The sequence below is a fragment of the Pseudomonas moraviensis genome (assembly GCF_900105805.1).
In the GTDB taxonomy this organism is placed as follows: Bacteria; Pseudomonadota; Gammaproteobacteria; order Pseudomonadales; family Pseudomonadaceae; genus Aquipseudomonas; species Aquipseudomonas moraviensis_A.
This window is the reverse complement of sequence record NZ_LT629788.1, coordinates 5,521,358-5,752,043: the sequence shown is the minus strand read 5'-3', so window position 1 is coordinate 5,752,043 and position 230,686 is coordinate 5,521,358. Positions and strand designations below refer to the sequence as shown.

Below are 230,686 nucleotides of genomic sequence, written 5' to 3'. Positions count from 1 at the left end.
TTGGTAGTGGCTGACTTTTTTAGATTGGTTGACAGGTTGACTCGGTTGGCAGCTCAGGGCATGAGGAATCAGCAACACAAAAGACCATCGTTACCGAAGCAGTAACGATGGTCTTATTTCAAGCAAATGCTTTCGATTTCAATGACTGAAATTTCAGTAAGCTGGGAGGCCTCCCACTACCAAGAACCCGCGGGTTTCCGACCCCGTACCTCCGTAAAACCCTCAGGGGCCCCCGGCAATTTCTCGTTCAACGCCCCACTAGCAAGAGACTTCATGACTGAGTATGTTTCCCCTTCTATAGCTAACAAGGAAGTAAACGTGTTCTGGAACAGAGAAAAAAAACTCAAGGTCGAGCTGACGACACCGGTCAACATTTCCTTGAGTCCGTTGAAAACCATTCGTGACGTGCCCGAACCAGCCGATCCCCAAGACGCAAAAACGAATACTGACTTAGCCTTTAAGCTGCTCATCTACGGGGCGTTGGTCTTACAGGCAGCCCTTATAGTCACCGGATACTCGGTGCTCGTTGGTTACTACGAGCAATTTGGTATTGATACAAACGAGCTCACGCTGGGTACTCCGACCCTATTGCTCCACGGATACGTGAATGTTTTTAGCGGGGCCTTAACAGCAGCAAGTCGTGTTCCTATCATTGGGCCAGCCTTACTAGCCTCAGTATTTATTGGTGTTGCGGCGGCCTTCATTGGACTCATCACAAAACGCCTGAAGGCAGGGGTAATTGTTGGCCTCTCCACCTGGATCGGTTTTTCCATGTTCTTAATATTTTTTGCCCCAGCAGTTGGTGTTCAGAAAGGCAAAGGTATGGGCTTGGAAAAATTCAGTGAGTACACAGGTCTGCCCCAACCTAATGCTTTGGAGAGTACCCACACAGTTCTGACAGACAAAGGTAACAAGATCAAAGGCCACCTGATTCTGGCGGATAGCAAAAACACCTTCCTGCTTGTTGACAGAACGGTCTTCAAAATTGATGGAACCACTGGTCGAGTCATTCGCGAAACCGAGCTGCGTGCCGAGGAGGACACCAACTCGAAGAAGTGAATTACCTCTTAGGGATAGCAGGCCACGCTTTTTGTATCCCATTCTGTATCCCTAAAATTTTCGAACCATACGAAGACCAATGTTTTCGGGACATATTCATACCAGTTCAAATGACCCCGGCTCACTCACCTCAACATCTAAAGACGTCCACCGACGTCTTTTTTGTGCTGAAAATCAATAAACATGGGTTTGACCCCCAAGGCTTCCTTGAAAGGTTTTTTCAGTTCTTACAGATTTTGACTTCGACAGATTCCACATCACTCACGTTACTTCTTGGGAGCCGAGCTCAGTGGAATGTCGATCTCTCCGCCGACCTTTCTACGATTGCCGCTTAAGGAAGGCAGCCCTGCGTCCAATTCACCGACCGCGACGAACCGCGGTCCGTCTAATCAGTAACGGATCTCTGTTGTGGAATTCGGCTACACCAAAATGTCGTAATCGGGCGCTAATTAAGTGGAGCTTCACCATCGACGCCAAGCGGGCCGAAACCATGCACCTCTCGGAGATATTCGTAGCGTGCTCTGAACGTAGAAAAAGCCTTTTCATTCCAGTATACGCCGAGATTACCCGCGCAAGATCACGCGACAGATACCACTTTCCTTTTCTAGACGACTCGACCAGCAGGTCCACTTCGCCACGCTCATAGAACATATCGAGCGCAAGCAGGAATGCGTCACCAGAGAAGTGCTGGGAGCAAACAACAAAAAAACCTACGCAATCAGCGAAAACTCTTACAATTCATCTCCGGATTTCATACGGGCATTTTCGCCCTTACTGATACTAGAGGCTGCCCCGTGAGCGACTCAGACATCTCATCCGCGCCACTCGTCGACGTAAGTACGCTGGCCGCGTCTCTTCAGCGTTTCGCAGATGATCGCGACTGGCAGCAGTTCCACTCCCCCAAGAATCTCATCTTGGCCCTCACCGGTGAGGTAGGGGAACTGTGCGAGATCTTCCAGTGGATGAGCGATGCCGATTCGCTTTCTGCAGCAGCAGACCCCGAGATCGGCCAAGCCGTCCGGGACGAACTGGCGGACGTGCTGATGTACTTGGTTCGCCTCAGTAGCGTACTTGGCGTTGACCTCAACGAAGCGGCTACACGGAAACTCGCCTCGAACGGCCAGAGATATCCCGTAGATAAAGCCAAAAGCAATAGCAAAAAGTACGACCGACTCTGACCTATCCGAATCTAAGGACGACCCGTGATCGTTTACGCTGCGACCAAACAGCAATTTCTTAAAGACAACGATAACGACGACATTGAGGAGGTTATCCTCCGACATTACAAGGATGCCACTGGCAAGAACGTCGGCACTTCGGAAATCAGGTCGTGGCAAGGCTCCCTAACATTCATGGCCAAGGTTCTTAGAGATGAAGGCCTGCCCAGCGATGCAGGCCTGGCAATCGAACTGCATATTCCGCAGTCGTCGAAGCGAATTGATTTTCTACTCACCGGTCGCGACGAAAGCCAGGCAAAAAAAGCCGTATTGATCGAGTTGAAGCAATGGAGCAAGGCCTGCGCCACTTCCAAGGATGCCATCGTCAAAACTGCATTGGGTGGAGGGCTCGTTGAAACCATTCACCCGTCTTACCAAGTATGGTCATACGCAGCGTTGCTGGAAGGCTTCAACGAGGCCGTGTATGACAAAAGCATCGAGATCCGTCCGTGTGCCTACCTTCACAACTACGTCAGCGACGGCATCATAGACTCGGCTCACTACGACTCTCACATCAGTAAAGCTCCACTGTTCCTGAAAGGTCCGGAAGAACTTGGCAAGCTCCGAAGCTTCCTGAAGACGCATATTGTTCACGGCGACAATAAAGAGATTCTTTACGAACTGTCGGATGGAAAAATCCGCCCCTCCAAAGCGCTGGCGGAAGCCTTAAGCGGACTGATGAAGGGCAAACCAGAATTCATATTGATTGACGATCAGAAAGCAATTTTCGAGTCAGCACTCGCTGCGGCAAGCGAAGCTTCGGACCAAGCGCCAAAGGTGCTGATTATTGAAGGAGGACCTGGGACGGGGAAAACTGTTCTGGCTATCAATCTTCTGGTGAAGCTGACCGAGCTGGAGTTGTTAAGCAAATATGTCTCCAAGAATGCCGCCCCACGCAAGGTTTACGAAAGCAAACTGGTTGGCACCATAAAACGCAGCCATTTCTCGAATTTCTTTTCAGGCTCTGGGGCGTTCATTGACACTGAGCCCAATACATTCGATGCGCTTATCGTGGACGAAGCTCACCGGCTGAATGAGAAAAGTGGGCTTTATGGGAATCTTGGCGAAAACCAGATCAAGGAGCTGATTGAATCAGCGAAATGCTCAATTTTCTTCATCGATGAAGACCAGCGTGTGACACTGAGCGACATCGGCAGCAAGCAGGCTATACGCGCCTTTGCCAAAGCCAAGGGTGCTGTGGTCGAGGAATATGTGCTGTCTTCACAGTTTCGCTGCAGTGGTTCTGACGGTTACATGGCATGGCTGGATGACGTGCTAGGCATTCGCTCGACAGCAAATCCGACGCTCAACACCTCGGAGTACGAGTTCAAGTTATTCGACTCACCTCACGCGTTGCATGCCGCCATTGACGAGAAAAACCATGGAAACAAGGCTCGTGTGGTCGCGGGCTATTGCTGGCCTTGGTTGAGTAAGAAAGACTCCACCGCAGCAGATATCGTCATTGGTGACTACAAGCGCCAATGGAACCTGGATCAGGATGGCAGCCTGTGGATCATCGCTGAAAACTCGATCGAGCAGGTTGGCTGCATTCATACCTGCCAAGGTCTGGAAGTCGACTACATCGGAGTGATCATCGGACAAGACCTAGTCGTACGTGACGGCAACGTAGTGACATCCCCGGATGAGCGCGACAAGCACGATAAATCGATTCGTGGCTGGAAAAAAATGATGAAGGAGCAGCCTTCCCTAGCGAAAAAAGAAACAGACCTGATCATCAAAAATACGTACCGAACCCTGATGACGCGCGGGATGAAGGGTTGTTACCTGTACTGCACCGACAAAGAGACTGCGCAATACTTTGAGAGTCGGCTTAACGAGCACATCAATCATTGACGCTATCGTTTGCTAGTAGCTCATGGACGTCTGGCGAGTGGGGACATCGTACGAGCAGGGGCATCAATCAACAGAGAGACCATTTGCTTGATAGATTCGATCCCGATTCATTATGGGGGCGGAGCTAAAAAAGCATAGTGCATCGGTCCAGATCACGCGGCGTCCCAACTGGTACCCGATGCAATGAACTACTTCTTCAAGCATCAGAAGTAAAATCACGACCACAAAAAAGCCCAGCTCGATGGCTGGGCTTCTGCACTCAGGAAACCTGTCGGCTGTTGTGCCAGTAGAGATACGCCAGGCCAACCGGTGCAATGAAAATTGCAAACGACCAACACATCGCCATCGTGAACCCTTTGACCATCAGCAGAAGGATGGCCTTGACGAAGAATACGTTTTCGCCCATCACGTACCCTACGACACTCTCATATACGAACCGAGAGTATGGATACAGCAGCGTGCAGATGACCGACATCACAATCAGCGCAGGCTTACCCATCAGACCGGATGGGCTATTGGCCGCAACCGTCAAAATCAGAATCGTGAACAGCGACCCAAAAATAAGTTGTCGGATGAAGTAGCTGGGGGTCAGCCCGCCAAAAGTCTTCGACAAAAACGAATGCATAAGATCCCTCTAAAACGCTGATTTGAGTGGTGGCCATCATAACAGCATCACCATCCAGAATCAGAAGTGCCGGGGGAGTGTGGTGCACCCAAAGCATCACGTAATGAAGCTCTCGAAAACGCACGGTTTTATCGATGATTAATTAACAACAGTAACCCTCCAACTGCTCCTAGATGCGCTGTTCGCGTGCCTCGATTGCCCCGGATCCAGTGAGGAGCACTCGCGGCCAAGCTCTCCAACTTGACCATCTCAACTCATGGTGAGCTCAGTGACCGTAATTGAAAAATTTTTCTTGGCTTAACCTTTTTGCCATTCAGCTTATCCTGCTTGTCCAACATCGCAGCTCCGAGGCCGAAAGCCTCGTTGAGTCAGGCTCAGACGGGAGTTCAAATCACCGGCACATGCTTGATTCCAAGAAAATTCGATTCGGCCTGTAAAACGGTCGGAACCCGACGCTTACCTCCCTCGCTATCCACTTCTTTGACGGGACCAAGTGGGGCTAAGTAGGCGCCAAGTAGGGACCAAGTCCGCTGTCGAAGAAGAAACCTGTGTGCGGCATTCTAATTAAAGCAACCCACTCTCCCGCAAAAACCCCTTAGCCACCCCCTCAATAGCCTCCCGCCCCACATCAACCCGCGAATTCAGCCCCGCAATCGTCCCGTCATCCAGCTTGGAAGAAAGCGCATTCAGCAACTCCCCAACCTTCGGATTCGCCTCAAGCACCTCTGTCCGAACAACCGGCGTCAACGCATAACCAGGAAAGAACCCCTTATCATCCTTCAACACCACAAACCCAAAAGCCGGTATCCGCCCATCAGTCGATAACACCAACGCCAAATCAACCTGACCATCCCTAAGCGCCTGATACGTCAACCCACCATCCATCCGCACAATATTCTTCCGCTCGAATTCAAACCCGTACTCCTCCTGAAGAGGACGCAGTCCATCAGGACGTGAGAAAAACTCGGCATTCGACGCAAACTTGTAGGTTTGACCCGCTTCGATGTTTTTCGCCAGATCGCTGATCGAGACTACGCCATCCTTTTCAGCGTCGACTTTGCGCATGGCCAGTGCGTAGGTGTTATTGGCCTTGGAAGGATTCAGCCAAGTGATGCCCTTTTGCGCATCCAGTTCGCTGATTTTTTTGTAGGTTTCCTCTGCGCTGAGTTTGTCGGTGACTTTGTTGTAAGTAATCAGGGAGGTGCCGGTGTATTCCCAATACACATCGACCTGGCCGTTCTCTTGTGCCGCGCGCAGTACTGATGAACCGAGGTCCGCGCGTTTATCGACCTTGTAGCCGTTGGCGCGTAGTAGTTGTGTGGTCATTTCGGCGACCAGTTGCTGTTCGGTAAACTTCTTGCCGCCGACGACAATTGTGGTGTTGGCAGTAGCGTTGCCGACAACACCGGCAACGAGACTAAAGCTGAAGATCAGACTGGCCAGGATTCGATAAATCATCGTGCACCTCATGTTATTGATTTAGGTGAAGGGTGTTCGGATTCATTGGCGGCCGGCCATTCGCAAGCCTCGGGAGACTGCAAGGGTTTGAATCAAGCCGCAGCCCAGATCGACGGCAATCGCCAGGAGCGCTGTCGATACGGCGCCGGCCAGCATCATGCCGAAGTCGTTCAGGTCGATTCCGGTGAAGATCAACTCGCCGAGTCCGCCGCCGCCGACCAGAAAGGCCAGCGGTGCGGTGCCGACGTTGATCGCCAGTGCGGTGCGGATGCCGGCGAATATCACGTTCAGTGCATTGGGAATTTCGACTTTCCACAGCGTTTCCCGTGGCGTCATGCCCATGGCTTCGGCTGCTTCGACCAGATGCTGCGGCACCGCGCGCAAGCCTTCGTAGGTGTTGACCGCGACGGGGAGCAAGGTCGCGACAAACAAGCCGATGATGGCCGCGCCGCTGCCAACGCCGATCAAGCTCATGGCCAAGGCCAGCAGCGCTAGTTTGGGGATCGCCTGCCCCACGTTCAGCACCTGCATGCTCGCCATGGCATAACGCTGGTTCGCCGGGCGGCTCATCCACACACCCAACGGAAGCGCAATGGCGATGGCCAACACGCCGCTGACGGCGACGATCTGCAAGTGCTGGACGGTCAGGTAGCTGATGTCGCCCCAGTAGAATTGCAGCCCCTGCCAGAATCGGTTGAGTAAGTCGGCCATGGTCAGTGCACCGCCGGAGTGATGTTTTCGACCAGTCGCGCGAGGATGTCGGCCTGGTGCACATAGCCGACAAAGCGTCCGTCGCTGTCGTTGCAAAGCGCCCAGTCCTGGCCGCGACCGAGCAGTTGCGAGAGCACCTGGCGCAGGTCATCACCCGGTTTGACGACCAGGTGCGAGTGCGCCGCGATGCCGCTGTTGCTGCCGACGATCTGCATGTGTTCGCGCGGCGCGATCTTGCTGACGACGTCCGCCGCGCGCAGCAGGCGCAAGCGTTTCATGATCCGATCGCCGCCCATGAAGTTCGCCACGAAGTCGCTGTTGGGCCGCGCCAGCAAATCATCCGAGCTGCCAAATTGCTGGATTTTGCCGTTGTGGAACAGGGCGACGCAGTCGGCCATCTTCACCGCTTCGTCGATGTCGTGACTGACGAACAACACGGTCTTGTTGACGAGGCGCTGGATGCGCATGAATTCGTCCTGGATTACTTCGCGGTTGATCGGGTCGATGGCGCCGAAGGGCTCGTCCATCAGCATCACCGGCGGATCCGCAGCCAGCGCCCGCGCTACGCCGATGCGCTGCTGTTGCCCACCGGACAGCTCACAGGGATAGCGCTTGAGAAACTTCGCCGGATCCAGCGCGACCACTTCCAGCAACTCGGCGGCGCGTTTACGGCTTTTGCTCTTGTCCCAGCCCAACAGATTGGGCACGACGCAGATATTTTCCTCGACGGTCATATTCGGGAACAGGCCGACTTGCTGGATCACATAGCCGATGGAGCGTTTGAGGGTGACGCTGTCCATTTCGGAGGTGTCGCGACCATTGATTCTGATGGTGCCGGACGTCGGCGTGATCAGTCGGTTGATCATTTTCAGCGTCGTGGTTTTGCCGCAACCCGAGGGCCCGAGCAGTACGCAGATCTGTCCCTCTTCGACATTGAATGAGACATCTTCTACCGCCGTGACAGCGCCGAATTGCTTGTTCAGGTTTTCGATCTGGATCACGTCGTCGCTTCCTTCATTCGGCCGGTGGCCAGTTTGTTCTTGTTCAAGCCGTTGGGCGTCAGCAGGCGCTGCAAGCCGTACAGCGCATAATCGGCGGCGATGGCGATGACGCTGATGACGATCGCACCGGCCAGAAGCTGTCGAGTATCCGATTGCGCGATGCCGCGAATGATCAGGCTGCCGAGGCCGCCGGCGCCAATGTAAGCGGCGATGGCTGCGATCCCGATGTTGATGACGGTGGCCATCCTCACGCCGGCCATGATCAGCGGCACCGCAATCGGCAGCTCAACCTTGCGCAGTCGTTGCCCGGTCGACATACCCATGCCGATGGCGGCTTCACGCAAGGCGGGGTCGATGTTGGCGATCGCCGTGGTGGTGTTGCGGATGATCGGCAACTGGGAGTAGAGAAACAGCGCAATGACCGCCGGCAACACGCCGATGCCGTAGCCGATCTGCGAGAGCGCCGGAATCATCAGCCCGAACAGCGCGGCGGAGGGAATGGTCATCAGAACCGCGGCGAAGGCCAGGACCCAACGGCGTGTTCTGGGGTGCTGGGAGATGAAGATCCCCACGGGCACGCCGGTCAGAATTGCCAGCCCCACCGCTACCGCCACGATGAACAGGTGCTGGCCGAGTAGCAGACCGATCAGCCCAGCGTTTTCCAGAATGAAACTCAAGGTTTCCATGAGGGTTGTGCCTTCTGTACGTCATTGTTGTTTTTATCGGTCGCGCATCTGGAGTGAACGCCGTGTCTGGGCGAAACAGTACCGCGCCCGAACAAGCACTCTGAGCTTGGAGTTCGACGATTTCTATCAAAAAATCGACGTGACGCGACCAGCTTGCATGAAGTGCAGCGCTTTGCAGTGATGGCAGATAGCTGTAGGCGCGGTCGTCAAACGAAAAGGCTCGCCGGAGTTCTTCGCTTGGCAGGCCGAGTCATTAGCTAGCTATGGGATTTTGCGGAGTGCGTGGTCCGGAGGATTTATGGAGGATGTTCCGTGTAAAGGAATCAGGAGTGAGCATCATCAAATTTCCGCCGCTCCTCTCCGGGCGTACAGCCCCAGACACGACGGTAAGCAGCACCCAGGTGGGATGCCGAAACGAACCCGCAGCTGTAGGCAATCGACGCAATGGGCTGGGTACTTTCACGCAGCAACCGCCGTGCTTCGTTCAATCGCAGCTCCAGATAGAACTTCTTCGGCGTCATGCCAAAGTGCTGATGCCACAGACGTTCGAGTTGCCGATGGGAGAGATTGCAGCGGTCGGCGATTTCTTCGATGCCGACGATGTTCTCCAGATTGTTTTCCATGAACGCGATGGCGGCGGTCAGCCGACGATCGTGGATGCCGAACCGCCACTGGATCGACATTCGCTGATGCTCTTCCGGCGCACGTATCCGGGCGTGCAGAAATTGCTCGGCGATACTCGCCGCGAGCTGGTTACCGAAATCGAGCGCGATCTGCGCCAGCATCAGGTCAATCGCCGCCGTACCTCCGGCGCAGGTCCAGCGGTTGTCATGGTTAACGTAGAGCTCCCGGGTGACTTCGATCGTCGGGAATTCTTCGGAGAACTGACCGATGGATTCCCAGTGCAAGGTACAGCGCTTGCCCTCCAGTAAACCGGCACGGGCGAGGATGAAAGTGCCGGTGCTCAGCGCTCCTACGGTGATCCCGCGCGAGGCCGCACGCTGGAGGAAACGCAGGATTTTCGGTGGTTTCTGATGCTCGATGTCCAGGCTCGCCAGAACGAACACGCGATCCAGTTCCGGCGCCTGATCAACCGGCACGGTGTGGATTTCGATGCCGCTGCTGGAGCTGACCGGGCCGCCTGATTCAGTCAGCAGGGTCCACTCATAAAGCGTTTTGCCGGACAGCCGATTGGCCGCACGCAGCGGCTCACTGGCACCCGCCAGCGCCATCATGGAGAACTGCGGGAGAATGAGCAGCCCGATTCGCTTGGTCGTACAGTTATTCACAGACGTCGCTGAATCGATGGGGGCTGTCATCGCCAGATCCTTTCATGGGGCCAGCCGTTCGAGCGAACGGCTTTCGACCCGCATGTTAGGGGCTGGGCACGCATTCAGCCAGACAGGACAAGCCCCGCGAGGCTGGGGAATCGCTGCGAGACCTCGATACCCGAGGTCTCGCAGGAGAATGGCGAGCGGATCAGGCCCGCGCGCGGATGGCTTCGTCGATGCTCTGGATCATCGATTTGAACACCGGGTGGTCGGCCTGATTCTGCTGACCATGCTGCATTTTCGAAATGATCAACGCGTGCGGGCCGGCATCGCCCGGATAGTTTTGATGCAGACGCACGGACTCCGACGGCATGTGCAACGTGTTGTCAGCGCCGTGAATGATCAGCGCGGGCGGGAAGCCTTTTGCGCCTTCGATGGATTGCTCCGGGTCATATTGCACGTAGGACTTGTAGGATTTCGCCGTCACGTAGGTGCAGCCCGGCCAACGATCAGCGCCGCCTGCTTCGGTGTAGCCGCCCAGTTGCTGGTCGACGTAGGCCTGAGTTTCAGGATCCAGTGGGTAGTAACCCAGCCGGGTCTCATCGGTGCCGGTGTCGAACGGCGGGATCGGCGCGTCATCGGCGAGTTGCGCGATGGCCGCATCCGCTGCCGCCGGATCTGCGCGCAAGGCCTGCAATTTGCGGATGTTGGTGTAGCTCATCGGCACCCAGAAGCGGATCTGTTCGGCGCCGGCCGCGGCGAGTTCAGCCACCGCTCCAAGGCTTGCCACCGAGCCCATCGCCCACGATGCGACTACCGGCATCTCACCGAAATTTTCCCGCGCCCACGCAACGGCCCCCAACACTTCATCTTTCTGGTCTTCGAGAATGACGTTGGTGATGACTTTATCGCCGGACTCGATGGTGTTACGGATGTGCTTGTTGGAAAAGAAGCCTGCGACGTCGTACGTCATGACCCGATAACCAAGGGCCGCCAGGGCGCGACCGAACAACTGGCCATACATCGTGACTCCGCCGGTGAAGCCGGAGTTGAAAATTACCGGTGGCAGTTTTTGCGACGCAGCATCGCGTTGTTCCGGCTGAAATACCGTGCCTTTGAGGCTGAGTGTTTCATCGCCGTAGTTGACGCTGAAGTTGATGTCTCTTGTTGTAATGTTCGTCATTTCTGAGTGATCTCGAAGTGAGAGGTGTGGGCGTAGATCAACTTGCCAACTGGCCAGACGCTCCTCGCAGAAGTTGGCCAACAGGAATTTCGGTTACTTGGGAAACATGCAGGGCAACGGCATCAACAAAGTTGAACGCCTTGGTCGGATTGAACAGCGCGGAAAACTTCACTCCGTCGTTGTTCGTTCCGACATGCGGGGCATCGGTTGCTTCCAGCAGGATCTTGTCTGCGCCGACTGCGCGGACGATTTGCGTCACGAAACGAGCGGTTACTTCGGGTTGGCTGTTGGTGCGATAGCCGGGCCCCTTGAAGCACACGTTGCCGCGTACGCTGGCTTCGGCAAGCAGCGCGATCCAGGCAGGCTCGGTGATGCCGCGCTCGGGGTGGCAAGTGCCAAGGTGATCGATGATGACCCGCACATCGCGAGGGATTTGGCGCAGTACGCGCAAATTCGTCTCGGCTTCTTTCGCGTAAATGTGCAGATGCTGCTGCGGTTGCAGGCGTTGATAAAACGCCAGCCATTGCTCATCGCTGAACTGGGTGGGAGAAACGCTTTCCGGCCGTGCATCGTGCAACACGATGCGGGCGCCAATCACCTGTGGGTGCGAGAGCCGTTCTTTGGTGGCGTAAGCCGGATATGCCTTGATCGTGCCCACTAACCTAACGCCGCCGTAGCGCTGAGGGTCGACTGCCTGAAGATTCTTGAGTTCGTCAAACGAGGCAAATACGTTTTCCGAGTCCGGCAGAATACTGAGATGGACGTTATTGATCAGCGTCGGAGCAATACCGGCAGCCATCAGGTTATCCAGATAAGCCGTCAGGGAGTGCGGCTCAGGTAATGCATAGGGCAGCGCAGTGGGCACTCGGCGCAGGTCTTGCGAAGTAAAAAAATGAACGTGACTGTCTGTTCTTTCAATCAACGGCAGCATGATTTTTGTTTCCTGCATTTGTGCGAAAACAATAATCGCCGCCAGTCTTTCGTCGCTCCCGCCAACTCGACGTGTAGTATCAAAATTTCGCCATGCGCGAATTTGTGAGCAAAGATGTTCTGAAAATCATCGCTTGGTTTTGCAGGCATTGAAGCCGTTAGCGGTTTATGGGTAGCGGCCCGTCAGAAAGTATGGCGAAAAATTGATGCGCCTGTTTCGACATGAATTTTTCTTCACTGCGCCCAGCCGGGACAGCCTGTAAAGTCCACTCGCTCATTCAAGAAACTACGGTTCGCCCGCGCTCCTAGCGGGCTTTTTTTCGTCTGCCATCCAGCACACCTTGCCGCTCCCCAGCATATGCGCGACTCTGCCTGCAGATCCCTCGCCAAGGAGCGCTCGATGCCGCTGTTATCCCTGCCCTGCCCGCGCCTGACGCTGGCGATCCTCTCCCCCGATCAGGCCGAGCTCGAAAGCGCTTTCTACCTACGCAACCAGCGGCACCTGGCGCGCTGGTCGCCCATCCGCACCACCGATTACTTCTCCACCGCCAACATCCACCGTCGCCTCGAGATCCAGGCCAGTGCCTTCGAGGCCGGATTGGCGATGCATTTCGCTCTGCTGTCGGCGGACGGTCAGCAGATGATCGGGGCGTGTAATTTCAGCGGGATTATTCGGGGTGCGTTTCAGGCGTGTTATTTGGGTTATCACATCGATGAGGCGCATCAGGGGCAGGGTTTGATGCAGGAGGGGCTGGAGGCGGGGATTGGTTATATGTTCGATGTGCAGAATCTGCATCGGATCATGGCCAATTACATTCCGGGCAATGAGCGCAGTGCGCGTTTGCTTGAGCGTTTGGGTTTTGAGCGTGAGGGGTATGCGAAGGCGTATCTGAACATCGCCGGGCGTTGGCAGGATCATGTGCTGACGGCGCTGGTCAATCCGGGGTTCGAGGCGCCGGATCAGCGCTGGTCGCGGCGCCTGGGTTGAGTTGCACGAAATCTGTCAGACAAAAATCCTTTCAGCTCTCGGGTTTGCGGCCGATACAGACCTGCTAACACCCCTGCTGGCTCAAAAGAACAACAATCTTCCAGCTTAACTGACGACCAAGAAACCCAACGTTTCTGGAGGATTTGCATGAATAGCTGGTTCGGTAACATCAGCGTGAACATGAAACTCGGCCTGGGCTTCGGCCTGGTGCTGGCCCTGACCTGCATTCTGGCGCTGACCGGCTGGACCAGCCTTGGTGGCCTGATCGACCGCAGCAACTGGATGAGCGACATCACCCAGCTCAACGCTGGCCTGACCAAACTGCGCGTGGTGCGCCTGCAATACATGCTGACCAATGGCGACGAAACCGCCGCGCAGAATGTGCAGACCACTCTGGAAAGTTTCGCCGCGCAGCAGCAGGCGCTGATCAGCAAATTCAAGAGCCCGGAGAACGTCGCGCTGCTCAAGCAGCAGGCGGCGACCATCGCTGAATACCAGACCTCGCTGAACAAAATGCGCAACGCCTATCGCACCGGCAACAGCGCCCGCGACACCATGAGCGTCAACGCTCAGACCGCGTACAACCTGATCGAATCGATCAGCCAGCGCGTGCAGCAGATGGAGTTGAGCGATCAGCGTTTCGAGCAGTTCCAGGCTGTTACTGCGGCGAAGGAAGCGTTCATCCTCGCGCGTTATGAAGTGCGTGGTTACACCGCAACCAGCAATGCCGAGACCGAGCAGAAAGCCGTCGGCCAGATCGACGCAGCCATCGCCAGCCTAAAGCCGCTGAATACGCAATTTGCCGCGACTCAGCAGGATGCCCTGCGCCAATTGGAAACCGCGCTGACCAGCTATCGCAGCGCGTTGATGGCGTACAAGAACGCCAACACCGATGCCGTGCAGGCGCGCAAGGAAATGACCGATCAGGGCACCACCATCGTCGCCCTGAGCGAGCAGCTGTATCAGATTCAGCTTGATCGCCGTGACGCCGAAAGCGCCCAGGCGCGCACCTTCCAGTTGATCAGCACCTTGCTGGCGCTGTTGGTTGGCGTGATTGCGGCGGTGATCATCACCCGTCAGATCACCCGTCCGTTGCAGGAAACCCTGGCCGTGGTCGAGCGCATCGCCAGCGGCGACCTGACCCAGAACGTCACCGTCACCCGTCGCGATGAGCTCGGCGTGTTGCAGCAAGGCATCGCGCGCATGGGCGTGACCCTGCGTGATTTGATCAGCGGCATCCGCGACGGCGTCACCCAGATTGCCAGCGCCGCTGAAGAGTTGTCGGCTGTAACCGAGCAGACCAGCGCCGGTGTGAACAGCCAGAAAGTCGAGACCGATCAGGTCGCCACCGCGATGCACGAAATGACTGCCACCGTGCAGGAAGTTGCGCGCAATGCCGAGGAAGCGTCGCAAGCCGCTGCTGCTGCGGATGGCGAAGCCCGTGAAGGCGACAAGGTGGTGAATGAGGCCATCGCACAGATCGAGCGTCTGGCCAGCGAAGTGGTGCGTTCCACCGAAGCGATGAGCGTGTTGCAGCAGGAAAGCGACAAGATCGGCAGCGTCATGGACGTGATCAAGGCTGTCGCCGAACAGACCAACCTGCTCGCGCTCAACGCCGCGATCGAAGCCGCGCGTGCCGGTGAAGCCGGGCGCGGTTTTGCCGTGGTCGCCGACGAGGTGCGTGGTCTGGCTCAGCGCACACAGAAATCCACCGAGGAAATCGAAGGTCTGGTCGCCGGTCTGCAGAACGGCACCCAGCAAGTCTCGGCAGTGATGAACAACAGCCGCGCGCTGACCGACAGCAGCGTCGCCCTGACGCGCAAGGCCGGCGCCTCCCTGGAAAACATCACCCGCACGGTGTCGAACATCCAGTCGATGAACCAGCAGATCGCCGCCGCTGCCGAACAGCAAAGCGCCGTAGCCGAAGAGATCAGCCGCAGCATCATCAACGTCCGCGACGTGTCCGAACAGACCGCAGCGGCGAGTGATGAGACGGCAGCGTCGAGTGTTGAACTGGCGCGGTTAGGTGGTCAGTTGCAGCAGATGGTCAGCCACTTCCGCGTTTGATTTTGGTTTTGCGCTGTAGCTGAAACCGAATCGCGAGCAGGCTCACTCCTACAGGTCCCAGGTCGAACACAAAATCTGTGAACATCTCGGATACCGTGTAGGAGTGAGCCTGCTCGCGATGGCGGTGGATCAATCAAATCAACAGTGCCTGACACTCCACCTTCGCGAGCAGGCTCACTCCCACATTTGGATTTGCGTGACTCACCGGATTTTGAACACCACGAAAATCCCTGTGGGAGCGAGCTTGCTCGCGAAACGGTTTAAATGACAGAGCAGATTTTCAGACCTGCCACGGATTGATCACTTCAATCCCGGAAAACTCGAAATCCCGAACATTGCGCGTACCAATCGCAGCTCCGCGGTCTCGGCAGATCGCTGCGATTTGCGCATCGGCCATTGCAATCCCTCGCCCCTTCGCCTCTGCATCGGCGACCAGCGTCGCGTACTCGACGGCCGCGTGCGCATCGAATGGCAAAATCCGCCCGGCAAAATCCTCTTCGAACATTGCCAACGCGTGGGCCTGGAGTTTTTGTTTGCGCTTGCCGGAAGGTAATCGAGCGATGCCGTGCAGTATCTCCGCCACAGTGATCGCGCTGATGGCCAGGTCCATGGCCGGTTGCGCATCCACCCAGGCCAGCACTTGAGCCTCGGGTTCGATGCGCATGAATTCGGATAGAACGTTGGTATCGAGCACTATCATTCAGAGAAGTCCACACCGACCGGTTTCTCTGCACGCGCAGGCAGCTCGAGGTCGACTCCGCCCTCGGCGCTGAAACGCTGGTGAATCCGACTGCCGAGCCCTCCGGCACGATCAATCTTGGTGAGCGCTCGGCCCAGAATCAGCCGAGCTTCTTCTTCCATGGAATGTCCATTGTGTGCAGCGGTAATGCGCAGCTGCTCCTTGAGCGTCTCGTCAAGGTTTCGAATAGTGATGCTAGCCATGTCGTCCTCCTGCAATCAATGAAATCATTGATTGCAGGCTAGCATATTCAGGTCTGATTGAAGTGAGGCCCGCCGAACGGCAGTGCCATCTCAAATACACCGGGATGCCCTTGTAGGAGTGAGCCTGCTCGCGATAGCGGTGGGTCAGTAACAGGTAGGCTGACTGACACTCCGCTATCGCGAGCAGGCTCACTCCTACACGGGATATCCGGTTATTTTGCGGATGCTCTGATAAAGCGGTTTAAGCTGCCGATACATCCGCAAATACACTTCTCTGTACAACTGCTCATAAACCTTCTGCGCCTCAGGCTGCGGCGTGAACACCGCCCCCACCCGAGTCATCGCGGCAATGGCCGATGGGAAATCCTTGTGCAATCCCAACCCCACCGCACAACAAATCGCCGCCCCCAACCCGGACGCTTCATACACATGCGGGCGCTCTGCCGGCAGGCCGAAGATGTTGGCGGTCAGTTGCATGGCGGCGTCACTTTGCGAGCCGCCGCCGGCGACGCGCAGGCGTTTGATCGAGACCTTTGAGCGTCGCTCGATATTCTCCATGCCTTGGCGCAGCGCGTAGGCCAGTCCTTCGAGAATCGCGCGGTAAATATGCGCGCGGGTGTGCACGTCGCCGAAGCCGATCATCGCGCCTTTGGCCTCCACCCCCGGTTCGCGAATCCCCGGTGACCAGTAGGGTTGCAGCATCAGGCCCATCGAGCCCGGCGGCACTTCATCGACCAGGGCGTCGAACAGTTGCTCCGGTTCGATCCCTTGCGCTTTCGCCTGTTGCATCTCGCGCAGGCCGAACTGGTTCTTGAACCAGCTGACCATCCAGTAGCCGCGATAGATCATCACTTCGCAGTTGTACTGATCGGGCACGGCCGAGGGGTACGGCGGGATCAGCGGGACAATTTCCAGGTAGCGTGAGCGGGTGCTGGTGATGGTCGCGGTGGTGCCGTAGGACAGGCACACGGTGTTCGCATCGACCACGCCGGAGCCGATCACTTCGCAGGCCTTGTCCGCGCCAGCGGCAATCAGCGGTAGGCCTTCGGGAATGCCCGTGTGGCGAGCGGCTTCGGCGGTGATGTAGCCGAGGGTTTCGCCGGGTTTGTGCAGGGTCGGCAACTGCTGCGGGCGCACCGCCAGTGCCTGCCATTTCCAGTCACGCGGGGCCGCCCATTTCAGCCGTTTGAAGTCGAAGGGCAGATAGCCGACGCAGCAGCCCACGGAATCGACGAAGCGCCCGCACAAGCGATGGGTAAGAAAGCCAGAAAGCAGTAAATATTTGTCAGTCGCCGCCCACACCTCGGGTTGATGCCGGGCGATCCAGTTGGCCTCGGCCTGGGCGCGGAAATAATCCACCGTCGCTTGGGCGCCGACCAGTTTGAACAGCCAGCCCCACGGCCCTTTGATGCCGCCCTCGACCTCAGCCTGACGTTGATCGAGCCAGACAATTGCCGGGCGCAGCGGTTTGCCCTCGGCGTCGACATTGATCACGGTGCCGCGCTGAGTAGTCAGGGACACCCCGGCAATCTGCGCACGGTCGATGCCGGTCTGCTGCCAGAGTTGCTGACAGGCTTCGCCGAGTTTCGTCCAGTAGTACTCCGGGTCCTGCTCGGCCCAACCGGGTTGCGTCGAGTAGTACGCCTGCAGATCGACTTTGCCTTTGCCGAGCAGATTGCCCTGCAGATCGAAGAGCAACGCACGCACGCTCTGGGTGCCGTTGTCGATCGCTAATAGGTATTTCATGGCGTGATCTCCGGCAAGCCATGATCGCGCAGCCACAGCAAGCGGTAGCGCTGGATTTCCGTTTGCCAGCGCTCATCGTTCCAAGCCAATCGTGGCTGGCACAGCGTGCGGATCGCAGGCAAATAATCCTCGCCACCGCGCGGCAGCAACAGGCCCAAACGGGTGCGGCGCAGCAACAGATCATCCAGATGCACGACCATTTCCGCCTCGCAGGCAAACGCCAGTTCTGCCCACAACTTGTCGGTGGCGCCAACCGTTTCCAGACCGAGTTCGCCAAGCAATTGCGCCAGCCTCGGCAGGTCTCGACCGTGACGCCCGGCCAAGCGTCGCCATTGATTGCCGCTCAGTCCCGCAATCGTCAGCGGCGGCACAGCGGCGAACACCGGCGCACCGTCGTCGACAAAAGAACGCCCAAGCATCGCCGCACAAGCCTTGAGCACTTCGATCGCTTGCGGTCGAAATGTGGTCAGTTTGCCACCGGCCAATGTCACGCAACCGGGCTCCTGCCACAGCACATGTTCGCGGGTTTCGTTCGATGGTTTGTCTTGATGCGCACCCGCCGCGCTGCCCACTACTGGACGCACGCCTGACCAGGTCGACAGCACGTCGTCGACGCCTACTTCGGCGCCGGGAAATTGCTGCTGGCACGCGGCGAGCAGGTAGTCGAGTTCTTCGCTGGAAATACGCGCGCTCTGGTCGAGATCGTCGCGGTGATCGAGATCCGTGGTGCCGACCACCGTCGCGCCTTCCCAGGGAAAGACAAACACCGGGCGCCGGTCGCGCTCATGCAGAAAGGTGAACGCCTGCGCCACCGGCAAGCGCCAGCCCGGCAGTAACAGATGACTACCGCGCAACGGTCGCAATTGCTTCACAGCTTCAGCGGGACGCAAGCGCTCAGCCCATGCACCCGTGGCCACGGCCAGCACAGCGGAGCGCAGTTGCAGCGTCGTGCTGCCCTCGCAATCCTCAACCTGAACCCCGCACACCCGCCCGTCTTCACGCAGCAGTTGCGTGACCCGCACACCATTGAGCACCACCGCGCCGTCATCCCGAGCCTCGCGCAGTACGCGCATCACCAGCCGCGCGTCATCGGTCAGTGCATCGACAAAACAGCTGCCGCCGAGCAAACCGTTTTCCTTCACCCCCGGCGCGAGAAAACGCAGTTGCAGCGCGTCATGAAAAGCATGGTTGCGCCGCCCCGCCAGCGCGTCGTAAACCGAGAGCAAGCCGCCCATGACGCGCGGCCCGGGAAAGCCGCCGCGATAGTGCGGCATCATGAAACTCATCGGCTCGACCAACCCCGGCGCTTCGTCAAGCAAGCGCTGGCGCTCGCGCACGGAATCGCGGGTCAGGCGCCACTGGCCCTTGGCGATGTAACGCAAACCGCCGTGGACCATTTTCGACGATCGGCTGGAGGTGCCCCAGGCAAAATCCCGCTGCTCCAGCAGCAGACAGCGCCAGCCTCGGCGCGCGGCTTCGCGGACGATCCCGGCGCCGCTGATGCCGCCGCCGATGACGATCAGGTCCCAGGTTTGATCCGCCAGCGTCGGCAGCATCTGCTCGCGCCATTGCGCGTTCCAGTTCGCATTCATGGCTTTGACTCTGGCAACAGCGTGCCGGGATTGAGGCGCCCTTCCGGGTCGAAATGTTCGCTCAGCGCCTGCAAGGTTTGCATCGCCAGCGGGCCTTTTTCCCGTAGCAGATAGGGCGCGTGATCCTTGCCGACGCCGTGCTGATGACTGATGGTGCCGTGGTGGTCGACGATGGTCTGGCTGGCCGCGTGTTTGAGCATCCGCCAGCGCGCCAGCGTTGCGGCATAGTCCGCCGCCGGGCGAAACACATAGGTGGTGTAGATGCTTGAGCCTTCGCCATAAACGTGGGACAGGTGAGTGAACACATGCACGCGTTCGCCCTCGGCGGCCAAGGCGTCGCGCAGGCTGTTTTCGATGAGGGCGAGCAAGTGGTCGACGTTGCTCCAGTCGGTGGCGGTTTCAAGGGTATCGACCACGTAACCGGCGTTCCACAGGTTCTCGCGCAGGTAAGGAAAACGAAAGCGGTTCTGCGCCCACTTCTTGCCCAGCAGCGTGCCGGTGAAGACGCCGCCGAAGGATTTCAGATGCGCGCGCGCCTGTTTCAGCGACAGTGCGTTTTGCTGGCGATTGCCGGTGACGCCGAAAGTCAGCAGGCATTTGCCGTCGCCGGCGCCGCGCAGCTTGAGGTACTTCTCCAGCCAGGCGATCTGTTGCGGATGGCCGGCCAGCGCCAGTTGCGTTTCGGTTTCCACAGCGTTCGACAGGCGCAGCATCGACAGCGGCACGCGCGCCTGCGCCAGTTGCCGGATCGCTTGCAGCGCCTGCGGCCAGTCGGGCAGAAACACGCCATAGAAACGTTCGTCCGCCGGCAACGCACTGACCCGCACCTTGACCTCGGAAATGATCCCAAAACGGCCTTCGCACCCGAGCACCATTTCCCGCAGATCGGGACCTGCCGCCGACGCCGGGAACGTCGGAATCTGCAAAGGACCGGCGAACGTTTCCAGGGTGCCGCCGGCAAACAATTGCTCGATCCGCCCGTAGCGCAACGACTGCTGACCACTGGAACGACTGGCCACCCAACCGCCCAGCGTCGACAGCTCCCACGACTGCGGAAAATGCCCCAGCGTGTAGCCGCGCGCGCGCAATTGGCTTTCCACCTGCGGCCCGCTGGCGCCGGGGCCGAATGTCGCCAGCAGGCTCTGTTCGTCGAGGTCGGTCAGGCGATTCATCCGCGCCAGCGACACCGTCAGTACCGGGCGCGCGGATGTCGGCGGATTGATGTGTCCGGCCACTGACGTGCCGCCGCCATAGGGAATCAGGCACAGATCCTGATCATGGGCGAGGGCCAGCAATTGGCGGATCTGCTCGGCGGTTTCCGGAAAGGCCACGGCATCGGGATAAGTGCCCAGCGCACCTTCACGCAACGCCAGCCAGTCCGGCAGGCTCTGGCCGCGCGCGTGCAGCAGGCGATCGTGAGTGTCGACGCTGTACAAGCGATGCGGCACCAAGCGCGAGGTCGGCACTTGCGCCAACGCCGCTGCCAACGTCGCATCGGGCAGCGCCCGGCCAGCGCCCAAGCGTTCGTGGAGAAACGTCGCGCCTTGGGCCGGCAGTTCGACCACCGTGCCTGCCTCTCCCCAGCCGTTCCAGCGTCGCATGCGTGTTTCCTTTTTTTGCCGTCGGATCAAGCTTGCATACTAGTCAGCGCTGGGGATCTGTCACGGTCGCATCCGGCCAGATCCTGTAGCGAATGGCGCCAAACGTCCGGGCATTTACTTTCGCCGGGCAATCCACTTACCTTGCGGCATTCATTCGCTCACGCGCCGTCGATCAAAGGACCGCGACCATGCCATCGCTCGGCTTCACTTCCGTTCCGCCGCTGCTCAAATACCTGCGCCATGCCGAACAGTTGGGCATGGCCATCGAGCCTGCGTTGGCGGCGGCCGGGTTGCAGGCGCAGCAGTTGAGCGACAACACCTTGCGCCTGCCGGGTGAGATTCACGAGCGCTTGCTGGACTATTTCTGCGAGCACTCGGGCGATGGCTTGTTCGGGCTGCACGCGGCAAATTTCGTCCTGCCCAATTCATGGAGCGTGCTCGGTTACATCACCATGAATTGCGCGACGCTGGGCGATGCGATGAGCCGGATCATGCCATTCGAAAAACTCGTCGGCGACATGGGCGTCAGCCGCGCCGAGGTGCAGGGCGAGCACGTGCATCTGATCTGGACCTGCCGCTACGAGCGGCCACGGATTCGTCGGCATCTGGTGGAAAACGTGCTCGGTTCGTGGCTGCACTACGCGCGCTGGATCGCCGACACGCAGCTGTCGCCGGCCTGCGTGTGGCTGGAGCATGCGCGGCCGGATGAGGTGACGCTGGCCGAGTACGAGGCGTTTTTCGGTTGCCCGGTGCGGTTCGATCAGGCGTATTCGGCGCTGGTGGTGCCGCTGGCGTATTTGCAGCTGCCGCTGCGTCAGGCCGATGCGCAATTGCTGCGAACCCTGGAAGAACACGCGATGGGTTTGCTGGCGACGCTGGAAGAGGCGTCGCTGGCGCAGCAGGTGAAAAACATCCTGCGCGGTTTGCTCAAGGAGGGCTTGCCGCGCAAGGAGCAAGTGGCGGAGCAGCTCAGCGTGTCGGTGCGCACGTTGCAGCGGCAATTGCAGCAGGCCGGGACGTCGTATCAGCAGATTCTCGATGAGCTGCGTCAGGAGTTGGCGGAGCACTATTTGCTTAATAGCACGTTGCCGATTCAGGACATTGCGCAGTATCTGGGCTTTACCGAACCGCGCTCGTTTCATCGCACGTTCAAGAGCTGGCGCGGGATGCCGCCGGGGGAGTTTCGGCTGCGGAATCGGCGGTGAATGTGCGGTACCTATCGCGAGCAGGCTCACTCCTACAGGGATTTGTGGCGTATGCGAAATCTGCGTTCACCGAAGATCAACTGTAGGAGTGAGCCTGCTCGCGATGAGGCCAGCCGCTACACCGCTTAAACAAGCTTTGCCGCAGCTGTTTAAATCAACCCGGTATTCCGCGAAACCACCCACAATTCCTTGCGCCGCTGCCTACGCCTGCGCCAGAATCCGCCGGCTTGTGCCTCCGGAGGCCTGCCGGTAACTTGATTCGGTCACTGATTTCTCAGTGATCGAGCTTAGCGGCTCGGACAGCATTCCGGTTGTACAAGTCCAATCCGGTCAGGCTCACGCCTGCACTCGATGGTGGCTGTGCGCATGGCATCTTCGGATGCACCGGGTTGAATGCTTACCGGTCCGCTAACTTGCGCACAGCTGCCTCCCTTTGCTTAGCGGCGAAACGGATGCAGCTTCATAAGAGGCAAGCATTCATGTTCAAAGTAACCCCAAACCCGCCACCCACCGACCCGGCATCGCCCTACGAATCCCCCGAGTCCAAGAAATTCCACGAAGCCGCCGACCGCGCCCTCGATCATTACCTCGGCCCATCCAGCGCTGAATTCATGGCCCCGCCCTACAAATCCAACACGCTGTACATGGCCAATCCCGACGCCGACAACGAATCGCTGCTGGCCGATGCCTGCGAAACCCTGGGGTCGGCGACGGTGATGCTCAACGATCAGGCGGGGCTGGTGAACGGAGCGCAACGCAAGACGTTGCAGGGCATTGCGCAGATTGTGATGGTCGCGGAGATGGCAGTGAATCGGGTGCTGGATCGGTTGGTGCCGACTGATTGAGGGTTTTTGGGGGATTTGGTGTGGACTGGTTTTAGTGGGGTGTCAGGGGTTGCCCTCACCCCAGCCCTCTCCCAGAGGGAGAGGGGGCCGACCGTGCGATGCTCACGAAATACGCCGACCAGAAATGATCGCTGTGAATCCATATTCGACACGGTCGTTCAGGTCGACGTTTGAAGCACGGGCAACTCGGTCGGTCCCCTCTCCCTCCGGGAGAGGGCTAGGGTGAGGGGCTTTTGATCTCAGGCATGCAGATCAAAGACTGATCGCATTGGTAAACACCAACCGATTACCAAACGGATCAGCGATGGTCATGTCCTGACTGCCCCACGGCATCGCCTGAATCTGCGGATGGGAAAACCTATAGTCCTTGGCCATCAGCTGCTGCTGAAACACCTCCAGCTCATCGGTTTCGATACGCAGCGCGGAACCCGGGCAGGCATCGCCGTGATGCTCGGACAAATGCAGCACACACTCACCGCGCGACACCTGCAGATACAGCGGGAAATTCGCTTCGAAGCGATGCTGCCAGTCGATCTTGAAACCGAGAAAATCGACGTAAAACTCTACAGCCTTGGCCTCATCGAAGATCCGCAGGATCGGGGTGGTTTTGCCGAAGCTCATGGGGTGCTCCCTGACTGATTGGCCCCACAGTGTAGACGGGGAGGATGTCAGCAAATCGGCCTGTTGATGGCTTTCTTTAATTGCACAGTGCCACTATGAGACACAGATCAAAAGATCGCAGCCTACGGCAGCTCCTGCATTGGAATGCGATCTCCGTAGGAGCTGCCGAAGGCTGCGATCTTTTGGCGTCATTCGACTCAACGAAACCCTTCTCGCAAATCACCTTCGCGAGCCAGAAACCGCCCTGCCCTGCTCCCATTTGCCCGGCCGTCGCGATAGCTCAACACGCCGTTGACCCAAACCCCGTCAATCCCCTGCGCCGCGCGCTGCGGATCGTTGAAATCGGCCACATCGCGCACGGTTTGCGGATCGAACAACACCAGATCCGCCCAATGTCCTTCACGAATCTCGCCCCTTTCCTGCAAGCCAAAACGCGCCGCCGACAAACCGGTCATTTTGTGCACGGCGGTGTGCAGCGGAAACAGGCCGACATCGCGACTGAAATGGCCGAGCACCCGTGGGAAAGCGCCCCACAGGCGCGGATGCGGGAACGGGTCTTCCGGCAGTCCGTCAGATCCGACCATCGACAGCGGATGGGCGAGGATTCTTCGTACATCCGCCTCATCCATGCCGTAGTACACCGCGCCGGCCGGTTGCAGACGTTTCGCGGTTTCTTCCAGCGACAGTTTCCATTCGCCAGCAATGTCGATCAGGTCGCGCCCGCTGACTTCCGGGTGCGGTGTCGACCAGGTGATGGTGATGCGATGGGCGTCGGTGACTTGCTTCAAATCCAAAGTCGAAGAACTCGCGGCATAGGGATAGCAATCGCAGCCGACCGGATGGGTTTTCGCTGCACCTTCCAAGGCTGCGAGCAATTGCGGACTGCGCCCCCAGTTACCGACGCCGGCGCATTTGAGGTGGGAAATGATCACCGGTGATTGCGCGTGTCGGCCGATTTGAAATGCTTCGTCCATCGCCTCCAACACCGGGGCGAATTCGCTGCGCAAATGGGTGGTGTACACCGCACCGAACGCCGTCAGTTCTTCGGTCAGTTGCATGACTTCATCGGTGGACGCGTTGAAGGCGCTGGCGTAGGCCAGGCCTGTGGATAAACCCAACGCGCCGGCCTCGAGGCTGTCGCGCAACTGCTCGCGCATCGCAGTGATTTCAGCGGGCGTCGCGGTGCGCAACAAGTCGTCGAGGTGATTGCTGCGCAGCGCTGTGTGGCCGACCAGGGCGGCGACATTCAGCGTGGGGTTGGCCGCTTCGACGGCGGCGCGATAGTCGCTGAAACGTGGATAAACAAACGCTGCGGCAGTGCCGAGCAGGTTCATCGGGTCCGGGGGATTGCCCTTCAAACTCACTGGCGAAGCGCTGATCCCGCAGTTGCCAACGATCACCGTGGTCACGCCTTGGCTGAGCTTGGGCAGCATTTCAGGTTGGCGGATGACCACGGTGTCGTCGTGGGTGTGCACGTCGATGAAACCCGGCGCCAGCACCCGGCCGGCGGCGTCGATTGCTTCGGTGGCGCGGGCGTCAGGCAGATCGCCGATACGCTCGATGCGACCATTGAGAATCGCCACGTCTGCGCGGTAGCCCGGCGTGTTGCTGCCGTCGATAACCAACGCGTTGCGGATCAGGGTGTCGTACTGCATGTCAGTCTCCCAGCGGCAGGTGATCGTCGCCGCCACGGTATTCGTCGAGGGCGAGTTTGATTCGCCGCAGACGTTCTTGATTGTCTTCAGGGCTGGCCAACGCCAGCTCGGTGGCGAGCACGTCGATGGCCAGCAGCATGCCGTAGCGCGCCGCCGTGGGTTTGTAGATGAACGAGGTTTCCGCGCCTTGCAGGGGCAAGACGACGTCGGCCAATTCCGCCAGCGGTGAATCGCCGCGAGTGATGGCGAGGATGCGCGCGCCGTAGTTGCGCGCTAGTTCGACCGTTTCCAAAAGCTCCGGGGTAATGCCGGTCAGCGAGCAGACGATCAGCACTTGCTCGGCGTTCAAACTGGCGGCGGTGACGCGCATCATCACCGCGTCGTGACACACGGCGATCGGGTAACCGAGGCGCACCAGGCGCACCTGCAACTCATCGCTGCACAGGGTCGAGCAACCGCCCATGCCGAACGCGTGAATCATCCGCGCCTGGCTGAGCAATTTCACCGCATCGGCAAAACGCGATTCGTCGAAACCGGCCAGATGCTGACGCAGGGTGGTTTCGATATCGCCGACGATTTGCCCGTAGAACGCCGACTGCTCAGGCGTGCCCGCCGGGTCGAGAAAGCGGCTGCCCACGCCGCTGGCCTGGGCCAGTTGCAGGCGCAGGTCACGCAGGTCGCGGCAGCCAACCGTGCGCGCAAAACGCGACAGCGTAGCGGTGCTGACTTCGGCGCGTTGCGCGAGGTCTTCGAGGCTGGCGCTCGCGGCAAAGCCGACATCGTCGAGCATCAGCCGAGCGATGCGGCCCTCGCCGGCGCTGAAGGAATCCTGGCGGGCGCGGATCTGGTAGAGGATGTCCATGGGCGGCAGGCTCCGGTTACAGCAGGTAGGAAAGGCCGACGGTCAGACCGAAAGCGACCAGCGAGATCAATGTCTCGAGCACGGTCCAGGTCTTGAACGTCTGCGCAACCGTCATGTTGAAGTATTCCTTGATCAACCAGAAGCCGCCGTCGTTGACGTGGGAAAAGATAACCGAGCCGGCGCCGGTCGCCAGTACCAAAAGCTCAGGGTGGGGATAACCCAGACCAATGGCCACCGGCGCGACAACACCTGATGCGGTGGTCATCGCCACGGTTGCAGAACCGGTGGCAACGCGCATCAGCGCGGCAAACAGCCAGCCCATGATCAGCGGCGACAGATGAAATTCATGAGCGAGGCCGACGATCTGATCGGTGACGCCGGCATCCACCAGAATCCGGTTCAAGCCGCCGCCAGCGCCGACCAGCAAGGTGATGCTGGCGGTGGGTGCGAGGCATTCGTTGGTGAATTTGAGGATCGATTCGCGGTTGAAGCCTTGGGCGATGCCCAGCGTCCAAAAGCTCAGCAAGGTCGCCAGCAACAGCGCGATCACCGAGTTGCCGATGAACAACAGGAACTGGTTGAACGCGCTGCCGGGTATGGAAATCAGGTTGGCCCAGCCGCCGATCAGCATCAGCACCACCGGCAGCAGAATGGTCGCCATGGTGATGCCGAAACCCGGCAGTTTGTCGCGCGGTTCGCGCTCGAGGAATTGCTTTTCCAGGGGATTGTCCGCCGGCAATTGAATGCGCGGCACGATGAATTTCGCGTACAGCGGGCCGGCGATGATCGCGGTCGGAATGCCGATCGCGATGGCGTACAGCAAGGTTTGCCCGACAGAGGCCTGGTACGCCTGCACCGCGAGCATCGCCGCCGGGTGCGGTGGCACCAGCGCATGCACCACCGAGAGCCCGGCAACCATCGGCAGACCGACCATCAGAATCGACACGCCAACGCGGCGGGCCACGGTGAAGGCGATCGGCACCAGCAGGACGAAACCGACTTCGAAGAACAGCGGCAAGCCGACCAGAAACGCGATGCAGACCATCGCCCAATGCGCGTTCTTCTCACCGAATCGCTCGATCAGCGTCCGCGCCATCTGCTCCGCGCCACCGGACTCGGCCATCATCTTGCCGAGCATCGTCCCCAACGCCACCACCAGCGCAATATGCCCCAGCGTCTTGCCGACGCCGGCCTCATACGCACCGACCACAGCCGACGGCGGCATCCCGGCCACCAGCGCCAGGCCCAGGGACATCAGAGTGATGACAATGAACGGATTGAGCCGGTAACGGGCGATCAACACGATCAGCGCAATGATGGCCACGGCGGCATACACCAGCAGCCAATAGCCGAAGGAAGGCGTCATGCGGTACTCCTCGAGAGGGTCACGTTCGAATGGGTTGTGAAACTCATAAATCATTTCGAGATAGAGATTTCAAACCGCATGAAAATAATTTTCGTGGAGAGACAAGGTGTGTCGCAGGTGAGTATGTGCTGTCGTGATTAATGAAAATTGCGGGGCGGGATTTTCATGCCTTTCCAGATCACCACATAAACCTGTGGGAGCGAGCTTGCTCGCGAAGGCGGCGTCACATTCCACAACTTCATTGCCTGACCCACCGCATTCGCGAGCAGGCTCGCTCCTACAGTTTTTGATCGCATTCCTCCAGACAGAACGCGGTCACCTGCTCGCGAATGGCTTCACTCGGTGCGCACTGGACTCACACCATTTCGTTACGAATCCATTCAACCACCGACGTGCGTTTAGGCGTCCAGCCCAGCAGTTCGCGGGCGTGTTTGCCGCGTACGCGACTGTTGGAGCCTAGGCCGTAGTTGGCCATTTCATAGCCCCATTCGGCTTCGGCGTCTTGCAGTGGCCAGTCTTGCGGTTTGCCCAGATTGAGGGCTTCGGCCATGGCGGTGGTCATGTCGATGAACGACGCTTCACCGCTTTCAACGAAGTAGAAAGTGCCCGGCACATTCCTGGTCAGCGCCAGCAGATACAGGGCGATGACGTCCTCGATGTGCACGTTGGACCAGATGTTCTGGCCGCTGCCAACGTGGCGCACCACGCCGCTCTTGCGCGCCTGTTTCAGGAGTCGCGGCAATTGCACGCTGTCGCGTTTGACGCCCAGGCTGTGGCCGTAGATCAAGGTGTTGCAGATCACCGCCGAGTTCACTCCATCCTTCGACGCAGCGAGCACCAGGTTGTCGATGGCCACGCGATCGGCTTTATCGACGGTCGGTTCCGGCAGGTTGTCTTCGAAGTAGATGACGTCGCTGGATTTGCCGCCGGACGCATCGCCGACGATGCTCGAACCGCTGGTGTGCAGAAAGACTTTATTGGAACCGCGCAAAGCGTCGAGCAACGCTTCAACCGCGCCGCGATGATCGCTGCTGGCCGCGTTGATCACCGCATCGGCAGCACGCGCCTGTTCCGCCAGCAACTGGCTGTCATCGAGGGTGCCGATTACCGCGTTCATGCCCAGCGCTTTAAGTTCGTCAGCCTGCTCGGCGCTGCGCACCAGACCAGTAACCTTGTGCCCGGCCTGAACCAGACCGGTGGCGATGGAACCGCCGATAAAACCGGCCGCGCCGGTAACGAAAATATTCATGGAGTAACTCCCTGCGTGAATAAGTGATGCAACGAGTATCGGCCGATGAAACCCGGCGAAAAACCCGCCCTCGGCCAATTCACTCTTGCGCAGGGATCACGAATCAGCCCTTGAATTCGGCGCTGGCGTAGGCGGTGAGTTTGCCCTGGATAAAGTCGAGGAAGCACTGGATGCGCAACGCCAGCTGCGAGTTGCGGTAGTACACCGCGTTGATCGGCTGGCGGTAGCCGCTGTTGAATTCGCCGAGCAGGACTTTCAGGCGTCCGGCGCGAATATCGTCGATGGTCATGAAGTGCGACAGACAAGCGATTCCCTGCCCTTCCAGCACCAAATGACGCACGGTCTCACCACTGGAGGCGCTGATTGCCGGGGTGATCGGCCAACGGTCGCCATGCACATAGCGCAGCGGCCATTGGTTGAGGCCTTCGTTCTGGGTGAAGCCAAGCAGCGTGTGTTCACTCAGGTCTGCGACCTGCCGGGGCGCGCCGTGTTTTTTCAGGTAAGCAGGGCTGGCGACGATCAGCAACGGACTGCAGCCGAGCGAACGCGCATGCAACGTCGAGTCGGCGAGGGTGCCGATGCGGATGGCGACGTCAGTGCTTTGTTCCAGCAGGTCAATGATCAGGTCATTGCTGTTGAGTTCGAGCTGAATGTCCGGATACAACTGCCGGAACTCGTCGATATAGGGGACGACGGCGTGGAGCATGAACGGCGAGGCGGCGTTGATGCGCAAACGTCCGGACGGAGTCTGCTGGCGCGAGGACAGGCGTTCTTCGAGTTGATCCATCTGATCGAGGATCAGCTTGGCCTGTTCGAAGAAATATTTGCCCTCCTCGGTCAGGTCCATGCGCCGCGTGGTGCGGTTGATCAACGTGGTGTCGAGTTTGGCTTCGAGCCGGGACAGCGTGCGGCTCACCGCCGACGGCGTCTGCCCGACCTGCTCGGCGGCGGCGGAAATCGAACCGCATTCGATCACGCAGACGAAAATCTGCAACTCATCGGATCTGGCTTTCACGGGTGTCCTCGCTGGAATCGCCGATCGCAGCCAGTCGCCATGCCCACTGTAGGAGCTGCCGAAGGCTGCGATCTTTTGCTGTGACCCCGATATTAGCCTGAAAGCCTCAAGCCTTGAGGCCAAACACCTCAGTCAGATGCTGCTCATAGCGCACCACATCATTGTCGATATTTGGACGCTTCATCACGTCGACGCAGAGGAAGGTCGGCAGCGCGGTCATGCCAAGGAATTCGTTGGCCTTGTGGAACGGGAAGTACACCGCGTCCACGCCTTTGGCTTCGAAGAAATCCGTCGGGTCATCGAAGGCTTGCTGCGGCGCATTCCAGGTCAGCGACAGCATGTATTGCTTGCCCTGAATCAGACCGCCACTGCCGTACTTCTGCGAGGCATCGGAACGGGTGCGACCGTCGCTGGCGTAGAGGCTGCCGTGGCCTTCAGTGAAGACTTCGTCGATGTACTTTTTCACCGTCCACGGCGCGCCCATCCACCAGCCCGGCATTTGATAAATGATCACGTCGGCCCAGAGGAATTTCGCCACTTCTTCAGCAACGTCGTAGCCCTCATCAATGAAGGTGGTCTTGACGTCGACACCGCCGCGATCGAGCACGCTCAGCGCAGTTTCGTGCAGGGTGGTGTTGTAGCGGCCATCGGAGTGGGCGAATTTTTTACCGCCATTGAGCAACAGGACTTTTTTCATCGGAAAACCTCGGCGCAGCCCTTGGGGCTGGTGGCAACAGGAAATGGAATGGCGGCAGATTAACCATCGATCTCGCGCGGAAACAGCCACATCGACGCAAAATACATTTGATCAAAACGCACGAATCGATAGCCAATTGTTGCCGTAGCATTCGACGCTTTCTGCATTCGAGGAAGTTGTGATGAGTGAACGTCAGGGTTTCATCCTGCACGCCAAGACCCGCCCGGAAAAAGCCGCCGAGTTCGAAGCGCTGTTCCGCACCTATGTCGAGCCGAGCCGCGCCGAACCGGGCTGCATCGAGTACCACATGCTGCGCGACAAGCAGGATCCGACGCTGTTTATCTTCTACGAGATCTGGGCAAGCCAGGCGCATCTGGATGTGCACTCAGCGTTGCCGCACATGAAAGCGTTCTTCGCCAAACGCATGGAGTACTTGGAACGCGATTTCGATATTCGCCCGATCGACATGCTCAGCGAATCGTCGGCTAGCCGCTGATCAGCAAATGGGCGCCGAGCGCGCCCAGTCCGATAAAGAACACCCGCTTGAACAGCACCGCACTGATGCGCTGACGCAGCCATTGGCCGAGCCACATGCCGAGCATGGCCGGGATCAGCGCCAGCAGCGACGCGCTCAATTCGCCACCGCCAAGTGCGCCGTGCCAAAGCAGCCCGAGCGCCAGCGCCAGGGTCGAAACTGTGAAGGACAGACCGAGCGCCTGCACCAGCTCATCGCGGCTCAGACCCATTGCTTGCAGGTACGGCACCGCCGGAATCACGAAGACGCCGGTGGCGGAGGTGATGACGCCGGTGATCAGGCCACACTGCGGACCAACCCAGCGCTCATGGCGCGGGTTGACGTGCAGCGTCGGTAGAAACAGCCCGCTCAACGCATACAGCAACAGCGCCGCGCCGAGCCCGCGCACAACCCAATGGCCGCCAGCCATGCCAATCCAGAAGGTGCCGATGCCGGTGCCGAGAAAGATCATCAGCAGCATGGGCCAGAGGCGTTTTAGCAAATTTTGCAGATGCCCACCGAAGGCCAGTTGCCAGAGGTTGGTCAAAGTCGCGGGGATGATCAACAAAGCAGCTGCCTGCGCCGGCGCCATAGCCAGACCGAGCAGGCCCATGGCAACGGTGGGCAGGCCAAGGCCGATGACGCCTTTGATCATGCCGGCGAGGATGAAGGTGGCGATGACCAGCATAGACAGGGTCGGGCCGAGGGTTTGGTAGAAGTCGGTTAGCGTATGCATTGGGGTAATTTGCGCTGATCCGGAGCGGGTGAAAATCTGCCATATACTGAGGCTGCCTCTTACAGAGCAAGAGGCTGATATTTTAATCAGGGCACCTGGCCCTATCGCGAGCAGGCTCACTCCTACAGTTTTGTGTTCGCAGCAGATCCCTTGTAGGAGTGAGCCTGCTCGCGATGAGGCCAGCCCAGACACCACAAAAACCAGAGGCAAACCCCATGCACTTCGACCTCACCGACCTGCGCCTCTACATGCACATCATCGACACCGGCAACATCACCGCCGGTGCCGCGCGCAGTCACCTATCCCTCGCCGCCGCCAGCGCGAGAATCCGCGCGATGGAAGCCTCGCTAGGCGCCGAATTCCTTGAGCGCGGTCGGCGTGGTGTCATGCCGACGCCCGCCGGGAAAGCCCTCGCCCGCCACGCGCGCATTCTTTTGCAACAGGCCGAGCGCCTGCAGCAGGAACTCGCTGAATACGCACAAGGCGTCAAAGGCCAGGTGCGGCTGTTGTGCAACACCACGGCGATCACCGAATACCTGCCAGAAGTGCTCGCGGATTTCCTGCGCAGCCATCCCAATCTCGATATCGATCTGCAGGAACTGCCTAGCGCGCGGATCACTCATGCCTTGCGTGAAGGCGCAGCGGATCTGGGCATCGTGTCCGACGCGGTCGACAGCAACGGCCTACAGACGCAGGCTTTTCGCGACGATCCGCTGGTGCTGATTCTGCCGCTTGACCACCCGTTGTCTGACGCCGCCGAGGTCAGTTTCAGCGACGCGTTGCAGCATGACTTTGTCGGACTGAGTGCCGACAGCGCACTGGCGATTTATCTGGAAGAACAGGCGCTGCACAGCGGCGCGCGGATGCAGGTGCGCATTCGCGCCGATGGCTTCGATGGGGCGATACGCATGGTCGCCCGAGGCGCCGGACTGGCCATCGTGCCGTTGGCCGCTGTCGAACGCGCGAAGGTCGAACACTTCAAATGCGTGGCGCTCAATGAACCGTGGGCGCGCCGCACGTTATTGCTCTGCGCGAGAGACTTCGCTGCGCTGCCGGGTTATGCCCAGGCATTGTTACAAGCGCTCACCGCTGCGCGCGTTTCTGAGCACTCCGATGTCGACCCCAGACAACTGAGCGACAACCGGGCGCTATAGGGTGCGACTTCAATTCTCAAGTCCACTTGCCCGGAGTTCCTCATGACCGCGACCGCCCCTATCACCGTTCTGCGCGACACTCACCCGCTGCCGGTACTCGATGCCTGCAAGTGGGAAAAACTCGAAGGCGACCCGCACACCGTCAACCTCAACGCCTACACCAGCGAAGACGGCAGCAAGATCATGGGCACCTGGATCTGCACGCCGGGCAAGTGGCGCGTCGATTATGTGAAATGGGAGTACTGCCATTTCCAGGAAGGCTACTGCGTGATCACCCCGGACGGCATGGCGCCGATTCACCTGCGCGCTGGCGATATCTTCGTGGTTGAGCCGGGCATGAAAGGCACGTGGGAAGTGGTCGAGACCGTGCGCAAGTATTTCGTCTTCGCCTGACAAAGCAAAAGATCGCAGCCTTCGGCAGCTCCTACAGGAACGCATTCCCATGTAGATACCGTCTTGAGCCTTACCGGGCAAGCGCAAGTTTCGGGTCATATGGCAGTCCTGACTTGAGCACTCCGTAAACGAAGTGCAGCAGCTTGCGCATTGCTGCGCAGATGATCTGCTTGGGAGCCTTGCCGTTGGCTTCCAGGCGTTCTTTCATCGCCTTGATCGCCTTATTGTGTTTCAGCGCCACCATGCCAGGCATGTAGAGGCCTGCACGCAGCCGTGCTGACCCTACTCTTGAGATCAGGGTATGACCTTTGAGCTTTCCTGATTCCTGCAGCTTTGGATTGAGCCCCGCAGCAGCGACCAGTTGGCGAGGGTCACTGTATTTGCGCAAGTCACCCAGTTCGGCCAGCAATCGTTCAAGCGTTTTTTGTCCGATGCCGTCGATGGTTACGATCAGATTCCGCATCTGACGCATATCCGGGTCGTCATCGATGTGTTTTTTGATCGCCTTATGCGTTTCCACGATCTCTTTTTCGATATGGCGCAGAACAGAGTTGATCGAGTCTTTGACCTTTTCGTCGGAAACGTCCAGACGATTAAGCTCCATTTGTTCCATTTCCTGAAGGTCATCCAGGCGGCGCACCATTGCTTTCAACTGGCGGTATTTCAGCGGCTCAGGCGCCCATGGGTGAAGTTTTTGATCCTTTTCCCGGGCAAAGTCAGCGATCAGTTTGGCATCACTTTTATCAGTCTTGATGCGGCGCAGTTCGCTGTCAGCGTACGCTTTGGTCGTAGCCGGGTTCACGACGCAGACCCGGAAGCCTTTGTTGTAAACGAACTCCGCGAGCTCCAAGTGGTAGACGCTCGTGGCTTCCATCACGATCAGGGCCGAACGCTCGGCGTTTTTTTCTAGCCACGCCTCAAACTCTTTAAAGCCCTTTGGGTCGTTGGCCAGCTTGGCCTTGGTTTTGTGCTTGCCATTGGGCAGGTGTGTAGCGATATCAAAGGTGTTCTTTGCGATGTCGACGCCAACGAAACCAGACATGATCGTTTCTCCACTTGTTCCCTGTTGCGATCATCACTTCACTCTGTCCAACCTTGCGAATGCGGGCTCTCGCCGGAGGCGGGCCCAAGATACCGTGCGAACTGTACGAGTGAGTGTGGAGGGCTGGAGCACGATCTACGTCACAGGCAAAAAGCCTAAGGAGCTGCGCGGCTTCCAAGTCCCTCCCTCGATGATCAGTCGAGAACTATCGCTCCTGGCGGAGCGTTAGTCGAGATACAAGGAGCTGCCGAAGGCTGCGATCTTTTTCTTCCTGCACAAAAAGCGGGGAGATCACCTGTGGCGAGGGAGCTTGCTCCCGCTCGGCTGCGCAGCAGACGTAACTTCAGCAAATGCGGTTCTTCTGAAAAACCTCATTTGCCGTGTTCAGGTCTGCTGCGCAGACCAGCGGGAGCAAGCTCCCTCGCCACAGAAATCCCTTTCACCTCAGTTTTTTGAACAGTTACTGCGGCTTGCGGTAGCTGTTAATGATGGCGGTACAAAAAGCGGGGAAATCACCTGTGGCGAGGGAGCTTGCTCCCGCTCGGCTGCGCAGCAGGCGTAACTTCAGCAAATGCGGTTTTTCTGAAGAACCTCATTTGCCGTGGTCAGGTCTGCTGCGCAGACCAGCGGGAGCAAGCTCCCTCGCCACAAAAACCCCTTTCACCTCAGTTTTTTGAACAGTTACTGCGGCTTGCGATAGCTGTTGATGATGGCGGCACAAAAAGCCATGAGATCACTCGTGGCGAGGGAGCTTGCTCCCGCTCGGCTGCGCAGCAGACGTAACTTCAGCAAATGCGGTTTTCTGAAGAACCTCATTTGCCGTGGTCAGGTCTGCTGCGCAGACCAGCGGGAGCAAGCTCCCTCGCCACAAAAACCCCTTTCACCTCAGTTTTTTGAACAGTTACTGCGGCTTGCGATAGCTGTTGATGATCGCGGTACAAAAAGCGGGGAGATCACCTGTGGCGAGGGAGCTTGCTCCCGCTCGGCTGCGCAGCAGACGTAACTTCAGCAAATGCGGTTTTTCTGAAGAACCTCATTTGCCGTGTTCAGGTCTGCTGCGCAGACCAGCGGGAGCAAGCTCCCTCGCCACAAAAAACCCTTTCACCTCGGTTTTTTGAACAGTTACTGCGGCTTGCGGTAGCTGTTAATGATGGCGGTACAAAAAGCGGGGAAATCACCTGTGGCGAGGGAGCTTGCTCCCGCTCGGCTGCGCAGCAGGCGTAACTTCAGCAAATGCGGTTTTTCTGAAGAACCTCATTTGCCGTGGTCAGGTCTGCTGCGCAGACCAGCGGGAGCAAGCTCCCTCGCCACAAAAACCCCTTTCACCTCAGTTTTTTGAACAGTTACTGCGGCTTGCGATAGCTGTTGATGATCGCCGAGAAATCTTTTCCGCCTTCACCGCGCTGACTCATCGCCTGATACAACTGCTGCGCCACCGCGCCGAGCACCACCGGTTGGTGCGCTTGCCGCGCTGCTTCCGTCGCCAGACCGAGATCCTTGAGCATCAGCTCCGCACCGAAACCGCCGGTATATCCGCGCGAGGCCGGGGCCGTTTCGACGATGCCCGGCCACGGGTTGTACATCTCCGAACTCCAGCAGCGGCCGGTCGAGCTGTTGATGATGCCGGCCAGTACGCCGGTGTCGATCCCCAGCGCGTCGCCCAAAGCCATCGCTTCACTGACGCCGACCATCGAGATCGCCAGCAGCAGGTTGTTGCAGATCTTGGCGATCTGGCCGGTGCCGACTTCACCGCAATGCACAATGTTGCGGCCCATCTGCGCCAGCACCGGTTGCAGGGTGGCGAACAGTTCCGGGGTGGCGCCGACCATAAAGGTCAGGGTCCCGGCCGTCGCTCCGCCAGTTCCGCCGGAGACCGGCGCATCGGCCATGGCCACGCCTTGCTTCGCGGCAGCCGCAGCGACGTCGCGGGCGGTCTGCGGATCGATGGTGCTGCAATCCACTGCCGGCACGCCTTGGCGGATGCCGGCGAGCACGCCCTCTTCACCCAGCCAGACACTGCGCACGTGCACCGCGGCCGGGAGCATGGTGATCACCAGTTCGGCATCTTCCGCCGCCTCGCGCGCCGAAGCGCGAATGGTGCCGCCCAGTTGCTCCAGTTCCGCCAGCACGGTTTTGTTCAGGTCGACCAGGTTCAGCGAGTGGCCAGCCTTGATCAGGTTGCGCGCCATCGGCGCGCCCATGTTGCCCAGCCCGATAAATGCGATTTTCATGATCGGATCCTCAGCGCAGGTTGATGGTGGTGTTCACGCCGTCGTTGACGCTGTCGTCGTCGAACCAGCGCGCCGTGACCGTTTTGGTCTGGGTGTAGAACTGCACCACTTGCTTGCCGTACGGGCCGAGATCGCCGAGTTTCGAACCCCGCGAACCGGTGAAGCTGAAGAACGGCACTGGCACCGGAATCGGAATGTTGATGCCAACCTGACCGACGTCGATCTCAGTCTGGAATTTGCGCGCCGCCGCACCGCTTTGGGTGAACAGGCCGGTGCCGTTACCGAACGGGTTGGCATTGACCAGCGCAATCGCCTGATCGAGGGTGTCGACTTCCAGCACCACCAGCACCGGGCCGAAGATTTCCTGGGTGTAGATCTGCATGTCGGTGGCCACGCCCGAGAACAGGGTCGGGCCGACAAAGTTGCCTTGCTCGTAACCCGGCACGCTGATGTCGCGACCATCGAGTTCAAGCTTGGCGCCTTCCTTGATGCCGCTTTCGATCAGTTCGAGGATCCGCGCCTTGGCTTTTTTCGAGATCACCGGACCGACATCGGTGCCCGGCTCGCTGCCGGCGTTGACCTTGAGTTTCTGCGCCAGCGCTTTCAGGTCCGGCAGCCACTGTTTCGCCGCGCCCACCAGCACCACCACCGAGGTAGCCATGCAGCGTTGTCCGGCGGCACCGAAACCGGCGCCGACCAAGGCATTCAGCGCTTGCTCGCGATTGGCGTCCGGCAGCACCACAGCGTGGTTTTTCGCGCCCATCATCGACTGCACGCGCTTGCCATGTTTGCCGGCCAGGTCATAAACGTGGGTGCCGACGGCGGTCGAACCGACGAACGACACGGCTTTGATGTCCTTGTGCGTGCACAGGCCATCGACCACATCCTTGCCGCCGTGAACGACGTTGAGCACGCCCGCCGGAACGCCCGCCTCGATCGCCAGCTCCACCAGCAGCATGGTCGACAGCGGATCCTGCTCCGAAGGCTTGAGCACGAAGGTGTTGCCGCAGGCGATCGCCATCGGGAACATCCACAGCGGAATCATCGCCGGGAAGTTGAACGGGGTGATGCCGGCGCAGACGCCGATCGGCTGGCGCAGGGTGTAGGTGTCGACACCGCCGGCGACGTTTTCGGCGAACTCGCCCATTTGCAGGGTGCCGATCGAGCAAGCGTGCTCTACCACTTCCAGGCCGCGGAAAATATCGCCCTCGGCGTCGGCAATGGTCTTGCCCTGCTCGGCGCTCAACACCACGGCGATGCGTTTGGAGTGCTCACGAATCAGCGCCTGGAGCTTGAGCATGATGCGCATCCGCGCGCCGATCGGGGTCAGTTTCCAGGTCTGGAACGCGCGCTGGGCGGCGCTGACAGCGGCATCGACCTCAGCGGCGGTGGCGAACGGAACCTTGGCCAGGACTTGCTGGGTCGCCGGGTTGACGATGTCGTGCCACTCGGTGGTCTGCGACTCGACCCATTCGCCGTCGATCAGCAGTTTGACCTTTTGCAGCGTGGTGTCGTTGGGCGTAAGCGATGCGTTCATGCTGGTCTCCAGAACTTGTTTTTATCGTAGGAGCCAAGGCGAGAGGTTCGCCTTGAGATGAGGCGTGTGTCCAGAATGGTTGTCGGACGGTTTTTGGAGTATAGATGTGCAAACTTCTAATAAGAACGCACATATAAGCCCGTCCATCATGCAAAAAAACATCACCTCGCTAGGCTCGCTGAACTGGGACGACCTGAAGTTTTTCCTCGAAGTCGCCCGCACCCGCAAGGCCAGCACCGCTGCCAAACGCTTGGCTGTCGACTACACCACGGTGTCGCGACGGATCAGTTCGCTGGAAGCGGCGCTGGGCACATTGCTGTTCGAAAAGTCCCGCACCAGCGGCTTCGTCCTGACCACCGAAGGCCAGCGCTTGCTCGGTTATGCCGAGTCGATCGAAAGCACGTTGCACATGGCCTGCGAGCAGGTTTCCGGCTCGGGCGTCGCGCTGTCAGGGCATGTGCGCATGGGCTGCACCGAAGGCTTCGGCAGTTTTTTCATCACCCCGCAACTGAGTCATTTCGTCGACGCCTACCCGGCAATTTCGGTGGACATCTTGCCGCTGCCGCACTTCATCAGCCTGTCCAAGCGCGAGGCCGACATCGTTATCGCCCTCGAACGGCCGGAGCATGGGCCGTACGTCTGCTGCAAACTCTGCGACTACCGTTTGCAGCTGTACGCAACCCAGGATTATCTCGACAAACACCCACCAATCCGCCGCCCGGCCGACTTGAGCAAGCATCAATTCATCAGTTATGTGGACGATCTGGCGTTCAGCTCAGAGCTGCTTTACCTGGCCAACGTACTGCCCGGCGCCAGCGCAAATTTACGCAGCACCAGCGTGATCGCTCAATACGTCGCCGCGCAGCAGGGTCGCTCGTTGGCGATCCTGCCGTGCTTCCTCGCCGCCCAGGACCCGCGTTTGCTGCCGGTGTTGCCGGAGGAAGTCGACATCACCCGGCAGTTCTGGATGTACTGCCGGGAGGATCTGCGCAAGTTGAAGCGGATCACCTTGTTGTGGGATTACATCCGCGAGGTGACTGAGCGCAATCAGGCGTTGTTGATGGGGGAAACGCGGGAGATGCGCTTTGCCGATTAGTCGGCGCTGACCACAATCGACACCCGGCGGTTTTCCGTACGCCCCGCTGCGGTATCGTTTGAGGCTACCGGTTCGCTGCTGCCGAGGCCTTGCAGCTGGATGTTTTCCTGCTTCATGCCGACCGTGCCGAGGACGTTGGCGACGCTCTTGGCCCGACGCAGGGACAGTTGCTGATTGTAGGTTTCCTTGCCAGACGCATCGGTGTGGCCATCGACGCGCACCCGCTCGATACCCACGCCGAGCAGCGCCTTGCCGATGCGTTCGACGATTTCCGTGCTGGGTGCGTTCAGGCTTTCGACGTCGCTGCCAAACAACACTTTGCCCGACAGGCCGAACTCCCAGCCGTCGTCGGTCAACTCGACCCCCTGCTGTTTGAGCACAGCGACCTGCGCCGGTGTCAGGCCCTTCTGCGGGGCGGTCTGGCAACCGCTCAGCGTCAGCGCGGCGATCAACAGCAATGCGGAAAAAAGTCGAACGGGAAGAGTGAACACAGACATCAGCTCCTGGTGTGAACGGAATCAACCGGGCGCTCCGACCCGGCCGTGAATTGCGCGCCGCGTGACAGGCGCTTGGCCTGATACATCGCCGCGTCGGCTGCGTTGAGCAAGGTGCCCGGCGTGGCACCATGATCGGGGTAGACGGCGATACCGATACTGAGCGAGGTCACCACACTGGTGTCGCCCGGCAGGGTGATCGGCATGTCCATGCTGGCGAGGATCTTGTCAGCGATGTGCTCAGCGTCTTCAACGGTGTGCAGCGGCGCGAGCAGCACGGCGAACTCGTCGCCGCCCAAACGCGCGACCAGATCGTCCTCGCGCAATTGCGCTCGCACCCGATTGGCAATCGCCACCAGCACTGCGTCACCCGAGGCATGGCCGAAGTTATCGTTGATGCCTTTGAAGCGGTCGCTGTCGAGAAACAGTACGGCAATCCGCTCGTCGTGTTTTTTGCCGTTGCGCAAGGCGCGGATCAAGCGGCCTTCGAAAAACGCGCGGTTGGGCAACCCGGTGAGGCTGTCGTGGGTCGCTTGATGGGCGAGGGTTTCGTTTTCGTTTTGCAGGTGGGTCTGCCAGGACTCGAGTTCGCCGAGCAAGGCATTGAAGTCGTTGCCCAGATTATCCAGTTCGGCGATTTGCGCCGGCGGCACGCGCCGATCCAGTGCTCGCTCACTGCGGGCGGCGTGAGCGACGGAGGCGAGGCTGTGCAATGGGCCGATGATTGCGCGCAGTTGCCGTCGCGCCAGATAGAGCGCGACCCAGGCGCTGATCGCGGTGCACAGCACAATCCCGGCCAGGCCGCTGAGCAGAAAACGCATCAGGCTGCCGCCATGACCGATGAGCAGGACACGACCGATTTCACGGTCCTGATGTTCGATCGGCAGGCTGACCGGTTTTTCCAGAATGGCGCGGGCGATCCGCATTTCCAGCTCGGAGAACAAGCCGGTTTCAGGGCGCTGCCATTGCGCAATCAATTGGCCTTGCGCGTCCAGCACTCGGGCATCCGCCACTTCCTCGCTGGCGGCGATGATCGCCAGCGCCTCGGTTGCCGCCGCTTTGTCGTTGAACACGACGGCTGCTTCGACGGTGTAGCTGATCGAACGGGCGATCAAGTGCAGGTTGTGATCGGCATACACCCGTAGCGCCAGCACGCCCAGCAAGGTCAGCGAAACACTGGCCATCGCCACCGCTACCAGCGCGACGATCAAATGCCCACGGCCAATGACCGAGCCCAGGGTCGGGCGAGCCTTCCAACTGAACAGCTTCATGGCGCCGCCGCTTTGCGACGGGACAACTGCAACACGCTGGGGTGAATGCGCACGCCGCTGCGAGCCACTGAGTCGAGATTGACCTCGAACGACACTTGCTCATCGCCGACGCGCAGGCAAAACAGACTGCCGACCGTGCATTGATCGTCCGCTTCGCTGATGCTCAGCACCGGATGCCCGATCAACGATGCGAACAGGCGACTGCGTTCATCGGCGGTGAGCTTGCCGATGTACACCGCGTCGCACTCGTTGACGATAGCCGGGTTGCTCGCCAGCAGACGACGCACCGCCACCGGCCGGCCACTGGCTTGCGTAGTGCCTTTGACCAGGTCATCGGTGTATTCGGTGGGGCCGACGATGCACAGGCGCAACTGCGCTGGCTCCACTGGCCAGCGTGCATAACTGAGGATGCCAAGGACCACCTGCGTCACCGCTTTGGCCCGTTGCTCGGCGGGCCCGGTTTGCGCTTGTGCGAGGGCGCTGCCCGTCAACAACCAGAGCAAAACGATCAGCAAGGCGCGTTGGCAGGCAACCACACGCTCTGTCGTCCGGACGGCGACCTTCATGCAGGGATTCTCTTGGAGCATAACGAAATGATGCCGCAACGATAGCACAGCGTCGAAACGCCAGCGAGGCGCCTGCCCCTGACCGGTTGGTCAGCAATCGTTGCCGATCATTCAGCGCTTCATTCCCGAGGCTCGGTGACCTCCTCCAGTTCCAGCATCAGCCCGCTCAGACGCTTGACCTTGCGCTGCACCGCCTCCTCGAACACGCCGGCACGCGGCTCGATCAAGGTGAACCAGTGCCGGGCGCGAGTGATACCGGTGTAGATCAGCTCTTTGGTCAGTACGGGGTTCAGCGCATCCGGCAGGATCAGCGCCGTGTGCGCGAACTCCGAGCCCTGGGATTTGTGCACCGTCATGGCATACACGGTTTCGACGTCATTGAGTCGACTCGGCAACACGAAGCGCACGCCGCCCTGACCATCGTTACGCGGGAAGGCCACGCGCAGAACCGTTTTGCCGATCTCGGGCCCATCGCGCTCGGGCAGTTTCAGGGCGATGCCAATGTCGCCGTTCATCAGGCCCAGACCATAGTCATTGCGTGTCATCAGCACCGGCCGACCTTCATACCACTGCTGATCGCTCTCGATCAGCCGCGCCTTGAGCAACGCGGCGGTGATGCGCTGGTTCAAGCCTTCAACGCCCCATGGGCCTTTGCGCACGGCGCACAACAACTGGAACGTATCGAACGCCTGCAGGACTTCCCGGGCCCAATCGGTCCAGTCCGCATGCTCAAGTGGCCGCGTCGACGGTGGACGCTGGTCGCGCAGGACGCTCAGGTAATGGCGGTAACCTTGCGGGCCGTTGCCATGACCTTCGAGCAACAGGCGTTCAAGCTTGTGATCATGCTCACCCTTGAGCGGCAGCGAATACACGTCTTCATAGCCACCGGTAGCGAGCAACTGGCGCGCCTCGTCGGCCGATTGCTGGTTGACCCGTCGCGCAAGCTGACCGATGCCGCTGCCCTCGCCGAAGCGGCGCGAGTGACGCAGCATCACCACCTGTTGCGCCAGCGGATGCGCGCCGTCGCGGTCTTCATGCAAACCGCTGCCTTGCAACGACTCGCCGCTGACCGACTCCAGCCATTGGCGCGTCTGCGGGCTGTACCAACCGCCCTCGGCGTCACGACACAGATCGCCCAACACCGCACCGGCCTCGACCGAGGCCAACTGATCCTTGTCGCCCAGCAATACCAGCCGAGCATGGGCCGGCATCGCATCGAGCAAATTGGCCATCATTTCCAGGTCGATCATCGAGGCTTCGTCGACCACCAGCACATCCAGCGGCAAGCGGTTACCGGCATGGTGACGGAAGTGTCGGGTCCCCGGTCGACTACCGAGCAGACGGTGCACGGTGGTGACATCACTGGGGATAGCCGCGCGCACCGCTTCGGCGACTTGCAGCGATTGCACTTGCTGGCTGATCGACTCGGTCAGGCGCGCAGCGGCTTTGCCAGTCGGTGCGGCCAGACGAATGCGCAACGGATGGCCAGCCTCTACGGCCGGTGCCTGCAGCAACGCGAGCAAACGCACCACCGTGGTGGTTTTGCCGGTGCCCGGGCCGCCGGTGATGATGCTGAAGGCGCTGCGCGTGGCGAGTGCACAGGCGAGTTTTTGCCAGTCGATGACAGCCGCAGATTCCGCGCCGCCGAACAATTCATTCAGACGCTGGGGCAGATCATCTGGCGTCGGTTCCTGCTGCATCAGCCGCTGGCGCAACGCGGCATCGATGCGGCGCTCGTACGTCCAGTACCGGCGCAAGTAAAGGCGTTTCGAGGACAGCACCAAGGGACGTGTGTGCGCCGTATCCCTCGCGTCAGCGGCCAGGGCCACCAGCGAGCTGCTTGCCAGCACTTTGCACCAATGGGCCCCGTCCAGCGTTTCGAGAAGTTGCGAAGGCAGCAACAAAACACCGCCCTGCACATCGCCTTCCGGCGGCAGCGACAGTGCAAAATCCGGCGCCTTGAGGGTCTCGAACAGGTCCAGACACACATGACCATGCCCCAGCTGGTGGCTGGTAAGCGCCGCGGCGAGCAGCACCAGCGGATCGGTCTCGGGCTCGAGTTCGTGCAGGAAGGCGACGAAGGCCCGGTCAAGCGCACGCAGCCAGCCGCGCTCGACCCAACGGCTCAGCAATAACAGCAAATCATCGGCGCGGGTCAGCGGCGAGAGTTTCGACAGGCTGTCCGCTTCCAGTGGTGTCGGCAGCAGATCGGCGAATGTTCGGCTCATAGCAGGACTCCCTGTTCCCAGGCGGGTTCGGACTTGGGTTCGGGTTTGCCCTGGAACATCCGGTCGAGGCGTTCGATCAATTCCCGTGGCGGACGCACGAAGTACACCCCGCGACTCTCAGCACGCGTCCCGCGCAGGAACAGATACAGCGCCCCACCGACATGCCGGTCGTAATCGTAATCCGCCAACCGCGCCTTCAACTGGCGATGCAATGCCAACAGATACAGCACATATTGCAGGTCGTAACGGTTGTCGAGGATCGACTGCTCCATGGCCTGCACGGTGTAGGCCTGATCATCGACGCCGAGCCAATTGGATTTGTAATCGGCGACGTAATAACGGCCAGCGTGCTCGAAGGTCAAGTCGATAAAACCCTTGAACATGCCGTTGAGTTGCACTGGCTCCGCCGCCACGCGGGCGACGCCATTGTGGGTGTGCTGGCGCACTTGCTCGTCGAGTTTGAGCACGTCGACCTTGTGGCTGGCGAACCAGAATTCCATCTCGACGCGGTATTGCTTCAGTTGCTCGAAAACCACCGGCGGTTGCCCGCCAGCGATCGGCAAAGGCGACTTGAGCAAATGCTGCAGCCAGTCAGTCAGGGTGGTGATCCAGCCTTGCCAGCCGCGCAGGTTGCAGCGCCGGGCAATCGCATCCTCCAGCGCTTCGCGGGTAACCGCAAAACCTTCAGCGCCCGCCCATTCGAGCAAGCCATGCAGAAACGTGCCCGGGTTGGGGCCACGCGGGAAGCGGTGAATATCGGCGCCACCGCTGGTGATTTCGCGTGGCGCGTCGGGGTCGAGGCGCTCATCGTCAAAGAGCTTTTGCGCCTGCGGACTGTCCGGTGCTTCATCGCTACCGACGCTCAATACGTCGCTGATGCGCAACGCGCTATAGGAAGCGATCCACCAGTTTTCACTGGCTTTGCGCTTGGGCCGTAGCGTGGCTCGCAGGACCGCTTCATTGCGCGGCGGCTGGTAATGTTCGTCAGTAGGCTGAGGCATTTCGCCGATGTCGATCGCCGGACAGTCTTGCTGCAGCTCTTGCAGCCAACGGTTCAATTCGCTGGACTCGCCCAAAGCAGCACCGCCCCCCAGCAAGTAACCCAGCGCCGACAGGTGCAGCACCGAGCTGTTGTTATTGCCGCGTTTCAGGTCAGTGACGCCCAGCCAACAGGCATGTTGCGCGCGGGTCAATGCGACATACAGAAGACGCAAGTCTTCGGCCAGACGCTCATCATCAGCCTGGGTGATCAACTCGTCGGTCGGCTTGAGGCTGATCTGTGCTTTGCCCGCAGCATCGTGGTAATGCAACGGCAAGCGACTGCCATCCACCGGTTTCGCCGAACAAACGAATGGCAGGAATACCAGCGGATATTCCAGGCCCTTGGATTTGTGGATGGTCACCACCTTGACCAGTTGCTCGTCGCTTTCCAGGCGCAGAATCTGTTCTTCGCCGGCCTGACCGGACAGTGCCAGCAACTCGGCCAGATGGCGGATCAACGCTTGCTCACCGTCGAGTTCAGCAGCGGCCTGCTGCATCAGTTCCGACAGGTGCAAAAGATTGGTCAATACGCGCTCGCCATCACTGCGCTGCATCAGGGTCTGCGGCAAGTGGAAATCGTGAAGCAGGCGGCGCAGCATCGGCAACACGCCCTGTTTGCGCCAGAGTTCGCGATAGCCGCGGAACTGCATGACCCGGGCTTCCCAGACCATTTCGTCCTGATTCAGGCGCTCCAGCTCGATCAGTGGCAGGTTCAGCGTGGTGCATGCCAGCGCGGCCTTGAGCGAACGCTCGACATCGGGTTCGGCGCAAGCCTTCAGCCAGGCCAGCAGGTCATGCGCCTCTTGCGCGGCGAAGACCGAGTCCTTGTCCGAGAGATAAACACTGCGTACCCCGCGGGCGGCGAGTTCAGCTCGCACGGCTTGAGCCTCTTTACCGTCGCGGACGAGGATCGCGATATCCGAAGGACGCAAACCTCTGAAGTCGTCTGCCTGGATGAACCCAGCGCTGCCGGTTTGCCCGCCATTGAGCAGCGCGGTGATTTGACTGGCACAGGCCGCGGCCATTTGCTGGCGATAGACTGCGCCGGACAGCGGTTGATCGCTCGGCAATAGCCAGACATTCAGCGCCGCGACGTCTTGCCCGGCGATCTGCAGTGTTTCCTTGCGTCCCTGGGACTCGACGGGAAGGAACGGCACCGGGTTTTCCCCGGTTTTCTCGCGAAACAAAAACGCGCCGCGTCCCTGTTCTCGGGACTCGGCGCGTTCGAATACGTGATTGACCGCTGTCACCATACCGTGGCTGGAGCGGAAGTTGGTGCCGAGCGTATGCAAGCGGCCGGTAGTGGCCTGACGTGCGCGCAGGTAGGTGTAGATGTCAGCTCCGCGAAAGGCATAGATCGCCTGCTTGGGGTCGCCGATCAGGAACAGGCCGGTGTCAGGATGATTGTCTTCGATGCGGTAGATACTCTCGAAGATCCGATATTGCACCGGATCGGTGTCCTGGAATTCGTCGATCAGTGCCACCGGAAACTGCTCGCGGATCAGCGTCGCCAGACGCTCGCCGCCCTCCGATTGCAGCGCGGCATCCAGACGCAGCAACATATCGTCGAAGCCCATTTCCGCGCGGCGACGCTTCTCTTCTTCAAAGCGTGCACCGACCCACTTGGCGGCGTGTTGCAGAACAGCGGCATCCGGCGTCGGCAAAGCATCGAGGCTCGACTTGAGGCCGGACATGGCGTCCAGCCCCGGATGGCTCGGCGCCTGACCTTTCCAGGCCTCGGCCATGCCATCAGGTGTCAGTCGAGTGAAGCCGGTGCCAATGTCCAGTTGCTCGAGCGACTCGTCTTCGGCCCAGGTCTTGAGCTTCTCGAACCAGGGCTCGAAATATCGCGCCTGCATCTTGCGGCCATCGACGGCTTTGCTGGCCACGCCTTCCTGGCAGAGAGCAAGCAGCTCGTCTGCCCAGGCACGCCAAGGCATTTTCAGCTCGACCAACGCCGCTCGACGCTCCAGCAAACATTCAGCGATCAGGTCCGCCGGCACCTTGCCTTCATCGGTATCACGCTCGCTGGCGAACAAGCCGCGGACCCGAGGCAACAACGCTGCGGGGCCACCCCAATTACTGCGCACCCAATTCAGCGCGTCGCCCTGCATCGGATAGCAAAACAGTCGCCAGTAATCGCGCAGCACTTCGCCAAGCAAATCGCTGTGATCGGTTTCCAGCGACTGCGTGAACAGGCTGCCGCTGTCGAACGCGTGCTCACGCAACATGCGCTGACACCAGCTGTGGATGGTCGAGACGGCAGCTTCGTCCATCCACTGCGCGGCGATATCGAGGCGGTTGGCGCAGCCCGACCATTGCAATGGATCGAACTGATCGCGCAGTTCGGCGATCAGTCCGTCAGGAGCGGGAATCTCGTCGCGGAAAAAACGCGCAGCCTCGGCCAGGCGGGTTCGGATGCGCTCACGCAGCTCTTTGGTGGCAGCGTCGGTGAACGTCACTACGAGGATTTGCGGCGGCAGCAATTCGCGTGCGAAACCGCTTGTCTCGCCGCCATGGCCGAGAATCAGCCGCAGATAAAGCGCCGAGATCGTGAAGGTCTTGCCGGTGCCGGCGCTCGCTTCGATCAACTGACTGCCGCGCAACGGGAAGGCCAGAGCCAACGGTGTCCTGGTACTCATGAACGTGCGCCTTCGTTGGACAAGGAACGCCAGGGCGCTTCGAATAATGGGCGGTATAGCGCATCGCACCAGCCGGTGAAGGTTTCGTCTGCCAACAATGCATCGAAGTCGGGATATTGTCGGAGCAGCGCCGGGCTTTCGCGCCGCTCGCCGTCGCTGGTCTGGCCGTCACCCTCATAGGCTTTTCGCGCCGCGGCTTCGGCTTTGATCGGGTCGGATTGCGACAGCCAGGCGAATGCGGTTTTTATCGCAATCGGCAAGGGCTGGCGCATGCCGGTTTGCCAGGCGAGCAGCAGGTCACCGAGGAACCGCAGCGCTCGGTCTCGCTCCATGGGCTCAAGCAACAATGTGTCGTCACTCGCGACCAATGCTGTGGTCAACGCATGCCCGCTGGCGCAGGCAACCAGATGGGTGACCCACGGTTTGGTCAGCCGGTGCCACTTGCGCGTTTTGATCGAGCCGATGCTGTTGGGAATGGTCGTGACTGACAGCAGGCCGCCATCGGCGCGCTGGTGCAGACTTGCGAGCCAGCCCTCCAGACGCAGCTCCTGCAAGTCGAGACTGACCGGGATCGCACTGGTCAACGGCGTCGGCCATAACGTCAGCAACTGTTGATAACGCTGCAGAAGATCCGGCAGCGGTTCGATCAGTTCACGCTGCAGGCATTCGCCGAAACCCGCCATCGGCAACAAACCACTGTTTTGCAAGCGCAGCGCCCGGGCTTGCAGTGCCTGATCGAAATCATCCGGCTGGTTGAGTGCGGCTTCCAGCAAACTGTCGCTCAGCGTGTAGCGCTGCAACGCGTCCAGCACGAAAGGTTCTTCATCGGCCAACGGCGCTTGCGCGGCCTCGAAATAGACCTTGAGTCGTTGGGTGAAAAAATGCCTCACCGGGTTGCGCAGAAAATCCTGCAGTAAAGCCAGCGTCAGCGGTTCTTCCTGAACATACGGCGCGAGCAACGGCGTCTCGTTTTGATGCACTTGCTCTTGATGCAACACTTGCCACTCGCTGGCGTAGCTGAACAGTTGCTCGCCTTCGTGGAAATAGCGGGCGCTGAAAGGTTGCAGAGGATGTTCTTCGGTCAGCGCTTCCAACAGATCCTGGCTTGGATCGATTGAACGCCAACCGCTGGCAAGGTGATCGCGCAACTGGCCGATCAACACCGAGGCGGGTCGCTCACTGTTGTCACGGATGCTGCGACCTACCCAACTGATGTAGAGCTGATTGCGTGCAGACAGGAGCGCTTCGAGCAGCAGGTAGCGGTCATCTTCACGCCTTGAGCGGTCGCCAGGGCGGTAATCGCTGCCCATCAGGTCGAAATCCAGTGGCGGTTGGGCGCGGGGATAATCGCCGTCGTTCATGCCCAACAGACAGACCAGTTTGAAAGGAATGGCACGCATCGGCATCAAGGTGCAGAAATTTACCGCGCCGGCGAGAAATCGTTGCGATAAACGCCCCTGATCGAGCCCGGCGAGCCAGGCTTCGCGAACGACAGTCAGCGGCAACTCGTCAGTCAGCCCCACTGCCTCGCAGGTCTCGAGCCAGGTTTCGCGAAGCTCTTCCAGCTGGGCCAGCAGGTAGTCGTCATGCTCGTTGCTGGCCTGGAAGAACACCTGCATCAGCGCCTGCAAGCGCAGACCCCACTCCTTCGGTTGAGCTGGTTGGGTGAGTTGCTGGTGAGCAATTTCCAAGGCATCCAGCAGCGCGACAAGCGGCCCGATCAAGGCAGCGTCAAGCCCACCAATTTCGTCGTAAGGCTCGATCCCGGCACACGCGTCGGCACTGCCGACAGCGTAACCCAATAGCATTCGGCGCAGGCCGAAATGCCAGCTGTTCTGCTCCAGTTCTTCAGGAAGGCCGAGGCCGGCACGTTGTTCAGCACTCATGCCCCATCGCACGCCTGCGCCTTCGATCCAGCGGTGCAGAGTTGGCAGGTCGCGTTCCTCTACACCAAACCGAGCACGCAGGGCCGGGACATCGAGCAGGTCGAGGATCTCGCTGACCGGGAAACGACTGTCCGGAAGTTTGAGCAGGTGCTCGACCGCGATTAATAGAGGGTCGCGTCCACGTTGGCCCTGATCCGCCAGTGTGAACGGGATGAAGCGTGAGTCATGCCGATCGAGCTGACCGAAAACCGCACGGATATGCGGCGCATAGCTGTCGATATCAGGGACCATGACGATTACGTCTCGGGGGCGCAGATCCGGGTCTGCGCTGAACCGCGCCAGGAGTTGATCGTGCAGGATCTCGACTTCGCGCTGGGCACTATGCGCGATGTGAAAACGGATTGAATGGTCTTGCGTTGCATCGACCGCTGGCCAGAGTTCGCGCGTCTCGTTGAGCGGACGCAGCTCGAGAATGTCGTCCTGCAGCTGGTTAAGCATGTTGTGTGGTTGATTTTCGCTGAACAGGTCGATGCGTCCGTCACGAAAGGCTGCGCGGTAGCTGTTGGGATCGTCGTAGCTGTCGAGCAGGTTAATGTAGTCGCGACCTTGCTTGCCCCACGCGGCCAATAGCGGATGCGCGTGCTGATGCAGGGTCTCGGCATCGAGCACGACGGGCATTCCACTTTTGCGCTGCTGACGTTTGTACTGATGCCGCAACAGATCCTTGTCGGCGACGATATCCGCCCAATGATGGCGGCAAGGGTTGTGTACGCAAAGCAGTACCTGGCTGAAGCGAGCCAGACCGGCGAGCGCTTCCAGTACCTGCGCAGGCAACGAAGAGATACCAAACACAATCACGCGCGGCGGCAGCGCAGCCGGGGCCTTGTCGAGTGTGTTGATGCGCTCCATGAAACGTTGATGCACGCCTGCGCGACTCTGCGCCATGCCTTGTTCGCCTACATCATTCAGCAGCGCTCGCCACAACTCTGCCTGCCAGCAACTGGTCGGCTGCAGCGGCTTTACTTCACCTCTGACATTGCGCAGTTGGTGGCGGCCTTCCGCCCAGTCCTCCAGCCAGTCGGCCCGATAAACCTGATATTGGTCGAACAGATCCGCGAGGCGCTCTGACAACTGGTAGCGCTTGCGCAGATCGGTGTCGTGGGTGAGGAAGCGTTGCAGCGGTTCGAAATGTGGTTGGTCGATTACCTGTGGCAAGAGACGCATCAGGCGCCAGGTCAGCGGGGCTTTATCGAGCAGGGATTTCGCCGGGATCTCTTCTCGTCCCAGCACCATTCGGTAGAGCTGCCACATGAAACTGCCGGGCAATTGCACATCAATCGCTGCCGCGATCCCGCAGCCGCCAAGGTCGTCGTCTTCGGGATCCTCGGCCAGTGCCAGCTTGAGCCACTGGGCAATGCCGTTGCTTTGCACCAAAGCGATTTCGTTTTCCAAGGGTGCCAGTGGATAGCGCCGCATGATGCTGACCACAAGGCTGCGCAGTTCATCGAGACTGTTGCTCTGAACCACCATGAATGCAGCGTTGAGGGACTGGGCGTCCGACATATAGATTCCTTGGAAAATCACAAAAGCCGAGGCAGAACCTTAGCATTGTCGGCAGGTTGTGACAGCCGGACGAGGTCTGCGAAGGTTGTAAGAACTTTCTCGCAGGCAAAACAAAACCCCAACTGCTTTCGCAATTGGGGTTTCGGAATTTAATCTTGACGATGACCTACTCTCACATGGGGAAACCCCACACTACCATCGGCGATGCATCGTTTCACTGCTGAGTTCGGGATGGGATCAGGTGGTTCCAACGCTCTATGGTCGTCAAGAAATTCGGGTACTGAGTCGTGGCCAGATGGCCTCGCTTCAGCAAATTGGGTATGTGACAGCTGTCGGTGTTTGTGCGCTTCGAACTTTCGGTTCGTTTCGTCTTCACACACCGCAATCTGGCGCCTTTTCAGGTCAGCAAATTGCTTGGGTGTTATATGGTCAAGCCTCACGGGCAATTAGTATTGGTTAGCTCAACGCCTCACAGCGCTTACACACCCAACCTATCAACGTCGTAGTCTTCGACGGCCCTTCAGGGAACTCAAGGTTCCAGTGAGATCTCATCTTGAGGCAAGTTTCCCGCTTAGATGCTTTCAGCGGTTATCTTTCCCGAACATAGCTACCCGGCAATGCCACTGGCGTGACAACCGGAACACCAGAGGTTCGTCCACTCCGGTCCTCTCGTACTAGGAGCAGCCCCTCTCAAATCTCAAACGTCCACGGCAGATAGGGACCGAACTGTCTCACGACGTTCTAAACCCAGCTCGCGTACCACTTTAAATGGCGAACAGCCATACCCTTGGGACCGGCTTCAGCCCCAGGATGTGATGAGCCGACATCGAGGTGCCAAACACCGCCGTCGATATGAACTCTTGGGCGGTATCAGCCTGTTATCCCCGGAGTACCTTTTATCCGTTGAGCGATGGCCCTTCCATACAGAACCACCGGATCACTAAGACCTACTTTCGTACCTGCTCGACGTGTCTGTCTCGCAGTCAAGCGCGCTTTTGCCTTTATACTCTACGACCGATTTCCGACCGGTCTGAGCGCACCTTCGTACTCCTCCGTTACTCTTTAGGAGGAGACCGCCCCAGTCAAACTACCCACCATACACTGTCCTCGATCCGGATAACGGACCTGAGTTAGAACCTCAAAGTTGCCAGGGTGGTATTTCAAGGATGGCTCCACGCGAACTGGCGTCCACGCTTCAAAGCCTCCCACCTATCCTACACAAGCAAATTCAAAGTCCAGTGCAAAGCTATAGTAAAGGTTCACGGGGTCTTTCCGTCTAGCCGCGGATACACTGCATCTTCACAGCGATTTCAATTTCACTGAGTCTCGGGTGGAGACAGCGCCGCCATCGTTACGCCATTCGTGCAGGTCGGAACTTACCCGACAAGGAATTTCGCTACCTTAGGACCGTTATAGTTACGGCCGCCGTTTACCGGGGCTTCGATCAAGAGCTTCGCGTTAGCTAACCCCATCAATTAACCTTCCGGCACCGGGCAGGCGTCACACCCTATACGTCCACTTTCGTGTTTGCAGAGTGCTGTGTTTTTAATAAACAGTCGCAGCGGCCTGGTATCTTCGACCGGCATGAGCTTACGGAGCAAGTCCTTCACCCTCACCGGCGCACCTTCTCCCGAAGTTACGGTGCCATTTTGCCTAGTTCCTTCACCCGAGTTCTCTCAAGCGCCTTGGTATTCTCTACCCAACCACCTGTGTCGGTTTGGGGTACGGTTCCTGGTTACCTGAAGCTTAGAAGCTTTTCTTGGAAGCATGGCATCAACCACTTCGTCACCCAAAGGGTAACTCGTCATCAGCTCTCGGCCTTAAGATCCCGGATTTACCTAAGATCTCAGCCTACCACCTTAAACTTGGACAACCAACGCCAAGCTGGCCTAGCCTTCTCCGTCCCTCCATCGCAATAACCAGAAGTACAGGAATATTAACCTGTTTTCCATCGACTACGCTTTTCAGCCTCGCCTTAGGGACCGACTAACCCTGCGTCGATTAACGTTGCGCAGGAAACCTTGGTCTTTCGGCGTGGGTGTTTTTCACACCCATTGTCGTTACTCATGTCAGCATTCGCACTTCTGATACCTCCAGCAAGCTTCTCAACTCACCTTCACAGGCTTACAGAACGCTCCTCTACCGCATCACCCGAAGGTGATACCCGTAGCTTCGGTGTATGGTTTGAGCCCCGTTACATCTTCCGCGCAGGCCGACTCGACTAGTGAGCTATTACGCTTTCTTTAAAGGGTGGCTGCTTCTAAGCCAACCTCCTAGCTGTCTAAGCCTTCCCACATCGTTTCCCACTTAACCATAACTTTGGGACCTTAGCTGACGGTCTGGGTTGTTTCCCTTTTCACGACGGACGTTAGCACCCGCCGTGTGTCTCCCATGCTCGGCACTTGTAGGTATTCGGAGTTTGCATCGGTTTGGTAAGTCGGGATGACCCCCTAGCCGAAACAGTGCTCTACCCCCTACAGTGATACATGAGGCGCTACCTAAATAGCTTTCGAGGAGAACCAGCTATCTCCGAGCTTGATTAGCCTTTCACTCCGATCCACAGGTCATCCGCTAACTTTTCAACGGTAGTCGGTTCGGTCCTCCAGTCAGTGTTACCTAACCTTCAACCTGCCCATGGATAGATCGCCCGGTTTCGGGTCTATTCCCAGCGACTAGACGCCCTATTAAGACTCGCTTTCGCTACGCCTCCCCTATTCGGTTAAGCTCGCCACTGAAAATAAGTCGCTGACCCATTATACAAAAGGTACGCAGTCACAGAACAAAGTCTGCTCCCACTGCTTGTACGCATACGGTTTCAGGATCTATTTCACTCCCCTCTCCGGGGTTCTTTTCGCCTTTCCCTCACGGTACTAGTTCACTATCGGTCAGTCAGTAGTATTTAGCCTTGGAGGATGGTCCCCCCATATTCAGACAAAGTTTCTCGTGCTCCGTCCTACTCGATTTCATGACTAAGAGATTTTCGCGTACAGGGCTATCACCCACTATGGCCGCACTTTCCAGAGCGTTCCGCTAATCTCAAAGCCACTTAAGGGCTAGTCCCCGTTCGCTCGCCACTACTAAGGGAATCTCGGTTGATTTCTTTTCCTCAGGGTACTTAGATGTTTCAGTTCCCCTGGTTCGCCTCTTGCACCTATGTATTCAGTACAAGATAACCATCTTATGATGGCTGGGTTCCCCCATTCAGACATCTCCGGATCAAAGTCTGTTTGCCGACTCCCCGAAGCTTTTCGCAGGCTACCACGTCTTTCATCGCCTCTGACTGCCAAGGCATCCACCGTATGCGCTTCTTCACTTGACCATATAACCCCAAGCAATCTGGTTATACTGTGAAGACGACATTCGCCGAAAATTCGAATTTCTCAACTAAGAGAACTCACAAATTTTACCTTAGCCTGATCCGTTACCAGTGAAAGTAACGTTCAGTCTATCTTTCTATCACATACCCAAATTTTTAAAGAACGATCCAGTCAAAAGACTAGAAATCAATATTCACTACGAATATTCATTTCTAAACTCTGTAACGGCGAAGCAGTTTATGGTGGAGCCAAGCGGGATCGAACCGCTGACCTCCTGCGTGCAAGGCAGGCGCTCTCCCAGCTGAGCTATGGCCCCATAACAAAATTGGTGGGTCTGGGCAGATTCGAACTGCCGACCTCACCCTTATCAGGGGTGCGCTCTAACCAACTGAGCTACAGACCCAATTTCGAGCTTGTAACTGTTAGCTCAGAGCTATCAGCTTGGAGCTTAAAGCTGCTTCTATCGTCTTCTTCAATGAATCAAGCAATTCGTGTGGGAGCTCATGCAGCAGCTGATGTCGTCGATTAAGGAGGTGATCCAGCCGCAGGTTCCCCTACGGCTACCTTGTTACGACTTCACCCCAGTCATGAATCACACCGTGGTAACCGTCCTCCCGAAGGTTAGACTAGCTACTTCTGGTGCAACCCACTCCCATGGTGTGACGGGCGGTGTGTACAAGGCCCGGGAACGTATTCACCGCGACATTCTGATTCGCGATTACTAGCGATTCCGACTTCACGCAGTCGAGTTGCAGACTGCGATCCGGACTACGATCGGTTTTATGGGATTAGCTCCACCTCGCGGCTTGGCAACCCTTTGTACCGACCATTGTAGCACGTGTGTAGCCCAGGCCGTAAGGGCCATGATGACTTGACGTCATCCCCACCTTCCTCCGGTTTGTCACCGGCAGTCTCCTTAGAGTGCCCACCATAACGTGCTGGTAACTAAGGACAAGGGTTGCGCTCGTTACGGGACTTAACCCAACATCTCACGACACGAGCTGACGACAGCCATGCAGCACCTGTCTCAATGTTCCCGAAGGCACCAATCCATCTCTGGAAAGTTCATTGGATGTCAAGGCCTGGTAAGGTTCTTCGCGTTGCTTCGAATTAAACCACATGCTCCACCGCTTGTGCGGGCCCCCGTCAATTCATTTGAGTTTTAACCTTGCGGCCGTACTCCCCAGGCGGTCAACTTAATGCGTTAGCTGCGCCACTAAGAGCTCAAGGCTCCCAACGGCTAGTTGACATCGTTTACGGCGTGGACTACCAGGGTATCTAATCCTGTTTGCTCCCCACGCTTTCGCACCTCAGTGTCAGTATCAGTCCAGGTGGTCGCCTTCGCCACTGGTGTTCCTTCCTATATCTACGCATTTCACCGCTACACAGGAAATTCCACCACCCTCTACCATACTCTAGCTTGCCAGTTTTGGATGCAGTTCCCAGGTTGAGCCCGGGGATTTCACATCCAACTTAACAAACCACCTACGCGCGCTTTACGCCCAGTAATTCCGATTAACGCTTGCACCCTCTGTATTACCGCGGCTGCTGGCACAGAGTTAGCCGGTGCTTATTCTGTCGGTAACGTCAAAATTGCAGAGTATTAATCTACAACCCTTCCTCCCAACTTAAAGTGCTTTACAATCCGAAGACCTTCTTCACACACGCGGCATGGCTGGATCAGGCTTTCGCCCATTGTCCAATATTCCCCACTGCTGCCTCCCGTAGGAGTCTGGACCGTGTCTCAGTTCCAGTGTGACTGATCATCCTCTCAGACCAGTTACGGATCGTCGCCTTGGTGAGCCATTACCTCACCAACTAGCTAATCCGACCTAGGCTCATCTGATAGCGCAAGGCCCGAAGGTCCCCTGCTTTCTCCCGTAGGACGTATGCGGTATTAGCGTTCCTTTCGAAACGTTGTCCCCCACTACCAGGCAGATTCCTAGGCATTACTCACCCGTCCGCCGCTGAATCCAGGAGCAAGCTCCTTTCATCCGCTCGACTTGCATGTGTTAGGCCTGCCGCCAGCGTTCAATCTGAGCCATGATCAAACTCTTCAGTTCAAACATCTTTGGGTTTTTAAGAAACCCTAAACTTGGCTCAGCAATCGTTGGTTACATCTTTGATTTCTCGCGGAGTAACTTGTGATGCTGATAATCTTGTTGACTATCAGTCTGACTGCACAAGCACCCACACGAATTGCTTGATTCAGTTGTTAAAGAGCGGTTGGTTAAGATCTTTCGTCTCAACCGAGGCGCGCATTCTACAGCAGCCTCATTTACTGTCAAGTGATTATTTTCAGAAGTTTTCGAAGAATTCCTCAACAACTTCAACCACTTGCGCTTCCGATCTCTCGTTAGCGGGAGGCGAATTCTACAGCGTTAATCGCTGCTGTCAACACCTCTTTTTCTCCGCTTTCGACCGAGAAGATCGAGCCGTTAAAAGAGCCAAACATCACTGCTCTTTCAACTCCTTCCAGGCTTCGATAATCTGAAGCAAGCCGCTGTCGAAAACCGCATAACTCTTTGAATCTCAAGGAGTTTTCCGTTTCGACTGCGCCGGAAGTGGGGCGAATTATAGACCTCTGGAATTCGCCGTCAACCCCTATTTTCATATTTCTGTCATATCAGTCAAAAAAGCCTTGAAAACGCGAAGGCCGACCTGCGAGGTCGGCCTTCTGCACTTCCAGCTACTTATAAGCTAGGGAATGCAAACTGCGACGCCTCATGGCTCGCACGCTGTGGCCAGCGCTGGGTGATCGCCTTGCGACGAGTGTAGAAGCGTACGCCATCCGGACCATACGCATGCAGGTCGCCAAACAGCGAACGCTTCCAGCCGCCGAAGCTGTGATACGCCACCGGCACCGGCAGCGGTACGTTGACGCCGACCATACCGACTTCGATCTCGTCGCAGAATAGCCGCGCCGCTTCGCCGTCGCGGGTGAAGATGCAGGTGCCGTTGCCGTATTCGTGATCGTTGATCAGTTGCATCGCCTCTTCCAGGCTGTTGACGCGAACGACGCACAGTACCGGTCCGAAGATTTCTTCTTTATAGATGCGCATCTCAGGGGTGACGTTATCGAACAGGCAGCCGCCGAGGAAGAAGCCTTCTTCATGACCGGCTACGCTCAGACCACGACCATCGACCACCAGGGTCGCGCCCGCCGCCACACCGTCGTCCACGTACCCGCTGACCTTGTCACGCGCCTGACCGGTAACCAACGGCCCCATGTCCAGGCCGCACGACGTACCGGCACCGATTTTCAGCGCCTTGATCTGTGGGACCAGTTTCGCCACCAGCGCGTCCGCGACCTGGTCGCCAACACACACGGCTACCGAAATCGCCATGCAGCGTTCGCCGCAGGAGCCGTAAGCCGCGCCCATCAGTGCGCTCACCGCGTTGTCCAGATCGGCGTCCGGCATCAGCACCGCATGGTTCTTCGCACCGCCCAGTGCCTGCACGCGCTTGCCGCGCTTGGTGCCTTCGGCGTAGATGTATTCGGCAATCGGTGTCGAACCGACGAAACTCAGCGCTTTGACTTCCGGCGCTTCGATCAGCGCGTCCACCGCAGTCTTGTCGCCATGGACCACGCTCATCACGCCTTTCGGCAATCCGGCTTCCAGCAGCAGCTGAGCAATCAGCAGCGTCGAGCTTGGATCGCGCTCGGATGGCTTGAGGATGAAGCAGTTGCCGCAGACGATCGCCAGCGGATACATCCACAGCGGCACCATGGCCGGGAAGTTGAACGGAGTGATACCGGCAACAATCCCCAACGGCTGGAAGTCCGACCAGGCGTCGATGTTCGGGCCGACGTTGCGGCTGTACTCGCCCTTGAGGATTTCCGGGGCGGCGCAGGCGAACTCGACGTTCTCGATACCGCGCTTCAATTCACCGGCCGCATCTTCCAGGGTCTTGCCATGCTCTTCGCTGATCAGTTGCGAGATGCGTGCTTCGTTCTGCTCCAGCAGTTGCTTGAAACGGAACATCACTTGCGCGCGCTTGGCCGGTGGCGTGTTGCGCCAGGCGGGGAACGCGGCTTTGGCGGCATCGATGGCTTTCTGAATGGTGGCCTGGCTGGCCAATGGCAGTTTGTGGATCGCCTGGCCGGTCGACGGGTTGAAGACATCCACCGCGCGACCGGTTTCGGTCACCAGTTCGCCATTGATCAAATGCGGGATAACGCTCATCGAACACTCCTGAATTCTGGTCCACGGGCACCCGTAAAGGAGCGCCCGGTTGTGTAGGTATATATAGAAGGAAAATCAGTCGAGCTTGTTCAGCACTTCGCCGACCGCGTCGAACAGACGATCGAGGTCTTGCGGCTTGCTGTTGAAGGTTGGGCCGAACTGCAGGGTGTCGCCGCCGAAGCGTACGTAGAACCCGGCTTTCCACAAGGCCATGCCCGCTTCGAACGGTCGCACGATGGCGTCACCGTCGCGCCCGGCAATCTGGATCGCGCCGGCCAGACCGTAGTTACGGATGTCGATGACGTTCTTCGAGCCTTTCAGGCCATGCAGCGCGTTTTCGAAATGCGGCGCGACTTCGGCGACGCTCTGCACCAGGTTTTCCTTTTGCAGCAGGTCGAGTGCCGCAAGGCCAGCGGCACACGCCACCGGGTGCGCCGAGTAGGTATAGCCGTGAGGGAATTCCACCGCGTATTCCGGCGTCGGCTGGTTCATGAAGGTCTGGTAGATCTCGGAGCTGGCGATCACCGCGCCCATTGGAATCGCGCCATTGGTGACTTGCTTGGCGATGCACATCAGGTCCGGGGTCACGCCGAAGCTGTCGGCGCCGAACATCGAGCCGGTACGACCGAAACCGGTGATCACTTCATCGAACACCAGCAGGATGTTGTGCTGATCGCAGATCTCGCGCAGACGCTTGAGGTAGCCCTGCGGCGGAACCAGTACGCCAGCCGACCCGGCCATCGGCTCAACGAACACCGCAGCAATGTTGGAAGCGTCGTGCAGTTCGATCAACTTCAGCAGTTCATCGGCGAGGGCGATACCGCCCTGCTCCGGCATGCCACGGGAAAAGGCATTGCTCGCCAGCAGTGTGTGCGGCAGGTGATCGACATCCATCATCGCCTGACCGAACAGTTTGCGGTTGCCGTTGACGCCGCCGAGGCTGGTGCCGGCGATATTCACGCCGTGGTAGCCACGGGCACGGCCGATCATTTTGGTCTTGGTCGCCTGACCTTTCAGACGCCAGTAGGCACGGACCATTTTCACCGCAGTGTCGGCGCACTCGGAGCCCGAATCGGTGAAGAACACATGGTTCAAGTTGCCCGGGGTCAGCTCGGTGATCTTCTCAGCCAGCTGGAACGACAACGGATGACCGTACTGGAAACCCGGCGAGTAATCGAGGGTGCCCAGTTGTTTCGAAACGGCTTCCTGAATTTCCTTGCGGGTGTGCCCGGCGCCGCAGGTCCACAGACCGGACAAGGAGTCGTAGATCTTGCGGCCCTTGTCGTCGAACAGCCAGCTGCCTTCAGCGCCGACGATCAGACGCGGGTCGCGCTGAAAGTTGCGGTTGGCGGTGTACGGCATCCAGTGCGCGTCCAGCTTCAGTTGGCTGGCCAGTGGCGACGGCGCGTTTTCAGGCATGTTCATCGGGCAAAACCTCGCAGGGCATAAGCGTCAGAGAGATGGAAAGCGTTGTTGCAGCTAAATTGCCACGGCGATAAAGTCGGTGAAATTCAACTCTTCTAACCTTCAGTTAGATCTTCGCTAAACAAAGAGAACAATAAATGAGCAGCCGCCGCCCCGATCCGCTGGCCCAGGTCAGTGATTTTGATATTCGCCTGCTGCGGATTTTTCGCAGCGTCGTGGAATGTGGCGGCTTCTCAGCAGCGGAAACCGTGCTCGGCATAGGACGCTCGGCGATCAGCCAGCAGATGAGCGATCTGGAACAGCGCCTTGGCCTGCGCTTGTGCCAGCGCGGGCGAGCCGGGTTTTCCCTGACCGAGGAAGGTCGCGAGGTCTATCAGTCGGCACTGCAGCTTTTGAGTGCGCTGGAAAGTTTCCGCACCGAGGTCAACGGCCTGCACCAACACCTGCGGGGTGAATTGATCATTGGCCTGACCGACAACCTCGTCACCCTGCCGCACATGCGCATCACCCACGCCCTCGCGCAACTGAAGGAGCGTGGGCCGGATGTGCAGATCCAGATTCGCATGATTGCGCCAAACGAAGTCGAACAAGGTGTGCTCGACGGACGCTTGCACGTCGGCGTGGTGCCGCAGGCCAGTGCGCTGTCGGGACTGGAATATCAGCCGTTGTACAGCGAGCGTTCGCTGCTGTATTGCGCGGTGGGGCATCCGCTGTTTTATGTCGACGATAAACAGCTCGAGGATCAACGTCTCGACAGCCAGGACGCGATTGCGCCGACCTTCCGGTTGCCAGCAGAAATTCAGGCGCATTATCAGGCGCTCAATTGCACCGCCAGTGCGTCGGATCGAGAGGGCATGGCGTTTTTGATTCTGACCGGGCGCTATATCGGTTATCTGCCGGATCACTACGCCAGCCTTTGGGTGCAGCAAGGGCGGTTGCGCGCGCTCAAGGCCGGCACGCGGTTTTATGATTTGAGTCTGGCATCGGTCACGCGCAAGGGGCGGCGCCCTCATTTGGTGCTGGAAAGCTTTTTGGAGAGTCTGGCGGCTACGCGTTGATAGGGACCGCAACATTGGTGAAGTACAGCAAGATCAAGGAATCGCAGCCTTCGGCAGCTCCTACAGAGAGAATAAGTTGAGCAAGTGGACAGCTTTTTGCAGAGCAGGATCAAATCCGATCCTTGAAGAAGCCCAGCGCCATGCAGCCAGATTCCGATTCGTCCAGTGAACTGATCTACGGCCTCAACGACCGTCCCAAACCACTCGCCGCGATCCTCGCCGCGTTGCAGCACGTGCTGGCCAGTTTCGTCGGTATCATCACCCCGCCGCTGGTCATCGGCTCGGCGCTCGGGCTGACGGCGCATCTGCCGTATCTGATCAGCATGGCGCTGATGGTTTCGGGTGTCGGCACCTTTATCCAGGCGCGGCGGCCATTCGGCATTGGCGCGGGGATGATCTGCCTGCAAGGCACCAGTTTCGCTTTTCTCGGCGCGGTGCTGTCCGCCGGGTTTCTGGTCAAGCAACGCGGCGGCAGCCCTGAAGATATTCTGGCGATGATTTTCGGCGTGTGCTTTTTCGGCGCGATCGTACAAATCGTGCTCAGCCGTTTCATCGGCCAGTTGCGCCGAGTGGTGACCCCCCTGGTGACCGGTATTGTGATCACGCTGATCGGCATCAGCCTGATCAAGGTCGGCATTACCGATCTGGGTGGCGGCTTCAATGCGCCGGACTTCGGCGCGCCGGGCAATCTCGCCCTGGGCGTATTTGTGCTGCTGACGATCATTCTGCTCAACCGCTCGAATACGCCGTGGGTAAGGCTGTCGGCGATCATCATCGGACTGGTGCTCGGCAGTCTAGCGGCTTGGTTGAGTGGGAATTTGCTGCCGCAGCCATTGCCTGACTTGCCGCTGGTGAGTTTTCCTACGCCGTTCAAGTTCGGATTCAACTTCGACTGGACAGCTTTCCTGCCGGTCGCGCTGATTTATCTGATCAGCACCCTCGAAACCGTCGGTGACCTCACCGCCAATTGCATGCTCGCCCGCCAGCCCATCAGCGGCCCTTCTTATATAAGTCGCCTGCGTGGCGGCGTGCTCGGTGACGGTGTGAGCTGCATGATCGCGGCGACCTTCAGCGCGTTCCCCAACACGACCTTCGCCCAGAACAACGGTGTGATTCAGCTGACGGGCGTCGCCAGCCGCTACGTCGGCCTGTACATCGGCGCGATCCTGTTCTGCCTCGGCCTGTTCCCGATGATCGGCGCGGTGCTGCAACAGATACCGAAACCGGTGCTGGGCGGTGCGACGCTGGTGATGTTCGGCGCGGTGGCGGCGGCGGGCGTGCGCATTCTCGCGCAGTCGCCGCTGGACCGGCGCAGCATGCTGATCATCGCCACTTCGTTCGGCGTTGGCCTCGGCATCGCTGCGCAACCGAACCTGCTGCACCTGCTGCCGAAACTGGTGCAGAACCTGTTCGACTCGGCGATCACCAGCGGCGGGCTGACGGCAATCTTCCTGTGTCTGCTGTTGCCGGAAGGCAAAACTGCGGCGGCCAAAAGCCCCGCGCCATTGAACAAGATCGAACAGGCGTAACTGTTTTTCCGCGCAAGGACTTGTCGGATGCCTGTGGGTGCGCTATCAACGCAACTGATTGCACCCACAGACAATCCCGGAAGTGCCTATGACCTTTGAAGTCCCAGCCCACGGCGGCAAACCCGCCAGCCGCATTCGTCAGAAGAACGAAGAGACCATTCTCAAAGCCGCCGAGGACGAGTTCGCCCGTCACGGGTTCAAAGGCACCAGCATGAACACCATCGCGCAGAATGCCGGATTGCCCAAGGCCAACCTGCATTACTACTTCACCAACAAACTCGGTTTGTATGTGGCGGTGCTGAGCAACATCATCGAGTTGTGGGACAGCACCTTCAACACCCTTACCGCCGAGGATGATCCGGCCGAAGCGCTGACCCGCTACATCCGCGCGAAGATGGAATTCTCCCGACGCCAGCCCCAGGCCTCGCGGATATTCGCCATGGAAGTGATCAGTGGCGGCGAATGCCTGAGTGAATATTTCAATCAGGATTACCGCGCTTGGTTCACCGGGCGCGCAGCGGTGTTTCAGGCGTGGATCGATGCAGGCAAAATGGACCCGGTCGATCCGGTGCATCTGATCTTCCTGCTGTGGGGCAGCACTCAGCACTATGCCGACTTCGCCACGCAGATCTGCCGGGTCACCGGGCGCAGCAAGTTGACCAAGCAGGACATGGAAGACGCCGGCAACAACCTGATCCGCATCATTCTCAAAGGCTGCGGCCTCACTCCTTCTCTATAAGACGTTTATGCCTTTCACCCTCAGCGGTCTTTGCGAGTACCGCGAAGAGATTCGCAAAAGCCGCTTCATCACCCTGGCGACGCCGATCGGCAGCCCCGCCGACGCGCAGGCATTTTTCGAGCAGCACAGCGATTTGAACGCCACGCACAATTGCTGGGCGTGGAAACTCGGGGCGCAGTATCGCAGCACTGACGACGGCGAACCGGGCGGCACCGCCGGGCGCCCTATTCTGGCAGCGATCGAAGCCCAGGACTGCGATCAGGTCGCAGTCCTGGTGATCCGCTGGTACGGCGGCATCCAATTGGGCACTGGCGGCCTGGCCCGAGCCTATGGCGGCGGCGCTAACAAGTGCCTGCAAGCGGCGGAAAAAGTCGAATTGATCAGCCGCGTGCCCCTGTGCTGCGCCTGCGGATTTGCCGAACTGGCACTGGTGAAGTTGCGCGTGGCGGATCTGGGTGGGTTGGTGGTGGAGGAAAACTTTACCGCCAATGGCGTTGAGTTGAAGTTGGCGGTGGGTGAGGCGCAGATTGAATTGCTGCAGAGCCAGTTGGCTGATCTGAGTCGTGGGCGGATTCTGTTGCAGCGTTGAGAAGATCAAAAGATCGCAGCCTTCGGCAGCTCCTACGGGGGTCTCGCATTCCAACTGTAGGAGCTGCCGAAGGCTGCGATCTTTTAGGGCATTCCCCAATTGGCAAGTTGCCCACACCTGCTGTGCACCCGACTGTGGATAACCTGAGTACATACCGCTGTAACCCTTCTGTCACGCGGCTTTGCGCGATTTGTTCACTTTTCGTTCAATTGATCCGACGAAACGGAAATCCAGCGTAAAAACAAACAGTTACCGTCGTTTATCACCATTAGAAGAAAGCAGTGCAGTGCTTATGCCCGGCCTCAACGCTTGCGCACAATTACTGTGGAGCAACCTGTGGATAAGCCGTTCATGACCGCCGCAGGCGCTGGATTGGCCTAGCCCCTGGGCAATTGCTCGTTTTTTAACCAACCTGACGCGAGCAAAACTGGAGCCTGATCAACGGCTTTGCGCTGAATTGGTGCCTCGGAGCATGTCAAAAAGAGCGCCGATGCGCTGTCATCGGTGCCTGCGGGCGGATGCGCAAAGCGTTCCTGACTCAATGGCCAGGAAATTGCTTTATCCACAGGCACAACTCCAAGTCAGTCGAGTCTGCCATGTCCATCGCCCCTTCCCCACCGCGCCTGCAACTGCGCCAGATCAGCAAACGCTACCCCGGTTGCCTGGCCAACGATGCCATCGACCTGAGCATCGCGCCGGGTGAAATCCATGCCCTGCTCGGGGAAAACGGCGCGGGCAAAAGTACGTTGATGAAGATCATTTACGGTGTCACCCAGTGCGATAGTGGTGAAATGCTCTGGCAGGGTCAGCGCGTGCAGATCCGCAATCCGGCGCAGGCGCGGCAGTTAGGCATCGGCATGGTGTTCCAGCATTTCTCGCTGTTCGAAACCCTCAGCGTCGCGCAGAACATTGCCTTGGCGATGGGCGCGGCGGCGGGCACGCCCAGGCAACTGGAACCGAAGATTCGCGAAGTATCACGGCGTTATGGCATGGCGCTGGAACCGGAGCGACTTGTCCACAGCCTGTCGATTGGCGAGCGGCAGCGGGTAGAAATCATTCGTTGCCTGATGCAGGACATCCGCCTGTTGATTCTCGATGAGCCGACCTCGGTGCTGACGCCGCAAGAGGCTGACGAATTGTTCATCACCCTGCGTCGCCTGGCCGCCGAGGGCTGCAGCATTCTGTTTATCAGCCACAAGCTCGGTGAAGTGCGCGCCTTGTGCCACAACGCCACGGTGCTGCGCGGCGGTCGGGTTGCCGGACATTGCCTGCCGGCCGAATGTTCGGATCAGCAACTGGCGCAACTGATGGTCGGCGAAGCGGCGGCGTTGATTGGCGAGTATCCGAAGGTCAGCGGTGGCGCGACTTTTCTACAGGTTGACGGGTTGAGTTGGCACAATCCGGACCCGTTTGGTTGCTCGCTGCACGACATCGACTTGCAAGTACGCAGCGGCGAAATCGTCGGCATCGCCGGGGTCGCGGGCAATGGACAGGACGAGTTGCTCGCCCTGCTCAGCGGCGAACAGCCCATGCCTCGTGCGCAAGCGGCGACCATTCGCTTCGCTGAGCGCAACGTCGCTGACGTGCGCCCGGATGCGCGGCGCAAACTGGGCCTGGCCTTCGTCCCCGCCGACCGACTCGGCCACGGCGCGGTGCCGGAGTTGAGTCTGGCCGATAACGCCCTGCTCAGTGCTTTCCAGCAAGGCCTGGTCAGCCACGGGCTGATTCAACGCGGCAAAGTCGAAGCCCTCGCGCAACAGATCATCCAGCGTTTCGGCGTTAAAACTCCAGGCACGCAAACCGCCGCGCGCAGCCTCTCCGGCGGCAACCTGCAGAAATTCATCCTTGGTCGGGAGATCCTTCAGCAGCCGAAATTACTGATCGCCGCGCACCCGACCTGGGGCGTCGACGTCGGCGCCGCCGCGACCATTCATCGCGCCTTGATCGCCCTGCGCGATGCCGGCGCGGCGATCCTGGTGATTTCCGAAGACCTCGATGAACTGTTCCAGATCAGCGATCGCCTCGGCGCGCTGTGCAGCGGGCGTCTGTCGGCGCTGCAAGACACCTGCGCGACACAACTGAGCGATGTCGGCGCGTGGATGGCTGGCCAGTTCGATCACTCACCTTGCGCCGCCTCGGTTTAACGGAGTTTCAACCATGCTGCTTTCTCTCGAACCCCGTGGTCAGCAATCGCGCCTGATGCTGTGGTGCTCGCCGTTATTGGCGGCGGTGCTGACTCTCGGCTGCGGCTCGCTGTTGTTCATCGCGCTGGGCCACGAACCACTGCAAACCTTGCACACGCTGCTGATTGCACCGCTCAGCGATCTGTATGGCGTGTCCGAATTACTGGTCAAGGCGCTGCCGATTCTGCTCTGCGCACTGGGACTGGCCGTGGCCTATCAGGCGCGTATCTGGAACATCGGCGCCGAAGGCCAATTGCTCCTCGGCGCGCTGGCCGGCAGTGCGGTGGCGGTGAACATTATCGATGTGCAAAGTCGTTGGGCGCTGGTGCTGATTCTGCTGACCGGCACCTTTGCCGGTGCCGCATGGGCCGGGCTTACCGCGTGGCTGCGCACACGCTTCAACGCCAACGAAATCCTCACCAGCATCATGCTCAATTACATCGCATTGAACCTGCTGCTGTTCTGCGTACATGGTCCGCTCAAGGATCCGGCGGGCTTCAATTTCCCCGAGTCGGCGATGTTCGGCGACGCCAGTCGTTTGCCGCTGCTGCTGGAGGACGGGCGGGTTCATGCCGGGGTGTATTTCGCCCTGCTCGCGCTGGTCGCGGTGTGGGTGTTGCTGCAGAAAAGCTTTATCGGTTTCCAGATCAAAGTGCTCGGTCTGGACAAGCGTGCGGCAGGCTTCGTCGGCTTTCGCGAGAAGCGCCTGATCTGGCTGGCGCTGTTGATCAGCGGCGGGCTGGCGGGGCTCGCCGGGGTTTGCGAAGTCACCGGGCCGATCGGCCAACTGGTGCCGCAGGTGTCGCCGGGTTATGGCTACGCGGCGATCACCGTGGCGTTTCTCGGGCGCCTCAATCCGCTCGGCATTCTGTGCTCGAGCCTGCTGATGGCACTGCTGTACATCGGCGGCGAGAGCGCGCAGATGTCGCTCAATCTGCCGCAGGCAATCACCCAGTTGTTCCAGGGCATGATGCTGTTTTTCCTGCTCGCCTGTGACGTGCTGATTCTCTATCGGCCACGCCTGAATCTGCGCTGGACCCGGCGCGCCTCGACCCCTGCCGTAACCGCCGGAGCGCTGTGATGGACATCGATCTGTTGAGCAATATTTTCTACGCCATGGTCCGCTGCGGCACGCCGCTGCTGCTGGTGGCACTGGGTGAATTGATCTGCGAGAAGAGCGGCGTCCTCAATCTGGGTCAGGAAGGCATGATGCTGTTTGGCGCGGTGATCGGATTCATCGTCGCGCTGAACAGCGGCAACCTGTGGCTCGGCGTGCTGTTGGCGATGTTGGCCGGGATGTTGTTGTCGTCACTGTTTGCTCTGGTCGCGCTGGTGTTCAACGCCAATCAGGTGGCGACCGGGTTGGCTTTGACGATTTTCGGTGTGGGCCTGTCGACGTTTGTCGGCGCGGCCTGGGTCGGTAAACCGCTGGCGGGTTTCGAGCCTTTGCCGATTCCGTATTTGAGTGAGATTCCGCTGATCGGGCGGATGCTGTTTGCTCAGGACTTGCTGGTGTATCTGTCGTTCGCGCTGTTTGCGCTGGTGGCGTGGGTGATCATCAAAAGTCGTGTCGGGCTGATCATTCAAGCGGTCGGTGAGAACCCCGATGCAGCGAGTGCGATGGGCTTGCCGGTGCTGACCGTGCGCACGTTGGCGGTGTTGTTTGGCGGAGCCATGGCCGGGCTGGCCGGGGCGTATCTGTCGCTGGCCTACACCCCGATGTGGGCCGAAAACATGACCGCCGGACGCGGCTGGATCGCCCTGGCGCTGGTGGTATTTGCCAGTTGGCGAGTCTGGCGTTTGTTGCTCGGGGCGTATCTGTTCGGCCTCGCCAGCATCCTGCACCTGGTGGCACAGGGGTTGGGGCTGGCGATTCCGTCGAGCCTGCTGGCGATGCTGCCGTATGTGGCGACGATTGTGGTGCTGGTGTTGTTGTCCCGCGATGCCGTGCGCACACGGTTGTATGCGCCGGTTTCGTTGGGGCAGCCTTGGCAGGCGGGGCATTAGGCATACACAGGAACTGTGGCGAGGGAGCTTGCTCCCGCTGGGGCGCGTAGCGGCCCTCAACAGTGAGCCTGAACGATCTCGCACTCAGGCTTTACGGCTGCTGCGCAGCCGAGCGGGAGCAAGCTCCCTCGCCACATAAAGGGAGTGCCTGAACCACACCCCACGCCAGTTCAAAGACAAGAAAAACCACAAGAATCGAACTGGCCCCATGCAACAGGGCATACCCCTGCCACGCCGCAAACAGAAACCTCGCCACGGCGTCGTAGCGCCCGTACAGCGCCTGCGGATCACGGATTCGCAGCACCGCCCAAACGCACACCACCGAGCCCAACAGATTCGCCATCAACATATGCAGCGGTTCGAATGCGGGCAGTTCGCCCGGCCAGTTCAGTGCCGTCAGCAACTGATGCACCAGCGCAAAACTCCACGGCGTGACAAACGCTGCCGTGACGATCAGGTCATACCAGGCGCTGCCGCGCACCACGTTGCGATATTGCGTTGCCGTCCACATCGTTCCAGCTCCAAAAATTCAAGGAGCACGCACGGTAAAGCCTGGGGTATGCTCCAGGGTCAATACATCCTTTGAGATCCAGCATGCGCATCGGTGAATTAGCCCGGGCCAGCGCCGTCAGTCGTGACACCTTGCGCTTCTACGAGCAGCGCGGGCTGATCGCGGCACAACGCAGCGCCAACGGCTATCGCGACTATCCGCCGGAGATGCTGCAACTGGTGCTCTATATCAAAACCGCGCAACGCCTTGGCTTTAGCTTGGGCGAGATCGGCAACAGTGTCGCCGCCCTCTGGCATGCCCCCGACCCGGGAAATGCCGTGGCGCAATTGCTGCGCGACAAACTGCAATTGATTGAAACCCGCATGAGCGAACTCGACACCCTGCGCCAGGAGCTGAAACTCCGGCTCGGTCAGGCGTGTCCATTGAATCCTGAACGCTGACTTTCAAGGAAACCCCATCATGTCTCAGGCAAAAAACGCACTGATCATCGGCGCCTCTCGTGGCTTGGGCCTCGGGCTGGTGAAGACGTTGCTGGGCGACGGCTGGCAAGTAACCGCCACCGTGCGCAATCCGCAGAAGGCCGAGGCGCTGCAAGCGCTGGGTGATGTGCGCATCGAGAAGCTCGACATGGACGATCAGCAAGCGGTGATCGCCCTGAGCCAGAAGCTCAAGGGCGAAACCTTCGATCTGTTGTTCGTCAACGCCGGGGTCAAAGGCCCGGACGTGCAGACCCCGGGCGGCGCGACCCTGGCCGAGGTCGGCCAGCTGTTTTTCACCAACGCAGTGGCGCCGATCAATCTGGCTCAGCGCTTCGTCGGGCAGATCCGCGACGGCAGCGGCGTGCTGGCGTTCATGAGTTCGGTGCTGGGCAGCGTGACCATGCCCGACGCGCCGGAACTGGCGCTGTACAAGGCCAGCAAGGCAGCTCTCAATTCGATGACCAACAGTTTCGTCACGCAACTGGGCGAGCAGAAACTCACCGTGCTGTCGCTGCACCCGGGATGGGTGAAGACCGACATGGGCGGCGAAGGCGCCGATCTCGATGTCGAGACCAGCACACGCGGGCTGATCGATCAGGTCAATGCGTTTACCGGCAAGGGCGGGCATCACTTCGTCAATTACAAGGGTGAAACCATTCTCTGGTAAACATACAAATCCCTGTAGGAGCTGCCGAAGGCTGCGATCTTTTGATTTTGTTTTTAAGATCAAAAGATCGCAGCCTTCGGCAGCTCCTACAGGGGTTGTGTATTTTGGCGTGGTGTCCGGTCGGGTTGGGCTTGCCCGGCGCTGCGATTTGTTTGAAACTGCGCGCCTCGTCCTTCGCGGCGACCCTGGATCAGCAGACAGGGCAACACTGAGCTGGCAACCCTGAACCCAACTTTCAGAGGAGCCGGCCACAATGCCTGCGACCCGTACCTGGTTAAAAAATCCCCTCGCCATTTTCACCTCCAACGAACTCGACGCCCGTGGCGGCCTTGTCGTGCAAGACGGTGTCATCGTCGAAGTGCTCACTGCCGGCCAGCAGCCGTCGGCGCCGTGCAATGCGGTGTTCGATGCCCGCGAGCATGTGATCCTGCCGGGCCTGATCAACACTCACCATCATTTCTATCAAACCCTGACCCGCGCCTGGGCGCCGGTGGTCAATCAGCCGTTGTTTCCGTGGCTGAAAACCCTGTACCCGGTATGGGCGCGTCTGACGCCGGAAAAACTCGCCCTCGCAACCAAAGTGGCGCTGGCCGAATTGCTGCTCTCAGGCTGCACCACTGCTGCCGACCATCACTATCTGTTCCCGGACGGTCTGGAAAACGCCATCGACGTGCAGGTCGAAACGGTGCGCGAACTGGGCATGCGCGCCATGCTCACGCGCGGTTCGATGAGTCTCGGCGAGAAGGACGGCGGCCTGCCTCCGCAACAAACGGTGCAGGAAGGTCAGGTGATTCTCGACGACAGTCAGCGGCTGATTCACGAGTACCACGAGCGTGGCGACGGCGCGCAGATCCAGATCGCCCTGGCGCCGTGTTCGCCATTTTCGGTGACCCCGGAAATCATGTCGGCCAGCGCTGATCTGGCGAACAAGCTCGACGTGCGTCTGCACACCCACCTGGCAGAAACCCTCGATGAAGAAGACTTCTGCCTGCAGCGCTTCGGCCTGCGCACCGTTGATTATCTGGACAGCGTCGGCTGGCTCGGCCCGCGTACCTGGCTGGCCCACGGCATCCATTTCAACCCCGACGAAATCGCCCGCCTCGGCCAGGCCGGCACCGGTATCTGCCATTGCCCAAGCTCGAACATGCGCCTGGCTTCCGGCATTTGCCCGAGCATCGAGCTGACCGACGCCGGCGCGCTGTTTGGTCTCGGTGTGGACGGTTCGGCTTCCAACGATGCCTCGAACATGATCCTCGAAGCGCGTCAGGCTCTGTACATCCAGCGCCTGCGTTACGGCGCCGAAAAAATCACCCCGGAGCGCGTGCTGGGCTGGGCGACCAAAGGTTCGGCGAGCCTGCTCGGCCGTAGCGACATCGGCGAAATCGCCGTGGGCAAACAGGCGGATCTGGCGTTGTTCAAGCTCGATGAACTGCGCTTCTCCGGTAGCCATGATCCGATTTCAGCGTTGCTGCTGTGCGGCGCCGATCGGGCCGATCGAGTGATGATCGGGGGCAAGTGGCGTGTGGTCGATGGCCAGGTTGAAGGGCTGGACCTGAAAGGTCTGATTGCCGATCACAGCCAGGCGGCTCGCCAGTTGATCGCCGGGACCTGACTCACCGTCGTTCAAAACTGTGGGAGCGAGCCTGCTCGCGAAGAGGGAGTGTCAGACAACATGTTTGTTGGATGACACACCGCTTTCGCGAGCAGGCTCGCTCCCACATGGGTATCTGCCAGCCCTAAAGACCTAGTAGCGACAGCATGATAAAGGTCGCAAACAGCACAAAGTGCGTCATGCCCTCGATGGCATTGGTCTCGCCGTCATTGAGGTTGATCGCACTGACGATCAGGGTGATGAAGATCATCACTGTCTGCACCGGGGTCATCGCCATTTGAAACGGCTGGCCGGTGTACAGCGCCATTGCTTCCATCACCGGCACGGTGAGGATTACTGTCGACAGTGACGCACCCATCGCGATGTTGACCACCGACTGCATACGGTTCGCCAGTGCGGCACGCAATGCGGTCAGAATCTCCGGCGCTGCCGAAATCGCCGCCACCAGAATCGCCGTGATCACCGGCGGCGCGCCCGTGCCTTCCAGACCCAGATCAAGCGTCTTCGACATGACCTCGGCCAGCGCGCCGATGATCACCACTCCCGACACCAGAATGCCGATCGACAACGCCAGGCTGACCGGTTTCGGCTCCTGCTCGACCGGCTCCTTGCGGCGGCGTTTGTCCGGGTAGCTGTAGCTGAAAAAGTAACTGTGCGGGCCGACCTGCATGCGCAGGAACAACGCATAGAGCACCACCATCGCGCCGATGGTGAACGCCGAATAAATCTTCCAGTTGGCCTGGGGAATGAACTCCGGCACCACCATCGACACGCCCATCGCAGTGAGGATCATCACACTGTAACTGCGCGCCGAATCGTCGTTGTAGGACTGCTCGCCGTGTTTGATCCCGCCCATCAATGCGGCAAGGCCAAGGATGCCGTTGATGTCGAGCATCACCGCCGAATAAATCGTGTCGCGCACCAGCGTCGCCGAGGCTTCGTTGCTCATCATGATCGCCAGGATCACCACTTCGACCAGCACCGCCGAGAGCGTGAGGATCATCGTGCCGTAAGGATCGCCAACCTTTTCCGCGAGCAGTTCGGCGTGATGAGCGACGCGCATCGAAGCGGCGACGATGAAGGCGATCAGCAGCAGACCGCCGACCAGCGCGACGATCTGGCCGCTGTGCAGCAGCCAGTGTTCCAGTGGATAAGCGACGCACGCGGCAAGGACTGCCAGCAGCAGGAAGCTTTCTTGTTTGAGGATCGAGAGCATGACGGGCCTTTTGCCGAAAAGAGCTGATGAGCTACTGACTGCCAGGCGGCGCTAACGTTTCGTTACATCTTCGCGCACCAACCCATGGCGGTGCTTCGTCAGGTGCACCTTTATTGGCCTTGAGGGCCCTATCGCGAGCAGGCTCACTCCTACAGTTGAAATGCATTCCCCTGTAGGAGTGAGCCTGCTCGCGATAGGGCCCTCACGCGGTTCTCGAAAGTTTGTTGTCCTGTTGGTCAGCAATTTGCATTGGCCCTGAGCACACACAACAAAACGGGGTTCGGGTTCATGCCAATACGTCCGCTGCACAAACTGCTGTACGCCGCCATCGGTCTGGGAATCAGCCTGAGCGCCAGCGCTGCCGATCCGCTGAAGGTCGGTTTCGTCTACATCGGCCCGATCGGTGACCACGGCTGGACGTATCAGCACGAACAGGGGCGCAAGGCGCTGGCGGAGAAATTCGGCACGCAGATCACCACCAACTACGTGGAAAACGTCGCCGAAGGCGCCGACGCCGAGCGGGTGATCCGCAACATGGCCAAGGACAAATACGATCTGATCTTCACCACGTCATTTGGCTACATGAACCCGACGGTGAAAGTCGCCAAGCAGTTTCCCAAGGTGACGTTCGAACACGCCACCGGCTACAAGCAGGACAAGAATCTCGGCACCTATCTCGCGCGCACTTACGAGGGCCGTTACGTCAGCGGATTCCTCGCGGCGAAGATGACCAAGACCAGGAAGATCGGCTACGTCGCCTCGTTCCCGATTCCGGAAGTGATCCGCGACATCAACGCCATTCAGCTGGCGTTGAACAAGTACAACCCTGGCACCGAAATCAAAGTGGTCTGGGTCAACTCGTGGTTCGATCCGGGCAAGGAAGCCGATGCCGCCAACGCGCTGATCGACCAGGGCGTCGACGTGGTGTTCCAGCACACCGACAGCCCGGCGCCGATCCAGGCTGCCGAGCGACGCGGCGTGTATGCCGTGGGTTACGCCTCGGACATGGCCCACTTCGGACCGAAAGCGGTGCTGACCTCAATCGTCAACGACTGGGCGCCGCACTACATTCAGGCCACGCAAGGTGTGATCGATCACACCTGGAAATCCCAGGATTACTGGGGCGGGTTGAAGGAAGGCACGGTGGAACTGCCGATCAGCGACCTGGTGCCGGCGCCGGTGAAAGCCGAGGCCGAGCAGTTGATTGCCGACATCAAGAGCGGCGCATTGCAGCCGTTTACCGGGCCGATCAAGGATCAGGCCGGCGCCGAAAAAATCCCCGCAGGCGTGAGTGCCACCAACGCGGAACTGGCGTCGATGAATTACTACGTTGAAGGCATGAAGGCCGAGATGCCGAAGTAATCCCAGCCCCACCACCATCCCCTGTAGGAGTGAGCCTGCTCGCGATAGCGGTGTTTCATTCAGCAAAAGTGTTGCCTGGTACACCGCTATCGCGAGCAGGCTCACTCCTACATTTGATCTTCTGTGTCCTCAAGGATTGTGTATGGATCAGCTCCCCATCATCGACATCAGCCCGCTCTACAGCACCGACGAAAACGCTTGGCCCGCCGTGGCCGAGCAGATCGACCACGCCTGTCGCGAGTGGGGCTTTTTCTATATCAAGGGCCATCCGATTTCCCCACGGCGCATCGACGCCCTGCTCGATCACGCCCAGCGTTTCTTCGCACTGCCCGCCGCGGAAAAACTCCAGATCGATATCACCCAGACCCGCCACCATCGCGGGTACGGTGCGATTGCCACCGAGCAACTGGACCCGGACAAACCCAGCGATCTCAAAGAAACCTTCGACATGGGCCTGCACCTGCCGGCCGAGCATCCCGAGGTGCTCGCGGAAAAACCCTTGCGCGGCCCCAATCGCCATCCGACGCAACCCGGCTGGGAATCGCTGATGGAGCAGCATTACCTCGACATGCAGGCGCTGGCGCAAACCCTGTTGCGGGCGATGACCATTGCGCTGGGCATCGAGCGCGATTTCTTCGATATGCGTTTTGTCGAGCCGGTCAGCGTGTTGCGCATGATCCATTATCCGCCGCGCCACACCGCCAGTTCCGCCGAGCAGCAAGGTGCCGGCGCCCACACCGATTACGGCTGCATCACTTTGCTCTACCAGGACAGCGCCGGCGGCTTGCAGGTGAAGAACGTCAACGGTAAATGGATCGACGCGCCACCGATTGACGGCACGTTCGTGGTCAACCTCGGCGACATGATGGCGCGCTGGAGCAACGACCGTTATCGCTCGACGCCGCACCGGGTGATCAGCCCGCTGGGCGTGGATCGCTATTCGATGCCGTTCTTCGCCGAACCGCACCCGGACACGCGCATTGAATGCCTGCCCGGTTGTCAGGACGCGCAGCATCCAGCGAAATATCCGACGACCACCTGTGCTGAATTCCTGCTCTCGCGCTTCGCCGATACCTACGCCTATCGCCGCGAGCAAGAGGCTGTCTGATCGATCACCTGGTCAGGTTTTGCCAATTGTTGCGGCCAGCCTCTGTAGAATGCCGGCATTGCACCTGATGAGAAAAGACTATGTACGACTGGCTCAACGCCCTGCCCAAAGCCGAACTGCACCTGCATCTGGAAGGTTCGCTGGAGCCTGAACTGCTGTTCGCCCTGGCCGAGCGCAACAAGATCGCCCTGCCGTGGAGCGACGTAGAAACCCTGCGCAAGGCTTACGCCTTCAACAATCTGCAGGAATTTCTCGACCTGTATTACCAAGGCGCCGATGTGCTGCGCACCTCGCAGGATTTCTACGACCTGACCTGGGCCTACCTGCTGCGCTGCAAGGCGCAGAACGTGATTCATACCGAACCGTTCTTCGATCCGCAGACCCACACCGATCGGGGCATCCCGTTTGAGGTGGTGCTCAATGGCATCGCCGCTGCCCTCAAGGATGGCGAGACGCAACTGGGCATCAGCAGCGGTTTGATCCTCAGCTTCCTGCGCCATCTCAGCGAAGACGAAGCACAGAAAACCCTCGATCAGGCGCTGCCGTTCCGTGATGCGTTTGTCGCGGTCGGTCTCGACAGTTCCGAGATGGGCCACCCGCCGAGCAAATTCAAGCGCGTCTTTGATCGCGCCCGCGACGAAGGCTTCCTCACCGTTGCCCACGCCGGCGAAGAAGGCCCGCCGGAGTACATCTGGGAAGCCATCGATCTGCTGAAAATCCAGCGCATCGACCATGGCGTACGCGCCATCGAAGACGAGCGCCTGATGCAGCGGATCATTGACGAGCAGATCCCGCTGACGGTGTGCCCGCTGTCGAACACCAAGCTCTGTGTATTCGATCACATGTCGCAGCACAACATCCTCGACATGCTCGAGCGCGGCGTGAAGGTCACGGTGAACTCCGACGATCCGGCGTATTTCGGCGGTTACGTGACCGAGAATTTCCACGCGTTGCACGAACATCTGGGCATGACCCAGGATCAGGCCAAGCGCCTGGCGCAGAACAGCCTGGATGCGCGGTTGGTAAAACCATAAGTCTCAGCGCAAGACCAATGTAGGAGTGAGCCTGCTCGCGATAGCCGAGTGTCAGTTGGAAAATCCATATCTGACACTCCGCTATCGCGAGCAGGCTCACTCCTACAATTTGACTGTTTTCAGCCAGTAATTTCTGCTTCGGTCAGCTCCTCAAGGGTCTTGCCCCGCGTCTCCATCCCGAACAGCCACACCACCCCCGCCGCTATCGCAAAGCACGCCGCGCCCAGCGCGAACACTCCGCCCTGCCCGGTAATCGGGAATACCAGTCCGGTCACCAGTGGCCCGAGCAACGAACCGACGCGGCCGATCGCCGAGGCGAATCCCGAGCCGGTCGCCCGTGCCGACGTCGGGTACAGCTCCGGCGTGTAGGTATAGAGCACCGCCCACATGCCGAACAGAAAGAACTGCATCAACAGCCCGGTGCCGATCAGCAACGCCACGTTGCCGCCGAACACCGCGCTCTGCCCATACAGAAACGCCATCACCCCGCCGCCAAGCAAGGTGACGATGCACACCGGTTTGCGCCCCCAACGCTCAACCAGCCACGCCGCCATGAGGAACCCGGGAATCCCGCCCAGCGAGATCAGCACCGTGTAGTACACCGACTGCGTCACGGCGAAACCCGACTGCTGCAACAATGCGCTGAGCCATGAAGTCAGCCCGTAGAAACCCAGCAATGCAAAGAACCACAGGCTCCAGATCATCGTCGTGCGCTGGCGATATTGCGGCGACCAGATCTGCTTGAGTGCCGAGAAGAAATTGCCCGGTGGCGTCACCGTGCGCGGCAGACGAACCGGTTGCGGCAACGCTGCACCGCCCATGGAAGCGCGCACCCGCGCTTCCATGCCGTCCAGCACCTTGTCCGCGTCGGCGTCGCGGCCGGCCTGTTCCAGCCAGCGCGGTGACTCGGGAATGAAAAAGCGGATCGCCAGAACGAACACCGCCGGCACTGCCAGCACCAGAAAGATATCGCGCCAGCCAATCAGCGGCAGCAGGAAGTACGAGAGCACGCCAGCCGCGACAAACCCCAGCGGCCAGAAGCCGTCCATCAGGGCGATGTAGCGCCCGCGCCGCTGCGCCGGAATCAGCTCAGACAGCATTGATTGCGCGATGGGAAACTCCATGCCCATGCCGATTCCCAGCAGGATGCGGAACAGCGTCAGCGTCTCCACCGTCTGCGCTGTTGAACACAGGTAACTGGCCACGCCCCACAGCACGATGCTCCACTGAAACACCGGTTTGCGGCCGAAGCGGTCGGCGAGCATCCCCGACAACGACGCCCCCAGCACCATGCCGAAAAAGCTCGAACTGGCCAGCAGCCCCGCCTGTGCACTGCTCAGGCCGAACTCGGCTTTGATCGAGCCGAGCAGGAAGGTCATCATCGCCAGATCCATGGAATCGAAGAAAAATGCCAAGGCGATGATGATGAAAATGACGCGGTGATAACCACTGACCGGCAGCCGTTCCAGGCGCTCAGCCGCGCTAAAGCGTTGTGTATTCATGTTGCGCTCCCCCATCCGGAAAATCCCCGGATCGAGTGTGCGTGATGGTCATTCGGAGGCCGTACTGGATACGACCTGTTCACAGCCGTAGACGACGTTGCGCATCAGCTCATTGCAGGGCAATGCTCTAGAACGCTGTTTCCAGCTCGGTTTCCTTGGCAAAGCGATGGATTTCGCGCTGGCCGGTGGCGGTCAACTGCAAGGCGCGGGAATCGTTGGGCAAGGTCAGCCAGCCAGACTGCATGAACAACTGCAACAGCGCCGCGCCGAGTGAGCCACCCATGTGCGGACGGCGCTCGCTCCAGTCCGGGCAGGCACAGGCCACCTGCACGTTGCGGTGCGCCAGGGCCTGAATGAACACGCCGCGCTGGGCCAGTCGGGTCGAGCCCTTGTGCGTCACTACCACCCGCTGCTCAAGCTGTTCGATCCAGCCGGCATCGAGCAGGCGCTGATACAGGTCGGCTGCCAGGGTGCCGCCCAGATGATCGTCGCAGAACCGCGCGCGCAACAGCGAAGACGGCGCCGCCTGCGGCCTGACCATGGTCGAGGTGCGTTTCAGCGCAGCGGGGATTTGCCGTGGCGCGCTGGCAATGGTGGCGCTGGCCAATGCCTCGATCGCCGCCCCGACTTCCGGAGCCGCCAGGCGAAAGAAGCGTTTGCGCCCACGCATTTCGACGTTCAACAGACCACCCGCGGACAGTCGCCCCAGATGCGCACTGGCCGACGACGGCGAGAGCCCGGCCAGCAGCGCCAGCTCTTCGGCTTGCCGCGCCGAGCCATCCATCAACGCCCACATCATCGCGCTGCGCTTGGGGTCGGCCAGCAATGTCGCGATCTGGCTGATGCACGGTGCATGTTCCATATGTTCACTCCCTGTTGAATCGTATCGTCTACCGCTCGGAGACATCTTGGCCGCTAACGGATGATCGGCCAACACGCGAAAATCGCCCTGGATCGGGGGCAAGGGATGCCACCGACACCAGCTGCTCCGGCACACAACCTGGCAGCAGAAGTTGCAACCGTCACCAAAAGCCGGCAACGCGTTACGGGGTCTGCGCGCCGGGTGTCAGTGCAGGCATGAGGCGGGCGCTAGTATAAGCGGGTTACGCCAGACGTCCTGCGCCCGGGCCTGCGCAGGTGGCGATTGTTCCTGACAGAAATTTCTCTATTTGCCTGCGACTAATGATCAACTTTGTGGAAAGCGGGAAATTGACTACTCAATTCGGCGCATCGACTGGCGAGCATCTCCCTCAGCAGGTTCACCGGCTTACTCAATTGTGCGCGATGGGCGCACAACAGATTCAGCGGTGCGCGCTCACACAGCAGTTCCGGCATCAGTACCTTGAGGCGCCCGGCGAGCACATCGGTACCCACGTCGAGCCAGGATTTATAGGCAATCCCGGCACCGGCCAGCGCCCATAACCGCACCACGTCGGCATCATCGCTGAAGCGATCGCCGCTGACGGTCAGGCTGACTTCGCGCCTGCCATCGTGAAAACTCCAGTGGTCGTGAACGCGGCTGCCGAGCATGTACAACAGGCAGTTGTGCTGGGCCAGTTGCTCGAGCTGGCGCGGCTCGCCGTGTCGGGCCACATAGTCGGGCGATGCGCACAACACCCGGCGATTGTGTGGCGCGATGGGCAAGGCAATCAGGCTGGAATCTTCCGGCTCGCCATAGCGCAAGGCGATGTCCACCGGTTGCCGGAACAGATCGGCGATGCGGTCACCCAGCAGCAGGCGCACCGTCAGTTTCGGGTGTTCCCGCTGAAACGCGTCGAGCCACGGCAGCAGCAGATTGCGACCGAAGTCCGAGGGCGCCGAAAGCTGCAGGATCCCGCTGACCTGATCCTGCCCGCTGGCCAGCAGGCGGCGGCCTTCGTCGAGATTGCTCAGGGCGGCGCGGGCGTATTCGAGGAAGCCTTCACCTTCGGCGGTCAGACGCAGGCTGCGGGTCGAACGCGCCAGCAGGCGTGCGCCCAGTTGCTGCTCGATGCGCTTCAACGCCGCACTGGCCACCGCCGCCGACATGTCCATCCCCCGCGCCGCCGCCGACAGGCTGCCCAGATCCGCCGCGCGGACAAACAACTGCAAGTCATCAAAACGCAGCATGCACAGCCTCGATTATCAAAAAAATATTGAAAGAGCCTGCTCTTTTAGCCGCTTTTATCGCGCAGAGAAATAGCCAATGATGGCCTCCATCGAATTCATCCCGATTTTCTTCTTCTATCACCTGTACGGAGCCATCCATGAAAGCCATCGCCTATTACGCGTCCCTGCCGATCAGCGACACCAAGTCCCTGCAGGACATTGAACTGCCAGAGCCGGTCGCCGGCCCGCGCGACCTGTTGGTGGAGGTCAAAGCCATCTCGGTCAACCCGGTCGACACCAAAGTGCGGCAGAACGCGGCGCCGGAAAACGGCGCGGCGAAAGTGCTGGGCTGGGACGTTGCCGGTGTGGTCAAGGCGGTCGGCAGCGACGTCACCCTGTTCAAGGCCGGTGACAAGGTGTTCTACGCAGGTTCGATTGCCCGGGCCGGTGGCAACAGCGAACTGCACGTGGTCGATGAGCGCATCGTCGGCCACATGCCCAAATCCTTGGGTTTTGCCGAAGCCGCCGCGCTGCCGCTGACCGCGATCACTGCTTGGGAAATGCTCTTCGAGCGCCTGCAGATCAGCGAAGGCAACACCGATCAAGGCCAGAGCCTGCTGATCGTCGGTGCGGCGGGGGGCGTTGGCTCGATCCTTACCCAACTGGCCAGGCAGTTGACCGGCCTGAAAGTCATCGGCACCGCTTCCCGTCCACAAACCCGTGAGTGGGTCAGTGAACTCGGCGCCGATCTGGTTATCGATCACAGTCAGCCCCTGAGCGAAGAGTTGAAACGCGCCGGCATCGACAGCGTGACCCATGTCGCCAGCCTGACCCAGACCGATCAGCATCTCGCGCAACTGGTCGAAGCCCTCGCGCCGCAAGGCAAACTGGCGCTGATCGACGATCCGAAGTCGCTCGACATCAGCCTGCTCAAGCGCAAGAGCCTGTCGCTGCACTGGGAGTTCATGTACACCCGATCGCTGTTCGAAACGCCAGACATGATCGAACAGCACAAGCTGCTCAACCGCGTCGCCGAGCTGATTGACGCCGGGACCTTGAAAACCACCCTGGGCGAGCACTTCGGCGTGATCAACGCGGCCAACCTGCGGCGCGCCCATGAGCTGCTGGAAAGCGGCAAGGCCAAGGGGAAAATTGTTTTAGAAGGTTTCTAAACAATAAAAGCCCCGCAGTCGCTCGTGATGCCAGAGCGGTTGCGGGGCTTTTTGCCGTCAGTCAGTTGCCTGACCCTTGTCACAATTGCGCGGATATAGGGGTCTACAATCGAAGCCTCTGCGATACATCTTTTACGCAAGGGAGGTCAGCAATGAAGATCCTGATAAAAGAAGTGGCGAAGTCTCAGTGGCAGGTATGTCTGGACCAGCATGTCGTGACCTTTCGCAGTGAAGCCGAAGCTTTGGCCTTCACGCGCACCCTCGAAGCGCGGCTCTGCGCGCCCCACCGGATCCCCGAACCCAGCCAGCAGCGCGCCGCTGGCTGAGTTTTCAAGCCTCTAGGCTTGGGCTTGGGCTTGGGCTTGGGCTTGGGCTTGCGCCAGCGCCCGGGCATTCTGCAGACGCCGGGTGAGCAGCGCGACGCTCACCACCAGCAAACCGCACAGGCTGATGACCATGGCCATCGGCACGGCGCTGCCATCGTGCAACACACCCACCAATGCAGCTGCCCCGGCGGCGATGCTGAATTGCAGGCAACCGAGCATCGCCGAAGCGCTGCCAGCACGGGCGCCCTGACCGTTCATCGCGCAGGCCGAAGCGTTGGGAATGATGCAACCGAGGCTGGCGATGCAGATGAACAGCGGAATCAGCAGCGGCCACAGGGCATCAGGACGCATTGCGCTGACCGCCAGCAAGGTCAGTCCGGCGAGGAAGTACACCCACACGGCGCGCACCAGCAAAAACGCCGGGCCACGTTTGGCCAGCAGCCGCGCATTGACCTGCGCCACCAGAATGAAGCCTGCCGCGTTGGTGCCGAACAGCCAGCCGAAATGCTCGGCCGGTACGCCGTAGAGCTTGATGAACACAAATGGTGAGCCGGCGATGTAGGCGAACATCCCGGCGATGGCGATGCCACCGGTCAGGGCATGGCCGAGGTAGACCGAATCCTTGACCAGTCGCGCGTACTGGCGCAATGCGCCGGACAGCGGCTGGCGCGGCACGTGGGCCGGCATGCTTTCCGGCAGCCCCAACGCCACCGCCAGGCCCGCCGCCGCACTGAACCCGGTGAGCACCAGAAAGATCGACTGCCAACCCGTAGTGTTGACCAGCAGACCGCCGAGCATCGGCGCCAGAATCGGCGCCAGGCCCATCACCAGCATCAGTTGGGAAAAGACCTTCGCCGAGCCCACTGCGTCGCACTTGTCGGCAACCACCGCACGGGAAATCACCATGCCTGCGCAACCGCCCAATGCCTGGACGAAACGCGCGCCGATCAGCCATTCCAGACTCGGCGCGTAGGCGCAGGCCAATGACGCCAGGGTGAACAGGGCGACGCCGCTGAGCAGTGGAAGCCGCCGGCCGAAACGATCGGAAATCGGCCCGTACGCCAGTTGACCGAGGGACAGGCCGAGGAAGTACGCCGCCAGCGTCAGCTGAACATGCTGCTCATCGGTGCCGAACGCCAGGGCCATCGCCGGAAACGCGGGTAAATAGAAGTCGATCGCCAAAGGACCGAAGGCGCTCAAGGCGCCGAGTATCAAAATGGTACGGAAATTCATCAGGCATCCAGGTGGGCAAGTCGCAGCCCGACAGTCTAGCCGCGCCCGGACGCCTTGAACATTCCGATAGCTCGCTAACGATCAATTTCGGACGAGCTTCACCTCATAACCTTCTTCGCGAATCGCTTCGATGACCTGATCGGCATTCAGCGCGCTTTCGACGCCGACTTCTTTGGCTGCCAAGTCGACCCGCACGCTGGCCGCCGGATCCATGGCCTGCACCGCTTGGGTGATGGCTTTGACGCAATGACCGCAGGACATGCCTTGAACGTTGAACACTTGCATGGGAAGACTCCTTTGAGTGAGGTTGCCGGCAGTTTCAAGCTTGCCACGATGGCAAGGTCAAGTTCTGCGAAAAACTGCCGGGCTGGCAATCGGCGCCGCGCTCGGCCAAGCTGCGTGCATCAATGACTGAAATTCAGGAGATTCAGCCATGCGCTGGTCATCTTTGAGCCTGTTTGGCTTGCTCAGCCTTTTCACCGCCGTCCCGCAGGTGCAAGCCGCCGGCGAGGATTACGCGGTACTGATCATTTCCCGCGAGCGCCTCGAAGTCGCGACCTCGTGCGAGATCGGCGTGTACATCCAGGACCAGCTCTCGGCGCGACTGTTTCAGGAGCAGAGCACTTCGTTCAACCTGCCGCCGGGCAAGGTTTCGCTGCGCTTGAAGCTGCTGCCGGGGCAGGCACCGGGTTGCAATCCCGGCATGCTGGCGCCGGGTTCGCAGGAGGTCGTGCTGCATGCCGGGGATGTGCTGAAGTTCCGCCTGGCGATGAATGCTGAAGGCGTGTACCTGAAGCCGGCGGGCCTGGGTTACTGAAACAATACCCGACCTGTGGGAGCGAGCCTGCTCGCGAAAGCGCCGGATCAGTCAACATGATTGCTGAATGATGCACCGCATTCGCGAGCAGGCTCAATCCCTCAAGAATGGTGCTTGACCTTGCCCGCATGGCAAGGTTGATCCTGTAGGCATCCACTACAGGGAGCGCGACCGATGTCCGAATCCACCACTTTCGATCTGCCGATTGCCGGCATGACCTGCGCCAGTTGCGCCGGGCGTGTCGAGCGGGCTCTGCGCAAAGTCAGCGGCGCCAGCGCCGTCAGCGTCAACCTCGCCACCGAGCAGGCTCGAGTGCAGGCGCCCGGCGACAGCCTGCCGGCGCTGATGCAAGCCGTGGAGCGCGCCGGTTACAGCGTGCCCCGGCAAACCCTTGAGCTAAGCATCGACGGCATGACCTGCGCGTCCTGCGTCGGTCGCGTCGAGCGAGCCCTGAGCAAAGTCCCCGGCGTGAACAGTGTCAGCGTCAATCTGGCCAACGAACGTGCGCATATCGAACTGCTCGGTCAGGTCGATGCGCAGCCCCTGCTCGATGCGGTGAGCAGGGCCGGTTATTCGGCCAGCGTCTGGCAAGCCGAAGGGCCGCGATCCGACGACCAGCAAAAACGCCTGCACCGCGAGCGCTGGGCACTGATCTGTGCGATCGCCCTCGCGCTGCCGCTGGTGTTGCCGATGTTGCTGCAGCCGTTCGGCATTCACTGGATGCTTCCGGCCTGGGCGCAATTCGCCCTCGCCACACCCGTGCAATTCGTCTTCGGCGCACGCTTTTATGTCGCGGCGTGGAAAGCCGTGCGCGCCGGTGCCGGCAATATGGATCTGCTCGTCGCCCTCGGTACCAGCGCCGGTTATGGGCTGAGCGTGTATGAATGGGCGACGGCCGCCGGACGCATGCCGCATCTGTACTTCGAAGCCTCGGCCGTGGTCATCGCCCTGGTGCTGCTCGGCAAATACCTCGAGAGCCGCGCCAAACGCCAGACCGCCAGCGCCATTCGCGCTCTTGAAGCACTGCGGCCGGAGCGGGCGATTCAAGTGGTCAATGGCCGTGAGCAGGACGTTGCCATCAGCGCCCTGCGCCTCGACGATCTGGTGCTGGTCAAACCCGGCGAACGCTTCCCGGTGGATGGCGAAGTCGTCGACGGCCAGAGCCACGCCGACGAAGCGCTGATCAGCGGCGAAAGCCTGCCGGTGCCGAAACAGCCGGGCGACAAGGTCACCGGCGGCGCGATCAATGGCGAGGGTCGTTTGCTGGTGCGCACCCAGGCGCTCGGCGCGGAAACCGTGCTGGCGCGGATCATTCGTCTGGTCGAAGACGCACAAGCGGCGAAAGCGCCGATCCAGAAACTGGTGGACAAGGTCAGCCGGATTTTCGTGCCGACCGTGTTGCTGATCGCCCTGGCCACGCTGATCGGATGGTGGCTGTATGGCGCGCCGCTGGAAACCGCATTGATCAATGCCGTCGCCGTGCTGGTGATCGCCTGCCCGTGCGCCCTCGGCCTTGCCACCCCGACGGCGATCATGGCCGGCACCGGCGTCGCCGCGCGCCACGGCATTCTGATCAAGGACGCCGAAGCGCTGGAGCGCGCCCATGAAGTCAGCACTGTGGTGTTCGACAAGACCGGCACGCTGACCTCGGGGACACCGCAGATCGCCCACTTCAATGCGATCGATGGAGACGAAAACAACCTGCTGAGACTGGCCGGCGCGTTGCAGCGCGGCAGCGAGCACCCCTTGGCCAAAGCGGTGCTGGATGCCGCCGCCGAACGCGGCTTGAACGTGCCCGATGTCAGCGACAGCCAGTCGCTGACCGGACGCGGCATTGCCGGCACGCTGGATGGCCGGCGCTTGGCGCTGGGCAATCGGCGGATGCTCGATGAAAGCGCTTTGAGTGCCGGTGAATTGAGCGCATCCGCCGAGGCTTGGGAAAGTGAAGGCCGCACATTGTCGTGGTTGATCGAGCAAAGTCCTGAACCACGCGTCCTCGGTCTGTTCGCCTTCGGTGACACGCTGAAAGCCGGCGCCCTGCAAGCGGTGCAACAACTCGCCGCCAGAGATATCCACAGCCATCTGCTGACCGGCGACAACCGTGGCAGCGCGCGCGTGGTGGCCGAAGCGCTGGGCATCCGCAATGTTCACGCCGAAGTGCTGCCGGCGGACAAGGCCGCGACCGTCGCCGAGCTGAAGAAAACGGGTGTGGTCGCCATGGTCGGCGACGGCATCAACGACGCCCCGGCGCTCGCCGCCGCAGACATCGGCATCGCCATGGGCGGCGGCACCGACGTCGCCATGCATGCGGCCGGCATCACCCTGATGCGCGGCGACCCGCGACTGGTGCCCGCGGCACTGGAGATCAGCCGCAAGACCTACGCGAAGATTCGTCAGAACCTGTTCTGGGCCTTTGTCTACAACCTGATCGGCATTCCGCTGGCGGTGTTCGGCTTCCTCAATCCGGTGCTGGCGGGTGCAGCGATGGCGCTGTCCAGCGTCAGTGTGGTGAGCAATGCGCTACTGTTGAAAACCTGGAAACCCAAGGACCTGGAGGAACACCGATGAACATCGGCCAAGCGGCCCGGCAGAGTGGCCTGAGTGCAAAAATGATTCGCTATTACGAGTCGATCGGCCTGCTCAAGGCGGCCAATCGCACCGACAGCGGTTACCGCGTATACGGCAGCGATGACCTGCACACGCTGGCGTTCATCAAGCGCTCGCGGGATCTGGGCTTTTCCCTGGAGGAGGTCGGCAAGCTGCTGACCCTCTGGCAGGATCGCCAGCGCGCGAGCGCCGATGTGAAGGCACTGGCGCGTCAGCACATCGACGAGTTGAACCAGAAGATCCGCGAGCTCGGCGAGTTGCGCGACACCCTGCAGGATCTGGTCGAGCACTGCAGCGGTGATCACCGCCCGGATTGCCCGATCCTCAAGGAACTGGCGTCGGGCTGCTGCGCGCAACCCGCTCGCGCCTGATCCGCAACAGCGTCACCACGCACAGGGTGCCGAGGGGAATGCCGTGGAACAGCATGACCACGGCCCCTGGCGTCCACCACCCATAGAACGGCGCGGCAACCAGCATGCCGATGCCGAAACCGGTCATCTGCAGCAAGGTCAGCACACTGAAAATCGGCAGGCGCAAAGCCGCAGGTTCCCGTTGCAGCCGTGACAGCAGGCTCACTTCGGAAACGCCATCGCCCAGTCCCGCCGGCAAGGCGAACAGCAGCAGTCCCAAGAGACTGTGTTGCTGGAACATCAGAATGAAGCCGCAGGACATCAGCGCCACGCCGCAGAAAAACCTGCGTTCGAGATGGCGATTCTCCGAGCCCTTCAGACGACTGGCGATGCGCGCGCCGAGCAGTTTGCCGCTGGCCCATACCGCAAGCGCCAGGCCCAACGTCGTGCTGGCCGCGTCCGGGGTGAGCAGTTTCGCAATGATCGGGAAGCCAACGTTATGCGCAGCACTGCCCAAGGTGTCGGCCATGGTCACCGCGAGCATCGCCGCGACCACCGGCGCCGAGCGCAAGCCCTGCCGAAGCGCAAACCATTCGCCGTGTTCCGGCTGTTCGCTGATATCTGCCTTCTCGAAATGCAGTGGCACGATCAGCAGCGCCGCGAGCACATAGGTCAGCGCATTGAGGGCGAAGACCGTTTCAAAACCGAAAGCGGCCACCAGCAACCCCGACACCAGACTGCCGCCGACCATGGCTGCTGAGGACGCCGAGGTGATCCAGGCGTTGGCCTTGAGCAGGTGCGCCGGGTCGATCAAGCGCGGCAACTGGCTGTTGAGGCCGATGGCGAACATTGAATTGCCCAGGCCGAGGCCGAAGGCGATGACTGGCAACAGCCATGCCTGCTGATTCGCCGGTGTGACCAACAGCAGCCCCAGCAGTGCAGCGCGCAACAGATCGAAAGCAATCAGCGGCGCGCGACCCTGCCAGCGCCGGTAGAAGCGTGTGCCAAGCAGACTGGCAAAAATCCCGCCACCGACGCGGCTGGCGAGGAAGATGCCGACACTCATGGCGCTGTTGCTCAGCAGATAAACGTAAGTGGCCAGCGCGACCATGTTGAGGAAGGCGCCGAAATCGGAGATCAGCCGGGCGGTTACGATCAGGTGGGTGTTGCGCGGGGTACTCACATACGGTCCTTGTAGGAGCTGCCGAAGGCTGCGATCTTTTGATCTTGTCCTTGAAGCAAAGGCAAAAGATCGCAGCCTTCGGCAGCTCCTACAAGGGCACGCTCGCGTTTGCGGAAAGTGCGCGGGCACAAAAAACCCGGCCGAAGCCGGGTTTCTCATCAAGCGATCACTGCATCCACGGCGGTGGAGGCGGTTCTTCAGGTTTGCCTTTCGGTGCGTCGTCTGCCGCGCGAATGGCCTGCTTGCGTTCCTCGTCGAGGCGCGCCGCTTCGATTTCGCGCAGGACCCCGCCGACATCGGCCAGGTCTTCCGGATCGTCGAACTCGCCGGTCAGCACACTGTTCGGGTGCAAGGTGCCGGCTTCGTACAACGCCCACATTTCCTTGGCGTACTTGGTCTTCTTCAACTCCGGCGCGAAACGCCCGAAGTACGAAGCCATGTTGCCAACGTCGCGCTCGAGCATGCTGAACGCATGGTTGTTGCCCGCAGCGTCGACTGCCTGAGGCAGGTCAATAATGACCGGACCGGTCGGGGTCAGCAGCACGTTGAACTCGGAGAGGTCACCGTGCACCAGACCGGTACACAACATCAGCACGATCTGCGAAATCAGGAAGGCGTGATACTCGCGCGCCTGATCCGGCTCCAGCACCACATCGTTCAGACGCGGCGCAGCATCGCCAAATTCATCCGCCACCAACTCCATCAACAGCACGCCGTCGAGGAAGTCATAGGGCTTCGGCACCCGCACACCCGCACCGGCCAGACGGAACAGCGCCGCCACTTCGGCGTTCTGCCAGGCGTCCTCGGTCTCTTTGCGACCGAACTTGGACCCCTTCGCCATGGCCCGCGCCTGGCGACTGTTGCGAACCTTGCGGCCTTCCTGATACTCGGCCGCCTGGCGGAAACTGCGTTTATTCGCCTCCTTGTAGACCTTGGCGCAACGCAACTGATTGCCGCAGCGCACTACATAAACAGCTGCCTCTTTGCCACTCATCAGTGGGCGCAGCACTTCGTCGACCAGACCGTCCTCGATCAGGGGTTCAATGCGTTTTGGAGTCTTCATCAGCTTTTATTGTGGGTCCTTTATTACCAAACACGCGAATGTCACTCGTTATACGGCAATCCTCGTCCGACGGGGAGGGGGTGCCGACCTGTGAACCTTGAGGATGCACACACTGTGCCGGATCGAACGTAGCGACCGGGGCGAATCATAGCCGAGACCGTGGCATTGATTGGTATCGGCCGGCAAGGGCATTTGCGACAGAATCTGACATGAATGGTGTGACCTCATGGCCCTCACCCCAGCCCTCTCCCAGAGGGAGAGGGGGCCGACCGAGTGTCTCCCGTAATACATCGACCTGAGAGACCGCAGCGATTATGGCTTTAATCGCAGCTTTGGATTCGGTGAAGGACGCTCAGGTCGGCGTCGATTTCAAGCATCCCCCACTCGGTCCCCTCTCCCTTTGGGAGAGGGTTAGGGTGAGGGGCTTTTTCAGCGTTCGATAATCGCAGTGACACCCTGCCCGCCGGCCGCACAGATCGAGATCAACCCCCGCCCCTTGCCGGCCGCATCCAGCAGCTTGGCCAGGTTCGCCACAATCCGCCCGCCGGTCGCGGCAAACGGATGCCCCGCCGCCAAGGAGCTGCCTTTGACGTTAAGCCGACTGCGATCAATCGAACCCAACGGCGTGTCGAGTCCCAGGCGGGTTTTGCAATATTCGGGATCTTCCCAGGCCTTGAGCGTGCACAACACCTGCGCGGCGAACGCTTCGTGAATCTCGTAGTAATCGAAATCCTGCAAGGTCAGGCCGTTGCGCGCCAGCAAGCGTGGCACGGCATACACCGGCGCCATCAGCAGGCCCTCGGCACCGTTGACGAAATCCACAGCCGCCGCTTCGCCGTCGCGCAGATAAGCAAGGATCGGCAAGCCGCGCTCGTTGGCCCATTCTTCACTGCCGAGCAACACCACCGAAGCACCATCGGTGAGAGGCGTAGAGTTGCCCGCAGTCAGCGTGCCCTTGGCGCTTTTCTCGAACGCCGGCTTCAGCGTGGCGAGTTTTTCCAGGGTCAGGTCAGGACGCAGGTTGTTGTCGCGGGTCAGGCCAAGAAACGGTGTCATCAGATCGTTATGCCAGCCTTCGCTGTAGGAAGCGGCGAGTTTGTGATGACTTTCGAAGGCGAGTTGATCCTGTTGTTCCCGGGGGATATTCCAGGTCTGCGCCATCAATTCACAGTGCTCGCCCATGGACAGGCCAGTGCGCGGCTCGCCGTTGCGCGGGAATTCGGGGATCAGATGCCGGGGGCGCAATTGCAGCAGGGTTTTCAGTTTGTCAGCGGTGCTCTTCGCGCGGTTGGCTTGCAGAAGAATCCTGCGCAGGCCTTCGCTGACGCTGATCGGCGCATCGGAAGTGGTGTCGACGCCGCCAGCGATGCCGCAGTCGATCTGGCCGAGCGCGATCTTGTTGGCCACCAGCAGCGCCGCTTCCAGACCCGTGCCGCAGGCTTGCTGAATATCATAGGCCGGCGTCGCTGGAGACAGGCGCGAACCGAGCACGCACTCGCGGGTCAGGTTCATATCCCGTGACAATTTAAGCACCGCGCCCGTTACCACCTCGCCGATGCGCTGGCCGTGCAGGTTGTAGCGCTCGATCAGGCCTTCCAGCGCGGCCGTCAGCATCGCCTGATTGCTGGCCGTGGCATACGGCCCGTTGGAGCGGGCGAAGGGGATGCGGTTACCGCCGATGATCGCGACGCGGCGCAGCTGAGTCATAAAAGCTCCTGTCAGACTTGCGAATTCACATAGATCCTTTGTAGGAGTGAGCCTGCTCGCGATAGCGGTGTATCAGGCTAATGACACGTTTCTGACCCACCGCTATCGCGAGCAGGCTCACTCCTACAAGGGGCCGGTGTTGTTTCTGGATTTGTGTCTGGCTACAAAACCACCGCGGCCAAACTACTCTGCTAAACCAGCGTAGGCCTTAATGCGCCGATCGAACGATTGATTGCCGTGGACAGTCCACACTTTGAACCCCAACTTCTGGAGAGCGTTCCATGTCTGACCGCTATATCGACTTCGCCAACTCATCCTTCGGCCATCGTCTGGTCGGGGCCTTGGGCCTGCCGTCGCCGGTGCGGCTGGAACGCTGGCAAGCGGGGCGTCTGCGGCCGATCGAGGGTGCGCTGTTGATCGGTGGCGGGCCACTGGCCGAACGGATCAGTGTGTTTGCCAATCGCCTGACCGATGCAATCTACAGCTACGGCACCGAGTCCGCGCTGGCCACCGCGTGGATTCCCGGCCACGGGCCGAAGCTCAAAGCGGTGGTGTTCGACGCCAGCGATCTGCAACACACCGACCAGCTCAAGCAACTGCGCGAATTCTTCCAGCCATTGATGAAGAACCTCGACCATAGCGCGCATCTGGTGATCCTTGGTCGCGCGCCGGAAACCCTGCGTGATCCGTTCGCCTCCAGCGCGCAGCGCGCACTCGAAGGCTTCTCGCGCTCGCTGGCCAAAGAGCTGCGCGGCGGTGGCACATTGCAGCTGATCTACGTTGGCGAGGGTGCCGAAGATCAACTGGAAGGCCCGCTGCGATTCTTCCTCTCGCCGAAAAGTGCGTTCGTTTCCGGCCAAGTGATTCGTCTGACCGCGTGCGCCACGCCGGTGACCGACTGGACCCGACCGCTGGCGGGGCGCAAGGCGTTGGTCACGGGTGCTGCACGCGGGATCGGCGCGTCGATTGCCGAAACCCTCGCCCGCGATGGCGCCGAAGTGATTCTGCTCGATGTGCCACCGGCCAAGACCGACCTCGAAGCCCTCGCCGCCCGCCTCGGCGGCCGCGCGATCACTCTCGATATCTGCGCCGATGATGCCGCCACCCAATTGATCGAACACCTGCCCGACGGGCTCGACATCCTCGTGCACAACGCCGGTATCACCCGCGACAAGACCCTGGCCAACATGACCCCGGAATTCTGGGACGCGGTGCTGGCCGTCAACCTCAATGCGCCGCAAGTACTGACCAAGGCCCTGCTCGACAGCGGCACCCTGCGCGACAACGCACGGGTGGTCCTGCTCGCCTCGATCAGCGGCATCGCCGGCAATCGCGGGCAGACCAACTACGCAGCAAGCAAGGCTGGCCTGATCGGTCTGGCCCAGGCCTGGGCGCCGACACTGCTGGAACGCGGGATCAGCATCAACGCCGTCGCCCCCGGTTTTATCGAGACGCAAATGACTGCGCACATTCCGTTCGGCCTGCGCGAGGCCGGGCGGCGCATGAGTTCGCTGGGCCAGGGCGGCTTGCCGCAAGACGTTGCCGAGGCTGTGGCGTGGCTGGCGCAACCGGGCACGGGCGCGTTCACCGGCCAAGCGCTGCGGGTGTGTGGCCAAAGTGTGCTGGGGGCTTGAGCATGAACATCGAATGGCAAACGCTGGATCGTGAACCGAGTCTTCCGGGGCTTTATTCGCGCGCGGCGACACGGCGCAAAATCACCGGCACGCAACTGCCCGACAGCGGTCTGCGCTGCTGGGTCGATATCGACGGCAAGCGGCTGGCGGCTTATCGCAAGGTCTGCGGTTTCGTCGATGATGGCCTGCTGCCGCCGACCTATCCACATATCCTCGCCTTCGCCTTGCAGATGCAATTGCTCACGGCAAAGGACTTTCCGTTCCCGCTGCTCGGGCTGATTCACCTGAGCAACCGCATTCGCGTGTTGCGCCCGATGGGGGCTATCAGTCGCGCGCAAGTCAGCGTGCGCGTGCACAACCTGCAGCCGCATGCCAAGGGCGCGACGTTCGATCTGCTCACCACCCTGGACGATCAGCTCGGTCCGCTGTGGGAAGCCGAGAGCCGGATGCTCTGTCGCGGCGTGAAACTCGAGGGCGAGGCGCAGGCACATGACTGGGAGCCGTCGCAGGATTTGCTCGAGGTGACGCGCTGGACGGCGCCGGCGGATATCGGTCGCCAATATGCGAAAGTCTCCGGCGACTACAACCCGATTCACCTGAGTGCAGCGAGCGCGAAGCTGTTCGGTTTTCCCACGGCGATCGCGCATGGTTTGTGGAACAAGGCACGCACGCTGGCGGCGCTCTCTGATCACCTGCCCAAAGCCAACCTGGAAATCGCCGTGCATTTTCGCAAACCGGTGCGCCTGCCCAGTGAAGTGACGTTGCTGGCGAGCGCAGCGGGCTCCAGCGGCGAATTGCGTCTGGTCGGTGCCGGCGACCTGGAACATATGGTCGGCCAATGGCAACCGATCGCCTGATCTGACGGGGCGGAAAAACCCGTTAATTGTGTATATATCACTTAAGTTTTTCCGCGCCCTGCCCGCCGCTTTGCAAAAAATCGAGCCTTGAATTTCAAGGCTTTTTTTTGCCCGTTTATCACCTGCGTATTAGTCCTTCGGCATTGCGCCGGGCCTTGTATATAAAGGGGTTAATACCAACTTGAGAATGGTGCAAAACCTGCGATCGACTGAGATTACCAGCACGGACGAGGCATCGCCGACGACAGATCAGCGGGCCATCGAAGGCAACGTAACGTTGTGACAGGTGCAGGAATCTCAATCATGAAAACTCAAGTGATGTGGTCCAGATCGGCAATCGCGCTGGCACTGATTCTTTCTGTAGGACTCGTCGGCTGCAGCAGCGGCGGTGGCGGTCATCGCAGCAGCTCCGGCAGCTCGACTGCAGATGGTACGGCGGGTACCGATGGCAGCGGCGGCGCAGGTGGTGGAACCGGCGGCGATACTGCTAGCACAGGCGGGACCGGTGGTACTGGCGACGGAACAGCGGGCACGGGTGGTACCGGTGGCACTGGCGGAACCGGCGGCGGCACCGATCCAACCAATCCGACCAACCCGACAGACCCCACTGATCCCACCACCCCGACCAATCCGGCCGCGCCTTCGCTGGTGACCACCACACTGGTGCAGGATGTCGGCAAAACCGTCAGCGGTGTCGGCGATGGCGTGGGCCAAGTAGGTGATGCTTTGAGCAACGTTCCGCTGGCCGGCGGCATTGTGCAGAGCGTCGCCAATACCGCTGGCAATGTCGTCAGCACCTTGGGCGATGGCGTGAGCAATGGCATCGGCAAACTGGCCACCGATCCGAAGGGATTGACCACCACCGTGGCCTCGGTTGGCGGTGTGGTCTCGGATGTCGGTGATGGCGTATCTGATCTCAGCGCCAAACTGAACACAGCGACCAGCCGCGTTCCCGTGGTCGGTGGCGTCGTGACCAAAGTAGTGCCGCTGGTCGATGGCATAGGTGAAAAAGTCACCATGCTCGGCGACACCCTCAACACCACCCTCAGCAACGGCCCGACCAGCCAGTTGACCAACAAGGTCGGCAGCGGCCTGGTGCCGGTGATCGCCATGGTCGAAAGCACCACCGATAAACTTGGCGATGCCACCGCCCTGGGTGATCCGCTCAAAGGTGTGATCTCGAAGGTGGGCGGCACGGTGAACAGCCTTGGCGGCAAAGTCACCGATGCAGGCAACGGCAGTGCCCTGACCAACACCCTGGGCGGCGCCTTGAGCAACGCCGGCACGGCGGTCGGCAAAGCGGGCGGTCTGGTGTCCAACGGCACTGGCTCAGGTACCGGTGGCGTCGGTGGTGGTCTGGGCGGCACCGGCCTGCTGCAAACCGTCGGTGGCGCAGTGGTCAATGTTGGCACCGGTCTGAATGCCGGCAGCACCAGCGGCGTGGTCAGTGCCGGTGGCGTTACCGCGGGTGGCCTGGGCAACGCAGTCGCTTCGCTCAACACCGTACTCGGTGGCTCGGGCACACCGATCACCGCTCCCACTTCGCCGCTGGCAAGCGTTGGCGCCGCAGTGGGAGCAGGTCTCAACCCTGTGACCAGCGCGGTCACCACTGTCACTCAACAGGTCGGCGCAGCCACCGGTCTCGGCACTCCGGTTGCCGGTATCACCGGCCAGGTGGGCGCTGCGGTGGGCAGCCTCGGCGGTGCGATCGCCGCGACCAACACCCCGGTGACCACGGCAGTCGGTGGGCTGGTAACCAATGTCGGCGGCACCGTGGCGGCCGTCGGTGGGCTGGTCAACAGCGGCACTGCCACTGGCGGTACAACTGGCGGCCTGGGCGGGGTGCTCGGCGGGCTGACCGGCGCGCTTGGGGGCAACAAACGCTAAATTGCACCTGGCCGATTCGACGGCCTTACCTACAGCGCCTACGCTTGGTTGAGGGCGGAAGATTCCCACGAGTCTTCCGCCTTTTTTCTAAGGAAAAACCTGCCCTGTGCTGTGTTCTGACCATGGAGTGTCCTATGCGCGTACTGGCATCCCTGCTGTGCCTGAGCCTCAGTTCCGCTGCCCTCGCCGACACCTTGCCCAGTTTTCTCAACAGCAACGAAACCACGCGCAACCTGCCCGTCCCCAACCTTCCTGCCGACGCCTATCGCCCGAGCGCGGCGCCGCTGCAAGTGCCGGATCCCGGCGCGACCGCCGCACAACCACTGCTGATGGAAACCAGGATCAACCTGAAGACCGTGCAGATCGAAGGCGGCACGATCTATCCACTCAACGAACTGGCCGAAGTCTACAAACCATTGATCGGCCGTGAGGCCAGCCTTGCCGAACTGATTGAAGCGACGCGCAACATCACCCGTCGCTACCAGCACGACGGCTACCTGTTGTCCTACGCGTTTCTGCCGCAACAGGACTTCGATGAGGGCGTGGCGCGGGTGGTGCTGGTTGAAGGCTACGTGCGCGATATCCAGATGCAGGGCGACATCGGCCGGGTCAAAGGCCTGCTCGACAGACTCGCCGCGAAAATCCAGGCTGAACGCCCGCTGACGCGCAAGACCTTCGAGCGCTACACCACGCTGATGAGCCGCATTCCCGGCGTAACGATTCAAGCGCAAGTGCCGCCACCGGGCACCACAGATGGCGCCACCACCCTGGTCGCCCAGGCCAGCCGCAAACCGTTCACCAGCACCCTGAGCACCACAGAAGACAACCGCAACGGCCCGCAGGCGTTGCTCGGCGTCAGCAGCAACTCGCAGACGTCGATGGGCGAACAGTTGAGCCTCAGCGGCCTGTTCCCACCGGGCGATGACAAAGAGCATTACTACCGTCTCGACTACAGCCAGTTCCTCGACGCCGAAGGCACGCAACTCAACCTCTCGGCTTCGCGCTACCGCGCCGACCCGGACACCGAAGTGCTGGTCGGCGGCGGTGGGCGCCTGAGTACCCACCGCGAGAATGATCGCTACTCGATCGGCTTCAGCATGCCCCTGATCGCCTCCGCCAACGAACTGCTGACCGCCGGCTCGCGCCTGTATGCCGTGGACGACAAGACGCGTTACGACGGCGTCAACTTCCCCTTCAGCACCGAGCTGCGCACCGACGTCCGCGCCCTCGCCTTCGAAGGTGACTGGCGCAAGGCCGACGCCCGCCAACTGCGCATCCTCAGCGCCGGCGTCTACCAGGGTTTCGACAGCCTCGGTGCAAACACCAACTACGACGACATCGATCTGGATTTCTTCCGCGTGAGACTGTCCGGCGTGCAGAGCGACAAGTTTCTCGACAACTGGCAAGGCGTGCTCTCGGCAGCGCTGTACTGGAGCGACGACACCCTGCCCGACAGCGAGCGCGCGGTGTTCGGCGGACAGAATTTCGGCCGTGGCTACCCCGACGACCAGGCCTCGGGCGACAAGGGCTGGGGCGTGGCCTACGAGGTCAACTACAGCTTCAACCGCGACGGCAACTGGGTGCGCATCCTGCAACCCTACGTGGTCCTCGACCGCTCGCGCAGCTGGTTCAACCAACTACCGGTGCAGGCCAACAACCTGTCATCCACCGCCGTCGGGCTGAGATTTGGCGATGCCAGGTACTACAACATCGCCCTGGAAGTGGCGAAGGCCATGTCCGATGAAGCGCTGGACACGTTCAATCGCAAGCCGCGGTACAGCATCAGTTTCAGTTATCAGTTGTGAGGGGCGAGGGGTGTGTCAGTCAGGATTTTTTCAGCTGACACACCGCTTTCGCGAGCAGGCTCGCTCCTACAGTTTTGATCGTGGGCGTTCAGTGAGAAACAGGTCGGCTGGCAGGCCGCCTTCGCGAGCAGGCTCGCTCCTACAGTTTTGATCGTGGGTGTTCAGTGAGAGACAGGTCGGCTGGCCGAGAGCCTTCGCGAGCAGGCTCGCTCCCACAGTTTGATCGTGGGTATTCAGTGATAAACAGGTCGGCTGGCAGGCCGCCTTCGCGAGCAGGCTCGCTCCTACAGTTATGATCGTGGGTATTCAGCGAGAAACAGGTCGGCTAGCAGGCCGCCTTCGCGAGCAGGCTGACTCCTACAAAAGCCAAAACAAAGCAGCGCAGCTGCCCGCGGCGAAGCCGCACCACTCAACAATGAGCGCAAGCTCGAGTGCTTTTGATCTTGATCCACCGGCGACGTCGGAAGGCTGAGTGGAGGGATTGATTCGGGCGTGGGAGCGCAGCGACCGTCTGGCGCAGCCAGACACAGCGGAAGGAGGTGCAGCGAAGCAAACCGGAGCCGCTGCGCCCGGATCAGTCCCGGAGCGAAGGAACCCGAGCCTGCGAGGGCCGAACGTAGGAGCAAGCCTTTTGGGTTACCTTTTTGGCGTTTGAAAAAGGTGACCCGCCGTAAGGGCGGAACCGTAATCAGCAACACCCGCAGCAACGGATATTCACCCAAACCCCCACCAACACGGTCGGCCCAAAGGCCGCCGAGTTCACCCAGCCCCAACCCGAGCCTTTGGAAACAGATTATCGAGAGTCTCCAACAACCTGACGTGATAAATCGGCTTGCGAAACAGATCCAGCACCTGCAACCGCAACATATCGCTGACATCCTCCATATCCGCATGCCCCGACATCACAATCACCGGCAAATGCTCACGCGACGTATGCTTACGCAGCCGCCTGATCAACGACATGCCCGACTCTTCCGGCATGCGCAGATCAGTAATCACCAAGGCAATATCCGGATGCCGGGTCAACAGATGCAACGCCAACTTCACCGACGTCGCGGTATGACAGGTAAAGCCCTCCCCCTCCAGCAACTCCGCCAACTCCAGCAACGCGTCCTCTTCATCGTCGACCAGAAGCAACTGTTGGCGGGACGGCGAAGGCGCGTTCATAGGCAATACCTGAATGCTGAAAGGTAAATCCAGTGTAGTGCGATATCAGCCAGGTGCAGTGTTCAAAAGCCTCAAGGTGTTGGCCGAGTAACAGCCGTACCATCGAGCGACGTCAGAACATTGTTGAAAATCGCCAGCACCCTGTCTCCAAGCGGGCTAACGAATGCAACCACCACCACCGCCACCATCGCCACCACGATTGCATACTCAATCGCCGAAGCGCCCTCTTCGCTGCTGGCAAACGCCCGAGCCTTGGCCATCAGATAATCGAAAGTCATACGAAACATAGCTCCACTCCTTCGCGCCCCTGGCGCCCACATCACGACCGCGGCATGGTTCCACCGTGCCACTTGAGCATTGTCAACAAACCCCCGGCCAACAACTGTAAGAACGCATTAATCACAAAGCATTAATCCCAACGTGTCGCCGCCGTTTCCCACTGTCAATTGGCCGAAACTCATACTTTGGTGGGTTATTTGCCTGTCATTAATGGCGCTTTTGCTTGGATCAGCTAGCTTGGAAATAGCGAAATAGTTGCATGTTCATAGCTGCCAGATCAGTACGCCTCTCAAGAGCAATTGCAGTTGGCTTGTGCAGCAGGAAAAGGAGAGCCGTCATGAACAGTCGCGTCACCATGGGCCTTGCCGCGTTGCTATTGCTCGGCGCGGTTCTCGTAGGTTACTGGGGGCTGGTGCTCAGTCGTCAGCCGGCCCCGGTCGCGGAGGCGCCCGCTGTACCCGCGCTCAGCGTTGAACAGACTGTCGCGATTGCCGAAGACCAGACCCGCCAACCGGTGGTGGTGCTGGTCCACGATGTACCGCCGTTCACACCGTTGACCGCCGCCGATGTGGCCTTGGAAAAACTGCGCAGTGCACCGGCCGGCAGTCTGACCAGCATTGAACAAGCCGTGGGCCGCACACCTTGGCGGCACCTCAGCGCTGGCACCTGGCTCAACAACGAAAGCTTTCAGGCCGGTGGCGCGCTGGCGCGGATGATTCGCCGCGACGAGCGCGCGCTGACCGTGGCCGTCGACGAAGTGATCGGTGGCGCCGGGCAATTGCTGCCGGGGGATTATGTCGATGTGCTGCTGTACTTGCGCGAAGACGCGAGCAATCTGCAGCAGTCAGCGCAGATCGCCGTTCCGGCCTTGCGCGTGCTCGGGATCGGCGAACAGTACGGCCTGACCAACGACGGCCAACCGGCATCGCCCAGCCTCAGCGCCGAAGAAAAAATCAAACAGGACCAGCGCCGCATCGCCGCGCGCACCGTGGTGCTGGCGGTGCCGGAACAATTGCTCAGCCGTCTGATGCTCGCGACCCAGGTCGGCACGTTGCGTCTCGCGGTGCGCAGCAGCGAAGAACAACGGTTGGCCAGATATTGGGCCGGCGAAACGCAATCGCCCGCGCATCTGGATCGCGCCAACAGCCAGCTTTTCCAGTTCACTCAACTCGCTTTGGGCAACGCCCAACGAGCGCCCTCAGCCGCCAGTGTCGGCGCGGCCCCCAGGCCCGCGGTGGAGATCATTCGCGGCAACCAGATCAGCCAACAAACCCCATGACTGCGCAAGGATTCACGTGCATGCAGAGTCGACTCAGACCGACATTGAAACCGGCGCTCCGGGCCTTGCTGTTGTTGGGATTGTCGATGGACACCGCTCTCGCGGCGGTCGGCAATTGTTCGGCACTGCCGCGTCTGCCTTCGGTGATCGAGATCGGTGAAGGCTTCCAGCAGGACATGCAGTCTCCGGTGGCGATCACCCGCCTGGCGGTCGGCGACCCGAAAATTGCCGACGTGCATGCCAACGGCGGTTCGTCCTTTTTGCTCACTGGCGTCGGCCCCGGCGCAACCAGCCTGATGGTCTGGACTGCCTGCTCGACGCAGCCACAGCAAGCCATGGTTTTCGTCCAGGGCGCAGCGACCACGGCGCTGACCAGCAGCGTGCCGTCCGACGATCCGACCCTGCCGTCGCAGGTGCAGACCGACATTCGTTTCGTCGAAGTCAGCCGCACCAAACTCAAGGAAGCCACCGCCTCGCTGATCGGCACCCGCGGCAATTTCCTGTTCGGCTCACCCGGCACACTGCCGCCGATTGACGGCGTGCCGCAGCCGCGCCTGCCGGTGGATAACTCGCTGTTCAATTTTTCCTGGGTCGGCGGCAAGACCATGGCGATCATCAACGCCCTGGAAACCAGCGGCTTCGCCTACACCCTGGCGCGGCCGAGTCTGGTGGCGCTGAACGGGCAGAGTGCGAGCTTCCTTGCCGGTGGCGAAATTCCGATCCCGGTCCCCAGTTCCGGCAGCGACAGTGTGTCGATCGAGTACAAGGAATTCGGCATCCGCCTGACCCTGACGCCGACCATCATCGGCCGCGACCGCATCGCCTTGAAAGTCGCACCGGAAGTCAGCGAACTGGATTTTGCCAACGCGGTGAACATCGCCGGCACCACCGTTCCGGCGCTGACCATTCGCCGCACTGACACCAGCGTGTCGCTGGGCGATGGCGAAAGTTTTGTCATCAGCGGTTTGATCAGCACAACCAACAGTTCACAGGTGAACAAGTTTCCGGGCCTTGGCGACATCCCCATATTGGGCGCATTTTTCAAGGGTTCGCAGATCAAACGCGAAGAGCGCGAATTGCTGATGATCGTCACCCCGCATCTGGTCCAGCCATTGGCGGCGGACGCGCGACTGCCGTCGTTGCCGGGGGAGAAACTGCGCAACTACGACCCGAATTTCTACCGCATGTTTTTCCTTGAGAACGGTAACTTCGACAAGCGCAGCGGGTTGTCGCAATGAACCAGAATCTTAGTCAGACCTTCCTCGCCATCACGCGCAACAGCACCGATCTGGAATGGCTGCAAAGCGCCCTCGCCCCGCTCGGCCAAGTGGTCAGCGCCGGTGCCGGCAGCCTCGATGAACTGCTCGCACTGGTCGATGTAACGTTCGCCAATCTGGTGTTCGTCGGCCTCGATCGCGAGCATGTCGTGGCGCAGAGTGCGCTGATCGAAGGTGCGCTCGAGGCCAAGCCGATGCTGGCGATCGTCGCCCTCGGCGACGGCATGGACAATCAGCTCGTACTCAATGCGATGCGCGCCGGTGCGCGGGATTTTGTCGCCTATGGCTCACGCTCCAGCGAAGTCGCCGGACTGGTACGGCGCCTGAGCAAACGCCTGCCGGCCGTCGCGCCCAACACCCAGCTCGGCGGGCTAACGGTGATGTACGGCGTGCAGAGCAGTTCCGACGGTGCATTGCTTGCCAATCACATGGCCATGGTGGTGCAGAAGAGCGGCCAGCAAACCCTGTTGCTCGACCTCGGTCTGCCCCGTGGCGATAGCCTCGCGTTGTTGGGCCTGGAGAGCTCGTTTCACTTCGGCGATGCCTTGCGCCACCTGCGCCGTCTCGACGCCACGCTGATCGACAGCGCCTTCACCAGCGCCGACCACGGCCTGCGCATTCTTGCCTATGCCAACACTGACGAACCGCTGGAAACCACCAGTGCCGCCGAGCTGTACATGCTGCTCAGCGCCCTGCGTCAGCACTTCCAGCACATCGTCGTCAACCTCACCGGGCAGGCCGACAGTGAAGCGTTGCGTACCTTTGTCAGCCATTGCGACAAGCTGCTGTGGTACACCGACCAGAACGTCCTCAACTGCCGACGCAACCTTGCCGTGCTCAACCAGTGGCGCGAGAAAGGCATGAAACTCGAGCACGGGCGGTTGTTGATCGATCGCTACCTGAACAACGTCGCGCCGGATTCCGAGACCCTGGGCAAGACCTTCAATCTGGAAGTGATCGCCGTGTTGGCCTTCAGTCCCGATGTGCGTCTGAACGCGAAAAACCAGGGCGTGAGTCTGTTCGAACTGGCGCCACGGGAGAAACTCACCCAGAGCCTGCGCGCCCTCGGCGAACGTCTGGCCAAGCGTTCCGAGGGCCTGAACAAGCCGAAAGTCACTTGGTTCGACCGTCTGCGAGGCAGCTCATGAGCGCAGAAAAACTCTTTGGCGCGACGCCGCGCGGAGCGATCGGCAACAGCGATCACGAAGGCCTGAAACTGGTCCTGCACCGCTACATCATCGATGCCATCGAGGAGTCGGGGCAAAACCTGCTGGAAGGTTCGCGCCAGCAACTGGCGCAGTTCGTCACCGACAAGGTCGCCGAATACATCGCCCGTTTGCATCTGGCAATCTCGCGCTACGAGATGGAGCGTCTCGGCGAAGAAATCGTCGACGAGCTCACCGGTTTCGGCCCGCTGGAAGTCCTGCTGCGCGACCCGTCGGTGACGGAAATCCTGGTCAACGGCCCGCACCGGGTGTTCATCGAGCGCGACGGCGTCTTGCATCAGAGCGATCTGCGTTTTATCGATGCGCATCACGTCGAGCGGGTCATGCAGCGCATCCTTGCGCCACTCGGCCGACGCCTCGACGAGTCCTCGCCGATGGTCGATGCGCGCCTGCCCGATGGCAGCCGGGTCAACGCGATCATCCCGCCGATCGCCCTTGACGGCCCGTGCCTGTCGATCCGCAAGTTTCGCAAGGACATGCTCAAGAGCACCGATCTGATGGCGATGCAGACCATCGATCTGGCGATTTTCGAATTTCTGCAGAACGCCGTGGGCAAGCGCTGCAACATCCTCATCAGCGGCGGCACCGGCACCGGCAAGACCACGCTGCTGAACATCCTCAGCCAACTGATCAATCCCCACGAACGGCTGGTGACCATCGAAGACGTCGCCGAGCTGCAACTCGGCCATCCGCACGTGGTACGTCTGGAAACCCGCCCGCCCAATGCCGAGGGCCACGGCGAGGTCAAGGCCAGCGACCTGATTCGCAACGCCCTGCGCATGCGTCCCGACCGGATCATTCTCGGCGAGATCCGTGGCGTCGAGGTGGTCGACGTGCTCACCGCCATGAACACCGGCCACGACGGCTCGATGAGCACCGTGCACGCCAACAATGCCCAGGATGCGCTGCTGCGGCTGGAGACTTTGGTCGGGCTGACCGGGCGCTCGATTGCCGAACGCACCCTGCGTCAGATGATCTGCGCCGCCCTCGACGTGATCATTCAGCTGACACGCATGCCCGATGGTCGACGCTGCGTCAGCGAAGTGGTGGAAGTGGTCGGCATTCGCGAGGACGTCTACGTCACCAACACCCTGTTCCGCCTCGACCGCCGCACCGGTTTCGGCTTTGTGCGCGAAGCGGTCAACCCGGCCGGCGACAAGCTGCGCCACGACGCTCACCCGGGCTGACGGCGAGGAGCACGCAGATGCTGGCACCGATCATTCTCATCGTCATTTGCCTGATGCTGCTCGGGCTGTCGATCTATCTGTTCCTGCAAGGCCTGCGCAAAACCGCGACAGAAAAAGTCCTCAACCGGCTCGCCGCCGGGCAACCGCAAAAGGCCGTGGAACAGACGAAGTGGGTGGGATTGGAACGCATGTTTCTGCGTGCCGGACTGGGTCAGCCGAGCGAGCGTTTCGGCCTGTGGCTGAGCCTGTGGGCGGCGGTCGTGGGTTTGGGATTTCTGCTCGCCAGCTGGGTCGGACTGGTGCTGATGCTGATCGCGCCGCCCGTGGCGTTGCGGCTGTACATCGCCATTCGCTACCGACGCCGAATCCGCCGGATGATCGAACAACTGCCGCAATTGCTCGACCATACGGTGCGCAGCCTGAAGTCAGGGCGCACCCTCAGCGATGCAGTGCTGGGCGGTATCGAAGCCAGCGAGGATCCGCTGAAAACCGCCATGGGCCGAGTGCAGCGTAACGTGCAACTGGGGGTGAATCTGCCTGATGCAGTCAGCGATTTTGCCGAACTCTACGAGCAGGACGAACTGCGCATGTTCGCCCTCGGCCTGAAGGTCAATCACCGCTACGGCGGCAATGCCAGTGAGCTGCTGGAGAACCTGATCAAACTGATCCGCGAGCGTGACCAGGGCGCTCGGCAGTTGCGCGCCCTGACCGGGGAAACGCGCATGACCGCTTGGGTGCTGGGTTTGCTGCCGCTGATTCTGGTGAGCTATTTCATGCTGACCAACCCCGGCTACATGCTTGGCATGTGGCACGACGAGAGCGGCCAGACCATGTTGCTCACTGCCGCCGCGTTGCAGGTGCTGGGCAGTCTGGCGCTGTGGCGCATGTTGCGGAGCGTTTGAGATGGTCTGGCTCGCGGCGTTGTTGTTGCTGCTCGGTTCGCTGTTATTGGTGGGCAATCACCTGCTCACCGAGCGCCGCCGCGTGCGTCAGGTGCATCAGCGCTTGCAGGGCCAGTTGGTGCGGGAGAACCGTTTTGGCCACTGGCTGCGTGCGCTGGGCAACAGCCGCTTCGGCCGGCGCTCGGTGAGCATCGACAGCGAAACCCAGACCTTGCTCGGCCGCCTCGGCTGGCGTCGTGCCAATGAGCGCGCCCTCTTCGCGGCTTGCCAGATCGGCACACCCCTGCTCGCCCTGGGGCTGGCGATCTTTCTGCAGGAAGTGTTCTTCCCACAGACCAGCCACCGCTGGATGGCGCCGATGTTCGCTGCGGGCGGCGGCTATCTATTGCCCAAACGCCTGCTCGCCTACGCCGCCGCCCGCCGGCAGAAAACCATCGCCGTGGAAATCTCCACGTTCATTCCACTGCTGCGCATCCTCTTCGAATCCGGCATGGCGGTGGAACAAGCCCTGCGCGTGCTCAGCATCGAAGCGCAAAAACTGCTGCCGGAGCTGACCAGCGAACTGCGCCTGATCCTCGGCCGCGTCGACTCCGGTCTGGAGCTGGGTCAGGAGCTGAACAAGACCGCGGTGATGCTCGCGGTGGACGAATTCACCGACACCTGCGTGATCCTCCAGCAACTGATCCACCAGGGCGGCGGCGCGATGAAATCACTGCTGGCGCTCAAGCAATTACTGGATGACCGACGCCTGACCCGGCTGCAGGAATACATCTCGAAAATGTCGGCGAAGATGTCGGTGGTGATGATGCTGTTTCTGTTTCCGGCCCTGCTGATCGTACTGGCCGGCCCGGGCTTCACCGCCATTGCCCGCGCCTTCGCAAACTGACCTTGGCTCATGGAGAGCGTTTGATGAAAGTACTGATAGTCATGGCAAGCCTGTTGCTGCTCAGCGGTTGCGCCACGGACGGCCAGGCGCCGTGGACCTCGCTGCTGTCGCCGTCCAGCTGCAGCAAACTCACGTCGGAGCAGGAACTGTCGCTGAACCTCGCCGATGACCTGGCCAGCGACGGCAAGCTCCACGCCAGCCTGGCCAACCTGCAAAGCCTGCCGGACAACCTCAGCGAAGTGCGCCTGCGCAAAGCCAAAGTCTATCGCCTGCTCGGCCGCAGCGAAGCCGAGCCGCTCTACCGCAGCCTGCTCGGCGGCTGCCTCACCGCCCAGGCCGAACACGGCCTCGGCCAGGTCTACGCCGCCCGTGGCGACAATGGCCAGGCCCAGGCCCACCTGCAGCGCGCCGCACGCCTGGCACCCACCGACGAGAAAATCCGCAACGACCTCGGCGTGGTCTACCTCAACCAACTGCGCCTCAACGAAGCGAAATTCGAATTCCTCACCGCCATCGAACTGAGCCAGAACAATCAACTGGCGACGCTGAACATGGTCACCCTGCTGCTCTACCAGAACGACTGGCCACAAGCTGCCGAAATCGTCAGCCGCTCGAAACTGACCCCGGAGCAATTTTCCGAAGCGCAGCAACGCGCGGAAAAACTCAAAGCGCCAACCCACGCCAAAGCCACACCCGGCGACCGCGTCGCCGCCTTCATCGACCCGTTACCGCCGACGCTCGAATAAGGAGACAGCCATGAACATCCGCAAAGGCCTGTGCTACCTGACCCTGCTCACCCTGCCCCTCAGCGCGCACGCCATCGACGCAGGCCCCGCTTCAGCGCAGCAGCAGGAAACCGAAGGCTGGCTGGTCCTGCAAAGCCGCAACAAAGCTGCCTCACCCAAACCCCAAAGCGCCACCGCCACCGAACGCGAATTGGCGATGCAGCGCTGGCTGAAGAAATACCAGTACGAGATTCCGGATTTTTACGATCCGGATGCGGGCGGGAAGATTGAGAGCAAGAATTAGTTTGGTGGTGACCTTGAGGGCCCCTTCGCGAGCAGGCTCGCTCCCACAGTCGACCGTGTGCTTGCTGTGGGAGCGAGCCTGCTCGCAAAGAACGATAACGCGGTTTCAGGTCTGCGGATCAACCCGATCCAGCGCTCGATTCACGGCCAGCTCGGCCAGCATGACAATCTGCTGAATCGCCAACGCCGTGCTGCGCTGAAAACCACTCAACTCACCAGCGAAATTGCTCGCCATCGCACTCGCTGACGCCAGCGACTCACAGGCATGCGCCAACAGGCTTTCGGTATCGACATTAGGCACCACCATGAACAGCGTGCTGGGCGGGTGTGGTTTTGCGGGTTCGGGACAGAGGTAGAAATCGAGCGCGCGTTTTATCGCTTCGCGGTTTTTCACAAGATCGTCGGCGCGCAGGGCGTCTTCGAGTGGCGTGGTGGGGGACGGGGGTGGGTCTGGGATCAGTTTGTCCATTGAAACGGCTCTCCAAAATCTGCGGTGCGACCCAATGCCATTCTCACGGGGCAAAAGGTGGCAACTGTATGCGGGGTGAGAATACCGGTTATGGACACCCGGCCAGACCGAAGTCTGCCCGCACACAGCCGCCATGACGCATTGCAGACAGCGGACAAGCTGGCGGCGATTATGCGTGCACAGATACTGGATGACCATAAGTAGCAGGGTTCTCACACCCGATCGCCGAAGGTTCGACGACAGGCAGAGACTAGTGGCCTGACGTCCGACGGACAACCTGAAAACCTTGTGGGAAGGTTCTGGTTATCTCGCGTCAGATTTAAACGACTTCAAGTTATCGGCGGACCCACTGGCCTCATTGCGAGCAGGCTCGCTCCCACAGAACAGCAAAAGCAAAAGCAAAATCAAAAGCAAAAGATCGCAGCCTTCGGCAGCTCCTACAGTTGGATCACGTACCAATTAAGAACAGGTCGGCTGTCAGGCCGCCTTCGCGAGCAGGCTCGCTCCCACAGAAAGCAAAAGCAGCGCAGCTGCCCGCGGCGAAGCCGCACCACTCAACAATGAGCGCAAGCTCGAGTAGATTTTGATCTTGGAGCCCGTCGGCAGGCTGAGTGGAGGGAATGATCCGGGCGTGGGAGCGCAGCGACCGTCTGGCGCAGCCAGACACAGCGGAAGGAGGTGCAGCGAAGCAAACCGGAGCCGCTGCGCCAGGATCGATCCCGCAGCGAAGGAACCCCGAGCCCCAGCGAGGGGCCGAACGTCAGGGCGAAGACCTTTTGGTTACTTTTGGGGCGTTTGCCAAAAGTGACCCGCTGTAAGAGCGGAACCATAAGAAGCCGTTACCGCAGCAACGGATATTCACCGATTAATGAGCCGTAACGCGCTGCCGCCCCGCCGAACTGCCAGGCGAAAGCGCCAAAGCCAACTGCGTCCGATTATGCATATGCGTCAACCGCAACACCTGCGACACATACAGCTTCACCGTGTTCTCGGTGATCCCCAACTCACAGGCAATCTGATAATTGGTCTGCCCCTTGCCCACCAACCGCGCCACATCCAACTGCCGCGGCGACAACTGACTGAACACCGCCGGCATCTCGCCAGACTCAGGCTCACCCTCACTCACCACCGGCGCGGGCGAGCGCCGCACCTTGTCCAGATCCTGATAAAGGTCATCAATCGACTCGGACAAAAACTGCAACTTCTGATTCAGATGCCCCAGATGCAGATTCTTCTGCCGCTCCTGCAAAGCCAGCTCCTGACGCTGTACGCCTTCGAGCAACTCAGCCAGTTCAATCGGCTTCTGATAGTAATCGGCAATCCCCGCGCGCAGCGCCTTGATCACATCCTGCTTGTCGGCGCGCCCGGTGAGCATGATCGCCTCGAATACCCGATGCTTGCCGGCCAGGCGCTGCAACGCCTGGATCAACTCGATGCCATCCATGTCCGGCATGTGCAAATCGCTCAGCACCAGACCGATGTCCGGGTCCGCCCTGAACAGCTCGATGGCTTCAAGACTCGAATCGCACGGCACGCAACGGTAGCCACTGCTCTCAAGAAACTCACACAGTTCTTCGACGATCAGCGGCTGATCATCGACCACGAGGATTTTTACCGCATTAGGCTTGTTCACGAACCACTCCATTGCTCGGGCCAACGCTGACGATTCCTGCACTTTGGTGGCGTATTCGCCTGAATTGAAAGTAGACCCACTTTCCGACTATGTACATAGGACTAGTGGCACCCCGCAATCAGGTGATCCAGTACCACGAAAGCACTGCGCCTACCCACACGAACGGCGCAAATGGCAGCTTTTTTGACTTGTCAGGGGCCAGATGGCGCAAAAGCTCCGTAAGCCCTTGACCCATAAGAGGCCAGACTTTTGGCGCGAGCAGCAGCCACAACACGCTGGCCACGCCCGCGCCAATAAACGCGCCGAGAACAAAGATGCCGTTCGTCGCAAGACCCAGGGCTGTCATTAATTTCACATCGCCGGCGCCCATGCGGCCCAGGAAATAACCGGGCAATGTCAGCAGCAAAGCGATCAGACACGCCCAGCCGCCCTGCCCCGCATCGGCGCCCAGCCAGGTGCTGCCGGTCGCCAGCAACCAGACCAGCGCCAGCGCGCCCACACCCAACGTCAGTACGTTGGAAATTCGCCGTTGCCGGACATCCTGCGCGGCGCAGAGGGCCAGCCAGATCAGAACCAGAGAAATCTGCATCCGCTAAAAGCCGTCCGTTTTGGCTGAATGATTCTATGCTGATACTACGCAGTGACTGTCAGGGTAGACGCACGCATGAAAAACGGCTTCCGCAGGTTGCAAAAAGGTGCGGTGGCGATCGAATTCGCCTTGGTGTTCATCATCTTTTTCGCGGTCTTTTATGGGTTGGTCAGCTACGGCCTGCCCTTCGTGATGATGCAATCGTTCAACCAGGCCACCGCCGAAGCCGTACGCCGCAGTGTCGCGGTGGACCCGACCACGCCGAACTATTCGACGGTGGTGGTCAACACCGCCAATGCCGCGCTGACCCAACAACTGCAGTGGCTGCCCTCGGCCCTGAATCTGGTGGTCGGGGTCGACACCAGCTCAGCGTACGACACGGGTACCGGCACCCTGACCGTCAGCGTCAATTACCCGGTGAGCAAGCTCAATCAGATCATGCCGTTTCTGGTACTGCCGGGCATTGGCACGGTGCCCAATCTGCCCACGCACCTGACCGCCCGCTCGAGCCTGCAATTTTGACTGCCGGCGATAAGCTCTTCGGGCGTTTGCTCAAGCGTGCGCCCAGCGCTGTCCTTGAGCTGCCGGACCGCCTCGGCGCACCGCCCACCGGGCTGCATCTGTATTTGAATGGCGACGGCGAGGTGTTGCAGATCGCCGGCCCGCTGCGGCATTTGCTCGCCCAGCACAAACTCAACGACCAACCGTTGCCGCTCAGCGCTTATCTGCTGCCGCATAGCCTGCTGACCATCGAAGGTCAGCCGCGGGACTGGCACGGGCAATTGCTCGATCTCGACTTTCCCGGCCTGAATGATCAGCCGCTGCACTTGCGCGGCTGGGTGCAACCATTGGGTGACGGCTGGCTGCTGCAACTGCTCGACATCGCCGACCTGCTGCTCGAACGTCAGCAATCGCGCGACCGCGACGCCTGCCAGACCCTCGCCGCGCAGGTCAGCGATCATCTGCGCACCTGCAGCCTCACGCGTCTGCCGACGGCGCTCGGCGAACAATTGCAGGCCATCGCTCAGCGCTGGCATATCCCCTGCCTGGCCGTGGCGCTGCTCGATGAGCAAGCTCAGGGCTGGCAGATTCATCAACAGTTTCGTGGCCACGACGCTCCACAATTGTGGGAGGACGGCCAGTCATTGGGCACGCCGCTGGACAGCCTCAACGGCAGCGCGCCGCAACGCCTCGCGGGCCAGCAGGGCCGTTATGAGCACTCGCGATTGCAGGGCACCTTCGGCAACGCCAACGGTTTCGCCGTGCCCTACAGCAATGATCAAGGCGTGGTCGCGTGGCTGCTTTGCGGGTTTTACACGGTCGACAACGTGGCACCATGGCTGACCGATCGCGACTGGCTGTCCCTGGCCGGCGCACTGGCCGGGCCGTTGCTCAGCCGCTTGCGCGAGCAGCGCCATGTGCAATCGATGGAGCGTCTCGATTCCCTGCAACACCTGCTCGGTACCGGCTGGTGGGAAATCAGTGCCGACGGGCAGATTGCACTGGCGCCGTCACTGGCCTCGGCACTGGGCCTCAGCGACCGCACGCTGGCGGTGGAAGACTGGCTGCGGCTGTTCCATCCCGCCGACCGCGACGAGTTGCGCAGCCGTTTGCACGCCCTGCAATTGCAAGGAGAAGCGCTGACCCTGAGCGTGCGCCTGCACCGCGCGGATGTCGGCGCAACCGCGACGTGGTACCGGATTCAGGGTCAGGTCAGCGGCACGGGTGAGCATCGGCGTCTGGTCGGGTTCATGCTCGATATCAGCGATATCCAGAATCAACAACAGCGCGCCGCTGCCGCCCATGCGCGGCTGGACAATCTGATCGCCAGCTCGCCAGCGGTGATCTATGTGCAGCGTTATGAAGAAGGCGCGCTGATCCCGGCGTTTTTCAGCGCCAGCCTGCAACCCTTGCTCGGCTGGACACTGGAAGACTGCGACGCGGCAGCGCTGGTCGAGCGCGTGCATCCCGATGACCGCGAACTGTATTTCCAGCGCAACCGCCAGTTGCTGCGCGAAGGCTCGGTGCGTGCGCGTTATCGCCTGCGTGACAGCCGTGGCGACTATCACTGGCTGCTCGATGAAGCAAAATTGCTGCGCAACGATCTCGGTCTGCCGGTCGAGGCAGTGGGCCTGTGGCTGGATGTCACCGACGCGACGCTTGCCGCCGAGCAGGTCCGCCAGAGCGAAGAGCGCTACCGGATTCTGGTCGAGGACTCGCCGGCAATGATCTGCCGTTATCGCCCTGACCTGACGCTGACTTTTGGCAACCGACCGTTGGCGACTTATCTGGAATGCACCCCGGAACAACTGCCCGGGGTTGATCTGGGCGGCTGGATGTCCGAGGAACAGCGCGGCGCTTTTGTGCAGCGCCTGAGCCAACTGACCCCGGAACAACCGGTGAGCACCGCCGAAATCAGCCTGCAATTGCCCGGACGCGAACACGCCTGGTGGGTCTGGTCGGATCGTGGCGTGTTCGACGAGCACGGCCAGTTGATTGAAGTGCAAGCCGTGGGCCGCGACAACACCGAGGTGCGCCGCTCGCAACAGCAACTGACGCAAAGCGCAAAAATGGCCACCCTCGGCGAAATGGCCACCGGCCTCGCCCACGAGATCAATCAGCCGCTGAACGTGATGCGCATGGCCATCGTCAACGTGCTCAAGCGCCTCGGCAACGGTGATGTTCAGGTCGATTACCTGACCGACAAACTCAACCGCATTGACGCCCAGGTGCAACGCGCGGCGAAAGTGGTCGACCACATGCGCGTCTTCGGTCGGCGCTCGGAAATCGAGCAGCAATTGTTTAATCCGGCGCAAGCGATCGAGGGCACGCTGTCACTGCTGGCCGAGGGCATGCGCGGTAAAGGTGTCGACCTGCGCATCAGCGAGACCGGTTTCGAGGCGCAGGTGCGCGGCTACGTCGATCAGCTGGAACAGGTGCTGATCAACCTGATGGTCAACGCCCGCGACGCGCTGCTCGGCAAACGCGACAGCGACTCAGCGTTCAAGCCATGGATTTCGATCTACGCCGAGCGTGACGAAGAAAGCGTGCGCTTGTGGGTCGAGGACAACGGCGGCGGCATCGATCCGCGTTTGCTGGAGCGGATCTTCGAGCCGTTTTTCACCACCAAACCGATCGGCGTCGGCACAGGCCTGGGCTTGTCGGTGAGCTACGGCATCATCGCCAACATGGGCGGCCAATTGAGCGTGCGCAACTCGGCAGAAGGCGCGCGGTTCTGCATCGAACTGCCGATTGCCACGGACGATCAGATCACCAGATAGGCTTTGCCGGTCTGCCCGCAGGTCATGTTGGCGCCTACCTCGGTGTTCATCAGATTGATGCCCAGGCCTTTGAGCAGATTGTTCAGCAACGGGTCGAGCAAGGGGCTGATCAACCCGGTGACCACCGGCAACAAGCGGTTGGTGACATCGCTGATCAATGAGGCGACGCCCGTGACAATGGCGCCCAGCGGATTGCTGCCGACGGGTTTGTAGACGATCAGGTTGATCCCGGAAAGCGTGTTCGCCAGGCTGCCGACGATGTTGCTGGCCGGCGCGGCGGGCAGCACGCTCGGCGGCAGTTTCAGGTTGGCCGGGGTGGCGAAGGGTGTGGTGCTGGAGAACAGCAGGTTCTGCGTGGTTTGCGCGACGCTGGCGTCGAGTTTGAGGGCGATGCCGCCAGCGCCGTACTGGACGTGGGAGGCGGCATCGCAACTGCCGATGCCGAGAATCCTGTGGCAGGTGATGATGCCGAGATCGACCAGCGGCAACGGCGCCACCGTTGGTTCGGCGACTGAAGAGAACGCTGCGACGGGATCGATCTTGCCGAGCTTGAGATCGGCCAGAGAGGTCGTGGTGGTGGCGGTCAGGCTTTTGCTGCCGGTGTCGCCGGTCGGGCAACGGTAATCGCTGACATAGCTTTTCGCACCTCCGGCATCCAGGGCGATATCGATTTGCGGCGAGGGCAGCAGTTTTGGATCGAGCTGTTGGCAACCGGCGCCCAACAGGCAGAGCACTGAGTTGAGCGTGTCCACCAGGTTCAGGCTCAGCAAGGCATTGAGTGTCGGCGTCAACGTACCGACCAGGCCGAGGACTGCATTGGTCAACCCGGTCACGCCGTTCAGCACCGGCAAATTCACCGACAACAGCGTGCGAACCTGCGCAGTGCGCACATAAATCCGCTCCGGTCCCATCGGGTCGGCCTTGGCCCGCGCCGGGTCGCCAATCGCCGAGAACTGCGGCGGCTCGATCACCTTCACCCGCACCGTGACACCGGCCAGCCCCAGCACATTGACCGGCAAGGTCGCCGCTACCGCGCTCTTGCTGTTGGCCAGTTGCACCACGCCCTGCACCAGTTGCAGCAACTGCAGATTGGCATCCAGTCCCGCCGCCGTGGTGCCGGTCTGCAGTTGCAGGATCTCGCCGAGTCTGACCGGCGCCGCGTTGATCGCGGCGACCTGCAACTGCCCCAGCGCGGTGACCACTTGCGCGGTCGCGCCGTTGAGTTGCACCACCGTCGCCGCTGCCTGAATCAACTGTGTCACGGTCGCTTGGGTGTTGAGCAACTGCGTGTAGTTGCCGGCACCGACGTTGAGGTTGATCGCCAGTTGATCGAGGTATTTGAGCAGGTTGATGTCGGTGTGCAGCAAACCGTCCCAGCCCACTGCCGTCAGGTTGACGTTGCCGCCGAGCAGCCCGGAAAACAGCGGATTGAGAATGTTCGACTGCGCCGTGTCGATGCTGGCGAGGGTGCTGCGAATATTCAGTTGAGCGATGGTCGGTTGTGGTTTGGCGGCAACGGCTGAAGCATTGAGCGTGGTGTTGAGGCTGACCGGCGTGGCGCTGAACAGCGCCTGCACACCGCCGGCAAAACTGCTGGTGACCGTGCGGCTGGCGACGACTTTGACTGCGGTGGATTGCGTAGCATCCACGGTGAAACTGCGCACACCGCTGGCAGCGGTGGCCAGGGTGCCGCAGGTGGTGGCGAGGGTGTTGTTGGCATCGACGAGGTAGCCATTGCGCAGCGCACTTTGCCCGGCGTAACTGGCGGCCGTCAGCCCGGGCAGGCAATCACCGTTGCGACTGACCGCTTCGAGGGCGGCGGTATCCACCACCCGCTGCAGTTTGCGCTGTTCCATGTACAGGCGACCGCTGTCGACCACCAGCAACATCATCACCAGCGCCAGACTCAGGGTGGCGGCCGCCATCAAACCGATCGCCCCGCGTTGCCGGGCCGGGCCGTTGCATTGCGATCCTCGCGACATGGCGCACTCCTGTGCCGGCGCAGTGCCGAGCGCTACCTCCGTTAATGAAAAAGAGTGTAGACGCGGTCGGTCGAGAGTGCTGGCGTCACGTCCCCTGTAGGAGTGAGCCTGCTCGCGATAGCGGTGTGTCAGTCACCGGCCAGGAACCAGACATACCGCTATCGCGAGCAGGCTCACTCCTACAGGGCTGTGCCGGTTTCAGGAAATAATCAACGCGGTGGATAGTTGGCCAGAATCCTTGCGACGGTCTCGCGAATTGCATTGCTGCGATCGGCCGGATTCGGGCGGCTGCTGAGCATTTGTTCATCACTGCCGCGCCACACCAGTTTGCCGTCCTTGCCGTCAAGCAGGTCGATCTGAATGGTCGCGACCTTGTAGGTGATGTTGCGCGTTTCGTTGTACATCGGCGCGCCCCAGTAGCCGTTCCAAGGACCGCCCCAACCGCCGCCGTAATTGGTCGTCACCTGCTGCTGCCGATCCTCGACGATCAGGTAGGTCTGCACATTCAGATCACCCTTGCCGCCGCCAGCGGCCGGGCGCAAACCGCGCTGATCGAGTTGATCGGACACTGCCTGGCGGATGCGCTGTTCGGTCAGGTCACTCTTGATGCGCGGGTCATCGGGACGATATTGCAGGGCCGGATCTTTCCAGCTCCAACTGCGATACGCGGCAAAGTCGCGGCTGGCGTCGAAGTCGTGATTGACCTGGTTGGCAGCGCAGGCGCTGAGCAGCGCGGCAAAAGCGAGTAGAGCGAGACGGCGGAACATGATGTTTCTCCGGGTGAAGACATGAACCTGCTGACACGAAGTCAGCTGGGAGGATACGCCGCCATGGCTTTTTCCACAGCCTCGCGAATCGCATCGGCGCGTTCGATCTGATTGCCCTGGGTGCCGGTTTCGGCGCTGGCGCTCCACACCGGTTGACCATTGCCGGCATCGAACAGATCGACCCGCACCACCACGACCTGCTCCTGATAAGTGCGCACGATCGGAACGGAGTTGTACATGCCGTAACCGCGACCATACCGATCATAGCCGCCGTAACCGCCGTAGTAGCCGTAATCGTCGCGGACCTGTCGCAATCGGGTTTCCAGATGAAGATCGGCGCTGACCAGCAGGTCGGCCGGGCGGTTGTCGCGCATCGGCCGCAAGCCGCGCTGGTCGAGGGCGTTGCTGACCGCCTCGGCCACCTGCGCCGAGTCGGCCCACGCCGTGCCCGGTGGCAACTGGCCGTTGAGCCAGGCCCAGTTGCGGTAGCGCCCGTAATCACGCGGCGCCGCCGGGTAGGCGCTACGATCGAAAGTAGTGGCGGCTTGCGGCGGCGCCGGCGGCAAGGGCCGCGACTGCGCCACGTAGGGGTTGCTGCCCTGACAGGCGGCCAACCCCAGACACATCAGCAATAACCCGCATTGAGCTTTCATGTCGCGCTCCGCTCAGATCGGCCGGCAGATCCAGTGCAAGTAACGCCCAAGCCCGGCGAAGCCTGGGTGACGACGGTGCGCGAGTTCCATTTCCAGCAAATCCGCCAGTTCGGCGCGGGCCTGGAATTCCACCGGCATGTAATCGTGAAATACCCGTACGCCGCTCTGACTTTCGACCTGCCACATTCCGGCGAGTTGCGTCGCCAATTCCCGTGGGTCGAGAGGCTGTTGCGGGGTCAGGCTCTGCTTTTCGCCGGCCATGACGTTCTTGCGCATCTTCTTGAAATGGCCTTTGAGCAGATTGCGATAAATCAGTGCATCACGGTTGTAGAACGCCAGCGACAGCCAGCCGCCGGGCTTGGTCAACTGGTGCAGCATCGGCAGGATCGCATGGGGCTCGGCGAGCCATTCCAGCACGGCGTGGCAGATCACCAGATCATAGGGTTCGGTGAGCTGACCGGGGAGTGCCTGCCACGGCGCCTGAATGAACGCCGCGCTTTGTCCGGCTTCGGCAAACCGCTGGCGCGCACCTTCGAGCATCGGCTCGGCCGGCTCGGTGAAGGTGACGTCATGGCCGCGCTCGGCCAGCCACAGCGACATGTGCCCCAAGCCCCCGCCGATATCGAGCACCCGCAGCGGACGATCCGGCAAAGCCTCGCTCAGGTCGGCCTGCAACACGGCGAGGCGAATCGCGCCTTTGGCGCCGCCGTAGATTTTTTCGGCGAAGCGCGTGGCCAACTGATCGAAATGACGGTCGCTCATCAGTTGAACCGCCGTTCGCTGTCGGCGAGCTTGGCGCGCACCACTTCATTCATGTGCAGGCCCAGTTCGCTGCACAGCAGCAACAGATACAGGACGATATCGCCGACTTCCTGCCCGGCATGGGCGAGTTTGTCCGCCGGCAACTGGCGCGACTGGTCTTCTGTCAGCCACTGGAAGATTTCCACCAGCTCGGCCATTTCCACGCTGGCGGCCATGGCGAGGTTTTTCGGGCTGTGAAATTGCCGCCAGTCATTGCGGTCGCGAATGGCGTGCAGGCGTTCGGTCAGTTCAACAAGGTTCATCGGGCTCTCCTGAAGACGCATAGCTTCGGGGGGATAGGTGCTTAAGGCAAGCGCAAAACCTGTAGGAGTGAGCCTGCTCGCGATTGCGGTGTTTCAGTTAATAATGATGCTGGATGTAACGACCTCATCGCGAGCAGGCTCACTCCTACAGAGGACGTGCAAACGCTCTATAGTTGCAGGGAACTCGGCCGCCCTCGGCGTGGCCCAAGGCTCAGCTCTTTCATCAGGGATGCAGACATGCGTGTAGAAAGCTTTTTCGAATGGCTCGGCCAGGCACTCGGTTCGGTCATCCGCTTCATCGTCGATGGCCTCAGCGGTCTGTTCAACATGCTCAGCAACGCTGGCGGCAATTTTGTCGATGGCCTGGCGCAGACGCTGGGGATGGACACCTCGATCATCAGCATCATCGCGCTGATCGTTGGCCTGATGCTCTTGTGGTCGGCGATTAGGGCGTTCATGAACGCGTCGATCATTGCCGGGATCATCTGGTTGCTGCTCGGGTTGTGGTTGTTGAGCTGGATCATCCATTAACCCACCGCCCCCTGTAGGAGTGAGCCTGCTCGCGATCGCGGTATGTCATTCGAAGCTTGTGTGACTGAACGGGCGCTATCGCGAGCAGGCTCACTCCTACAGTAAATTGCGTTAATCGCTACAATCCCCGCTCCCCCAAGGAGCCTGCATGTCCTCTCTGATTACCGACTGGCGCGACCGCCCGACTCACCGCAAGGTCTGGGCGCTCGCCGCGCCGATGATCCTCTCCAATATTTCCGTGCCGCTGGTGGCGCTGGTCGACAGCACTGTCATCGGCCACCTGCCGCATGCCCATCAGTTGGGGGCGGTGGCGGTCGGCGCCAGCCTGTACACGTTTCTGGCCTGGGCGATGGGTTTTCTGCGCATGGGCACCACCGGTTTTGCCGCACAGGCTGCCGGGCGCAGCGATGGCGCGGCGTTGCGGCAGATTCTCCTGCAGGGTCTGTTGCTGGCGATGGGGCTGGCGATCGTGCTCGGCTGTCTTGGTGTGCCGCTCAGCGGCGTTGCGCTGCACTTCATGCAGCCATCGACGGAACTGGAGCTACTGACCCGGGAGTTTTTCCACACGCGCCTGTTCGGCCTGCCCGCAGCGCTGGCAACCTACGCGCTGGTCGGCTGGTTCCTCGGTACGCAGAACGCGCGGGCGCCGTTGGCGATTCTGTTGAGCACCAACCTGATCAACATCGTGCTCAACCTGTGGTTTGTGATTGGCCTGGACTGGGGCGTGGTCGGTTCTGCCCGCGCTTCGGTGATCGCCGAATGGAGCGGCGCCCTCCTCGGCCTGTGGCTGACGCGCACAGCGTTGCGCGCCTATCCGGGGCAGATCATCTGGTCGGCGCTGAAAGTCTGGCAGAGCTGGCGCCCGCTGCTGGCGGTCAACCGTGACATCTTCATCCGCAGCCTCGCCCTGCAATCGGTGTTTTTCCTGATCACCGTGCAAGGCGCGCGGCTCGGCGATGCGACGGTGGCCGCCAATGCGCTGTTGCTCAACGGCCTGCTGCTGACGGCTCATGCCCTGGACGGTCTGGCCCACGCCGTCGAAGCCTTGTGCGGCCATGCCATCGGCGCGCGGGATCGACTGGCACTGCGCCGTTCGCTGGTGGTGGCCGGCGGCTGGTCACTGATCGCCAGCCTTGGCTTCGCTGCGCTGTTTCTGCTCGCCGGACACCTGTTCATCGAAATGCAGACCGATATCCAGAGCGTGCGCGACACTGCTTTCGTCTACCTGCCCTACCTCGCCGTACTGCCGTTGATAGCGGTCTGGAGTTACCTGCTCGACGGACTGTTCATCGGCGCCACCCGCGCCCGGGAAATGCGCAACGGCATGCTGCTGACGGTGCTGCTGTTGCTGCCCTTCGCCTGGTTCTTGCAGGACCTGGGCAATCACGGCCTGTGGATATCTTTCCTGCTGTTCATGGTCTTGCGCAGCGTGACCCTTGGCGCGCAAGCCCTGTGGCTGAAACGCAGCGATGGCTGGTTCAGCGGCAAGGCTCACTGAGGAAAACAGTCAGCCCGCCGCACCCCACTGACGACGCAGATGATCGAGCCGCTCCTGCTGCGTCAGCCCCGCCGGCGGCGCAACCAGCGCGGCGCGTGGATGCAGCAGACGCAACCACAGCCAGCCGTCGAGCACGGCACGATCGCTGAAACCCAGCGCCAGACCTTGTTGCACATGCACAGAGATCGTCTGGTAATCGGCGCTCAGGGACTGGCACCAGCGCCAGATATGCTGCTCCAAAAGGCAGGTTTGCAGGCGTTCACGCTGGCGCCGGGTCAGACTTTCCTCGATGCCCAACGGCTCGACGAGCAGACCGGGATTACGCAATTGCTGCCAGCCCTGACTGCCGATGGCGCGGTCGGCCCACGTACCGCCAAACCAGCGCAGGTAGCGGATCGGCCCGAGCCAGCGACTCAGTTGCGCGGCGTCGCAGGCGTCGAAGAAATAGCTGGCGGTCTGACGGTTGTAATAGCTGAGCAAGGCCCGATGATTCAGACCGAACGAAACCGTGAGCATGCGCTGCAAATGGCTCAGCAACTGTTGCGCGGGTATTTCGCAGCTCAGCAGCAGGCCGCGCCAAGTGTCCGGATCGTGCAGACATAACGCCGTCAATCCTGGGCTATTGCGCAAATCGACGAGGATCGGGCCATGCTCACTGACCGGTTGAAACTCAGTGCCGTCAAACAATCGGTGACGTTGTACATCGGCAAACCCCTGGCGCAAAGTTCGCAGGGCACGTGACGCGTCCGGAGTATCGAGCAACAGCCAGTGCGCCACAGGCTCAAGCGCCGCGCCGCTCATCTTGCGCTGCTCTGGTCGAGCGCAGTGAGCAACCGGCAACTGCATACGGATTCAGCGCAATGGTTGAAACTCCCCCCACCCGGCAGCAGACACAGCAGCAGCAACGGTTCGCCGGACTGTAGCAATTGCTGCAATCCATCACTGACCAGCAGTTCCGGCAGCGGTGACGGAGCATCGTCCTCAACCGCATCCTCTGGCAGCACCGAGGGCTTAAGAACGCCAGTGACCATCGGCTGATCGGGATCGCCTTCAAGAAAACTCACCACCACCTCCACGCCATCGGCCAACGCTGCCGAAGGCAAATCGCTCAGGGTTGGCGCGAGGGGCAGCCAGCAATGGCTCGGCGCTGCGCCCTCGCCCTGATAGAGCCAGTCGAATTGCACCGCGACGGGCCGCGAGCGATCAGGTTGTGCTTCGTCGACCGACACTACCCAAGCGCGCTGCAGGCTGTGCATGCGTTGTTTGGGCGGCATCGCGGCGGCCGCAGAGACTGGCACCCGCGCGGCCGCGAACAGGCGATTGCTGTAGGCCGGTTCGAGAGACTGATCGGCGCGGTGCTCGATGCGGGTCAGCAACCAGGGGCGATTGCATTCGATGAAAGGATGGTCGTCCAGCGGCAGCCACTGACCGCTGCGCAGGGCGGGCAAATCGCTGTGTCCTTCGGCATAGGGTCCTCGCTGGCTGGCCTGGGAATCGTCTTGCAGTCGCCATTGGCGGACGGCTGGCGCAACGCCCCGGTGGTCATGCTCAGCCTGATAGTGCGCGACATCGGCCTGCGGCAACCGCGTCGGATCGTCGCCGAACACCAGGCAATGCCGGTCGCGGTGATGCTCGAAGTGATAGTGAATGCGGGCCTGTGCGCACAAGCGCTGGAGCAGTTGCAGATCGGATTCGCGGTACTGGGTGCAGAAGGTGCGGGCCGGGTAGTCGCTGTGCAGGTCGAAACGCCGTTGCAGGCCGACGATGCCATGTTCGCGCAGCACCTGTTCGATGATCTGCGGCACAGAACGGCCGCTGAAAATGCGCTGGCTCAAGCGCAGGTCGAGGCAATCGAGCCTCGGCCCCAGGCGCACTCGGCTCAAGCGCAGACCATGGCTGTGCTCATGCTGGACAAGGCTGTGCAGCTGTCCGTGCACGCCTTGGCCGGGCGGGCCGAAACACAGGTAGGCCGAACGGTGCAGCAGGCCGGCGAGATCCAGATGCGGATCGTCGATTACCACATCGATCTCGAAGGCGAAGGGTTCGCTGAGCGCTTCCCTTCCGGTAAAGGCGAGAACTTCGAAGGGGTCGGACAGGCCCGCTACATCGAGACGAAACGACGGCTCGTTGACTGGATCGAACATGGGCGGATCTCTACAGGAGGGGCGGCCGGGGATTCTCGCCGAGAGGCATGGCCGAGTAGAGAGGCGAAGTACAACTTAGGAAATGACCTACGCGAAAAGCAGACCAGAAGAGTTTGCTGACCTAAGTAGCACAGGTTTTCCTGAAAAAATCAGGAGATGTCCCACCGGGTTATCCGAATTTTCCACAGCTTGCGGAAAAAAATCGGACAACCCGGCCGGAACGCTATCGGGTCTCAGGAAGACAGATAGGACGAGCGGGTCAGGCCCAGACGCAGAGCATCGAGGAACTGCGTGCGCTCGCTGGCGCTGATGCGGGCACTGGCGCACTTGTCGCGGTAGTGAGTCATCAGTTCTTCCGGCGACAAGTGCACGTACCGCAGCATGTCTTCGATGGTGTCGTGGGTCTCGATGCCCGCGTGGTACACGCTGCCATCGGCGTTCTGGTAGATGTTCACCGAGTCGGTGTCACCGAACAGATTGTGCATGTCGCCGAGGATTTCCTGATAGGCGCCGACCAGGAACACGCCCAGCAGGTAATCTTCGCCTTCGTTCAACGCATGCACCGGCAGGCTGGTTTCGATGCTCTGCTCGTCGACGTACTGGTTGATCTTGCCGTCCGAATCGCAGGTCAGATCCTGCAGCACCGCCCGGCGCAGTGGCTCTTCGTCGAGACGGTGCAGCGGGATGATCGGCAACACCTGATCAATCGCCCAGGTGTCCGGCAGGCTCTGGAATACCGAGAAGTTGCAGATGTACTTGTCGGCCAGCTTGTCGTTGAGTTCGTCGAGCACCTGACGGTGCGAACGCTGACGCGCCTTCAGCGAGTTGTGCAGGCGCCGGCAAACAGCGAAATAGCATTGTTCCGCCAGGGCCTTTTCCGCCAGGGTCAGCTTGCCATCGGCGTACTGCGCGGCCACGTCGCTCATGTAGTGCGTAGCGCGCCAGTAGGTTTCGGTGACCATTTCGATGTCGGTCGGGCCGAGCAGGTCCACCAGCCACTGCACGGTTTCCGGCAGGCTTTCCTTGTTTTCGATCAGCGGGATTTCGTCGTTGTGTTTCTCGACGTCGGTCACCTGCACCACCAGCATTGCGTGGTGTGCAGTCAGCGAACGGCCGCTTTCCGAGAAGATGTGCGGATGCGGCAGGCTCTGCGCGTCGCAGAATTCCTTGAGCATGCCGACCACGACGCCGGCGTAATCGTCCATGTCGTAGTTGATCGAACTGGCATTGCGCGAGTGGGTGCCGTCGTAGTCGACACCAAGGCCACCGCCGACGTCGATGTGATCGACCGGCAGACCGAGGTTGCGCAGTTCGCCGTAGTAACGAATTGCTTCCTTGAAGCCGTGCTGGTAGTCCGCGAGGTTGGCGATCTGCGAGCCCATGTGGAAGTGCAGCAGGCGAATGCCCTGATCCAGACCGGCGCCACGGAAGCGCTCGACCACCGACAGCAACTGCGCCGCCGACAGACCGAATTTGGATTTCTCGCCACCGGTGTCCGCCCATTTCGACGAGGCCAGCGACGACAGGCGCACGCGCAGACCCACCTGCGGCTTGACCTTCAGCGAGGCCGCTTCTTCGATCACCAGACCGACTTCGGATTCTTTTTCGATGACGATGAACACGTTGTGGCCGAGCTTCTGGCCCATCAGCGCCAGACGGATGAACTCGCGGTCCTTGTAACCGTTGCAGACGATCGTGCCGCCCTTCGGCGCCAGCGCCAGCACGGCCAGCAGCTCAGGCTTGGAGCCGGCTTCCAGACCGATGGAGACGTTCTGGGTGGCGATGATGTTCTCGATCACCGCTTCCTGCTGGTTGACCTTGATCGGGTACAGCGCGGTGTACTTGCTCTGGTATTCCAGGCGTTCGATGTTCGAATCGAAGGCTCCGGTCAATTGACGGACACGGTCTTGCAGGATGTCGGGGAAACGTACCAGCAACGGCAAGGACAAACCGCTCTTGCGCAGTTGGTCGACTTGTTCGAACAGATCGATGGGCGAGCTGCTCGGGCCGTTCGGACGTACTTCGACGCGACCGGCTTCATTGATCGCGAAATACCCGGCCCCCCAATGGCGAATCCCGTAAACGCTGCGGCTGTCCGCAACTGTCCATTGGCTGCCATCGTCTTTACGTGTGCGTCGTACGGACATCGAAGTCCCCTATAAAGAAGTCAGAGTGCGTCGCCTGAAGTGCAGGCCGGCGCAGTCTAAAGAATGAAAATGACGGTTCGTCAGTGCGGCGGTAGACCGCACTGACTGCGTGGAGTTTAGAAACCGGTCATGAACAGGCTCTGTGAAAACCATGGCGACGACGCCGGAGTCGAGAACACTCGAAGCCGGATCAAGCCGCCGGAGGGTTTCACAGAGGCTGCTAGCCGCCGGATTTCTTCGCTTTGAAACCGTGCTTGATCAGCTCTGCCAAGAGTAGCTCGACGTGATCGCCCTGGATTTCGATGATGCCGTCCTTCAACGCCCCGCCGGTGCCACAACGTTTTTTCAACGTCGTCGCCAGCTCCTTGAGCGCGTCTTCGGCCAGGGGCACGCCGGTGATGGTGGTCACCGTTTTGCCGCCACGTCCTTTGCTTTCGCGACGCACGCGGGCAATGCCGTCACCGGCCGGGATCACGGTTTGCTTGCAGATACAGGCGTCCACCGGCTTGCTGCATTCCGGGCAATGACGACCTGCGTCGGTGGAAAATACCAGGCCGCCCAGGGCGGCGAAGGATGCGGCTTTCTTGGCCACCGGCAATCCTCTCGGGAGGACAAAGACTGATCGCAACCTTGGGCAAGGTCAGCGACCGCGAAGCCCCACTCAGGCAGGGGCAGCGCTACTGCATCGGAAAACTATGAACGCTGGGCTGAATATCTGCAGGCCAACCTCAAGCCATCCGGTGCAGCTTGAAAAGGTCGCGCAGTGTAACGACAAAAATCGCGATTGCTAAGTGCCAATCGGCGCCAATTCATGTGTTCTTTGCGACGTGGCTCTGCTGCGCCTTGAGATAGCGCTTCAATGCGGCCAGAGAGTCCGGGCAATAAGGCTTTTCGGTGATTTCCCGCATGACCTGTTCGACGGGAATGAATCGCGCTTCGAGGACTTCCTCCGGCTGCAGTTTCAGCGGCCCGTCCCATACAGCGGAAAACGCCGAACACCACAGTCGATTGCCGGTGTCTTCGAAGTAGAAGTGATCGTGAGCGGTCAGCTCGACGCCGCTGACGCCCAGCTCTTCCTCCAGCTCGCGCGCCGCCGACTCGGCGTAGCTTTCGTCGGCCTGGACCATGCCGCCGGCGGCAACATCCCAGTAGCCGGGATAAATCGCCTTGCTCAATGTGCGCCGGTGCACGCACAACTCACCGGCGGAATTGAACAGCATGATGTAGGTGCCACGACCGATCAGCCCGCGTTCGCGCAAATCGGAACGCACCAGGGCGCCGAGCAGGTTGTCGTGCTCGTCGACCCAGGCAATCTGTTCAGCATCCGAGGCAGCGCGATGGGCCGCCTCTCCGGGGGTCTGGCTCACGTATCAGCCCTGATTGAGCAGTTGACGCAGATCGATCACCGCGGCGTTGGCCCGGGAAATGTAGTTGGCCATGACCAGCGAGTGGTTGGCCAGAACGCCGAAACCGCTGCCATTAAGGATCATCGGGCTCCACACCGGCTCTTGCGAAGCCTCCAGTTCCCGAATGATCTGGCGCACGCTGACGGTGGCGTTCTTCTTCGCCAGCACATCAGCGAAGTCGACTTCGATGGCACGCAGCAGATGCGACAGCGCCCAGGCCTGACCCCGTGCTTCGTAGAACACGTTGTCGATCTGCATCCATGGGGTTTCCACGACTTCTTCGTCAACCTGCGGCACTTCGCCGACCGCCGGGACTTCGGTTTTCAGCGCAGTGTTGAGCTTGACCCGGCCGACACTGGCCGACAGGCGTTGCGACAGCGAACCGAGACGGGTGCCGACGTCGCCCAGCCAGTTGTTGAGGTTGTCGGCGCGGGCATAGAACAGCGCGTTTTTCTGATTCGGATCGGACAGGCGCGCCTGATAACGGCTCAGGGAGTTGATACCTTCCTGATATTCCGACTCACTGGACGGCAGCACCCAGCTCTTGTTGTCGAAGTTGAAACGCGGTTCGGCCTTGGCCAGATCGGCGTCTTCGGCCGACTGCGATTGCGAACGGGCGAAGTCTTTGCGCAGGGCACGGGTCAGGTCACGCACCTGCACCAGCACGCCGTATTCCCAGCTCGGCGTGTTGTCCATCCACAGACCCGGCGGGAAACGATCGTTGGAAATGTAACCGCCCGGCTTGTTGAGCAAGGTACCGGCAACGGTTTTCAGGGTTTCGACGGTGGTGTAGCCGACCACCATTTGCTTGCCTTCTTTCTCGGCAGCGACCTGGGCATTTTGCGCCACTGGAAACAGCTCCGGTTCCTGGCTCCAGTACCAGCCCAGCGCGATGGTCACCAGCAAGTAGAGACCAATCACTGTGGCCAGCGCCCGGCTGAAAAATAGCCCGCCGACATAACTGCGGGTGGCCGACTTGGGCTCGGCGGCACGTTCAGGCGCGCTGCCCGCGCGGTTTTTCCAGTCCAGCATGGCGATATCCTTTCAATCACTTGGGTTCAACGGTTCGACCACAACCATACAACAACGTGCCTTGGCCTAGCACCTGCCGCTAACGATAAGCCGCAAATCGTAGGGGCCGATGACGCTTCGCGACACGCTAGGGGATTCCCTGATACTGGCAATGCCTGCGATGCAGCGAACCCTGACCTGAGCGTGGTCCGCGCAACGATGGAGAATTCCCGACTGTTCTGCCCTTCCTTGCAAGTCGAACGTGCGGATTCCGGGCGTCGGACTGACCCGCAAGTGCGTGAGAAAACCACCCGGTCAGAAACTGAATCGTGTCGTCCAGCAGATTATTGACGTACGACACTCGTCTAAGGGAAAAGAGGTGCTAGCATAGAGCCACCAGTCGATCTCAGCATGCACCCTAACTAGTAGTCAGGATATGACCGAGCCAGAAGACCCCAGCCGTGAGCGTCTCAAGCACCACTTTGCCCAGCGGGTAATTCATCAGGCACGTCAGATTCTTGAGATATGGCAGCGCCTGCAACGCAGTGAGTGGTCCACCGTCGACCTCGCCGAACTGAGCGAGGCGAATCTGCGCCTGCTGCGTTTTGCCGAGCGTTTCGAACAGCCGGAACACACGCAGTTGGCGCATCACATCGGCCAGTCGCTGCAGGCGGTGGACGCCAACCGTGGCCGTCTCAGCAGCGGCCTGATCACCGATCTCAATCGCTTGATGCAGCGCCTGTCGCGCACCGGCCTGCGCCATGGCGATCAGCTCGACCAGACCTTCCTGCCGCCGCTGCGCAAGCCGATCTATGTGATGTTGCAAGACCACGACCGCGCCGAACGGCTGGCCAAGCAGCTGGAATTTTTCGGTTTGAGCGCGCAGGCACTGGACAGCGTGGCCGCGTTTCGCTCGTCGATGGTCGAGCGCTTGCCCGCGGCGATTGTCATGGACGTGGATTTCAGCGGTCCCGGCATCGGCCTGAAACTCGCCGCCGAAGCTCAGGTCGGCCTCGAAGAACAGCTTCCATTGCTGTTTTTCAGCCTGCACGAAACCGATACCCCGACCCGTCTCGCCGCCGTGCGCGCTGGTGGTCAGGAATTTCTCACCGGCACCCTCGAAGCTTCGAGCCTGCTGGAAAAAATCGAAGTGCTGACCTGCGTCGCCCAGTACGAGCCCTATAAAGTGCTGATCATCGACGACTCGCGCGCGCAGGCCTTGCACACCGAGCGCCTGCTCAACAGCGCCGGGATTGTCACCCGCACGTTGATCGAACCGATTCAGGCGATGGCGGAACTGGCGGATTTCCAGCCGGACCTGATCATTCTCGATATGTACATGCCGGCCTGCACCGGCACCGAACTGGCCAAAGTGATCCGCCACAACGACCGCTACGTCAGCGTGCCGATCATTTACCTGTCGGCCGAGGACGATCTGGACAAGCAGCTCGACGCCATGAGCGAGGGCGGCGATGACTTTTTGACCAAGCCGATCAAGCCACGGCACTTGATCACCACGGTGCGCAACCGCGCCGCCCGCGCGCGCAATCTGAAAGCGCGGATGGTCCGCGACAGTCTCACCGGGCTGTACAACCACACGCACATCCTGCAGTTGCTCGAAGACTGCTCGTTCCGCGCCCGCCGCGAGAACAAGCCGCTGAGCTTTGCCATGCTAGACATCGATCACTTCAAACGGGTCAACGACAGCCACGGCCACCCGATGGGCGACCGTGTGATCAAGAGCCTGGCGCTGTTCCTCAAGCAGCGTTTGCGCAAGACCGATTTCATCGGCCGTTACGGTGGCGAAGAATTCGCCATCGTCATGCCCGACACCGATATCGACGCGGCGCACAAAGTCCTCGACGAGATTCGCCAGCGCTTCGCCGAGATTCATTACCCGGCGCAGCCGCAGGATCTCTGGTGCACGTTCAGCGCCGGCGTCGTGGAAATGTGCGATGACTCCGACAGCCTGATGATGGCCAGCCAGGCCGACGAGGCGCTGTATCGCGCCAAGGGTGCCGGACGCAATCGGGTGCAGACCGCCAGGCAATCAAAGCAAAGTGCCACTTTTTCATCGGAATCCACTGATTCGGTCATAACCCTGTAATGGAACCGCAATAAATTCAGGCGCTTACCATTTCTGCCGTTGGTAGCCGTCATGCGCCTGAAGTTGCTCACCAATCTCAACACTCTGCTGCTGGTCGCCGTCTGCGTGGCCCTTGGCGCCACGCTGTGGTGGTCGCAAAAAGCCCTGGAACGGCCCTATCTTTTGATGGAGCGGTACCTGGGGCTGTCGCAGCAATTTCAGAATGAAGTGGCGCGCAACGTCGAGGATTACCTCGCCAGCGGTGACGCGCTGCGCCTGAGCAGCGCCGCCCAGGCCATCGACAGCGTGCACAAGCAACTGAGTGAATTGCCCCCGGCGCTGGCCGACACCGTGCAGCCAAGTCTGTCGAGCCTCGATGAATTCAGCAAAACCGACCTGCTCGCCGCCGGCAAACTGGCCGGCGATCCGCAAGCCCTGCTGTTGCAGGCAGAACGCGAACTCAGCGCCGGCCTCGACCAGCTCAACACCTACGCCAATGGCAACGCCGCCTATCTCGCACCCCTGCTCGCCGCGTCGCAGCATCTGGGCAAATTGTCGCTGGCGCGGGACAAACTGGTGAGCAGCGGGCGCAGTGAGCTCGCCGCCGATGTCGAGCGCGAGGTCGACAGCATGCGCGCCGAGGCCCAGGCAATCGACGCCCTGCCCTTGCTCGGAGTGGTCACCCGCACTGAATCGAACAGTGACGATTTCGCCGCACTCATGGGCATCGAGAGCACTGATAAAGCCGCCGCCGAGGATGCCGGTGTCGGCCTCAAACGCGAACTGAACAGCTTGCTCGGCCGCTACCCGGCGGAACTGGCGCGCACTCGCGAGCAGATCCAGAAACGCGCCGATCTCAGCGCCGCCACCCACGAAAAAATCGCCAGCGTGCAACACGCCATCGCCGGCCTCGAACCGGTGGTGCGCGCGCAACACGGGCAGATCCAGGGCGAAGTGCGGCTGATGCAAGGCGTGATGATCGGCCTGATTCTGCTGATCGCCCTGCTCATCGACACCTTGCAACGGCGCCTCGCCCGCACTCTGACCAACCTCGCCCCGGCATTGTCGACCTGGGCCGAAGGCGATTTCAGTCGCGACATCCAACTGGGCAAGACCAACCGCGAACTGCACGACATCGAAGCCTCGCTCAATCGCTTGCGCGCCTATCTGGTGGATCTGGTCGGCACGATTCGCGGCAACGCCGAGCAAGTCGCGGGCAGCAGCCGTACCCTCGCCGAACTGAGCAATGACCTGCACAGCGGCGCCGAGCATCAGGCCGGTGATACCGCGCTGATCCGCGATTCGCTGGGCGAACTGGAGGCGACCATTCAGCAAGTGGCCGGCGACGCCCGCCAGGCTGCCGATGCCAGCCGTCATGCCGGTCTGGCTGTCGAGCATGGCCAAGCTGTGATCGGCCAGAGCCTGACCGGATTGCATGCTTTGGTCGGTGAAGTTCAGGGCAATGCGCAGATGATCGAGCACCTCGCCGAGGAGTCGGCAACTATTGGCGGCGTGCTGACGGTGATCCGCTCGATTGCTGACCAAACCAATCTGCTCGCCCTGAACGCCGCGATCGAAGCCGCTCGCGCCGGCGAGATGGGCCGGGGTTTCGCCGTGGTTGCCGAAGAAGTGCGCTCGTTGGCACAACGCACCGCCGGGGCCACGGCGGAAATCCAGACGCTGATCGCCGGCTTGCAGACCGCCGCCCGACAATCGGTTGAGGGTATGCGCGCCCAGGTCGAGCACGCCGAAGCCACGGCTAGTCAGGCGCAAGCCGCCGACGGTGCCCTGGATAAAATCGTCGACGCGATTCAGACCATCGCCGACACGGCTGTGCGCATTGCCGATGTCACCGCACAACAAAGCGGCGCGGTGAGCGAGATCCGCGATCACAGCGAGCGCATTCATCAACTGGGTGGGGATAACCTGCTGCGCATCGGCCAGGGGCGCGAACAGGGCGAGAATCTGCTGGTTCTCGGCGGCCGACTGCACACCGCCGTACAAGCCTTCCGCGTCTGACAAACCGCTATCGCGAGCAGGCTCACTCCTACAGGGGATACGCATTCCAAATGTAGGAGTGAGCCTGCTCGCGATAGCGTCAAACCAGACACCGCCGATCCCGCAGAATGACCGGATGTGAACTCATGGTCACAAATTTCGCGCAAACATCGCCCATCGTGCCGGCTATTGCATGGAACTGGACAGTCACAAAGGCTTTGCGGCATAGTCGCCGGGTTCTGACGACTGCTCATTGATAACAAGGACAACGCAGATGGCGACGCTACTGGTGCTGCACGGCCCCAACCTGAACCTGCTCGGCACCCGGGAACCGGGGACCTATGGGTCGACGACCCTGGCGCAGATCAATCAGGATCTGGAGCGTCGCGCCCGTGAAGCCGGCCATCATCTGCTGCATCTGCAAAGCAACGCCGAGTACGAATTGATCGATCGCATCCACGCTGCGCGCGATGAGGGCGTGGATTTCATTCTGATCAATCCGGCGGCTTTTACGCACACAAGTGTCGCATTACGTGACGCGCTGCTGGGAGTGAGCATCCCATTCATCGAAGTGCACTTGTCCAACGTGCACAAGCGCGAACCTTTCCGCCATCACTCCTACTTCTCCGATGTAGCGGTAGGAGTGATCTGCGGCCTTGGCGCCAGCGGTTACCGACTGGCCCTGGAGGCCGCACTAGAGCAGCTTGAACACCAAGCTATACGCCCCTGACCGACCCTTGGGAGTTGATGATTCATGGATATCCGTAAAGTTAAGAAACTGATCGAATTGCTGGAAGAGTCCGGCATCGACGAGCTCGAGATCAAGGAAGGCGAAGAGTCCGTACGCATCAGCCGCCATAGCAAGACCCCGGCGCAGCAGTACTACGCGCCAGCCCCGATGCAGGCTCCGGCCGCTGCCCCTGCTGCCGCGCCAGTCGCCGCCGCTGCTCCGGCTGCCGCTGCTGCACCCGCGCTGAACGGCACCGTTGCCCGTTCGCCGATGGTCGGCACCTTCTACCGTAAATCTTCGCCAACCTCGCCAGCCTTCGTTGAAGTCGGCCAGACCGTGAAGAAAGGCGACACCCTGTGCATCGTCGAAGCCATGAAGATGATGAACCACATCGAAGCTGAAACCAGCGGTGTGATCGAATCCATCCTCGTCGAAGACGGCCAGCCGGTTGAGTACGACCAACCGCTGTTCACCATCGTTTGAACCGCGGAGAGCCTTTGATGACTGCGAAGTTGGAAAAAGTTCTGATCGCTAACCGCGGTGAGATCGCCCTGCGGATTCTGCGTGCCTGCAAAGAGATGGGCATCAAGACCGTCGCCGTTTACTCCAAGGCCGACAAAGAGCTGATGCACCTGGGTCTGGCAGACGAATCCGTCTGCATCGGCCCGGCGTCCGCCGCTCAGTCTTACCTGCACATCCCGGCCATCATCGCTGCCGCTGAAGTGACCGGCGCTACCGCCATTCACCCAGGCTACGGTTTCCTCGCGGAAAACGCCGATTTTGCCGAGCAGGTCGAGAACTCCGGCTTCGCCTTCATCGGCCCGAAAGCCGACACCATCCGCCTGATGGGCGACAAGGTATCGGCCAAGCACGCGATGATCGAAGCAGGCGTACCCACCGTTCCAGGCTCCGACGGCCCACTGCCGGAAGACGAAGAGACGGCGCTGCGCATCGGTCGCGAAGTCGGCTACCCGGTGATCATCAAGGCCGCCGGTGGCGGTGGTGGTCGCGGCATGCGTGTGGTGCACAAGGAAGAAGACCTGATCGCCTCGGCGAAACTGACCCGCTCCGAAGCAGGCGCGGCGTTCGGCAACCCGATGGTCTATCTGGAAAAATTCCTCACCAATCCACGTCACGTCGAAGTGCAGGTCCTGTCCGACGGCCAGGGCCACGCCATCCATCTGGGCGACCGCGACTGCTCGCTGCAGCGTCGTCACCAGAAGGTTCTCGAAGAAGCGCCGGCACCGGGCATCGATGAGAAGGCCCGTCAGGAAGTCCTGGCTCGCTGCGTCAAGGCGTGCATCGACATCGGCTACCGTGGCGCCGGCACCTTCGAGTTCCTCTACGAGAACGGTCGTTTCTACTTCATCGAAATGAACACCCGTGTTCAGGTGGAGCACCCGGTTTCGGAGATGGTCACCGGTATCGACATCGTCAAGGAGATGCTCAGCATCGCCGCTGGCAACAAGCTGTCGTTCACTCAGGATGACGTGGTCATCCGCGGTCACTCGCTGGAGTGCCGGATCAACGCTGAAGATCCGAAGACCTTCATGCCGAGCCCGGGCACCGTCAAGCATTTCCACGCCCCAGGCGGCAACGGCGTCCGCGTCGATTCGCACCTGTACAGCGGTTATGCCGTGCCACCGAACTACGACTCGCTGATCGGCAAGCTGATCACTTACGGCGCAACCCGCGACGAAGCCATGGCACGCATGCGCAACGCCCTGGACGAAATCGTGGTCGACGGGATCAAGACCAACATCCCGCTGCACCGTGATCTGGTTCGTGACGAAGGCTTCTGCAAAGGTGGTGTGAACATTCACTACCTCGAGCACAAGCTGGCCAAGCAGTCGTAAGACTGACCTGGCGTGAAAAAACCCGATCCCTGCGGATCGGGTTTTTTTATGCCTTAAGCCAGCGCATCAGTTCATCGATACCAAGGTAAAAGCCTGCTCCTGAATCATCTCGGGAGTTGCCCGGCGCCCGTTCTGGTCGACCACGGCGCCAGAGGCATCCTCGTGCAACGGCTTTCGCCGAAACCGCGCCATGAATACCTGTGCGCGTCTGGACACCGGATCGCTGGCATGGCTCGCCCGCTGCAAAACCGGCGAATACAGGCGTTCGACCTGACTGGCGGATGTCTTGAACACGGTCGAAACACCGCTATCGAGATTCAACGACACTGCATAGTTATTGCCCAGACAGGAAGAATACGACCAGTAGTCCCACGTCGGCTTCAGCCCCTCTTGACGCAATACTGTCCTGACCGTCCCACCGATGTCGGTCCCGGTCAGCCAGTCACCGCCGACCAGCGTGACCCGAACCTCTTTGCTCGAGCCTCCCAGACGCGCCATCGTATCCTTGACCGTGTCTTTGATCAGCGTGCGAATGTTGTGATCGAAATGAATGACAGCGCCGACCTTTGTCGTCGGGTTGTAGATCGAGGCAATCACGCAGGTTTGCGCATTCAGCGAAAACAGGTAATTGTCCCGCGAGCCGGCGACAAACTTCGCCACCAGGGCTTCGCCCTGCAACGCGCCACGGTTAAGCACCGGTTCGACGCGCCCGGGAAACGCATTGCGCAGATTGGTCACATGGCCAAGATTGCGCACCTGATCATCGCCGCCGCGCAACCCGACGCGATCGTGCGTCCATTTGCCGCTCGTGGTCAGTCGTACCGGTTTTTGATAAATCGCTGCGGGCCGCCGGGCATCGACCAGGCTGAGACCATCGAAATGCGGGTTTTCCCTGACCTGGAAATACTTGCCCCTGTTGCGGATGTAATAGGTCGGTTGAGCCTGTGGAGTCATGGGCGGACTGCGCCATGTGCCAAAAAAGACACCTTCTTCAGTGACCTGCTGCAAATCATTCGGTTTTCTGCTGACGGCCTGCCTGGCACGAAAACGCACCTCGCGAACCGCCGGCAGCGTTTCCTTGCGAACAGGAGCCACGCTGCTCAGACGCTCGGTGAGCAATGAGACCGGTCGCATCGTGTGCTTCAGATTGCTGACCGAACGCCCGAGCAGCTTGACCGTACCGCCGGCGCCGACCATGGCAAACAGGGCGCCCCACGATGCCTCGAGCCAGTGGCCGAGCGCGCCCTCGACATCGCCTTCCAGATGCGCCGCGACGGCCTGACCGGCGCTGACGGCAATGAACACGACATCCAGTAGCAAGGCAAAGGGCGGAAACACCATGCAAAACGGTGCGGCGCCGAACATCAGTCCTTTGACAACCTGTCTCTCGATCATTTCTGCCCGGCTGGTGGTGATGTCCTCCACATCCGTGACGGTGCGCTCGATGTAGGCGTTGAACTCGCTGCGGGCATCACTCACGCGCTGTGCTTCGTACAGCGTATCGACGCGCTGTTTTCTTGCCGCTATCGCATACAGGGCACGCGAAACAGTGTTGCGCGCAGCAACCGGCGTGCGCGCGAGCAGATAATCATGCAATGCACCGGCGATGTCGCCATGCAGTGACTGATACGGGCGCAGCGTCAGATCATCGGGAGCATCCGGCGTGTACAGCCACCAGGACGGTTCGGGATCGAAACAGGTGAAAACGTAGACCCCAAGCACAACGTGGCTGCGCACGGTGAATCTGAAAACACCGTCACTGCTGACCATGCTCGCGCCCCGCAAAGGCTTGCCCGGCGCTGGCAGCTGACTCAACAGCGATACCTGACGGACCAGCGCCGAATAAACCGCGTCGCTTAACCGCGCCTGACTTCTGGCGACGCGCAAATCACGGTCCATTTTCGACAGCAGCACGTTACGGTAGGCGAAGCGACGCGGCTCATAGGCAGCATCGCGAGCGTCGAGATACCTGCCGCGGATCTCGCTGGCATACTTTTCACCCAGCCACGCCCGGCGCAGATACAGCGCCAGATCAGCGCTGCGCACCTGACTCAAATCCTGGCCAACGGAGGAGCGCACGCCTTTCTTCGGATGGTCGATACCGGCGTTGTCGTCGTAGCCGTAGATCGCCAGGTCGAGCAGGCTGGCGACCGATTGCTTCCTGCGATCGACGATGCCGGCGCTGTAATCGATCAACACGGTGGCCGGGTCGACCGGTTCCAGTACCTGTTTGCTGCGCAAATAAGGCGCGATCTCTGCGGCAACCGTGCGCCTGGCGAAGTCGACAAAGACTTCGAAACCGCCCAGCCACTCATTGAAGACCTGCTGATGGACAACCAGCTCCTGATTCAGGCTGCTGAGGCGTCGGCGCGCATCCGGGGCCTGCGTCGAGGACCAGCGAAGCGAGTTGTCCTCTTCAACCTGCTGCAGGTTTTTCGCCAGGCCCATTTTTACCGCCGCTTCGACGCATTCAGCAAACAGCATGGGCGCACGGCGGATGTCACTGCTCATCCCCCACCGGCCAGGGTCGGCAGCCACGGCGACCAGGTACTCACGGGCCTGACGATGGGCAGTGGGGGAAAGCTGCTGCAAAAGGTATTCGCGACCGGACTCGCTCTGCGTCCAGCCCCAGACCTCTCCGGTCAATGCCGCTAGCGAAGGCAGGCGCACCCACTCCTGGCCGTCTGGTTTGTTTGGCGCGTACAGCAGCAGATCAGTTACCGCTGGTGCAGCCTTTTCTCGGTAAAACACCAGAAAGTCGGCACACTGCATGCCATTGGGTAACGCCAGTGCGGCGACGCGCAAGGATTCATCCATGGCCTCCCCGGCCCACAGCGATTCGAGACGATCATGGTCGTCGACCGCCAGATACCCCGCACAACGCGCAACGAACGCGCTTTGCCTGAGTCGCGCGATAAACCAGTCGATCAAGGCTTTGTGTACATCCTCGCGCTCATACTGTGCGGTGAGGGCGCGCAGGTAGCCGACCGGATAATCCTGGCCGGCCAGCATGTCGGCGATGAATGCCGGTTCCAGCGGCTGATTGCGTCGCGAAGGAGCACTGGTGACTTCCAGAACACTAGCGAAATCAGTACCGATCGGCCCCGCCGCGAGCAACTCGCTCAGACTGCGCTTCTGCGTCGGCTCACCGACCGCTGAACGCCATTTCAGGCGGACGTCGATCCGGTCCGGTTCCACCTCCATGTCGAGTTTGAGCCTGATGTAGTCAAGCGCCTGTTGCCGGGCATAGGCGCGCAACGAACCGTAGCCTTCCAGCAGATCATCGAGCGCTGCCCGGGCCAGCGACGTCTGCTCTTGATAACCGCGCAACCTCGCACGCTCCGGGTCGTTCAGCACTCGCAACCAATGTGGCAACTGCGCGTATGACTGTGCTTCGAGCCGCTTCTTTTCCGCGCCCGTTGCCAGCGCGGTCAACCGATAGCGGCGCGCGCCTCGCTCCTGAACCTTTTCGATCTGCCTGCGCAATCGATCCGGCGTCAGTTCCGCGAGACGATCCGGGTGAAACAGCGCGTCGATGTCGTCGACATAACGCCGCAACTTGCGCAGGACCAACTGATCGAACGCAGCCTCCTGGCCTTTGGTTTCCCAGTGTGCTCGCAGGTATTTTTTGTATTGCTCAAGGAAATGCACAGAAACGCTGTCCACGGTCTGGATGACCGCTTGGCGATGGCCGGGCGGCAATCCCCGATCAGCAGCGCCCGGCCAGCGGTACGGAGCGTCACGGATCGCCAGGTACATCAGCGGTTTGCCGTCGATGATTTTTTGCAGGATCGCATCCAGCACAGCCAGCACGAACCCCGGGTCGATATTGCCGTGCGGGTAATGACCGCGCAGCTCGGTCAAGGCGAAATCTTCCATGGCCTCCAATAAGGTCAGCTGACTGCTCAGGCGCTTGTCGATGATCACCTGCCAACGCGTGATCCGCAGGAGAATCTCCTGGGCCGTTCCTGTGGGCGCAGCGGCTTCCGGTGGTTTTTCTTCTACAATCGCTTGTTCACCCGCCATATCGTCCAGCCCGTTCTTGCGTAGAAATGAGCTTTCACTCTATTTGTCGGCAACCGCGCTCAGGCGATACATATGTATATCGCGCTGGCGAATGTGTAACAGCCGAGCGGCGTGTCCACTTTGCCGGCGACCTGGCGTAAACTGCGCGCTTTTGCAGCTTCGGGCTGCCCCACAGATTTTCAAAGGTGCCCGCCATGCCTTGGCTGCAAGTCCGTCTCGCCATCACCCCGGAACAAGCCGAAACCTATGAGGACGCGTTCCTCGAAGTCGGCGCCGTGTCGGTGACTTTCATGGACGCCGAAGACCAGCCGATCTTCGAACCGGAACTCAACACCACGCCGCTGTGGTCGCACACCCACTTGCTGGCGCTGTTCGAAGGCGGCACCGAACCGGAGCCGGTGCTGGCTCACCTGGAGTTGCTGACCGGCAGCCCGTTGCCCGAGCACCACAGCGAAGTCATCGAAGACCAGGACTGGGAACGCAGCTGGATGGACGGTTTCGAGCCAATGCGCTTCGGCCAGCGCCTGTGGATCGTGCCGAGCTGGCACGCCGCGCCTGAGCCTGACGCGGTCAACCTGTTGCTGGACCCGGGCCTCGCGTTCGGCACCGGCACCCACCCGACCACCGCGCTGTGCCTGGAATGGCTCGATGGCCAGGATCTGAAAGACTGCCACGTGCTGGATTTCGGCTGCGGCTCGGGGATTCTGGCGATTGCCGCTCTGCTGCTCGGCGCCAAACAAGCCGTGGGCACCGACATCGACGTGCAGGCGCTGGAAGCCTCGCGCGACAACGCCGGGCGCAACAACATCGCCGATGAGCTGTTCCCGCTGTACCTGCCGGAAGATCTGCCGCAGGTCCAGGCCGACGTGCTGGTCGCCAATATTCTCGCCGGCCCGCTGGTGTCGCTGGCGCCGCAACTGTCCAGCCTGGTCAAGAGCGGCGGGCGCCTGGCGCTGTCGGGCATCCTCGCCGAACAGGGTGAAGAAGTCGCCGCTGCCTATGCGCAGGACTTTGAGCTCGACCCGATTGCCAATCGCGATGGCTGGGTGCGCATCACCGGGCGTCGGCGCTAAAATGACCGCTTGCCTGAACCGGATCGCCGCATGACCGACAGTTTCGTCACCCAGTGCCCGCATTGCCAGACCAGCTTCCGCGTCAACCATGCGCAATTGAGCGTGGCGCGCGGCGTGGTTCGTTGCGGCTCCTGCCTGCAAGTGTTCAATGCTGCCAAGCAGCTGCTCGAGCAACATGCCGGCAAGGACACGGTGACGCCGGTCGCGTCGCCACTGCCTGAAGCGCCAACATCCGTCAGCGTTGCACCGACCATCGATGACACGCCTGCGCCGCGCGCCATCAGTCAAAAGCAGTGGAGCGCGTCCGAACTCGACCTGGACAGCCTCGATCTGGACGAAGAACTCGCCCGCCTTGAACAGCGCGAAATCCAGCCGGTCGCCGAGTTCGGCCGTGCCCGCGAAGAGTCCTTGAGCGCGCGGCGCGACAGCCCGGAACCCGACGAGGGGACATGGCCCGACAGCCTGTTCAGCGAGCCTGCCGAGGAGCGCAGCGCCGCGCCGGATATCGAGCCGGATATCGACGAGATTGAAACCCTCGAACCCGAGCGCACCGAACCGTCGTTGTCACTGGAGCCAGTGGACCTGGACGACGAGCCGCCGATCCCGCAACTGCGCCTGCACGACCCGATCAATCCCAACGCCCGCCGTGAACGCTTGTCGGCCAGCGACGACAGCGAGGACGACGATCTGCCGTTGATTACCTCGCCGCGCAAGAAACGTGAACGGGCCGAGCCCGGCGTGCGCGCCGAAGTCCTGCAGGATCTGACCGACGACCCGCTGCAACTGGACTGGCAGCAACGTCGCTCGCCCTGGGGCCGGCGTCTGCTCTGGCTGGTGCTGGTGGTGTTGGCGGCCGGCGGGCTTGCCGCTCAGTACATCGCCTATCATTTCGAGGAACTGGCGCGGCAGGATCAATACCGCCCATGGTTTCAGCAGATCTGTCCGCAGATCGGCTGCACCGTGCCCTCCAAAGTCGATATCGGCAAAATCAAGAGCAGCAACCTGGTGGTGCGCAGCCATCCGGAATTCAGCGGAGCGCTGGTGGTCGATGCGATCATTTATAACCGTGCGACGTTTTCCCAGCCGTTTCCGTTGCTCGAGTTGCGTTTTGCCGACCTCAACGGTCACCTGATCGCCAGTCGTCGCTTCAAGCCCGGCGAGTACCTGAGCGGCGATCTTGAGGGTCTGGCGGAAATGCCGCCGCAGACGCCGATCCACATCGCCCTGGATATTCTCGATCCGGGGCCGAAAGCGGTGAATTACAGCCTCAACTTCCATTCGCCGGAATGAACCGCTTCAGCGTTTCCCGATTGACGGCATTTTTCTGACTGGATCGCGGCCAACCAAACCGTTGGCAATAACAGAATAACTGTTCAGATTTTGTTCAATTCAGCCTTTAACCAGTCATCGAGAGCGGGTATCATGCCCACCCTTTTTCGAACTCTCATGATCCGGCCCCACTTCAGGGAAGTCCTATGTCGGCGGTACGCATCGGCCCATATACATTGCAGAACGGTTTGATTCTCGCCCCGATGGCGGGCGTCACCGACCAGCCCTTTCGTCAGCTGTGCAAGCGTCTGGGCGCAGGGCTTGTAGTCTCGGAAATGGTCACCAGCGACATGAGCCTGTGGAATACCCGCAAGTCACGCATGCGCATGATCCACGAAGGCGATCCCGAGCCGCGCTCGGTGCAGATCGCCGGTGGCGACGCGCAGATGCTGGCTGATGCGGCACGGGCCAACGTCGAGCTGGGCGCACAGATTATCGACATCAACATGGGCTGTCCGGCGAAGAAGGTCTGCAACAAGGCCGCCGGCTCCGCGTTGCTGAAAGACGAAGCACTGGTGACCGAGATCCTGCAGGCCGTAGTGGCCGCGGTTGATGTGCCGGTCACCCTGAAGATCCGCACCGGTTGGGATCGCGAGAACAAGAACGGCCTGACCGTGGCGAAGATCGCCGAACAGGCCGGGATCACTGCGCTGGCCGTGCACGGCCGTACGCGCGCCGATCTGTACACAGGGGAAGCCGAGTACGACACGATTGCTGCGATCAAGCAGGCCGTGTCGATCCCGGTGTTTGCCAATGGCGATATCGATTCGCCGGAAAAGGCCCGATACGTGCTTGACGCGACCGGTGCCGATGGCCTGCTGATAGGCCGTGCCGCTCAAGGGCGGCCATGGATTTTTCGCGAGATCGAACACTTCCTGCGCACCGGCGAGAAATTGCCCGCGCCGGAACTGAGCGAAGTGGAACGCATCCTGCTGGAGCATCTGGCCGCCCTTCACGCCTTCTATGGCGACGTGATGGGCGTGCGCATTGCCCGCAAGCATGTGGGCTGGTATCTCGCAACCTTGCCGGGCGCCAGGGAGTTTCGCGCCCGTTTCAATCGTTTGGATGGTACGGAAGCACAATGCGCCGACGTTCGGGAGTTCTTCGCCGAGCGTTACAAGAGCCTGACAGGGGACGAAGAAGGGGTGGCCGCATGACGATGATGACCGAGACTTTAGTGAGTGGAACAACACCCGTGAGCGACAACGTGAATTTGAAACAGCACCTCAACACGCCGAGCGAAGAAGGCCAGACCCTTCGCGGGAGTGTCGAGAAGGCGCTGCACAATTATTTCGCCCACCTTGAGGGCGCGTCCGTCACGGATGTGTACAACCTGGTGCTGTCCGAAGTCGAGGCGCCCCTGCTCGAAAGCGTGATGAACTACGTCAAGGGCAACCAGACCAAGGCCAGTGAGCTGCTGGGACTGAACCGCGGCACGCTGCGCAAGAAACTCAAGCAGTACGATCTGCTGTAAGCATTCAATCAAACCAGAAAGGCGCCCGCGTAAAAAACGGTCGCCTTTTTTGCTGACTTCCTTTGCTTTTGATGGAAATTGAGATGACCGACCAGACTACCCGCCTGCCGATCCGCCGCGCCTTGATCAGCGTTTCCGACAAGACCGGGATCCTCGAATTCGCCAAGGAGCTCGAAGCTCTGGGCGTCGAGATCCTCTCCACCGGCGGAACGTTCAAGCTGCTGCGTGACAACGGCGTTGCCGCAGTGGAAGTCGCGGATTACACCGGTTTCGCCGAGATGATGGACGGTCGGGTGAAAACCCTGCACCCGAAAATCCACGGCGGCATCCTCGGTCGTCGCGGTACTGACGATGCAATCATGAACGAGCACGGCATCAAGCCGATCGATCTGGTGGCGGTCAACCTGTACCCGTTCGAAGCAACCATCAACAAGCCAGGCTGCGATCTGCCGACCGCCATCGAGAACATCGACATCGGCGGGCCGACCATGGTCCGTTCGGCAGCGAAAAATCATAAAGACGTTGCGATCGTGGTGAATGCCAGCGATTACGCCAACGTCCTGGAAAACCTCAAGGCTGGCGGCCTGACCTACGCTCAGCGTTTCGACCTGATGCTCAAGGCCTTCGAACACACCGCCGCCTACGACGGCATGATCGCCAACTACATGGGCACCGTTAACCAGGCCGCTGAAACCCTGAGCACTGAGGGTCGCAGCGAATTCCCGCGTACCTTCAACAGCCAGTTCATCAAGGCCCAGGAAATGCGCTACGGCGAGAACCCGCACCAGAGCGCGGCGTTCTACGTTGAAGCCAAGCCTGCCGAAGTCGGCATCGCCACCGCCACCCAGTTGCAAGGCAAGGAACTGTCGTACAACAACGTTGCCGACACCGACGCTGCGCTGGAATGCGTAAAGAGCTTCGTCAAGCCAGCCTGCGTGATCGTCAAGCACGCCAACCCGTGCGGCGTGGCAGTCAGCCCGGACGCCGAAGGCGGCATCCGTCAGGCCTACGAACTGGCCTACGCCACCGACACCGAATCGGCGTTCGGCGGCATCATCGCCTTCAACCGTGAACTCGATGCCGAGACCGCCAAGGCGATCGTCGAGCGTCAGTTCGTTGAAGTGATCATCGCGCCATCGGTTAGCGAAGAAGCCCGTGCCATCGTCGCCGCGAAAGCCAACGTACGCCTGCTGGCCTGTGGTGAGTGGTCGGCTGAGCGCGCCGCTGCCTGGGATTACAAGCGCGTCAACGGTGGCCTGCTGGTGCAGAGCCGCGACATCGGCATGATCAGTGCCGATGACCTGAAAGTGGTGACCAAACGCGCACCGACCGAACAGGAAATCCACGACCTGATCTTCGCCTGGAAAGTCGCCAAGTACGTCAAATCCAACGCCATCGTCTACGCCAAGAACCGTCAGACCATCGGCGTCGGCGCCGGCCAGATGAGCCGCGTCAACTCGGCACGCATCGCCGCAATCAAGGCTGAGCACGCTGGCTTGCAGGTTGCCGGTTCGGTCATGGCCTCGGACGCATTCTTCCCGTTCCGCGACGGCCTCGACAACGCGGCCAAGGTCGGCATCACCGCGGTGATCCAGCCGGGCGGCTCGATGCGTGATGCTGAGGTGATTGCCGCTGCCGACGAAGCCGGTATCGCAATGGTATTTACCGGCATGCGCCACTTCCGTCACTAATCACACGATCCACTGTAGGAGTGAGCCTGCTCGCGATAGCCATTGGTCAGTCAAAGCTGCAGTGACTGACACACCGCAATCGCGAGCAGGCTCACTCCTACAGAAAAGCGTCCCTGCGGCGCTCAACAGAATTAGCGTCATCCGAGGTTTTTGAAATGAATGTTTTGATCATTGGCAGCGGTGGCCGTGAACACGCCCTGGCCTGGAAAGTGGCTCAGGATCCGCGTGTGCAGAAAGTCTTTGTCGCGCCAGGCAACGCTGGCACCGCCATTGAAGCCAAGTGCGAAAACGTCGCTATCGACGTATTGGCCCTTGAGCAACTGGCCGATTTCGCTGAAAAGAACGTTTCGTTGACCATCGTTGGCCCGGAAGTGCCGCTGGTGGCTGGCGTGGTCGATCTGTTCCGCTCCCGTGGCCTGGACTGCTTTGGTCCGACCGCCGGCGCTGCGCAACTGGAAGGTTCGAAAGCCTTCACCAAGGATTTCCTCGCCCGCCACAAGATTCCGACCGCCGATTACCAGAACTTCACCGAGATCGAGCCGGCCCTGGCTTATCTGCGTGAGAAAGGCGCGCCGATCGTGATCAAGGCCGATGGCCTCGCTGCCGGCAAAGGCGTGATCGTTGCCATGACCCTGGCCGAAGCCGAAGACGCCGTGCGTGACATGCTCGCCGGCAACTCGTTTGGCGACGCCGGTTCGCGCGTAGTGATCGAAGAATTCCTCGACGGCGAAGAAGCTTCGTTCATCGTCATGGTCGACGGCAAGAATGTCCTGCCGATGGCCACCAGCCAGGACCACAAACGTGTCGGCGATGGCGACAGCGGCCCGAACACCGGTGGCATGGGTGCCTACTCCCCTGCCCCGGTGGTCACCGCCGACGTGCATCAGCGCGTGATGGATCAGGTGATCTGGCCGACCGTGCGCGGCATGGCCGACGAAGGCAACGTCTACACTGGTTTCCTCTATGCCGGTCTGATGATCGACAAGGCCGGTAATCCAAAGGTCATCGAGTTCAACTGCCGCTTCGGCGATCCGGAAACCCAACCGGTGATGCTGCGTCTGCAATCGAGCCTGGTGCTGCTGGTCGAAGCCGCGCTGGCGCAAGCGCTGGACAAGGTTGAAGCGCAGTGGGATCCGCGTCCGAGCGTTGGCATCGTTCTGGCTGCTGGCGGCTATCCGGGCGACTACGCCAAAGGCGCAGCGATCAAGGGTCTGGATGCAGCGGCAGGTCTGGAAGGCAAAGTCTTCCACGCCGGCACCGCATTGAAGGACGGTCAGGTGGTTACCGCCGGTGGTCGCGTGCTTTGCGCCACGGCCATGGGCGCCACCGTCGGTGAAGCTCAGCAGCAGGCCTACCAGCTTGCCGCTGCCATCGACTGGGAAGGCTGCTTCTACCGCAAGGACATTGGCTACCGCGCCATTGCCCGTGAACGCGGCGAAATCCAGGAATAAGCGATCCATCAGGCCCGGCGCGGGATGCCATTTCTCGCCGGGCTGTTCGGTCGTCGCGCATCGTTATATTCTGGCATCAACCTACGAAGGGATTTCGCCGTGCGCTGGCTCAGGATTGCCATAAGCTTCACCGTCACGCTGATGACCTTGCTCTGCATGCTCCCGGCCCAGGCCGCGCAAGGCAGTGGCTGGTCGGTATTGCTTGACGATCAGGGCATCCTGCAACTGAGCGACATCCGCTCCGCTCGCTACACCAATCAATTCAGCCCCACCGACCTTGACCACCTTACCGCGGCCGAGCCCGAGGGCGCCCTGTGGCTGCGCTTCAAACTGGCGCCGGGCAAGCACGAACAAGTGCTGCGCATCTTTGCCCCCGATCTGTCACAGCTCAATCTCTACGTGCTCGACGGCGACCGGCTGATCGAGCAACGCAACACCGGCACCGCACGGCCACAGGCCGAACGTCCCTTGCCGAGCAGCGATTTCATGCTGCCCCTGCCCCAGGCCGACAAGCCGCTGGACATCTACGTACGCATGGTCTCCGACCATCAATTGCGCCCGCACATCACCCTGCAGGCGGCGGTGGAAGGCGCGGCCGATCAGAAGCAGACGCTGATTTTCGGCCTGCTGTTCGGCTGCCTCGCCATGCTCCTGCTGCACAATCTGGTGCGCTACGCCTACTCGCGCTCGCGCAGCAGTCTGTGGCTGGCGATCTGTGAAGGCCTGCTCGGGCTGAGTCTGTTCCTGTTGCTCAACCTCGCCGGGCCCTGGCTGCCGAACTGGCATGCGATCCAGACGCCGGGGGCTTATCTGGCCCTGTTGCTGACCGCCCCGGCCGGATTGATGTATGCCCTGCGCTTCTTCGCGCCACTGGGCCAGCACCCGCTGAACAAACTGCTGTGGGGCGACATTCTGTTGATCGTCACGTGCAGCCTGTTGCTGCTGTTCGTCAACACCTTGCCGCTGAACATCATCACCTACGCGCTGGTGGCGCTGGCCGGCCTGAGCATGTTGCTGGTGGGCTTCTATCACTGGCAAAAGGGCTACCGCCCGGCACGCCTGTTCGTTGCCGCCATGGTCGTGTTCAACATCGGCACGCTGGTCATCCTGCCGGCGCTGCTGGGGCTGACCCTGGTCACGCCGCAAGGCCTGATCATGACGCTGATGGTGTTCATCTGCATCAGCGGCCTGCTGATGAGCATCGCCCTGGGCGAGCGACAGCGCAGCATCACCGAAAGCCGCTTCAGCATCAGCCGCGACCTGGCGGCGAGCAATGCCGAGATCAACGCCAAAGCCGAATTCCTCGCCAAGATCAGCCACGAAATCCGCACCCCCATGAACGGGGTACTGGGCATGACCGAGTTGCTGCTGGGCACGCCGCTGTCGGTCAAGCAGCGTGATTACGTGCAAACCATCCACAGCGCCGGCAACGAACTGCTGACGCTGATCAACGAGATCCTCGACATCTCCAAGCTCGAATCCGGGCAGATCGAACTCGACGACGTGCAGTTCGACCTCAACGCGCTGATCGACGATTGCCTGAGCATCTACCGGGCCAAGGCCGAGCAACAGAATGTCGAACTGATCAGCTTCATCCAGCCGCAAGTGCCACGGGTGATCAGCGGCGATCCAACACGCCTGCGCCAGACCTTGCTGAGCCTGCTGGAAAACGCCCTGAAGAAAACCGAAGAAGGCGAAGTGTTGATCGTCGTCGCCCTCGACGAGCGCAGCAGCAAACCGCGCCTGCGCATCGCCGTGCAGGACAGCGGCGTGCCGATGGAGCCGGAAGAACGCGATGCACTGCTGCACGCCGAGTTGCACAGCAAACACTTCCTCTCGGCCAATCGCCTCGGCGGTAATCTGGGGCTGGTGATTGCGCGGCAACTGATTCGTCTGATGCACGGCGAGTTCGGCATCAAGAGCGGCGCCACCCAGGGCAGCACCTTATGGCTGACGCTGCCACTGGACCCGGATCGCCTCGAGCATCCGACCTCCGATCTGGACAGCCCGCTGCAAGGCGCGCGGGTGCTGGTGGTCGACGACAACGACACCTGTCGCAAAGTGCTGGTGCAGCAGTGCAGCGCCTGGGGCCTGAACGTCAGCGCCGTGCCTTCGGGCAAGGAAGCGCTGGCGCTGCTGCGCACCAAGGCGCACCTGCGCGATTACTTCGATGTGGTGCTGCTCGACCAGAACATGCCGGGCATGACCGGGATGCAACTGGCGGCGAAGATCAAGGAAGACCCGAGCCTGAACCACGACATTCTGCTGATCATGCTCACCGGGATCAGCAACGCGCCGAGCAAGATCATTGCGCGCAATTCGGGGATCAAACGGATTCTGGCCAAGCCGGTGGCCGGCTATACGCTCAAGACTACGTTGGCGGACGAACTCAATCAGCGCAACAAGGGCCAGGTGGTGTTCCAGCCGCAAGTGGTTACGGCGGCCGCTGCTGCGAAAGTGCCGAGCGACTTCCGTATCCTTGTCGCCGAAGACAACACCATTTCGACCAAAGTGATTCGCGGCATGCTCGGCAAGCTCAACCTGCAGCCGGACACCGCGAGCAATGGCGAAGAAGCGCTGCAGGCGATGAAGGCCCAGCGTTATGACCTGGTGCTGATGGACTGTGAGATGCCGATCCTCGATGGTTTCTCCGCCACTCAGCAACTGCGCGCCTGGGAAGTGAGCAATCAGCGGATCCGCACACCGATCGTGGCCCTCACCGCGCACATTCTTGCCGAACACAAAGAACGCGCCCGTCAGGCAGGCATGGACGGGCACATGTCCAAACCGGTCGAGCTGTCGCAGTTGCGCGAGTTGATCGAGCACTGGGTGGCACAGCGTGATCAGCAGAACCGTACGGCTTCCACGTACTGAGCGATCAGAGTTCAAGCTCGCTCAAATATTTCAGTGACTGGGTGAGCACCGACTTTTTCACCTTCTCGCGAAACGTACCGTAGTGAAGCGTATTGAAGCTGATCAGTGCCATCTGTTCGAGGCTGTTACTGATGAGTGATTGATCATCGAGAAACAGGAACCCGGTGGCCTTTCGTTCAAGCTTGAACTGCCGATGATAGACACCCATATCGACCCTGTTCGGGCCATTCATGACGCAGGGAATCAACTGAAAAATACTGCCCTGCGCCCGCAGTACGGTTGAGTCGAACAGTTCGCTCGCAGATGCATTCCTCTCCATTTGCTTGAGGGCGCGGCTCATCGGCCAGGCGAAATCGGCGCCCAGGCGCGTGGAAATGCGGTTGATCGCCTGCCCGGCCATCACACCGCCCTGCTCAGGCACGAAGGCTTGCGGACGGGGTACGTCCCATCCCAGAAATCTCAACTGGTTGCAGTAGTACTCGAACCATTCGCCGGACAATCCTGCTTCGAATGCTGCGCGCGTTGCGTTTTGCGCGAACGCCGTGCTCATGTAGACGTCTTCCCGGTGGGATGCGGGCAGACCGCTGGCGAACGACACGACGCTGCCGCCCACGACCGCAGCGGGTGGTGCGAAGAGCTCGGTCATTGCTCATGCTCCAGGGACAGCGCCGCCACGTTGGCCGCAATGCGATCTTGAATCTTCAGCGCTATTTCGCTGGCGACCATCTCATACAGACCTTGCGACAGCGTTGATCGGGCAAACCGCAGCGTGACAGGACCTTGAACCTCCTCTGCCTGATAGGCATGGGCCAACGGATTCACAGGAAGCGCTTGATGCGTTCTCAACGTCACGAATACGCTGGTGAGATGCGTCGGGGAGTGCGCCACGATCACCAGCAACTGCACAGGCATTGCCGTTGCATCAGAGATCTTTTGCATATGCGTACGAAGCAGGTGGATGGCCGGATGCTCCGCCGGCAGATTCGCACATTGATCCAGCATGGCTGCAATCGCAGGCACTCGATCTGGATCGGCCTTACCGATGCAATCGACTACCCAATCGATGACTGACTCCATATTCCCAGACAACACATTCCTGTCCTCACGCGCCCTCGTCTGGCGCACCCAGAAGTTGTCCAGGACTTCTGTATAACACTCATACCATTGGGATCCGGGTTGTTTTTCCACCGATTTATTGGCGACCAATTGTGCGTACAGCACACTGTTGATGACGTTGTCACAAGCCAACATTTCTTCTGTTTCAGGCACCAGCAAAATTGCCGTACCAACAACAATTGCCGTATAGGCCGTATCCATAACAAGTTATCCCCGCACAAAAAAGGCGGCCGTTATCCGGCCGCCTTCATGTTGTCATCAAATATCGTAATCGATGGCTTTAGCCAAGTGATTCACCAGAGCGGTGGCAATCTTTGTGCGAGTCGCTTCAGCAACAAACTCGTTTTTCTCGAAGACAGTTTCACCGCGATAAAGGCCGACATTGCGAACATCCACATCGACAAACATTACTTTGGTCGAAGAGTTGCGTCGGGCAAAGCGCACGGCACCAACTGCAAAAATAGTCGCTCCGTTGATCTCGGCGCACGCGCCGGCGGTCACTCCACCGACACCATTTTCCAGCAGGTTGCGCTCATACAGGGTCAATGCCGTTTGACGCTCTTTCAGCGCAGCGATCGCATCGCCCGCTACCTTCAACATCAGCGCGGTGCTAGGACCAGGTACAGCCAGGCCAGCAACTACCGAGCCAAGGATTTCAAGCACCAGCTTGTCCATCCGCACGCTGGTTCCGCTGACTTGCAAATCACTGTAGAAACGGCGGATAGGCGCCCAGCCCGCATTGGTCATGACTTCGCGAAACAGCATGTACCATTCTTTGCCCTGACTCTCCAGGGGGTAGCGCTTGTTAGCGACCAGTGACGCATAAAGAAAAGCATTCTGCGCATCGGTGCGATTAACACCGGTGATGTTGCCGCTGAAGGAAATGATCCCTTCACCGACAACCGAGCCCTGGGAGGGCGCTTCAATATCGTCACCCGGCATGATCAGACTACGCGAACGGATAATGGGCGCATCATCCAGTTCATATTCGTCAATGTTTTTGACACACGCATCGATATATCGCTGACTTACAACTTGAGCATTCATTACAACTGTTCCTTATTCAATTCAATGCAAGTTCCTCATGAACTTGCCAAACAAACAATAACCAGCAAAAACATTACCCACAAACCCAAACATGTAACAGCATATCCAGCACGAAACCAAACCAACAAAAAGAAGTTATCCCACTCCCCGGAATAACAACTAAGCAACAATTAAACATCAGACCCACAGCCAATAGATCAGTCTGATAGACTCCAACTCATCTACTCTGGATGCGAGCCAAAATCATGCTCCACGTGTTGTTCAGCGTTTACCTGAAGATGCTGGTGCTCTACAGCCCGTTCTTCGTGTTGTCCTGTTTTATCAGCCTGACCCGCGGCTATTCGCGCAAGGAGCAGCGGCGTCTGGCGTGGAAGGTCGCTCTTGCAACACTGATTTCCAGTGTTCTGCTGTATCTGTTCGGGCGGGTGATTTTCGACGTGTTCGGCATCACCGTGGACGCCTTCCGCATTGGCGCCGGCAGCGTACTGTTCATCTCGGCACTGGGCATGGCCCAGGGAAAACCGGCGGTGCAGGCCGACAACGTGCAGCAGGATGTGACCATCGTGCCGCTGACCATTCCGCTGACCGTCGGCCCCGGCACCATCGGTGCCTTGCTGGTAATGGGCGTCAGCCAGCCGCACTGGGACGACAAGCTGACCGCGATCATGAGTATCGCCCTGGCCAGTTTTACCGTCGGTGTGGTGCTGTATCTGTCCAATCGTATCGAACGGATTCTTGGCGATCAGGGTTTGCAGATCGTCAGCCGCTTGATGGGGCTGTTCGTCTGCGCGCTGGCGGCGCAGATCATTTTTACCGGTGTGAAGGGCTATTTGGTGCCTTGAGCATTGCCGCAGCACGACGACCACAACAAAACGCCGCGCACGGTAACCGTTCGCGGCGTTCTGTTGTGCAGAGCGACCTCAGTGCAGGGCTGCGATCACCGCTGTCAGGCTGGCCGTTGACTCAGCACCGCGCGCGGTGGCCAAGGCTTCCACGCCTTGAGTCAGGGTGAAGGTATGTTGCCGCCCGGCGATGGGGAGCATCAGTTCCAGTGGTCGCTGTGCGTCGAAATTGCGCACGATCAGACTGCGCCCGGAGTCCGGATCGCTCAGCACCACGTCGCCATCGACCGATGACATCAACCAATGCCCGCACTCGTCCAGGTCCAGAGCCAGCAGGCAAGGCTCAGCCGTTTCCGCGTCCGACGCCTGTCTTCCATCGACCACGATGCAGTCCAGGCGCTGCCAGGTTTCCAGCGACAGCCGATAACCAGAGGTCTGCGCAGCGTAAACCAGCAACAGCTTGTCGACCCCATCGGGCAGCAACGTCGCAATCTCCGTAACGTCATCAGCCACTTCGAGCGTCATGACCTCGGCGTCGCGATGGGCATGACTTGCGGGTAGCCAGACGCCGTCGCTTGGGCCGGCGCTGAAAATCAATGGGGCGATCGGGTCGAACAGCAGCGGCTGCCTGGACCCGCGCGTGCCGAGAAATGTCGACCACGATCCGTCGCTGCGACCTGGAAGATCGAACAGCCGATCGAGGTCCGGCACGTAATACACATAGCGTCCGGTCGCGCTTGCCACTTGCACGACCGGCGCGTGGGCATGCCCGCTCAATAACGCTCGCAGGCGTGCACGTAACTGCTCATCGGTCTGCCCCGGCACGCAAGACCAGCGATTTTCCACGCCAACGATCATCGCTGGCTGGTTATCCAACAATTGCAGATGCACCCCGTCGAAGGTCTGCGCGATCAGCCCTTCACCCTGCCGCTGCACCTCGCTACAGGCCCATGATGGCCAGACCTTTTCAGGCCTGACCAGCAAATGCGGCTGCACCAGGCGATGCTCGGCTGAAAACGCTCCGCGCAGCGCTTCGATCGCCACCAGCGGCTGGCGATAAAGTCGCCCGGTGGCGACCTCGAACAGCCAGACCGCGGTTTTATCCGGCGTCGGGCCGAGCAGCGACAATTCCCTGCCTTGACCGATCTCGGCCAGAGCGATTTGCCCCTCGATAAACCATGCCGCCAGCAGGGCCTGACCCGCTACATCGCGCAAACCCAGGATCGGAAAAGCCACCAACGGCGCGGCCTTGGCCAGCGCGGGCAATGCACTCAACCAATCGGGGTTGCGTTGCAGCCAGCGTTGACCAACGCCGGCAAACCTGAGAATCGAGGGTTTATCTGCCAGATCACGCCACGCCTCATCGCTTCTGTGGCTGAGCGCAGGTACCCCGAACTTGAGCGCAACGTCGTCGGCAATCGCTGGCGCAGCAGGCACATCGACGATATCGACCTCGAACAGGCGACCATCCTCCCGGGTGGCGATGAAGCGCTGATCCGTGCGGGTGATCTCGACCACATCGTGCTCGGTCACCACATTCTGCCAATGCCCTTCGCTCGGTTCGATGCCGCGGCTGATGGTCCGCTCCTGCTGACTGTAGAACAGCACCGCATTGTTTTCAGGACTGGACGGCATCAGCATCAGCAAGTCCTCGGGCCATGCCAGGTTTTGTCCGGCCTGAATGCACTTGCCCGTCGTCTTGTTCAGCCAGGCGCGGTCGCGCAACTGCGACCCGACGTAGCCTTCGACGACAATGAACGGAGCATAGGACCAATCGCTGCTGCTGGCGGTCGTGTCTGGCGTGTCGTCAGCGAATGGCACATCGATCTGGCGCAGTGCTTCGCGCGGCTGAAACCGATAGTCCTGCGCCGCAAAAGCAATCTTGCAAGCCGTCAACTCCACCTGTTGGGCGCTGATCCGATACTCGACGGTGGTCGTGCCATGCAGCGCTTCTGCCGTCAGCCTCTGCGCAATCCGCAAGGCACCATCGGCTTGCTGGTGGCAGCCGATGATGGTCGAACCTGTGCGCGGTTTTTTCAGCCGGTAGCGATGCTGGACAGTACCGGTCAGCGCATCGACCCGCCAGACCAATGGATGGTCGGGATGGTAGAACCACGCATGACGGGCGCTGACGCCGGCCAGAACCACGCCCTCGCTGACCTCTTGCGGCAGGTTGCGCCCGAACAGCACTCGATCCCGCGCAGTGTCGTAGTAGCCAGTAGTGATGACTGGCCGGCCCGGCGGGTGGAACGGCACCCTGAAGTTACGCAACGGCAGACAGGCCGCTGTCAGTTGTCCGGTTTTGACCTGAGTGCGCAGAAAGCTCAGAACCGGCGCTGGAATGCCACTGGCTGTCTGGTTTGCGCTGCGCAGGTGATCCGCAGCTGTATTTTCGTAGTCGAAGATCACGCTGATCAGATGCAGGCTGCGGCCCGTCCAGTCGATCCGGTACAGCCCCTCGGCCAGCTCGATGACGCCGTCGAAACGATTCAACACCAGGCCATCGACCAGCATCTCAGGTGCGCTGTCGGCACTGTCCCGTGGTTTTTCGCGGAAGCTGACCTGCGCCAGCCGTGCCCAGGACGCCTGCACCGTCCATGTCACCTGTTCCCAGCCCTGCGCTTGCTCGAAGCTCACCGCCAGCAGGCCCGGCACCAGCCGGATCCGGTACTGCCCTTGCGGTGCGGTGATGCGGTACGCAATCTTCTTGCGCCACTCTGGTGGCAGATCCGCAACCACCAACTGGCGCACCGATTCGCTCAATTGCACCGCGATCGTCGTGGCCAGGAATACCGGATGCAGCTTGAAGAGTATGTGTGGCGCAAACGGTGTACTGAACAGATAAAACTGCCGATTGCCCTGCGTGTCATATTCCAGCTGATGCGCCAGGCGATCATGCAACTGCGGATAGCGGGTGGTGGAAAAGGGTACGGCGCCGGCGCTGCCGATCTGATATTCGTAGCCGTAGTAACAGATTGGCGCACAGGGCAGCACCATTGCCTCGGGCAACGTGCCCCAGACGCTGGCGACCGCAGGTCGTTGAAAAGCGCTGCGGATATCGATCGCGGCGTGCCGCCGGGCGGGATCATCGTCGTACTGCGGCAGCTCCAGCGCGCTGCCCTTCCACGGGTAGAACTTCTGCCCCTCGAACACCACCCCTCTGCTTTGCAGATTCAGATCGGTGATCACTGCCAGTGAGGGGAACTGCAAGACCGCACCATGGCTTTCGTAAGACGCCTGATAAGCGTCATGGATCTGCGAGAGGTGCTCGCCAATGGCCGCAGCCTTATCCATGATCTGCCCCAGATTGCTGGCAATGGCGGTCACGCCGATACCCACGCCCAGGAGCGGCACGGACAGCGCTGCGGCGAACGCGCCCACCGCTCCGCCCGCCGCCAGGGCGACGATATCCAGGCCCAGGGCCGCCACGTTGAACGCCAGAGACGTGGAAAAGCGCGCACGCTGCTCACGATTCTCTGCCTGCGTCAGGTTGTAAATGTCGAAGCCGATGTTGGCCACGGAAAACGCCACCCCGACGCCCGTGGCGGCCTGCCCTGCCAGGCGAGCGGATAACGAAGCCTGCTTCAATGCCTGCTCAGCCGCCGCCACCTGGCGCACCAGTTGGACAATCTGCAGTGCATCGCTGACCACACCAGTCCCCAGCTGTGCATAACTGACGTACAGCTGGATTTGCAGGGAGACGGTCAATGTCGGCACTGAATCGCCAGCGCGGTACTCGCGCTGGCGCATTTCACTGATCAGCGTCTGGATCGCGAAGGCGAAACTCAACCGGCTGCCACCGTCGTGATCAGCCGCCAGACCTGGCCTGGCCGCGCCGCCCTGGACGAGTCGTTCGACATACTGCCTGATTCTCTGAAAACGCGAATCCCGGCTGAGGACGGTCACGGTATTTTGCGCATTGCGCGAATCCATCAGCGTCAGGCGATAGCCGCCATCGGCGTCGTTGCCGAGGGTATCGAGCAGCGGCACATACTCACGCGCCAGCTTGTGCTCACTGCGCAAACGCTGGGTCGCCTGTTCGAACTCGCTGGCCCAGTAGCGCGCATCGAGCTGCGCCAGACTGGCGCCCAGCCGCGAGTTCTGGCCCAGAGACCGGATGCGGGCCAGCGCTTGTTTGTGCCAGATCGACGCCCCCTGAGGGTCGGCCAGCGCAACGTTGTGCAGAAAACTGTCCACGCGCAGATCCGATGACAGCCTGCGTTCGGCGATCGCCACGGTGTCCAGCTCAGTCACGGTGAACTGCGCCGTGGCCATATCGCCCAGGCCATAAAGCTTCGCCAGGGCGTTATCGTCCGCGCTCAGATAATGCTCTATGCCACGCAGCAGTTGTGCGCCATCGGCAAACCCGTAGAGGGCAAAATTGGGATCGTAGAAGCGATAGGTCGGGTGTTCACCGGTCAGGACCTTGGCCAGCAACAGGGCGTGGTCGCCAGTGTCGAGCAGCAGCACCGCAGGCCCCGCGCGGGCGTCCAGTGCAGCCATGATGCTGTCGAGACGCTGCACGCCCCGCGCGGTGCCGACCTCGGCGTTGGGCACGGCACGCAGTTCGTCCAGCGCACTGCGCAACGCCTGTGCACCGAGTTCGTCGGGACTCGCGCTGGCGGTGGCGACATGCCCTACCAACGCCCGCTCGGCCGTCTCGCCGGCAGCCACGGCGGCGGCCATCAGCAGCGCCAGCGGATAGCAACGGCGACCCGGATCGCCCGCGCTGCGTAGCAGCAGATCCTGCGGCAACTGCTTGACCGAGACGGCGCCAGCCGTGAAAAAGGCGTCGCGCACTTGCCCGCTGCGCTGGAAGATCTGCGTGCGCAACTCCTGCTCGGCGCTGCGCTTGATCTGGCCGATACGTTCGCCCCACTGGCGTAGCGTCAGCGGCTCGGACATGGCTTGGACCTTGAGCTCGCGGGCCGTCGATGCAACGGCCGGCAGGTCGCGCGCCAGTCCGTTTTCGAACGTTGCCGAGTGGCGCTGGCGCACGGCTTTTTCGATCGCATCGTAGCGGGCGAACGTACCGTCGCTGTCCGTTTCGAGGGCGAGGTTGCGCACGTTCTGCCAGGTATCGGCGAACCCTGCATCGTCTAAATGCGTCGCACCGAAAATCCCCCCGAGCACCACTCGCATCAAAGGACTCAGTTGTTCCAGCGGCATCGTTCCGTGGGCGATCCGGCTGAACAGTTCGTTGAGGTGGCTGACGGAATCCGCACCGCGGGAGGTCGGCACAACGGCAGGCCTTTGCGCCAGTACTTGCTGGCGAGTATCGAAGTCGATGACCACGGCCTGGTGGAAAGCGACTTCACCACTCAACTTGTCGCGCATTGCTCGAATGAACGGCTCTCCCAGATCATCCATCAAACCTTGCAACACCGAGGTCAACAGCACCGGTTTGCCTTCGATCAACGGCCAGCCGCGCTCGAAGGTCAGGCTTCGATCATTGAGCAGTTCGGACAAGCGACCGGCATACCGAGACTTGAGCTTTCCCTCGGCCCACCGCGCGTGCTCCCGTTCCAGCCAGTCTTTTTCCTTGCCCCTGACAATCCATCCGGAAACGGTTTCCTCTTCGGTATTGACGTTGTAGCCCTCGCGCAAACGCTGTTGCGCCAATACCTGACGGCTGAAAAACGGATCGCAATTGGCTTCGATATATTCATGCAATCCGGCGAGTGCCGCGCCCGGGCCGGTAAGCGTTACGGTACCCCCGGCGTCATTACGGATACCGTCCTGGTAATAGGTGACAACCGCTTTAAGCAACTGATAGGCATACGCCTCATCCCATCGGGTGAAGTTCGACCTGACCAGAATATCTTCAATGACTGTTGCAGCAACGCCGGTCAGGGTTTCGCTGTCGGCCCAGCCCGCTCCCGAATTCGCCATGCGTTTTTCAACTTCAACGAGCACGTCGTAATTAAGTCGAATGACTTGCATGATCGACATCGTCATGCCGCTGCCTGGCTGAGCAATAAAATGCGCGTTCATTTCTTCGCCGATTTGCAGTCCCATGCGAAAGCCGTTCTCGACAGCGTCCATGGTTTCTGGCGGCACGAACAGTTCAAGGACGTCCGGCTTGCTCCGAGCAAAATCCTCCAGAAGTTGTTTATGTTGTTCGGGAAGGCTGTCGGTTCTGTCTGGGTAATGCTGCGGATCGCGTCCAGGCATCAACTGTCGGTTGTTATTCAACAACAGTTGCAGAACACCGATTTTCTGCGTCTGGCTGTAATCACTGATATCGACACCACCCAACTTATCGAGCAGTGGCGGCAGATAATCCATGTCGGTATAACGCCCGCCTTCAAGGAGTTCTGCCTGCAAGCGCACCACATCGCTCGCCGCGGCGAAATTGCCACGCATCGCCACTTCGCGGCGGTAGACGTCCGCCAGCAGGTCATCGGTAAAGGCCTGAGCTACATCGCGTAATTGCAGGTCCGGACCCACCATGGCCAGATGGCTGTCGAGGCAGCGTTGCCGGAAAGCCTGCAGCGTCGCGCGGTCCTTGCCATAAGCACGCACCATCAGATCGATGCGCGCTTCATCGGTTCGCCCCTTCCATTTCGGCTGGCTGAGGTAGTCGAACATTTGCTGTTTCAAGACCCGCGCGCGGTCTTCAATCATCGTCGCCAGTTGCCCGGCATGATTGAGTTGTGCGCCACCGGACGCCATCGCATCAGCCCTGGCACTGTCGAGAATGACCCGGTTCATCTCGAAAGCCAGCAACGCGTCGCTGTCGTACCAAAGGTTGAAGCGGTAATCCTCAGCCCTCATCACCTGGCGCCAGATATTCATGTAATCGCGCTGGTTGACACCGACTTCGCTTCCGCCAACCCAGACGAAATGAACAATTTTCGGCACCGGTCGGCCCACCCCCGACAACATTTCCACGGTCGTCGAAAGCCGTCCCAGATAACGCTGCAGCCCGCTCGCAATGTTATCCACAGCCACAGGCACAGCGGTTTTCTTGCGTTTCAACAATGCTGCAAGTTGCTCTTGAAACAAGCTCGCCAGATTCAGTAATAGCACCGGGTCAGTCGTCTGACTGGCCTGCTGATAATAGTCGTTCAGCGCTTGGTATTGCGCCGAAGCGGAAAACTCCCGAAGTGCCTTGGAAAGCACCGAATATTCTTGCGCAGATACGAATGCTCGTCCGAACGAATAATCATTTTTTAAAGCCATCACACATTCCTTGTTTATTGAATGACCCATTCACCGCGCACACTTTCGCGCCGCTGCAGAGCGGTAATCCGATTTAAATGACACTCGACAAGTGCTACGAACACAGCACCCTAGTGGGCCAACAAGCGCCATACAAACAACAAGGAATACAAAGCTTGTCGCCGGCAATATCTGATCACACGGAAATCATCCAACCGTAACAGCAGTGCGATTACTAACGGGCCGGCGCAATCTCCAGGCATAAAAAATGGCCCTGTCCGGGGGGACATGACCATTTTTTATGACTTGAAGAAAACAATTGAAACTTCAACTCAACTTACAACCGCTCAAACTTCTTACAGCTGGAAATCGAATGACTGGCGGCTTTCTCAGGAACGTGGTTTTTCGCCATACCAACGCGGCGTATACACCCAGTCACCGCCCCCGGCACGAGCGAAAGTGCAAGTGGTCGACGAACCGATCAGCACCATCGTGCGCATGTCGACCTGTTCCGGCGTCAGCGCACCCAGCGTCGTGGTGCGCAGGGTCTGTCCCGGGCGGCCGATGTCTCGTCCCAGAACCACCGGCGTTTCCGGCGAGCGGTGCTGTGCAACGATTTCCAGCGCGCGGCCCAGTTGCCAGGGGCGCGCCCGGGAAATCGGGTTGTAGAACGCCAGGGCCAGATCCGCTTCGGCGGCCAGATCCAGACGCTTCTCGATGATCGCCCACGGCTTGAGGTTGTCCGACAGCGACATCACACAGAAGTCGTGACCCAGCGGCGCCCCGGCCTGAGCGGCGGTTGCCAGCGAGGCGGAGACACCGGGCAGGATCTCCAGCTCGACACTGTGCCAGGCCGGATCATCCGATTCGTGCAAGGCCTCGAGCACCGCAGCGGCCATGGCGAACACGCCCGGGTCGCCAGAAGACACCACGATCACCGAGCGCCCCTCGGCGGCAAGCCTGAAGGCGTGGCGGGCACGCTGCATTTCTTCACGATTATCGGTGCAGTGCTGCACTTGATCATCGCGGAAAGGGCCGGCCATGCGCACGTAGGTTTCGTAACCGAGCACATCGGTGGCGCGCGCCAATTCGGCTTTCACCGCCGGCACCATCAGTTCGGCGGCGCCAGGGCCAAGGCCGATCACCGCGAGTCGACCCCGTGGGCGGCCGATCTGCGAAACGTCCAGTGGTTGCTCGGCAATCGCCACCGCCAGATGTTCATCGCCAATCACGTTCGCTTCAGGCACCGCGATACGCGCCAATGCCTGCAGATCGCTTTGCGCCGCCACGAAGCGCAGTGGCACGCCCAATTCGAGCGCAGCCTCGCGCAAGTTCGTCGCGGCCATGTCAGTGTCGGCGGCCACGAGGCAGGCGAGCGCCGGCACGGCGACGTTGGCCCCTTGCAATGCGGCGCGAACGACGTTCGGCAGATCCGCCACTTCAGCATTCACCGCCACCGCCACACTGCGCGGATAGATCAACAACTCGTCGGCACTGGCCAGACGCTGCGCACTGCTCACATGGATCGAACGCAATGCCTGCGGATCCTGTGGCAACTGCGCCTGATCCAGCCACGGCGCCGCGCCTTCGATACGCACGCTGTGCCCGGCGAGCAGGTCGGAGACGAAGCGTTTGCCCGATTCCAGATCCGCCAGCGCATAACCACTGGGCGGATTGAGCAGGCAGGTGCCAAAGCGCAATTCCCCGCTGGTGGTGATTGCCGGCGCCACGTGCAGCGCCGCCGCGATCTCCCGGGCCATGACATTCACTCCGCCCAACCCGCCAAGTAGCGGCACCACGGCGCTGCCGTCTTCAGCGACAGCCAGCACCGCCGGTTCGGCGCCCTTCTCCAGCAGCAGCGGCGCCAGGGTGCGGATGACGATGCCGGCCGCGCACAGGGCAATGATCGGCGTGTCCTGCTGATACAACGCGCGCAGGGTCGCGCCGAATTCCTGATACAGGCAATCAGCGCCTTCAACCCGCCCGGCGAGGCCGTGGATCTGCGCCGCCGGATAGACCTGCTGAATCCGCCGTGCAGTCGCGAGGCTGCCCTGGCCGAGGATAACGATGGCGGGTGTCGAGTGCGTCATCACCCTTGCCACCGTTCGCCCGGGACGATGATCAGCGAGAAGTATGGCGAGGACATCGGCTCGACCTGATCCATCGGCACGATCTTCTGATTGGCCATGGTTGCCCGTTCTACGTACAGCGCGCGCTCGGCGAGGCCGAGTTCTTCCAGCACCTGACGCACCTTGGGAAAATTGCGCCCCAGCTTCATGATCACCGCCGCATCGGCATCGGCCAGACGCCGTTTCAGCTCTTCATGGGGGAGCACGCCCGAGAGCACCGACAGGCTCTGATTGCGATACACCAGCGGCGCGCCGAGCACCGAAGCGCCGCCGAGCATCGAGCACACGCCGGGCACCACTTCAGCCTCATAACGGCTGGCAAGGCGGTCGTGCAGATACATGTAGGAACCGTAGAAGAACGGGTCACCTTCGCAGATCACCGCCACGTCGCGGCCGGCATCCAGATGTTCGGCCACCGCCACCGCGGCTTCGTCGTAGAAATCGCTGATGACCTGTTCGTACGACAGCGGAGCCGGCAACGCCTCGGTGGTCACCGGGTACACCAGCGGCAGCAGATTCTGCGCCTCAACCAGGTGCGCCTCGATGATCCCGAACGCGTTGCCCTTCTTGCCCTTGGCCACGAAGTACGCGACCACTGGCGATTCGCGCAACAGGCGCAAGGCTTTGATGGTGATCAGTTCCGGATCACCGGGGCCGACACCAAGGCCGATCAGACGTCCTTTGGCCTGCATCATTCGATCTCCGTGGCGAGGGCATTGACGGCAGCGGCGGCCATGGCGCTGCCACCCAGGCGGCCCTGCATGATCACGAACGGCACGCCACGACTGTCGGCAGCCAGCGCCGCTTTCGATTCGGCAGCGCCGACGAAGCCCACCGGGAAGCCAAGAATCAGCGCCGGTTTCGGCGCGCCGGCGTCGAGCATTTCCAGCAGGTAGAACAGCGCGGTCGGCGCGTTGCCGATCACCACGACGCTGCCTGCAAGGTGCGGGCGCCACAGCTCCAGCGCCGCGGCCGAGCGGGTGTTGCCCAGCTCGCGAGCAAGCTCAGGCACGCTGTCGTCGCGCAAGGTGCAGATCACTTGATTGTTGGCCGGCAGACGAGTGCGGGTCACGCCTTCGGAGACCATGCGCGCGTCGCAGAGAATCGGCGCACCGGCCGCCAAGGCATCGCGCCCGGCCTTGCCCGCGCCTTCGGAAAACTGCAGACCGTCGACGGCCTCGACCATGCCGCACGCGTGGATCACCCGCACCGCGAGTTTTTCCAGATCGGCGGGGATGCGCGCCAGATTGGCCTCGCGGCGAATGATCGCGAAGGAGTTGCGATAGATCTCCTGACCGTCGCGGATGTAATCAAGCATCAAGGGGGCTCCGGGAGCGGGCGTCGAGCAGGGTCGCGGCCGCTTCAATAGTAAGGTTGCAGGCGTGCAGCGAGCCGAAACCGGGCTGTGCTGCATCGCGAAAATAGAGGTCGTAATGACCGGGGGCAACGGCCAGCAGCGTGGCTGGCGCGCAGTGAGCGGCGGCGCAGGAGCGCGAGCAGCCAGACAGGTGCACGCGCAGCCCTTCGGGCAGCAAAGGTGCCAGTTGCCGGGCATCCTGCTTGGTGTCGGCCAGGCCTTTGCCGCAGCCATCGGCACCGGTGCAGGCGATCAGCCGGGCCAGCGGTTCGGCTTCGGTCGTCAACAGGCCCAACGCCCGTAACTGCTCAAGCACTTGCTCGGTCTCAGTGGCGTTCACGTTCGGCAACAGCAGGCTTTGCCATGGCGTAAAGCGCAGGCTGCCATCGCCAAATTGACGGGCCAGTTGCGCCGCGCCGCGTAGCATCAGCGGATCGAGTCGTCCAAGCGGCGGCACCGCGCCGATGTAAAAACGATCCGTCGTGTTTTGCTGCCGGGCGCCAATGTGCAGCGCGTCTGCCGACGTCGGGCGCTGCCAATCGCTGATCGCCTTGACCAACACGCGCTCGCGCAACGATTCAAGAAACGCGAGCCTCGGCAACTCATCGAGCAGATGGCGCATCCGTGTTTGCTCTGGCCGGGCGAGGTCGAGGAACAACTCCAGCACCGCGACCACCAGCGCGTGAGCGTTGTCCAGGGTCACGGCGCCGAGCGGGCGATCGGGCGGGCAACCGGCCAGACCGAATGCCCAGAGGATTTCGCCATCACGCTCGCACGCCGACAGCCACAGGTCATGGGGATGTTCGAGCATCGCCAGCGCTTCACCACCATCGAGCTGCACGGCGAACTTGGCGCTCAGTTCGTGGAAGCGCGGATGGCTTTGCAAGGTGTCGAGGATCTGTTCGGCGAGCGGGCGCGTGTCGATTGACAACTGCTGATCGACCCCGGCGGTCGGGCTGAGCATCAGATTGCGCACATCATCGCCGGCGGCGGTTTTTGGCCCAAGGCCAGCGGCGAGCAAGCGCTCGATCAGCGCCGTCGATTGCGCACCGATCCCGCGAATCTGCAGATTGCCGCGATTGGTCGCCTCGATCGCGCCACTGGCGAACTGCTCGGCGGCAGTGGCCACCGCATCGGCCTGATCAGCGCTGATCGAACCGCCGTCGAGCTTGATCCGACAGATACCGCCGTCCAGTGCCTGGACGATACGCAGCAACCCCGGGCAGGCCGAGGGGCGTAAGGCGGTGGACATCGGGCGTTCGTTCAAGGGGCTGACCGGTTGCGTGGCAGAAGCGCTTCGCGGGCGAAGGCGCGGTATTATGCCTGCTTTGTCCGGCGGCATGAAAAGTCTGCCCGTCGGAACGGCACGTTTAGAGGAATATAGATGTCACCCTGGCTGACGATCGTGGGAATTGGTGAGGACGGCTTCAAGGGCCTGGGCAAGAACGCCCGGCGTGCCCTGATGGGCGCTTCGCGGACCGTCGGCGGCCAGCGGCAACTGGATTTGCTGCCGCCGTGCATTGGCGGCGAGCGGCAGTCGTGGCCCAGCCCGTTTTCTCTCGCGCTGGTGCTTGAGTCCCGTGGCGAGCCCGTTTGCGTGCTGGCCAGCGGCGATCCGATGTTCTACGGCGTCGGTGCCAGTCTGGCGCGTCTGGTGCCGAGCGCCGAGATGTCGATCATTCCCGCGCCTTCGTCGTGCGCATTGGCGGCGGCGCGCTTGGGCTGGCCGCTGCAGGAGGTGACGGTTGTGTCGCTGGTGGCGCGGCCGCTGGCGGCGCTCAATGCGCACCTGTTCAGCGGCGTGCGTCTGTTGTTGCTGAGCAATGACGGCAGCAGCCCCGCCGCCGTCGCGCAACTGCTGCGCGAGCGCGGTTTCGGCGCCAGTCGCCTGAGTGTGCTGGAGCATTTGGGTGGCGAGGCCGAGCGGTGCATCGACCGCCGCGCCAGTGAATGGGACAACCCGCCCGTTGCCGATCTCAACGTCATCGCTATCGAGTGCCTGGCCGAGCCCGGTGTTGCCGGCCTGTCGCGGCTCGCCGGTTTGCCCGATTCGGCATTCCGCCACGACGGCCAGTTGACCAAGCGCGACGTGCGCGCCATCACCCTCGCCCGTCTGGCACCGACGCCCGGCGAACTGCTCTGGGATGTCGGCGCCGGCAGCGGCTCGATCGGTATCGAATGGATGCGCGCCCATCCGAGCTGTCGCGCCATCGCGGTTGAGGCCGACGCGGGCCGTCAGCAATTGATCGAACACAACCGCGATGCGCTGGGCGTGCCCGGCCTGCATCTGATTCGCGGCAAGGCACCGCAAGCGCTGCATGGCCTTGAACGACCGGACGCTGTTTTCATCGGCGGCGGCGTCACCCGTGAAGGCGTGGTCGAAGCCTGCTGGGAACAACTCAAGCCCGGCGGCCGTCTGGTCGCCAACGCCGTGACGCTGCAAAGCGAAGTCGCCCTGATGCACTGGCGCGAACGTTACGGCGGCGAGCTGACGCGCATTCAAGTCGCTCAGGCGCAGCCGCTCGGCGAGTTCGACACCTGGCGTCAGGCACTGCCGATCACCCTGCTGGAATTGGTCAAACCCCTCGATGCGTGACGAAACCGCCGAACAACCCGCGCCCCTGCGCAGTGGCCTCACCACCGGCAGCTGCGCCACCGCGACCAGCCTCGCCGCGGCGCGCCTGTTGCTCACCGGCGTCGGCGCCGACGCAGTGCAGATCACCTTGCCCAAGGGCAAACAGGTACAGATGCGTCTGGAGTTCTGCCGCCTGAGCGAGAACGGCGCCGAGGCCGGCACGATCAAGGACGCTGGCGACGACCCCGATGTGACCCACGGTGCTTTGCTCTATTCACGAGTGCGCTTGCTGGACGAAGCGGGGATCCGTTTCAATGCCGGCGCCGGGGTCGGCACGGTGACCCGCCCAGGACTGGTACTGGCTGTCGGCGAGCCGGCGATCAATCCGGTGCCGCGCAAAATGATCAGCGATCACCTGACCCTGCTCGCCGCCGAAACCGATTATCACGGCGGCTTCGAGGTCACCGTCAATGTCGAGGGCGGTGAGGCACTGGCGCTGAAAACCATGAATCCGCGGCTGGGCATTCTTGGCGGCCTGTCGATCCTCGGCACCAGCGGCATCGTCCGGCCATTTTCCTGCGCTGCCTACATCGCCTCGATTCATCAAGGCATCGACGTGGCGAAAACCAACGGTTACCTGCACATCGCCGCCTGCACCGGCAACGCCAGCGAAGACACCATGCGCCGGGTCTACAACCTGCCGGAAATCGCCCTGATCGAAATGGGCGACTTCGTCGGCGCGGTGCTCAAGCATCTGCGCAAGGTGCCGGTGAATAAACTCAGCCTGTGCGGCGGCTTCGGCAAGATCAGCAAACTGGCCGCCGGGCATATGGATCTGCACTCACGGCATTCGAGCATCGACTTGCCGCAACTGGCTGACTGGGCGGCGGCGATTGGCGCGGACGCGGCGTTGCAGCAAGGCATTCGTGCGGCCAACACCAGCCAACAGGCATTGGCCATGGCCAGTGCCGCGGGGATCGCTTTGGGTGATGAAGTTTGTCGCCACGCGCTGAATTTCGCCCGCAGCGTGGTGCCTGCGCAGGTGCAGGTCGAGGTGTTTGCGATCGATCGCCAGGGCGGGATCGTCGGGCACGCCGGAGGTTTTGCATGAAGCGGATCTTGCTGCTCGGTGGTGTGACTGAAGCGCTGGCGATTGCCCGCACGCTCGGGCCAGAACATATCTACAGCCTCGCCGGTGTTGGCCGGGTGCCGAGCGACTTGAGCTGCCAGGTTCGGGTCGGCGGTTATGGCGGCGCTGAGGGACTGACGCAGTTCATCGCTGATGAAAGTGTCGATCTGCTGCTAGACGCTACGCACCCGTACGCCGCACAAATCAGCGCTAACGCCGCCCACGCGGCACAGCTCGCCGGCATTCCCTGCTGGGCCCTACGGCGCCCAGCATGGCAGCCGCAAGCAGGCGATGACTGGCGCGAGGTGAGTGACTGGCCCGAGCTGATCACAGCCCTAGAACCCTTCCACCGCCCGCTGTTCACCCTCGGCCGCGAACCACTGCAACACCTCGACGAAATCCCCGCCCACCAGTTCTGGACCCTGCGCGCCCTCGACGTCTACCCTGGCAACGAACGCTGCGAAGTGATCGGTGCGCGGGGGCCGTTTCTGCTGGAGGATGAGCGCGCACTGTTCGAACGGCGGCAGATCGATGTGTTGATCAGCAAGAACAGCGGCAGCACCGCGACCGAGCCGAAGCTGGAAGTGGCGCGTGAGCGTGGGGTGCCGGTGCTGGTGTTGAAGCGGCCGGAGTTGCCGGGGGTTGATCGGGAGTTTGCCTCGGTCGACGCAATCCTCATGGCCCTCGCGACCGTTAACCTTATCTAAAAAACAGGCGCAGTTTTCACACACACGCCTTCGCGGGCAAGTCGAATCGTCGCACCGCAGTTCCCACTGGGTTCGCGGGCTGAACAGGCTATGTGGTCGCCACCGAACAGTGTGGGAGCGAGCCTGCTCGCGAAGACGTCGGCAAAGTTTGCACATCATTGCCTGACCCACCGCTTTCGCGAGCAGGCTCGCTCCCACAATGTCACGGGCTCGGCCGGATATCTGACTTGAATCCTACAAACGCACCGGACACTGCCCACAACAACTTAACGAATCACTGACTATCGGCCGTCAGCGTCCACCTCTACGCTCAACGTCTTTGATTCCAAGGGCGTACACATCCAATGACCGAAGAATTCGCCCGTTTTGACGCCGCCGAGTACCTCAAAACTCCCGAGGACATGGCGGCATATCTAGTTGCCTGTTTTGACGATGATGAAGGCGACGGCGTCCTTATCCGTGCAGCACTCAATGACATCGCCCGGGCTCAAGGCATGACACAAGTGGCGCGGGATGCAGGTTTGGGCCGCGAAAGTCTTTATAAAGCGCTGAGCAGCACTGGCAATCCCGAATTCGCAACTATCATGAAAGTCATGAAGGCTCTGGGTTTGAGATTGCATGCCGTAACGCTGTGAACGCACTGCGACACCAGACCGCACGACGCTTTTTTACTTATCGGCCCTGATCAGGCTAAATAGCCGCGCCTGATCGCCCACCCAACGGACCTGTCCCATGAACCGACGCCGGTTAGCATTTGCCTGGATCGCCTGCTTTGCAGTGCTGTTCAACATGCTCGCCATGCCGCTGAGCGGGGCGATGGCGCAGGCGGGCGGCGAACCCGCCGAGCAGATCCTCTGGAGCAGTTTCTGCACCGGCAGCGGCATGAAGATGGTGGCGATCGACATCGGCGCTACAGATCAAAAGGCCCCGCAAAACGATAGCCATTCGAACATGCAGCATTGCTGGTGCTGCTCAGGTTCAGCGCCATTGCTGGCGCTGCCGGGGCATTCGCCGCAGTTGTATTTCGCGCGATTCGAAAGTAACCGCAGCGTTGCGCCCGTCGCCCTGCAAGCCCCCGCTCCGCGCCAGCAATGGCCGAGTCTCAATCCCCGTGCATCCCCTCTGGTCTGATTTGTTCGCGCCATAAATCCGCGTTTCAAATCGTTCTGGAGAACTGCCATGTTGAAGAAACTCTTCGTCCTCGCTGCGCTGCTTTTGCCGGCGTGCTTCGCCCATGCCCACGAATACAAGGCCGGTGCGCTGGAAATCGCCCATCCGTGGTCACAGGAGCTGCCGCCGAATGCGCCGACCGTTGCCGCCTATTTCATCATTCACAACACCGGCAAAAGCGCCGATCGCCTGCTCAGCGTCGACTCGAAGATTGCCGCCGAAGCACAACTGCACGAGCACGTGATGCAGGGCGACCTGATGAAAATGCAGCAGGTTCCAGGCGTGGATATTCCACCTGGCGGCACCGTGACGTTTGCGCCGATGGCTTACCACGTCATGTTGCTCAACCTGAGCGATCGCAGCCTGCTCAGCGATGGCAAGCGCTTCCCGATGACCCTGCATTTCGAGAAGGCCGGCGATGTCACGGTCGATGTCGCCGTGCAGAAGAAACCGCCGGAATCCACCCAGGCCCACGTGCACGCTCAGTAACCGACCCGGCTGACTCCGCCCATGCGTCCTTTGCGCGCCAGGCCCGCCCCGCACCACCGTCAGACTCAAGCGCTGACGCGTGGCAGCTGGATCGCCCTGTTCGCCATGTTGATGATCTTCATCGGCCCACTGATTTCTCAGTCGATGCCGATGGATCAGCACGCCTCGACATCGATGCCAATGAGCATGGACATGTCGATGGACATGCCCGGCATGGACCACCGCAGCCATGACGCCAAGCCCTCGGTAGAGCACTGCCCGCCGCAATCCTCGCATCACGTGCTGTGGGAAAAGTGCGGTTACTGCAGCCTGCTGTTCAATTGCCCGGCGCTGACCGGCGGTGGCGATTTCATCGCTTTCAACATCCCGCCACCCAATACCTTCACCCCACCCTCCCCGCGTTTGGGCCACGCCCGCCAACCCTTCTTCCCCGGCGCCCGCACCCGCGCCCCGCCCGTCGCGACGTAAACACGCACCTCTGATTGCACACGGTTGAGAAGACAGTTTCAGGCTGTCGGCCGTGGTGTTTACGACTGTTCGATGGAAATTGTCATGTCCAGGTTTACTGCTGTTCCCTGCGCGGAATCCGCCCGCGCGCCTTTTACCCTGAACCGATCGCGGATGCGGTTCGGGCACGCCAGCGCCGTCCTCTGCGGCGTATTGCTGACACCGCTGGCCCAGGCCGATGAGCATGCCGGCCACCCGCAAGAACTGAGTCCGACGGTGATTACTGCCCTCGCCCCCAGCTCACCACTGACGATCGTCACCGATCCCAAGGACCCGCGCCAACCGGTGCCGGCCAGTGACGGCGGTGACTATCTGAAGACCATTCCCGGCTTCGCCCTGGTGCGCAATGGCGGCACCAACGGCGATCCGGTGCTGCGCGGGATGTTCGGCTCGCGGCTGAACATCCTCACCAACGGCAGCATGATGCTCGGCGCCTGCCCGGGCCGAATGGATGCGCCGACTTCGTACATATCGCCGGAAACCTACGACAAACTCACGGTAATCAAAGGCCCGCAAACCGTGCTCTGGGGCCCCGGCGCGTCGGCTGGCACGGTGCTGTTCGAACGCGAACCGGAGCGTTTCGGCGAACTCGGCACGCGGGTGAACGCCAGCGTGCTGGCCGGCTCCCACGGTCGTTTCGACAAGGTGATCGACGCCGCTGCCGGTGGTGCGTTGGGCTACATGCGGGTGATCGGTAACACCGCGCATTCCGACGATTACCGCGACGGCAACAACGACGTCGTCGCCTCGCGCTACGACAAATGGAACGGTGATATCGCGCTGGGCTGGACGCCGGATGCCGACACCCTGATCGAGCTCACCGCCGGCAAGGGCGATGGCGAGGCGCGTTATGCCGGGCGTGGCATGGACGGCTCGCAGTTCCTGCGCGAAAGCCTTGGCCTGCGCTTTGAGAAATCCGATATCACCGATGTGCTGGAAAAACTCGAGGCGCAGGTCTACTACAACTACGCCGACCATGTAATGGACAACTACACCCTGCGCACACCGTCCGGCACCGGGATGATGGCCGGCCCCATGGCGTCCAACGTCGACCGGCGCACCCTCGGCGCGCGGATCAAGGCGACCTGGCGTTGGGCGGATATTCAGCTGATCACCGGGCTGGATGCGCAGACCAATGAGCACCGCGAGCGCAGTGCGATGGGCGTCGATACCTACAAGGATCTGCCGTACAGCAAGGACGCAGACTTCCACAATTACGGCGTGTTCAGCGAAATGACCTGGTACGCCGCCGAGCGTGATCGCCTGATCAGTGGCGCGCGGGTCGATCGCGCTTCGGCCAGGGATTATCGCCAGACCACCGGGTCGGGGATGATGTCGCGGCCCAACCCGACCGCTGACGACACCCGCGCCGATACGCTGCCCAGCGGCTTCGTGCGCTATGAGCACGACTTGGCTGACAGCCCGACCACGCTTTACGCAGGCCTCGGCCACGCGCAACGCTTCCCGGATTACTGGGAACTGTTTTCGCCAGACGCCGGCCCGGCGGGTTCGGTCAATGCCTTCGATTCGATCAAACCGGAAAAAACCACCCAGCTGGATTTCGGCGTCAATTACAAAGGCGCCGACCTCGAAGCCTGGGCCTCGGGTTACATCGGTGTGGTCCGCGATTACATCCTTTTCGACTACACGCCGGGAATGATGGGTATGAGCACTTCGCGGGCCGAGAACATCGACGCGCGGATCATGGGCGGCGAACTCGGCGCCGCCTACAACCTCAGCGAACACTGGAAGGCCGACGCAACGCTGGCCTACGCCTGGGGCAAGAACAGCAGCGACGGCTCGGCGCTCCCGCAAATGCCACCGCTGGACGCGCGTTTCGGCCTGACCTACAGCGAAGACAACTGGAGTGCCGGGGCGCTGTGGCGGGTGGTCGCCGCGCAGCACCGCATCGACGCAAACAAGGGCAACGTAGTCGGCAAGGACTACGACCAGAGCTCGGGCTTCGGTGTGTTCTCGCTCAACGGCGCGTACCGCATCAACAAGCACTGGAAGGTCAGCAGCGGCGTCGACAACCTGTTCGGCAAGGCTTATGCCGAGCACTTGAACCTGGCCGGCAACGCCGGGTTCGGCTACCCGGCCAATGACCCGCAGGCAATTAATGAACCGGGGCGAACGCTCTGGACCAAAGTGGATATGAGTTTCTGACACGCCACGAGAAATTCCTGGTGTGAACACTGCCCTGTGGCGAGGGAGCTTGCTCCCGCTGGGGCGCGTAGCGGCCCTCTCTTGATTTGCAGAGCCTGGGCCTGCTTCGCAGGCCAGCGGGAGCAAGCTCCCTCGCCACGAACAGGCAGTCCAGACAAATAACGAAAAGAACCAAGCCCAGCGGAGCACACGTGATGCAAAAGCCTCAACCCAATTTCTACAACCTGGCCTGGCGCTGGCATTTCTATGCCGGCCTGTTCGTCGCGCCCTTCATGGTGATGCTGGCCCTGACCGGGATCATCTATCTGTTCAAACCGCAGCTCGACGCGCTGATGTACAGCAGCCTGCTCGAAGTCCCGGCCGGTCACCACACGGTCCCCGCCGATGACTTGCTGCAACGGGTGAAAAACGCTTATCCGCAAGGCCAGGTCACCCAGTACCTGCCGCCGGTGAATGCCGAACGCAGCGCGCAATTCGTGGTGAAAAATGCCGGGCACGAACTCAACGTGTTCGTCGATCCGTATCACGGCGACATCCTCGGCGAGCAGGACGCCAAGCAGAATCTGCAAGCCATCGCCCGGGCGATCCATGGCGAATTGATGATCGGCACCGTCGGTGATCGGCTGATCGAAATGGCCGCTGGCTGGGGCGTGGTGCTCGTGGTGTCGGGCCTGTTTCTGTGGTGGCCGCGTGGTCAGGCGGCGGGCATTCTGTGGCCGCGCCTGAGCAGCCGCGGTCGGGTGTTGTGGCGTGATCTGCATGCGGTCAGCGGTTTCTGGGGCGCGACGTTGCTGCTGGTGATGCTGCTCAGCGGTATGACCTGGACCGGTTTCTGGGGCAAGCAGTACGCGCAGGTGTGGAACGTGTTTCCGGCCGCGATGTGGAACAACGTGCCAACCTCCGACATCGAGGCGCGCAGCCTCAACAGCGCCACTCGCCAGACCGTGCCATGGGCGATGGAAAACACGCCGATGCCCATGTCCGGCGACCACGCCGAACACATGAACCACGGCAACGCCCACGCCGGCCCCGCGGCTCCCGCGATCAGTCTGCAGGAGGTGCAGAACATCGCCAGCGAGCGCAAGGTCGAACCCGGCTACAGCATCACCCTGCCAACCACCGCCACCGGCGTGTTCACCATCGCCGTGTTCGCCGACGACCCGCGCAACGACGCCACCCTGCACGTCGATCAGTACACCGGCAAGGTCCTCGCCGATGTGCGCTTCGAACACTACGGCACGGTTGCTCGCGCGACCGAAATCGGCGTGATGCTCCACGAAGGCAAGATGTTCGGCACCTTCAATCAGATCGTCGTGCTGCTGATCTGCCTGATGATCCTGCTCAGCGCCGTCAGCGGTGTGGTGATCTGGTGGAAGCGTCGCCCCGAAGGCAAGTTCGGCGTACCGCCGCTGCGTCATGACCTGCCGAAGTGGAAAACCGGCGTGGCGATCATGCTGGTGCTGGCGGTGGTGTTTCCGCTGGTCGGCGCCTCGCTGGTGGTGGTGTGGTTGCTGGATCGTTTCCTGCTGCCGCGTTTGAGCCAGCGCACCGCCGGCCAGCCCCAGTGATCTCGCGGCGCGGGCTCAATGGCCCGCGCCCGACATGGCGTTCGATTTACAGCTCATCTCTGATCCGCACGGTGCCTCGAGCCGAGGGCTGTTGGCGACGGGTGCGCCAACCGCTGCCCAGGCGCCCGGTATGGCGCCAGTACTGGCCTGCCACCAACACCTGAAGCCCGCCCAGTTGCATGAGCCGCGAGACAAATTGCCCAGGCGTCAGGTGGCTGATCCATTGCCCGTTTTCATAAACGATTGACCGGGTCAGCAACAGATCCTGTTCGGCGTCCGAGTACACAGGCGTGTATTTGAGCAACTCATGGCCGGGCGTCGAGTAGTAATAGGCACGGATATCGAAACCCTGGTTTTTCAGTTCATGGGTGTGTGCGTGCACCTGCGCGGGATCGGCGAAATTATTGCGAATCTGTTCGCTGTCGACGACCAACAGGGTGTTGCCCGACAGGCTGAATTGGTGGCTGGCCACCACGGCGTATCCGTGAGGGAAGCGTGGCACCGGCCGACGCCAGTCGGTCGCCGGGTCTGCGCTGGTACGGTAGAGCCGCAGACGCAGGTTTTCCTCATTGCCGAACCAGGCAATCGGCTCCAGCGGCACAAAGCGCTGCCGCGTCTTTTCCGCAAGAATCGCCCCCTCATAACCGGTCCGGCTGAGCGTTTCCCTGTCAGTCCGATGCTGGGCATAGCGAGCGGCATCGTCGGGATGCTGAAAAATCGGCCCCAGTGCCGGAACCGGATGGTGTTGCCAGCGAAGCATGCGCGACGTATCGGCGAGACTTGGCTGCCAGCTTTCATCCACCCGCCCATGACGCGACCAGCAAGCACTGGTTTCAATCACATCAAGCTCACCGGCACGGGCCATGCGCCTGATGTAATCGACCATGCTGAACGTCCCCTTGGCGATGTCGCGCTCATCGTCTGCGGCCTGCTCCATCGAGACAAAGGCGTTGGGGCGCAACTGGATCTGCCCGAAGCCGTCGTAAAACGTGCCAGGCTCGAACGCGTGCAGTTGCAGCCTCAACATTGCACCGTCGGCGCAGGAGAAGTAGATCGGCCGGAAGCCCTGCGGCGTAGAGGCCCGTCTACAGGCCTGCTGGACATCGCCAGGCGAAAGCAGCACATGCCGGATATCCCCGGACTGCGCGGCCAATGGCGGCAGAGCGGCACGCACGTAGATGGAATCGAGCAGATAGCCTGAAGGCAGTCGCCCTTGCTCGAACACCCGGTCCAGCGCCAACGCCGAGCGTTGCGTCGTCAGCGGCAGACTGGCAAGAAACAGACCCTCGGCCGAGCGCAGAACGACACCAAAGGTCTGCGCATCCCGGCTCACCGCCAGCTCATGCACGTATCGGGCGGCTGCCTCCGCCTGAAGGAACAACGGGCTGCACACCGACTCAGTGACGGCTTTGCTGTAATCCGACCCGGCCTGCAGATCGGTCGAGAACGGCACCCAGCGCGATACTTGCCGAGGCAGGCCCCACAGGTCACTGCCGGTGACGACTTGCAAATAGCCTGTTCTGGCCAGCGAGTCGATCCAGGCAATCGGTTTCAATGCGCCGCTGTAGAGGCGCTGCTTGATGACCTCGCCGTTCAACGAGTCGGGCAGCGTATTGTTTGCGGTCAGCGCAATCGACAGATCGGCGCGCAAGCGCTCCCACAGTCCCGGCTGATAGCGAATCGTCGCTCCGTCCGGCGCGAACAGGTATTCATCGTGCACCGGCTTGCGCGTAAAAGCCGAATACAACGTATCGACCGAGAGCATGTTCAGATAAATCCGTTTTTCCATGGACGAGAAGGCGACCGACAGTTCCCGTGCAACTCTGGAACGGTAACGCGCAACGATCCGACAGCCTTCCGGAAACAGTCCGGCGGAGCGGCTTTCATCGGCGATGATCTGCGTGCTGTCGAAATTTTCCCGGGTGACTTCCACTGGCGTCGTGGCGACGTACAGGCCGTCGAGCCTTTCCAGAATCAGCCCCCCCCAGATTTTTTCCGTAACCTCCGGCACAAGCGATCGGGCGTGAACTGCCGCATCATCGGCACTGCGAAAAACCGGGCCGAGGGCGCGCCGCTCAAGATTTGCAAAGGGCTGCCAGGTTTTCCTGACGATGCCCGGACGGTCCCAGCACAGGCTGGTTCGCAGCACGCTCAGTTGGCCACTCTCGGCCACGACATGGACCAGATCCGACGGTAGCAACCGTTGCGCAGCAAGATCGTCCTTGAGCGATTCGAGCGTCTGTTGCGAGCTCTCGTCATGGAACAACTTGCCGGAACTGCTGCGCACATATTTCAGCAGGGCATCGTCGCCTGTCGCGATGAACAGTGTCTTGTGCAGGCCAGAGGTGATGACCGGGCGCCGGGGCGACAAGTACATCGCCACGGCGAGGGTATCGGGTGAAACAAAAAAATGCCCAAGCCAGTCCGCAGGATCACGCGAAGGATCCTCGACACGCCGGTGCGAATAAAAACCGGCATGCAGATCGAAGCCATCCGGGTATTCATGCCAGGGGGGCGTTGTTCGGGAGCCAAACACCGACGCCAGGCGAAACAGGTTGTCGCCTGAGTCATTGACGGGAATCAGTTCGGTGCCGATGTACTCTTCCCGATCGTTGTGCTTGAGGATAAAACCGAACCACGCTCGGTTTTCGGTGTGCAAGCGCCGGTCAGCAGCGCACTGACTCACGGCCACATCGTCCGCCGAAGCGAAAACCGCACCGAAGAGCACCCTCTCAGGGCGTTTCCATGGCATCACCGTAGCGGCGGGCAGAGGGGTTGCCGGCGACGGATACGGCGGCAAAGAAGGTTGCGGCAATGACGGCGCCGGCAGCGTGGTCTGCGGCCTCTCGGGCTCGGCGGGGACAGCCGGGAAAGCCACCGGCAGGTAACCGTCGGGCTTGATCTGACCGCGATAGCCCCACATTGGATGGTCGATCAGATTGACCAATTGTCCCGCCTGCGCCTGTTCGCGGACAAAATCCTGCGGCCGCTTGCTGCCTCTTTCCAGCTCATTGGCCAACCGGCCCGGCTGCTGGCGAGTGCCGAGGCGTTTGGCCAGGTCGTTGGCCTGCGCGGTTGCCGATGGCTCGAATCTGATCAGGCTATTGCCGGCACCGGAACAGTACACAATCGCGCCATCGAGCAAGGTCTGGCGCATTTCATCGACACTCAGCATCTGCTGACTCAGCACCGCTTCTTCCCATGTCCAGCGCAAATAGCGGACATGCACCGGATCAAGTTGCGACAGCGCCACGTGACAGACATAACGCGCATATAACCGGTGGTCGTCCGGAAATACCGGGCGACCCTGATTGTCCTGCGGATAAAGCCGCCCCTGGCTCAGCCTGTCGATGTCCGCAGGCAACGGCTCGGTCACGACAAAGCGTTGATCGCTGCGCTGGAAAACATAACCGCCGTGCTGCCGATCGCGACGGCTGCCGAGCTGTTCATGGGCATGCAGCGCGGCGTCGTCAGCGCGCAGGAAATCCCGACTCAGCACCGGCCAGGGGAAGTTGGCGAACGGCAGCCACTGCAGACTCACTGGGCCCAGGTTCGCCCAGAGCGCGCTGCCCCGCACCACCTCCAGCCTGCCGGCCAATACCAGCATCGAGACGAACTCACGCGGACTCAGCGTGCCGGCCAGCAACCTGGCCTGCACGCCGTTATCGCTGACCGTGGCGTCGGCGTTCACGACGCTCAATGCCGCCTCGATCGGCTGGTCGCTGAAGCAGTACCTCAACATCGAATGATCCTGCGCGCGCATGTACAGCGACAGCGCCCCCCCAACCTTTGCCAGGTGTTTGCTGCGACCGAAGGCTTCGATGCCGATGGCGATTTCCTGCGGGGTGAAAAAGTTCTCGTATAGCCACGGTTGCGCGGCTGGAAACTGCGCAGGGTCGGGGCGTGATGCGAAGTAAAAGCCCTCCAGCAGATAGCCCCGCGGCAGTTGCAATTGCCCTTGGGCATCCGCGGGAAAGATCTGCTCGGGATCCCACGCAGCGAGCCCGGCCGGGCGTGCATGGGTCGCGACATATTCTTCCCCGGTGATTTTTTTCAGCAGTAGCCCGGCGGTTTGCGCGCCGGTGGATTTCAATGCGGCGAGCACTGCGCGCTCGGCGTTGACACAGACCCGGGTCATCAGCGGTGGCTCGCTCGGGGTACCCGTGGAAAACCCCTGACCCGGTTGCCAGTCCAGCGGCACCACGCCCACTGAATCGCCCCAGTCGGCATTGGAAACGATGACCTTCAGTTCACCGACCGAGGCAAGCCGGATGATGGTATCGATGATGTTGATCGCCCATGATTTCTGCCCAGAGCGTGATTGCTCGCCATATGACCGATAACTGTCGAGCTCCGCTTGTGAACCACTGGGCGAATATTTCAGCAAGGTCCCATCGGGGCCGGAAATATAGGTACCGGGAAACTCGGCGCGCAGATCGATGGCCGTCTTGAAATCCTTGAGCGAGAAAAAGTTGACGAAGAGTCGCCGACGCCTTTCGTCCAGTTCCGGCCAGGCGGCACTGACAACGTCGTAGAGAGCCACATGACTGTGAAGGTGGGCAACGAACCGGTACCCCGAGGGCGCTTGCCAATATCCGGAGATGCCCAGATCGAGCACAGTGCTGAGATCGAAAGAAGTGGCATCCCCGGGCGTGGGTGCAGTGGCCACGAACTTGCCGTCCGGGCGCCGCAGAATCACGCTGCCATATTCCCGGTCCGGTTTACGCGGTAGACGTGTGTGGACCCAATAGGCCGCGTCCTCCTCAGACAGGAACGCCGGACTCAGCGGCGGCAGCCTGGATTTTCCAGTGTGGGTGGCAGCAAGACCGGGCCGGCCTGGGACGTCATTCATGATAAAAATCCTGCGAAAAGAAATCGGGATATCGATCGAATGAGTGTCGGCCGTCGGTTCGCCCGTGCTGTGGTACATGTTTATCGTTTCTGTATCTGCATTCGAGCGCCGCGCGCGCCCCAATCTGGCGCACCCCTGCGCACCACCGCCCGCAACCCGTCCCCTCGTGGTGCACGCCTTCAGCGCGCAAGCGCTCTAGCACGACATTTTCCTGCCTGATCCCGACCGGGCACAGCCCTTGCAAAACACCCTTCAGTCGTCCGCATCTGCCAATCAAAAAAAATCGAATGTTCATGGAGATCGCACAATGAAGCGTCGCAGTTTGATCAAGGCTTTCACACTCACGGCATCCATTGCCGCGATGGGCATGACCTGGACCGTCCAGGCCGCCGAGACCATCAAGGTCGGGATTCTGCATTCGTTGTCCGGGACCATGGCGATCTCCGAAACGTCGCTCAAGGACATGGCGCTGATGACCATCGACGAGATCAACGCCAAGGGCGGTGTGAACGGCAAGATGCTCGAGCCGGTGGTGGTCGACCCTGCTTCCAACTGGCCGCTGTTCGCCGAAAAAGGCCGGCAGTTGCTGACCCAGGACAAAGTCGCGGTGGTGTTCGGCTGCTGGACGTCGGTGTCGCGTAAATCGGTATTGCCGGTGTTTGAAGAGCTCAACGGCCTGCTGTTCTACCCGGTGCAATACGAGGGTGAAGAGATGTCGCCGAACGTGTTCTACACCGGCGCCGCGCCGAACCAGCAAGCGATCCCGGCGGTGGAATACCTGATGAGCGAAGAAGGCGGCAGCGCCAAGCGCTACTTCCTGCTCGGCACCGACTACGTCTATCCGCGCACCACCAACAAGATCCTGCGCTCGTTCCTGCACTCCAAAGGCGTGGCCGACAAGGACATCGAAGAGGTCTACACGCCGTTCGGTCACAGCGATTACCAGACCATCGTCGCCAACATCAAAAAATTCTCGGCCGGGGGCAAGACTGCCGTCATCTCCACCGTCAACGGCGACTCCAACGTGCCGTTCTATAAAGAGCTGGCCAACCAGGGCCTGAAGGCTACCGATGTGCCGGTGGTAGCGTTCTCGGTAGGTGAGGAAGAGCTGCGCGGCATCGACACCAAACCGCTGGTGGGCAACCTTGCGGCGTGGAACTACTTCGAATCCGTGGAGAACCCACAGAACCAGAAATTCGTCGCGGACTGGAAAGCCTATGCGAAGAAACACAACCTGCCGGGCGCCGACAAAGCGGTGACCAACGACCCGATGGAAGCCACCTACGTCGGCATCCACATGTGGGCGCAGGCGGTCGAGAAAGCCAAGTCCACCGACGTCGACAAGGTTCGCGAAGCGCTGGCCGGGCAGACCTTCGCCGCGCCATCGGGCTACACCCTGACCATGGACAAGACCAACCACCACCTGCACAAACCGGTGATGATCGGCGAGATCCAGAGCGACGGTCAGTTCAACGTCGTGTGGCAGACCGAAGGCCCGATCCGCGCACAACCGTGGAGCCCGTTCATTCAGGGCAACGACAAGAAGCCGGATTATGCGGTGAAGAGCAACTGAGGCGAATTCAACCTTTGAGGCGGGCTTGAGATTCCCCCTCACCCCAGCCCTCTCCCTCAGGGAGAGGGGGAAAGGGAGCCGATCTTCATGCTCTTCAAAGCTTGAGCTTGACTCGAATTCGCAGGTCGCAGCACATCGTCCAGACACCTCGGTCAGTCCCCTCTCCCTCCGGGAGAGGGTTAGGGTGAGGGGGCGGTTGAACAGGACACCACTAATGCCCACTGCCATACACCGCGTACTGCTCGCCATCGCACTGTTGCTGCCACTCCTGGCCCACGCCGGCGACGCCGAAGACTTCGTCGCGGCCAACCCGATGCAACAGGCCAGGCTCCTGGAAACCTGGGCCGCGCAGCCCGATCCGGCGCGTATCGAGTTGCTCAATGCCCTGCAACAAGGTGCGCTGACCATCGACGGCCAAAGCAAGACCCTGCGCCTGAACAATCGCCTGCGGGGTCTGATCGACACCGCTATGGCCAGCCATCAACTGCTCGCCGCTGACGGCAAAATCCGTCTGGCTGCCGCGCAGCAATTGCAGAAAAGCGCGAAACCCGCGCAGCTGAAATTCCTCGACCAGCAACTGGCTGGCGAAAAAGATGAACGTGTCCACGCCGCCCTGAGCCTGGCGCTGGCCAATCTGCAACTGGTCGATGCGGATCCGGCGGTGCGCCTCGCCGCTGTGCGCCTGCTCGGCGAAACCGGTGATCCGCTGGCGCGCACACGCCTTGAAGGCTTGCTCGAACCCGGCGTGGAAAGCGATGCCGGCGTACGTACCGCCGCCGAAACCAGCCTCGCTCAGGTCAAGCGCAAATTGCTGATCGGCGAAATGCTCGGCCAGGCGTTCAGCGGCATGTCGCTGGGCTCGATTCTGCTGCTCGCCGCCCTCGGTCTGGCCATCACCTTCGGCCTGCTCGGCGTGATCAACATGGCCCACGGCGAGATGCTGATGCTCGGCGCCTACTCGACCTACGTGGTGCAACTGATGTTCCAGCGTTACGCGCCGCAGGCCATCGAGTTCTATCCGCTGATTGCGCTGCCGGTGGCGTTCTTCGTCACCGCGGCCATCGGCATGGCGCTGGAGCGCACGGTCATCCGTCATCTCTACGGTCGGCCGCTGGAAACCCTGCTGGCGACTTGGGGCATCAGCCTGATGCTGATTCAACTGGTGCGTCTGGTATTCGGCGCACAGAACGTTGAAGTAGCGAACCCGGCATGGCTGTCCGGCGGCATTCAAGTGCTGCCCAATCTGGTGCTGCCGTACAACCGCATCGTCATCATTGCTTTCGCATTGTTCGTTGTAGTACTGACCTGGCTGCTGCTGAACAAAACCCGGCTCGGCCTCAACGTCCGTGCCGTCACCCAGAACCGCAACATGGCCGCCTGCTGCGGGGTGGCGACCGGGCGCGTCGACATGCTCGCCTTCGGCCTCGGATCGGGCATTGCCGGATTGGGCGGCGTGGCGCTGAGCCAGATCGGCAACGTCGGCCCGGATCTGGGCCAGAGCTACATCATCGACTCGTTCCTGGTGGTGGTGCTCGGCGGCGTCGGTCAGTTGGCCGGTAGCGTGCTCGCTGCGTTTGGCTTAGGCATCGCCAACAAGATTCTCGAACCGCAGATCGGTGCGGTGCTCGGCAAGATCCTCATCCTCGCGCTGATCATTCTGTTCATCCAGAAACGTCCGCAAGGTCTCTTCGCACTGAAAGGACGGGTGATCGACTGATGAACCAGCCTCTGTTAGTCACGGCTACACAAAAGGCCGGGCCGAAAGCCACGCTCGCGGTCGGTGGTGTGATCCTTGCGCTGCTGATCGTACTGCCGCTGCTGTCATTGCTCGCGCCGGACAATGCCCTGCACGTCTCGGCCTACACGCTGACCCTGGTCGGCAAAATTCTCTGCTACGCCATCGTCGCCCTCGCGCTGGACCTGGTCTGGGGTTACGCCGGCCTGCTGTCGCTGGGCCACGGTCTGTTCTTCGCCCTCGGCGGTTATGCGATGGGCATGTACCTGATGCGTCAGGCGGCCGGCGATGGCTTGCCAGCGTTCATGACCTTCCTGTCGTGGAGCGAATTGCCGTGGTACTGGACCGGCACCAGCAGCTTCCTCTGGGCCATGTGTCTGGTGGTGCTAGCGCCGGGGTTGCTGGCGCTGGTGTTCGGTTTCTTCGCCTTCCGCTCGCGGATCAAGGGCGTGTATTTCTCGATCATGACCCAGGCCCTGACCTTCGCCGGCATGCTCCTGTTTTTCCGCAACGAGACCGGGTTTGGCGGCAACAACGGTTTCACAAACTTCCGCACGATTCTCGGTTTCGGCATCACCGAGCCGGGCACCCGCGCGGTGCTGTTTCTGGCTACGGTGTTGTTGCTGGTGGCGAGTCTGTTCATTGGCTGGCGCCTGGCACAGAGCAAGTTCGGACGGGTATTGACCGCCCTGCGCGATGCGGAAAACCGCCTGATGTTCTGCGGCTACGACCCGCGCGGTTTCAAGTTGTTTGTCTGGGTGCTGAGTGCGGTGTTGTGCGGTCTGGCCGGTGCGCTGTATGTGCCGCAAGTAGGCATCATCAATCCGAGCGAAATGTCACCGACCAACTCCATCGAAGCGGCGGTCTGGGTTGCTCTCGGCGGGCGCGGCACCTTGATCGGCCCGCTGCTCGGCGCCGGCGTGGTCAATGGCATGAAGAGCTGGTTCACCGTGGCCTTCCCGGAATACTGGCTGTTCTTCCTCGGCGCGCTGTTCATCGTCGTGACGTTGTACCTGCCCAAAGGCGTGATCGGTCTGCTGAAGAAACGAGGTGAACAATGAGAGTCACAGCGAGTGCGGAATTCATGCTGGAACCTGCGTTCTTTCCCGTGGAACCGAACAAGGACGAAGGCACCAGTCGCGACTCGATCGGCCTCGGCCAGCGCGTCGGCCCCGGCCTCGATACGCGCCATGGCACGATCCTGACCCTGGAAGACATCAGCGTCAGCTTCGACGGCTTCCGTGCGCTGAACAATCTCAACCTGTATATCGGCGTCGGTGAACTGCGCTGCATCATCGGCCCCAATGGCGCCGGCAAGACCACGCTGATGGACGTGATTACCGGCAAGACCCGGCCCAGCCACGGCAAGGCCTGGTTCGGTGAAACGCTGGATCTGACGCAGATGAGCGAAGTGCAGATCGCCCAGTCCGGCATCGGCCGCAAGTTTCAGAAGCCAACGGTATTCGAGGCCTTGAGCGTGTTTGAAAACCTTGAGTTGGCGCAGAAGACCGACAAGTCGGTGTGGGCCAGTTTGCGTGCGCGTTTGAGCGGCGAGCAGAAGGACCGCATCAGCGAAGTGCTGGAGACGATTCGCCTGACCACCTCGGTCAATCGCCAGGCCGGGCTGTTGTCCCACGGGCAGAAGCAGTTCCTCGAGATTGGCATGTTGCTGATGCAGGACCCGCAACTGCTCCTGCTCGACGAACCCGTGGCGGGCATGACCGACGCCGAAACCGAGTTCACTGCTGAATTGTTCAAGTCGCTGGCGGGCAAGCACTCGTTGATGGTGGTCGAGCACGACATGGGTTTTGTCGGCTCGATTGCCGACCACGTGACGGTGCTGCATCAGGGCAGCGTTTTGGCTGAGGGATCGCTGGAACAGGTGCAGGCCGATGAGCGAGTAATTGAGGTTTATCTCGGCCGCTGAACTGCAAACGCTTTCCAAACTGTAGGAGTGAGCCTGCTCGCGATAGCGGTGTATCAGATACATAGACGTTGACTGACACTCCGCTATCGCGAGCAGGCTCACTCCTACAAGGGGACTCAAGGAGATTCTGGACATGCTGCAAGTCGACAAGCTGCATCAGTATTACGGCGGTAGCCACATCCTGCGCGGGCTGAGCTTTGACGTGAAAGTCGGCGAAGTCACCTGCCTGCTCGGGCGTAACGGCGTCGGCAAGACCACCCTGCTCAAATGCCTGATGGGCCTGCTGCCGGCCAAGGAAGGCGCGGTGAACTGGGAAGGCAAATCGATCACCACGTTCAAGCCGCATCAGCGCGTGCATGCCGGTATCGCCTACGTACCGCAGGGCCGTGAGATCTTCGGACGGCTGACGGTAGAAGAGAATCTGTTGATGGGTCTGTCGCGCTTTCCCGGCAGCGAGGCCAAAGAAGTCCCAGGTTTCATCTACGAACTGTTCCCGGTGCTGCTACAAATGAAGCAGCGGCGTGGCGGCGATCTGTCCGGCGGTCAGCAACAACAACTGGCGATCGGCCGAGCGCTGGCCAGCCGTCCGCGACTGCTGATTCTCGATGAGCCCACGGAAGGCATACAGCCGTCGGTGATCAAGGAAATCGGCGCGGTGATCAAACAGCTCGCGGCGCGCGGTGACATGGCGATTCTGCTGGTCGAGCAGTTCTACGACTTTGCCGCAGAACTGGCCGATCAATACCTGGTGATGTCCCGGGGCGAGATCGTTCAGCAGGGTCGCGGTGAGAATATGGAGGCCGAGGGTGTACGCGGGCTGGTCACAATCTAATGCGGCGGTCTAATCTGTAGCTTCCTAACGATAATCACAACACCATGAATTCAATTGTTGCACCTGCCCTGTTTACCCCCAGCTGGCACGCCGAGCTGGAACTGGCCTACGCGCGTTTCGGCGACTGCACGCGCCCGGTCATGCGCCGCCACCTCGGCCCGCTGCGGGTGCAAAAGCATCTGTACGCGGAAGGCCCCGAAGTCTGCCAGCACATCATCGTCCATCCGCCGGGCGGGATCGCTGGCGGCGATCGGCTGGATATCAGCGCCCGCGTCGAACCCGACGCCTGGGCACAGATCACCAGCCCCGGCGCCGCCAAATGGTATCGCGCGGGTGGGCCTGCGTATCAGCAGCTCGACTTGCAAGTTGCTGCCGGTGCGACCCTGGAATGGCTGCCGCAGGAAACCATCGTCTACAGCGCCGCGCAGGCCGAGTTGAGCACGACGATCGAACTCGAAGGCGATGCGCGACTGTTCTACTGGGACGTGGTGGCGCTGGGTCGTCCGGCCAGCGGCGAGCGTTTCGACCTCGGGCATTTTCAGGCGCACCTGGATATACGCCGTGACGGGCGGTTGCTCTGGCACGAACGACAGCGCATTGTCGGCAACGATGGTTTGCTCGACTCGCCAATCGGGCTGGATGGGCAACCGGTGTTCGCGACGATGCTGGTGACCGGTGAGATAGACGCCGAGCTGCTGGAGCGTTGCCGCTCGCTGGGGCATGAGGTGCGCGGGGATCTGACGCAATTGCCGGGACTGCTGGTGGCTCGTTGTCTGGCCAGTGAGGCGTTGCTAGCCCGCGCCTGGCTGATTGATTTGTGGCGACTGCTAAGGCCTGTGCTGCTGGGGCGCGAGGCTATGCCCCCCCGAATCTGGAACACCTGAAATGCATTGCCCTGTAGGAGCTGACGAGTGAAACGAGGCTGCGATCTTTTGATCTTGATCTTTAACAGCAAGATCAAAAGATCGCAGCCTTCGGCAGCTCCTACAGATCGCGATCGACCTGATCATTCTCAACTGCCGATATTGGATTCCAACAATGGACCTGACCCCACGCGAAAAAGACAAGCTGCTGATCTTCACCGCCGGCCTCGTCGCCGAGCGGCGGCTGGCCCGTGGCGTGAAACTCAATTACCCGGAAGCCATGGCCTACATCTCCGCCGCGCTGCTGGAGGGTGCCCGCGACGGCCAGACCGTGGCCGAGCTGATGCACTACGGCACCACCCTGCTCAGCCGCGAACAAGTGATGGAAGGCATCGCGGAAATGATCCCGGAAATCCAGGTCGAGGCGACGTTCCCCGACGGCACCAAACTGGTCACCGTTCACCAGCCGATCGTCTGAGGCCGCGCCATGACTTATGCGATTCGCGATGCAACCCGGGCAGACCTGCCGGCGATCCGCGACATCTATAACGACGCCGTGCTCAACACCACGGCGATCTGGAACGAACAAGCTGTCGACCTCGGCAACCGCGAGGCCTGGTTCGACGCCCGTCAGCTGCAGGCGTACCCGATTCTGGTGATCGTCGACAGCGAGAACGCAGTGCTGGGTTACGCCTCGTTCGGCGACTGGCGGCCGTTCGACGGTTTCCGTCACACCGTCGAGCATTCGGTGTACGTGCGCAGCGATCAGCGCGGCAACGGCCTCGGCCCGCAACTGATGAACACGTTGATCGAACGCGCCCGCACCTGCGACAAACACGTCATGGTTGCCGCCATCGAAAGCGGCAACGCCGCCTCGATCCGCCTGCACGAACGCGCCGGTTTCACCATCACCGGGCAGATGCCGCAAGTCGGCACCAAGTTCGGCCGCTGGCTCGACCTGACCTTCATGCAGTTGACCCTCAACCCCGGCGCACCGCCGCCGAATGTTCACAAGGAGTGATGTCGATGAACGCCGCCCAGTTGCGCCGCGTCAACGCTGAGAGTTTTGCCCACTATCGCCAGGGCCTGATCGATCTGCTGCTCGACGCCGTCGGTTACGGCGCCAGCGTCGGCTTCATGGCCGACCTCGATGCCGCGCAGGCGCGCGCCTATTTCGACGAGGTGCAGGACAACGTCAACAAGGGCAGCACGCTGCTGTGGGTGGTGGTCAAGGACGAGCAGGTGCTGGCCAGTGTGCAATTGGGCCTGTGCCAGAAAGCCAACGGTCTGAACCGCGCCGAAGTGCAGAAACTGCTGGTGCGCGAACACGCCCGCCGCCGCGGTCTCGGTCAGCAACTGATGCAGGCGCTGGAACTCGAAGCGCCCAAGCACAAGCGCGGCATGCTCTATCTCGACACCGAGGCCGGCTCGCCGGCTGAAGATTTCTACAAGGCGCTGGGCTACGTTCGCGCCGGCGAAATCCCTGATTACGCCTGCGACCCGAACGGCACCTATCGCCCGACCGCGCTCTATTACAAAGTCCTGCAAGGAGCCCAGCGATGATTCCTGGCCAATACCAGATCCAGCCCGGCGACATCGAACTCAACGTCGGCCGTCGCACCGTCAGCCTGAAAGTCGCCAACAGCGGCGACCGGCCGATCCAGGTCGGCTCGCACTATCACTTTTTTGAAACCAACGACGCGCTGACCTTTGATCGCGCAGCCAGTCGCGGCATGCGCCTGAACATTCCCGCCGGCACCGCCGTGCGCTTCGAGCCGGGGCAGAGCCGTGAGGTCGAACTGGTCGATTACGCCGGAAAGCGCCGGGTGTTCGGATTTGCCGGACGCATCATGGGTGATCTCGACTGATTTAGGCGTGCCCCGAAAAGATCGCAGCCTTCGGCAGCTCCTACAAATGTCACTCGGTCTCGAACCGATCACTGACTGTAGGAGCTGACGAGCGCAGCGAGGCTGCGATAGCGAGTAATGCGAGCGATTTCAGACCCAATTGAATCCCAAGGCAAGCACATGAAGATTTCTAGAAGCGCCTACGCCGACATGTTCGGCCCCACCGTCGGCGACAAGGTGCGCCTGGCCGATACCGAGCTGTGGATCGAAGTCGAGAAGGACTTCACCACCTACGGCGAGGAAGTGAAATTCGGTGGTGGCAAAGTCATCCGCGACGGCCAGGGCCAGAGCCAGTTGCTCGCCGCCGAAGTGGTCGACACACTGATCACCAATGCGCTGATCATCGACCACTGGGGCATCGTCAAGGCCGATGTCGGCCTCAAGGAAGGGCGCATTGCCGCGATCGGCAAGGCCGGCAACCCCGACGTGCAGCCCGACGTGACCATCGCCATCGGCGCCGGCACCGAAGTGATTGCCGGCGAAGGCATGATCCTCACCGCTGGCGGCATCGACACGCATATCCACTTCATCTGCCCGCAGCAGATCGAAGAAGCGCTGATGAGCGGCGTCACCACCATGATCGGCGGCGGCACGGGACCTGCCACCGGCACCAACGCCACCACGTGCACCTCCGGTCCGTGGCATCTGGCGCGCATGCTCCAGGCCGCCGATGCCTTCCCGATGAACATCGGTCTGACCGGCAAGGGCAACGCCAGCCTGCCGGAGCCGTTGATCGAACAGGTCAGGGCCGGCGCCATCGGCCTCAAGCTGCACGAGGACTGGGGCACCACCCCGGCGAGCATCGACAACTGCCTCAACGTCGCCGATCAGTACGATGTGCAGGTGGCGATCCACACCGACACCCTCAACGAATCCGGTTTCGTCGAAACCACCCTCGGTGCGTTCAAGGGCCGCACCATCCACACCTATCACACCGAAGGTGCCGGTGGCGGCCACGCGCCGGACATCATCAAGGCCTGCGGTTTCCCCAACGTGCTGCCGAGCTCGACCAACCCGACCCGGCCATTCACCCGCAACACCATCGACGAACACCTCGACATGCTGATGGTCTGCCACCACCTCGATCCAAGCATCGCCGAAGACGTCGCCTTCGCCGAGAGCCGTATCCGCCGAGAGACGATTGCCGCCGAAGACATCCTCCACGACCTCGGTGCGTTTTCGATGATCAGCTCCGACAGTCAGGCCATGGGCCGCGTCGGCGAAGTCATCACGCGAACCTGGCAAACGGCCGACAAGATGAAAAAACAGCGCGGCCCGCTGCCGCAGGATGGCGAAGGCAACGACAATTTCCGCGCCAAACGCTACATCGCCAAATACACGATCAATCCGGCGATCACCCACGGCATCAGCCATGAAGTCGGTTCGATCGAAGTTGGCAAATGGGCAGACCTGGTGCTGTGGCGCCCGGCATTCTTTGGCGTGAAGCCGACACTCATCCTCAAGGGCGGTGCGATTGCCGCCAGTCTGATGGGCGATGCCAACGCCTCGATTCCGACGCCGCAACCGGTGCACTACCGGCCGATGTTCGCCAGCTACGGTGGCTCGCTGCACGCCACCAGCCTGACCTTTATCAGTCAGGCGGCGCAGGAGGCCGGACTGCCGCAAGCCTTGGGACTGAAGAAGAAAATCGCGGTGGTCAAAGGCTGCCGCGACGTGCAGAAAACCGACCTGATCCACAACGACTATCTGCCGGACATCGATGTCGATCCTCAGACCTATCAGGTCAAGGCAGACGGCGTATTACTGTGGTGCGAGCCGGCGGAAACACTGCCGATGGCGCAGCGTTACTTTCTGTTCTGATAACTGCCGGGGGCTGAATACGAACGGGCAAATCCGTATTCAGCCGTGCACGGCAAACGCTCAGGGAAACGCCCACGACATCTGTTGCTCGCTGTAGTTGTAATCCAGACGCAGCTCGGTGCCCGCGGGGATGTCCTGGGTGGCAAATACGGCGTTGAGGATAAAATCCCTGGTGACCAACTGTTTGCCGATCCATTGCTGCGCCTCGACATCGAACGGCACCAGCTCGACGTTGTACCCCTCCGTTGCCTGACGCACAGGCTTGCCCGTCGCGTCATATTCAAAGGTGGAGTTGATGCGGGACATGATGGTGTCACCCAGGATCGCGAGCGGATCAGGGATAAACTCTCCGGCGCCATACTTCAAACGTACACCGGCAAGCATGGTGAAGGTCTGCTCGTGGGGCTGGACGAAGCGTGCTGGCGTGATGGCCCCGCCGTAGACACCCAGCGCCTCGCCTTTGGCAATGCGCCGGTTGGCGACCACCATGGACTGACCGATCAAGGCCCGCTCACCGGGGGCTTGCATATCGGCTTCGGTAAACACGCGCCATTGCAGCTTCTCCTCATACAGCCGCGCGACATCCTCGTACCCTTCAAACCTGATGTAAGGTTTGATCTGCTCGGAGGTGTAGAGATCGCCGTTTTCGAAGCGCACTTTCGTTTGCAGTTTTTTGATGCGGATCGGCCGGCCAGCGGTGTCCCGCAGCGGATACTTTCCGTTGTTGGCGCGGTTGTAGGTACCCAATTGATTGGCCAGGAATGAATAACGCGTTTCACTGCGCATCGTGTTCAGTTCTTCCGCCGTGTAAGGCTGGATCGGCATCGATTCGGAGGCCAGATAAAACGTCTCGCCAGCGCCTTCGTGATCACTGGGCAGCTCTTCGAGCGCCGACTCGAATTCATCGTCACTCTGCCGGCTTACCCTGCGGTTTTTCCGCGGCAGGAGTACGGAACCGTCCGCGGGCGCGGTGAAATCCTGCAGCGGATACCAGTGATTGTGCAGCGGGTCGAACGCGAGAGTGGGACCGGAGGCTCGCGCCTCGCTGGGTAATGTGGCCCGGTACAGACCGGTTTCGGCATCGACGCCAAGCAGGACGGTACCGCCATTCTGCAGGTCGGCGTATTGACGCCCCTTGAACACACGAAACCCCTGAGCATCGGCGCCTGGCAAGGCAACCGTCGAGGGAATCAGATAATGCTGCAGAGAAACGGCTTCAGCGGTCGCGGCCATCGAAGCGCTGGACGATGATGGGTGAACCTGGATGTTCGGCGTTGCGGCTGCGGTCTCGATCTGCCGCGTGCCGTCGCCGGTTCCTTGCGTATCGCGCGGGGTCTGGTGAATGACCGGATCGGGGGTAATGCGCAGCGTTTCAAGACCCTGCGCAGTTGCATCGACAGGCGGGCGCACAGGCGTGTTCACATCGGCTGTGGCCGTTTTGGGCGGTTTGGGTTTGACTGGCATGAGCAGGCTTCCTTGCAAAGTTTGCGTAGCGCTGGCCCGCGTGGCTGGCGCTACGACAGTCGGCATCCATTGCCGACCTGAGCGCGAAAAAGTATCAGACCCTGCTCACGCTTAACATGGACGGAAACACGCGCAAACACTAACCCGCTGATGACCCGCACACAGCCGTCAGCCCCTCTATTCCACCACCAGGCGCCCCAACCGTTGCCGCAACATGCGGTTCTCGGCGCGCAGCGCTTGCACTTCCTCCAGCAGGTCCAGGGCCAGCGCCACGCCTTCCCACTCCAGCTCAAGATCACGCCGCAGCTTCGCCGCACGTTTGGCCAGCGCCAGTTCGTAATCGGTGAAGCGCCATTCCCGGGGCTGCGCGCCCTGAGGTTCGAGGATGCCGTGCTCGACGATTTCGATCACGTAGACGTCCGACAAATCGGCCGCCTCACAGAATTCTGCCAGGTCCAGTTGAACGATCAGGGGGCTGCTCATGATGGGCTACTCCGTCGTCGGGTTCAGAAGTTCTCTCGCGGGTTGAACGCGGCTTTCTTCGCCAGTTCCTGCCACAGCGCCTTGACCTCATCGTCGGACGCTTTCGGCATCACGGCCTTGAGTTGCACGAACAGATAACCGCGCTCGCCGGCCTTGTTCAGCAGGCCGTGGCCCTTGGCACGCATGCGCTGGCCATTCTGGCTGCCGGCCGGAACCTTGAGGTTGATCTTGCCGGTCAGGGTCGGCACGGCCACTTCAGTGCCCAATGCCAGCTCCCACGGCGCCAGCGGCAAGGTGATGATCAGGTTTTCGCCTTCGACATCGAATTTCGGGTGGGGCGCAAAACGAATGGTCAGGTACAGATCGCCATTCGCTCCGCCACCGATGCCCGGTGCGCCCTGGCCCTTGAGGCGAATGCGCTCGCCGTCGGTCACGCCGGCCGGGATCTTCACGTTCAGGCTTTTGCTGGTGTTGCTCACGTGCTGGCCGTGCGCGTTGTATTGCGGCACCTGAAAGGTGACTTTCTTCGATTCGTTCGACAGGGTTTCTTCGAGGAAGACCGGCAATTCCATTTCCACGTCTTGCCCTCGGCGTCCGCGTGATTGGCGGCTCTCGGCGCCACCGAAACCGGGGCCGCGATTGCCGAAGATCGAACTGAAGAAGTCCGAGAAGTCGCCGGTGTCGCCACCACCGCCACCGAAGCCGCCACGGCTCTGCCAGCCCGGTGGGCCCTGGAATGGCTGACCGTGCTGGCCATAACGGCGCAGTTCGTCGTATTCGGCGCGCTTGTCGGCGCTTTTCAGCGCTTCATAGGCTTCCGAGGCGTCCTTGAACTTGGCCTCGGCGTCTTTTTCCTTGCTGACATCGGGGTGGTATTTGCGCGCCAGCTTGCGATAGGCCGCTTTGATGGCCTTGTCGTCGGCTGTCGGCTCCACGCCGAGTATCTTGTAATAGTCTTTGAAGTCCATTGAAGGATCACCATCCGTTATCGATTTCGCGCCGAGGCCAGCGTGCGCCCGATTGGCGCGTGCCGGGTTGACCGATCTCAAGGTTGTGACCGGGTGGCGCCGCAGAAGTTTATCGGCAGTGGACGACGGTTCTTGCGACCGCCGGTGTGTCTGCCGGCCCATGCCAGCAAGTTTGGGGCGATGCGGCGGTTTTCAACCTGCCAGGTGGCGAAATAGCGGATGACCGGCCTTCGAATCTGCCGCGCACTGACATACACTGCGCGGCCGTTTTTTGACCGGAATCCGAAAGACATGAAAGACGCCTCTCCAGCCCGTGCCTGCGGCATCGACTTCGGCACGTCCAACTCCACCGTCGGCTGGCTGCGCCCCGGCATGGACACCATGATTGCGCTGGAAGACGACAAGATCACCCTGCCGTCGGTGGTCTTCTTCAACATCGAGGAGCGCCGCCCGGTGTACGGTCGCCTGGCCCTGCACGAGTATCTGGAAGGCTACGAAGGCCGGCTGATGCGCTCGCTCAAGAGTCTGCTCGGTTCCAAGCTGATCAAGCACGACACCAGCGTCCTCGGCACGGCGATGCCGTTCAAGGACCTGCTCGGGCTGTTCATCGGTCAGCTCAAGCACCGCGCCGAAGCCGCCGCCGGTCGGGAATTCGAACAAGTGGTGCTGGGCCGTCCGGTATTTTTCGTCGATGACGATCCGTTGGCTGACCAGGAAGCCGAAGACACCTTGGTCGAAGTGGCGCGCAAGATCGGTTTCAAAGACGTGTCGTTCCAGTACGAGCCGATCGCGGCGGCATTCGACTATGAGTCGACCATCGAAAAAGAAGAGCTGGTGCTGATCGTCGACATCGGCGGTGGTACCTCCGACTTCTCGCTGGTGCGCCTGTCGCCTGAGCGCCGCGCTGTGGATAACCGTCACGAGGACATCCTCGCCACCGGCGGCGTGCACATCGGCGGTACAGACTTCGACAAACAGCTGAGCCTGCAGGGCCTGATGCCGCTGTTCGGCTACGGCAGCCGGATGAAAAGCGGTGCCTACATGCCGACCAGCCACCATATGAACCTGGCGACCTGGCACACGATCAACTCGGTGTACTCGCAGAAGTCCACGCTGGCCCTGGGCAGCATGCGCTACGACATCGAAGACACCGGCGGCATCGATCGCCTGTTCAAACTGATCGAACAGCGCGCCGGCCACTGGCTGGCGATGGAAGTCGAAGAAACCAAGATCCAGCTGACCCACGCCGACAGCCGTCACGTGCCGCTGGATCGCATCGAAGCCGGCCTGAGCGTCGAGCTGACGCGTGCGCTGTTCGAATCGGCAATCGAAGCTTTGCTCGAGCGCGTGCGCGGCAGCGTTACGCAGCTGTTGAATGACGCCGGAGTTGCGGTCGATCAGGTCGACACGGTGTTTTTCACTGGGGGTTCGAGCGGCATCCCGGCCCTGCGCAACAGCGTGTCAGCAATGTTGCCGAACGCGCGGCATGTCGAAGGCAACATCTTTGGCAGCATTGGTAGCGGTTTGGCGATTGAAGCGATGAAGCGCTACGGCGCCATGAACTGACTACAACCATTGTGGCGAGGGAGCAAGCTCCCTCGCCACAATGGTCGACAGCCAGACAGTCAGCTCAAACCATCCCGCCCAGCTTCAACTCACTCTTCAGGTACGCGTAATAAATCGGTCCCGCCACCACGCCCGGCAAACCGAACGCGGCTTCGAACACCAGCATTGCCAGAAGCAATTCCCACGATTTGGCACTGATCTGCCCGCCGACGATGCGCGCGTTGAGGAAGTATTCGAGCTTGTGGATAACGATCAGGTAGCCCAGCGCGGCGAGCGCTACCCAGATCGACAGCGACAGGCCGACGATGGTGATCAGCGTGTTCGACATCAGGTTGCCGATCACCGGCAGCAGGCCGAGCAGGAAGGTCAGCACGATCAGGGTTTTGGTCAGCGGCAGCTTGATGCCGAACATCGGCAGGATCACTGCGAGGAAGATCCCGGTGAACACCGTGTTGAGCAGGGAAATCTTGATCTGGGCGAAGACGATATTGCGAAACGCCTGCACCAGCAGATGCAGACGGTCGAACAGGGCCGCGGCCAGGGGTTTGCGCTTGGTCACGTCGGGGATGCGCTGCAGGGCGATGATCGCGCCGAGCACCATGCCGATCAGCAGGGTGACGAACATGTGCGCGGCGTCCTTGCCGACCAGTTGCAGGTCGGCCAGATGCTTGCTCGCCCACTCGCCGATCGCCACGCGAAATTCCGCCGCGCTGGCCGGCAGATAGGCGTCGATGAACGGCGGCAACTGCCCCCGTGCGCGATCGACCACGCCCATGAATTTATCCAGCGAGGCGCCCGGATTTTCCGCTTCATGCAGGAGGAAACTGATAGCCCCGGCGAAGATCAGCGCCAGCACACTCACCACCAGCGTGCCGAGCAGCGCCACCGCCAACCAGCGCGCACGCCGCCCTTCGATCAGCCGTTGCAGTTGCGGGGTGAGCATGTTGACCAGCTCGAACACCAGCAACCCGGCCAGCAGGCTCGGCAACAGGCGCAGCGGCAGCACCAGCAGCAGTCCGCCAAAAATGATGATGCAACTGACCCAGAACACAACATGACGCTGAGAAAACGTTGGCATACAGCCTCAAAACGAACGGCGTGAAAGGATGGGCAGTCTGCCAGCGATCCGGGGTTAGCACTAGGGATATGCGGGGTTTCGGATTTTCGTGCAACGCGTGCGATTTTCCCCCTCACCCTAGCCCTCTCCCAGAAGAAGAGGGGACCGATTGGGGGTTGCTCGAGAAATTTGCCGACCTGAACGTGCAGCGCCGAATCCGCCATCGACTCGGTATTTCAGACCACAGTTCCTGTCGGTATCCATGCGGTCGGTCCCCTCTCCCTCCGGGAGAGGGTGAGGGCAAATCTCAAGCCGACCGAATCAATCGGACACGCATGGCGCCCGCTTATTTCTTCTTCAGACACTCACTCATGAATGTCTTGCGCGCATCGCCGGTCAGCGCCTTGGTTTTCGCATCGGCATTGCAGGTAGTCATTTTCTGCTGCTGCGGGGTCAGCGCCTTGCCATCGTTGGCCGCTGGCGCCGCTTTCAGGCAGGTGCTCATGAACGCCTTGCGCTCATCGCCCTTCAAGCTCTTGGCGGTCGCATCGGCATTGCAGGTGGTCATCTTGTTCTGTTGCGCCGTGGCGGCGAAACCCTGGGAACACAGGAGCAGACCGATCATCAACAACGGCACACGCAACATCTTCATGGAGTTTTCTCCTTGTTGCCGCACCGATGGATGCGGCCTCTGTCGCAGTGTAGTCAAAGCTTGTTACACCTTCCTGCCCTCGAGGTGACTGCGCCGATACTGCTCTGGCGTACAACCGGCCTGGCGGGAAAACATGGCAATGAAGGCCGAGCCGCTGCTGTAGCCGAGATCGAAAGCGATTTCCTGCACCGAACGTGACGTCTCCAGCGCTTCGATCGCCGCCAGATAACGCAGGCGCTGACGCCACTCGCCAAAGCTCATGCCCAGCTCGCGGACAAACTGCCGCGCCAGCGTGCGCTCGCTGACATGCACCTGCGCGGCCCAATGCGCCAAGGGCTGATTGTCGCCCGGCGCGGCCTGCAAGGTTTCCAGAATCGTCAGCAGCCCGGGACTGCTCGCATACGGCAGGTAACATTCCTGCACCGGCGCTTGTTGCAGTTGATCGACCAGCACCTGAGCCAGACGCTGGTCGGCCGAATGTTCGGGGATCTTCACATCGCGGGCGGCGAAGTCCTTGAGGATCGCCTTGAGAATGTCGCTGATTGCCAACGTGCAGGCGCGCGCCGGCAAGCGCGCGCAGACATCGGGATCAAGGCACACCGCGCGGTAGTTGACCGGTTGATGACTGTAGAAACTGTGCTCGACCTCGGGCGGCACCCACACCGCGTATTGCGGCGGCGACATGAAGCGACTGCCGTCGACATCCATGTGCAGCACGCCATGGGCCGCGTATTCCAGCGTGCCCCAGGGATGCCGATGGGGCGCGGCATATTCGTGGGCATTGAAATCGGCGTAGCGGAAGTACACCGCTGACGGCAATTGGCTGAATGCGAGCAAGTCGATGTGTTTGCTGTTCATGCTGTCCGGATGCAGGTGCAGGTTGTCTGGTTCGCAGTATAGGCCTGCATCCAGACAGGGGATAATCGCGCTTCATCAACGTTCTGGTTTTGTCCCATGCACTACGCGTTTCCCCTGCTGGCGATTTTCATCTGGGCCGGCAATACCGTGATCAACAAACTGGCCGTCGGGGCGATCTTCCCCGCCGAGATCGGTTTCTATCGCTGGCTGCTGGCCGGGCTGCTGTTTACGCCGTTCATGCTGCGCAAAGTCATCGCGCACTGGCCGCAGATTCGGCCGAACCTGGGGCGGATCTTCGTCCTCGGCGTGCTCGGCATGGCGGTGTATCAAAGCCTCGCCTACTTCGCCGCGACACTGACCACGGCCACCAACATGGGCATCATTCTCTCGCTGATGCCGTTGATGTCGCTGGCCATGGCGATCGTCAGCCTCGGTCAGCGCCTGACGGCTGGCGCCTTGGTCGGCGCAGTGCTGTCGTTCGCTGGCGTGCTGGTGGTGGTGTCAGCCGGCAGCCTCGGTGCGCTGCTGCAACACGGGGTCAACATGGGTGACGCGATGATGCTGATCGCGACGCTGGCCTATGCGGTTTACAGCACGCTGTTGAAAAAATGGCAGCTGCGCCTGCCACCGTTGGTGCTCCTGTACTTGCAGGTGCTGGTGGCGATTGTGGTGTTGTTTCCGTTGTTCGCGGTGTCGCCGAAGACCGGTTTGAATCTGCAGAACGTGCCGCTGGTGCTGTATGCGTGCCTGCTCGCTTCGATGGTCGCGCCGCTGGCGTGGATGCAGGCGGTGCAGCGGCTGGGGCCGAGCCGGACAACGTTGTTCTTCAATCTGCTGCCGCTGATTACCGCGATGATTGCCGCGGTGGTGCTGAGGGAGCAGTTGGCGATGTATCACCTGGTGGGCGGATTGCTGACCTTGGGTGGGGTGGTTTTGTCGGAGCGCTGGACCGCGGTGTTGGGCCGCAGGATCAGCGTCGCCTGAACCGACGCTTTCGCGAGCAGGCTCGCTCCCACAGGTATCCGCATTTCAATGTGGGAGCGAGCTTGCTCGCGAAGAACGATGACGCGGTTTGACTGTTAACACCCAGCCGCCTCCAGCCGCGCCGCATGCTCGACAAACAGCCGCACCGGATCCGCGCCCTTGCCCACCAGCCCCAGCGACTGATTGACGATGTCGAAATGATCCAGCGGATAGTCATCACCGATTACCGTGCCCAGATGCGAGCTGTAACGACCGACCATGCCATCGCACTGCCCGCGCTCGCGAACGAAGGTCGTGGCGAACAGGCGGCAACTGCGATTGGTGCCGTCGAAAAGATTGCCGCCCCGATCGGTCTTGCCCGGTTGCAGCGTCCCTGACCAGGAGTAGTAACGCACGCCGTTGACCTCTTCCGGGCCCTGCCCGCCCCAGGTTTGCGGCAACCCTTGTGGATACCGCTGATTGAACAAGGCAACGCCCGCCGTCGTCAGCGAGTGGTGGGAGGCGTGGATATCCACAGGCAATCTTGGCCCGTGATAACCGGTGTCGAGCATCGCCATGATCCAGCCGATCAAGCGCAACAATGCTTCGAGCAGACGCCCTTTGGCGGTGTTCGCCGGATAGTTTTTTTCCAGATGATCGGCCAGCTCCGAACCGTGATTCGGCCCGGCCACCGAGGTTACCGAGGCGACCAGATCGGGACGTTTCGCCGCTGCATAGCGCGCCGTCAGCGCCCCCTGGCTGTGACCGAACAGATTGACCTTCTGCGCCCCGCTCTCGCGGAGAATGTCCTCGATCCGCGCCAGCAACTGCTCACCGCGCACTTCGGTGGAGTTGAGCGGCGAAACCTGCACCGCGATCACCGTCGCACCACCACGGCGCAAGGCCTTGATGATGCCGAACCAGTACGGGTAAAGCACCAGCCGGACAAAGCCGAGCATGCCCGGCACCAGCACCAGTGGATAACGTGTCGACATGGGTTACATCCTTGTGCGCGGTGAGTGGAGGCCTGACGTGCAAGACGCCCGCCAAGCATCCACCGTGACGATGACAACTGAACGATGAGCCTACTTCAGCCCGCCACGATCCGCTCCACCGAAACCGGATTGACCAGCGTCAGGCCCTCCGGACATAGCAGTCTTCAGCAGTTCCTGCAGCGCGTCCGGCGTAAATCGCATAAAACTTTTCGCTTCGCTCAAGACTCACAACCTGGGTAGCGACCGCGTCTTCAGAACGTGGCGCCCATCGGATTAGCCTCCAGGAGAATGAAATGAGTGACCTGCATTTGTCTGATGTTCAAACCCTGCGCGAACGCGCACGGCAACACGTGGAAAACGGCGCGGTCACCGAGACCTACAGTGCCAACCGTGAGGAGGTGCTGCGCTTGCTGAACGAGTCGCTGGCCACCGAACTGGTCTGCGTATTACGCTACAAGCGCCACTACTTCATGGCCAACGGCCTGAAAGCCAACGTCGCCGCCGACGAATTCCTCGAGCATGCCAACCAGGAAGCCGAACACGCCGATCGCCTCGCTGAACGCATTGTGCAACTGGGCGGCGAGCCGGAGTTCAACCCCGACCTGCTGAGCAAGCTGTCCCACGCGCAGTACGTAGCCGGTAATTCGCTCAAGGAAATGGTTTACGAGGATCTGGTGGCCGAGCGTATCGCGATCGACAGCTACCGGGAAATCATCCAGTACATCGGCGACAAGGACCCGACCACCCGCCGTATCTTCGAAGACATCCTCGCCCAGGAAGAAGAGCACGCCGACGACATGGCGGACATCCTCAACGACCTGTAACCCTTAACAGCAAAAGATCGCAGCCTTCGGCAGCTCCTACACAAGGAACGCATTCCAAATGTAGGAGCTGCCGAAGGCTGCGATCTTTTGATCTGCCCTGCTTACTTGGTAGGTTTGACGGTCACCGGCGCCTTGCCCTGCTTCATCTGCTCCAGCAACGGCGCGCATTGATTCGGCTCGCCACCGCTCGGCGCCACCAGCGCCAGCAATCCCGCCGCTGGTGCGGCGATCACGCCCAACGCGACCATCCCCGCTCCACGCAACATCAACGGTACGGCTTTGACGCCGGCATCCGGCTTGATGAACTTGCCGCGCACATACAGCGGCGAGCGCAGGGAGATCAGGCGCCAGCCCTTGGATTCAGGCGTCACGGTCAGATCGAGTTGCTCGGTGGCCATGTTTGCCGTGCCATCGATGTAGATAATCGCGTTCTCGGTATCGAAGACAAACAGCCGCGTGGTCGCCAGGCCGGTCTTGATATCGAAGTCCGCCGCCGCGCAATTGATCTTCACTTCCTTGTCGCCAAAGATCTTCCCGACCACGTAGTTACCGACATTGAGCCCGGCCAGTTCCATCAGCTCACGGCTGATCGCACCGTCGTTGATCAGCATCTTCAGATTGCCGTTGGCGCCGCCAAGCAGCTTCGCTACGGAGTTGCCACGGCCACTGATGTCGGCATCACCGTTGAGCTCGCCGAAACTGGTTTTCATCGGTTCGAAAGTCGGGAACAACTCTTTCAGCTTGAACTTGCGTGCGGTCAAACGCGCCCGGCCTTCCAGTGGTTCGGTGCGGCCATTGAGGCGAATCTGCGCATCCAGCGTGCCGCCGGCGACGCCAAAGCGCAGCGGCTCGAGACTGAGCTCGCCATCGTTGAGTTTCAGATGGGTATAGAGATCCTTGAACGGCAGCTTCTCGCTGTGGACGATGCGCTTGCCGGTGAACTCGACATCGGCATCCATGGCGCGCCAGCGGTCGGTCTTGAACTCTTCTACCGGCAGGACCTTGTCCGCGGGTTGCTTGCTCGCACCGCCACGGGCTTTCTGTTCGGTGTTGGAGTCGGCGCCGATCAATGGCGCGAGGTCGGCGAACAGCAGTTGATTGGAGAGCAACGCACCGCTGAGTTTCGGCCGTGGCTGGCTGGCGACGTAGGTGAGGTCGCCGTGGATGTCGCTGTCGCCGATCTTGCCGTTGAATTTCTCGTAAGTGAATCTCGCCCCTGCCTCGTCATGCAGCTTGGCGATCAGGTGACCGTCGGTGGAGTACGGTGGCGTGTCCGGCAGGGTTACGCCGGTCAGCGGATAGAGATTGCCAAGGCTATCGCCGGCGAGCTTCAGGCGCAGGTCGAGGGCGCCGAGGTTGAGCGGGTCGGTGAGGGTGCCGGCCAGCTCGATACGGGTGTCGCCAATCTTCGCCTGGGCCTGCAACGGGAACGGTTTGCTCGCGTCCTGCAAAGCCAACAGTCCGCCGATCTTGCCCTGCCCGGTGAGATTCTGCGCGTGGTACTGGCCTTTGACCTTGAGCGCAAAAGCGTAGTCCTGCGGTGCGCCGCCCTTGTCCTGAGCGGTTTTCGCCGCTTTGTCGCCGACGATTTCGCTGAAGGGGATCGGCTTGCCGAGCGGGTCGATCAACACGTCGAGATTGGTTTTCAGGGTCTGATCGTCGAGGGTCACGTGGCCCTTATCGAAGCCGATCGCGCCGATGTCGACCACCCAGTTCGATGGCTCGGCGTTCGGGTCCTTGGGGTCGAATTTGAAGGTCCAGTTGGCGCGGCCATCGGCCAGACGTTGCAGCTCGGCATTCGGCTCGGTCAGGTCGATGCGCGGAATCACCACGCGCTGGGCCAGCAGGGCCAGCGGCGAAATGCGCAGCTCGACGCGTTTCAGCGTGACCATCTGCGGCTGCTTCGACCAGTCCGGGTTGCCCAGGCTCAGGTCCTCCGCGACCACGTGCGGCCACGGCACCCAGGCACGCCAGCCGCCCTCTTCCGGCTCGCGCTGCCAGATCACCGCGAGGTTGCCATTGATAGCAAACGCCCGGTGCAGTTCTTCCGAGACTTTGGCGTTGATGGTGGGTTTGATCCGGTTCCAGTCGAAGAACACGATGATCAGAATCAAGGCTGCCACTAGCAGCACGAGGATGGCGAAGGTCCAACTGAAGATTTTTCCAGTGCGCGTCATGCACAAAGCTCCTGATCACGACTGCACGCCGATTACCCGACGCACAGCTGAAACGGCAGACCGAAGCGGCCCCTATGCAGTCTGTGACTGGCGAAAGGCCCGCAGGTTTAATCGAAAGGCAGTTTAAGCCATAAAAAGTGCAGCAAATCTGACCGATCGGTCGAGCAGTGTTACCGCGACCCGCACTTTTACGAGGCGCGAGTGAGTCGAAAATACCCACGACGGTGCAAAACCGCCGCCCGCAAAGCCCCGTGCTAGAGCCCTCGCGCGGAACAATCAATTCTGTTGATTATTACCATTGCGTTTATGAACTTTTATATCGACTTATCGAGAGTAGCATTGCCCTCGTACCCACTTTATCGCCCTCCCAAGGAGCCACTATCATGAAACGCCAATTACTGCTCAGCCTTACCCTGTCGATGCTAGCCAGCACTGCTTTCGCCCTGCCCGCTGCCGATCAGGCCACTCCGCAAATCAAATCGAGCCACTCGGTGTTTAGCCAGACCGTAGCTTCCGACGGTTCCGAGCGCACTCCACAAGGTCAGACTCTGGCTGAAAACGGCCGCAACCGCCTCGAAGAAAAAGGCCTGGTTCAAGACGGCTCGGATCGCACCCCACAAGGCCAGGCCCTGGCTGAAAACGGTCGCAATCGCCTCGAAGAAAAAGGTCTGGTGCAAGACGGTTCGGATCGCACGCCTCAAGGTCAGATCCTCGCCTCCGACGGCACCGAGCGCACCCCACAAGGCCAGACCCTGGCTTCCGATGGTTCCGAGCGCACTCCACAGGGCCAGACCCTGGCTGATGACGGCTTCGATAAAACCCCACTGGGTCAAGCCCTCGCTGAAGGCGGTGGTGACCGTGTGATCGAACGCAACAGCAAACTGAGCTGAGCCCATGACGGCCCGGCAAAAAAGCCCAATCAGCGGATTGGGCTTTTGACTTTTCAGCTTCTGTAAATTCCTCGCTGCACGACTCCCCGTTCGACGCCGACAAAGCCGATTTGCTAGAGTGCGGCGCTTGTCCTGCCGAAGAACACACCCTGCGATGCTGCCCCGCGCCGAACAGAAACAACAGACCCGCAACGCCTTGATGGACGCTGCCCGCCACCTGATGGAAAGCGGCCGAGGATTCGGCAGCCTGAGCCTGCGCGAAGTGAGCAAGACCGCCGGCATCGTGCCCACTGGGTTCTATCGTCACTTTGCCGACATGGACGAGTTGGGGCTGGTGCTGGTCAGCGAAGTCGGCCAGACCTTCCGCGAGACCATCCGCCTGGTGCGGCACAATGAATTCGTCATGGGCGGCATCATCGATGCGTCGGTGCGCATCTTCCTTGATGTGGTCAACGCCAACCGCTCGCAATTCCTGTTTCTCGCCCGCGAACAGTATGGCGGCTCGCTGCCGGTACGGCAGGCAATCGGACGCTTGCGCGAAAACATCAGCGCCGACCTCGCGGCGGACCTGGCGCTGATGCCCAAACTGCAACATCTGGATCTGGCGGGTCTGAGCGTGATGGCCGACCTGATCGTCAAATCAGTCTTCGCCACCCTCCCCGACATCATCGACCCACCGGCCGAAGCCTTGCCGGAGCACCTGACGCCGCAGGCGAAGATCACCCAACAGTTGCGCTTCATCTTCATCGGCCTCAAGCACTGGCAAGGGCTGGGCAGTACCGAATAACTCCCCCCTACCGCGACAACACATATCCCCTGTAGAAGTGAGCCTGCTCGCGATAGCGGTTTAACAGTCAGATATTTACTGACTGATCCACCGTCATCGCGAGCAGGCTCACTCCTACAAGGGTGCACCGCGATAGCCTCGATTTGGTGCATGACAAATTCTTCATGCACCAAAACCTTCCAGAATCCCCGCACCTGTTGAAAGATCGGATGCGCGCCGACAGCTATTTCCTACATCTCGTGCGATTGGCGCGGCCCTTGCTCTAGCCCAATCAACGCTCATTGCTGGAAGCTTTCCGATGCTGGTGATTCATCGCAGAATCGACCCTCAACCCGTCTGGGCCGCCGAGTTGCACCTGACCTTCGAAGCGCGCAGCAAAAGCCGTTTGCGCTGTTTCAGTGCCGAAGGCGAAGACGTCGGGTTGTTTTTGGAGCGCGGCCAGCCACCGCTGCATGACGGCGAATGCCTGCAGGCCGAAGACGGCCGCGTCGTGCGCGTCTGCGCCCGTCCCGAACAACTGCTCCATGTCACCTGCGCCAATGCGTTCGAACTGACGCGCGCGGCCTATCACCTCGGCAACCGCCATGTCGCCCTGCAGGTCGGCGATGGCTGGCTGCGCCTGCTCGACGATTACGTGCTCAAGGCCATGCTCGAACAGCTCGGCGCACAAGTCGAAGCCATCGAAGCGCCGTTCCAGCCGGAGCACGGCGCCTACGGCGGCGGCCATCATCATTCCCGCCACGGTGACGAGGACTTCAACTACGCGCCGAAACTCCATCAGTTCGGCGTGCGCCTGTGAATCCGGCCTGGGCGCTGCTGCGTCTGGCCAGTCCGCAATTGCCGATTGGCGGCTACAGCTATTCCCAGGGTCTGGAAATGGCGGTGGACAACGGCCGGGTTAACAACCCGGACAGCGCCCGACGCTGGATCAGTGATCAATTGCTGCTGAATCTCGCACGCTTCGAAGCGCCGCTGCTGTTGGCGCATTGCCGGGCGGCGGCGGACGAAAACTGGGCCGACCTGCAGCTACTTTGCGAAAACCATCGTGCCAGCCGCGAAACCCGCGAACTGCATCTGGAGAGCCGACAGATGGGCTACTCCTTGCAGCAGTTGTTGAACGGTTTGCCGGAACTCGACGCGTCCGCCCGCGATTTTCTTGCACAGATCACAGAACCGCATCTGGCCCTGTGCTGGGCACTGGCCGCGCGCGCCTGGGGCATCAGCCCCCAGGACGCACTTGCCGCGTGGCTGTGGAGCTGGCTGGAAAACCAGCTCGCGGTATTGATGAAGACCTTGCCGCTGGGCCAGCAAGCCGCCCAGCGCCTGACCAGCGAGCTGCTGCCGCTGCTGCAACAGGCGCAGCACGACGCAAGCCAAATCAACCCCGAACACATCGGCAGCGCCGCTTTCGGTCTGTCCCTGGCCTGCATGGCCCATGAACGCCAGTACAGCCGTCTCTTCCGCTCTTAGGCCTGTTTATTTTGGAGAATGAAATGCAAACACAACCTCTGCGCGTCGGCATCGGCGGCCCGGTCGGTTCCGGCAAGACTGCGCTGACTTTGGCCCTGTGCCTGGCCCTGCGCGAGCGCTACAACCTCGCCGTGGTCACCAACGATATATACACCCGCGAAGACGCCGATTTCCTGGTGCGCAACGAGGCCCTCGCGCCGGAGCGGATCATCGGCGTGGAAACCGGCGGTTGCCCGCACACCGCAATCCGCGAAGACGCTTCGATCAACCTTGAAGCGGTCGACCAACTGAACCGACGCTTTCCGGGGCTGGATCTGATTCTGGTCGAGTCCGGCGGCGACAACCTCTCGGCGACCTTCAGCCCGGAGCTGTCCGACCTGACCATCTACGTGATCGACGTTTCCGCCGGCGACAAACTGCCGCGCAAGGGCGGGCCCGGTATCTGCAAGTCCGACCTGCTGGTGATCAACAAGATCGACCTGGCTCCGCTGGTGGGCGCCTCGCTGGAAATGATGGACAGCGACACCAAACGCATGCGCAACGGCAAGCCGTTCGTGTTCAGCAACCAGAAAACCGGTCAGGGCCTTGAACAGATCATCGCCTTCATCGAACGCCAGGGCCTGCTGACCGCCGCCTGACTCACTTATCAACAAGGAAGCTTATCCATGACATTCAAACGCATTCTTGGCGCCGTGGCGCTGCTGCTGACACCGGCGCTGGCCTTCGCTCACCCGGGCCATGGCGACAGTGGCCTGGTCGCGGGCATCAGCCACCCGATCGGCGGTCTCGACCATTTGCTGGCAATGCTCGCCGTCGGTTTGTGGGCGGCGCAGCAACAAGGCGCGGCGCGCTGGGCGCTGCCGTGCACCTTTGTCGGCACCATGCTGCTGGGCGGCCTGCTCGGTTTTGAAGGGCTGGAGTTGCCAGCGCTGGAAAGCGGGATTGCCGCGTCGGTATTGGCGCTGGGCCTGGCCGTGGCACTGGCGGTGCGTCCACCGCTGGTGATGGCGGTGGCGGCGACGGCGCTGTTTGCGCTGTTCCATGGCGTGGCGCATGGGCTGGAGTTGCCGGAGATGAGCAGCCCGTGGGCGTATGCGGCCGGGTTTGTCGCGGCGACGGCGGTGTTGCATGCGCTCGGCTATGGCGTGGTGCGGGTTCTTCCGCAGGCAGCGGCACCGCTTGTGCGACTGGCGGGTGCGGCTTCGGCGGCGACTGGGGTCTGGTTGTTGGCAGGATGATTGTTTAGCGCCTGCACTGGTCTCTTCGCGAGCAGGCTCGCTCCCACAGGTTTTATGTACGCTGCAAATCCACTGTGGGAGCGAGCCTGCTCGCGAAGACGGCCTGACAGACACCGCATCTCTCAAGCAGTGCTCTCTGCTACCATGTCGCGCAATCGCCCCAGCCCGTGACGACATCCGCTCATGCCCCACGCTTCCCGCTCCACCACCCTGCCCGAATTGACCACCCTGTTTGCCGAGGTGCAGAAGCATTTTCTGCATGTCATCGTGCCGCTGTGGCAAGGCCCGGGCTGGAATGCCGACATGGCGTTGCCCTATGAGGCGCTGGACGCCGCGCATCAAGCGTTGCCGGCGCAACGTTATCGGGCAATGGCCTGCGCACGGCAGCTGTACCTGTTCTCCAGCCTGATCGGGGTTGTGGGTAACGCCGAAGCACGGGCGGCGGCGCTGTTCCGTTCCTTGCAACGGCACTTCCATGACGCTGAGCATGGCGGCTGGTTCTACAGCATCGACGCCCAGGGCAAGCCGCTGGATCAGCGCAAGGATCTCTACACCCACGCTTTCATTCTGTTTGCCTGCGCGCATTACTGGAACAAGTCCGGCGATTCGCTGGCCGAGTCGACATTGAACGCCGCGCTGGAAATCATCGGCCGCCGTTTTGCCACCGGTGACGGCTTGTACGAAGCCTGCCTTGAGCGTGACTGGATCACCTTGCAGACCGGCCCGTTGCAAAATCCGCTGATGCATTTGGCTGAAGCCTTTCTGGCTACCCTTGCGGTGCGCGAAGATCCGCAGACGCAGAAAGCCCTGCTTGAGTTATGCACAGCCATGCACAAGCAATTCGTCGATCCGCAACATGGCGTGTTGATGGAGAAGCCGCTGGGCGCTGTGGATAACTGGTACGAGCCGGGGCATCAGTTCGAATGGTATTTCCTGCTCGAATCGTCGCCGCTGTTGCGCGATTCCAAACTGCATCGGGCATTGGATCGGGCGTTTGCCTTTACCGAACAGTATGGCGTGCTGGAGTCTTGCGACGCCGTGCGGGCGATGCTTGATCTGGAAAGCAATGGCCGACCAAGGGATTCGACCCAGCGTATCTGGGCTCAGGCCGAATACCTGCGCGCACTGACGTTGCGCAAGGATAGCGGAGCGGCGGTGCTGCGCCAGTTGCAGGCGTTGCAGCAACGGTTTCTACACGCCGGTGGGTGGCACGAGTGCCGGGATGAAAACGGCGAAGTCAGCCGCAAGGACATGCCTTCGACCACGCCTTATCATTTGGCGACCTGCTATCACGGTTTGGCCGCTTATCTTGCTTGAAGATCAAAAGATCGCAGCCTTCGGCAGCTCCTACACAGAAACGCATTTCAAATTATAGGAGCGAGCCTGCTCGCGAATGGCGTTATGCGGTCATCAGGCAATCCACTTCTTGTCCCCGGTGAAGCTGATGGTCAGCCACCGCGCCGCATCCGGCTTGCCCAACTGCGCGGAAATCTGCTCACGCAACGCGTCCAGCTGCGCGACATTGCGCAACGGATAAGCCGCCGGCAGCACCACATGAATTTCGATGAACCGCGCCCGACCGTGCTTTTGTACGTAGGAGACGTAATCGTCGAAACCATGCTCGACCTTCGCCACCTCCATCACCTGCCGTACCTGCTCATCCAGCGTGTCCGGGGCGATACCCAGCACATCACGCAACGCCGGGCCGAGGATCTTCAACGCCGGGGGCAGCATGCTCAGCGCAAGTACGATAAGGATCAGCGGGTCGACATACACCGCCCACTCGCCATAACCCTGGGACTTGAGCAGCAGCGCGGCGAGGAAACTGATCAACAAGCCCACCGAGAGCATCGCATCGACCAGCCAACTGATGTTGTCGAACTGGATCAGGCTGGATTTAAGCGTGCGATTACGCCGGCGCACGTAGAAGAAATAAGCGAACTCGACGACGGTGAACACCGCCGCGTAGACGATCACCAGACCCAGCTCGATATCGCGACCACCGTTGATGATGCCGAACACGCCATTGAGAAATGCATAGATGGCGATCAGCAGCAGGAAGCTGCCTTCAATCAGCAGCACCATCGGCTCCAGATGCCAGAAGCCGAACTGGAAACGCTGATTGCTTTGCTTGGCGATCAACCGGGCGGTGATCAGCATCAGGATTTTGATAAACGTTGCGATCAGCGAGAAAAAACCATCGAACAGGATGGATTGCGAACCTGAAACAAAACCGGTGACGATCCCGGCAATCGACACCGCCAGCATCAGCAGCGTCGATTGTTTGAGCAGTGCCTGCTCACCTCGGTTACTCACTTGAACTCCTCATGAAACCTTGCACACCGCGGGGTGCGGCGGGCTGGCTGAGTGCGGAGTTTAGCTTATCGTCGATTTACACCCGACTTTGTGGCGAGGGAGCCTGCTCCCGCTGGGGTGCGAAGCGCCCCCCTGTTTCAGCAAAAAAGCAGGGGCCTGCTGCGCAGTCCAGCGGGAGCAAGCTCCCTCGCCACAGGATCAGGTATCAAGCCTTGTTACGCTCAATGGCAAACCCGGCCCAGGTCTGACTCACCGGCATCAGCTCCAGACTGTTGATGTTGATGTGCGCCGGGGTGTTCATCACCCAGAAAATTGTCTCGGCGATGTCCTGCGGCTGGATCGGCTCGGCGCCGGCGTAAGTGGCGTTGTAGCGTTCCTGGTCGCCGGCGAAACGTACCAGCGAGAACTCGCTTTCGCACAGGCCGGGTTCGATGTTGCTCACGCGCACGCCCGTGCCCTGCAAATCGCAACGCAGGTTCAGCGAGAACTGTTTGACGAAGGCTTTGGTTGCGCCATACACGTGGCTACCCGGGTACGGGTAGTTGCCGGCAATGGAACCGAGGTTGACGATACCGGCGCCACGGCCGTGGGCGATCAGGCGTGGCAGCAGCAGGCGGGTGGCGTACATCAGGCCTTTGACATTGGTGTCGACCATGGTGTCCCAATCATCCAGGTCGCACTTGGGCGCCGGATCGACACCAAGCGCCAGGCCGGCGTTGTTGATCAGGCCACGGAGTCTGGCGAACGACGGCGGCAGGTTGGCGATCGCCTCTTCCATCGCCTTGCGATCACGCACATCGAGGACCAGACCGTGCACTTCGGTCTGCTTCGACAGCTCGCTGCAGAGGGCGTTGAGGCGTTCTTCACGACGGCCGGTCAGCACCAGTTTCCAGCCAGCCTCGGCAAAACGGCGGGCACAGGCTTCACCAAAACCGGACGTCGCGCCGGTGATAAACAGGGTGTCGGACATCGTGTTCTCCTTGCTTCGGCCGCCACGGCAGCCCTTGGAATAGAAAATCAGCAGGCAGCATGCCCGCCCTCGCGGATACGGGCAACACCTGCCGTCTGTACAAAAATCAACCAGGTGCACCAAGTCCGCAGCCTGCGTGGCTTCCAGCCATGTGCACGCACGTTATCCACAGTCTGCTCCACAGTTTCCGGGGGCAAGTAGAAACGCGCAAAGCCGCGCTGCACAAGGCTTTGCGGGCGAAATGCAAAGTTTTTTGCTTGACCCTGAGTGACCGGATGTGCGGGACAGGGCATTTTGCACGACGGACGGTACAACCGCGTGATTGCGCGAGGCCAGCAATTACGGCCTTCAGCGAGGTCTTTCCAGAGTTTAGTCACAGACTTATCCACAGGCCGAGTCACACGAAATCCTGTGTGCTGCGAACGCTATAAAAAGGTTGACAATGGCACCTCGCGCTTGCTTGAAATTGCCTGATCAAAAAACAACCACAAGCTTGAAAGCCACGGATTACAAGGGCTGCAACCATATACACCCACGTTATGCACAGCCAGCTCCACAGCAATCGGGGACAAGTCAAAACTGTGGAAAAACAGCCATTTGCAGCGTCTATATGTCGCGCTTTGGCAGCTTGGGGAATTTGTTTTCCACAATTCTGAAAGTTGTGCAATTCCAATGTAGGAGTGAGCCTGCTCGCGATCGCGGTTATTCAGCAACATCTACAGGACTGACACACCGCTATCGCGAGCAGGCTCACTCCTACAGGGGGAGGTGGTGAGTTGGGGGGATAAAAAAACCCCGGGACTGTCGTCGCCGGGGCTGTGTATAACCGCGAGAAGAATCAGTGCCCGCCCAGATAGGCGTTACGCACCTCCTCATTCACCAACAGGTCTTTGCCTGTGCCGGTCAGACGGATCTCGCCGTTGACCATCACATACGCCCGATCCGACAGCTTCAGCGCATGGTTGGCGTTTTGCTCAACGAGAAAAATGGTCATCCCGGTTTTCGCCAGTTCACGCAGGGTGGCAAAAATCTGCTTCACCACGATCGGTGCCAGGCCCAGGCTCGGCTCATCGAGCAGCAACAATTTCGGCCGGCTCATCAGCGCACGGGCGATGGCGAGCATCTGCTGCTCACCGCCAGACATGGTCATCGCGCGCTGATTGCGTCGTTCTTCAAGCCGCGGGAACAGCTCGAACATGCGCTGCATGTCCTCTTTGGCGTACTTGTCGCCAATCGGGATGGTGCCCATCAGCAGGTTTTCCTCGACGGTCATGTCGGGGAACACCCGCCGTCCTTCCGGCGACTGCGCGATGCCGTTGGAGGCGATGTAATGCGAGGACTTGTGGGTAATGTCGACGCCTTGATAAAGAATCTGCCCGCCCGCCGCTCTGGGCTGACCGAAGATCGACATCAGCAGGGTCGACTTGCCGGCGCCGTTGGAGCCGATCAGGCTGACGGTCTCGCCTTCGTTGATCTGCAGCGAAACGCCTTTGAGCGCCTGGATCGGGCCGTAGAACACGTCCAGATTGCGCAATTCGAGGATCGGTTGGCTCATACCAGCTCCTCTTCGTCGGCGCCCAGGTAGGCTGCAATCACTTTCGGGTCGCTGCGGATCGCTTCCGGTCCGCCTTCGGCGATAACGATGCCGTGGTCGAGGACCACGATGTGATCGGAAATGCTCATGACCATGCCCATGTCGTGTTCGATCAGCACCACGGTCAGATCGTGCTCGTCGCGCAGCAGCCGGATCATCGCGCTCAGCGCTTCGGTTTCCTGAGGGTTGAGGCCGGCGGCCGGTTCGTCGAGGCAGATGATCTGCGGCCGCGTGCACATGGCCCGAGCGATCTCCAGACGGCGTTGTTGGCCGTACGACAGCTCACCGGCGAGACGGTTGGCGCAGTCGACTAGATCGACCACTTCCAGCCAGTAGAAGGCGACATCCAGCGCATCGCTCTCGGCCTTGCGATAGCCCTTGGTGTTGAGGATGCCGGCGAGCATGTTGCGGTTGACCCACATGTGCTGCGCCACCAGCAGGTTTTCCAGCACCGACATTTCCTTGAACAGGCGAATGTTCTGGAACGTCCGGGCCAGACCTGCACGGTTCACCAGGTGAGTCCCGCCGAACATTTTGTAGTACATGCGGCTGAGGAAGGATTTCGGCGAGACGAAATCGGTCGCTTTGAACGACTCGCCCAGCAGCTGGATGACGTTGGTCTGCTGGCCACGCACGTTGAGTTCGATCTTGCCGCCAGAGGCCTTGTAGAACCCGGTCAGGCAGTTGAACACCGTGGTCTTGCCAGCGCCGTTGGGGCCGATCAGGGCGAAGATCGAATTGCGTTTGACCTTCAGGCTGACATCGCTCAAAGCCTTGATGCCACCGAAATGCATCATCAGTTTTTCAACAGAGAGCACGACTTCACTCATGGCGCAGTCCTCTCGTAGTGAATGGCACCTTTGCGTGGTTTGACCCCGGTGCGGCTGATGCGGATCAGCCCGCGTGGTCGCCAGATCATCATCAACACCATCAGGATGCCGAACAGCAGCACTCGATACTCAGCGAAACCGCGCAGCAGTTCCGGGGCGACGGTGAGTACGAACGCAGCGATGACTACGCCGATGGTCGAGCCCATGCCGCCGAGCACGACGATGGCGAGGATCAGCGCCGATTCGAAGAAGGTGAACGAGGTCGGGTTGACGAAGCCTTGATAGGTGGCGAAGAACACCCCGGCCAGACCCGCCGTCGACGCACCGATGGTGAACGCCGAGAGCTTGACCAGCACGTGGTTGAGGCCCATCGAGCGGCAGGCGATTTCATCTTCACGCAGGGCTTCCCAGGCGCGACCGACCGGCATTTTCACCAGACGATGCTTGACGTACAGCACCGCCAGTACCACCAGGAACAACACCGCGTAGATGAAGTAATACTTCACGTCCGGGTTGTAGGTCAGGCCGAAGAACTCGTGAAACGGTACCCCGCCATCCTTCGCCCGCTTGCCGAATTCCAGACCGAAGAACGTTGGCAGTGGCGCTGGCATGCCGTTTGGGCCACCGGTCAGGGACAGCCAGTTGTTCAGCACCAGACGAATGATTTCACCGAAGCCCAGGGTCACGATCGCCAGATAGTCACCGTGCAGACGCAGCACCGGGAAACCCAGGATGCAACCGGCCAGGCCTGCGGTGATCGCCGCCAATGGCAGCACGGTCCAGAAACCCAGCCCCAGATACTGGTAGCCCAGCGCCAGACCGTAGGCACCGATGGCGTAAAACGCCACGTAGCCGAGATCGAGCAGACCGGCCAGACCGACCACGATGTTCAGCCCCAGTCCCAGCAGCACGTAGATCAAACCGAGGATGACCACGCCAAGCAGATAGGAGTTGGAAACAAACGGCACGATGATCGCCAGCACAATGATCAACGGAATGATCCAGCGCAGCCGCGATTTGTAATCCGCCGGCAGCACGTGCACGCCGGAACCGGTGCTCTCGAATCCGTCGAGGATCTTCAGGCCCTTGGGCGTCTGCAGGAACAGGCTGAGGGCAAAACGCCCGGCCATGACGATGGCAATGATCCACGCCACGCGGGTTGCTTCGAGATTGAAGCTGTAGCCGTCGAGGACCACGCCGACAATCGGCCCGAACACGATCAGCGCAATCAGGCCGGCAAGAATCGCCTCGACCAGACTTTTTTTGATATCGATGGATTTTTCAGTGGTTGCAGACATCGCTTACACCTTCGACACAAGAGGACGGCCCAACAGGCCCTGCGGCCGGAAGACCAGTACGAGGACGAGCAGCGAGAAACTGAACACGTCTTTGTAGTCGGAGTTGACCAGACCGGAGAACAGCGACTCGGAGATGCCGAGGATGATCCCGCCGAGCATGGCGCCGGGCAGTGAGCCGATGCCACCCAGAACCGCTGCGGTGAACGCTTTGATGCCGATGATGAAGCCGGCATAGAAGTCGAACGTGCCGTAGTTCATGGTGATCAGCACACCAGCGAGTGCCGCCATGGCTGCACCGATGATGAACACGTAGGAAATCACCCGGTCGGTGTTGATCCCCAGGATCGAGGCCATCTTGCGGTCTTGCTGGGTCGCGCGGCACATGCGGCCGAGCTTGGTGTATTTGATGACGTAGGTCAGCAGCCCCATGCCGACGAACGCGGCGATCAGGATGAAGACTTTGGTGTAGGTCAGTTGCACGAAGCCGCTGCCGACTTCAACACGCCAGGCACCGGTCAGCAGCGTAGGCACGCCCTGTTGTTTGGCGCCCTGAGCGATCTGTGCGTAGTTCTGCAGAATCAGCGAAATACCGATGGCGCTGATCAGCGGCGCCAGGCGGGTCGAGTTGCGCAGGGGTTTGTAGGCGACACGCTCGATGACCCAGCCATACACCGCCGTGACGACGATGGTGAAGATCAGCGTGCCGAGCATCAGCAGCGGGAAGGATTCGATACCGAAGTAAGCCAGCAGAGCCAGACTGATTGCCGCCAGGTAAGCGGAAATCATGTAAACCTCGCCGTGGGCGAAGTTGATCATGCCGATGATGCCGTAGACCATTGTGTAGCCGATGGCGATCAGGCCATAGACCGACCCGAGGGTCAGGCCATTGACCAGTTGCTGCAGGAAAATACCATCCATAACGCAATCTCACGCAGTGAGAACCTGCGCACCAATGGCGCGCGGTTCTTCTAGGAAAAATACAGATGTACGTCGGAGCAATGTCGGAGCGTGACCATCGGACCACCACCGCCCCCTGTAGGCCTTCGCCTGCTCGCGATGACGGACTGACAGGCAACACATGTGTTGAATGTTCAACCGCTATCGCGAGCAGGCTCACTCCTACAAGAAAACCGTGGTGATCAGATGATCGCTTCAGCCCTTACTTCTGCTTTTCCAGCTGGTGGTATTTGCCGTCCTTGTCCCACTGGTAAACCACGTAGTCGGAGACTTTCAGGTCGCCCTTGGAATCCCAGGTTTTTTCGCCCATCACGGTTTTCACCGGGTTGGCCTTCAGCCACTTGGCAGCGGCTTCGCCGTCGTTTTTCTTCGCGCCGTTGAACGCAGCGGCCAGAGTCTGTACCGAGGCGTAGGCGTACAGGGTGTAGCCCTCAGGCTCGGTGCCGGCCTTGCGGAATGCGTCCACTACGGTCTTGCTTTCAGGCAGCAGGCGCGGGTCGGCACCGAAGGTCATCAGCACGCCATCGGTGAATTGCGGGCCGCCGGCGGTGGTCACCAGCTCGTCGGTCACGATGCCGTCGTCGGACATGAACTTGACGTCTTTCAGGCCTTGTTCACGCAGTTGACGAACCAGTGGACCGGCCTCCGGGTGCAGGCCGCCGAAGTAGACGACATCGGCGCCGGCGCCACGGATCTTGGTCACGATGGTGCTGAAGTCTTTCTCGCCACGGGTCAGGCCTTCGTACAGCACAGGCTTGACGCCGCGTTTTTCCAGTTGCGCCTTGGTGGCGTCCGCCAGGCCTTGGCCGTAGGTGTCCTTGTCGTGCAGGACAACGACTTTCTTGCCCTTGAGGATGTCGACGATGTAGTCGCCGGCAACGATGCCTTGCTGGTCATCACGTCCGCACATACGGAACATGGCGCTCAGGCCACGCTCGGTCACCTGCGGGTTGGTCGAGCCCGGAGTGATCGCAATGATCCCGGCTTCGTCGTAGATCTCCGACGCTGGAATGGTCGACGAAGAGCAGAAGTGACCGACCACGCCGGCGACTTTCTGGTTGGTGAGGTCCTTGGCGACCGTCACCGCCTGCTTCGGTTCGCAGGCATCATCGCCTTTGACCAGGACGATTTTCTCGCCGTTGACGCCGCCCGCCGCGTTGACCGCATCGGCCGCCGCCTGTGCACCCTTCATGTACTGCTCGCCGAATGCCGCGTTGGCACCGGTCATCGGACCCGCTACACCGATCTTGATATCAGCTTGAGCAAACGCAGAAACACCCAGCGCAGTAGCCACTGCGAGGGCCAGAAAGCCTTTCTTGTAAAACGTCTGGGACATGAGGTGGTGCTCCAAGGTTTTTTTTAGTTGGCACTGCGACTTCACTTCACTCAAAGCGCAGAGCAAGGCCCGTGCCATCGGTTTTTTATTCTTCAAAAAGTCGCTGCGTTGTTGTTATTTCGACTGTTTCGTTCCCATTTTCATTGGGCGTGCAACCGTCTAAACCGCGGAAGGTGAAACCGTTTGTTTTTTCAAGCGCAACCCGCGCGCGCCATCATTGCAACCGCAGCGGCAAACGACGTGCAACCCGCCTGTAACAGCCCGCGTCACCGAACTGCACACTGCTGGTGCGCAACTGCTACAACCCGCACCATTACAGGCTAGTCGCTGGCTGCAAAAGCGCTGCGTCCGGCAACAAATTTCAACACTCAAATAACGATGCGCAGGCACTGGCCCGCGTGATACAGGGAAAACCCGGCCTCGTACAGGCAACTGCGCAAGCCCGCACCCGCCAAGGGCTGCATCGGTGCGAAGGGAATCGGCAGTGCCTGTGCATCGCCGTGGCACAGGTAATCGGCGAAGGCTTTGCCGACTACGGTGCCGGTGGTCACGCCGCGACCGTTATAACCGGTGACGGCCACCAGTCCCGGCGCCGGCTCGAACAGGCGCATCAGGTGATCAGGCGTAAAAGCAATGCGCCCGGTCCAGGTGCATTCCCACTCGACCGGCTTCAGATTGGGGAAGTAATGCTGCTGGACCCGATCAGCCCAGGCTTTGAGAAACCATGTCGGTTTCTGATTGCCATTACCGAGGCTGCCGAGCAGCAGACGTCCGTCCTTGTCGCGGCGAATACTGCTCAGCACCTGGCGGGTGTCCCACGAGCCCTGCCCGCCCGGAAGAATCGCCTGCGCGGCGTCTTCGGTGAGCGGCACCGAGGCGACCTGATAGTAATAACCGGGAAAGAAATTGCGTTTGAGCTCGGTCCAGTCGCCTTCGGTGTAGGCATTGGAGGCTATGACCACTTGCTCGGCGAGCACCGCACCCTGGGCGGTCTGCACTGACCATTTCTGCCCGATGCGTTCGAGGCGAGTCACTGGTGAATGATCGAACATCTGCCCGCCGAGCCCCAGCACCGCGTTGGCCAACCCGGTGACATAGGCCATCGGATTAAGCGTGCCGGCGCGACGATCAAGCAGCGCAGCGGCGATTTTCTGCGTACCGGTGGCTTGCTCGCAGGCTTTGCCGGTCAGCAACTCGACCGGCGCGCCACGGCGTTTCCATTGCTGCTCGCGACTGCGCAGGTCCGCCTCGCCCTTGGCGTTATGCGCCATGTGCAAAGTGCCTTCGCGACGCAACTGGCAATCGATGTGGTATTTATCCACAAGGCTGAACACCAGCGCCGGCGCCGCCCCGAGCATGCGGTTGAGCTGGCTGCCGACCGCCTCGCCGAAACCGGCCTCGATCTCGTCCGGGGGAATCCACATGCCGGCATTGACCAGCCCGACGTTGCGCCCGGAGCCGCCGTGCCCTGCGCGATGAGCCTCCAGCACGCAGGCGCTTTTGCCCTTTTCCAACAGATGCAGCGCCGCCGACAACCCGGTGAATCCGGCGCCGATCACGCAGACATCGACCTTGACCTCACCCCTGAGCGCCGAATGATCCGGACGTAGTGGCGTGAGCTTTTCCCACAGACATTCTTCGCGTAACGGCATTGCCAGACTCCAACAGAAACCCAACAAACACACTGCAGATCCTGTGGGAGCGAGCCTGCTCGCGAAAGCGGTAAATCAGCCAACATCAATGTCGACTGACCTGACGCATTCGCGAGCAGGCTCGCTCCCACAGGGCCATCGCATCAATCTCCATCAGTCAAAGGTAATGCCCTGCGCCAACGGCAATTCCAGCGAGTAGTTGACGGTGTTGGTCTGCCGGCGCATGTAGGCGCGCCAGGCATCGGAGCCGGACTCACGGCCGCCGCCGGTCTCTTTCTCGCCACCAAAGGCGCCGCCGATTTCCGCACCGCTCGGGCCGATGTTGACGTTGGCGATGCCGCAGTCGCTGCCGACCGCCGACATGAACCGCTCGGCCTCGCGAACATCGGTGGTGAAGATGCACGACGACAGGCCTTGCGGCACAGCGTTGTTCAAGCGCAGCGCTTCCTCGAAATCGCTGTAGCCAACCACATACAGAATCGGCGCGAAGGTTTCGCTGCAGACCACATCGCTCTGCTCGGGCATTTCCACGATGGCTGGCGATACGTAGTAGGCATTGGGGAACTGATCTTCCAGTTGGCGCTTGCCGCCGAACACCCGGCCGCCTTCGCTGAGTGCCTGCTCCAGCGCATCCTGCATGTTTTCGAAGCTGTGTTTGTCGATCAGCGGGCCGACCAGATTGCCTTGCAGCGGATGGCCGATGCGTACTTTCGAATACGCGGCTTTGAGGCGGGTGACGATTTCTTCCTTCACCGATTCGTGAGCGATCAGGCGACGCAGGGTCGTGCAGCGTTGCCCGGCGGTGCCGACGGCGCTGAACAGAATCGCGCGCACCGCCATGTCCAGATCGGCGCTCGGGCCGAGGATCATCGCATTGTTGCCGCCCAGCTCAAGTATGCTGCGGGCAAAACGCGCGGCGACTTTCGGCGCCACTTCGCGGCCCATGCGCGTGCTGCCGGTGGCGCTGATCAGCGCGACACGCGGATCGTCGACCAGCGCTTCGCCGGCATCGCGACCGCCAATCACCACTTGGCACAGGCTCGCCGGGGCATCGCTGAAATTCTTCACCACGCGGTCGAACAGCGCCTGACAGGCCAGCGCGGTCAGCGGGGTTTTCTCCGAGGGTTTCCACACCACAGGGTTGCCGCAAACCAGCGCCAGCGTGGTGTTCCACGCCCACACCGCGACCGGGAAGTTGAACGCGCTGATCACGCCGACCACGCCAAGTGGATGCCAGGTTTCGCGCATGTGGTGGCCGGGACGCTCGGAGGCGATGGTCAAACCGTACAACTGGCGCGACAGGCCGACGGCGAAGTCGCAGATGTCGATCATCTCCTGCACTTCACCCAGACCTTCCTGCGTGATCTTGCCGGCTTCCCACGACACCAGCTCGCCGAGGTCGGCCTTGTATTCGCGCAACACTTCGCCGAACTGACGCACCAGCTCGCCGCGACGCGGCGCCGGGACCTTGCGCCAGTGCTCGAATGCATGATCTGCACGACTGATGTGCTGCTCGACTTCGGCAGCGCCTTCCCAGTTCACCGAGGCAATCCGACTGCCATCGATGGGCGAATGCACCGGCACTTTGCCGTTCTGGTACAGGGCCGGGTTGACTCCCAGACGATCAAGCAATGCGGCAACCATCGGTCTCTCCTCAAGCAAAAACAGAATGTGTGCGGCCATTCAGTTCATGGCCGGGCAGGCCTTTAGTTGTAGCGTCACTGCGGCGATGCAACAAACGACCTTTACGCCAGATATCATTCCGTTTATTCATGCTGCGTACAGAAAGACAAGGAAAAGGACTGGCCATGCTGAACAAACGCCACTTGCCCTCGATCACCGCGCTGCAATGCTTCGAGGCCGTGACCCGGCACCTGAGTTTTACCCGCGCCGCCGAAGAGCTGAACCTGACCCAGAGTGCGGTGAGCAAACAGGTTGCACAGCTTGAAGAACTGTTGCAGCACTTGCTGTTCCGCCGCGTGCGTCGGCGTTTGCAGATGACTCCGGCCGGAGATTTGTATCTGGTCGAAGTCAGAAAAATCCTCACTCAAGTGGAGATGTCGACGCATTACCTGCGTTCCTACGGCGGAGAGACCGAAGTCCTGCGTGTATCCACCCCTTCGACCTTCGGTGCCCGCTGGCTGGTGCCGCGCCTGAAAGGCTGGCGACTGCGCCATCCGTCGATCCATCTGGACCTGTGCAACGAGCAGGAAGCCGATGATCTGTTGCAAGGGCGCAGCGATCTGGCCTTCTATTTCGGCCAGGCGTCGCGCCCGGGTACGGAGTCCCTGAAATTGTTCGGCGAAGAACTGGTACCGGTCTGCGCCCCGGGCAGCCTGCCCGACACGCCTTTGACTGACCCGACGCAACTCACCGATCTGGTGCTGCTGCAAAATGCCTCGCGACCGCAGGCCTGGCACGACTGGTTTGACAGCCAGGGCTACCACACCGAACACAGCTACCACGGGCCGCGTTTCGAAACCTTCTATATGTGCATCCGCGCCGCCCAGGTCGGCTGCGGCGTGGCACTCCTGCCACGGTTTCTGGTGGAAGAGGAATTGGCCGAGGGCAAACTGGTCATACCCTGGCAGCATGCGATGCCCAGCAGCGACGCCTATTACCTGGCCTACCCGGAGCACGCGGCGGAAGTGCCGAAGGTGCGCGATTTTGTGAAATGGATGCTTGAACAAATCGACAGCCCCTGACACCCCCTAGCAGGAGCTGTCGAGTGCAACGAGGCTGCGATCTTTGGATCTTGAAAAACAACATCAAGAGAACCCGACCTCGCTCCATCCGGAGTTTTTTCAGGACGGTCATCCAGCGATAACGAACAGGCCCTCCACAATCCGGGATTGGGCCAGGCGCGCGCGCAGATCATCATCAATGGCGCAATCATCAGGCTTATACAACCGAACGCGGCGGTATGCATCGATGGGATTGATTTCCTGCCCCAGATACTCCCATACGACCCTGGAGCATGCAGGAGCGCGATGATCCGCAGCGGAAACACCCATCTTCAACCCATTGAGCCGGGTAATGCAGCTTTTGAAGCTTGGAATAAGGATGGTCTGACTGATTTCGTTGGAGGTGAGCGATTCATAATCGATAAAAAACAAGCGATCCCGAAGGTGATAGGCAATACCCAGATATTGATAACGCTCAAATTCCTCTGCCGCTTCAGAAACCTGTAATCGCTCGTTTCGCTCATATACGATTTCATCGCCTTCGGCCCGTACATGTACCAGCGAGCACAGAATGGAGCCGGGCTCAGTCATCGCATGGTAGTACTCGTAGTAATAACCAGTATGCGATTTCAATTCAGGTGAAGACTGGCGGCGTAGATGTTCATGCATTATTTGTGACGCGGCCATTTCGACTAAAGAATGTTCCTTGTCAGCCTTCAGGCCTATCAGGATCGTGAATTGTTCGGTAGGCAGGATGATTTCGCTCTCATCGACACCAAAAAAATCACAGATGCGCTTGAGATTAAAAGGCGTAGGGAAACTTTTCCCACATAGATACTTATTGAATTGCCCACGATTGATGCGAACTTTCCTACAAACCTCCGCGACAGATCTGTAATGACTACAAAGCAGCCTCAAATTCGCCGGAAGAAAATCACACATATAATGACCCAGTAAAGACCAGAAAGGCGCAACCATAGCAGCAACTCGCATCACATTTAAGCAACTTGCGAAATTGCACCGAATCAAATATGGCGGGATATTACGACGCCTGAATGACTTCAGGCCTGAATACACCATGGATTTGCCAGCACTCTTAATAGCAAGGAGCTTTGAATGCTAGATGTCATCAACGATTTTCTTTCGAGCAGGGTATTAATACCATTTGTTCTTGGGCTAGGGGGTTATTTCACGATTCGATCAGGATTTGTTCAACTGCGATACTTCCCCCATATGTTCGGCGTTTTACGCGGTAGCTGGCGCGCAGGCGGCCATCATTTGAGTTCGCTCCAGGCGCTGACGCTCAGCCTCGCCGGGCGCGTGGGTACCGGAAATATCGTCGGGGTCGGTATTGCGGTGAGTATGGGTGGGCCCGGCGCCGTGTTCTGGATGTGGATGACCGCACTTCTGGGTATGTCGAGCAGCTTCTTCGAATGTACGCTGGGCCAGCTCTATAAACGCAGCGATGGCAACGGTCTCTATAGAGGCGGCCCGTCCTGGTACATTCAGCATGGCCTGAACCAGCGCTGGCTCGGGTTGATCGTAGCCATGCTGATGCTGGTGACATTCGGGTTTGCCATCAATGGTCTCGAATCCCATGCGGTATCACACTCCCTGAAAGAAGCGTTTGATTTACCACCCCTGTGGTCGGGGCTGGCGCTTTCATTGATGCTGGGCATCGTATTCATCGGCGGTATAACGCGGATTGCCGCAGTAGCCGACCTACTGGTCCCTCTAAAGGTTCTCGCCTACATCGGCGTGACGGCGTACGTGCTGGTTCTTCAGTTTGAACAAGTACCGACAATGCTGATGACCATTATCAGAAGTGCCTTCGGTCTGGATCAGGCGTTCGGCGGTCTGCTCGGCAGCGCCATCATCATGGGCGTCAGACGCGGAGTATTCTCCAACGAAGCGGGGCTGGGCAGCGCCCCTAATGTCGCGTCAGTGGCGAGGGTCAGCCATCCAGTTGCACAAGGTGTTGTTCAGGCATTGAGCGTTTTCATCGATACGTTCGTGGTCTGCACCTGCACCGCACTGATGATCTTGTTATCCGGCTTTTACACTCCGGGATTTGAAGGCGACGCAATTGCCCTGGCCCAAAACTCGCTGGCAGCGGTTGTCGGGGAGTGGGGAAGAATATTCATAAGCATGGCGTTAGCGCTGTTCGTATTCACGGCAATGCTCTACAACTATTACCTCGGAGAAAACAGCTTGCGATTCATGTTTGGTGAACCTGCAAAAACGCTGATCATCTATCGACTCGTGGTTTTGATAATGGTGTTCCGGGGTGCCAGCGAAGATCTATCCACAGTTCTGGCTTTTGCCGATATCACCATGGCCCTACTGGCGCTTGTAAACCTGATCGCGATGGCCCTCCTTTTCAAGATATGCCTGCGGGTCTTGCATGATTATGAAGTTCAACGTCGCAGTGGAATCAAGACACCCGTTTTTGATTCAAAACTTTTTCTCGATTTAGACCTCGATCCAATTGCATGGCCACCGGCGCCAACACATATCGAATAACGAAACTTAGCGCTCCGACTCTCCACTCGAGAGTCGGTGGGCAGCTCATCCAAGCCAACTCAGCGCAACAGCCTGATTAGTTGAAATAATTACCTTACACAAAATCAACATTCGCAAAGCTGCTACATCAAGAGCAATGAACTCTTCAATCACTTGCCCGCAGACCACCTTGACGGAGTTAATGGCATGAATCGTTTTTATCCGCTGAAAGCAAACGCAACCAACATTCCAACCTTCTTCATAGACTCATATGCCGCGCGCGATCAGTTATTCGAAGACGCGTGTTTCAGAATCCGCGCCGCCACAAGTCTCCTGGAAGCTTTTACGTCCATCACTATCAAGGGCACCAACGACTCTGATTTTTACCGCCTCATACTTCCCGCCTATTTGTTGCTTCAGGACGGCGTAGATACGCTTGAACAGATTTCTTTCAAGGGAGATGGCCTTCATGCCTAAGATAGCAACCGATGAGATGATCAGGGCAGCGATGTTCAAGGCGGTGGAAACAAAGCTGATACCAAGGCACTCGTTACTCGCCGAGTATTTGAAAAGCTGGGAGTGCATCGAGCAAGTTCTTCACGCCGCGCTTGAGGTGCAACCGAAAATGAACAATTTTTGCGGCTTGAGATGTATGGGCTCCGAAGATCTATCACCTGAAAGCAAAAAAGCGCTGGCAATCCCCACCGCCGATATGCGCCACTAGCGCCATCGATATAGACCGCGCCAGGCGCGGCGCAACTGGAGACCCGTTTATGAGCGAGAGTGTGTTTGCCGATCGCATCGTGCAGAACCTGCTCGACACCGACTTCTACAAGCTGACGATGATGCAGGCGGTGCTGCACAACTATCCCAACGTCGAAGTCGAATGGGAGTTCCGCTGCCGCAACGCCGAGGATCTGCGCCCGTATCTGGCCGAGATCCGTCATCAGATCGAGCGCTTGGCCGAACTGAGCCTGAGTGCCGATCAGTTGAGTTTCCTCGAGCGCATCACCTTCCTGAAACCGGATTTCCTGCGCTTCCTCGGTCTGTTCCGCTTCAACCTGCGTTACCTGCACACCGGCATCGAGAACGGCGAGTTGTTCATCCGTCTGCGCGGGCCATGGCTGCATGTGATCCTCTACGAAGTGCCGCTGCTGGCGATCGTCAGCGAAGTGCGCAATCGCTATCGCTACCGGGAGACTTCGCTGGAGCAGGCACGCGAACAGCTGTATCGCAAGTTCGACTGGCTGACCGCCAATGCTTCGGCCGATGAGCTGTCGCAATTGCAGGTCGCCGATTTCGGCACGCGTCGGCGCTTTTCCTTTGGCGTGCAGGCCGAAGTGGTCAACGTGCTCAAGCATGATTTCCCCGGGCGTTTCGTCGGTACCAGCAACGTGCATCTGTCCCGCGAGCTGGACATGAAACCGCTGGGCACCATGGCCCATGAGTGGATCATGGCCCATCAGCAACTCGGCCCGCGCCTGATCGACAGCCAGATCGCCGCGCTCGACTGCTGGGTTCGCGAGTACCGTGGCCTGCTCGGCATTGCCCTCACCGACTGCATTACCACCGATGCGTTTCTTGGCGATTTCGATCTGTTCTTCGCCAAGCTCTTCGACGGTCTGCGCCACGATTCCGGGGACCCGGTAGCGTGGGGTGAAAAGTGCATCGCGCACTATCACAAGCTCGGCATCGACCCGATGAGCAAGACCCTGGTGTTTTCCGACAGTCTGACCCTGCCCAAATCGCTGGAGATTTTCCGCGCGCTGCACGGTCGCATCAATGTGAGCTTCGGCATCGGTACCAACCTCACTTGTGATATCCCGGGTGTCGAACCGATGAGCATCGTGCTTAAAATGACCGCCTGCAACGGCCAGCCGGTGGCGAAGATCTCCGACGAGCCTGGCAAGACCCACTGCAAAGATCCGAATTTCGTCGCCTATTTGCGACATGTGTTCAAGGTTCCTGCCGAATCCAGTCTATCTAGCAAGGAGTGAATTCATGCAAGCCGTACAGCGTGAGATTGCTGAGCAGCTCAAGGTGCAACCACCGTTCGCCGACGATCAGGCCCTGCAGGCGGAAATCGCCCGGCGCCTGACGTTCATCCAGGAATGTCTGGTCAATTCCGGGCTCAAGACCCTGGTGCTGGGCATCAGCGGCGGCGTCGATTCACTGACCGCCGGCCTCCTGGCCCAGCGCGCGGTCCGTGAACTGCGCGAAAAGACCGGCGACGACCGCTACAAATTCATCGCCGTGCGCCTGCCGTATGAAACCCAGTTCGACGAGCACGACGCCAAGGCTTCGCTCGACTGCATCGCCCCTGACGAAATCCACACCGTGAACATTGGCCCGGCGGTCAAGGCGCTGGCTGCTCAGGTGTCGGCGTTTGAAGGCAAACCGGCGGCGTCGGTGGATTTCGTGCTGGGCAATACCAAGGCGCGGATGCGCATGGTGGCGCAGTACACGATTGCCGGGGTGGCGGGCGGCCTGGTGATTGGCACCGACCACGCGGCGGAAGCGGTGATGGGTTTCTTCACCAAGTTCGGTGACGGTGCCTGCGATCTGGCGCCGCTCAGCGGTCTGGTGAAAAATCAGGTGCGCGCAATTGCCCGCAGTTTCGGCGCGCCGGAGTCGCTGGTCGAGAAAGTCCCGACCGCCGATCTCGAAGACCTGTCGCCGGGCAAGCCGGACGAAGCGGCGCACGGCGTGACTTATGCCGAGATCGATGCGTTCCTGCACGGTGCAACGGTGCGGGACGAGGCGGCGAAGATCATTGTCGATACGTACAACAAGACTCATCACAAGCGGGTCATGCCGTTCGCACCGTGAGGTATTGAGGCACCTGTAGGAGCCTGTAGGAGCTGACGAGTGCAACGAGGCTGCGATCTTTTGATCTTGCTTTGAAGATCAAGATCAAGAGATCGCAGCCTTCGGCAGCTCCTGCACAAACAAAAAAAGCGTCCCTCGGGACGCTTTTTTTGTATCTGAATCACTTGACGACGACGGTGCCTTTCATCATCGAGATGTGGCCAGGGAACGAGCAGAAGAAGCCGTATTTTTCAGCGGCATCCAGCTTCGATACGTCAAAGGTCACCGAATCGGTTTCCTTGGCGCCGATGATCTTGGTGTGCGCGATGATGCGGGCGTCGCCATCCTTCAGGTAGCTCTTGTCGATACCGGCGGCCAGGCCGTCGGTAGCGATTGGCTGCATGTCAGCTTCTTTGCTTATCACCAGGTTATGACCCATGACGTTCTTCGGCAGGCTGCCGGAGTGGGTCAGTTCGACGGTGAAGGTCTTGCAGCTCTTGTCGATCACGATTTCCTTGGTGTTGAAGGACATCTGATCGGTGGAATCAACGGTGGTTTTGCACTCGGCAGCCATCAATTGGCTGCTGGCCAGCGCCAGCAGGGATACCGCAACAACTTTGGAAAACATGGTGAATCTCCAAGGCAGGGTTAACAAAAACACTAGTGGTGGAAAGACTGCCTGAAATCATCGCAAGTTCATATGACTTGAGTCAAAAATTGTATACAACTTTCAGGCTATGACACTCATCGACACAATCTAACGGTCATTCCATTCGCTCGGCCCTATGATCGGCCCACCTACTGATACGGAGTGCCTGTCATGTTCTTTAACGGCCTGTTGTGCAGCTTGCTCGCCGCCTACGCCTGTGGCGCCAGCGGTACCTTCGAAGCGCCCGAACGCGAAGTCTGATCCTTGGAGCGCGGAGCGGGAGCCGTTACCCTGTGCGACTGATCGCCTCAGGAGTAACCCATGTCGCTGAAATCCGTTTGTGTATTTTGCGGTGCCAACGCCGGTACCGTGCCAGCCTATACCGAAGCTGCCGTGGCCCTTGGCCGGGCGCTGGCCGAGCGCAAGTTGACCCTGGTCTATGGCGGTGGCGCCGTCGGTTTGATGGGCATTGTCGCTGATGCGGCCCTGGCTGCTGGCGGCGAAGTGATCGGCATCATCCCGCAAAGCCTGATGGACAAGGAGATCGGCCACAAAAGCCTGACCCGTCTCGAAGTGGTCGATGGCATGCACGCGCGCAAAGCGCGGATGGCCGAACTCAGCGATGCGTTCATCGCCCTGCCCGGCGGCCTCGGCACGCTGGAAGAGCTGTTCGAAGTCTGGACCTGGGGCCAGCTCGGCTACCACGGCAAGCCTTTGGGCCTGCTGGAAGTGAACGGTTTCTACAGCAAACTCACGGCTTTTCTCGATCATATCGTCGGCGAAGGCTTCGTTCGCGCGCCACACCGTGACATGCTGCAAGTGAGCGAATCGCCAGATTCCCTGCTCGACGCCCTCGATCAGTGGCAGCCGACCGTCACGCCCAAGTGGGTCGACCAGAAACCCGGTTAACCCCCGGACACCGATACAGGGCAGAATACGCGCCGCTCAACCTCACCTTCGACCCCAGAGGATCGCCCATGGCCAAACCCAATTACTCCTTCGCCAAACGTCAACGAGACCTGGCAAAGGAACAGAAGAAAGAGGAAAAGCTTCAGCGCAAGAAGCAAACCGCTGAAGAAGCGGCACTGAACCCTGACGGTGAAGTGGCGACCGATGATGATGTTGATGCATCCGATGCACCGAAAGATCAGACGCCCGACGCCTGAGCCCCACCGGGTTTGATGATCGAATCAGGCCCTGCGGATTTGTGACGGGGCTGGCGGTTCTGCCGCCGGCCCTCACAGCCCTTTCCAAAACACCCATTTCCCTTGTAGGAGTGAGCCTGCTCGCGATAGCGGTGTGTCAGTCACAACATTTATCGCCTGACACACCGCCATCGCGAGCAGGCTCACTCCTACAGTTTGATCTGCGTTATTCCAGTGGCATCACCGTGACCCGCACTTCCGGGTCGTGATTACCGCCACCGAGAATCACCCCGCGCAACGGCGATACATCGGAGAAGTCCCTTCCCCACGCCAACGTGATGTGTTCCAGCGCCGGCTGCACATTGTTGGTCGGATCGAAATCCACCCATCCCGATACCGGGCAGAATACCGATACCCACGCATGGGAAGCGTCGGCGCCGATCAGCCGTGGCTGCCCCGGCGGTGGCTGGGTCAGCAGGTAACCGCTGACATAACGCGACGCCAGCCCCCGCGAGCGCAGGCAGGCCAGCATCAGGTGGGCAAAGTCCTGACAGACCCCGCGTCGACGCTCCAGCACTTCCACCAGCGGCGTCGCCACCTGGGTGGCGTCGGCATCGAAAGTGAATTCGCTGAATATCTTCTGCATCAGCGCCTGCACGCCGAGCAGCACCGGACGTCCCGGCGGAAAACAGCTGTGCGAGAACTCGACGAAGCTGCGCTTCAAATGCACATAAGGCGACTGGAACCGGTAGCGACAGGCTTCGAGCAAGTCGGCGGACAACGGCTGGCCGCTGTAGGTCAGCGCATCGCGGGTGTGCTCCCACGCCGGGGACTGATTGAAATCCAGCGCCGGTCGCGCCAGCACCTCAACCGTCAGCCGGGCGTTGACCTGCAACTGGTCATGGGGCCGTTCGAAGGCCAGGCGCGTCAGCGGATTGCCGAACACGTCCAGCTCGTCGCGGCGCATGGTCGGCTCGGGGCTGATCAGCAGTTGCTGCTCGGTGCAGCGCTGCCAGCTGCATTCGCGCGGCCACAGGTGCGCCAGTTGCTGCGCGAGGGAGACCGGGCTGTCGTACTGGTAACAGGTGTCGTGAAAGATCTGATACTGAGCGCTCATCACACCGACACCGTACGCTGGCTGACATCATCGACATGGGCGAAATGGCGCAACGCCAGACGATCCGATACCTGGCCGCTGGCCTCGGCGATTTCCTGCAACAGATCGGCCAGACCGTCCAGCGCGGCACGTACGCTGGATTTGCCGAACAGCGGATTTTCCAGACAGCCGAGATCAAACCGCGACAGGCGTTCGACCAGTTGCGGCAATCCGGTCTCGCGAGGCGCAGCGAAATCGTCGTTCAAACGCTTCACCGTGCGGGTCACCAGTTTCAGCTGAAACAACACGGCGTGGGGGTTCTGCTCATCCAGCAACAGCAGATCGAGCACCGGAATCAACTGTGCCACCGCGAGATAGCGCGAGCGATAGGTGATGCTGCTGTTGCCCAGTTCCAGCAACCACTCAAGCCCCGCCTGATCGAACGCACCGGCACCGCGCAGAAACGCGGCCAGACTGCTGCTGAGAAACTGCAAGCGTTCGATGCGTCGGCCGATCATCAGAAAACGCCAGCCTTCGTCGCGGGTCATGTCATCCAGGGCAAACCCCGACAGTGCCGCCAGCGACATCACCAGACGGTTGAGGAAATCCAGCAGTTCGCCGAAGTCCGGCTCATCGACTTCCAGCTCCAGTGCCTCGCGCTGCAATTCGACCAGCGCCTGCCAGTTCTCGCGGGACAGCTTGCCGCGCACTTGCGAGGCGGCCCACTGCAAGCGCTGCAAGTTGGAACGCAGGCTGAACGACCAATCCTCGCCCAGCAACGCAGCGAGCAAGCGTTCCGGCAGTTCGCCTTCATCCGGCAACAGCGCCAGTCGCTCACCGAGATCGACCGCCGCCTGCAACGCTTGCGGATCATCACCATCGACATAGCGCGTGAGCATGATGCGCAGCAGCCGCGCGCTGTCGTCACAGCGTTCGCAGTAGCGGCCGAACCAGAACAGGTTTTCCACCACCCGCGACGGCAAATACGGATCGCGTCGGACCAGATCATGCACGCCGATATTGCGCTGTGCCTTCCACTGCTCGCCACTCGGCGCACGATCGCTCAGCACCCAGGTGTCCTTGCTCGCCCCGCCGCGCTGCATCGACACCACCTCGGCATCGGCGTCGGCCGCCACTCGGGTCAACCCGCCCGGCAATACGCGGTAGCCATCGTGGCTGGCCACGGCGTACATGCGCATGCCAATCGCGCGGGGTTGCAGTTGACCGTCATCGGCTTGCCAGACAGGCGCCTGCGACAGTTGCGCCAGTTCTTGCGCGACATAGGCATAAGGCCGCGCCTGCATGCGTTGCGCCAGCTCCAGGCGCTGACTTTCATTCAAATCACGGCCGAAAACCGGCGCGAAGCTTTGCGACGGGAACGCCGGTTTGATCAGCAGTTCAGGGAGTTTTTCCAGCGCTTGCGCCAGCACTGGTGCCTCGCCGCACCACCAAGTGGCGATCGACGGCAGCATCAGGTCTTCACCAAACAGGAATTGGTTGATCTTCGGCAGAAAGCCCAACAGGCCCGGCGATTCCAGCACCCCGCTGCCGAGCGCATTGGCCACCAGCACCCGCCCTTGACGCACCGCTTCGAGCAGGCCGGGCACGCCCAGCGCCGAGTCGGTTCGCAACTCCAGCGGGTCGCAGAAATCATCGTCGAGGCGGCGCATGATCGCGTGCACCCGGCGCAGGCCGCTGAGGGTTTTCAGGTACACCGTGGCATTGCGCACGGTCAGATCGCCGCCCTCGACCAACGGATAACCGAGCTGGCGGGCCAGATACAGATGCTCGAAATAACTTTCGTTGAAACGCCCTGGGGTCAGCAGCACTACCAACGGTGCGTCATCACCCTCCGGTGCCTGACGCGCCAGGGTTTCCTGCAACGTGCGGAAGAATCCGGCGAGATGCTGAACCTTCAGATCACGGTACAAATCGGGAAAGGCGCGGGAGACGATGGTGCGGTTTTCCAGCGCATAGCCGGCACCGGACGGCGCCTGAGTGCGATCAGCGGTGACCCACCAGCGGCCATCCGGCGTGCGCGCCAGATCCACGGCATACAAATGCAAAAAGGCTGACTCGGGCGGCGCAATGCCCTGACAGGGCCAGAGAAAATTGTTGTGCCCGAACACCAGCTCTGCCGGCAGCAGACCTTCGCTGATCAGCCGTTGCGGGCCGTACAGATCCGCCAGCACCGCATTGAGCAAGCGCCCACGCTGAGCAATGCCGGCGGACAATTGCTGCCACTCATCCGCCGCAATCACATGGGGCAACAGATCCAGTTCCCACGGCCGATCGGCGCCTTTGGGGTCGGCATAGACGTTGTAGGTGACACCGTTTTCCTGAATCTGCCGGGCCAGTAGGGCCTGGCGTTGCACCAGTTGCGCGGGGCTGCTGCGCTGCAACTGATCGAACAGCCGCTGCCAATGCGGACGCACTGCGCCGCTGCCGTCGAGCAGTTCGTGGTAGGTGCCCGCGTTCAGCGGGTAGCGGTCTAGCAGGTCAGGCATGGAAAGCTCGGCAGACAGCAGGGAACGGTCAGACTAACGCAGGCACGTGACACGCGGATATACGAAAAATCCGCGTGTCACGTGAGACTTAGAAACGTCGCAAATCGAGGGTCATCGGCAGTTCGTCACTGATGTCCACTTCAGGTATCGCAAGTTTCCCCGGGGTATGTCCGAGGCGGAAAAACCGCGCCATGCGCCGACTCTCCGCTTCGTTGGCGTTGACCGGCAAGGTCTCGTAATTGCGTCCGCCGGGGTGGGTGACGTGATACTGGCAACCGCCCAGCGAACGTCCCATCCAGGTATCGAGCAGGTCGAACACCAGCGGCGCGTGCACCGCGATGGTCGGGTGCAGACAGTTGGCCGGTTGCCAGGCCCGAAAGCGCACCCCGGCGACAAACTCGCCCACCCGTCCGGTCGGGTGCAACGGCACCGCGACGCCATTGCAGGTCAGCAGATACCGCTGCGGCGCCAGGCCGTTGAGCTTGACCTGCAAGCGCTCCAGCGAAGAATCGACGTAGCGCACCGTGCCGCCCGCCGAGCCCTCCTCGCCCAGCACGTGCCAGGGTTCGAGGGCCTGGCGCAGCTCCAGCTCGATGCCGTTGACGGCGTAGTCGCCGACCTTGGGAAAACGAAATTCCAGATGCGCAGCGAACCACTCCGCGCGCAAAGGATAGCCGGCATGGTTGAGCTCGACGATGACGTCGGCAAAATCCTGCTCGATAAAGTGCGCCAGCAGGAAGCGGTCGTGCAGCTCAGTGCCCCAGCGCGCCAGCTTCGGCGGCGCGTAAGGCTCGCGCCAGAACCTTGCAACCAATGCCCGCAACAGCAACTGCTGGGCCAGACTCATCTGCGCGTGTGGCGGCATCTCAAATGCGCGCAATTCAAGCAAACCGAGACGCCCGGTAGCGCCGTCCGGCGAATACAGTTTGTCGATGCAGAATTCGGCGCGATGGGTGTTGCCGGTAACGTCGATCAGCAGATTGCGCAACAGCCGATCCACCAGCCACGGCGCGCATTCTTCGCCCGGTTCGGGTATCTGCGCGAAAGCGATCTCCAGTTCGTACAAGGCATCATTGCGCGCCTCATCGACCCGTGGCGCCTGGGACGTCGGGCCGATGAACAGCCCGGAAAACAGGTACGACAGCGACGGATGGTTGTGCCAATAACTGATCAGGCTGCGCAGCAGGTCCGGCCGCCGCAGAAATGGTGAATCCGCCGGTGTCGCGCCGCCGAGGACGAAATGGTTGCCGCCGCCGGTACCGGTGTGGCGCCCGTCAATCATGAATTTCTCGGTGGTCAGGCGGGTTTGCCGCGCCTGTTCGTAAAGAAACTCGGTGCGCTCGACCAACTCGTCCCAGGTCGCCGACGGCTGCACGTTGACCTCGATCACACCAGGATCCGGAGTGATCCGGAAATTGCTCAGGCGCGAATCACTCGGCGGCTCATAACCTTCCAGCAGCACCGGGCAATGCAGTTCCTCGGCGGTGGCCTCGATGGCCGACACCAGTTCCAGATAATCCTCGACCCGCTCCAGCGGTGGCATGAACAGATACAGCCGCCCTTCGCGGGCCTCGGCGCAGAATGCGGTGCGGGTCAGCCAGTCAGCGGACTCATCGATTTTCGGCACGCGCTCATCCACCGCAGCCGGCTCGCCGTGAAGCCCGAGTTGCGCGGGATCCGGCAGCTCGGCAAAGTCCTGATTCGGATCGTTGGGATGGATGAACGGATATTCCGCCGCCTTCACCCACGGCTGCGACGCCAGGGGCAAGCGATACCCCAAGGGCGAATCCCCCGGCACCAGACGACAATGTTCATCGCGCAGATACCAGCGCCCGCTCTGCCACTGATCGCCCTTGGCCGTGCGCGCCAGCGGCAGCACCTGACCGATCACCTTGTTCAGGCCCTGACCGAAAACCTTGCGCAGCCGGGAGCGCTCCAACGGATCTTCCAGGCGCGAATCTTCGGCGCTGACGTTGCCGGGCAACGCGCCCTCGCGCCACAGGTAATAGAGATGATCCTCGTAGGCCGGGAAGACAAAGCGCGCAGGCAACTTCAGACGCTCGGCGACGCTGGCCAGAAAGCGCCCGGCCAGTTCGCCGTCGGCGCCGTAGTCCTGCTGCTCGTCGGCAATCAATGCGTCGTTGTGCCAGATCGGCTGTCCGTCGCGGCGCCAGTAACAATTGAGCGACCAGCGCGGCAATTGTTCGCCGGGATACCACTTGCCCTGGCCGAAATGCACCAGCCCCTGCGGCGCGTACTGCTTGCGCATGCGCTGGAACAGTTCGGCGGACAGCCGACGCTTGTCCGGCCCCAGCGCGGCGGTGTTCCATTCGGCGCCGTCGGGGTCATCGATGGAGACGAAGGTCGGCTCGCCGCCCATGGTCAGGCGCACATCGCCTTCGAGCAGGTCGGCGTCGATCTGCCGGCCCAGCGCCTGGATCGCCCGCCATTGCTCATCGGTGTAGGGCCTGGTGACCCTCGGCGCTTCCCAGATTCGCTCGACTGACATCTCGTGGCTGAACTGCGTTTCGCAAGGTTCGACCAGACCACTGATCGGCGCCGCCGAGGACGGATCGGGACTGCAGGCCAACGGGATATGTCCTTCACCAGCGAACAGCCCGGACGTGGCATCGAGGCCGATCCAGCCGGCACCCGGCAGATACACCTCGCACCAGGCATGCAGGTCGGTGAAGTCGACGTCGGTGCCGGACGGGCCGTCGAGGCTTTTCACGTCGGCGGTCAGTTGAATCAGGTAACCGGAGACAAACCGTGCCGCCAGACCGAGATTGCGCAGCAACTGCACCAGCAGCCATGCCGAGTCGCGGCAGGAGCCAGAAGCGTGCTGGAGAGTGTGCTCCGGGGTTTGCACGCCCGGTTCCATGCGAATCAGGTAACCGATGTCTTCGCTGAGACGCTGATTGAGCGCCACCAGAAAATCCACGGCAGGCAGCGGCGTGCGGTCGATGCTGTCCAGGTAAGCCTTGAAGGTCGGGGTCAGCGGCAAGGTTTCCAGGTACGGCGCCAGCTCCTTGCGCTCATCGGCGGCGTAGCTGAACGGAATCTTTTCGGCGTAGGGTTCGAGGAAGAAGTCGAACGGGTTGAACACCGCCATCTCCGCGAGCAGATCGACTTCGATGCGCAGCTCTGTGGTTTTTTCCGGGAATACCAGGCGTGCCAGGTAATTGCCCTGAGGGTCTTGTTGCCAGTTGATGAAATGCTGCTCGGGCGAGACTTTCAGCGCATAGGACAGAATCCGCGTGCGACTGTGGGGCGCCGGGCGCAGGCGGACGATCTGCGGGCCGAGTTCGACAGCGCGGTCGTAGCGATAATGCGTGACGTGATGCAATGCGACATGAATCGACACGGCGTGCCTCCTGCGAGCCTGGGCGTAGAGGAAAGCGCGCAAGACTTATGCCATGCACAGGCCAGCGCGCTTTCTCGAAATGCTCAAGGCAGTACAGCACCAAAACCGGGCGATGCGAGGAAATGCTTTGGCTCAGTTGCACGCAAATGTTGCGGACGCTGATTCTTGCCGTGTTTGATCGGACGCTTTCGCGAGCAGGCTCGCTCCCACATTTGGATTGCGCTCCCCTGTGGGAGCGAGCCTGCTCGCGAAGAGGCTAGCGGCAACAACTAATTTCCTGAGGCCTGAAATGCAAAACGCCAACCCGGAGGTTGGCGTTCTGTTCAGCTTAAGCAGTATTTAGCGCGGCACGACCGGCTTGCGCGTCGGCTTCGGTCCTTTGCCCTTCGCCGCATCCTTGCGCTCCTTGGCCGCCTGCTGGTTGCGGGCAAATGCCGCAGCCTTGGCCTGTTCACGCTTGTCCCACGGATTACCGCCATCACTGGCACGCGGCGGCAGGCCGGTGTGCTGGGTGAGGATCTTGGTGGTCTTCTCTTTGGCGACCTTGTGGCTGCCGGCCGGCGTCGAGTTCTTGCGACGGGCACTCTGGTAGCTGTCGGTCGTCGGCTGATGCGCCGGAATCAACTGATCCTTGCCCGAGCCGATCAGATCGGCGCGGCCCATGCGCACCAACGCTTCACGCAGCATCGGCCAGCCTTTCGGATCGTGGTAACGCAAGAATGCCTTGTGCAGGCGACGCTGCTCTTCGCTCTTGACGATGGTCACGCCGTCGCTCTTGTAGGTGACCTTGCGCAGCGGGTTCTTGCCCGAGTGGTACATCGCCGTGGCGGTGGCCATCGGCGACGGGTAGAACGCCTGCACCTGGTCGGCGCGGAAGCCGTTGCCCTTGAGCCACAGGGCGAGGTTCATCATGTCTTCGTCGGTGGTGCCCGGGTGGGCGGCGATGAAGTACGGAATCAGGTACTGCTCCTTGCCCGCTTCCTTGGTGTACTTCTCGAACATGCGCTTGAACTTGTCATAGCTGCCGATGCCCGGTTTCATCATCTGGTTGAGCGGGCCTTCCTCGGTGTGTTCCGGGGCGATCTTCAGGTAACCGCCGACGTGGTGGGTCACCAGCTCCTTGACGTACTCCGGCGACTCGACGGCGAGGTCGTAACGCAGCCCGGAGGCAATCAGAATCTTCTTCACACCCGGCAACGCACGGGCGCTGCGGTACAGCTGAATCAGCGACGAGTGGTCGGTGTTCAGGTTCGGGCAGATACCGGGGAACACGCAGGACGGCTTGCGGCACGCGGATTCGATTTCCGGGCTCTTGCAGGCAATGCGGTACATGTTCGCAGTCGGGCCGCCGAGGTCGGAAATGACGCCGGTAAAGCCCGGAACCTTGTCGCGGATCTCTTCGATTTCGCGAATGATCGACTCTTCGGAACGGTTCTGGATGATCCGTCCTTCGTGCTCGGTGATCGAGCAGAAAGTGCAGCCACCAAAACAGCCACGCATGATGTTCACCGAGAAACGGATCATGTCGTAGGCGGGGATCTTTTCCTTGCCGTACGCCGGGTGCGGCACACGTGCGTACGGCATGCCGAACACGTAGTCCATTTCTTCGGTGGTCATCGGAATCGGCGGCGGGTTGAACCAGACATCGACCTCGCCATGTTTCTGCACCAGCGCACGGGCGTTGCCCGGGTTGGTTTCCAGGTGCAACACGCGGTTGGCGTGGGCGTACAGAACCGGATCGTTACGCACCTTCTCCATCGACGGCAGGCGGATCACGGTCTTGTCGCGGGTCATGCGCGGGCTGGCCAGAATCTGCACAACCTTGGCTTCCTGCGGATCTTCGACCGGGCCTTTTTCCTGCTCGATGGCGCAGGCCTGAGTGTCCTGGGTATTCACGTACGGGTTGATGATCTTGTCGACCTTGCCCGGACGGTCGATTCGCGTGGAGTCGACTTCGTACCAGCCCTGCGGCGTGTCGCGACGGATGAACGCAGTGCCGCGGACATCGGTGATGTCTTCGAT

At 60.6% G+C, this 230,686-nt stretch carries 189 protein-coding genes, 2 tRNA genes, 3 rRNA genes and 1 pseudogene (1 of these 195 only partly in view); 97 read left to right on the top strand and 98 right to left on the bottom strand.

Features of this window, described 5'->3' with window-relative positions:
• The first annotated feature begins 273 nt into the window (after positions 1–273).
• The 3 genes from BLU71_RS25655 to BLU71_RS25645 all read left to right on the top strand — a co-directional run bounded on the left by BLU71_RS25655 (position 274) and on the right by BLU71_RS25645 (position 4,130).
• On the top strand, positions 274–1,059 hold the full coding sequence (locus tag BLU71_RS25655) for a hypothetical protein (protein WP_231982447.1): 786 nt from the start codon (positions 274–276) through the stop codon (positions 1,057–1,059).
• 794 nt (positions 1,060–1,853) lie between these two features.
• Positions 1,854–2,237, top strand: a complete 384-nt coding sequence (locus tag BLU71_RS25650; RefSeq protein ID WP_083354374.1) for a nucleotide pyrophosphohydrolase — start codon at positions 1,854–1,856, stop codon at positions 2,235–2,237.
• A 24-nt stretch (positions 2,238–2,261) separates the two neighbouring features.
• The gene (locus BLU71_RS25645) at positions 2,262–4,130 is read left to right on the top strand and encodes a DUF2075 domain-containing protein (protein ID WP_083354177.1); all 1,869 of its coding nucleotides are present in this window, start codon (positions 2,262–2,264) and stop codon (positions 4,128–4,130) included.
• Positions 4,131–4,389: 259 nt separating this feature from the next.
• Here BLU71_RS25645 and BLU71_RS25640 read toward each other — a convergent pair whose 3' ends face one another.
• The 8 genes from BLU71_RS25640 to BLU71_RS25605 form a co-directional block, all read right to left on the bottom strand.
• Positions 4,390–4,755, bottom strand: a complete 366-nt coding sequence (locus tag BLU71_RS25640) for a hypothetical protein (RefSeq protein WP_083354176.1) — start codon at positions 4,753–4,755, stop codon at positions 4,390–4,392.
• 564 nt (positions 4,756–5,319) lie between these two features.
• Positions 5,320–6,213 carry a glycine betaine ABC transporter substrate-binding protein gene (locus BLU71_RS25635; protein ID WP_083354175.1) on the bottom strand — a complete coding sequence of 298 codons (894 nt, stop codon included), beginning with the start codon at positions 6,211–6,213 and terminating at the stop codon, positions 5,320–5,322.
• 42 nt (positions 6,214–6,255) lie between these two features.
• On the bottom strand, positions 6,256–6,924 hold the full coding sequence (locus BLU71_RS25630; RefSeq protein ID WP_064364517.1) for an ABC transporter permease: 669 nt from the start codon (positions 6,922–6,924) through the stop codon (positions 6,256–6,258).
• A 2-nt stretch (positions 6,925–6,926) separates the two neighbouring features.
• Positions 6,927–7,925 carry an ABC transporter ATP-binding protein gene (locus BLU71_RS25625; protein ID WP_083354174.1) on the bottom strand — a complete coding sequence of 333 codons (999 nt, stop codon included), beginning with the start codon at positions 7,923–7,925 and terminating at the stop codon, positions 6,927–6,929.
• On the bottom strand, positions 7,922–8,611 hold the full coding sequence (locus tag BLU71_RS25620; RefSeq protein ID WP_083354173.1) for an ABC transporter permease: 690 nt from the start codon (positions 8,609–8,611) through the stop codon (positions 7,922–7,924). The genes BLU71_RS25625 and BLU71_RS25620 overlap by 4 nt, the downstream gene beginning before the upstream one ends.
• A 323-nt stretch (positions 8,612–8,934) precedes the next feature.
• Entirely contained in the window at positions 8,935–9,930 is a 996-nt protein-coding gene (locus tag BLU71_RS25615; RefSeq protein ID WP_041477900.1) for a GlxA family transcriptional regulator, read from the bottom strand.
• Positions 9,931–10,090: 160 nt separating this feature from the next.
• Positions 10,091–11,065: an alpha/beta hydrolase gene (locus BLU71_RS25610; protein ID WP_083354172.1), complete on the bottom strand. Its 975-nt coding sequence runs from the start codon at positions 11,063–11,065 to the stop codon at positions 10,091–10,093.
• Between the two features lie 37 nt (positions 11,066–11,102).
• Positions 11,103–11,996 (bottom strand): amidohydrolase family protein, encoded by an 894-nt coding sequence (locus tag BLU71_RS25605; RefSeq protein ID WP_083354171.1) that lies wholly within the window; start codon positions 11,994–11,996, stop codon positions 11,103–11,105.
• Between the two features lie 399 nt (positions 11,997–12,395).
• On the opposite strand from BLU71_RS25605, the gene BLU71_RS25600 reads away from it, so the two are divergent.
• The 3 genes and pseudogenes from BLU71_RS25600 to BLU71_RS28245 all read left to right on the top strand — a co-directional run bounded on the left by BLU71_RS25600 (position 12,396) and on the right by BLU71_RS28245 (position 15,050).
• A complete protein-coding gene (locus tag BLU71_RS25600) occupies positions 12,396–12,983 on the top strand; it encodes a GNAT family N-acetyltransferase (protein ID WP_083354170.1) in 588 nt (195 codons plus the stop codon).
• A 282-nt stretch (positions 12,984–13,265) separates the two neighbouring features.
• Positions 13,266–14,144 (top strand): annotated as a pseudogene (locus tag BLU71_RS28250) (methyl-accepting chemotaxis protein); the annotation flags it as partial.
• A gap of 42 nt (positions 14,145–14,186) precedes the next feature.
• Positions 14,187–15,050, top strand: coding sequence for a methyl-accepting chemotaxis protein (locus tag BLU71_RS28245; RefSeq protein WP_370593494.1), 864 nt, complete (start codon positions 14,187–14,189; stop codon positions 15,048–15,050).
• A gap of 280 nt (positions 15,051–15,330) precedes the next feature.
• Here BLU71_RS28245 and BLU71_RS25590 read toward each other — a convergent pair whose 3' ends face one another.
• The 5 genes from BLU71_RS25590 to BLU71_RS25570 form a co-directional block, all read right to left on the bottom strand.
• Positions 15,331–15,750 carry a type II toxin-antitoxin system VapC family toxin gene (locus tag BLU71_RS25590; RefSeq protein ID WP_064364523.1) on the bottom strand — a complete coding sequence of 140 codons (420 nt, stop codon included), beginning with the start codon at positions 15,748–15,750 and terminating at the stop codon, positions 15,331–15,333.
• Positions 15,747–15,992 carry a FitA-like ribbon-helix-helix domain-containing protein gene (locus tag BLU71_RS25585; protein ID WP_065615713.1) on the bottom strand — a complete coding sequence of 82 codons (246 nt, stop codon included), beginning with the start codon at positions 15,990–15,992 and terminating at the stop codon, positions 15,747–15,749. Before BLU71_RS25585 ends, BLU71_RS25590 begins: the two co-directional genes overlap by 4 nt.
• A gap of 195 nt (positions 15,993–16,187) precedes the next feature.
• Positions 16,188–17,738: an FGGY-family carbohydrate kinase gene (locus BLU71_RS25580; RefSeq protein WP_083354168.1), complete on the bottom strand. Its 1,551-nt coding sequence runs from the start codon at positions 17,736–17,738 to the stop codon at positions 16,188–16,190.
• Complete coding sequence (locus BLU71_RS25575) at positions 17,735–19,330, bottom strand: glycerol-3-phosphate dehydrogenase/oxidase (protein ID WP_083354167.1); 1,596 nt, start codon at positions 19,328–19,330, stop codon at positions 17,735–17,737. Before BLU71_RS25575 ends, BLU71_RS25580 begins: the two co-directional genes overlap by 4 nt.
• Entirely contained in the window at positions 19,327–20,931 is a 1,605-nt protein-coding gene (locus BLU71_RS25570) for an FAD-binding oxidoreductase (RefSeq protein WP_083354166.1), read from the bottom strand. Before BLU71_RS25570 ends, BLU71_RS25575 begins: the two co-directional genes overlap by 4 nt.
• Positions 20,932–21,119: 188 nt before the next feature.
• Here BLU71_RS25570 and BLU71_RS25565 point away from each other — a divergent pair, with 188 nt between their 5' ends.
• Positions 21,120–22,136 (top strand): AraC family transcriptional regulator, encoded by a 1,017-nt coding sequence (locus BLU71_RS25565; RefSeq protein WP_083354165.1) that lies wholly within the window; start codon positions 21,120–21,122, stop codon positions 22,134–22,136.
• Positions 22,137–22,615: 479 nt separating this feature from the next.
• The gene (locus BLU71_RS25560) at positions 22,616–22,981 is read left to right on the top strand and encodes a DUF6124 family protein (protein WP_042608821.1); all 366 of its coding nucleotides are present in this window, start codon (positions 22,616–22,618) and stop codon (positions 22,979–22,981) included.
• 252 nt (positions 22,982–23,233) lie between these two features.
• On the opposite strand, the gene BLU71_RS25555 is transcribed toward BLU71_RS25560, so the two are convergent.
• The 7 genes from BLU71_RS25555 to BLU71_RS25525 form a co-directional block, all read right to left on the bottom strand.
• Complete coding sequence (locus tag BLU71_RS25555; protein WP_083354164.1) at positions 23,234–23,602, bottom strand: glyoxalase superfamily protein; 369 nt, start codon at positions 23,600–23,602, stop codon at positions 23,234–23,236.
• Between the two features lie 197 nt (positions 23,603–23,799).
• Positions 23,800–25,257 (bottom strand): N-acyl-D-amino-acid deacylase family protein, encoded by a 1,458-nt coding sequence (locus BLU71_RS25550; RefSeq protein WP_083354163.1) that lies wholly within the window; start codon positions 25,255–25,257, stop codon positions 23,800–23,802.
• A 1-nt stretch (position 25,258) separates the two neighbouring features.
• Positions 25,259–26,119, bottom strand: coding sequence for a MurR/RpiR family transcriptional regulator (locus tag BLU71_RS25545; protein ID WP_042608818.1), 861 nt, complete (start codon positions 26,117–26,119; stop codon positions 25,259–25,261).
• A 16-nt stretch (positions 26,120–26,135) separates the two neighbouring features.
• A complete protein-coding gene (locus tag BLU71_RS25540; protein ID WP_083354162.1) occupies positions 26,136–27,485 on the bottom strand; it encodes a GntP family permease in 1,350 nt (449 codons plus the stop codon).
• A gap of 355 nt (positions 27,486–27,840) precedes the next feature.
• Complete coding sequence (locus BLU71_RS25535; RefSeq protein WP_083354161.1) at positions 27,841–28,734, bottom strand: NAD-dependent epimerase/dehydratase family protein; 894 nt, start codon at positions 28,732–28,734, stop codon at positions 27,841–27,843.
• A 103-nt stretch (positions 28,735–28,837) separates the two neighbouring features.
• Positions 28,838–29,749: a LysR family transcriptional regulator gene (locus tag BLU71_RS25530; RefSeq protein ID WP_083354160.1), complete on the bottom strand. Its 912-nt coding sequence runs from the start codon at positions 29,747–29,749 to the stop codon at positions 28,838–28,840.
• A 106-nt stretch (positions 29,750–29,855) separates the two neighbouring features.
• The gene (locus BLU71_RS25525; protein WP_016771795.1) at positions 29,856–30,446 is read right to left on the bottom strand and encodes an NAD(P)H-dependent oxidoreductase; all 591 of its coding nucleotides are present in this window, start codon (positions 30,444–30,446) and stop codon (positions 29,856–29,858) included.
• A gap of 181 nt (positions 30,447–30,627) precedes the next feature.
• Between BLU71_RS25525 and BLU71_RS25520 the strand changes: the two genes are divergently transcribed.
• Positions 30,628–30,942, top strand: a complete 315-nt coding sequence (locus BLU71_RS25520; RefSeq protein ID WP_083354159.1) for a putative quinol monooxygenase — start codon at positions 30,628–30,630, stop codon at positions 30,940–30,942.
• Here the strand turns inward: BLU71_RS25520 and BLU71_RS25515 are convergent.
• Positions 30,932–31,696, bottom strand: coding sequence for a sulfite exporter TauE/SafE family protein (locus BLU71_RS25515; protein ID WP_083354158.1), 765 nt, complete (start codon positions 31,694–31,696; stop codon positions 30,932–30,934). The two genes, BLU71_RS25520 and BLU71_RS25515, sit on opposite strands and share 11 nt — an antisense overlap.
• A 215-nt stretch (positions 31,697–31,911) precedes the next feature.
• Here BLU71_RS25515 and BLU71_RS25510 point away from each other — a divergent pair, with 215 nt between their 5' ends.
• Both BLU71_RS25510 and BLU71_RS25505 read left to right on the top strand, forming a co-directional pair.
• Positions 31,912–32,850 (top strand): LysR family transcriptional regulator, encoded by a 939-nt coding sequence (locus BLU71_RS25510; protein WP_083354157.1) that lies wholly within the window; start codon positions 31,912–31,914, stop codon positions 32,848–32,850.
• Between the two features lie 42 nt (positions 32,851–32,892).
• Positions 32,893–33,243: a cupin domain-containing protein gene (locus tag BLU71_RS25505; RefSeq protein ID WP_016770579.1), complete on the top strand. Its 351-nt coding sequence runs from the start codon at positions 32,893–32,895 to the stop codon at positions 33,241–33,243.
• 70 nt (positions 33,244–33,313) lie between these two features.
• Here BLU71_RS25505 and BLU71_RS25500 read toward each other — a convergent pair whose 3' ends face one another.
• The 3 genes from BLU71_RS25500 to BLU71_RS25490 form a co-directional block, all read right to left on the bottom strand.
• Positions 33,314–34,285 carry an IS110 family transposase gene (locus BLU71_RS25500; RefSeq protein WP_083353292.1) on the bottom strand — a complete coding sequence of 324 codons (972 nt, stop codon included), beginning with the start codon at positions 34,283–34,285 and terminating at the stop codon, positions 33,314–33,316.
• A 1,343-nt stretch (positions 34,286–35,628) separates the two neighbouring features.
• Positions 35,629–36,516: a 3-hydroxyisobutyrate dehydrogenase gene (mmsB, locus tag BLU71_RS25495; protein WP_083354156.1), complete on the bottom strand. Its 888-nt coding sequence runs from the start codon at positions 36,514–36,516 to the stop codon at positions 35,629–35,631.
• A gap of 10 nt (positions 36,517–36,526) precedes the next feature.
• Entirely contained in the window at positions 36,527–38,053 is a 1,527-nt protein-coding gene (locus BLU71_RS25490; protein WP_083354155.1) for a CoA-acylating methylmalonate-semialdehyde dehydrogenase, read from the bottom strand.
• 148 nt (positions 38,054–38,201) lie between these two features.
• On the opposite strand from BLU71_RS25490, the gene BLU71_RS25485 reads away from it, so the two are divergent.
• Positions 38,202–39,149, top strand: a complete 948-nt coding sequence (locus BLU71_RS25485; RefSeq protein WP_083354154.1) for a LysR family transcriptional regulator — start codon at positions 38,202–38,204, stop codon at positions 39,147–39,149.
• Here BLU71_RS25485 and BLU71_RS25480 read toward each other — a convergent pair.
• The 14 genes from BLU71_RS25480 to BLU71_RS25415 form a co-directional block, all read right to left on the bottom strand.
• Positions 39,146–39,646, bottom strand: coding sequence for an OmpA family protein (locus tag BLU71_RS25480; RefSeq protein ID WP_173867375.1), 501 nt, complete (start codon positions 39,644–39,646; stop codon positions 39,146–39,148). The genes BLU71_RS25485 and BLU71_RS25480 overlap by 4 nt on opposite strands.
• Positions 39,646–40,914: a diguanylate cyclase domain-containing protein gene (locus tag BLU71_RS25475; protein WP_042608808.1), complete on the bottom strand. Its 1,269-nt coding sequence runs from the start codon at positions 40,912–40,914 to the stop codon at positions 39,646–39,648. The genes BLU71_RS25480 and BLU71_RS25475 overlap by 1 nt, the downstream gene beginning before the upstream one ends.
• On the bottom strand, positions 40,911–41,480 hold the full coding sequence (locus tag BLU71_RS25470) for a YfiR family protein (protein ID WP_064364539.1): 570 nt from the start codon (positions 41,478–41,480) through the stop codon (positions 40,911–40,913). The genes BLU71_RS25475 and BLU71_RS25470 overlap by 4 nt, the downstream gene beginning before the upstream one ends.
• Positions 41,481–41,599: 119 nt before the next feature.
• Positions 41,600–43,708 (bottom strand): exodeoxyribonuclease V subunit alpha, encoded by a 2,109-nt coding sequence (gene recD, locus BLU71_RS25465; protein ID WP_064364540.1) that lies wholly within the window; start codon positions 43,706–43,708, stop codon positions 41,600–41,602.
• Entirely contained in the window at positions 43,705–47,391 is a 3,687-nt protein-coding gene (gene recB / locus BLU71_RS25460; protein WP_083354153.1) for an exodeoxyribonuclease V subunit beta, read from the bottom strand. Before recB ends, recD begins: the two co-directional genes overlap by 4 nt.
• On the bottom strand, positions 47,388–50,840 hold the full coding sequence (gene recC, locus BLU71_RS25455) for an exodeoxyribonuclease V subunit gamma (RefSeq protein ID WP_083354152.1): 3,453 nt from the start codon (positions 50,838–50,840) through the stop codon (positions 47,388–47,390). The genes recB and recC overlap by 4 nt, the downstream gene beginning before the upstream one ends.
• Before the next feature lie 153 nt (positions 50,841–50,993).
• Positions 50,994–51,109: ribosomal RNA gene (gene rrf, locus BLU71_RS25450) — 5S ribosomal RNA — on the bottom strand.
• Positions 51,110–51,265: 156 nt separating this feature from the next.
• Positions 51,266–54,159, bottom strand: a 23S ribosomal RNA gene (locus tag BLU71_RS25445).
• A 238-nt stretch (positions 54,160–54,397) separates the two neighbouring features.
• Positions 54,398–54,473 (bottom strand) — tRNA-Ala (locus BLU71_RS25440).
• A gap of 10 nt (positions 54,474–54,483) precedes the next feature.
• A tRNA-Ile gene (locus tag BLU71_RS25435) sits at positions 54,484–54,560 on the bottom strand.
• 123 nt (positions 54,561–54,683) lie between these two features.
• A 16S ribosomal RNA gene (locus tag BLU71_RS25430) occupies positions 54,684–56,220 on the bottom strand.
• The 16S, 23S and 5S rRNA genes sit together here with 2 tRNA genes alongside, the layout of an rRNA operon.
• Positions 56,221–56,513: 293 nt before the next feature.
• Positions 56,514–56,693 carry a hypothetical protein gene (locus BLU71_RS27425; RefSeq protein ID WP_159245001.1) on the bottom strand — a complete coding sequence of 60 codons (180 nt, stop codon included), beginning with the start codon at positions 56,691–56,693 and terminating at the stop codon, positions 56,514–56,516.
• Positions 56,694–56,850: 157 nt separating this feature from the next.
• Complete coding sequence (locus BLU71_RS25420) at positions 56,851–58,344, bottom strand: CoA-acylating methylmalonate-semialdehyde dehydrogenase (RefSeq protein WP_024011478.1); 1,494 nt, start codon at positions 58,342–58,344, stop codon at positions 56,851–56,853.
• A gap of 75 nt (positions 58,345–58,419) precedes the next feature.
• Positions 58,420–59,769, bottom strand: a complete 1,350-nt coding sequence (locus BLU71_RS25415) for an aspartate aminotransferase family protein (protein WP_042609779.1) — start codon at positions 59,767–59,769, stop codon at positions 58,420–58,422.
• Between the two features lie 137 nt (positions 59,770–59,906).
• Here BLU71_RS25415 and BLU71_RS25410 point away from each other — a divergent pair, with 137 nt between their 5' ends.
• From BLU71_RS25410 to BLU71_RS25380, 7 genes are all read left to right on the top strand, one after another.
• Positions 59,907–60,827, top strand: a complete 921-nt coding sequence (locus BLU71_RS25410; protein WP_083354151.1) for a LysR family transcriptional regulator — start codon at positions 59,907–59,909, stop codon at positions 60,825–60,827.
• Between the two features lie 140 nt (positions 60,828–60,967).
• The gene (locus BLU71_RS25405; protein WP_083354150.1) at positions 60,968–62,356 is read left to right on the top strand and encodes a uracil-xanthine permease family protein; all 1,389 of its coding nucleotides are present in this window, start codon (positions 60,968–60,970) and stop codon (positions 62,354–62,356) included.
• A gap of 88 nt (positions 62,357–62,444) precedes the next feature.
• Positions 62,445–63,095, top strand: a complete 651-nt coding sequence (locus tag BLU71_RS25400; protein ID WP_024011475.1) for a TetR/AcrR family transcriptional regulator — start codon at positions 62,445–62,447, stop codon at positions 63,093–63,095.
• Between the two features lie 7 nt (positions 63,096–63,102).
• Complete coding sequence (locus BLU71_RS25395; protein WP_042609776.1) at positions 63,103–63,684, top strand: IMPACT family protein; 582 nt, start codon at positions 63,103–63,105, stop codon at positions 63,682–63,684.
• 596 nt (positions 63,685–64,280) lie between these two features.
• Positions 64,281–65,828, top strand: a complete 1,548-nt coding sequence (locus BLU71_RS25390) for an ABC transporter ATP-binding protein (protein ID WP_083354149.1) — start codon at positions 64,281–64,283, stop codon at positions 65,826–65,828.
• Positions 65,829–65,841: 13 nt separating this feature from the next.
• Positions 65,842–66,948: an ABC transporter permease gene (locus BLU71_RS25385; protein WP_083354148.1), complete on the top strand. Its 1,107-nt coding sequence runs from the start codon at positions 65,842–65,844 to the stop codon at positions 66,946–66,948.
• Positions 66,948–67,874 (top strand): ABC transporter permease, encoded by a 927-nt coding sequence (locus tag BLU71_RS25380; RefSeq protein ID WP_083354147.1) that lies wholly within the window; start codon positions 66,948–66,950, stop codon positions 67,872–67,874. The genes BLU71_RS25385 and BLU71_RS25380 overlap by 1 nt, the downstream gene beginning before the upstream one ends.
• Before the next feature lie 91 nt (positions 67,875–67,965).
• Here BLU71_RS25380 and BLU71_RS25375 read toward each other — a convergent pair whose 3' ends face one another.
• Positions 67,966–68,385, bottom strand: coding sequence for a hypothetical protein (locus BLU71_RS25375; RefSeq protein ID WP_083354146.1), 420 nt, complete (start codon positions 68,383–68,385; stop codon positions 67,966–67,968).
• 83 nt (positions 68,386–68,468) lie between these two features.
• Between BLU71_RS25375 and BLU71_RS25370 the strand changes: the two genes are divergently transcribed.
• The 3 genes from BLU71_RS25370 to BLU71_RS25360 all read left to right on the top strand — a co-directional run bounded on the left by BLU71_RS25370 (position 68,469) and on the right by BLU71_RS25360 (position 71,143).
• Positions 68,469–68,825: a MerR family transcriptional regulator gene (locus BLU71_RS25370; RefSeq protein WP_083354145.1), complete on the top strand. Its 357-nt coding sequence runs from the start codon at positions 68,469–68,471 to the stop codon at positions 68,823–68,825.
• Between the two features lie 19 nt (positions 68,826–68,844).
• Entirely contained in the window at positions 68,845–69,531 is a 687-nt protein-coding gene (locus BLU71_RS25365) for an SDR family oxidoreductase (protein ID WP_083354144.1), read from the top strand.
• A gap of 253 nt (positions 69,532–69,784) precedes the next feature.
• Positions 69,785–71,143 (top strand): 8-oxoguanine deaminase, encoded by a 1,359-nt coding sequence (locus tag BLU71_RS25360; protein WP_083354143.1) that lies wholly within the window; start codon positions 69,785–69,787, stop codon positions 71,141–71,143.
• A gap of 124 nt (positions 71,144–71,267) precedes the next feature.
• Here the strand turns inward: BLU71_RS25360 and BLU71_RS25355 are convergent, their stop codons facing one another.
• A complete protein-coding gene (locus BLU71_RS25355; protein ID WP_042609771.1) occupies positions 71,268–72,359 on the bottom strand; it encodes a calcium:proton antiporter in 1,092 nt (363 codons plus the stop codon).
• Positions 72,360–72,647: 288 nt separating this feature from the next.
• On the opposite strand from BLU71_RS25355, the gene BLU71_RS25350 reads away from it, so the two are divergent.
• The 3 genes from BLU71_RS25350 (at position 72,648) to BLU71_RS25340 (ending at position 75,863) form a co-directional block, all read left to right on the top strand.
• Positions 72,648–73,721, top strand: a complete 1,074-nt coding sequence (locus BLU71_RS25350) for a BMP family ABC transporter substrate-binding protein (RefSeq protein WP_042609770.1) — start codon at positions 72,648–72,650, stop codon at positions 73,719–73,721.
• A gap of 142 nt (positions 73,722–73,863) precedes the next feature.
• Positions 73,864–74,829, top strand: coding sequence for a 2-oxoglutarate and iron-dependent oxygenase domain-containing protein (locus tag BLU71_RS25345; protein WP_083354142.1), 966 nt, complete (start codon positions 73,864–73,866; stop codon positions 74,827–74,829).
• An 80-nt stretch (positions 74,830–74,909) separates the two neighbouring features.
• Positions 74,910–75,863 (top strand): adenosine deaminase, encoded by a 954-nt coding sequence (locus tag BLU71_RS25340; protein ID WP_024011466.1) that lies wholly within the window; start codon positions 74,910–74,912, stop codon positions 75,861–75,863.
• 119 nt (positions 75,864–75,982) lie between these two features.
• On the opposite strand, the gene BLU71_RS25335 is transcribed toward BLU71_RS25340, so the two are convergent.
• From BLU71_RS25335 to BLU71_RS25325, 3 genes are all read right to left on the bottom strand, one after another.
• Positions 75,983–77,365 carry an MFS transporter gene (locus BLU71_RS25335; protein ID WP_083354371.1) on the bottom strand — a complete coding sequence of 461 codons (1,383 nt, stop codon included), beginning with the start codon at positions 77,363–77,365 and terminating at the stop codon, positions 75,983–75,985.
• Between the two features lie 127 nt (positions 77,366–77,492).
• Positions 77,493–78,227 (bottom strand): ArsR/SmtB family transcription factor, encoded by a 735-nt coding sequence (locus BLU71_RS25330; RefSeq protein ID WP_042609768.1) that lies wholly within the window; start codon positions 78,225–78,227, stop codon positions 77,493–77,495.
• Positions 78,228–78,544: 317 nt separating this feature from the next.
• Complete coding sequence (locus BLU71_RS25325; protein ID WP_083354141.1) at positions 78,545–79,474, bottom strand: LysR family transcriptional regulator; 930 nt, start codon at positions 79,472–79,474, stop codon at positions 78,545–78,547.
• Positions 79,475–79,611: 137 nt separating this feature from the next.
• Between BLU71_RS25325 and BLU71_RS25320 the strand changes: the two genes are divergently transcribed.
• Positions 79,612–80,625, top strand: coding sequence for a zinc-binding alcohol dehydrogenase family protein (locus BLU71_RS25320; RefSeq protein ID WP_083354140.1), 1,014 nt, complete (start codon positions 79,612–79,614; stop codon positions 80,623–80,625).
• Positions 80,626–80,777: 152 nt separating this feature from the next.
• Positions 80,778–80,951: a hypothetical protein gene (locus BLU71_RS27530; protein WP_173867373.1), complete on the top strand. Its 174-nt coding sequence runs from the start codon at positions 80,778–80,780 to the stop codon at positions 80,949–80,951.
• 12 nt (positions 80,952–80,963) lie between these two features.
• On the opposite strand, the gene BLU71_RS25315 is transcribed toward BLU71_RS27530, so the two are convergent.
• Both BLU71_RS25315 and BLU71_RS25310 read right to left on the bottom strand, forming a co-directional pair.
• Positions 80,964–82,184, bottom strand: coding sequence for a multidrug effflux MFS transporter (locus BLU71_RS25315; protein ID WP_083354139.1), 1,221 nt, complete (start codon positions 82,182–82,184; stop codon positions 80,964–80,966).
• Positions 82,185–82,265: 81 nt separating this feature from the next.
• The gene (locus tag BLU71_RS25310) at positions 82,266–82,469 is read right to left on the bottom strand and encodes a heavy-metal-associated domain-containing protein (protein WP_083354138.1); all 204 of its coding nucleotides are present in this window, start codon (positions 82,467–82,469) and stop codon (positions 82,266–82,268) included.
• A 148-nt stretch (positions 82,470–82,617) separates the two neighbouring features.
• On the opposite strand from BLU71_RS25310, the gene BLU71_RS25305 reads away from it, so the two are divergent.
• From BLU71_RS25305 to cueR, 3 genes are all read left to right on the top strand, one after another.
• Positions 82,618–83,001: a hypothetical protein gene (locus tag BLU71_RS25305; protein WP_042609763.1), complete on the top strand. Its 384-nt coding sequence runs from the start codon at positions 82,618–82,620 to the stop codon at positions 82,999–83,001.
• Between the two features lie 174 nt (positions 83,002–83,175).
• Positions 83,176–85,569, top strand: coding sequence for a copper resistance metal-translocating P1-type ATPase CueA (gene cueA / locus BLU71_RS25300; RefSeq protein ID WP_083354137.1), 2,394 nt, complete (start codon positions 83,176–83,178; stop codon positions 85,567–85,569).
• Complete coding sequence (gene cueR, locus BLU71_RS25295) at positions 85,566–85,979, top strand: Cu(I)-responsive transcriptional regulator (protein WP_016771827.1); 414 nt, start codon at positions 85,566–85,568, stop codon at positions 85,977–85,979. Before cueA ends, cueR begins: the two co-directional genes overlap by 4 nt.
• On the opposite strand, the gene BLU71_RS25290 is transcribed toward cueR, so the two are convergent.
• The 3 genes from BLU71_RS25290 to BLU71_RS25280 all read right to left on the bottom strand — a co-directional run bounded on the left by BLU71_RS25290 (position 85,933) and on the right by BLU71_RS25280 (position 89,911).
• Positions 85,933–87,141 (bottom strand): MFS transporter, encoded by a 1,209-nt coding sequence (locus tag BLU71_RS25290; RefSeq protein ID WP_083354136.1) that lies wholly within the window; start codon positions 87,139–87,141, stop codon positions 85,933–85,935. The two genes, cueR and BLU71_RS25290, sit on opposite strands and share 47 nt — an antisense overlap.
• A gap of 166 nt (positions 87,142–87,307) precedes the next feature.
• Positions 87,308–88,204 (bottom strand): PA4780 family RIO1-like protein kinase, encoded by an 897-nt coding sequence (locus BLU71_RS25285; protein WP_016771829.1) that lies wholly within the window; start codon positions 88,202–88,204, stop codon positions 87,308–87,310.
• Positions 88,205–88,633: 429 nt separating this feature from the next.
• Complete coding sequence (locus BLU71_RS25280) at positions 88,634–89,911, bottom strand: acetyl-CoA C-acetyltransferase (RefSeq protein WP_083354135.1); 1,278 nt, start codon at positions 89,909–89,911, stop codon at positions 88,634–88,636.
• Positions 89,912–90,192: 281 nt separating this feature from the next.
• Between BLU71_RS25280 and BLU71_RS25275 the strand changes: the two genes are divergently transcribed.
• The 4 genes from BLU71_RS25275 to BLU71_RS25260 all read left to right on the top strand — a co-directional run bounded on the left by BLU71_RS25275 (position 90,193) and on the right by BLU71_RS25260 (position 96,094).
• Entirely contained in the window at positions 90,193–91,545 is a 1,353-nt protein-coding gene (locus BLU71_RS25275) for a 3-oxoacyl-ACP reductase (RefSeq protein WP_083354134.1), read from the top strand.
• A gap of 2 nt (positions 91,546–91,547) precedes the next feature.
• Complete coding sequence (locus BLU71_RS25270; protein ID WP_064362938.1) at positions 91,548–92,402, top strand: MaoC family dehydratase; 855 nt, start codon at positions 91,548–91,550, stop codon at positions 92,400–92,402.
• A 303-nt stretch (positions 92,403–92,705) separates the two neighbouring features.
• Positions 92,706–94,289, top strand: coding sequence for a collagen-like triple helix repeat-containing protein (locus BLU71_RS25265; RefSeq protein WP_083354133.1), 1,584 nt, complete (start codon positions 92,706–92,708; stop codon positions 94,287–94,289).
• A gap of 134 nt (positions 94,290–94,423) precedes the next feature.
• The gene (locus BLU71_RS25260; protein WP_083354132.1) at positions 94,424–96,094 is read left to right on the top strand and encodes a ShlB/FhaC/HecB family hemolysin secretion/activation protein; all 1,671 of its coding nucleotides are present in this window, start codon (positions 94,424–94,426) and stop codon (positions 96,092–96,094) included.
• Positions 96,095–96,853: 759 nt separating this feature from the next.
• Here BLU71_RS25260 and BLU71_RS25255 read toward each other — a convergent pair.
• Together BLU71_RS25255 and BLU71_RS25250 are read right to left on the bottom strand one after the other, a co-directional pair.
• Positions 96,854–97,261, bottom strand: coding sequence for a response regulator (locus BLU71_RS25255; RefSeq protein WP_083354131.1), 408 nt, complete (start codon positions 97,259–97,261; stop codon positions 96,854–96,856).
• Between the two features lie 71 nt (positions 97,262–97,332).
• Positions 97,333–97,539 (bottom strand): Flp family type IVb pilin, encoded by a 207-nt coding sequence (locus BLU71_RS25250; protein ID WP_042609780.1) that lies wholly within the window; start codon positions 97,537–97,539, stop codon positions 97,333–97,335.
• Positions 97,540–97,877: 338 nt separating this feature from the next.
• Between BLU71_RS25250 and cpaB the strand changes: the two genes are divergently transcribed.
• The 8 genes from cpaB to BLU71_RS25210 are packed head-to-tail and all read left to right on the top strand — an operon-like array spanning position 97,878 to position 105,326.
• On the top strand, positions 97,878–98,819 hold the full coding sequence (gene cpaB / locus BLU71_RS25245; protein WP_083354130.1) for a Flp pilus assembly protein CpaB: 942 nt from the start codon (positions 97,878–97,880) through the stop codon (positions 98,817–98,819).
• Positions 98,820–98,839: 20 nt separating this feature from the next.
• Positions 98,840–100,057, top strand: coding sequence for a type II and III secretion system protein family protein (locus BLU71_RS25240; RefSeq protein ID WP_064362948.1), 1,218 nt, complete (start codon positions 98,840–98,842; stop codon positions 100,055–100,057).
• Complete coding sequence (locus BLU71_RS25235; protein ID WP_083354129.1) at positions 100,054–101,244, top strand: pilus assembly protein; 1,191 nt, start codon at positions 100,054–100,056, stop codon at positions 101,242–101,244. The genes BLU71_RS25240 and BLU71_RS25235 overlap by 4 nt, the downstream gene beginning before the upstream one ends.
• Positions 101,241–102,509 (top strand): CpaF family protein, encoded by a 1,269-nt coding sequence (locus BLU71_RS25230; protein ID WP_042609751.1) that lies wholly within the window; start codon positions 101,241–101,243, stop codon positions 102,507–102,509. Before BLU71_RS25235 ends, BLU71_RS25230 begins: the two co-directional genes overlap by 4 nt.
• A gap of 17 nt (positions 102,510–102,526) precedes the next feature.
• A complete protein-coding gene (locus tag BLU71_RS25225) occupies positions 102,527–103,411 on the top strand; it encodes a type II secretion system F family protein (protein ID WP_083354128.1) in 885 nt (294 codons plus the stop codon).
• 1 nt (position 103,412) lies between these two features.
• Positions 103,413–104,297 carry a type II secretion system F family protein gene (locus tag BLU71_RS25220; RefSeq protein ID WP_083354127.1) on the top strand — a complete coding sequence of 295 codons (885 nt, stop codon included), beginning with the start codon at positions 103,413–103,415 and terminating at the stop codon, positions 104,295–104,297.
• A gap of 23 nt (positions 104,298–104,320) precedes the next feature.
• Positions 104,321–105,043, top strand: a complete 723-nt coding sequence (locus BLU71_RS25215) for a tetratricopeptide repeat protein (protein ID WP_083354126.1) — start codon at positions 104,321–104,323, stop codon at positions 105,041–105,043.
• Between the two features lie 10 nt (positions 105,044–105,053).
• Positions 105,054–105,326: a DUF3613 domain-containing protein gene (locus BLU71_RS25210; RefSeq protein WP_083354125.1), complete on the top strand. Its 273-nt coding sequence runs from the start codon at positions 105,054–105,056 to the stop codon at positions 105,324–105,326.
• 105 nt (positions 105,327–105,431) lie between these two features.
• Here BLU71_RS25210 and BLU71_RS25205 read toward each other — a convergent pair whose 3' ends face one another.
• The 3 genes from BLU71_RS25205 to BLU71_RS25195 form a co-directional block, all read right to left on the bottom strand.
• Complete coding sequence (locus BLU71_RS25205) at positions 105,432–105,794, bottom strand: DUF6124 family protein (protein ID WP_064362961.1); 363 nt, start codon at positions 105,792–105,794, stop codon at positions 105,432–105,434.
• Positions 105,795–106,659: 865 nt separating this feature from the next.
• Positions 106,660–107,427, bottom strand: a complete 768-nt coding sequence (locus BLU71_RS25200; RefSeq protein WP_064363405.1) for a response regulator transcription factor — start codon at positions 107,425–107,427, stop codon at positions 106,660–106,662.
• Between the two features lie 118 nt (positions 107,428–107,545).
• On the bottom strand, positions 107,546–108,016 hold the full coding sequence (locus BLU71_RS25195) for an A24 family peptidase (protein WP_083354124.1): 471 nt from the start codon (positions 108,014–108,016) through the stop codon (positions 107,546–107,548).
• Between the two features lie 75 nt (positions 108,017–108,091).
• Here BLU71_RS25195 and BLU71_RS25190 point away from each other — a divergent pair, with 75 nt between their 5' ends.
• Positions 108,092–108,538, top strand: coding sequence for a TadE/TadG family type IV pilus assembly protein (locus BLU71_RS25190; protein ID WP_083354123.1), 447 nt, complete (start codon positions 108,092–108,094; stop codon positions 108,536–108,538).
• The gene (locus tag BLU71_RS25185) at positions 108,535–111,297 is read left to right on the top strand and encodes an ATP-binding protein (RefSeq protein WP_083354122.1); all 2,763 of its coding nucleotides are present in this window, start codon (positions 108,535–108,537) and stop codon (positions 111,295–111,297) included. Before BLU71_RS25190 ends, BLU71_RS25185 begins: the two co-directional genes overlap by 4 nt.
• Here the strand turns inward: BLU71_RS25185 and BLU71_RS25180 are convergent.
• The 5 genes from BLU71_RS25180 to BLU71_RS25160 form a co-directional block, all read right to left on the bottom strand.
• Positions 111,282–113,279: a pilus assembly protein TadG-related protein gene (locus BLU71_RS25180; protein ID WP_083354121.1), complete on the bottom strand. Its 1,998-nt coding sequence runs from the start codon at positions 113,277–113,279 to the stop codon at positions 111,282–111,284. The two genes, BLU71_RS25185 and BLU71_RS25180, sit on opposite strands and share 16 nt — an antisense overlap.
• 209 nt (positions 113,280–113,488) lie before the next feature.
• Positions 113,489–114,046, bottom strand: coding sequence for a DUF4136 domain-containing protein (locus BLU71_RS25175; protein ID WP_042608892.1), 558 nt, complete (start codon positions 114,044–114,046; stop codon positions 113,489–113,491).
• Positions 114,047–114,087: 41 nt separating this feature from the next.
• Positions 114,088–114,699: a DUF4136 domain-containing protein gene (locus tag BLU71_RS25170; RefSeq protein ID WP_083354120.1), complete on the bottom strand. Its 612-nt coding sequence runs from the start codon at positions 114,697–114,699 to the stop codon at positions 114,088–114,090.
• A 12-nt stretch (positions 114,700–114,711) separates the two neighbouring features.
• Positions 114,712–115,461, bottom strand: coding sequence for a methyltransferase domain-containing protein (locus BLU71_RS25165; protein ID WP_083354119.1), 750 nt, complete (start codon positions 115,459–115,461; stop codon positions 114,712–114,714).
• Complete coding sequence (locus BLU71_RS25160) at positions 115,461–115,763, bottom strand: MazG-like family protein (protein ID WP_083354118.1); 303 nt, start codon at positions 115,761–115,763, stop codon at positions 115,461–115,463. The genes BLU71_RS25165 and BLU71_RS25160 overlap by 1 nt, the downstream gene beginning before the upstream one ends.
• Positions 115,764–116,000: 237 nt before the next feature.
• On the opposite strand from BLU71_RS25160, the gene BLU71_RS25155 reads away from it, so the two are divergent.
• Together BLU71_RS25155 and BLU71_RS25150 are read left to right on the top strand one after the other, a co-directional pair.
• Positions 116,001–116,294, top strand: a complete 294-nt coding sequence (locus BLU71_RS25155; protein ID WP_039757018.1) for a hypothetical protein — start codon at positions 116,001–116,003, stop codon at positions 116,292–116,294.
• Positions 116,295–116,442: 148 nt separating this feature from the next.
• Positions 116,443–117,792 (top strand): MATE family efflux transporter, encoded by a 1,350-nt coding sequence (locus BLU71_RS25150; RefSeq protein ID WP_042608896.1) that lies wholly within the window; start codon positions 116,443–116,445, stop codon positions 117,790–117,792.
• A 9-nt stretch (positions 117,793–117,801) separates the two neighbouring features.
• Here BLU71_RS25150 and BLU71_RS25145 read toward each other — a convergent pair whose 3' ends face one another.
• The 6 genes from BLU71_RS25145 to BLU71_RS25120 all read right to left on the bottom strand — a co-directional run bounded on the left by BLU71_RS25145 (position 117,802) and on the right by BLU71_RS25120 (position 124,521).
• Complete coding sequence (locus BLU71_RS25145) at positions 117,802–118,593, bottom strand: DUF4123 domain-containing protein (protein ID WP_083354117.1); 792 nt, start codon at positions 118,591–118,593, stop codon at positions 117,802–117,804.
• Positions 118,590–119,936: a type VI secretion system Vgr family protein gene (locus tag BLU71_RS25140; protein ID WP_083354116.1), complete on the bottom strand. Its 1,347-nt coding sequence runs from the start codon at positions 119,934–119,936 to the stop codon at positions 118,590–118,592. Before BLU71_RS25140 ends, BLU71_RS25145 begins: the two co-directional genes overlap by 4 nt.
• A 233-nt stretch (positions 119,937–120,169) precedes the next feature.
• On the bottom strand, positions 120,170–122,083 hold the full coding sequence (gene speA / locus BLU71_RS25135; RefSeq protein ID WP_016771856.1) for an arginine decarboxylase: 1,914 nt from the start codon (positions 122,081–122,083) through the stop codon (positions 120,170–120,172).
• 220 nt (positions 122,084–122,303) lie between these two features.
• Positions 122,304–122,675 (bottom strand): translation initiation factor Sui1, encoded by a 372-nt coding sequence (locus tag BLU71_RS25130; protein WP_007914613.1) that lies wholly within the window; start codon positions 122,673–122,675, stop codon positions 122,304–122,306.
• Between the two features lie 217 nt (positions 122,676–122,892).
• Positions 122,893–123,450: an NUDIX hydrolase gene (locus tag BLU71_RS25125; RefSeq protein ID WP_065615544.1), complete on the bottom strand. Its 558-nt coding sequence runs from the start codon at positions 123,448–123,450 to the stop codon at positions 122,893–122,895.
• Positions 123,451–123,453: 3 nt separating this feature from the next.
• The gene (locus tag BLU71_RS25120) at positions 123,454–124,521 is read right to left on the bottom strand and encodes a DUF2333 family protein (protein WP_064362981.1); all 1,068 of its coding nucleotides are present in this window, start codon (positions 124,519–124,521) and stop codon (positions 123,454–123,456) included.
• Between the two features lie 415 nt (positions 124,522–124,936).
• Here BLU71_RS25120 and gcbA point away from each other — a divergent pair, with 415 nt between their 5' ends.
• The 5 genes from gcbA (at position 124,937) to accC (ending at position 131,170) form a co-directional block, all read left to right on the top strand.
• On the top strand, positions 124,937–126,607 hold the full coding sequence (gcbA, locus tag BLU71_RS25115; RefSeq protein WP_042608901.1) for a diguanylate cyclase GcbA: 1,671 nt from the start codon (positions 124,937–124,939) through the stop codon (positions 126,605–126,607).
• Positions 126,608–126,658: 51 nt separating this feature from the next.
• Positions 126,659–128,605, top strand: a complete 1,947-nt coding sequence (locus BLU71_RS25110; protein ID WP_083354115.1) for a methyl-accepting chemotaxis protein — start codon at positions 126,659–126,661, stop codon at positions 128,603–128,605.
• Positions 128,606–128,858: 253 nt separating this feature from the next.
• Positions 128,859–129,314: a type II 3-dehydroquinate dehydratase gene (gene aroQ, locus BLU71_RS25105; RefSeq protein WP_042608903.1), complete on the top strand. Its 456-nt coding sequence runs from the start codon at positions 128,859–128,861 to the stop codon at positions 129,312–129,314.
• 24 nt (positions 129,315–129,338) lie between these two features.
• Positions 129,339–129,797: an acetyl-CoA carboxylase biotin carboxyl carrier protein gene (accB, locus tag BLU71_RS25100; protein WP_016771862.1), complete on the top strand. Its 459-nt coding sequence runs from the start codon at positions 129,339–129,341 to the stop codon at positions 129,795–129,797.
• Between the two features lie 17 nt (positions 129,798–129,814).
• Positions 129,815–131,170, top strand: a complete 1,356-nt coding sequence (gene accC, locus BLU71_RS25095; RefSeq protein ID WP_024011424.1) for an acetyl-CoA carboxylase biotin carboxylase subunit — start codon at positions 129,815–129,817, stop codon at positions 131,168–131,170.
• A gap of 66 nt (positions 131,171–131,236) precedes the next feature.
• Here the strand turns inward: accC and BLU71_RS25090 are convergent, their stop codons facing one another.
• Entirely contained in the window at positions 131,237–135,196 is a 3,960-nt protein-coding gene (locus tag BLU71_RS25090) for a type III effector 1 (RefSeq protein WP_156889244.1), read from the bottom strand.
• A 194-nt stretch (positions 135,197–135,390) separates the two neighbouring features.
• Between BLU71_RS25090 and prmA the strand changes: the two genes are divergently transcribed.
• The 7 genes from prmA to BLU71_RS25055 all read left to right on the top strand — a co-directional run bounded on the left by prmA (position 135,391) and on the right by BLU71_RS25055 (position 145,088).
• Positions 135,391–136,269: a 50S ribosomal protein L11 methyltransferase gene (prmA, locus tag BLU71_RS25085; protein ID WP_042608905.1), complete on the top strand. Its 879-nt coding sequence runs from the start codon at positions 135,391–135,393 to the stop codon at positions 136,267–136,269.
• A 30-nt stretch (positions 136,270–136,299) separates the two neighbouring features.
• A complete protein-coding gene (locus BLU71_RS25080; protein WP_083354114.1) occupies positions 136,300–137,559 on the top strand; it encodes a DUF3426 domain-containing protein in 1,260 nt (419 codons plus the stop codon).
• 185 nt (positions 137,560–137,744) lie between these two features.
• Positions 137,745–138,755: a tRNA dihydrouridine synthase DusB gene (gene dusB / locus BLU71_RS25075; RefSeq protein ID WP_042608907.1), complete on the top strand. Its 1,011-nt coding sequence runs from the start codon at positions 137,745–137,747 to the stop codon at positions 138,753–138,755.
• A complete protein-coding gene (gene fis / locus BLU71_RS25070; protein ID WP_002555375.1) occupies positions 138,752–139,072 on the top strand; it encodes a DNA-binding transcriptional regulator Fis in 321 nt (106 codons plus the stop codon). Before dusB ends, fis begins: the two co-directional genes overlap by 4 nt.
• Positions 139,073–139,155: 83 nt before the next feature.
• The gene (gene purH, locus BLU71_RS25065) at positions 139,156–140,763 is read left to right on the top strand and encodes a bifunctional phosphoribosylaminoimidazolecarboxamide formyltransferase/IMP cyclohydrolase (protein ID WP_064362987.1); all 1,608 of its coding nucleotides are present in this window, start codon (positions 139,156–139,158) and stop codon (positions 140,761–140,763) included.
• 155 nt (positions 140,764–140,918) lie between these two features.
• Positions 140,919–142,214 (top strand): phosphoribosylamine--glycine ligase, encoded by a 1,296-nt coding sequence (gene purD / locus BLU71_RS25060; protein ID WP_042608909.1) that lies wholly within the window; start codon positions 140,919–140,921, stop codon positions 142,212–142,214.
• A 99-nt stretch (positions 142,215–142,313) separates the two neighbouring features.
• Positions 142,314–145,088 carry a hybrid sensor histidine kinase/response regulator gene (locus BLU71_RS25055; RefSeq protein ID WP_042608910.1) on the top strand — a complete coding sequence of 925 codons (2,775 nt, stop codon included), beginning with the start codon at positions 142,314–142,316 and terminating at the stop codon, positions 145,086–145,088.
• A gap of 4 nt (positions 145,089–145,092) precedes the next feature.
• On the opposite strand, the gene BLU71_RS25050 is transcribed toward BLU71_RS25055, so the two are convergent.
• From BLU71_RS25050 to BLU71_RS25040, 3 genes are read right to left on the bottom strand one after another with little or no spacing between them, the layout of a single operon-like run.
• Entirely contained in the window at positions 145,093–145,734 is a 642-nt protein-coding gene (locus BLU71_RS25050; protein ID WP_083354113.1) for a hypothetical protein, read from the bottom strand.
• Positions 145,731–146,405, bottom strand: coding sequence for a hypothetical protein (locus BLU71_RS25045; protein WP_083354112.1), 675 nt, complete (start codon positions 146,403–146,405; stop codon positions 145,731–145,733). Before BLU71_RS25045 ends, BLU71_RS25050 begins: the two co-directional genes overlap by 4 nt.
• Positions 146,406–146,462: 57 nt before the next feature.
• Complete coding sequence (locus tag BLU71_RS25040; protein WP_083354111.1) at positions 146,463–147,251, bottom strand: hypothetical protein; 789 nt, start codon at positions 147,249–147,251, stop codon at positions 146,463–146,465.
• Between the two features lie 245 nt (positions 147,252–147,496).
• Here BLU71_RS25040 and BLU71_RS25035 point away from each other — a divergent pair, with 245 nt between their 5' ends.
• A complete protein-coding gene (locus BLU71_RS25035; protein WP_016771870.1) occupies positions 147,497–148,093 on the top strand; it encodes a MarC family protein in 597 nt (198 codons plus the stop codon).
• Between the two features lie 78 nt (positions 148,094–148,171).
• Here BLU71_RS25035 and BLU71_RS25030 read toward each other — a convergent pair whose 3' ends face one another.
• The 5 genes from BLU71_RS25030 to cobG all read right to left on the bottom strand — a co-directional run bounded on the left by BLU71_RS25030 (position 148,172) and on the right by cobG (position 159,995).
• Positions 148,172–155,278, bottom strand: coding sequence for a TcdA/TcdB pore-forming domain-containing protein (locus BLU71_RS25030; RefSeq protein WP_083354110.1), 7,107 nt, complete (start codon positions 155,276–155,278; stop codon positions 148,172–148,174).
• A 368-nt stretch (positions 155,279–155,646) separates the two neighbouring features.
• Entirely contained in the window at positions 155,647–157,347 is a 1,701-nt protein-coding gene (cobJ, locus tag BLU71_RS25025; RefSeq protein ID WP_083354109.1) for a precorrin-3B C(17)-methyltransferase, read from the bottom strand.
• Positions 157,347–158,081, bottom strand: a complete 735-nt coding sequence (locus BLU71_RS25020; protein ID WP_376779064.1) for a precorrin-2 C(20)-methyltransferase — start codon at positions 158,079–158,081, stop codon at positions 157,347–157,349. The genes cobJ and BLU71_RS25020 overlap by 1 nt, the downstream gene beginning before the upstream one ends.
• Positions 158,078–158,704: a precorrin-8X methylmutase gene (locus BLU71_RS25015; RefSeq protein WP_042608916.1), complete on the bottom strand. Its 627-nt coding sequence runs from the start codon at positions 158,702–158,704 to the stop codon at positions 158,078–158,080. The genes BLU71_RS25020 and BLU71_RS25015 overlap by 4 nt, the downstream gene beginning before the upstream one ends.
• Complete coding sequence (gene cobG / locus BLU71_RS25010) at positions 158,697–159,995, bottom strand: precorrin-3B synthase (RefSeq protein WP_328809800.1); 1,299 nt, start codon at positions 159,993–159,995, stop codon at positions 158,697–158,699. The genes BLU71_RS25015 and cobG overlap by 8 nt, the downstream gene beginning before the upstream one ends.
• A gap of 132 nt (positions 159,996–160,127) precedes the next feature.
• Between cobG and cbiE the strand changes: the two genes are divergently transcribed.
• The 9 genes from cbiE (at position 160,128) to BLU71_RS24965 (ending at position 169,054) form a co-directional block, all read left to right on the top strand.
• A complete protein-coding gene (gene cbiE, locus BLU71_RS25005) occupies positions 160,128–161,339 on the top strand; it encodes a precorrin-6y C5,15-methyltransferase (decarboxylating) subunit CbiE (RefSeq protein ID WP_083354107.1) in 1,212 nt (403 codons plus the stop codon).
• On the top strand, positions 161,332–162,429 hold the full coding sequence (locus BLU71_RS25000) for a cobalt-precorrin-5B (C(1))-methyltransferase (RefSeq protein ID WP_065615534.1): 1,098 nt from the start codon (positions 161,332–161,334) through the stop codon (positions 162,427–162,429). The genes cbiE and BLU71_RS25000 overlap by 8 nt, the downstream gene beginning before the upstream one ends.
• Complete coding sequence (locus tag BLU71_RS24995; protein WP_065615533.1) at positions 162,426–163,154, top strand: cobalt-precorrin-6A reductase; 729 nt, start codon at positions 162,426–162,428, stop codon at positions 163,152–163,154. Before BLU71_RS25000 ends, BLU71_RS24995 begins: the two co-directional genes overlap by 4 nt.
• Positions 163,155–163,498: 344 nt before the next feature.
• Positions 163,499–163,789: an addiction module antidote protein gene (locus BLU71_RS24990; protein WP_083354106.1), complete on the top strand. Its 291-nt coding sequence runs from the start codon at positions 163,499–163,501 to the stop codon at positions 163,787–163,789.
• A gap of 97 nt (positions 163,790–163,886) precedes the next feature.
• On the top strand, positions 163,887–164,285 hold the full coding sequence (locus BLU71_RS24985; RefSeq protein ID WP_083354105.1) for a DUF2946 domain-containing protein: 399 nt from the start codon (positions 163,887–163,889) through the stop codon (positions 164,283–164,285).
• Between the two features lie 48 nt (positions 164,286–164,333).
• Positions 164,334–164,813: a copper chaperone PCu(A)C gene (locus BLU71_RS24980; RefSeq protein WP_064363013.1), complete on the top strand. Its 480-nt coding sequence runs from the start codon at positions 164,334–164,336 to the stop codon at positions 164,811–164,813.
• 21 nt (positions 164,814–164,834) lie between these two features.
• On the top strand, positions 164,835–165,281 hold the full coding sequence (locus tag BLU71_RS24975) for a DUF2946 domain-containing protein (protein WP_064363014.1): 447 nt from the start codon (positions 164,835–164,837) through the stop codon (positions 165,279–165,281).
• A gap of 84 nt (positions 165,282–165,365) precedes the next feature.
• Entirely contained in the window at positions 165,366–167,486 is a 2,121-nt protein-coding gene (locus BLU71_RS24970; protein ID WP_083354104.1) for a TonB-dependent copper receptor, read from the top strand.
• 194 nt (positions 167,487–167,680) lie between these two features.
• On the top strand, positions 167,681–169,054 hold the full coding sequence (locus BLU71_RS24965) for a PepSY-associated TM helix domain-containing protein (protein ID WP_064363018.1): 1,374 nt from the start codon (positions 167,681–167,683) through the stop codon (positions 169,052–169,054).
• A gap of 46 nt (positions 169,055–169,100) precedes the next feature.
• On the opposite strand, the gene BLU71_RS24960 is transcribed toward BLU71_RS24965, so the two are convergent.
• The gene (locus tag BLU71_RS24960) at positions 169,101–173,906 is read right to left on the bottom strand and encodes a DUF4329 domain-containing protein (protein WP_159244993.1); all 4,806 of its coding nucleotides are present in this window, start codon (positions 173,904–173,906) and stop codon (positions 169,101–169,103) included.
• 307 nt (positions 173,907–174,213) lie between these two features.
• Between BLU71_RS24960 and urtA the strand changes: the two genes are divergently transcribed.
• The 11 genes from urtA (at position 174,214) to ureC (ending at position 184,564) form a co-directional block, all read left to right on the top strand.
• Positions 174,214–175,479, top strand: a complete 1,266-nt coding sequence (urtA, locus tag BLU71_RS24955) for an urea ABC transporter substrate-binding protein (RefSeq protein ID WP_064363020.1) — start codon at positions 174,214–174,216, stop codon at positions 175,477–175,479.
• A 214-nt stretch (positions 175,480–175,693) separates the two neighbouring features.
• The gene (gene urtB, locus BLU71_RS24950) at positions 175,694–177,196 is read left to right on the top strand and encodes an urea ABC transporter permease subunit UrtB (RefSeq protein WP_083354102.1); all 1,503 of its coding nucleotides are present in this window, start codon (positions 175,694–175,696) and stop codon (positions 177,194–177,196) included.
• A complete protein-coding gene (urtC, locus tag BLU71_RS24945) occupies positions 177,196–178,275 on the top strand; it encodes an urea ABC transporter permease subunit UrtC (RefSeq protein WP_064363024.1) in 1,080 nt (359 codons plus the stop codon). The genes urtB and urtC overlap by 1 nt, the downstream gene beginning before the upstream one ends.
• Positions 178,272–179,141, top strand: coding sequence for an urea ABC transporter ATP-binding protein UrtD (gene urtD, locus BLU71_RS24940; protein ID WP_039756989.1), 870 nt, complete (start codon positions 178,272–178,274; stop codon positions 179,139–179,141). Before urtC ends, urtD begins: the two co-directional genes overlap by 4 nt.
• Before the next feature lie 133 nt (positions 179,142–179,274).
• Positions 179,275–179,973 (top strand): urea ABC transporter ATP-binding subunit UrtE, encoded by a 699-nt coding sequence (gene urtE / locus BLU71_RS24935; protein WP_083354101.1) that lies wholly within the window; start codon positions 179,275–179,277, stop codon positions 179,971–179,973.
• 44 nt (positions 179,974–180,017) lie between these two features.
• Positions 180,018–180,857, top strand: a complete 840-nt coding sequence (locus tag BLU71_RS24930; RefSeq protein ID WP_083354100.1) for an urease accessory protein UreD — start codon at positions 180,018–180,020, stop codon at positions 180,855–180,857.
• A gap of 154 nt (positions 180,858–181,011) precedes the next feature.
• Positions 181,012–181,314 carry an urease subunit gamma gene (gene ureA / locus BLU71_RS24925; RefSeq protein ID WP_042608931.1) on the top strand — a complete coding sequence of 101 codons (303 nt, stop codon included), beginning with the start codon at positions 181,012–181,014 and terminating at the stop codon, positions 181,312–181,314.
• A 9-nt stretch (positions 181,315–181,323) separates the two neighbouring features.
• Entirely contained in the window at positions 181,324–181,857 is a 534-nt protein-coding gene (locus BLU71_RS24920) for a GNAT family N-acetyltransferase (RefSeq protein WP_042608932.1), read from the top strand.
• Between the two features lie 5 nt (positions 181,858–181,862).
• Positions 181,863–182,399, top strand: coding sequence for a GNAT family N-acetyltransferase (locus BLU71_RS24915; RefSeq protein ID WP_042608933.1), 537 nt, complete (start codon positions 181,863–181,865; stop codon positions 182,397–182,399).
• On the top strand, positions 182,396–182,704 hold the full coding sequence (locus BLU71_RS24910) for an urease subunit beta (protein WP_083354099.1): 309 nt from the start codon (positions 182,396–182,398) through the stop codon (positions 182,702–182,704). Before BLU71_RS24915 ends, BLU71_RS24910 begins: the two co-directional genes overlap by 4 nt.
• Before the next feature lie 159 nt (positions 182,705–182,863).
• A complete protein-coding gene (gene ureC / locus BLU71_RS24905) occupies positions 182,864–184,564 on the top strand; it encodes an urease subunit alpha (RefSeq protein ID WP_083354098.1) in 1,701 nt (566 codons plus the stop codon).
• Positions 184,565–184,624: 60 nt separating this feature from the next.
• Here the strand turns inward: ureC and BLU71_RS24900 are convergent, their stop codons facing one another.
• From BLU71_RS24900 to BLU71_RS27395, 4 genes are all read right to left on the bottom strand, one after another.
• On the bottom strand, positions 184,625–186,028 hold the full coding sequence (locus BLU71_RS24900) for a hypothetical protein (protein WP_083354097.1): 1,404 nt from the start codon (positions 186,026–186,028) through the stop codon (positions 184,625–184,627).
• Positions 186,029–186,205: 177 nt separating this feature from the next.
• A complete protein-coding gene (locus tag BLU71_RS24895) occupies positions 186,206–186,511 on the bottom strand; it encodes a chaperone modulator CbpM (RefSeq protein ID WP_042608936.1) in 306 nt (101 codons plus the stop codon).
• Between the two features lie 23 nt (positions 186,512–186,534).
• Complete coding sequence (locus BLU71_RS24890; protein WP_024011397.1) at positions 186,535–187,479, bottom strand: DnaJ C-terminal domain-containing protein; 945 nt, start codon at positions 187,477–187,479, stop codon at positions 186,535–186,537.
• Between the two features lie 77 nt (positions 187,480–187,556).
• Complete coding sequence (locus BLU71_RS27395; protein WP_156889243.1) at positions 187,557–187,772, bottom strand: hypothetical protein; 216 nt, start codon at positions 187,770–187,772, stop codon at positions 187,557–187,559.
• Between BLU71_RS27395 and BLU71_RS24885 the strand changes: the two genes are divergently transcribed.
• Entirely contained in the window at positions 187,771–189,045 is a 1,275-nt protein-coding gene (locus tag BLU71_RS24885) for an Hsp70 family protein (RefSeq protein WP_083354096.1), read from the top strand. The genes BLU71_RS27395 and BLU71_RS24885 overlap by 2 nt on opposite strands.
• A 64-nt stretch (positions 189,046–189,109) precedes the next feature.
• Here BLU71_RS24885 and BLU71_RS24880 read toward each other — a convergent pair whose 3' ends face one another.
• The 3 genes from BLU71_RS24880 to BLU71_RS24870 form a co-directional block, all read right to left on the bottom strand.
• Complete coding sequence (locus tag BLU71_RS24880) at positions 189,110–190,123, bottom strand: AI-2E family transporter (protein WP_039756974.1); 1,014 nt, start codon at positions 190,121–190,123, stop codon at positions 189,110–189,112.
• Between the two features lie 325 nt (positions 190,124–190,448).
• Positions 190,449–190,754 (bottom strand): PsiF family protein, encoded by a 306-nt coding sequence (locus BLU71_RS24875; protein WP_083354095.1) that lies wholly within the window; start codon positions 190,752–190,754, stop codon positions 190,449–190,451.
• A gap of 63 nt (positions 190,755–190,817) precedes the next feature.
• On the bottom strand, positions 190,818–191,612 hold the full coding sequence (locus BLU71_RS24870) for an AraC family transcriptional regulator (protein WP_083354094.1): 795 nt from the start codon (positions 191,610–191,612) through the stop codon (positions 190,818–190,820).
• 96 nt (positions 191,613–191,708) lie between these two features.
• Between BLU71_RS24870 and BLU71_RS24865 the strand changes: the two genes are divergently transcribed.
• Positions 191,709–192,596 carry a DMT family transporter gene (locus tag BLU71_RS24865; RefSeq protein ID WP_083354093.1) on the top strand — a complete coding sequence of 296 codons (888 nt, stop codon included), beginning with the start codon at positions 191,709–191,711 and terminating at the stop codon, positions 192,594–192,596.
• Positions 192,597–192,691: 95 nt separating this feature from the next.
• On the opposite strand, the gene BLU71_RS24860 is transcribed toward BLU71_RS24865, so the two are convergent.
• Positions 192,692–193,570: an esterase/lipase family protein gene (locus tag BLU71_RS24860; RefSeq protein ID WP_042608941.1), complete on the bottom strand. Its 879-nt coding sequence runs from the start codon at positions 193,568–193,570 to the stop codon at positions 192,692–192,694.
• 293 nt (positions 193,571–193,863) lie between these two features.
• Here BLU71_RS24860 and BLU71_RS24855 point away from each other — a divergent pair, with 293 nt between their 5' ends.
• A complete protein-coding gene (locus BLU71_RS24855; RefSeq protein WP_042608942.1) occupies positions 193,864–194,394 on the top strand; it encodes a ferritin-like domain-containing protein in 531 nt (176 codons plus the stop codon).
• A 101-nt stretch (positions 194,395–194,495) separates the two neighbouring features.
• Here the strand turns inward: BLU71_RS24855 and BLU71_RS24850 are convergent, their stop codons facing one another.
• Positions 194,496–196,571: an AsmA family protein gene (locus BLU71_RS24850; RefSeq protein WP_083354092.1), complete on the bottom strand. Its 2,076-nt coding sequence runs from the start codon at positions 196,569–196,571 to the stop codon at positions 194,496–194,498.
• A 383-nt stretch (positions 196,572–196,954) separates the two neighbouring features.
• Between BLU71_RS24850 and BLU71_RS24845 the strand changes: the two genes are divergently transcribed.
• The 7 genes from BLU71_RS24845 (at position 196,955) to BLU71_RS24815 (ending at position 202,273) form a co-directional block, all read left to right on the top strand.
• Complete coding sequence (locus BLU71_RS24845; RefSeq protein WP_065615518.1) at positions 196,955–197,461, top strand: hypothetical protein; 507 nt, start codon at positions 196,955–196,957, stop codon at positions 197,459–197,461.
• A 154-nt stretch (positions 197,462–197,615) separates the two neighbouring features.
• Positions 197,616–198,248, top strand: coding sequence for a TetR family transcriptional regulator (locus BLU71_RS24840; RefSeq protein WP_016771906.1), 633 nt, complete (start codon positions 197,616–197,618; stop codon positions 198,246–198,248).
• A gap of 298 nt (positions 198,249–198,546) precedes the next feature.
• The gene (gene ureE, locus BLU71_RS24835; RefSeq protein ID WP_042608946.1) at positions 198,547–199,047 is read left to right on the top strand and encodes an urease accessory protein UreE; all 501 of its coding nucleotides are present in this window, start codon (positions 198,547–198,549) and stop codon (positions 199,045–199,047) included.
• The gene (locus tag BLU71_RS24830) at positions 199,044–199,718 is read left to right on the top strand and encodes an urease accessory protein UreF (RefSeq protein WP_064363055.1); all 675 of its coding nucleotides are present in this window, start codon (positions 199,044–199,046) and stop codon (positions 199,716–199,718) included. The genes ureE and BLU71_RS24830 overlap by 4 nt, the downstream gene beginning before the upstream one ends.
• Positions 199,719–199,741: 23 nt before the next feature.
• Complete coding sequence (gene ureG / locus BLU71_RS24825; protein WP_042608948.1) at positions 199,742–200,356, top strand: urease accessory protein UreG; 615 nt, start codon at positions 199,742–199,744, stop codon at positions 200,354–200,356.
• 27 nt (positions 200,357–200,383) lie between these two features.
• Complete coding sequence (locus tag BLU71_RS24820) at positions 200,384–200,956, top strand: HupE/UreJ family protein (protein WP_083354091.1); 573 nt, start codon at positions 200,384–200,386, stop codon at positions 200,954–200,956.
• A 183-nt stretch (positions 200,957–201,139) separates the two neighbouring features.
• Positions 201,140–202,273 (top strand): AGE family epimerase/isomerase, encoded by a 1,134-nt coding sequence (locus tag BLU71_RS24815; RefSeq protein WP_083354090.1) that lies wholly within the window; start codon positions 201,140–201,142, stop codon positions 202,271–202,273.
• 93 nt (positions 202,274–202,366) lie between these two features.
• On the opposite strand, the gene BLU71_RS24810 is transcribed toward BLU71_RS24815, so the two are convergent.
• The 9 genes from BLU71_RS24810 to BLU71_RS24765 all read right to left on the bottom strand — a co-directional run bounded on the left by BLU71_RS24810 (position 202,367) and on the right by BLU71_RS24765 (position 213,553).
• Positions 202,367–203,272, bottom strand: a complete 906-nt coding sequence (locus tag BLU71_RS24810) for a cation diffusion facilitator family transporter (RefSeq protein ID WP_042608951.1) — start codon at positions 203,270–203,272, stop codon at positions 202,367–202,369.
• Between the two features lie 205 nt (positions 203,273–203,477).
• A complete protein-coding gene (locus BLU71_RS24805) occupies positions 203,478–204,242 on the bottom strand; it encodes an SDR family oxidoreductase (RefSeq protein WP_083354089.1) in 765 nt (254 codons plus the stop codon).
• A gap of 838 nt (positions 204,243–205,080) precedes the next feature.
• Positions 205,081–205,797, bottom strand: coding sequence for an ABC transporter ATP-binding protein (locus BLU71_RS24795; protein WP_042608953.1), 717 nt, complete (start codon positions 205,795–205,797; stop codon positions 205,081–205,083).
• Entirely contained in the window at positions 205,794–206,666 is an 873-nt protein-coding gene (locus BLU71_RS24790) for an ABC transporter ATP-binding protein (RefSeq protein ID WP_042608954.1), read from the bottom strand. Before BLU71_RS24790 ends, BLU71_RS24795 begins: the two co-directional genes overlap by 4 nt.
• Positions 206,663–207,964 (bottom strand): high-affinity branched-chain amino acid ABC transporter permease LivM, encoded by a 1,302-nt coding sequence (gene livM, locus BLU71_RS24785; RefSeq protein WP_024011385.1) that lies wholly within the window; start codon positions 207,962–207,964, stop codon positions 206,663–206,665. Before livM ends, BLU71_RS24790 begins: the two co-directional genes overlap by 4 nt.
• A 3-nt stretch (positions 207,965–207,967) precedes the next feature.
• Entirely contained in the window at positions 207,968–208,882 is a 915-nt protein-coding gene (locus BLU71_RS24780) for an ABC transporter permease subunit (RefSeq protein ID WP_039756948.1), read from the bottom strand.
• A gap of 241 nt (positions 208,883–209,123) precedes the next feature.
• Positions 209,124–210,257 carry an ABC transporter substrate-binding protein gene (locus BLU71_RS24775; RefSeq protein WP_042608955.1) on the bottom strand — a complete coding sequence of 378 codons (1,134 nt, stop codon included), beginning with the start codon at positions 210,255–210,257 and terminating at the stop codon, positions 209,124–209,126.
• A gap of 368 nt (positions 210,258–210,625) precedes the next feature.
• Positions 210,626–211,909, bottom strand: coding sequence for an NAD(P)/FAD-dependent oxidoreductase (locus BLU71_RS24770; protein ID WP_065615513.1), 1,284 nt, complete (start codon positions 211,907–211,909; stop codon positions 210,626–210,628).
• Positions 211,910–212,062: 153 nt separating this feature from the next.
• Positions 212,063–213,553, bottom strand: coding sequence for an aldehyde dehydrogenase family protein (locus tag BLU71_RS24765; RefSeq protein WP_042608957.1), 1,491 nt, complete (start codon positions 213,551–213,553; stop codon positions 212,063–212,065).
• 164 nt (positions 213,554–213,717) lie between these two features.
• Here BLU71_RS24765 and BLU71_RS24760 point away from each other — a divergent pair, with 164 nt between their 5' ends.
• Positions 213,718–214,614, top strand: a complete 897-nt coding sequence (locus BLU71_RS24760; protein ID WP_065615512.1) for a LysR family transcriptional regulator — start codon at positions 213,718–213,720, stop codon at positions 214,612–214,614.
• Positions 214,615–214,722: 108 nt separating this feature from the next.
• Here the strand turns inward: BLU71_RS24760 and BLU71_RS24755 are convergent, their stop codons facing one another.
• A complete protein-coding gene (locus BLU71_RS24755) occupies positions 214,723–215,535 on the bottom strand; it encodes a helix-turn-helix domain-containing protein (protein ID WP_065616939.1) in 813 nt (270 codons plus the stop codon).
• A gap of 174 nt (positions 215,536–215,709) precedes the next feature.
• On the opposite strand from BLU71_RS24755, the gene BLU71_RS24750 reads away from it, so the two are divergent.
• The 5 genes from BLU71_RS24750 (at position 215,710) to nadE (ending at position 219,924) form a co-directional block, all read left to right on the top strand.
• Positions 215,710–217,116, top strand: a complete 1,407-nt coding sequence (locus BLU71_RS24750; protein WP_083354088.1) for an alanine/glycine:cation symporter family protein — start codon at positions 215,710–215,712, stop codon at positions 217,114–217,116.
• A gap of 186 nt (positions 217,117–217,302) precedes the next feature.
• Complete coding sequence (locus BLU71_RS24745) at positions 217,303–217,572, top strand: hypothetical protein (RefSeq protein ID WP_065615510.1); 270 nt, start codon at positions 217,303–217,305, stop codon at positions 217,570–217,572.
• Positions 217,565–217,819 (top strand): hypothetical protein, encoded by a 255-nt coding sequence (locus tag BLU71_RS24740; protein WP_065615509.1) that lies wholly within the window; start codon positions 217,565–217,567, stop codon positions 217,817–217,819. The genes BLU71_RS24745 and BLU71_RS24740 overlap by 8 nt, the downstream gene beginning before the upstream one ends.
• A gap of 49 nt (positions 217,820–217,868) precedes the next feature.
• Positions 217,869–219,092 carry a nicotinate phosphoribosyltransferase gene (gene pncB / locus BLU71_RS24735; protein ID WP_076565435.1) on the top strand — a complete coding sequence of 408 codons (1,224 nt, stop codon included), beginning with the start codon at positions 217,869–217,871 and terminating at the stop codon, positions 219,090–219,092.
• Between the two features lie 4 nt (positions 219,093–219,096).
• Positions 219,097–219,924 (top strand): ammonia-dependent NAD(+) synthetase, encoded by an 828-nt coding sequence (gene nadE, locus BLU71_RS24730; protein ID WP_083354087.1) that lies wholly within the window; start codon positions 219,097–219,099, stop codon positions 219,922–219,924.
• 160 nt (positions 219,925–220,084) lie between these two features.
• Here the strand turns inward: nadE and azu are convergent, their stop codons facing one another.
• Positions 220,085–220,531: an azurin gene (gene azu, locus BLU71_RS24725; protein ID WP_064363079.1), complete on the bottom strand. Its 447-nt coding sequence runs from the start codon at positions 220,529–220,531 to the stop codon at positions 220,085–220,087.
• A 342-nt stretch (positions 220,532–220,873) separates the two neighbouring features.
• Between azu and BLU71_RS24720 the strand changes: the two genes are divergently transcribed.
• Positions 220,874–221,461: a TIGR00730 family Rossman fold protein gene (locus BLU71_RS24720; protein ID WP_042608963.1), complete on the top strand. Its 588-nt coding sequence runs from the start codon at positions 220,874–220,876 to the stop codon at positions 221,459–221,461.
• Between the two features lie 68 nt (positions 221,462–221,529).
• Entirely contained in the window at positions 221,530–221,718 is a 189-nt protein-coding gene (locus BLU71_RS24715) for a hypothetical protein (RefSeq protein WP_016771927.1), read from the top strand.
• 205 nt (positions 221,719–221,923) lie between these two features.
• On the opposite strand, the gene BLU71_RS24710 is transcribed toward BLU71_RS24715, so the two are convergent.
• The 4 genes from BLU71_RS24710 to BLU71_RS24695 all read right to left on the bottom strand — a co-directional run.
• Complete coding sequence (locus BLU71_RS24710; RefSeq protein ID WP_064363081.1) at positions 221,924–222,814, bottom strand: transglutaminase family protein; 891 nt, start codon at positions 222,812–222,814, stop codon at positions 221,924–221,926.
• Positions 222,814–225,300 carry a circularly permuted type 2 ATP-grasp protein gene (locus tag BLU71_RS24705; RefSeq protein ID WP_083354086.1) on the bottom strand — a complete coding sequence of 829 codons (2,487 nt, stop codon included), beginning with the start codon at positions 225,298–225,300 and terminating at the stop codon, positions 222,814–222,816. Before BLU71_RS24705 ends, BLU71_RS24710 begins: the two co-directional genes overlap by 1 nt.
• An 88-nt stretch (positions 225,301–225,388) precedes the next feature.
• Positions 225,389–228,664: a DUF2126 domain-containing protein gene (locus BLU71_RS24700; RefSeq protein ID WP_083354085.1), complete on the bottom strand. Its 3,276-nt coding sequence runs from the start codon at positions 228,662–228,664 to the stop codon at positions 225,389–225,391.
• Positions 228,665–229,003: 339 nt separating this feature from the next.
• On the bottom strand, positions 229,004–230,686 hold the 3' portion of the coding sequence (locus tag BLU71_RS24695; RefSeq protein WP_064363086.1) for a YgiQ family radical SAM protein. It continues 621 nt past the right edge of the window; the window shows 1,683 of its 2,304 coding nt (coding positions 622–2,304); its start codon lies off the right edge, out of view — the gene reads right to left on this strand; it ends in the stop codon at positions 229,004–229,006.

Excerpts from the sequence above, each read along its gene's own strand:
- BLU71_RS25370 (WP_083354145.1), top strand. The coding sequence starts at position 68,469 with ATGCGCATCGGTGAATTAGCCCGGGCCAGCGCCGTCAGTCGTGACACC.
- BLU71_RS24860 (WP_042608941.1), bottom strand. The coding sequence starts at position 193,570 with ATGTCGACACGTTATCCACTGGTGCTGGTGCCGGGCATGCTCGGCTTT.
- BLU71_RS24995 (WP_065615533.1), top strand. The coding sequence starts at position 162,426 with ATGAAGCGGATCTTGCTGCTCGGTGGTGTGACTGAAGCGCTGGCGATT.
- BLU71_RS25415 (WP_042609779.1), bottom strand. The coding sequence starts at position 59,769 with ATGAACATGCCTGAAAACGCGCCGTCGCCACTGGCCAGCCAACTGAAG.
- BLU71_RS24910 (WP_083354099.1), top strand. The coding sequence starts at position 182,396 with ATGATTCCTGGCCAATACCAGATCCAGCCCGGCGACATCGAACTCAAC.
- BLU71_RS24765 (WP_042608957.1), bottom strand. The coding sequence starts at position 213,553 with ATGGTTGCCGCATTGCTTGATCGTCTGGGAGTCAACCCGGCCCTGTAC.
- BLU71_RS25560 (WP_042608821.1), top strand. The coding sequence starts at position 22,616 with ATGTTCAAAGTAACCCCAAACCCGCCACCCACCGACCCGGCATCGCCC.
- ureC (WP_083354098.1), top strand. The coding sequence starts at position 182,864 with ATGAAGATTTCTAGAAGCGCCTACGCCGACATGTTCGGCCCCACCGTC.
- urtD (WP_039756989.1), top strand. The coding sequence starts at position 178,272 with ATGAGAGTCACAGCGAGTGCGGAATTCATGCTGGAACCTGCGTTCTTT.
- BLU71_RS25550 (WP_083354163.1), bottom strand. The coding sequence starts at position 25,257 with ATGCAGTACGACACCCTGATCCGCAACGCGTTGGTTATCGACGGCAGC.
- BLU71_RS24980 (WP_064363013.1), top strand. The coding sequence starts at position 164,334 with ATGTTGAAGAAACTCTTCGTCCTCGCTGCGCTGCTTTTGCCGGCGTGC.
- accC (WP_024011424.1), top strand. The coding sequence starts at position 129,815 with ATGACTGCGAAGTTGGAAAAAGTTCTGATCGCTAACCGCGGTGAGATC.
- BLU71_RS25020 (WP_376779064.1), bottom strand. The coding sequence starts at position 158,081 with ATGATGCAGGCCAAAGGACGTCTGATCGGCCTTGGTGTCGGCCCCGGT.
- dusB (WP_042608907.1), top strand. The coding sequence starts at position 137,745 with ATGTCGGCGGTACGCATCGGCCCATATACATTGCAGAACGGTTTGATT.
- BLU71_RS25555 (WP_083354164.1), bottom strand. The coding sequence starts at position 23,602 with ATGAGCTTCGGCAAAACCACCCCGATCCTGCGGATCTTCGATGAGGCC.
- BLU71_RS25380 (WP_083354147.1), top strand. The coding sequence starts at position 66,948 with ATGGACATCGATCTGTTGAGCAATATTTTCTACGCCATGGTCCGCTGC.
- BLU71_RS24865 (WP_083354093.1), top strand. The coding sequence starts at position 191,709 with ATGCACTACGCGTTTCCCCTGCTGGCGATTTTCATCTGGGCCGGCAAT.
- BLU71_RS25480 (WP_173867375.1), bottom strand. The coding sequence starts at position 39,646 with ATGTCTGTGTTCACTCTTCCCGTTCGACTTTTTTCCGCATTGCTGTTG.
- BLU71_RS25605 (WP_083354171.1), bottom strand. The coding sequence starts at position 11,996 with ATGCTGCCGTTGATTGAAAGAACAGACAGTCACGTTCATTTTTTTACT.
- accB (WP_016771862.1), top strand. The coding sequence starts at position 129,339 with ATGGATATCCGTAAAGTTAAGAAACTGATCGAATTGCTGGAAGAGTCC.
- BLU71_RS25030 (WP_083354110.1), bottom strand. The coding sequence starts at position 155,278 with ATGGCTTTAAAAAATGATTATTCGTTCGGACGAGCATTCGTATCTGCG.
- BLU71_RS25265 (WP_083354133.1), top strand. The coding sequence starts at position 92,706 with ATGAAAACTCAAGTGATGTGGTCCAGATCGGCAATCGCGCTGGCACTG.
- BLU71_RS25110 (WP_083354115.1), top strand. The coding sequence starts at position 126,659 with ATGCGCCTGAAGTTGCTCACCAATCTCAACACTCTGCTGCTGGTCGCC.
- BLU71_RS25310 (WP_083354138.1), bottom strand. The coding sequence starts at position 82,469 with ATGCAAGTGTTCAACGTTCAAGGCATGTCCTGCGGTCATTGCGTCAAA.
- BLU71_RS25640 (WP_083354176.1), bottom strand. The coding sequence starts at position 4,755 with ATGCATTCGTTTTTGTCGAAGACTTTTGGCGGGCTGACCCCCAGCTAC.
- BLU71_RS25225 (WP_083354128.1), top strand. The coding sequence starts at position 102,527 with ATGCTGGCACCGATCATTCTCATCGTCATTTGCCTGATGCTGCTCGGG.
- BLU71_RS25615 (WP_041477900.1), bottom strand. The coding sequence starts at position 9,930 with ATGACAGCCCCCATCGATTCAGCGACGTCTGTGAATAACTGTACGACC.
- BLU71_RS24755 (WP_065616939.1), bottom strand. The coding sequence starts at position 215,535 with ATGTGTGATTTTCTTCCGGCGAATTTGAGGCTGCTTTGTAGTCATTAC.
- BLU71_RS27530 (WP_173867373.1), top strand. The coding sequence starts at position 80,778 with ATGAAGATCCTGATAAAAGAAGTGGCGAAGTCTCAGTGGCAGGTATGT.
- BLU71_RS25600 (WP_083354170.1), top strand. The coding sequence starts at position 12,396 with ATGCCGCTGTTATCCCTGCCCTGCCCGCGCCTGACGCTGGCGATCCTC.
- BLU71_RS25590 (WP_064364523.1), bottom strand. The coding sequence starts at position 15,750 with ATGATAGTGCTCGATACCAACGTTCTATCCGAATTCATGCGCATCGAA.
- ureA (WP_042608931.1), top strand. The coding sequence starts at position 181,012 with ATGGACCTGACCCCACGCGAAAAAGACAAGCTGCTGATCTTCACCGCC.
- purH (WP_064362987.1), top strand. The coding sequence starts at position 139,156 with ATGACCGACCAGACTACCCGCCTGCCGATCCGCCGCGCCTTGATCAGC.
- BLU71_RS24805 (WP_083354089.1), bottom strand. The coding sequence starts at position 204,242 with ATGTCCGACACCCTGTTTATCACCGGCGCGACGTCCGGTTTTGGTGAA.
- BLU71_RS25175 (WP_042608892.1), bottom strand. The coding sequence starts at position 114,046 with ATGTTCCGCCGTCTCGCTCTACTCGCTTTTGCCGCGCTGCTCAGCGCC.
- BLU71_RS25305 (WP_042609763.1), top strand. The coding sequence starts at position 82,618 with ATGCGCTGGTCATCTTTGAGCCTGTTTGGCTTGCTCAGCCTTTTCACC.
- gcbA (WP_042608901.1), top strand. The coding sequence starts at position 124,937 with ATGACCGAGCCAGAAGACCCCAGCCGTGAGCGTCTCAAGCACCACTTT.
- BLU71_RS24880 (WP_039756974.1), bottom strand. The coding sequence starts at position 190,123 with ATGCCAACGTTTTCTCAGCGTCATGTTGTGTTCTGGGTCAGTTGCATC.
- BLU71_RS25535 (WP_083354161.1), bottom strand. The coding sequence starts at position 28,734 with ATGAATATTTTCGTTACCGGCGCGGCCGGTTTTATCGGCGGTTCCATC.
- BLU71_RS25215 (WP_083354126.1), top strand. The coding sequence starts at position 104,321 with ATGAAAGTACTGATAGTCATGGCAAGCCTGTTGCTGCTCAGCGGTTGC.
- cueR (WP_016771827.1), top strand. The coding sequence starts at position 85,566 with ATGAACATCGGCCAAGCGGCCCGGCAGAGTGGCCTGAGTGCAAAAATG.
- BLU71_RS25490 (WP_083354155.1), bottom strand. The coding sequence starts at position 38,053 with ATGAACGCATCGCTTACGCCCAACGACACCACGCTGCAAAAGGTCAAA.
- BLU71_RS24920 (WP_042608932.1), top strand. The coding sequence starts at position 181,324 with ATGACTTATGCGATTCGCGATGCAACCCGGGCAGACCTGCCGGCGATC.
- BLU71_RS25575 (WP_083354167.1), bottom strand. The coding sequence starts at position 19,330 with ATGAATGCGAACTGGAACGCGCAATGGCGCGAGCAGATGCTGCCGACG.
- speA (WP_016771856.1), bottom strand. The coding sequence starts at position 122,083 with ATGTCCGTACGACGCACACGTAAAGACGATGGCAGCCAATGGACAGTT.
- BLU71_RS25510 (WP_083354157.1), top strand. The coding sequence starts at position 31,912 with ATGCACTTCGACCTCACCGACCTGCGCCTCTACATGCACATCATCGAC.
- BLU71_RS24720 (WP_042608963.1), top strand. The coding sequence starts at position 220,874 with ATGTCGCTGAAATCCGTTTGTGTATTTTGCGGTGCCAACGCCGGTACC.
- BLU71_RS27395 (WP_156889243.1), bottom strand. The coding sequence starts at position 187,772 with ATGTCTTTCGGATTCCGGTCAAAAAACGGCCGCGCAGTGTATGTCAGT.
- BLU71_RS25255 (WP_083354131.1), bottom strand. The coding sequence starts at position 97,261 with ATGAACGCGCCTTCGCCGTCCCGCCAACAGTTGCTTCTGGTCGACGAT.
- BLU71_RS25155 (WP_039757018.1), top strand. The coding sequence starts at position 116,001 with ATGCGTGTAGAAAGCTTTTTCGAATGGCTCGGCCAGGCACTCGGTTCG.
- BLU71_RS25335 (WP_083354371.1), bottom strand. The coding sequence starts at position 77,365 with ATGAATACACAACGCTTTAGCGCGGCTGAGCGCCTGGAACGGCTGCCG.
- ureG (WP_042608948.1), top strand. The coding sequence starts at position 199,742 with ATGCAAACACAACCTCTGCGCGTCGGCATCGGCGGCCCGGTCGGTTCC.
- BLU71_RS24770 (WP_065615513.1), bottom strand. The coding sequence starts at position 211,909 with ATGCCGTTACGCGAAGAATGTCTGTGGGAAAAGCTCACGCCACTACGT.
- BLU71_RS25015 (WP_042608916.1), bottom strand. The coding sequence starts at position 158,704 with ATGCTTGATTACATCCGCGACGGTCAGGAGATCTATCGCAACTCCTTC.
- BLU71_RS25395 (WP_042609776.1), top strand. The coding sequence starts at position 63,103 with ATGCCTTTCACCCTCAGCGGTCTTTGCGAGTACCGCGAAGAGATTCGC.
- BLU71_RS24850 (WP_083354092.1), bottom strand. The coding sequence starts at position 196,571 with ATGACGCGCACTGGAAAAATCTTCAGTTGGACCTTCGCCATCCTCGTG.
- BLU71_RS25045 (WP_083354112.1), bottom strand. The coding sequence starts at position 146,405 with ATGGATACGGCCTATACGGCAATTGTTGTTGGTACGGCAATTTTGCTG.
- urtC (WP_064363024.1), top strand. The coding sequence starts at position 177,196 with ATGAACCAGCCTCTGTTAGTCACGGCTACACAAAAGGCCGGGCCGAAA.
- BLU71_RS24750 (WP_083354088.1), top strand. The coding sequence starts at position 215,710 with ATGCTAGATGTCATCAACGATTTTCTTTCGAGCAGGGTATTAATACCA.
- BLU71_RS24845 (WP_065615518.1), top strand. The coding sequence starts at position 196,955 with ATGAAACGCCAATTACTGCTCAGCCTTACCCTGTCGATGCTAGCCAGC.
- BLU71_RS25585 (WP_065615713.1), bottom strand. The coding sequence starts at position 15,992 with ATGGCTAGCATCACTATTCGAAACCTTGACGAGACGCTCAAGGAGCAG.
- aroQ (WP_042608903.1), top strand. The coding sequence starts at position 128,859 with ATGGCGACGCTACTGGTGCTGCACGGCCCCAACCTGAACCTGCTCGGC.
- BLU71_RS25210 (WP_083354125.1), top strand. The coding sequence starts at position 105,054 with ATGAACATCCGCAAAGGCCTGTGCTACCTGACCCTGCTCACCCTGCCC.
- BLU71_RS24760 (WP_065615512.1), top strand. The coding sequence starts at position 213,718 with ATGCTGAACAAACGCCACTTGCCCTCGATCACCGCGCTGCAATGCTTC.
- BLU71_RS25250 (WP_042609780.1), bottom strand. The coding sequence starts at position 97,539 with ATGACTTTCGATTATCTGATGGCCAAGGCTCGGGCGTTTGCCAGCAGC.
- BLU71_RS25630 (WP_064364517.1), bottom strand. The coding sequence starts at position 6,924 with ATGGCCGACTTACTCAACCGATTCTGGCAGGGGCTGCAATTCTACTGG.
- cpaB (WP_083354130.1), top strand. The coding sequence starts at position 97,878 with ATGAACAGTCGCGTCACCATGGGCCTTGCCGCGTTGCTATTGCTCGGC.
- purD (WP_042608909.1), top strand. The coding sequence starts at position 140,919 with ATGAATGTTTTGATCATTGGCAGCGGTGGCCGTGAACACGCCCTGGCC.
- BLU71_RS25655 (WP_231982447.1), top strand. The coding sequence starts at position 274 with ATGACTGAGTATGTTTCCCCTTCTATAGCTAACAAGGAAGTAAACGTG.
- BLU71_RS24820 (WP_083354091.1), top strand. The coding sequence starts at position 200,384 with ATGACATTCAAACGCATTCTTGGCGCCGTGGCGCTGCTGCTGACACCG.
- BLU71_RS24890 (WP_024011397.1), bottom strand. The coding sequence starts at position 187,479 with ATGGACTTCAAAGACTATTACAAGATACTCGGCGTGGAGCCGACAGCC.
- cobJ (WP_083354109.1), bottom strand. The coding sequence starts at position 157,347 with ATGACGCACTCGACACCCGCCATCGTTATCCTCGGCCAGGGCAGCCTC.
- BLU71_RS24990 (WP_083354106.1), top strand. The coding sequence starts at position 163,499 with ATGACCGAAGAATTCGCCCGTTTTGACGCCGCCGAGTACCTCAAAACT.
- urtB (WP_083354102.1), top strand. The coding sequence starts at position 175,694 with ATGCCCACTGCCATACACCGCGTACTGCTCGCCATCGCACTGTTGCTG.
- BLU71_RS25360 (WP_083354143.1), top strand. The coding sequence starts at position 69,785 with ATGCCTGCGACCCGTACCTGGTTAAAAAATCCCCTCGCCATTTTCACC.
- BLU71_RS25525 (WP_016771795.1), bottom strand. The coding sequence starts at position 30,446 with ATGAAAAAAGTCCTGTTGCTCAATGGCGGTAAAAAATTCGCCCACTCC.
- BLU71_RS25235 (WP_083354129.1), top strand. The coding sequence starts at position 100,054 with ATGAACCAGAATCTTAGTCAGACCTTCCTCGCCATCACGCGCAACAGC.
- BLU71_RS25240 (WP_064362948.1), top strand. The coding sequence starts at position 98,840 with ATGCAGAGTCGACTCAGACCGACATTGAAACCGGCGCTCCGGGCCTTG.
- nadE (WP_083354087.1), top strand. The coding sequence starts at position 219,097 with ATGCAAGCCGTACAGCGTGAGATTGCTGAGCAGCTCAAGGTGCAACCA.
- BLU71_RS25405 (WP_083354150.1), top strand. The coding sequence starts at position 60,968 with ATGCAGCCAGATTCCGATTCGTCCAGTGAACTGATCTACGGCCTCAAC.
- BLU71_RS25325 (WP_083354141.1), bottom strand. The coding sequence starts at position 79,474 with ATGCTGCGTTTTGATGACTTGCAGTTGTTTGTCCGCGCGGCGGATCTG.
- BLU71_RS25355 (WP_042609771.1), bottom strand. The coding sequence starts at position 72,359 with ATGCTCTCGATCCTCAAACAAGAAAGCTTCCTGCTGCTGGCAGTCCTT.
- livM (WP_024011385.1), bottom strand. The coding sequence starts at position 207,964 with ATGTCTGCAACCACTGAAAAATCCATCGATATCAAAAAAAGTCTGGTC.
- BLU71_RS24970 (WP_083354104.1), top strand. The coding sequence starts at position 165,366 with ATGTCCAGGTTTACTGCTGTTCCCTGCGCGGAATCCGCCCGCGCGCCT.
- BLU71_RS25635 (WP_083354175.1), bottom strand. The coding sequence starts at position 6,213 with ATGATTTATCGAATCCTGGCCAGTCTGATCTTCAGCTTTAGTCTCGTT.
- BLU71_RS25220 (WP_083354127.1), top strand. The coding sequence starts at position 103,413 with ATGGTCTGGCTCGCGGCGTTGTTGTTGCTGCTCGGTTCGCTGTTATTG.
- BLU71_RS24815 (WP_083354090.1), top strand. The coding sequence starts at position 201,140 with ATGCCCCACGCTTCCCGCTCCACCACCCTGCCCGAATTGACCACCCTG.
- BLU71_RS25610 (WP_083354172.1), bottom strand. The coding sequence starts at position 11,065 with ATGACGAACATTACAACAAGAGACATCAACTTCAGCGTCAACTACGGC.
- BLU71_RS25000 (WP_065615534.1), top strand. The coding sequence starts at position 161,332 with ATGCGTGACGAAACCGCCGAACAACCCGCGCCCCTGCGCAGTGGCCTC.
- BLU71_RS25275 (WP_083354134.1), top strand. The coding sequence starts at position 90,193 with ATGTCTGACCGCTATATCGACTTCGCCAACTCATCCTTCGGCCATCGT.
- BLU71_RS25540 (WP_083354162.1), bottom strand. The coding sequence starts at position 27,485 with ATGACGCCTTCCTTCGGCTATTGGCTGCTGGTGTATGCCGCCGTGGCC.
- BLU71_RS25315 (WP_083354139.1), bottom strand. The coding sequence starts at position 82,184 with ATGAATTTCCGTACCATTTTGATACTCGGCGCCTTGAGCGCCTTCGGT.
- BLU71_RS25545 (WP_042608818.1), bottom strand. The coding sequence starts at position 26,119 with ATGGACATCCTCTACCAGATCCGCGCCCGCCAGGATTCCTTCAGCGCC.
- BLU71_RS24930 (WP_083354100.1), top strand. The coding sequence starts at position 180,018 with ATGAATTCAATTGTTGCACCTGCCCTGTTTACCCCCAGCTGGCACGCC.
- BLU71_RS25365 (WP_083354144.1), top strand. The coding sequence starts at position 68,845 with ATGTCTCAGGCAAAAAACGCACTGATCATCGGCGCCTCTCGTGGCTTG.
- BLU71_RS25345 (WP_083354142.1), top strand. The coding sequence starts at position 73,864 with ATGGATCAGCTCCCCATCATCGACATCAGCCCGCTCTACAGCACCGAC.
- BLU71_RS25320 (WP_083354140.1), top strand. The coding sequence starts at position 79,612 with ATGAAAGCCATCGCCTATTACGCGTCCCTGCCGATCAGCGACACCAAG.
- BLU71_RS25515 (WP_083354158.1), bottom strand. The coding sequence starts at position 31,696 with ATGCATACGCTAACCGACTTCTACCAAACCCTCGGCCCGACCCTGTCT.
- BLU71_RS24965 (WP_064363018.1), top strand. The coding sequence starts at position 167,681 with ATGCAAAAGCCTCAACCCAATTTCTACAACCTGGCCTGGCGCTGGCAT.
- BLU71_RS25580 (WP_083354168.1), bottom strand. The coding sequence starts at position 17,738 with ATGAAATACCTATTAGCGATCGACAACGGCACCCAGAGCGTGCGTGCG.
- BLU71_RS24840 (WP_016771906.1), top strand. The coding sequence starts at position 197,616 with ATGCTGCCCCGCGCCGAACAGAAACAACAGACCCGCAACGCCTTGATG.
- BLU71_RS25195 (WP_083354124.1), bottom strand. The coding sequence starts at position 108,016 with ATGCAGATTTCTCTGGTTCTGATCTGGCTGGCCCTCTGCGCCGCGCAG.
- prmA (WP_042608905.1), top strand. The coding sequence starts at position 135,391 with ATGCCTTGGCTGCAAGTCCGTCTCGCCATCACCCCGGAACAAGCCGAA.
- BLU71_RS25420 (WP_024011478.1), bottom strand. The coding sequence starts at position 58,344 with ATGAGCGTTATCCCGCATTTGATCAATGGCGAACTGGTGACCGAAACC.
- BLU71_RS25120 (WP_064362981.1), bottom strand. The coding sequence starts at position 124,521 with ATGCTGGACTGGAAAAACCGCGCGGGCAGCGCGCCTGAACGTGCCGCC.
- BLU71_RS25270 (WP_064362938.1), top strand. The coding sequence starts at position 91,548 with ATGAACATCGAATGGCAAACGCTGGATCGTGAACCGAGTCTTCCGGGG.
- BLU71_RS25570 (WP_083354166.1), bottom strand. The coding sequence starts at position 20,931 with ATGCGACGCTGGAACGGCTGGGGAGAGGCAGGCACGGTGGTCGAACTG.
- BLU71_RS25150 (WP_042608896.1), top strand. The coding sequence starts at position 116,443 with ATGTCCTCTCTGATTACCGACTGGCGCGACCGCCCGACTCACCGCAAG.
- BLU71_RS25205 (WP_064362961.1), bottom strand. The coding sequence starts at position 105,794 with ATGGACAAACTGATCCCAGACCCACCCCCGTCCCCCACCACGCCACTC.
- BLU71_RS28245 (WP_370593494.1), top strand. The coding sequence starts at position 14,187 with ATGGGCGTGACCCTGCGTGATTTGATCAGCGGCATCCGCGACGGCGTC.
- BLU71_RS25390 (WP_083354149.1), top strand. The coding sequence starts at position 64,281 with ATGTCCATCGCCCCTTCCCCACCGCGCCTGCAACTGCGCCAGATCAGC.
- BLU71_RS25090 (WP_156889244.1), bottom strand. The coding sequence starts at position 135,196 with ATGGCGGGTGAACAAGCGATTGTAGAAGAAAAACCACCGGAAGCCGCT.
- BLU71_RS24960 (WP_159244993.1), bottom strand. The coding sequence starts at position 173,906 with ATGAATGACGTCCCAGGCCGGCCCGGTCTTGCTGCCACCCACACTGGA.
- BLU71_RS25565 (WP_083354165.1), top strand. The coding sequence starts at position 21,120 with ATGCCATCGCTCGGCTTCACTTCCGTTCCGCCGCTGCTCAAATACCTG.
- BLU71_RS25190 (WP_083354123.1), top strand. The coding sequence starts at position 108,092 with ATGAAAAACGGCTTCCGCAGGTTGCAAAAAGGTGCGGTGGCGATCGAA.
- recC (WP_083354152.1), bottom strand. The coding sequence starts at position 50,840 with ATGTCGGACGCCCAGTCCCTCAACGCTGCATTCATGGTGGTTCAGAGC.
- BLU71_RS25340 (WP_024011466.1), top strand. The coding sequence starts at position 74,910 with ATGTACGACTGGCTCAACGCCCTGCCCAAAGCCGAACTGCACCTGCAT.
- BLU71_RS25180 (WP_083354121.1), bottom strand. The coding sequence starts at position 113,279 with ATGTCGCGAGGATCGCAATGCAACGGCCCGGCCCGGCAACGCGGGGCG.
- BLU71_RS24790 (WP_042608954.1), bottom strand. The coding sequence starts at position 206,666 with ATGAGTGAAGTCGTGCTCTCTGTTGAAAAACTGATGATGCATTTCGGT.
- cueA (WP_083354137.1), top strand. The coding sequence starts at position 83,176 with ATGTCCGAATCCACCACTTTCGATCTGCCGATTGCCGGCATGACCTGC.
- BLU71_RS24875 (WP_083354095.1), bottom strand. The coding sequence starts at position 190,754 with ATGAAGATGTTGCGTGTGCCGTTGTTGATGATCGGTCTGCTCCTGTGT.
- BLU71_RS25260 (WP_083354132.1), top strand. The coding sequence starts at position 94,424 with ATGCGCGTACTGGCATCCCTGCTGTGCCTGAGCCTCAGTTCCGCTGCC.
- BLU71_RS24705 (WP_083354086.1), bottom strand. The coding sequence starts at position 225,300 with ATGCCTGACCTGCTAGACCGCTACCCGCTGAACGCGGGCACCTACCAC.
- BLU71_RS25620 (WP_083354173.1), bottom strand. The coding sequence starts at position 8,611 with ATGGAAACCTTGAGTTTCATTCTGGAAAACGCTGGGCTGATCGGTCTG.
- BLU71_RS24795 (WP_042608953.1), bottom strand. The coding sequence starts at position 205,797 with ATGAGCCAACCGATCCTCGAATTGCGCAATCTGGACGTGTTCTACGGC.
- BLU71_RS25230 (WP_042609751.1), top strand. The coding sequence starts at position 101,241 with ATGAGCGCAGAAAAACTCTTTGGCGCGACGCCGCGCGGAGCGATCGGC.
- BLU71_RS24885 (WP_083354096.1), top strand. The coding sequence starts at position 187,771 with ATGAAAGACGCCTCTCCAGCCCGTGCCTGCGGCATCGACTTCGGCACG.
- pncB (WP_076565435.1), top strand. The coding sequence starts at position 217,869 with ATGAGCGAGAGTGTGTTTGCCGATCGCATCGTGCAGAACCTGCTCGAC.
- BLU71_RS25375 (WP_083354146.1), bottom strand. The coding sequence starts at position 68,385 with ATGTGGACGGCAACGCAATATCGCAACGTGGTGCGCGGCAGCGCCTGG.
- BLU71_RS24745 (WP_065615510.1), top strand. The coding sequence starts at position 217,303 with ATGAATCGTTTTTATCCGCTGAAAGCAAACGCAACCAACATTCCAACC.
- BLU71_RS25400 (WP_024011475.1), top strand. The coding sequence starts at position 62,445 with ATGACCTTTGAAGTCCCAGCCCACGGCGGCAAACCCGCCAGCCGCATT.
- BLU71_RS25170 (WP_083354120.1), bottom strand. The coding sequence starts at position 114,699 with ATGAAAGCTCAATGCGGGTTATTGCTGATGTGTCTGGGGTTGGCCGCC.
- BLU71_RS24855 (WP_042608942.1), top strand. The coding sequence starts at position 193,864 with ATGAGTGACCTGCATTTGTCTGATGTTCAAACCCTGCGCGAACGCGCA.
- BLU71_RS24780 (WP_039756948.1), bottom strand. The coding sequence starts at position 208,882 with ATGGATGGTATTTTCCTGCAGCAACTGGTCAATGGCCTGACCCTCGGG.
- BLU71_RS25520 (WP_083354159.1), top strand. The coding sequence starts at position 30,628 with ATGAGTGAACGTCAGGGTTTCATCCTGCACGCCAAGACCCGCCCGGAA.
- urtA (WP_064363020.1), top strand. The coding sequence starts at position 174,214 with ATGAAGCGTCGCAGTTTGATCAAGGCTTTCACACTCACGGCATCCATT.
- BLU71_RS24915 (WP_042608933.1), top strand. The coding sequence starts at position 181,863 with ATGAACGCCGCCCAGTTGCGCCGCGTCAACGCTGAGAGTTTTGCCCAC.
- BLU71_RS25500 (WP_083353292.1), bottom strand. The coding sequence starts at position 34,285 with ATGTCTGGTTTCGTTGGCGTCGACATCGCAAAGAACACCTTTGATATC.
- BLU71_RS25485 (WP_083354154.1), top strand. The coding sequence starts at position 38,202 with ATGCAAAAAAACATCACCTCGCTAGGCTCGCTGAACTGGGACGACCTG.
- BLU71_RS25475 (WP_042608808.1), bottom strand. The coding sequence starts at position 40,914 with ATGAAGCTGTTCAGTTGGAAGGCTCGCCCGACCCTGGGCTCGGTCATT.
- BLU71_RS25470 (WP_064364539.1), bottom strand. The coding sequence starts at position 41,480 with ATGAAGGTCGCCGTCCGGACGACAGAGCGTGTGGTTGCCTGCCAACGC.
- BLU71_RS24975 (WP_064363014.1), top strand. The coding sequence starts at position 164,835 with ATGCGTCCTTTGCGCGCCAGGCCCGCCCCGCACCACCGTCAGACTCAA.
- BLU71_RS25385 (WP_083354148.1), top strand. The coding sequence starts at position 65,842 with ATGCTGCTTTCTCTCGAACCCCGTGGTCAGCAATCGCGCCTGATGCTG.
- BLU71_RS24895 (WP_042608936.1), bottom strand. The coding sequence starts at position 186,511 with ATGAGCAGCCCCCTGATCGTTCAACTGGACCTGGCAGAATTCTGTGAG.
- cbiE (WP_083354107.1), top strand. The coding sequence starts at position 160,128 with ATGTCACCCTGGCTGACGATCGTGGGAATTGGTGAGGACGGCTTCAAG.
- BLU71_RS25140 (WP_083354116.1), bottom strand. The coding sequence starts at position 119,936 with ATGTTCGATCCAGTCAACGAGCCGTCGTTTCGTCTCGATGTAGCGGGC.
- BLU71_RS25040 (WP_083354111.1), bottom strand. The coding sequence starts at position 147,251 with ATGAATGCTCAAGTTGTAAGTCAGCGATATATCGATGCGTGTGTCAAA.
- BLU71_RS25165 (WP_083354119.1), bottom strand. The coding sequence starts at position 115,461 with ATGAGCGACCGTCATTTCGATCAGTTGGCCACGCGCTTCGCCGAAAAA.
- BLU71_RS24710 (WP_064363081.1), bottom strand. The coding sequence starts at position 222,814 with ATGAGCGCTCAGTATCAGATCTTTCACGACACCTGTTACCAGTACGAC.
- cobG (WP_328809800.1), bottom strand. The coding sequence starts at position 159,995 with ATGTCCACCGCCTTACGCCCCTCGGCCTGCCCGGGGTTGCTGCGTATC.
- BLU71_RS24985 (WP_083354105.1), top strand. The coding sequence starts at position 163,887 with ATGAACCGACGCCGGTTAGCATTTGCCTGGATCGCCTGCTTTGCAGTG.
- BLU71_RS25350 (WP_042609770.1), top strand. The coding sequence starts at position 72,648 with ATGCCAATACGTCCGCTGCACAAACTGCTGTACGCCGCCATCGGTCTG.
- BLU71_RS24775 (WP_042608955.1), bottom strand. The coding sequence starts at position 210,257 with ATGTCCCAGACGTTTTACAAGAAAGGCTTTCTGGCCCTCGCAGTGGCT.
- BLU71_RS24870 (WP_083354094.1), bottom strand. The coding sequence starts at position 191,612 with ATGAACAGCAAACACATCGACTTGCTCGCATTCAGCCAATTGCCGTCA.
- BLU71_RS25410 (WP_083354151.1), top strand. The coding sequence starts at position 59,907 with ATGAGCAGCCGCCGCCCCGATCCGCTGGCCCAGGTCAGTGATTTTGAT.
- BLU71_RS25160 (WP_083354118.1), bottom strand. The coding sequence starts at position 115,763 with ATGAACCTTGTTGAACTGACCGAACGCCTGCACGCCATTCGCGACCGC.
- BLU71_RS25035 (WP_016771870.1), top strand. The coding sequence starts at position 147,497 with ATGCTCCACGTGTTGTTCAGCGTTTACCTGAAGATGCTGGTGCTCTAC.
- BLU71_RS24900 (WP_083354097.1), bottom strand. The coding sequence starts at position 186,028 with ATGCCAGTCAAACCCAAACCGCCCAAAACGGCCACAGCCGATGTGAAC.
- BLU71_RS25145 (WP_083354117.1), bottom strand. The coding sequence starts at position 118,593 with ATGAGCGGCGCGGCGCTTGAGCCTGTGGCGCACTGGCTGTTGCTCGAT.
- BLU71_RS24715 (WP_016771927.1), top strand. The coding sequence starts at position 221,530 with ATGGCCAAACCCAATTACTCCTTCGCCAAACGTCAACGAGACCTGGCA.
- BLU71_RS25330 (WP_042609768.1), bottom strand. The coding sequence starts at position 78,227 with ATGGAACATGCACCGTGCATCAGCCAGATCGCGACATTGCTGGCCGAC.
- ureE (WP_042608946.1), top strand. The coding sequence starts at position 198,547 with ATGCTGGTGATTCATCGCAGAATCGACCCTCAACCCGTCTGGGCCGCC.
- fis (WP_002555375.1), top strand. The coding sequence starts at position 138,752 with ATGACGATGATGACCGAGACTTTAGTGAGTGGAACAACACCCGTGAGC.
- mmsB (WP_083354156.1), bottom strand. The coding sequence starts at position 36,516 with ATGAAAATCGCATTTATCGGGCTGGGCAACATGGGCGCGCCGATGGCG.
- BLU71_RS25280 (WP_083354135.1), bottom strand. The coding sequence starts at position 89,911 with ATGACTCAGCTGCGCCGCGTCGCGATCATCGGCGGTAACCGCATCCCC.
- recD (WP_064364540.1), bottom strand. The coding sequence starts at position 43,708 with ATGAGCCGAACATTCGCCGATCTGCTGCCGACACCACTGGAAGCGGAC.
- BLU71_RS25505 (WP_016770579.1), top strand. The coding sequence starts at position 32,893 with ATGACCGCGACCGCCCCTATCACCGTTCTGCGCGACACTCACCCGCTG.
- azu (WP_064363079.1), bottom strand. The coding sequence starts at position 220,531 with ATGTTTTCCAAAGTTGTTGCGGTATCCCTGCTGGCGCTGGCCAGCAGC.
- urtE (WP_083354101.1), top strand. The coding sequence starts at position 179,275 with ATGCTGCAAGTCGACAAGCTGCATCAGTATTACGGCGGTAGCCACATC.
- BLU71_RS25080 (WP_083354114.1), top strand. The coding sequence starts at position 136,300 with ATGACCGACAGTTTCGTCACCCAGTGCCCGCATTGCCAGACCAGCTTC.
- BLU71_RS25285 (WP_016771829.1), bottom strand. The coding sequence starts at position 88,204 with ATGAAGACTCCAAAACGCATTGAACCCCTGATCGAGGACGGTCTGGTC.
- BLU71_RS25050 (WP_083354113.1), bottom strand. The coding sequence starts at position 145,734 with ATGACCGAGCTCTTCGCACCACCCGCTGCGGTCGTGGGCGGCAGCGTC.
- BLU71_RS24740 (WP_065615509.1), top strand. The coding sequence starts at position 217,565 with ATGCCTAAGATAGCAACCGATGAGATGATCAGGGCAGCGATGTTCAAG.
- recB (WP_083354153.1), bottom strand. The coding sequence starts at position 47,391 with ATGAGTACCAGGACACCGTTGGCTCTGGCCTTCCCGTTGCGCGGCAGT.